At 54.1% G+C, this 230,686-nt stretch carries 219 protein-coding genes, 6 tRNA genes, 3 rRNA genes and 1 riboswitch (2 of these 229 only partly in view); of the genes, 130 read left to right on the top strand and 98 right to left on the bottom strand.

All coding sequences use genetic code 11. The features are described 5' to 3' along the window. The 4 genes from LY85_RS12015 to LY85_RS12000 all read left to right on the top strand — a co-directional run. On the top strand, nucleotides 1-209 hold the 3' portion of the coding sequence (locus LY85_RS12015) for a TIGR03915 family putative DNA repair protein (RefSeq protein ID WP_141826828.1). 622 nt of this gene lie to the left of the window's left edge; the window shows 209 of its 831 coding nt (coding positions 623-831); the start codon falls outside the window, past its left edge; the stop codon is at nucleotides 207-209. Between the two features lie 252 nt (nucleotides 210-461). Continuing rightward, nucleotides 462-2,072, top strand: a complete 1,611-nt coding sequence (locus LY85_RS12010; protein ID WP_141826827.1) for an efflux RND transporter periplasmic adaptor subunit — start codon at nucleotides 462-464, stop codon at nucleotides 2,070-2,072. Then, on the top strand, nucleotides 2,069-2,794 hold the full coding sequence (locus tag LY85_RS12005) for an ABC transporter ATP-binding protein (RefSeq protein WP_141826826.1): 726 nt from the start codon (nucleotides 2,069-2,071) through the stop codon (nucleotides 2,792-2,794). The genes LY85_RS12010 and LY85_RS12005 overlap by 4 nt, the downstream gene beginning before the upstream one ends. After that, on the top strand, nucleotides 2,781-4,016 hold the full coding sequence (locus tag LY85_RS12000; RefSeq protein WP_141826825.1) for an ABC transporter permease: 1,236 nt from the start codon (nucleotides 2,781-2,783) through the stop codon (nucleotides 4,014-4,016). Before LY85_RS12005 ends, LY85_RS12000 begins: the two co-directional genes overlap by 14 nt. A gap of 101 nt (nucleotides 4,017-4,117) precedes the next feature. Here LY85_RS12000 and LY85_RS11995 read toward each other — a convergent pair whose 3' ends face one another. From LY85_RS11995 to LY85_RS11935, 13 genes are read right to left on the bottom strand one after another with little or no spacing between them, the layout of a single operon-like run. Continuing rightward, nucleotides 4,118-4,936, bottom strand: a complete 819-nt coding sequence (locus LY85_RS11995; RefSeq protein ID WP_141826824.1) for an acetyl-CoA carboxylase carboxyltransferase subunit alpha — start codon at nucleotides 4,934-4,936, stop codon at nucleotides 4,118-4,120. Then, on the bottom strand, nucleotides 4,933-5,802 hold the full coding sequence (accD, locus tag LY85_RS11990) for an acetyl-CoA carboxylase, carboxyltransferase subunit beta (RefSeq protein ID WP_141826823.1): 870 nt from the start codon (nucleotides 5,800-5,802) through the stop codon (nucleotides 4,933-4,935). Before accD ends, LY85_RS11995 begins: the two co-directional genes overlap by 4 nt. Then, nucleotides 5,796-7,142: an acetyl-CoA carboxylase biotin carboxylase subunit gene (gene accC / locus LY85_RS11985; RefSeq protein WP_141826822.1), complete on the bottom strand. Its 1,347-nt coding sequence runs from the start codon at nucleotides 7,140-7,142 to the stop codon at nucleotides 5,796-5,798. Before accC ends, accD begins: the two co-directional genes overlap by 7 nt. A gap of 20 nt (nucleotides 7,143-7,162) precedes the next feature. Then, a complete protein-coding gene (gene fabZ / locus LY85_RS11980; RefSeq protein ID WP_141826821.1) occupies nucleotides 7,163-7,579 on the bottom strand; it encodes a 3-hydroxyacyl-ACP dehydratase FabZ in 417 nt (138 codons plus the stop codon). Between the two features lie 10 nt (nucleotides 7,580-7,589). Further along, nucleotides 7,590-8,018, bottom strand: coding sequence for an acetyl-CoA carboxylase biotin carboxyl carrier protein (gene accB, locus LY85_RS11975; RefSeq protein ID WP_141826820.1), 429 nt, complete (start codon nucleotides 8,016-8,018; stop codon nucleotides 7,590-7,592). Between the two features lie 30 nt (nucleotides 8,019-8,048). Continuing rightward, nucleotides 8,049-9,284 (bottom strand): beta-ketoacyl-ACP synthase II, encoded by a 1,236-nt coding sequence (fabF, locus tag LY85_RS11970; protein WP_141826819.1) that lies wholly within the window; start codon nucleotides 9,282-9,284, stop codon nucleotides 8,049-8,051. Continuing rightward, nucleotides 9,281-10,393 (bottom strand): nitronate monooxygenase, encoded by a 1,113-nt coding sequence (locus tag LY85_RS11965; RefSeq protein WP_141826818.1) that lies wholly within the window; start codon nucleotides 10,391-10,393, stop codon nucleotides 9,281-9,283. Before LY85_RS11965 ends, fabF begins: the two co-directional genes overlap by 4 nt. A 39-nt stretch (nucleotides 10,394-10,432) precedes the next feature. After that, a complete protein-coding gene (gene fabG / locus LY85_RS11960) occupies nucleotides 10,433-11,173 on the bottom strand; it encodes a 3-oxoacyl-[acyl-carrier-protein] reductase (protein ID WP_141826817.1) in 741 nt (246 codons plus the stop codon). Further along, nucleotides 11,167-12,090 carry an ACP S-malonyltransferase gene (gene fabD / locus LY85_RS11955; RefSeq protein WP_141826816.1) on the bottom strand — a complete coding sequence of 308 codons (924 nt, stop codon included), beginning with the start codon at nucleotides 12,088-12,090 and terminating at the stop codon, nucleotides 11,167-11,169. Before fabD ends, fabG begins: the two co-directional genes overlap by 7 nt. After that, a complete protein-coding gene (gene fabK, locus LY85_RS11950) occupies nucleotides 12,078-13,025 on the bottom strand; it encodes an enoyl-[acyl-carrier-protein] reductase FabK (RefSeq protein ID WP_141826815.1) in 948 nt (315 codons plus the stop codon). Before fabK ends, fabD begins: the two co-directional genes overlap by 13 nt. Further along, nucleotides 13,022-14,020 carry a beta-ketoacyl-ACP synthase III gene (locus tag LY85_RS11945; protein ID WP_141826814.1) on the bottom strand — a complete coding sequence of 333 codons (999 nt, stop codon included), beginning with the start codon at nucleotides 14,018-14,020 and terminating at the stop codon, nucleotides 13,022-13,024. Before LY85_RS11945 ends, fabK begins: the two co-directional genes overlap by 4 nt. Before the next feature lie 20 nt (nucleotides 14,021-14,040). Then, nucleotides 14,041-14,889 (bottom strand): DegV family protein, encoded by an 849-nt coding sequence (locus LY85_RS11940; protein WP_141826813.1) that lies wholly within the window; start codon nucleotides 14,887-14,889, stop codon nucleotides 14,041-14,043. 12 nt (nucleotides 14,890-14,901) lie between these two features. Beyond that, complete coding sequence (locus LY85_RS11935; protein ID WP_185741201.1) at nucleotides 14,902-15,354, bottom strand: MarR family transcriptional regulator; 453 nt, start codon at nucleotides 15,352-15,354, stop codon at nucleotides 14,902-14,904. Nucleotides 15,355-15,642: 288 nt separating this feature from the next. Between LY85_RS11935 and sdaAB the strand changes: the two genes are divergently transcribed. Continuing rightward, nucleotides 15,643-16,302: an L-serine ammonia-lyase, iron-sulfur-dependent subunit beta gene (sdaAB, locus tag LY85_RS11930; protein ID WP_038322306.1), complete on the top strand. Its 660-nt coding sequence runs from the start codon at nucleotides 15,643-15,645 to the stop codon at nucleotides 16,300-16,302. Nucleotides 16,303-16,342: 40 nt separating this feature from the next. Continuing rightward, on the top strand, nucleotides 16,343-17,224 hold the full coding sequence (gene sdaAA, locus LY85_RS11925; protein WP_141826811.1) for an L-serine ammonia-lyase, iron-sulfur-dependent, subunit alpha: 882 nt from the start codon (nucleotides 16,343-16,345) through the stop codon (nucleotides 17,222-17,224). A gap of 553 nt (nucleotides 17,225-17,777) precedes the next feature. Here sdaAA and LY85_RS11920 read toward each other — a convergent pair. The 6 genes from LY85_RS11920 to LY85_RS11905 form a co-directional block, all read right to left on the bottom strand. Next, complete coding sequence (locus tag LY85_RS11920; protein ID WP_141826810.1) at nucleotides 17,778-20,147, bottom strand: homocysteine S-methyltransferase family protein; 2,370 nt, start codon at nucleotides 20,145-20,147, stop codon at nucleotides 17,778-17,780. A gap of 4 nt (nucleotides 20,148-20,151) precedes the next feature. Beyond that, nucleotides 20,152-20,790, bottom strand: coding sequence for a vitamin B12 dependent-methionine synthase activation domain-containing protein (locus tag LY85_RS11915; RefSeq protein ID WP_141826809.1), 639 nt, complete (start codon nucleotides 20,788-20,790; stop codon nucleotides 20,152-20,154). Further along, complete coding sequence (metF, locus tag LY85_RS11910) at nucleotides 20,787-21,653, bottom strand: methylenetetrahydrofolate reductase [NAD(P)H] (protein ID WP_038322310.1); 867 nt, start codon at nucleotides 21,651-21,653, stop codon at nucleotides 20,787-20,789. Before metF ends, LY85_RS11915 begins: the two co-directional genes overlap by 4 nt. 927 nt (nucleotides 21,654-22,580) lie before the next feature. Beyond that, nucleotides 22,581-22,757 (bottom strand): hypothetical protein, encoded by a 177-nt coding sequence (locus tag LY85_RS19330; RefSeq protein WP_170949864.1) that lies wholly within the window; start codon nucleotides 22,755-22,757, stop codon nucleotides 22,581-22,583. A 41-nt stretch (nucleotides 22,758-22,798) separates the two neighbouring features. Next, nucleotides 22,799-22,954, bottom strand: coding sequence for a hypothetical protein (locus LY85_RS19325; protein WP_156103884.1), 156 nt, complete (start codon nucleotides 22,952-22,954; stop codon nucleotides 22,799-22,801). Between the two features lie 88 nt (nucleotides 22,955-23,042). Further along, nucleotides 23,043-23,594 (bottom strand): TIGR01440 family protein, encoded by a 552-nt coding sequence (locus LY85_RS11905; RefSeq protein WP_141826808.1) that lies wholly within the window; start codon nucleotides 23,592-23,594, stop codon nucleotides 23,043-23,045. Nucleotides 23,595-23,826: 232 nt separating this feature from the next. Between LY85_RS11905 and LY85_RS11900 the strand changes: the two genes are divergently transcribed. Further along, a complete protein-coding gene (locus LY85_RS11900) occupies nucleotides 23,827-24,666 on the top strand; it encodes a DegV family protein (protein WP_141826807.1) in 840 nt (279 codons plus the stop codon). 1,332 nt (nucleotides 24,667-25,998) lie between these two features. On the opposite strand, the gene LY85_RS11895 is transcribed toward LY85_RS11900, so the two are convergent. Continuing rightward, the gene (locus tag LY85_RS11895) at nucleotides 25,999-26,394 is read right to left on the bottom strand and encodes a nuclear transport factor 2 family protein (RefSeq protein ID WP_141826806.1); all 396 of its coding nucleotides are present in this window, start codon (nucleotides 26,392-26,394) and stop codon (nucleotides 25,999-26,001) included. A gap of 46 nt (nucleotides 26,395-26,440) precedes the next feature. Next, complete coding sequence (locus LY85_RS11890; RefSeq protein ID WP_038322314.1) at nucleotides 26,441-26,932, bottom strand: MarR family transcriptional regulator; 492 nt, start codon at nucleotides 26,930-26,932, stop codon at nucleotides 26,441-26,443. A gap of 1,136 nt (nucleotides 26,933-28,068) precedes the next feature. On the opposite strand from LY85_RS11890, the gene LY85_RS11885 reads away from it, so the two are divergent. From LY85_RS11885 to LY85_RS11870, 4 genes are all read left to right on the top strand, one after another. Continuing rightward, nucleotides 28,069-29,253 (top strand): MalY/PatB family protein, encoded by a 1,185-nt coding sequence (locus LY85_RS11885; RefSeq protein ID WP_141826805.1) that lies wholly within the window; start codon nucleotides 28,069-28,071, stop codon nucleotides 29,251-29,253. A gap of 34 nt (nucleotides 29,254-29,287) precedes the next feature. Next, a complete protein-coding gene (locus LY85_RS11880; protein WP_207705554.1) occupies nucleotides 29,288-30,550 on the top strand; it encodes a dicarboxylate/amino acid:cation symporter in 1,263 nt (420 codons plus the stop codon). A gap of 335 nt (nucleotides 30,551-30,885) precedes the next feature. After that, nucleotides 30,886-31,860 (top strand): Gfo/Idh/MocA family oxidoreductase, encoded by a 975-nt coding sequence (locus LY85_RS11875; RefSeq protein ID WP_141826804.1) that lies wholly within the window; start codon nucleotides 30,886-30,888, stop codon nucleotides 31,858-31,860. Nucleotides 31,861-31,989: 129 nt separating this feature from the next. Further along, the gene (locus tag LY85_RS11870) at nucleotides 31,990-32,628 is read left to right on the top strand and encodes a TrkA C-terminal domain-containing protein (RefSeq protein ID WP_141826803.1); all 639 of its coding nucleotides are present in this window, start codon (nucleotides 31,990-31,992) and stop codon (nucleotides 32,626-32,628) included. 76 nt (nucleotides 32,629-32,704) lie between these two features. On the opposite strand, the gene LY85_RS11865 is transcribed toward LY85_RS11870, so the two are convergent. The 7 genes from LY85_RS11865 to LY85_RS11835 form a co-directional block, all read right to left on the bottom strand. Then, nucleotides 32,705-33,619, bottom strand: coding sequence for a glycine betaine ABC transporter substrate-binding protein (locus LY85_RS11865; RefSeq protein ID WP_141826802.1), 915 nt, complete (start codon nucleotides 33,617-33,619; stop codon nucleotides 32,705-32,707). Nucleotides 33,620-33,696: 77 nt separating this feature from the next. Continuing rightward, nucleotides 33,697-34,308, bottom strand: a complete 612-nt coding sequence (locus LY85_RS11860) for an ABC transporter permease (RefSeq protein WP_141826801.1) — start codon at nucleotides 34,306-34,308, stop codon at nucleotides 33,697-33,699. Beyond that, nucleotides 34,305-34,943, bottom strand: coding sequence for an ABC transporter permease (locus LY85_RS11855; protein ID WP_141826800.1), 639 nt, complete (start codon nucleotides 34,941-34,943; stop codon nucleotides 34,305-34,307). Before LY85_RS11855 ends, LY85_RS11860 begins: the two co-directional genes overlap by 4 nt. After that, nucleotides 34,940-36,061: an ABC transporter ATP-binding protein gene (locus LY85_RS11850; protein WP_141826799.1), complete on the bottom strand. Its 1,122-nt coding sequence runs from the start codon at nucleotides 36,059-36,061 to the stop codon at nucleotides 34,940-34,942. Before LY85_RS11850 ends, LY85_RS11855 begins: the two co-directional genes overlap by 4 nt. A 250-nt stretch (nucleotides 36,062-36,311) precedes the next feature. Next, nucleotides 36,312-37,526, bottom strand: coding sequence for an MFS transporter (locus LY85_RS11845; RefSeq protein ID WP_141826798.1), 1,215 nt, complete (start codon nucleotides 37,524-37,526; stop codon nucleotides 36,312-36,314). A gap of 96 nt (nucleotides 37,527-37,622) precedes the next feature. Continuing rightward, entirely contained in the window at nucleotides 37,623-38,840 is a 1,218-nt protein-coding gene (locus LY85_RS11840; protein WP_141826797.1) for an MFS transporter, read from the bottom strand. A 214-nt stretch (nucleotides 38,841-39,054) separates the two neighbouring features. After that, on the bottom strand, nucleotides 39,055-39,807 hold the full coding sequence (locus tag LY85_RS11835) for a DeoR/GlpR family DNA-binding transcription regulator (protein WP_141826796.1): 753 nt from the start codon (nucleotides 39,805-39,807) through the stop codon (nucleotides 39,055-39,057). Between the two features lie 277 nt (nucleotides 39,808-40,084). Between LY85_RS11835 and LY85_RS11830 the strand changes: the two genes are divergently transcribed. Beyond that, nucleotides 40,085-40,585, top strand: a complete 501-nt coding sequence (locus LY85_RS11830) for a hypothetical protein (RefSeq protein ID WP_141826795.1) — start codon at nucleotides 40,085-40,087, stop codon at nucleotides 40,583-40,585. Between the two features lie 117 nt (nucleotides 40,586-40,702). Further along, nucleotides 40,703-41,083: a hypothetical protein gene (locus LY85_RS11825; RefSeq protein WP_141826794.1), complete on the top strand. Its 381-nt coding sequence runs from the start codon at nucleotides 40,703-40,705 to the stop codon at nucleotides 41,081-41,083. A gap of 34 nt (nucleotides 41,084-41,117) precedes the next feature. On the opposite strand, the gene LY85_RS11820 is transcribed toward LY85_RS11825, so the two are convergent. Continuing rightward, nucleotides 41,118-42,299 (bottom strand): hypothetical protein, encoded by a 1,182-nt coding sequence (locus LY85_RS11820; RefSeq protein ID WP_141826793.1) that lies wholly within the window; start codon nucleotides 42,297-42,299, stop codon nucleotides 41,118-41,120. A gap of 1 nt (nucleotide 42,300) precedes the next feature. Then, nucleotides 42,301-43,434: an SPFH domain-containing protein gene (locus tag LY85_RS11815; protein ID WP_141826792.1), complete on the bottom strand. Its 1,134-nt coding sequence runs from the start codon at nucleotides 43,432-43,434 to the stop codon at nucleotides 42,301-42,303. Nucleotides 43,435-43,590: 156 nt separating this feature from the next. On the opposite strand from LY85_RS11815, the gene LY85_RS11810 reads away from it, so the two are divergent. Continuing rightward, the gene (locus LY85_RS11810; protein ID WP_141826791.1) at nucleotides 43,591-46,908 is read left to right on the top strand and encodes a UvrD-helicase domain-containing protein; all 3,318 of its coding nucleotides are present in this window, start codon (nucleotides 43,591-43,593) and stop codon (nucleotides 46,906-46,908) included. Nucleotides 46,909-46,931: 23 nt separating this feature from the next. Here LY85_RS11810 and LY85_RS11805 read toward each other — a convergent pair whose 3' ends face one another. The 4 genes from LY85_RS11805 to LY85_RS11790 form a co-directional block, all read right to left on the bottom strand. Continuing rightward, nucleotides 46,932-47,684: a YaaA family protein gene (locus LY85_RS11805; protein WP_141826790.1), complete on the bottom strand. Its 753-nt coding sequence runs from the start codon at nucleotides 47,682-47,684 to the stop codon at nucleotides 46,932-46,934. 85 nt (nucleotides 47,685-47,769) lie between these two features. After that, nucleotides 47,770-49,254 (bottom strand): DNA mismatch repair protein MutS, encoded by a 1,485-nt coding sequence (locus LY85_RS11800; protein ID WP_185741200.1) that lies wholly within the window; start codon nucleotides 49,252-49,254, stop codon nucleotides 47,770-47,772. Nucleotides 49,255-49,258: 4 nt separating this feature from the next. Further along, a complete protein-coding gene (locus LY85_RS11795; protein ID WP_141826788.1) occupies nucleotides 49,259-50,875 on the bottom strand; it encodes a DNA mismatch repair protein MutS in 1,617 nt (538 codons plus the stop codon). After that, complete coding sequence (locus tag LY85_RS11790; RefSeq protein WP_185741198.1) at nucleotides 50,859-51,317, bottom strand: redox-sensing transcriptional repressor Rex; 459 nt, start codon at nucleotides 51,315-51,317, stop codon at nucleotides 50,859-50,861. Before LY85_RS11790 ends, LY85_RS11795 begins: the two co-directional genes overlap by 17 nt. Before the next feature lie 273 nt (nucleotides 51,318-51,590). Further along, nucleotides 51,591-51,662: riboswitch (Fluoride riboswitch) on the top strand. Between the two features lie 135 nt (nucleotides 51,663-51,797). Between LY85_RS11790 and LY85_RS11785 the strand changes: the two genes are divergently transcribed. From LY85_RS11785 to LY85_RS11775, 3 genes are read left to right on the top strand one after another with little or no spacing between them, the layout of a single operon-like run. Then, nucleotides 51,798-52,187 carry a CrcB family protein gene (locus LY85_RS11785; protein ID WP_185741197.1) on the top strand — a complete coding sequence of 130 codons (390 nt, stop codon included), beginning with the start codon at nucleotides 51,798-51,800 and terminating at the stop codon, nucleotides 52,185-52,187. After that, on the top strand, nucleotides 52,187-52,543 hold the full coding sequence (gene crcB / locus LY85_RS11780; RefSeq protein ID WP_141826785.1) for a fluoride efflux transporter CrcB: 357 nt from the start codon (nucleotides 52,187-52,189) through the stop codon (nucleotides 52,541-52,543). Before LY85_RS11785 ends, crcB begins: the two co-directional genes overlap by 1 nt. A 56-nt stretch (nucleotides 52,544-52,599) precedes the next feature. Next, nucleotides 52,600-53,382 carry a universal stress protein gene (locus tag LY85_RS11775; protein ID WP_052010412.1) on the top strand — a complete coding sequence of 261 codons (783 nt, stop codon included), beginning with the start codon at nucleotides 52,600-52,602 and terminating at the stop codon, nucleotides 53,380-53,382. Nucleotides 53,383-53,549: 167 nt separating this feature from the next. Here the strand turns inward: LY85_RS11775 and LY85_RS11770 are convergent, their stop codons facing one another. The 8 genes from LY85_RS11770 to LY85_RS11735 form a co-directional block, all read right to left on the bottom strand. Beyond that, on the bottom strand, nucleotides 53,550-53,930 hold the full coding sequence (locus LY85_RS11770) for a VOC family protein (RefSeq protein ID WP_141826784.1): 381 nt from the start codon (nucleotides 53,928-53,930) through the stop codon (nucleotides 53,550-53,552). Between the two features lie 145 nt (nucleotides 53,931-54,075). Then, entirely contained in the window at nucleotides 54,076-55,851 is a 1,776-nt protein-coding gene (locus LY85_RS11765; RefSeq protein ID WP_141826783.1) for an oleate hydratase, read from the bottom strand. Between the two features lie 125 nt (nucleotides 55,852-55,976). After that, on the bottom strand, nucleotides 55,977-56,558 hold the full coding sequence (locus LY85_RS11760; RefSeq protein ID WP_141826782.1) for a TetR/AcrR family transcriptional regulator: 582 nt from the start codon (nucleotides 56,556-56,558) through the stop codon (nucleotides 55,977-55,979). A gap of 181 nt (nucleotides 56,559-56,739) precedes the next feature. Beyond that, nucleotides 56,740-58,098, bottom strand: coding sequence for a PTS transporter subunit EIIC (locus tag LY85_RS11755; RefSeq protein WP_141826781.1), 1,359 nt, complete (start codon nucleotides 58,096-58,098; stop codon nucleotides 56,740-56,742). 13 nt (nucleotides 58,099-58,111) lie between these two features. Continuing rightward, the gene (locus LY85_RS11750) at nucleotides 58,112-59,548 is read right to left on the bottom strand and encodes a glycoside hydrolase family 1 protein (RefSeq protein WP_141826780.1); all 1,437 of its coding nucleotides are present in this window, start codon (nucleotides 59,546-59,548) and stop codon (nucleotides 58,112-58,114) included. A 50-nt stretch (nucleotides 59,549-59,598) separates the two neighbouring features. Next, nucleotides 59,599-60,111, bottom strand: coding sequence for a PTS glucose transporter subunit IIA (locus LY85_RS11745; protein ID WP_141826779.1), 513 nt, complete (start codon nucleotides 60,109-60,111; stop codon nucleotides 59,599-59,601). A 44-nt stretch (nucleotides 60,112-60,155) separates the two neighbouring features. Continuing rightward, a complete protein-coding gene (locus LY85_RS11740) occupies nucleotides 60,156-61,001 on the bottom strand; it encodes a PRD domain-containing protein (RefSeq protein ID WP_141826778.1) in 846 nt (281 codons plus the stop codon). An 82-nt stretch (nucleotides 61,002-61,083) separates the two neighbouring features. Continuing rightward, entirely contained in the window at nucleotides 61,084-61,344 is a 261-nt protein-coding gene (locus LY85_RS11735) for an HPr family phosphocarrier protein (RefSeq protein ID WP_141826777.1), read from the bottom strand. A gap of 368 nt (nucleotides 61,345-61,712) precedes the next feature. Between LY85_RS11735 and LY85_RS19320 the strand changes: the two genes are divergently transcribed. Beyond that, nucleotides 61,713-61,889, top strand: a complete 177-nt coding sequence (locus LY85_RS19320; protein ID WP_185741196.1) for a YlcI/YnfO family protein — start codon at nucleotides 61,713-61,715, stop codon at nucleotides 61,887-61,889. 237 nt (nucleotides 61,890-62,126) lie between these two features. Here LY85_RS19320 and LY85_RS19555 read toward each other — a convergent pair whose 3' ends face one another. The 4 genes from LY85_RS19555 to LY85_RS11715 form a co-directional block, all read right to left on the bottom strand. Continuing rightward, nucleotides 62,127-62,336 carry a DHCW motif cupin fold protein gene (locus LY85_RS19555; RefSeq protein WP_243122540.1) on the bottom strand — a complete coding sequence of 70 codons (210 nt, stop codon included), beginning with the start codon at nucleotides 62,334-62,336 and terminating at the stop codon, nucleotides 62,127-62,129. Nucleotides 62,337-62,518: 182 nt separating this feature from the next. Further along, nucleotides 62,519-64,006 (bottom strand): fucose isomerase, encoded by a 1,488-nt coding sequence (locus LY85_RS11725; RefSeq protein ID WP_141826776.1) that lies wholly within the window; start codon nucleotides 64,004-64,006, stop codon nucleotides 62,519-62,521. A 22-nt stretch (nucleotides 64,007-64,028) separates the two neighbouring features. Further along, nucleotides 64,029-65,534 (bottom strand): xylulokinase, encoded by a 1,506-nt coding sequence (xylB, locus tag LY85_RS11720; protein WP_141826775.1) that lies wholly within the window; start codon nucleotides 65,532-65,534, stop codon nucleotides 64,029-64,031. A 21-nt stretch (nucleotides 65,535-65,555) separates the two neighbouring features. Continuing rightward, nucleotides 65,556-66,182 carry a DUF4867 family protein gene (locus LY85_RS11715; protein WP_141828069.1) on the bottom strand — a complete coding sequence of 209 codons (627 nt, stop codon included), beginning with the start codon at nucleotides 66,180-66,182 and terminating at the stop codon, nucleotides 65,556-65,558. A gap of 373 nt (nucleotides 66,183-66,555) precedes the next feature. On the opposite strand from LY85_RS11715, the gene LY85_RS11710 reads away from it, so the two are divergent. After that, on the top strand, nucleotides 66,556-67,665 hold the full coding sequence (locus LY85_RS11710; protein ID WP_185741195.1) for an ROK family transcriptional regulator: 1,110 nt from the start codon (nucleotides 66,556-66,558) through the stop codon (nucleotides 67,663-67,665). A 5-nt stretch (nucleotides 67,666-67,670) separates the two neighbouring features. Here LY85_RS11710 and LY85_RS11705 read toward each other — a convergent pair whose 3' ends face one another. From LY85_RS11705 to LY85_RS11665, 9 genes are all read right to left on the bottom strand, one after another. Continuing rightward, the gene (locus tag LY85_RS11705; protein WP_141826773.1) at nucleotides 67,671-67,985 is read right to left on the bottom strand and encodes a hypothetical protein; all 315 of its coding nucleotides are present in this window, start codon (nucleotides 67,983-67,985) and stop codon (nucleotides 67,671-67,673) included. A 46-nt stretch (nucleotides 67,986-68,031) separates the two neighbouring features. Beyond that, a complete protein-coding gene (locus LY85_RS11700) occupies nucleotides 68,032-69,204 on the bottom strand; it encodes a sugar ABC transporter permease (RefSeq protein ID WP_141826772.1) in 1,173 nt (390 codons plus the stop codon). Nucleotides 69,205-69,215: 11 nt separating this feature from the next. Continuing rightward, nucleotides 69,216-70,781 carry a sugar ABC transporter ATP-binding protein gene (locus LY85_RS11695; RefSeq protein ID WP_141826771.1) on the bottom strand — a complete coding sequence of 522 codons (1,566 nt, stop codon included), beginning with the start codon at nucleotides 70,779-70,781 and terminating at the stop codon, nucleotides 69,216-69,218. 92 nt (nucleotides 70,782-70,873) lie between these two features. Next, nucleotides 70,874-72,055, bottom strand: coding sequence for a sugar-binding protein (locus LY85_RS11690; RefSeq protein WP_141826770.1), 1,182 nt, complete (start codon nucleotides 72,053-72,055; stop codon nucleotides 70,874-70,876). A 183-nt stretch (nucleotides 72,056-72,238) separates the two neighbouring features. Further along, the gene (locus LY85_RS11685; RefSeq protein WP_038322341.1) at nucleotides 72,239-73,375 is read right to left on the bottom strand and encodes an ROK family transcriptional regulator; all 1,137 of its coding nucleotides are present in this window, start codon (nucleotides 73,373-73,375) and stop codon (nucleotides 72,239-72,241) included. Between the two features lie 436 nt (nucleotides 73,376-73,811). Then, the gene (locus tag LY85_RS11680; RefSeq protein WP_141826769.1) at nucleotides 73,812-74,423 is read right to left on the bottom strand and encodes a helix-turn-helix domain-containing protein; all 612 of its coding nucleotides are present in this window, start codon (nucleotides 74,421-74,423) and stop codon (nucleotides 73,812-73,814) included. A gap of 545 nt (nucleotides 74,424-74,968) precedes the next feature. Further along, nucleotides 74,969-75,045 (bottom strand) — tRNA-Arg (locus LY85_RS11675). 61 nt (nucleotides 75,046-75,106) lie between these two features. After that, complete coding sequence (locus LY85_RS11670) at nucleotides 75,107-77,026, bottom strand: glycoside hydrolase family 13 protein (RefSeq protein ID WP_141826768.1); 1,920 nt, start codon at nucleotides 77,024-77,026, stop codon at nucleotides 75,107-75,109. A 27-nt stretch (nucleotides 77,027-77,053) separates the two neighbouring features. Next, nucleotides 77,054-79,513, bottom strand: a complete 2,460-nt coding sequence (locus LY85_RS11665) for a glycogen/starch/alpha-glucan phosphorylase (protein WP_141826767.1) — start codon at nucleotides 79,511-79,513, stop codon at nucleotides 77,054-77,056. Nucleotides 79,514-80,201: 688 nt separating this feature from the next. Here LY85_RS11665 and LY85_RS11660 point away from each other — a divergent pair. The 28 genes from LY85_RS11660 (at nucleotide 80,202) to LY85_RS11525 (ending at nucleotide 108,927) form a co-directional block, all read left to right on the top strand. Beyond that, entirely contained in the window at nucleotides 80,202-80,723 is a 522-nt protein-coding gene (locus tag LY85_RS11660; protein ID WP_038322357.1) for a cell division protein ZapA, read from the top strand. After that, the gene (locus LY85_RS11655) at nucleotides 80,710-82,776 is read left to right on the top strand and encodes a U32 family peptidase (protein ID WP_243122539.1); all 2,067 of its coding nucleotides are present in this window, start codon (nucleotides 80,710-80,712) and stop codon (nucleotides 82,774-82,776) included. Before LY85_RS11660 ends, LY85_RS11655 begins: the two co-directional genes overlap by 14 nt. 9 nt (nucleotides 82,777-82,785) lie before the next feature. Beyond that, nucleotides 82,786-83,247, top strand: a complete 462-nt coding sequence (gene dut, locus LY85_RS11650; protein ID WP_141826766.1) for a dUTP diphosphatase — start codon at nucleotides 82,786-82,788, stop codon at nucleotides 83,245-83,247. Then, nucleotides 83,244-83,510 carry a DUF4321 domain-containing protein gene (locus LY85_RS11645; RefSeq protein ID WP_038322360.1) on the top strand — a complete coding sequence of 89 codons (267 nt, stop codon included), beginning with the start codon at nucleotides 83,244-83,246 and terminating at the stop codon, nucleotides 83,508-83,510. Before dut ends, LY85_RS11645 begins: the two co-directional genes overlap by 4 nt. Nucleotides 83,511-83,520: 10 nt before the next feature. Next, nucleotides 83,521-84,093, top strand: coding sequence for a nucleoside triphosphate pyrophosphatase (locus tag LY85_RS11640; RefSeq protein WP_141826765.1), 573 nt, complete (start codon nucleotides 83,521-83,523; stop codon nucleotides 84,091-84,093). A 120-nt stretch (nucleotides 84,094-84,213) separates the two neighbouring features. Continuing rightward, complete coding sequence (locus tag LY85_RS11635) at nucleotides 84,214-85,227, top strand: rod shape-determining protein (protein WP_038322362.1); 1,014 nt, start codon at nucleotides 84,214-84,216, stop codon at nucleotides 85,225-85,227. 86 nt (nucleotides 85,228-85,313) lie between these two features. Next, nucleotides 85,314-86,243 (top strand): rod shape-determining protein MreC, encoded by a 930-nt coding sequence (gene mreC / locus LY85_RS11630; RefSeq protein WP_141826764.1) that lies wholly within the window; start codon nucleotides 85,314-85,316, stop codon nucleotides 86,241-86,243. A gap of 1 nt (nucleotide 86,244) precedes the next feature. Further along, nucleotides 86,245-86,757 (top strand): rod shape-determining protein MreD, encoded by a 513-nt coding sequence (gene mreD, locus LY85_RS11625; RefSeq protein WP_141826763.1) that lies wholly within the window; start codon nucleotides 86,245-86,247, stop codon nucleotides 86,755-86,757. Nucleotides 86,758-86,799: 42 nt separating this feature from the next. Continuing rightward, a complete protein-coding gene (locus LY85_RS11620; protein ID WP_141826762.1) occupies nucleotides 86,800-88,968 on the top strand; it encodes a penicillin-binding transpeptidase domain-containing protein in 2,169 nt (722 codons plus the stop codon). A gap of 117 nt (nucleotides 88,969-89,085) precedes the next feature. Next, the gene (locus LY85_RS11615; RefSeq protein WP_141826761.1) at nucleotides 89,086-89,832 is read left to right on the top strand and encodes a P-loop NTPase; all 747 of its coding nucleotides are present in this window, start codon (nucleotides 89,086-89,088) and stop codon (nucleotides 89,830-89,832) included. Between the two features lie 34 nt (nucleotides 89,833-89,866). Continuing rightward, nucleotides 89,867-90,271, top strand: coding sequence for a methylglyoxal synthase (locus tag LY85_RS11610; RefSeq protein WP_038322367.1), 405 nt, complete (start codon nucleotides 89,867-89,869; stop codon nucleotides 90,269-90,271). A gap of 274 nt (nucleotides 90,272-90,545) precedes the next feature. Then, nucleotides 90,546-91,838, top strand: a complete 1,293-nt coding sequence (gene hisS / locus LY85_RS11605) for a histidine--tRNA ligase (RefSeq protein WP_141826760.1) — start codon at nucleotides 90,546-90,548, stop codon at nucleotides 91,836-91,838. A gap of 248 nt (nucleotides 91,839-92,086) precedes the next feature. Further along, nucleotides 92,087-93,871 carry an aspartate--tRNA ligase gene (gene aspS / locus LY85_RS11600; RefSeq protein WP_141826759.1) on the top strand — a complete coding sequence of 595 codons (1,785 nt, stop codon included), beginning with the start codon at nucleotides 92,087-92,089 and terminating at the stop codon, nucleotides 93,869-93,871. A 504-nt stretch (nucleotides 93,872-94,375) separates the two neighbouring features. Continuing rightward, entirely contained in the window at nucleotides 94,376-95,323 is a 948-nt protein-coding gene (locus tag LY85_RS11595) for an IS30 family transposase (protein WP_141825577.1), read from the top strand. 337 nt (nucleotides 95,324-95,660) lie between these two features. Beyond that, on the top strand, nucleotides 95,661-96,335 hold the full coding sequence (locus LY85_RS11590; protein ID WP_141826758.1) for an epoxyqueuosine reductase QueH: 675 nt from the start codon (nucleotides 95,661-95,663) through the stop codon (nucleotides 96,333-96,335). Between the two features lie 78 nt (nucleotides 96,336-96,413). Then, nucleotides 96,414-97,562: an MFS transporter gene (locus tag LY85_RS11585; RefSeq protein ID WP_185741194.1), complete on the top strand. Its 1,149-nt coding sequence runs from the start codon at nucleotides 96,414-96,416 to the stop codon at nucleotides 97,560-97,562. A 160-nt stretch (nucleotides 97,563-97,722) separates the two neighbouring features. Then, the gene (locus LY85_RS11580; RefSeq protein ID WP_141826756.1) at nucleotides 97,723-98,130 is read left to right on the top strand and encodes a helix-turn-helix domain-containing protein; all 408 of its coding nucleotides are present in this window, start codon (nucleotides 97,723-97,725) and stop codon (nucleotides 98,128-98,130) included. Nucleotide 98,131: 1 nt separating this feature from the next. Beyond that, nucleotides 98,132-99,145, top strand: coding sequence for an L-glyceraldehyde 3-phosphate reductase (gene mgrA / locus LY85_RS11575; RefSeq protein WP_141826755.1), 1,014 nt, complete (start codon nucleotides 98,132-98,134; stop codon nucleotides 99,143-99,145). Between the two features lie 356 nt (nucleotides 99,146-99,501). Continuing rightward, nucleotides 99,502-101,835 (top strand): anaerobic ribonucleoside triphosphate reductase, encoded by a 2,334-nt coding sequence (locus tag LY85_RS11570; RefSeq protein ID WP_141826754.1) that lies wholly within the window; start codon nucleotides 99,502-99,504, stop codon nucleotides 101,833-101,835. Continuing rightward, nucleotides 101,825-102,346, top strand: coding sequence for an anaerobic ribonucleoside-triphosphate reductase activating protein (nrdG, locus tag LY85_RS11565; protein ID WP_141826753.1), 522 nt, complete (start codon nucleotides 101,825-101,827; stop codon nucleotides 102,344-102,346). Before LY85_RS11570 ends, nrdG begins: the two co-directional genes overlap by 11 nt. A gap of 128 nt (nucleotides 102,347-102,474) precedes the next feature. After that, on the top strand, nucleotides 102,475-103,689 hold the full coding sequence (locus tag LY85_RS11560; protein WP_141826752.1) for a BTAD domain-containing putative transcriptional regulator: 1,215 nt from the start codon (nucleotides 102,475-102,477) through the stop codon (nucleotides 103,687-103,689). Nucleotides 103,690-103,722: 33 nt separating this feature from the next. After that, nucleotides 103,723-104,793, top strand: a complete 1,071-nt coding sequence (locus tag LY85_RS11555; protein ID WP_141826751.1) for a transglutaminase-like domain-containing protein — start codon at nucleotides 103,723-103,725, stop codon at nucleotides 104,791-104,793. A 49-nt stretch (nucleotides 104,794-104,842) separates the two neighbouring features. Continuing rightward, on the top strand, nucleotides 104,843-105,913 hold the full coding sequence (locus LY85_RS11550; RefSeq protein ID WP_141826750.1) for a type II secretion system F family protein: 1,071 nt from the start codon (nucleotides 104,843-104,845) through the stop codon (nucleotides 105,911-105,913). Between the two features lie 18 nt (nucleotides 105,914-105,931). Then, nucleotides 105,932-106,258, top strand: coding sequence for a hypothetical protein (locus LY85_RS11545; protein ID WP_038322376.1), 327 nt, complete (start codon nucleotides 105,932-105,934; stop codon nucleotides 106,256-106,258). Between the two features lie 16 nt (nucleotides 106,259-106,274). Beyond that, nucleotides 106,275-106,739, top strand: a complete 465-nt coding sequence (locus LY85_RS11540; protein ID WP_141826749.1) for a DUF4860 domain-containing protein — start codon at nucleotides 106,275-106,277, stop codon at nucleotides 106,737-106,739. Nucleotides 106,740-106,752: 13 nt separating this feature from the next. Then, entirely contained in the window at nucleotides 106,753-107,196 is a 444-nt protein-coding gene (locus LY85_RS11535) for a type II secretion system protein (protein ID WP_141826748.1), read from the top strand. Nucleotides 107,197-107,208: 12 nt separating this feature from the next. After that, nucleotides 107,209-107,826 carry a hypothetical protein gene (locus LY85_RS11530; RefSeq protein WP_141826747.1) on the top strand — a complete coding sequence of 206 codons (618 nt, stop codon included), beginning with the start codon at nucleotides 107,209-107,211 and terminating at the stop codon, nucleotides 107,824-107,826. An 18-nt stretch (nucleotides 107,827-107,844) separates the two neighbouring features. Then, nucleotides 107,845-108,927 (top strand): PilT/PilU family type 4a pilus ATPase, encoded by a 1,083-nt coding sequence (locus LY85_RS11525; protein ID WP_141826746.1) that lies wholly within the window; start codon nucleotides 107,845-107,847, stop codon nucleotides 108,925-108,927. Between the two features lie 377 nt (nucleotides 108,928-109,304). On the opposite strand, the gene LY85_RS11520 is transcribed toward LY85_RS11525, so the two are convergent. Continuing rightward, nucleotides 109,305-110,693, bottom strand: a complete 1,389-nt coding sequence (locus LY85_RS11520) for a PLP-dependent aminotransferase family protein (RefSeq protein WP_141826745.1) — start codon at nucleotides 110,691-110,693, stop codon at nucleotides 109,305-109,307. 106 nt (nucleotides 110,694-110,799) lie between these two features. Here LY85_RS11520 and LY85_RS11515 point away from each other — a divergent pair, with 106 nt between their 5' ends. From LY85_RS11515 to LY85_RS11505, 3 genes are read left to right on the top strand one after another with little or no spacing between them, the layout of a single operon-like run. Continuing rightward, nucleotides 110,800-111,519 (top strand): AzlC family ABC transporter permease, encoded by a 720-nt coding sequence (locus tag LY85_RS11515; RefSeq protein WP_141826744.1) that lies wholly within the window; start codon nucleotides 110,800-110,802, stop codon nucleotides 111,517-111,519. Further along, nucleotides 111,510-111,842: a branched-chain amino acid transporter permease gene (locus LY85_RS11510; protein ID WP_141826743.1), complete on the top strand. Its 333-nt coding sequence runs from the start codon at nucleotides 111,510-111,512 to the stop codon at nucleotides 111,840-111,842. Before LY85_RS11515 ends, LY85_RS11510 begins: the two co-directional genes overlap by 10 nt. A 15-nt stretch (nucleotides 111,843-111,857) precedes the next feature. Beyond that, nucleotides 111,858-112,445, top strand: coding sequence for a flavodoxin family protein (locus tag LY85_RS11505; protein WP_141826742.1), 588 nt, complete (start codon nucleotides 111,858-111,860; stop codon nucleotides 112,443-112,445). A gap of 372 nt (nucleotides 112,446-112,817) precedes the next feature. Here LY85_RS11505 and LY85_RS11500 read toward each other — a convergent pair whose 3' ends face one another. The 18 genes from LY85_RS11500 to dnaA form a co-directional block, all read right to left on the bottom strand. Beyond that, nucleotides 112,818-114,260: a DUF4340 domain-containing protein gene (locus tag LY85_RS11500; protein WP_141826741.1), complete on the bottom strand. Its 1,443-nt coding sequence runs from the start codon at nucleotides 114,258-114,260 to the stop codon at nucleotides 112,818-112,820. A gap of 1 nt (nucleotide 114,261) precedes the next feature. Then, nucleotides 114,262-115,962, bottom strand: coding sequence for a Gldg family protein (locus LY85_RS11495; protein WP_243122538.1), 1,701 nt, complete (start codon nucleotides 115,960-115,962; stop codon nucleotides 114,262-114,264). A gap of 12 nt (nucleotides 115,963-115,974) precedes the next feature. Next, nucleotides 115,975-116,679 carry an ABC transporter permease subunit gene (locus tag LY85_RS11490; RefSeq protein WP_141826739.1) on the bottom strand — a complete coding sequence of 235 codons (705 nt, stop codon included), beginning with the start codon at nucleotides 116,677-116,679 and terminating at the stop codon, nucleotides 115,975-115,977. Continuing rightward, nucleotides 116,676-117,659, bottom strand: coding sequence for an ABC transporter ATP-binding protein (locus LY85_RS11485; RefSeq protein WP_141826738.1), 984 nt, complete (start codon nucleotides 117,657-117,659; stop codon nucleotides 116,676-116,678). The genes LY85_RS11490 and LY85_RS11485 overlap by 4 nt, the downstream gene beginning before the upstream one ends. Nucleotides 117,660-117,949: 290 nt before the next feature. Further along, nucleotides 117,950-118,204 (bottom strand): hypothetical protein, encoded by a 255-nt coding sequence (locus LY85_RS11480; RefSeq protein WP_141826737.1) that lies wholly within the window; start codon nucleotides 118,202-118,204, stop codon nucleotides 117,950-117,952. 10 nt (nucleotides 118,205-118,214) lie between these two features. After that, nucleotides 118,215-118,760: an NUDIX hydrolase gene (locus tag LY85_RS11475; RefSeq protein WP_141826736.1), complete on the bottom strand. Its 546-nt coding sequence runs from the start codon at nucleotides 118,758-118,760 to the stop codon at nucleotides 118,215-118,217. 324 nt (nucleotides 118,761-119,084) lie between these two features. Further along, on the bottom strand, nucleotides 119,085-119,720 hold the full coding sequence (locus LY85_RS11470; RefSeq protein ID WP_141826735.1) for a lysozyme inhibitor LprI family protein: 636 nt from the start codon (nucleotides 119,718-119,720) through the stop codon (nucleotides 119,085-119,087). 15 nt (nucleotides 119,721-119,735) lie between these two features. Further along, nucleotides 119,736-122,282, bottom strand: coding sequence for a DNA gyrase subunit A (gene gyrA / locus LY85_RS11465; protein ID WP_038322385.1), 2,547 nt, complete (start codon nucleotides 122,280-122,282; stop codon nucleotides 119,736-119,738). Then, entirely contained in the window at nucleotides 122,282-122,833 is a 552-nt protein-coding gene (locus LY85_RS11460; RefSeq protein WP_038322386.1) for a YcxB family protein, read from the bottom strand. Before LY85_RS11460 ends, gyrA begins: the two co-directional genes overlap by 1 nt. 12 nt (nucleotides 122,834-122,845) lie before the next feature. Continuing rightward, nucleotides 122,846-123,412: a YcxB family protein gene (locus LY85_RS11455; protein WP_038322387.1), complete on the bottom strand. Its 567-nt coding sequence runs from the start codon at nucleotides 123,410-123,412 to the stop codon at nucleotides 122,846-122,848. 21 nt (nucleotides 123,413-123,433) lie between these two features. Then, nucleotides 123,434-124,093: a YcxB family protein gene (locus LY85_RS11450; RefSeq protein ID WP_141826734.1), complete on the bottom strand. Its 660-nt coding sequence runs from the start codon at nucleotides 124,091-124,093 to the stop codon at nucleotides 123,434-123,436. Nucleotides 124,094-124,226: 133 nt separating this feature from the next. After that, entirely contained in the window at nucleotides 124,227-126,167 is a 1,941-nt protein-coding gene (gyrB, locus tag LY85_RS11445) for a DNA topoisomerase (ATP-hydrolyzing) subunit B (protein WP_141826733.1), read from the bottom strand. Between the two features lie 58 nt (nucleotides 126,168-126,225). Continuing rightward, the gene (locus tag LY85_RS11440; RefSeq protein ID WP_141826732.1) at nucleotides 126,226-126,624 is read right to left on the bottom strand and encodes a hypothetical protein; all 399 of its coding nucleotides are present in this window, start codon (nucleotides 126,622-126,624) and stop codon (nucleotides 126,226-126,228) included. Nucleotides 126,625-126,633: 9 nt separating this feature from the next. Next, the gene (locus tag LY85_RS11435; protein WP_038322390.1) at nucleotides 126,634-126,906 is read right to left on the bottom strand and encodes an extracellular matrix/biofilm biosynthesis regulator RemA family protein; all 273 of its coding nucleotides are present in this window, start codon (nucleotides 126,904-126,906) and stop codon (nucleotides 126,634-126,636) included. 15 nt (nucleotides 126,907-126,921) lie between these two features. Continuing rightward, nucleotides 126,922-127,989 (bottom strand): DNA replication/repair protein RecF, encoded by a 1,068-nt coding sequence (gene recF / locus LY85_RS11430; protein ID WP_141826731.1) that lies wholly within the window; start codon nucleotides 127,987-127,989, stop codon nucleotides 126,922-126,924. After that, on the bottom strand, nucleotides 127,986-128,204 hold the full coding sequence (locus LY85_RS11425) for an RNA-binding S4 domain-containing protein (protein ID WP_141826730.1): 219 nt from the start codon (nucleotides 128,202-128,204) through the stop codon (nucleotides 127,986-127,988). Before LY85_RS11425 ends, recF begins: the two co-directional genes overlap by 4 nt. Nucleotides 128,205-128,206: 2 nt before the next feature. Continuing rightward, on the bottom strand, nucleotides 128,207-129,313 hold the full coding sequence (gene dnaN, locus LY85_RS11420) for a DNA polymerase III subunit beta (protein ID WP_141826729.1): 1,107 nt from the start codon (nucleotides 129,311-129,313) through the stop codon (nucleotides 128,207-128,209). A 306-nt stretch (nucleotides 129,314-129,619) separates the two neighbouring features. Beyond that, on the bottom strand, nucleotides 129,620-130,933 hold the full coding sequence (dnaA, locus tag LY85_RS11415) for a chromosomal replication initiator protein DnaA (RefSeq protein WP_038322394.1): 1,314 nt from the start codon (nucleotides 130,931-130,933) through the stop codon (nucleotides 129,620-129,622). A 354-nt stretch (nucleotides 130,934-131,287) separates the two neighbouring features. On the opposite strand from dnaA, the gene rpmH reads away from it, so the two are divergent. The 17 genes from rpmH (at nucleotide 131,288) to LY85_RS11330 (ending at nucleotide 146,664) form a co-directional block, all read left to right on the top strand. Then, nucleotides 131,288-131,422 (top strand): 50S ribosomal protein L34, encoded by a 135-nt coding sequence (gene rpmH / locus LY85_RS11410; protein ID WP_038322395.1) that lies wholly within the window; start codon nucleotides 131,288-131,290, stop codon nucleotides 131,420-131,422. An 82-nt stretch (nucleotides 131,423-131,504) separates the two neighbouring features. Beyond that, nucleotides 131,505-131,840 (top strand): ribonuclease P protein component, encoded by a 336-nt coding sequence (gene rnpA / locus LY85_RS11405; protein WP_141826728.1) that lies wholly within the window; start codon nucleotides 131,505-131,507, stop codon nucleotides 131,838-131,840. After that, nucleotides 131,837-132,064, top strand: coding sequence for a membrane protein insertion efficiency factor YidD (gene yidD / locus LY85_RS11400; RefSeq protein WP_141826727.1), 228 nt, complete (start codon nucleotides 131,837-131,839; stop codon nucleotides 132,062-132,064). Before rnpA ends, yidD begins: the two co-directional genes overlap by 4 nt. 24 nt (nucleotides 132,065-132,088) lie before the next feature. Further along, entirely contained in the window at nucleotides 132,089-133,156 is a 1,068-nt protein-coding gene (locus LY85_RS11395) for a YidC/Oxa1 family membrane protein insertase (RefSeq protein ID WP_038322398.1), read from the top strand. Nucleotides 133,157-133,178: 22 nt separating this feature from the next. Further along, nucleotides 133,179-134,069, top strand: coding sequence for an RNA-binding cell elongation regulator Jag/EloR (jag, locus tag LY85_RS11390; protein ID WP_141826726.1), 891 nt, complete (start codon nucleotides 133,179-133,181; stop codon nucleotides 134,067-134,069). Between the two features lie 448 nt (nucleotides 134,070-134,517). Then, complete coding sequence (gene mnmE / locus LY85_RS11385; protein WP_141826725.1) at nucleotides 134,518-135,909, top strand: tRNA uridine-5-carboxymethylaminomethyl(34) synthesis GTPase MnmE; 1,392 nt, start codon at nucleotides 134,518-134,520, stop codon at nucleotides 135,907-135,909. A gap of 24 nt (nucleotides 135,910-135,933) precedes the next feature. Next, nucleotides 135,934-137,808 (top strand): tRNA uridine-5-carboxymethylaminomethyl(34) synthesis enzyme MnmG, encoded by a 1,875-nt coding sequence (gene mnmG, locus LY85_RS11380; RefSeq protein WP_141826724.1) that lies wholly within the window; start codon nucleotides 135,934-135,936, stop codon nucleotides 137,806-137,808. 1 nt (nucleotide 137,809) lies between these two features. Further along, on the top strand, nucleotides 137,810-138,523 hold the full coding sequence (gene rsmG / locus LY85_RS11375) for a 16S rRNA (guanine(527)-N(7))-methyltransferase RsmG (protein WP_141826723.1): 714 nt from the start codon (nucleotides 137,810-137,812) through the stop codon (nucleotides 138,521-138,523). 212 nt (nucleotides 138,524-138,735) lie between these two features. Then, a complete protein-coding gene (locus LY85_RS11370; protein ID WP_141828066.1) occupies nucleotides 138,736-139,539 on the top strand; it encodes a ParB/RepB/Spo0J family partition protein in 804 nt (267 codons plus the stop codon). A gap of 1,110 nt (nucleotides 139,540-140,649) precedes the next feature. Beyond that, nucleotides 140,650-141,417 (top strand): AAA family ATPase, encoded by a 768-nt coding sequence (locus tag LY85_RS11365; RefSeq protein ID WP_141826722.1) that lies wholly within the window; start codon nucleotides 140,650-140,652, stop codon nucleotides 141,415-141,417. Between the two features lie 11 nt (nucleotides 141,418-141,428). Continuing rightward, entirely contained in the window at nucleotides 141,429-142,283 is an 855-nt protein-coding gene (locus LY85_RS11360; RefSeq protein WP_141826721.1) for a ParB/RepB/Spo0J family partition protein, read from the top strand. A gap of 59 nt (nucleotides 142,284-142,342) precedes the next feature. Continuing rightward, entirely contained in the window at nucleotides 142,343-143,620 is a 1,278-nt protein-coding gene (gene serS / locus LY85_RS11355; RefSeq protein ID WP_141826720.1) for a serine--tRNA ligase, read from the top strand. 85 nt (nucleotides 143,621-143,705) lie between these two features. Then, nucleotides 143,706-144,458 (top strand): acyl-ACP thioesterase domain-containing protein, encoded by a 753-nt coding sequence (locus tag LY85_RS11350; RefSeq protein ID WP_042081325.1) that lies wholly within the window; start codon nucleotides 143,706-143,708, stop codon nucleotides 144,456-144,458. Nucleotides 144,459-144,638: 180 nt separating this feature from the next. After that, a complete protein-coding gene (guaB, locus tag LY85_RS11345) occupies nucleotides 144,639-146,117 on the top strand; it encodes an IMP dehydrogenase (RefSeq protein ID WP_141826719.1) in 1,479 nt (492 codons plus the stop codon). A gap of 286 nt (nucleotides 146,118-146,403) precedes the next feature. Then, nucleotides 146,404-146,480, top strand: a tRNA-Met gene (locus tag LY85_RS11340). 6 nt (nucleotides 146,481-146,486) lie between these two features. Beyond that, nucleotides 146,487-146,561: transfer RNA gene (locus LY85_RS11335), tRNA-Glu, on the top strand. Nucleotides 146,562-146,587: 26 nt separating this feature from the next. Next, a tRNA-Val gene (locus LY85_RS11330) sits at nucleotides 146,588-146,664 on the top strand. Nucleotides 146,665-147,104: 440 nt separating this feature from the next. Here the strand turns inward: LY85_RS11330 and LY85_RS11325 are convergent. Further along, nucleotides 147,105-147,293, bottom strand: a complete 189-nt coding sequence (locus LY85_RS11325) for a hypothetical protein (protein WP_141826718.1) — start codon at nucleotides 147,291-147,293, stop codon at nucleotides 147,105-147,107. 484 nt (nucleotides 147,294-147,777) lie between these two features. Next, the gene (locus LY85_RS11320) at nucleotides 147,778-148,332 is read right to left on the bottom strand and encodes a DUF1697 domain-containing protein (RefSeq protein WP_243122537.1); all 555 of its coding nucleotides are present in this window, start codon (nucleotides 148,330-148,332) and stop codon (nucleotides 147,778-147,780) included. Between the two features lie 451 nt (nucleotides 148,333-148,783). Between LY85_RS11320 and LY85_RS11315 the strand changes: the two genes are divergently transcribed. From LY85_RS11315 to LY85_RS11305, 3 genes are all read left to right on the top strand, one after another. Beyond that, nucleotides 148,784-150,382 (top strand): ABC transporter substrate-binding protein, encoded by a 1,599-nt coding sequence (locus LY85_RS11315; protein ID WP_243122536.1) that lies wholly within the window; start codon nucleotides 148,784-148,786, stop codon nucleotides 150,380-150,382. A gap of 310 nt (nucleotides 150,383-150,692) precedes the next feature. After that, nucleotides 150,693-151,214, top strand: a complete 522-nt coding sequence (locus LY85_RS11310) for a hypothetical protein (protein ID WP_141826716.1) — start codon at nucleotides 150,693-150,695, stop codon at nucleotides 151,212-151,214. 218 nt (nucleotides 151,215-151,432) lie between these two features. Next, nucleotides 151,433-152,623: a GH25 family lysozyme gene (locus LY85_RS11305; protein ID WP_141826715.1), complete on the top strand. Its 1,191-nt coding sequence runs from the start codon at nucleotides 151,433-151,435 to the stop codon at nucleotides 152,621-152,623. A gap of 104 nt (nucleotides 152,624-152,727) precedes the next feature. Here the strand turns inward: LY85_RS11305 and sleB are convergent, their stop codons facing one another. Beyond that, on the bottom strand, nucleotides 152,728-153,408 hold the full coding sequence (sleB, locus tag LY85_RS11300; RefSeq protein WP_141826714.1) for a spore cortex-lytic enzyme: 681 nt from the start codon (nucleotides 153,406-153,408) through the stop codon (nucleotides 152,728-152,730). A 479-nt stretch (nucleotides 153,409-153,887) separates the two neighbouring features. Between sleB and LY85_RS11295 the strand changes: the two genes are divergently transcribed. The 9 genes from LY85_RS11295 (at nucleotide 153,888) to aroF (ending at nucleotide 163,820) form a co-directional block, all read left to right on the top strand. After that, a 16S ribosomal RNA gene (locus LY85_RS11295) occupies nucleotides 153,888-155,449 on the top strand. Between the two features lie 257 nt (nucleotides 155,450-155,706). Next, nucleotides 155,707-155,782, top strand: a tRNA-Ala gene (locus LY85_RS11290). A gap of 128 nt (nucleotides 155,783-155,910) precedes the next feature. Beyond that, nucleotides 155,911-155,987: transfer RNA gene (locus LY85_RS11285), tRNA-Ile, on the top strand. A 332-nt stretch (nucleotides 155,988-156,319) separates the two neighbouring features. Continuing rightward, nucleotides 156,320-159,151 (top strand): 23S ribosomal RNA (locus LY85_RS11280). Together the 16S and 23S rRNA genes with 2 tRNA genes alongside form the textbook arrangement of a ribosomal RNA operon. 370 nt (nucleotides 159,152-159,521) lie before the next feature. Then, on the top strand, nucleotides 159,522-159,971 hold the full coding sequence (locus tag LY85_RS11275) for a zinc ribbon domain-containing protein (RefSeq protein WP_141826713.1): 450 nt from the start codon (nucleotides 159,522-159,524) through the stop codon (nucleotides 159,969-159,971). Nucleotides 159,972-160,011: 40 nt separating this feature from the next. Continuing rightward, entirely contained in the window at nucleotides 160,012-160,731 is a 720-nt protein-coding gene (locus LY85_RS11270) for an ABC transporter ATP-binding protein (RefSeq protein ID WP_038326233.1), read from the top strand. Next, nucleotides 160,728-162,344 (top strand): putative ABC exporter domain-containing protein, encoded by a 1,617-nt coding sequence (locus tag LY85_RS11265; RefSeq protein WP_141826712.1) that lies wholly within the window; start codon nucleotides 160,728-160,730, stop codon nucleotides 162,342-162,344. Before LY85_RS11270 ends, LY85_RS11265 begins: the two co-directional genes overlap by 4 nt. 173 nt (nucleotides 162,345-162,517) lie before the next feature. Continuing rightward, nucleotides 162,518-162,634, top strand: a 5S ribosomal RNA gene (rrf, locus tag LY85_RS11260). 169 nt (nucleotides 162,635-162,803) lie between these two features. Beyond that, the gene (aroF, locus tag LY85_RS11255) at nucleotides 162,804-163,820 is read left to right on the top strand and encodes a 3-deoxy-7-phosphoheptulonate synthase (RefSeq protein ID WP_141826711.1); all 1,017 of its coding nucleotides are present in this window, start codon (nucleotides 162,804-162,806) and stop codon (nucleotides 163,818-163,820) included. Between the two features lie 40 nt (nucleotides 163,821-163,860). Here aroF and LY85_RS19315 read toward each other — a convergent pair whose 3' ends face one another. Beyond that, a complete protein-coding gene (locus tag LY85_RS19315) occupies nucleotides 163,861-164,022 on the bottom strand; it encodes a hypothetical protein (protein ID WP_156103926.1) in 162 nt (53 codons plus the stop codon). A gap of 21 nt (nucleotides 164,023-164,043) precedes the next feature. On the opposite strand from LY85_RS19315, the gene LY85_RS11250 reads away from it, so the two are divergent. Both LY85_RS11250 and LY85_RS11245 read left to right on the top strand, forming a co-directional pair. Further along, nucleotides 164,044-164,340 carry a helix-turn-helix transcriptional regulator gene (locus LY85_RS11250; protein ID WP_347562437.1) on the top strand — a complete coding sequence of 99 codons (297 nt, stop codon included), beginning with the start codon at nucleotides 164,044-164,046 and terminating at the stop codon, nucleotides 164,338-164,340. A 9-nt stretch (nucleotides 164,341-164,349) separates the two neighbouring features. After that, entirely contained in the window at nucleotides 164,350-164,577 is a 228-nt protein-coding gene (locus tag LY85_RS11245; RefSeq protein WP_141826710.1) for a helix-turn-helix transcriptional regulator, read from the top strand. Between the two features lie 509 nt (nucleotides 164,578-165,086). Here the strand turns inward: LY85_RS11245 and LY85_RS11240 are convergent. After that, nucleotides 165,087-165,635, bottom strand: coding sequence for a biotin transporter BioY (locus LY85_RS11240; RefSeq protein ID WP_185741193.1), 549 nt, complete (start codon nucleotides 165,633-165,635; stop codon nucleotides 165,087-165,089). 345 nt (nucleotides 165,636-165,980) lie between these two features. On the opposite strand from LY85_RS11240, the gene rplM reads away from it, so the two are divergent. Next, a complete protein-coding gene (gene rplM, locus LY85_RS11235; protein ID WP_141826708.1) occupies nucleotides 165,981-166,409 on the top strand; it encodes a 50S ribosomal protein L13 in 429 nt (142 codons plus the stop codon). 15 nt (nucleotides 166,410-166,424) lie between these two features. Further along, nucleotides 166,425-166,826 carry a 30S ribosomal protein S9 gene (gene rpsI, locus LY85_RS11230; RefSeq protein WP_038326224.1) on the top strand — a complete coding sequence of 134 codons (402 nt, stop codon included), beginning with the start codon at nucleotides 166,425-166,427 and terminating at the stop codon, nucleotides 166,824-166,826. A 158-nt stretch (nucleotides 166,827-166,984) separates the two neighbouring features. Here the strand turns inward: rpsI and LY85_RS11225 are convergent, their stop codons facing one another. Next, the gene (locus LY85_RS11225; RefSeq protein WP_141826707.1) at nucleotides 166,985-167,380 is read right to left on the bottom strand and encodes a pyridoxamine 5'-phosphate oxidase family protein; all 396 of its coding nucleotides are present in this window, start codon (nucleotides 167,378-167,380) and stop codon (nucleotides 166,985-166,987) included. Nucleotides 167,381-167,474: 94 nt separating this feature from the next. On the opposite strand from LY85_RS11225, the gene LY85_RS11220 reads away from it, so the two are divergent. The 10 genes from LY85_RS11220 (at nucleotide 167,475) to LY85_RS11175 (ending at nucleotide 175,286) form a co-directional block, all read left to right on the top strand. After that, nucleotides 167,475-167,843 (top strand): helix-turn-helix domain-containing protein, encoded by a 369-nt coding sequence (locus LY85_RS11220; RefSeq protein ID WP_141826706.1) that lies wholly within the window; start codon nucleotides 167,475-167,477, stop codon nucleotides 167,841-167,843. Nucleotides 167,844-167,853: 10 nt separating this feature from the next. Beyond that, nucleotides 167,854-168,501: a pentapeptide repeat-containing protein gene (locus tag LY85_RS11215; RefSeq protein WP_141826705.1), complete on the top strand. Its 648-nt coding sequence runs from the start codon at nucleotides 167,854-167,856 to the stop codon at nucleotides 168,499-168,501. Between the two features lie 638 nt (nucleotides 168,502-169,139). Beyond that, entirely contained in the window at nucleotides 169,140-170,360 is a 1,221-nt protein-coding gene (locus tag LY85_RS11210; RefSeq protein ID WP_141826703.1) for a ubiquitin-like domain-containing protein, read from the top strand. A gap of 159 nt (nucleotides 170,361-170,519) precedes the next feature. Beyond that, nucleotides 170,520-170,822 (top strand): hypothetical protein, encoded by a 303-nt coding sequence (locus LY85_RS11205; protein ID WP_141826702.1) that lies wholly within the window; start codon nucleotides 170,520-170,522, stop codon nucleotides 170,820-170,822. A 62-nt stretch (nucleotides 170,823-170,884) separates the two neighbouring features. Then, nucleotides 170,885-171,178: a hypothetical protein gene (locus LY85_RS11200; protein WP_141826700.1), complete on the top strand. Its 294-nt coding sequence runs from the start codon at nucleotides 170,885-170,887 to the stop codon at nucleotides 171,176-171,178. Nucleotides 171,179-171,398: 220 nt separating this feature from the next. Next, the gene (gene rpe, locus LY85_RS11195; RefSeq protein WP_038326218.1) at nucleotides 171,399-172,043 is read left to right on the top strand and encodes a ribulose-phosphate 3-epimerase; all 645 of its coding nucleotides are present in this window, start codon (nucleotides 171,399-171,401) and stop codon (nucleotides 172,041-172,043) included. Between the two features lie 16 nt (nucleotides 172,044-172,059). Next, nucleotides 172,060-173,088 carry a 4Fe-4S dicluster domain-containing protein gene (locus tag LY85_RS11190; RefSeq protein ID WP_141826699.1) on the top strand — a complete coding sequence of 343 codons (1,029 nt, stop codon included), beginning with the start codon at nucleotides 172,060-172,062 and terminating at the stop codon, nucleotides 173,086-173,088. Then, nucleotides 173,085-174,062, top strand: coding sequence for an RnfABCDGE type electron transport complex subunit D (locus LY85_RS11185; RefSeq protein WP_243122535.1), 978 nt, complete (start codon nucleotides 173,085-173,087; stop codon nucleotides 174,060-174,062). Before LY85_RS11190 ends, LY85_RS11185 begins: the two co-directional genes overlap by 4 nt. Then, a complete protein-coding gene (locus LY85_RS11180) occupies nucleotides 174,052-174,699 on the top strand; it encodes an Rnf-Nqr domain containing protein (protein ID WP_185741192.1) in 648 nt (215 codons plus the stop codon). The genes LY85_RS11185 and LY85_RS11180 overlap by 11 nt, the downstream gene beginning before the upstream one ends. After that, nucleotides 174,696-175,286, top strand: a complete 591-nt coding sequence (locus LY85_RS11175; protein WP_038326217.1) for an Rnf-Nqr domain containing protein — start codon at nucleotides 174,696-174,698, stop codon at nucleotides 175,284-175,286. The genes LY85_RS11180 and LY85_RS11175 overlap by 4 nt, the downstream gene beginning before the upstream one ends. Nucleotides 175,287-175,368: 82 nt before the next feature. On the opposite strand, the gene LY85_RS11170 is transcribed toward LY85_RS11175, so the two are convergent. Beyond that, nucleotides 175,369-175,821 (bottom strand): hypothetical protein, encoded by a 453-nt coding sequence (locus tag LY85_RS11170; RefSeq protein ID WP_141826696.1) that lies wholly within the window; start codon nucleotides 175,819-175,821, stop codon nucleotides 175,369-175,371. A 289-nt stretch (nucleotides 175,822-176,110) separates the two neighbouring features. Between LY85_RS11170 and LY85_RS11165 the strand changes: the two genes are divergently transcribed. From LY85_RS11165 to LY85_RS19310, 15 genes are all read left to right on the top strand, one after another. Next, a complete protein-coding gene (locus tag LY85_RS11165; protein WP_038326215.1) occupies nucleotides 176,111-176,647 on the top strand; it encodes a stage V sporulation T C-terminal domain-containing protein in 537 nt (178 codons plus the stop codon). A gap of 124 nt (nucleotides 176,648-176,771) precedes the next feature. Beyond that, entirely contained in the window at nucleotides 176,772-177,272 is a 501-nt protein-coding gene (rimP, locus tag LY85_RS11160; protein ID WP_141826695.1) for a ribosome maturation factor RimP, read from the top strand. Further along, a complete protein-coding gene (gene nusA, locus LY85_RS11155; RefSeq protein WP_038326213.1) occupies nucleotides 177,269-178,327 on the top strand; it encodes a transcription termination factor NusA in 1,059 nt (352 codons plus the stop codon). The genes rimP and nusA overlap by 4 nt, the downstream gene beginning before the upstream one ends. Nucleotides 178,328-178,354: 27 nt before the next feature. Further along, nucleotides 178,355-178,624 (top strand): YlxR family protein, encoded by a 270-nt coding sequence (locus tag LY85_RS11150; protein WP_038326212.1) that lies wholly within the window; start codon nucleotides 178,355-178,357, stop codon nucleotides 178,622-178,624. Beyond that, nucleotides 178,617-178,937, top strand: coding sequence for a ribosomal L7Ae/L30e/S12e/Gadd45 family protein (locus LY85_RS11145; protein ID WP_038326209.1), 321 nt, complete (start codon nucleotides 178,617-178,619; stop codon nucleotides 178,935-178,937). Before LY85_RS11150 ends, LY85_RS11145 begins: the two co-directional genes overlap by 8 nt. Nucleotides 178,938-178,955: 18 nt before the next feature. After that, nucleotides 178,956-181,463, top strand: a complete 2,508-nt coding sequence (gene infB / locus LY85_RS11140) for a translation initiation factor IF-2 (RefSeq protein WP_141826694.1) — start codon at nucleotides 178,956-178,958, stop codon at nucleotides 181,461-181,463. Between the two features lie 30 nt (nucleotides 181,464-181,493). Then, nucleotides 181,494-181,844: a 30S ribosome-binding factor RbfA gene (rbfA, locus tag LY85_RS11135; protein WP_141826693.1), complete on the top strand. Its 351-nt coding sequence runs from the start codon at nucleotides 181,494-181,496 to the stop codon at nucleotides 181,842-181,844. Beyond that, entirely contained in the window at nucleotides 181,841-182,785 is a 945-nt protein-coding gene (locus LY85_RS11130) for a bifunctional oligoribonuclease/PAP phosphatase NrnA (protein WP_038326206.1), read from the top strand. Before rbfA ends, LY85_RS11130 begins: the two co-directional genes overlap by 4 nt. Nucleotides 182,786-182,805: 20 nt before the next feature. After that, on the top strand, nucleotides 182,806-183,720 hold the full coding sequence (truB, locus tag LY85_RS11125) for a tRNA pseudouridine(55) synthase TruB (RefSeq protein WP_141826692.1): 915 nt from the start codon (nucleotides 182,806-182,808) through the stop codon (nucleotides 183,718-183,720). Nucleotides 183,721-183,773: 53 nt separating this feature from the next. Next, complete coding sequence (gene ribF, locus LY85_RS11120) at nucleotides 183,774-184,715, top strand: riboflavin biosynthesis protein RibF (RefSeq protein ID WP_141826691.1); 942 nt, start codon at nucleotides 183,774-183,776, stop codon at nucleotides 184,713-184,715. 141 nt (nucleotides 184,716-184,856) lie between these two features. After that, nucleotides 184,857-185,120, top strand: coding sequence for a 30S ribosomal protein S15 (gene rpsO, locus LY85_RS11115; protein WP_038326204.1), 264 nt, complete (start codon nucleotides 184,857-184,859; stop codon nucleotides 185,118-185,120). Between the two features lie 176 nt (nucleotides 185,121-185,296). Next, a complete protein-coding gene (locus LY85_RS11110) occupies nucleotides 185,297-187,555 on the top strand; it encodes a polyribonucleotide nucleotidyltransferase (protein WP_141826690.1) in 2,259 nt (752 codons plus the stop codon). 1,477 nt (nucleotides 187,556-189,032) lie between these two features. Continuing rightward, entirely contained in the window at nucleotides 189,033-189,833 is an 801-nt protein-coding gene (proB, locus tag LY85_RS11105; protein ID WP_141826689.1) for a glutamate 5-kinase, read from the top strand. 1 nt (nucleotide 189,834) lies between these two features. Continuing rightward, nucleotides 189,835-191,097 (top strand): glutamate-5-semialdehyde dehydrogenase, encoded by a 1,263-nt coding sequence (locus LY85_RS11100; protein ID WP_279231018.1) that lies wholly within the window; start codon nucleotides 189,835-189,837, stop codon nucleotides 191,095-191,097. Nucleotides 191,098-191,115: 18 nt separating this feature from the next. Continuing rightward, nucleotides 191,116-192,015, top strand: a complete 900-nt coding sequence (locus tag LY85_RS19310) for a hypothetical protein (protein WP_052010767.1) — start codon at nucleotides 191,116-191,118, stop codon at nucleotides 192,013-192,015. A gap of 3 nt (nucleotides 192,016-192,018) precedes the next feature. On the opposite strand, the gene LY85_RS11090 is transcribed toward LY85_RS19310, so the two are convergent. Genes LY85_RS11090 through LY85_RS19305 form a run of 3 tightly spaced genes read right to left on the bottom strand, consistent with a single transcriptional unit; the run spans nucleotide 192,019 to nucleotide 192,949 of the window. After that, nucleotides 192,019-192,402 (bottom strand): hypothetical protein, encoded by a 384-nt coding sequence (locus tag LY85_RS11090; protein WP_141826687.1) that lies wholly within the window; start codon nucleotides 192,400-192,402, stop codon nucleotides 192,019-192,021. 10 nt (nucleotides 192,403-192,412) lie between these two features. Then, on the bottom strand, nucleotides 192,413-192,778 hold the full coding sequence (locus LY85_RS11085) for a hypothetical protein (protein WP_052010766.1): 366 nt from the start codon (nucleotides 192,776-192,778) through the stop codon (nucleotides 192,413-192,415). Next, entirely contained in the window at nucleotides 192,779-192,949 is a 171-nt protein-coding gene (locus tag LY85_RS19305; RefSeq protein WP_185741191.1) for a hypothetical protein, read from the bottom strand. Between the two features lie 82 nt (nucleotides 192,950-193,031). Here LY85_RS19305 and LY85_RS11080 point away from each other — a divergent pair, with 82 nt between their 5' ends. Both LY85_RS11080 and LY85_RS11075 read left to right on the top strand, forming a co-directional pair. Continuing rightward, nucleotides 193,032-193,496 (top strand): metallophosphoesterase, encoded by a 465-nt coding sequence (locus LY85_RS11080; RefSeq protein ID WP_038326200.1) that lies wholly within the window; start codon nucleotides 193,032-193,034, stop codon nucleotides 193,494-193,496. A gap of 204 nt (nucleotides 193,497-193,700) precedes the next feature. Further along, nucleotides 193,701-195,398, top strand: coding sequence for a phospho-sugar mutase (locus LY85_RS11075; protein WP_243122534.1), 1,698 nt, complete (start codon nucleotides 193,701-193,703; stop codon nucleotides 195,396-195,398). A gap of 915 nt (nucleotides 195,399-196,313) precedes the next feature. Here LY85_RS11075 and LY85_RS11070 read toward each other — a convergent pair. From LY85_RS11070 to LY85_RS11055, 4 genes are all read right to left on the bottom strand, one after another. Next, a complete protein-coding gene (locus LY85_RS11070) occupies nucleotides 196,314-197,486 on the bottom strand; it encodes a malic enzyme-like NAD(P)-binding protein (protein ID WP_141826685.1) in 1,173 nt (390 codons plus the stop codon). A 19-nt stretch (nucleotides 197,487-197,505) separates the two neighbouring features. Next, on the bottom strand, nucleotides 197,506-198,459 hold the full coding sequence (locus LY85_RS11065; protein ID WP_038326195.1) for an L-lactate dehydrogenase: 954 nt from the start codon (nucleotides 198,457-198,459) through the stop codon (nucleotides 197,506-197,508). 184 nt (nucleotides 198,460-198,643) lie between these two features. Next, nucleotides 198,644-199,348: a response regulator transcription factor gene (locus LY85_RS11060; protein ID WP_141826684.1), complete on the bottom strand. Its 705-nt coding sequence runs from the start codon at nucleotides 199,346-199,348 to the stop codon at nucleotides 198,644-198,646. Then, nucleotides 199,341-200,861 carry a DUF4118 domain-containing protein gene (locus LY85_RS11055; RefSeq protein ID WP_141826683.1) on the bottom strand — a complete coding sequence of 507 codons (1,521 nt, stop codon included), beginning with the start codon at nucleotides 200,859-200,861 and terminating at the stop codon, nucleotides 199,341-199,343. Before LY85_RS11055 ends, LY85_RS11060 begins: the two co-directional genes overlap by 8 nt. A gap of 265 nt (nucleotides 200,862-201,126) precedes the next feature. On the opposite strand from LY85_RS11055, the gene LY85_RS11050 reads away from it, so the two are divergent. Next, a complete protein-coding gene (locus LY85_RS11050; RefSeq protein WP_141826682.1) occupies nucleotides 201,127-201,957 on the top strand; it encodes a Cof-type HAD-IIB family hydrolase in 831 nt (276 codons plus the stop codon). 53 nt (nucleotides 201,958-202,010) lie between these two features. On the opposite strand, the gene LY85_RS11045 is transcribed toward LY85_RS11050, so the two are convergent. The 3 genes from LY85_RS11045 to LY85_RS11035 form a co-directional block, all read right to left on the bottom strand. Next, entirely contained in the window at nucleotides 202,011-202,769 is a 759-nt protein-coding gene (locus LY85_RS11045; RefSeq protein ID WP_141826681.1) for an SDR family oxidoreductase, read from the bottom strand. A gap of 325 nt (nucleotides 202,770-203,094) precedes the next feature. Beyond that, on the bottom strand, nucleotides 203,095-204,165 hold the full coding sequence (gene mutY / locus LY85_RS11040; protein WP_141826680.1) for an A/G-specific adenine glycosylase: 1,071 nt from the start codon (nucleotides 204,163-204,165) through the stop codon (nucleotides 203,095-203,097). A gap of 26 nt (nucleotides 204,166-204,191) precedes the next feature. Further along, nucleotides 204,192-206,123 carry a fructose-1,6-bisphosphatase gene (locus LY85_RS11035; RefSeq protein ID WP_141826679.1) on the bottom strand — a complete coding sequence of 644 codons (1,932 nt, stop codon included), beginning with the start codon at nucleotides 206,121-206,123 and terminating at the stop codon, nucleotides 204,192-204,194. Nucleotides 206,124-206,377: 254 nt separating this feature from the next. Between LY85_RS11035 and LY85_RS11030 the strand changes: the two genes are divergently transcribed. The 19 genes from LY85_RS11030 (at nucleotide 206,378) to LY85_RS10940 (ending at nucleotide 222,684) form a co-directional block, all read left to right on the top strand. Further along, a complete protein-coding gene (locus tag LY85_RS11030) occupies nucleotides 206,378-207,775 on the top strand; it encodes a solute carrier family 23 protein (RefSeq protein WP_141826678.1) in 1,398 nt (465 codons plus the stop codon). A 357-nt stretch (nucleotides 207,776-208,132) separates the two neighbouring features. Then, nucleotides 208,133-208,549: a hypothetical protein gene (locus LY85_RS11025; protein WP_141826677.1), complete on the top strand. Its 417-nt coding sequence runs from the start codon at nucleotides 208,133-208,135 to the stop codon at nucleotides 208,547-208,549. A 1,351-nt stretch (nucleotides 208,550-209,900) separates the two neighbouring features. Beyond that, nucleotides 209,901-210,506: a hypothetical protein gene (locus LY85_RS11020; RefSeq protein ID WP_141826676.1), complete on the top strand. Its 606-nt coding sequence runs from the start codon at nucleotides 209,901-209,903 to the stop codon at nucleotides 210,504-210,506. A 98-nt stretch (nucleotides 210,507-210,604) separates the two neighbouring features. Beyond that, the gene (locus LY85_RS11015; protein ID WP_141826675.1) at nucleotides 210,605-211,105 is read left to right on the top strand and encodes a hypothetical protein; all 501 of its coding nucleotides are present in this window, start codon (nucleotides 210,605-210,607) and stop codon (nucleotides 211,103-211,105) included. A gap of 72 nt (nucleotides 211,106-211,177) precedes the next feature. Then, the gene (locus LY85_RS11010; protein WP_141826674.1) at nucleotides 211,178-211,621 is read left to right on the top strand and encodes a hypothetical protein; all 444 of its coding nucleotides are present in this window, start codon (nucleotides 211,178-211,180) and stop codon (nucleotides 211,619-211,621) included. A 4-nt stretch (nucleotides 211,622-211,625) separates the two neighbouring features. Then, entirely contained in the window at nucleotides 211,626-211,844 is a 219-nt protein-coding gene (locus LY85_RS11005; protein WP_141826673.1) for a hypothetical protein, read from the top strand. A gap of 188 nt (nucleotides 211,845-212,032) precedes the next feature. Continuing rightward, complete coding sequence (locus tag LY85_RS11000; RefSeq protein ID WP_243122533.1) at nucleotides 212,033-212,590, top strand: RNA polymerase sigma factor; 558 nt, start codon at nucleotides 212,033-212,035, stop codon at nucleotides 212,588-212,590. Further along, entirely contained in the window at nucleotides 212,583-213,317 is a 735-nt protein-coding gene (locus LY85_RS10995; RefSeq protein WP_141826672.1) for a DUF4367 domain-containing protein, read from the top strand. The genes LY85_RS11000 and LY85_RS10995 overlap by 8 nt, the downstream gene beginning before the upstream one ends. 24 nt (nucleotides 213,318-213,341) lie before the next feature. After that, on the top strand, nucleotides 213,342-213,785 hold the full coding sequence (locus tag LY85_RS10990) for a DUF3888 domain-containing protein (RefSeq protein WP_141826671.1): 444 nt from the start codon (nucleotides 213,342-213,344) through the stop codon (nucleotides 213,783-213,785). 438 nt (nucleotides 213,786-214,223) lie between these two features. Continuing rightward, a complete protein-coding gene (locus LY85_RS10985) occupies nucleotides 214,224-214,706 on the top strand; it encodes a hypothetical protein (RefSeq protein WP_141826670.1) in 483 nt (160 codons plus the stop codon). Between the two features lie 73 nt (nucleotides 214,707-214,779). Beyond that, nucleotides 214,780-215,088, top strand: coding sequence for a hypothetical protein (locus LY85_RS10980; RefSeq protein ID WP_141826669.1), 309 nt, complete (start codon nucleotides 214,780-214,782; stop codon nucleotides 215,086-215,088). Nucleotides 215,089-215,199: 111 nt separating this feature from the next. Next, nucleotides 215,200-215,526 (top strand): hypothetical protein, encoded by a 327-nt coding sequence (locus LY85_RS10975; protein WP_141826668.1) that lies wholly within the window; start codon nucleotides 215,200-215,202, stop codon nucleotides 215,524-215,526. 50 nt (nucleotides 215,527-215,576) lie between these two features. Further along, nucleotides 215,577-216,080 carry a hypothetical protein gene (locus tag LY85_RS10970; protein WP_141826667.1) on the top strand — a complete coding sequence of 168 codons (504 nt, stop codon included), beginning with the start codon at nucleotides 215,577-215,579 and terminating at the stop codon, nucleotides 216,078-216,080. Between the two features lie 44 nt (nucleotides 216,081-216,124). Then, on the top strand, nucleotides 216,125-216,571 hold the full coding sequence (locus LY85_RS10965) for a hypothetical protein (RefSeq protein WP_141826666.1): 447 nt from the start codon (nucleotides 216,125-216,127) through the stop codon (nucleotides 216,569-216,571). 85 nt (nucleotides 216,572-216,656) lie between these two features. Then, entirely contained in the window at nucleotides 216,657-216,854 is a 198-nt protein-coding gene (locus LY85_RS10960) for a hypothetical protein (RefSeq protein WP_141826665.1), read from the top strand. Between the two features lie 211 nt (nucleotides 216,855-217,065). After that, on the top strand, nucleotides 217,066-217,491 hold the full coding sequence (locus tag LY85_RS10955; protein WP_038326168.1) for a hypothetical protein: 426 nt from the start codon (nucleotides 217,066-217,068) through the stop codon (nucleotides 217,489-217,491). A gap of 154 nt (nucleotides 217,492-217,645) precedes the next feature. Beyond that, nucleotides 217,646-217,861 carry a glycosyl transferase gene (locus LY85_RS10950; RefSeq protein WP_141826664.1) on the top strand — a complete coding sequence of 72 codons (216 nt, stop codon included), beginning with the start codon at nucleotides 217,646-217,648 and terminating at the stop codon, nucleotides 217,859-217,861. Nucleotides 217,862-218,282: 421 nt separating this feature from the next. Continuing rightward, a complete protein-coding gene (locus tag LY85_RS10945; protein ID WP_185741190.1) occupies nucleotides 218,283-220,343 on the top strand; it encodes a diguanylate cyclase in 2,061 nt (686 codons plus the stop codon). A 247-nt stretch (nucleotides 220,344-220,590) separates the two neighbouring features. Continuing rightward, nucleotides 220,591-222,684, top strand: a complete 2,094-nt coding sequence (locus tag LY85_RS10940) for a methyl-accepting chemotaxis protein (RefSeq protein WP_141826662.1) — start codon at nucleotides 220,591-220,593, stop codon at nucleotides 222,682-222,684. A 391-nt stretch (nucleotides 222,685-223,075) separates the two neighbouring features. On the opposite strand, the gene LY85_RS10935 is transcribed toward LY85_RS10940, so the two are convergent. The 7 genes from LY85_RS10935 to thiT all read right to left on the bottom strand — a co-directional run. Then, on the bottom strand, nucleotides 223,076-224,023 hold the full coding sequence (locus tag LY85_RS10935) for an IS30 family transposase (RefSeq protein ID WP_141825577.1): 948 nt from the start codon (nucleotides 224,021-224,023) through the stop codon (nucleotides 223,076-223,078). 682 nt (nucleotides 224,024-224,705) lie between these two features. Continuing rightward, nucleotides 224,706-225,467, bottom strand: a complete 762-nt coding sequence (locus LY85_RS10930; RefSeq protein WP_141826661.1) for a DUF975 family protein — start codon at nucleotides 225,465-225,467, stop codon at nucleotides 224,706-224,708. Nucleotides 225,468-225,609: 142 nt separating this feature from the next. Next, the gene (gene ilvC, locus LY85_RS10925; protein WP_038326166.1) at nucleotides 225,610-226,611 is read right to left on the bottom strand and encodes a ketol-acid reductoisomerase; all 1,002 of its coding nucleotides are present in this window, start codon (nucleotides 226,609-226,611) and stop codon (nucleotides 225,610-225,612) included. 81 nt (nucleotides 226,612-226,692) lie between these two features. Further along, a complete protein-coding gene (gene ilvN / locus LY85_RS10920) occupies nucleotides 226,693-227,193 on the bottom strand; it encodes an acetolactate synthase small subunit (protein ID WP_038326165.1) in 501 nt (166 codons plus the stop codon). Between the two features lie 13 nt (nucleotides 227,194-227,206). Then, nucleotides 227,207-228,832, bottom strand: coding sequence for a biosynthetic-type acetolactate synthase large subunit (gene ilvB, locus LY85_RS10915; RefSeq protein WP_141826660.1), 1,626 nt, complete (start codon nucleotides 228,830-228,832; stop codon nucleotides 227,207-227,209). Between the two features lie 246 nt (nucleotides 228,833-229,078). Beyond that, entirely contained in the window at nucleotides 229,079-229,873 is a 795-nt protein-coding gene (locus LY85_RS10910; RefSeq protein WP_141826659.1) for a VTT domain-containing protein, read from the bottom strand. A gap of 296 nt (nucleotides 229,874-230,169) precedes the next feature. Then, a protein-coding gene (gene thiT / locus LY85_RS10905) for an energy-coupled thiamine transporter ThiT (RefSeq protein WP_141826658.1) crosses the window boundary here: on the bottom strand, nucleotides 230,170-230,686 show its 3' portion. It continues 56 nt past the right edge of the window; the window shows 517 of its 573 coding nt (coding positions 57-573); its start codon lies off the right edge, out of view — the gene reads right to left on this strand; it ends in the stop codon at nucleotides 230,170-230,172.

Genomic DNA, 230,686 nt, shown 5'->3' with positions numbered 1-230,686 from the left:
GTTCCTTCCGGGAGCTTTGGCGTCTTTTTTACAGCACCATCGAGGTGCAGGGCCGTCACAACCCGAAGTGCCGTATGAGCCATATGCCAAAGCGCTACTGGAACTGCATGACGGAATTCAGCACGGAGAGAAATACCCGAAAAAAACAGGAGCTGCCCGGGCGGCCGAAGCTTCTGAACGGTTCCGGTACGGAATCGTCAGGCCGATGATCATCTGTTTTTTATTTGCCGCCGCACCTTGCTTTGCGGGCCTTTTTCCATTGGGAAAAGGCCCGCTTGTAATTGTTCACAGAATACACCATTTCTTTTCACAATTATTTAAACTCTTTTTTGCCCAATTCCTATAGTCTTAATATTGACATTTTTACCCCTCGGCTGTATGATTGTATTAATCAAATAGTACATACTGGATAGAACTGTCAACGTGCTTTTTGTTCCACAAACGAAGGAGTGACTACCACTGTGAAGAAAAAAAGGAAAAAGATTATTTTGATCGCCGTCGCGGTGATTGTTGTAGCCGCGGTTGCGGTCAACGCATTTCTGCCGAAAAGTTCCGCGGTACCATCGGTGCAGAGCACCCCGCTAAGCAAAACCGAGCTGCGCAACACGGTCAGCACTACCGGAGTGGTGGAAAGCACCAACTCCGTAAAGGTATATACGGACCTGAATTATTCCGTCAAAACGCTGCCCGTGGAAGTCGGCGACCGCGTCAGCGCCGGAGACGTGCTCTGCAAGCTGGATTTCGGGGACCTGGAAGATACCATCGGGCAAAAGCAGGCCGCTTTGAGCAGCAACGCGAAGCTGGCTTATCAGAAGATACAGGCGAGCCAGAAGAAATACAACGATACCTCCAGCACTCTGAACGCCGGGCTGAATACGCAGATCAACGCCGCGCAGGACAAAGTGGACTCCGCCAAGCGCGATCTGGAGAATGCGCAGCAGAAACAGAGCGACGCGGAAAAGCATATACAGGAAAACCTGAACACCTCGCTGCTTTCCGCCAAACAGACGCTGAGCAGCGCCAAGCTTCAGCTTGACAACGCAACAAAAACATATAACGATTATAAGAAAGAATATAAGGACGACATGGACGGCACCTATGAATATGAATCTCAGCTGTCCCAGTACAGAAACGCCATGGAATCCGCCCAGCTTTCCTACGACAACGCGCAGAAAAACCTGAACGCCGTGGCGACCGCCGCGGACGAGGAGCGCGACCAGTACGTCAAATCGACCGCGGCGGCGCAGTCCGCGTATGACAGCGCGGTCAAGTCGCTCACGGCGACACAGACCTCCGTCAATCAGGACCTGAAAACGGCGCAGGACGACATTATTACCTCGAAGCTTTCCGCCGACGACACGGCGTCGGTAAAAGAACTGCAGGCGCTGCAGACCAAGCTTGACAAGTGCACGGTCACCGCTCCGAATTCCGGCACGGTCACCGCCGTTTACGCGGTGCAGAACGCCCCCGCGAGCGGCCTGATGTTTGTAATAGAGGACACTGCCGCGCTGAAAATGACCGTAAAAATCAAGGAATATGACATTACCAACGTAAAAGAAGGCATGAAGGTGGCTGTGACGGCCGACGCGATCGCCGATAAGGAATTTGAGGGCGTGCTCGAAAGGGTTTCTCCCGCTTCCGTCAAGGGAGCCGACGGCAAAGCCGCCAGCAGCAACGACGCCGAATTTGAGGCCGACGTTCTGATCACCTCAAAGGATACTCCCCTGAGAATCGGCATGAACGGAAGCGCGGACATCATTCTGGAACAGAAGAAGGACGTTTTCGCAGTGCCGTATGACGCGGTATCCGCCGACGCTTCCGGAAAGAGCGTTGTCTACGCCGCCGTGCCGCAGAAGGACGGAACCTTTAAAGTGCAGGCCGTCACCGTAACAACGGGAATTGAGACGGACGCAGAGGAGGAAATTTCCGGGGACGGGCTGAAGGAAGGCATGCAGATCATTTCCGACGCCAAAGAGATCAAGCCGGGCGAAACCGTCAAGCTTTCCGGCGCGGTGGAAGGAACCGAATCCGGAGGCGGCGCGGGATTCAGAGCGGCGGGTATGAGACCATGAATACTGTAATCGATATGCACGATATCGTTAAAACCTTTTACATAGGAACGCCCAACGAGCTGGAAATCCTGCACGGCATCACCCTGGATATTTACGAGGGGCAGTTTGTCTCCATTGTCGGCGCGTCCGGCTCGGGCAAATCCACCCTGATGAATATCATCGGCGCGCTGGACCGGCCGACCGCCGGCGACTACATCCTGGACGGCGTGCCAATCAGCAAAATGAGCAGCAACGAGCTTTCGGAAATCCGCAACAAAAAAATCGGGTTTGTTTTTCAGACCTTTAACCTGATTCCTCGTTCCACCTCGCTGGGCAACGTGGAGCTCCCCATGCTTTACGCGGGGATGCCGGGTAAAAAAAGGGCCGCCCGCGCGATGGAGCTTTTGAAGTTGGTGGAGATGGAAGACCGCTCAAAGCATATGCCCAACGAGCTTTCCGGCGGACAGAAGCAGCGGATCGCCATTGCCCGCGCCATGGCGAACGACCCCGCGATCATCCTTGCGGACGAGCCGACCGGCGCGCTGGACAGCACCACGGGCCGCCTGGTCATGGACCTGTTCCACAAGCTCCACCAGGAGCAGGGGAAGACGATCGTCCTGATTACCCATAACAACGAGCTGGCGATGGAAACCGAACGGATCATTACGATTCACGACGGCAGAATCCAGAGCGACAAAGACAACCAGCCTGTTTTTCAGGAGGAAAATCATGAATCTGCTTGAAAATATTTCTCTTGCCATCAACGGGCTGATCTCCAATAAAATGCGCGCCCTGCTCACCATGCTGGGCATTATCATCGGCATCGGCTCCGTCATCGCCATCACCTCCGTAGGCAACGCGATGACCACCTCCGTCAACGACGCGCTTGCAAATTTCGGCATTACCAACATTTCGGTTTATCTCTCCAGCAAGGAAGGCGGCGGAGGCGGCTCCCCCATGACGAAAGACGATTATATTTCAACCGATATGATCGCGAAATACCAAAAGAAATACGCCGACAAGATCACCGCAATCGGATTGAGCGCAAGTGCGGGGACCGGAAAAATCAAGAACGGCCACAAAACGTCCAATGTTTCCCTTTCCGGAGTCAATGAAGGCTCGATGCTGGTCGACAACATCACCGTGATCCGCGGCCGGTTCATCGCCGAAAAAGACGAGCAGCGCGTCAGCAAGGTCGCCGTGATTTCCGAGCGGCTGGCTGCGGAGCTGTACGGCTCGGCCGATAACCCGATCGGCAAGCAGATCCGCATGGAAACCAATTATGGATATAAGACCTTCACGGTCGTCGGGGTTTATCAGGAAGCTTCCTCTTCCATGTTTATGCGGCAGGACACGCGTACCACCTTTTACATTCCGGTAACGGCCGCAAAGGAACTGACCGGCGACGACGACGGATATCAGAGCCTGACGGTCATGGCCGCGCGCGGAATCGATTATACCCAGTTCGCCGACGATACGCAGAATTTTTTCAACACTTTTTATACCAAAAATAAATTCTTTCAATGCTTTGCTATGAGCCTGGAATCCCAGATTTCCGAAATGAATTCGATGATGGGCACCCTTACCCTTGCCATTTCCATTATCGCGGCCATTTCGCTGCTGGTCGGCGGCATCGGGGTCATGAACATCATGCTGGTTTCCGTCACGGAGCGCACAAGGGAAATCGGCGTGCGCAAGGCGCTCGGGGCGCCGGACAGCGCCATCCGCACCCAGTTTATCGTAGAGTCCATGATTATCTGCCTGATCGGGGGTATTTTCGGAATCATTCTGGGAGCCGGTCTCGGTTACGCGGGCGGGCTGCTGCTGAAGCAGGCGGCTTATCCCACCCCCTCCGCCATTGCGGTCGCCGTGGGCTTCTCCATGGCCATCGGCATTTTCTTCGGCTACTACCCCGCGAACAAGGCCGCAAAGCTCGACCCGATCGAGGCCCTGCGGTACGAATAAAATTATCCTATCATCATAAAAAACGCGTCCTGCCCGGGTTTTTAAGTCCGGTTGCAGGACGCGTTTTTACTTAACTCCCCCAATCGGGCATCTGTCACCGCCTACTCCCTCCGCCGCGCCGGGCACGGCACCTCCCGATCTGCCGGTCCGGAGCCGATGCCGCGAAAGCGTTCGTAGCGTTTCTGTACCAGCTCCTCCGGGTCAAGATTTTTGTTTCTCACAAGCGTTTCCCACAGGCCCTGTTTGATCTCCTGATAAGTCCTGTGGAAATTCCTGCCGCTTTCCCCGACGACGCGCTCGATCACCTTCAGCTCCAGAAGATCCTGCGCGGTGAGCTTCAGGCATTCCGACGCCTCTTTCACCCGGGAGGAATCCTTCCAAAGGATGCTGGCGCATCCCTCGGGGGAAATGACGGAGTAAATGGCGTTTTCCAGCATCCAGACCTCGTCGGCAACGGCGAGCGCGAGCGCCCCGCCGCTTCCGCCCTCACCGATCAGCACGGAGACAACCGGGACCCTCAGCGTCATCATTTCCATCAGGTTCTCTGCAATCGCCTGCCCCTGCCCGCGTTCCTCCGCGGCAATACCGCAGAACGCGCCGGAGGTGTCCACAAAGCACACCACGGGACGGCCGAATTTTTCCGCGAGCTTCATCTGCCGCAGGGCCTTGCGGTACCCTTCCGGATGGGCGGAACCGAAATTGCGGAAAACCTTTTCCTTGGTATCGTGTCCCCGTTCCAGAGCCACCACCGTCACCGGCATGGTATTCAGCCGGGCAATGCCCGCCACGACGGCCTTGTCGTCACCGAAACGGCGGTCGCCGTGCAGCTCGACAAAATCCTCAAAGATATTGGCGATAAAATCCGTTCCGGTCGGCCTGCCCTTGGCCCGGGCGGCGGCCACCTTGTCATAAGCGCTCATCCGCATTCCCTCCCTGTGTGCAGGGAAAGAAGCCTTGCAATCTGCTTTCTCTGGTTCTTCCGGTCGACAATCGCGTCGACAAAGCCTTTTTCCAGCAGGAATTCCGCCCGCTGAAAGCCCGAGGGCAGCTTCTGGCGGATGGTCTGCTCAATCACGCGCGGCCCGGCAAAGCCGATCAGCGCGTTCGGCTCGGCAAGGATGATGTCGGCCTCCATGGCAAAGCTGGCGGTCACGCCGCCGGTGGTCGGGTCTGTCAGAACGGCAATGTACAGGTTCCCCGCGTCGCTGTGCAGCTTGACGGCCCCGCTGGTCTTGGCCATCTGCATCAGCGAAAGGATTCCCTCCTGCATTCTGGCCCCGCCGGAAACAGTACAGCCGACAACCGGCAGGGAATGGTCACGGGCGTACTCGAAAATCCGTGTGATTTTTTCGCCTACCACCGTACCCATGCTGCCCATCATAAAGTGGGGCTCCATAACGAACAGCGCGCAGTCGTTTCCGCCGATTCTGGCGGTGCCGCAGACAACGGCCTCTTTCTCGGCGCTTTCCAGCCTTGCGTGCTTGATCTTTTCCGGGTAGCCAGGAAAATCAATCGGATTTTTGGAAAGAATTCCGCCGTAAAGCTCCTCAAAGGTATTCTCATCCGTCAGCATGCTGATGCGCTGGCGGGCGTTCATACGGAAATGATACCCGCATTTCGGGCAGACATTGCTGTTTTCATTCAGTGCGCCCGTAAAAAGCGTCTGTTTGCACGAGGGGCATAAAACGCACATTTCGCCCGGAACATCGGGCGAAACCGTTTTGAGATACTTGTTGTAATTTTCAAGCTCGTTTTTCGGCTTGCGAAAAAATTCTTTTTTCAGCACGGAACGTTACCCCGTTTCTCGATCAAATCGGTATAATAGTCGCCGGCGATAAATTCGCTGTCGCTCAGAATATCCATCTGCTGCTCCGCGTTGTGCTCCACGCCCTCGATCACCAGCTCGCACAGGGCCGCCTGCATTTTGCGGATGGCTTCCTCGCGCGTTTTGGCGTGTACGATCAGCTTGGCGATCATGGAGTCGTAAAACGGCGGAACGGTATAGTCCTGATACAGGGCCGTGTCAAAACGGACCCATGGCCCGCCCGGAATATGCAGAAAGGAAATGACGCCGCAGCTGGGGCGGAACCCGTCACGCGGATTTTCCGCATTGATGCGGCACTCGATGGCGGTGCCTTCGATCTTGATATCTTCCTGTTTATAGGAAAGAGGCACGCCGGACGCGATCCGGATCTGCCACTTTACAAGGTCGATTCCGGTCACCATCTCCGTTACGGGATGCTCCACCTGAAGCCTCGTATTCATTTCCATAAAATAAAAATTCCCGGTCTTATCCATCAGGAACTCGATGGTACCGGCGTTGACGTATTTGACCGCCCGGGCCGCCCTGACTGCCGCCTCCATCATCTTCCGGCGCGTTTCGGCGCCGACGGCGGGGGAGGGGCTTTCCTCCAGCAGCTTCTGGCGTTTGCGCTGGACGGAGCATTCCCGCTCGCCCAGGCAGACGACGTTCCCATAGCCGTCGCATAAAATCTGCATTTCGATATGCTTTACCGGGAACAGATATTTTTCCATGTAGACCTCGCCGTCGCCGAACGCGCTCTGCGCTTCCGCAGAAGCCGCGGCAAAGGCGTTTTTCAGCTCTTTGGCGCTGTTGACCGTGCGGATTCCCCGCCCGCCGCCGCCCGCACGGGCCTTGACCAGAAGGGGGTACCCGATTTTGTCGGCTTCCTGCTGAATCAAAGCGGGGTCGTCAAGGATATCGCAGCCCGGCACAACGGGGACCCCGGCCGCGCGCATCGTCTTGCGCGCCGCGTCCTTGTCGCCCATTTTGCGGATGAGGTCGGCGCTCGGCCCGATGAACGCGATGCCGCATTTTTCACAGAGCGACGCGAAGTCCGCGTTTTCGGACAGCAGCCCGTAACCGGGGTGGATGGCCTGCGCGCCCGTTACCACGGCGGCGGAGAGGATGGCGCTCATGTTCAGATAGCTGTCCTTCGCCTGCGCGGGGCCGATGCAGATGCTTTCGTCCGCAAGGCTGACGTGCAGGGAATCCCTGTCCGCCTCCGAAAAAACCGCTACGCTCGAAATTCCCATCTCCTTACAGGCGCGGATGATGCGGACGGCGATTTCGCCGCGGTTGGCAATCAATATTTTAGAAAACAAGCTTCAGCCTTCCTTTCCTGTCAGCCGCCGACCAGCGCGAAGGAAAGCTCGCCGGAAACCGCCAGCTGCTCACCCACATAGCCTTTGGCGCTTGCAAAGCAGAAAGGGCCTCTTTCCTTTGTCAGGCTGCACTCGACTGTGAGTGTATCCCCCGGGAGGACCGTGTGCTTGAAGCGCACCTTATCCAGTCCCGTATAATACGGCGTACGGCCGTTGATTTTCTCCCCGATCAGGATGCAGCATGCCTGCGCCAAGATTTCGCACAGAATAACGCCGGGAACGACGGGGTTTCCGGGAAAATGTCCCTTTAAAAACCATTCGTCCCCCCTGATGGTATAGGTCCCCTTCGCCGTTGTTTCCCCTGTTTTTTCCACTTGGTCAACCAGCAGCATGGGTTCCCGGTGGGGAATCATTTTCATGATTTCTTCTCTGTTCATAAAAAACCTCCTACCTGATCCGGAACAGTACCTGCGCGTACTCCACGACCTGGCCGCTGGCCGCGCAGATTTCGGTGATTTCCCCGTCGCACTCCGCGCTGATTTCGTTGAGCAGCTTCATGGCTTCAATGATACAGAGCGTGTCGCCCTTTTTTACGCGGCTGCCGACCTGTACGTACGGCTCCGAATCGGGGGAAGCGGAAGCGTAAAACACGCCGACGATCGGCGATTTCACTTCCACTCCTCCGCATTCCTTTGAGGGGGCGGGCGCCGCCTCGGCCGCGATCTGCGGCGGAACGGCTGTCGGAACGGGAAGAGCCTCCACGCAGACGGGTTTCCGCTCCAGCCGGAGGGAGATTCCGTCCTGTGTGATATCGACCAAAGTCAGCCCGTTTTCGCGCATGGTCTCCGCAATTTCCTTAATTTGCTGAATATCCAAACCAAAACCAGTCCTTTCCACATTCAAGTCCTATTCGCCGCGGTATTTTCGCAGGGCGATACAGGCGTTGTGACCGCCGAAGCCCAGCGAAACGGAAAGTGCGGCGCTGACGTCCTTCTCCCTTGCGGTGTTCGGCACATAGTCAAGGTCACAGTCCTCGTCCTTTTCGCGGTAGCCGACGGTCGGGGGGATCACCCCGTTTTTCAGGGCAAGCACGGAGGCGATCGCCTCGATCGCGCCCGCCGCGCCGAGCATGTGGCCGGTCATGGACTTGGTGGAGCTGATGCAGACATGGTACGCCCTGTCGCCCAGCGCCTTTTTGATCGCAATGGTTTCGGATTTATCGTTCAGGGGAGTCCCCGTACCGTGCGCGTTGATATAGATTTCCGTCTCTTCCTGCAGCCCGGCTTCCTCCATGGCAAGGGAAATCGCCCTCGCGCCGCCGACGGCCTCCGGGTGGGGAGCCGTAATATGGTGCGCGTCGCAGGTGTTGCCGTAGCCGCTGACTTCCGCGTAAATCTTCGCGCCGCGGGCCTTTGCGTGCTCATATTCCTCCAGCACCAGAATTCCCGCGCCCTCGCCCATGACAAAGCCGTCGCGGCGCTTGTCAAACGGGATGGAGGATTCTTCGGGGATATTTTTGGTGGAGAGCGCCATGCAGTTGGTAAAGCCCGCGATCGCGAGCGGGTTGACGGTCGCTTCCGCGCCGCCCGCAAGGATGACGTCCGCGTACCCGAAACGGATGGAGCGGAACGCTTCGCCCACCGCGTTGGTGGATGTCGCGCAGGCGGTCACGACCGGAAGGCTGGGGCCCTGCGCGTTGTATTTGATGGCGATATTGCCCGACGCCATGTTGGAAATCATCATCGGGACAAAGAGGGGGGAAACCTTCCTCGGCCCGCCCTTCAGCAGCTTATCGCACTCGTTGATGAAGGTGCTCATGCCGCCGATTCCGGAACCGACGTAAACGCCGAACCGCTCGGGCTCGACCTTGCCGAGAATTTCGCTGTCCTCCACCGCCTGCGCGGCGGCGGCAACGGCATACTGCGCGAACAGGTCCGTCTTGCGGATTTCGCCCTTTTCCATATAGTTATGCGGGTCAAAGTCTTTGACCTCCGCCGCGATTTTCACCTTATAATCGGCGGTATCGAATTTCGTGATAAAATCGATTCCGCTCCGGCCTTCCACCAGACTGTCCCAGAACGATTCCACGGTATTTCCGACGGGCGAAATCACGCCCATCCCGGTAACAACCACTCTTCTCATATTGAATCCTCTCTTACTGCGGCAAGCGCGCCGTCTTTACTCTGCCGGTACTCCTCTGAAAGAGTCTCGAACAGCTTTTTGACCGATACGATCTCTTTCACCTTGTAACCGTTCGCCCCAATAAACGCAAAGCCGTTTTCCATCCTGCCCCTGCCGGCGTTGATCAGCGCCATGGAGATGCAGTAGGGGCTTTCCTTCTGCTTGCAGGTAATAATGCAGTGGAACGGGCAGCCGGCGGGGTGCTTCTCCCCCTGTGCGGCCTGCTGAAGGAACCCGTTCACAATGGCGCGTCCGGGCATGCCCACGGGGCTTTGGATAATACCGATATCCTCCTTTTTACAGGCGACATAGGCGTTTTTAAAGGCGATGTCCGCGTCGCATTCCTCGGTGGCCACGAAGCGGGTCGCCATCTGCACCGCGGAAGCGCCCAGATCGAAAAACCGCCGGATATCCGCGCCGCTGAAAATCCCGCCCGCGGCGATCACGGGAATTTTGCGCCCCGCCTGCTCCTCGAGCGGGCGGACCGCCTCCAACACCTGCGGCACCAGCTTTTCCAGCCGGTACTCCGGGTCGTCGATCTGTTCCTTATGAAAGCCCAGATGCCCGCCGGCCATGGGTCCTTCGACGACAAACGCGTCGGGGGTGTAATTGTATTTTTCCTTCCACCATTTCGCAATCGTCCTGACCGCACGGGCGGAAGAAATAATCGGCACCAGCTTGGTTTTACAGCCCTTTCCCACAAAGGAGGGCAGGTTCAGCGGCAGGCCCGCGCCCGCGAAAATGACGTCGATACCCTCTTCGACAGAGGTTTTCACCATTTCGCCGAAGTCGCTCAGCGCAACCATCACGTTGACGCCCAGCACGCCCTTGGTTTTTGCGCGCGCCCGGCGGATTTCCTCCCGGAGCGCGGCAATGTTGTCCCGGGCACTGGGGCCGGTCTGATGCATCATGCCGACGACCGCGGCGGAAAGCACGCCGATTCCGCCCTCGTTCGCCACGGCGGAGGCAAGCCCGGAAAGGGAAATCCCGACGCCCATTCCTCCCTGCACAACGGGGGTCTGAGCCACAAGGTCGCCGATGACGAGTGGTTTCTGATCAAAATAAGCCATTGTATCCTCGATTCTCCGCATACAGCGCGGTTGACGTTATCACATGCAGAGGCCGCCGTCCATTTTAATGACCTCGCCGGTAAGATAGCCCGCCTCGTCCCCCGCCAGAAACGCCGCCAGCGCGGCAATGTCGCCGGGGGTGCCCATGCGCTTTAACGGAATGGCCTCCACGGCGGCTTCCCTGACCTTGTCCGTCAGCGCGGCGGTCATATCGGTGTCAATAAAGCCGGGGGCAATCGCGTTGCAGGTCACGTTCCGCGCGGCAAGCTCCTTCGCCGTAGATTTGGTCAGGCCGATCAGCCCGGCCTTCGCGGAGGAATAGTTGGCCTGGCCGGCGTTTCCCGTCACGCCGGAAACGGAGGTGATATTGATGATCCTGCCGCTTCTTTTTTTCATGAAGTGGCGGTAGGTATGCTTGATCATATGGAACGCGCCCTTGAGGTTCGTATTGACCACGGTGTCGAAGTCCTCTTCCTTCATCGAGAGAATCAGCCCGTCCCGCACGACGCCCGCGTTGTTGACCAGAATATCGATTCCGCCGAAGTCGGCAAGAATCGCGTCGACCGTTTCTTTGGTCTGCCGGTCGTCCGCAACGTCGCACCGGTAGGCTTTCGCCGTTACGCCGGACTGCCCGATCAGGGAACAGGTCTCCTGTGCCGCCGCTTCGTTTCCGGCGTAAAGGATGGCGACGTCGGCGCCTTCCTGCGCCAGCCTCAGCGCGATGGCTTTGCCGATTCCTCTGGAACCGCCGGTTACGACGGCCGTTTTTCCTTTCAGCATGAGGTCCTCCTTAACTCTTCCGCGGCGGCCCGCGCGTCCGCAAAGTTTTCCACATTGAGGATACGCACCTGTGAAGAGATTTTTTTGATCAGGCCGCACAGGGTTTTCCCGGGGCCGACTTCCACAAAGGTATCGATTCCGTCCGCAATCATGTTTTCCACGGACTTCTGCCAGTAAACGGGGTGGTTGATCTGCTCCGACAGCGTGACTTTCCCGTTTTCCCCGTAGGGCTTCGCATCCACGTTGGAATAAACCGGCAGGGAGGGCGTTTTCATCTCCACCGTTCCCAGCTCCAGGAGCAGCTTTTTTGCCGCCTCGTCCATAAACGGGGAGTGGAACCCGCCGCTGACCGCCAGAGGGACGGCTCTGCCGCCCGCTTTCTGCACATCCGCGCAGAAAGCGTCCATCGCGCTTTTGGAAACCGCGGCGACGGTCTGTCCCTTGCAGTTGTAATTGACAGGATAAGCGTTTTCATATCTGCCGCAAAGCTCCCTCACGGTTTCCACCGGGAGCTTCAGCACCGCAGCCATGCCGCTCGGATTCTTTTCCGCGGCATCCTGCATAAACGCCGCCCGCCGGCACACCAGCCGGATTCCCTCGTCCGGGCCGAACGCCCCGGCAAAGGTCAGCGCCGCGACCTCGCCCAGCGAAAAACCCGCGACCGCGTCGGGGGTGACCCCTTCGGCTTTCAGGCACTGTGCCGCCGCCAGATCCACGCAGAACACGCAGGGCTGCGTGTTGATGGTCTGGTTCAGCTCCTCCTGCGTACCGCCGAAACACTGTGCGGAGGTTCCGGGCCGCAGCGCGTCGGCGCGGTCGAACACCTCTTTCGCGGCGGGGCTGTTTTCGCAAAGGTCTTTGCCCATGCCGCTGTACTGGGTGCCCTGCCCGGAAAAAACAAACGCTATTTTACCCATCTTCCGGCACCACCCAACACAGTTTCCGCTTCCCCGAACATTTCCCGGATGATCTCCGCCGCGGGCTGCTCTTTATCGACAATGGCCGCGATCTGGCCCGCCATAAAGCATCCGTTTTTCTCGTCGCCCTCCACGGCGGCGCGGCGCAGCGCGCCGGAACCGAACGCCTCCAGGTCCTCTGAGGAAACGTCGGCATCGTATTCTTTTTTGGCAAATTCACGGGTGAAGGCGGTTTTCAGCGCCCGCACCGGATGTCCGGTACGCTTGCCGGTCGTCAGGGTATCGATATCCTTCGCGTGAAGGATTTTATTCTTATAATTCTGATGGACCCCGCATTCGTTCGCCACCAAAAACCGGGTGCCAACCTGCACGCCGGCCGCGCCGAGCAAAAACGCCGCCGCGATTCCCCGGCCGTCCGCAATACCGCCCGCCGCGACCACGGGGATATCCACCGCGTCGCACACCTGCGGCACCAGCGTCATGGTGGTCAGCTCGCCGATGTGGCCGCCCGATTCGCAGCCCTCGGCAATAACGGCGACCGCGCCGCACCGGGCGACGCGCTTCGCGATGCCGGTGGAAGCCACCACGGGCAGCACCTTGACGCCCGCTTCCAGCCACGCGGCCATATACTGCGAGGGGTTTCCCGCGCCGGTCGTTACCACCGGCACCCCCTCGTCGATGACAAGCCGGGCGACCTCCTGCGCGTAAGGGCTCATCAGCATGATATTAACGCCGAACGGTTTGTCCGTCAGCGTTTTCGCCTTGCGGATTTCGCCTTTCACCCATTCCGCGTTTGCGTTCATGGCGGAAATCAGGCCCAGCCCGCCGCCGTTGGAAACCGCGGCGGCAAGGGAAGCGTCCGCGATCCAGGCCATTCCTCCCTGTAGAATGGGATATTCGATCCCGAGCAGTTCACACAATGGTGTCTTGATCATCTGCAGTCCTCCTTGTCTTTCTGGTCGGAACCGTCTGTTCGCCCCCAGCGGAGGATACAGGCCCCGGTGGTCATGCCGCCGCCAAAGGCGGTCAGCGCCAGGATATTTCCGGCATGCAGCTCCCCCGCGCGGTTGAGCTCATCCAGCAGGATGGGGATGCTCGCCGAGGAGGTGTTGCCGAACCGTTCAATATTGTGCCGGTATTTTTCCGGCGCAATGGAAAGCTTGCCGATCGCCGCGTCGATAATCCGCAGGTTTGCCTGATGGGGCAGGACAAAGTCCACGTCCGCTTCCGTCAGCCCCGCTTCGCGGATGACCTGTGTCAGATCGCCGCACATAGCGGCCACGGCGAATTTATAGACATCCTTGCCGTTCATTTTCAGGTACGGGTCCACCTGTTTCACCTGAGAATACGGGCAGTTGCCTTGTGTGTTTTCCGCGTAGAGCGGGGCGGCGTCGCCCTTCGCCCCGATTTTGACGGAAAGCAGGCTGTCCCCCGGGGCCAGCACCACTGCGCCGGCCCCGTCTCCGAAAAGCACGCAGGTAGAGCGGTCCTGCCAGTCCAGCAGCCTGGACATGGCCTCCGCCGAAACAATCAGGATTTTTTTCGCCCTGTTTGCCGAAAAATAAGAAAAAGCGACATCCAGCGCGTAGACAAAGCCGGTACAGGCCGCGTTCAGGTCGAACGCCGGACAGACCGCACCCAGCCTTTGCTGGATTTCGCATGCAAGAGACGGTGTAATATGATCGCCCCGCGCGGTGGAGCAGATGATCAAATCCAGCTCCTCCGGCGCCGTGGAAGCGTCTTTCAGCGCGCGCGCCGCCGCTTCGGCGGCATAGTCGCACAGGGTTTCCGAAGTGGTAATGTGCCTGCTTTTGATCCCTGTGCGCGTGGAGATCCATTCATCCGAAGTATCAATCAGAAGCGACAGTTCCTCGTTGGTCTTTGTGCACGCCGGAAACGCGCTTCCCGTACCGATAATCGTAAAGCTCATTCTTTCCTCCGTGTTCCGCGTCAGGAATCCCCCTGCGCAATATAGGATACGCCCACGCAGCCCGGCCCGCCGTGGGTGCCGACGACCGACCCGAGGGCGATAATCTCGCTGTCCGAAATGTCCGCGACGGACCCCGCCGCGTCCTTTAGAAGGTTCAGAAACTGCGGGGAATCGGTGTCGCCGAAAAAGATGCGGTGAGAGGGGTCCGGCTTTTCCTTCTCCATCATCTCCGCAATACGCAGAGAGGCCGCCTTGTGCCCTTTCTTTTTGTCAAACGCCTTGATTTCGCCGTTTTCGATCGAGACGATCGGCTTGATGTGGAGCATGGAACCGAGGAAAGCGGAGGAGGCCGACAGCCTGCCGCCCATTTTCAGATATTTCAGCGTATCAATAATGGCGTAAAACTTCTGCTTCCTTTTCAGCTCTTCCACCGCGGAACAGATTTCCGCCGCGGTTTTTCCGGCGTCCCTCAGCTTGATCATTTCATAGACCAGTAGCGCCAGCCCGAAGCTGACGGTCAGCGAATCGATCAGATGGATGTTTTCCGCTCCCAGCGCCTGTTTGGCGATCACCGCGGACTGATAGGTCCCGCTGAGCTTGCCGGAAATGAAAATACCGATTACCTCGTCGCCGCTATTCCTGTATTTTTCAAATAATTTTTCAAACCGTTCGGGGTTGACCTGCGCCGTGGTGGGAAGCTCCGCGCTGTCGTGGAGCATTTGAAAGAACTGCGGTTTGGTAAGGTCCACGCCGTCCACATATTCCCTGTCGCCAAAATGCACGCTCAGGGAAATAATTTCGATCCCGAGCTCGTCCTGACGGTCAAGGGCAATATCCGACGTGCTGTCCGTTATAATCTTAATAGCCATAGAAGTCCTCCACTATTTTTTGTTGCTTTCAAAAAAGTTTTTCACCGCGGCCAGCCCCTTTACAAACATGGCCAGTTCATCCTCCGTCATGGCGGACATGATCGCGGAAACCATTTTGTGGTGAAAAGAGGAATGAACTTCATTTACGCTTTTTCCTTTTTCGGTCGGGAGGATACGGACGACTCTTTTGTCGCGCTGGTCCTGCTGCCGCTGGACAAAGCCCTTTTTCACCAGCGTGTTGATGGTCGTCGTCAGCGTGCCCGCGGTGATCCCCTGGGAGCACACGATATCCGAAGCCGTGTTTTTGCCCGCCTGCGTGCCGTCGCACACCGCTTCGATCACATGCATTTCCCGCATGGAAAGGTTGTGGGATTCCTTGGTTTTCAGGCTGGCTTCTTCCGTTCTCAGTACCTCGTTAAACACTTTTACAAGAAAATTATTGATCTGGGAGTATTCGTTATTCAATGCAGTTCCCTCCTTTCGCCATTTATTTTGAAGTTCAAAATATTTGTTAATTATATCAAAAAAGAATCGTTTTGTCAAGAAAGTTTTGAAGTTCAAAATAAATATTGGAATTTTTTTACAAATATTATCTTGTGTTCCGGGCATGATAATATACAATCCACCAAAAAAGAAAAGGGAGCCCGCAGGGGCTTCGCCGGAAAAAGACCGTTTCCAACCCCTGCGCATTATGCTATAATAGCAGCGTAAATTGGAATCATTCCCTTCAAAATGTGGCGGCGGAGGCTTCTTATGAACGTTTTTGATATCATCGGGCCGGTAATGATCGGCCCGTCAAGCTCCCACACGGCGGGCGCCGTAAGAATCGGGCGGATCGCCGGCGCGCTGCTGGACGGAAAGCCCGTGAGCGCGCACATTCTGCTGCACGGCTCCTTTGCAAAAACATACCGCGGGCACGGAACGGACAAGGCCCTTGTCGCCGGGATCATGGGCATGTCGCCGAGCGACGCCCGCATCCGCGAAAGCCTTGCGCTCGCGAAGGAACGGAACCTTTCCGTCGTCTTTGAAAAGGGCGAAATCGAGGGGGCTCACCCCAATACGGCGGTGATTACCCTGACGGATGAGCAGGGGCATACCGCGACCTTGCAGGGCGCTTCCGTGGGCGGCGGAAACATCGTCATCAGCGAAATCAACGGGATGAAGGTGGACGTCACCGGGCAGCAAACCACGCTCCTGATCCTGCACCGGGACGTGCCCGGGGTGATCGCGCACGTGACGAACTACATTGCCTCGCAGGGGGTCAACATCGGCAACTTCAAGCTGACCCGCGGGCACAAGGGGGAAACGGCGCTGATGACCATTGAGGTCGACGGCGAATTCAGCCGGGAAAGCAACGCCGGAATCGAAAAGCTGCCGAACGTCCTCCGCTCGACCATGCTGCGGCCGGACTGACGCGGCTGAGAAACCAAGAATCGGAAAGGCCTGATGGAAGATGGGAATTTATTATTCGGTGGAAGACCTTGTGGGCGCGGCGGAACGCGAAAATAAAAAAATATCGGAGATCGTCCTAGAGGACCAGGCACGCGAGCTGGAAAAACCGGAGCCGGAAATATATCGGACGATGCTGGAAAGCTTCCGCGTAATGCAGCAGTCCGTCGAGGACGGCATTGACCCGGACATGCGCTCGGTGAGCGGGCTTTCGGGCGGCGGCGCGTACAAAATGAAACAGGCGGTGGACAAAGGCCGCACCCTTTGCGGCAAGGTGTTCGGCAACGCGCTGGTGCGCGCGCTTGCGGTTTCGGAAAGCAACGCCTGTATGGGCAAGATCGTCGCCGCGCCGACCGCCGGTTCCTGCGGGATTATCCCCGCGGCGCTGCTGACGGTGATGGAGGACCGGGAGCTTCCGGAGCGCGACGTGGTGATGGCGCTGTTCACCGCCTCCGCGTTCGGCATGGTGATCGCCAACAACGCGAGCATTGCCGGCGCGCAGGGCGGCTGTCAGGCGGAATGCGGCGCGGCCTCCGCCATGGCAGCGGCGGCGCTGACAGAGCTGGCGGGCGGAACCCCGCAGATGGCGGAGCACGCCTGTGCCATTGCGCTGAAAAATATTCTGGGCCTTGTGTGCGACCCGGTGGCGGGGCTGGTGGAAATTCCGTGCATCAAACGCAACGCCATGGGCGTGGCGAACGCGTTTGTGGGCGCGGAGCTGGCGCTGGCCGGAATCCAGAGCGCGATTCCCGCCGACGAGGTCATCGTCGCGATGAAGCGGATCGGCGACGCGATGCCCCGCAGCCTGAAGGAAACCTCCGAGGGCGGGCTTGCCGCCACGCCGACCGGAAAGCGCCTGAAAAAAGAGATTTTCGGGGATAACTGAGACCATGCGGTCGGCAGACGGACCTGCCGGTCAGGAAGCGGACCTGCCGGTCGGGATGCGCCTACGGCGATACCTCCAATCGGCTTACGTTAAACCGAAGTCTGATGCTCCAAGACTCCCTTCGTCGCGCCGGGCGCGACACCTCCCTCACAGAGGGAGGCAGGGGTTCGACCTTTTTAGGCTCCCTCTTTGAGGGATCTGGCAGGCGCAACCTGACTGAGGGAGTTCTCCCCAACTTCCGTATCCCCCGTCAATGAAAACCATAGCGGTATCGTATCTCCTAAAGGCACTTTGGGGATACTTGGGGGTGCAGGGGGATTTTATGGAGCTCTCCCGCCGGGAATTCAAAATCCCCCTGCGCGTCCTTTGCCTACTTTCGTACAAGAACCGAAAGTAGGGGCCCGCCCGGCCTGAGGGCAAAGCCGGCGATTAGAAAAGGGCAGGGTTATTCAAGAGCAGAATCTGACTGGGGGAGTCTATCCATTCTGACCGAGATACCAAAAGGCTGCCGGGGGATTTCCCTCCGGCAGCCTTTTCGTATCGAAACGGCGGGTCACTCCCCGCCGAACAACTTCTGTGCGTAATGCACCGAACCCATCGCGTCCCTGGAATAGGCGTCCGCGTGAATCGACTGCGCGTATTCGGGCGTGAGCACCGCGCCGCCGACCATCACCCGGCAGTCCGGCACCCTTTCGTGCAGCTGGCGGATGGTCTCCGCCATATTGGAAACGGTGGTCGTCATCAGCGCGCTGAGCCCGACCAGCTTCACGCCGCCTTCCTCCGCCGCGTCCACCACCGTTTCGGGGGGGACGTCCTTGCCGAGATCAATCACGTCGTAGCTGTAATTTTCCAGCAGGACCTTGACGATATTTTTGCCGATATCGTGGATATCGCCCTTGACGGTCGCGAGGATGATTTTTTCCTTCTTCGTCTGCTCCCCGTTGACGGTCATTTTCCCCCGGATGACCTCAAACGCCGACTTGGCGGCCTCCGCGCTCATCAGTAGCTGGGGCAGGAACAGCACGCCCTGCTCGAAATCCTTTCCCACCCGGTCAAGCGCGGGAATCATCTGGGTATTGATGATGGCGAGCGGTTCCTCCGTTTCCACCAGCCGGAGCGCCGCCGCGTGCGCGCTTTCCTTCAAGCCGCGCACCACCGCGTCCAGCAAAGAGATTTCCCCCGCGGCGGGCGGCGGCGCGGTTTCCGTTTTCTGCGCCGAATAGCGGGCGATATAGTCCATACACTTCTCGTCGCTGCCGCTGAGCGCGCAGTACGCATGGTACGCGTCCATCATCGCGGCGGAATTGGGGTTGACGATCGCGGCCCCCAGCCCGTTCTGCAGCGCCATTGTGAAAAACGCGGCGTTGATGTGTTCCCGCTGGGGCAAACCGAACGAAATATTGGAAACGCCGAGCGAGGTGTGGATGCCCAGCCGGTCGCGGATCAGCCGCAGGGCTTCCAGCGTAATGGCGGCGTTTTCCTGTCCGGCGCTGATGGTCATGGCCAGCGTGTCGAAGACCAGGTCTTTTTTGTCAATCCCGTATTCCCGGGCTGTTTTCACGATTTTCTCCGCGATTTCAAACCGGCCCTGCGCCGTGGTCGGAATCCCGTTTTCGTCCAGCGTCAGCGCGATTACCGTGCCGCCGTACTTTTTCACGAGCGGGAAGATCGCCTCCATCGATTCGGCCTTTCCGTTGACCGAATTGATCAGCGGCTTGCCGTTGTAAATGCGCATGGCGCCCGCCATCGCCTTCGGGTCGGAGGTGTCGAGCTGAAGCGGAAGGTCGGAAATCCCCTGAATTTCCATGACCGCGCGGCGAAGGAGCGCGGGCTCGTCGATTTCCGGCAGGCCAACGTTTACGTCGAGAATATGCGCGCCGTTTTCCTGCTGGGTGATCGCCTCCCGCAGCAGGTAATCCATGTCGTTGTCGCGCAGCGCCTGTTTCAGCCGGGATTTGCCCGTGGGGTTGATGCGCTCGCCGATCAGCACCGGCTTTTTGCCGAACACGACCGCCCGGGCGAACGAGGAAACCACCGTGCGGTTTTTCGGGACAATGGGGCGCGGGGAAAGGTCTTTGCACCGACGCACCACCGCCGCGATATGCTCCGGGGTCGTGCCGCAGCAGCCACCCAGAATCCAGGCGCCTTCCTTCGCGATTTCTTCCATCACGGCGGCGAATTCCTCCGGATTTACGTCAAACACGGTTTTGTCCCCTTCGGTGCGGGGCAGCCCGGCGTTGGGGTTCACGATCACGGGCAGGGAACACGCCCCCGTCATCTGCGGAAGGAATTTTTTCATCTGCTCGGGGCCGAACCCGCAGTTGAGCCCCACGGCGTCCACGCCGAGACCCTCCAGCAGCGCGACCGCAGCCGGGATGTCGCCGCCGGTCAGCAGCTTGCCCTGCTCATCCACGACCATCGTGACGAACACGGGCAAGCGGGTGCTTTCCTTCGCGGCGAGCACGGCGGCCTTGCACTCGTAGGTATCGCTCATGGTCTCGATCAGGATCAGGTCGGCCCCGGCTTTTTCCCCCGCGGCGGCGGCCCGGGAAAAGGCGGAAACGGCGTCCTCGAAATCAAGGTCGCCGAGCGGCCTGAGCAGCTTTCCGGTCGGGCCGATGTCCATGGCGACCAGCGCGCCGGGGGCGGCTTCTCTGGCAAGGCCCACCGCGGCGGCCACGATTTCCTCCGTGGAGCTGCCGCAGCCGTGCAGCTTGATCGGGTTTGCGCCGAAGGTATTGGTTGTCAGGATATCCGCGCCCGCCGCGCGGTACCTGCTGTGAATTTCTTTGATCAGTTCGGGGCGGGTCAGGTTCCACAGCTCCGGCAGCTCGCCGGGACCGAGGCCGTTTTCCTGTAAAAGGGTGCCCATGCCGCCGTCAAAAAAGACGATACGTTTCCCCAGGTCTTCCAGTATTCCCATGATATCAGTCCTTTCTGAACGGACAATTCAAAGACTTGCAGCCCATGCACTTTGCAATGTGGCAGGTCGTCTGCTCCGCGGTCAGGCCAATGACCGCGGTAACGGATTTTGTCGGCACCAGCATACTGTCCTGCGTCATGGCAAGGCCGATTTTTTTCTGCGCCTGTAAAATCCCCAGAAAGTCACGCTGATGCAGGATGGAGAAGTCCCCGTAACCGGGGCTGTACCGAGGCCGCAGAAACAACCCGCGCTTTGCCGCCTCGGCGGAAAGCTCCTGTTCCGCTTCGTCGCAGACGCTCTCTGTCAGCGCGGCGGCGCAGGCCTGCAGCACCACGGCGCGGCTCATGTCGATTTTGGAGGCGCGCTCCAAAAGGAAATCCGCTTTTGTGCCGAGCGTGGCCGCGAACAGGTACGCTTCCCCGCAGCCGGAAAGATGATTCCTCAAATCCCTGCTTTCCACCCTCAGGTTGCCGAGCAGCACCGCGTCCCCGTCGAACTCCACCGGCAGTAGCAGGCTGAGGCTGCGGGGAGTGACCCCGGCCCGCAGCTCGTTCAGGCAGGATTCGATTGTACGCAGGGTGCGCTCATCCGCGGGCTTGCCGCGGTAGCCAAGGTAGCGCAGCACTTCTTCCGTCTCTTTCATTCCCTGATGATCTCCGATAAATTATCCATGATTTTTGCCGCGATATCCGGCTTGTTCATCGTATAAATATGAATCGCGCTGACGCCGTTGGAAATCAGGTCGATGATCTGCTCCGTCGCGTAGGCGATGCCCGCCTGTTTCATGGCGGCGGGCTTGTCGGCGAATTTATCCACGATCGCCTTGAAGCGCGGCGGCAGCTCCGTGCCGGAAAGCGCGCAGATCCGCCTGATCTGGCCGCTGTTAGTCACCGGCATGATGCCCGCCACCACCGGGATATGAATCCCCTTCGCCAGAATCCGGTACAGGAACTGGTAGAGAATATTGTTGTCAAAAAACATCTGTGTAGTCAGAAAGTCGCAGCCGCTGTCCACCTTTTCCTTCAGGTAGCCGATGTCGTCCTCCCGGCGGGCGCACTCGACGTGCCCCTCGGGGTAGCAGGCCGCGCCGATGCAGAACCCGCCGTATTCCCTGATCTGCCTGACCAGCTCGCCGGCGTAGCGGTACTGGCCGGGGGACGGGAAATCGGAATTGTGCGGGATATCGCCGCGCAGGGCCAGAATATTTTCAATATGATGTTCTTTTAACCCGGATAATATTTGCCCGACCTCCTCCTTGGTGGAGGAAACACAGGTCAGGTGCGCCAGCGCGGTCACGCCGCAGTTCTGGATTTCCGACGCGATGCGGGTCGTGTTCTGGGACGTGCCGCCGCCCGCGCCGTAGGTAACGCTCATGAAATCGGGCCTGAGCGCGGAAATGTCGCGCACAACCTCGTTCACCCGGGCAATATCGTCGTCTTTTTTCGGTGGGAACAGCTCGCAGGAAACCGTGACCCTGCCGCTGTTCAGAATTTCGCTGATTTTCATGGCTTTGTTCCTTTCAGTGCCCCGGAAAATAAAAAAAACCCGTCTCCACAGGCGCCGTGCCCGATGAAGACGAGATTCCAAATCCCGTGTTACCACTTCAAATTCACCCGTCCCTTGCGAAACGGGCCTCTCAGGATATTACAGTGCAGGACACCGTCTATACCCGCTTTCTGTAACGGGAAATCCCGTCGCAGCCTAAACCGGGAATCCGGCCTCGGTGCGCCGCTCAGGAGCCATTTTCGCCCGGCCTCCCGCCCGCTTTCTTTCAGCGCGGCAAAGCCGCAAAAGCTTCTCTGTATGCCTTCGGAAGGGTTACTTTCTCCATCTCTGCGTGTAAAAATATATTTTTACTAGTGTAGCATAGAAAAGCACGGTTGTCAAACGGAACAAAAAGGAAAAACACTTCTTTTGATATAACGCTTCTATTGATATTTTAAAAGCTATTGATGAACCAGAAGAATTAAAAACTTGAGATTATATTGACTTACGGGAAAAATGGTGCTATACCGTAATTAGATTCCAAATGGGAAAATAAAAAATGGTATCTGTCAGGAAGAGTCGGAGGGTTTTGTTTGAAAAAAATACCACAGTTATTATCCTATATAGACACAGCAATGGTAGTTCTTCTTTCGATATATGTAATTTTAGTATTATACGGTATCATGTTCGCTAATATTTTTATTCCGATAACCTTAGGTCTTATATTCGCTATCTACTTATTTTATGAAAAGGAAGATACCGCCAGAGTTAAAATAAGAAGCATAATAACTGTCTTTCCGATTTTATCCTTAGCCATCATTTCTTCAATAAAAAAATTTATGTAATAAATCAACTCCCCTTTCATGCAATTTATCTGCATGGAAGGGGAGTGTTGATAATTAATAGGATTAGTCCTGTAGTGAAGCGGGGCAGAACGCCCCGCCGCTGTCATTCATCGTCCCGCATCAGATTCTCAGCGTAATCGCGAAGGCTTGCGAAGGAATTGATGTTCTCCTCCCGCGCGCTGATGGATTCCTGCACGTATTCGGGCAGGTTGTCAAAGTATTCACCGGCTTCGCTGTCCTCTTCGATCAGCTCGTATAAACCGCTGTACTTGTCTTTCATCGGACTCACCTCCGGGAATAGTTTTCGCAGAATTTACAGGATTATCCATTTGTTTCCCGAATATGCTCGGCGGCCTGCATCAGCTCGCCCAGCGTGGAAATCTCCACGCCCGATTCCAGAATCCTGTTTTTCACGTCGATGGGCAGATTTTCAAAATATCCCCGTAAATCCGGGTCGTTCTCATAAAAGGTCCCCAAAGCAAAACGCCTCCCCAAACCTCAGTAAATAAATCATTTACTGTAGTTTTTACGGGAGGCGCTGTTTTTACGTAAGGAAATACTTTCCTTATTTCAGGCTTTCGTCGTAATTCGCGCGTTCGCCGCCGATAAATTTCGGCCGGGTGCGCGCGCTGGTCACGTTGGCTTCGCCGATTTTGCGCACGGAAAGGCGCACCGGCACCGCCACTCTGGCAAGGTGCATGCCGATCAGCGTGCCGCCGATATCGATCCCCGCCTGAGCGGTGACTTCCTCCACCGCCGCCGGATGCTCAAAGTTCGAGTAAGCCGCCGTGGCAAAGGAACCGCCGGCCTTCGGGCGCGGAACGGCGTTGACGATTTCCAGCCGGTCCCTGACCGCCGCCTCTTTTTCAATAATAATCGCGCGGTTCAGATGCTCGCAGCACTGAGCGGCCAGATAAATCCCCTTTTCCTTCAAAACGGGGTAAACGGCGTGAAACACCGCGTTGGCGATTTCCACGCTGGAGGACGAGCCGATATCGTGCCCGCCGATTTCGCTGGAGGAACAGCCCACGACCAGGATATTTCCCGCGGTCAGACCCGCGGCTTTTATCAATTCGCAGACGGCTTTTTTCGCCTGCGCCGCAATTTCATCATACATAGAACTCAACTCCGGTTATAATATTTGTAGGTTTGACAGATATTATAATCTTATTGAAGAGATTTTGCAACTCCGCGCGATTTTGCCCCCGGCGGCCGCGTTTTTCCGCAAGCGGGAGAATTTATTTAATTTTCTCAGTTAGAATTAATGTATGCTATACATTATGATATTATAGACTAAAATATATGGTTTTGAAAACTATATGATAATTTGAAATTATAGGAGTGCTTTTATGACCTGGAGTATTCTTTCAGACAGCTCCTGCGACTTACCCCAAAACGCATTCCAGGATTACGGCCTGCACTTTGCGACCGTACCCCTGAAGCTCATCGTGGGCGGCACCGAGTACACCGACGATGATTCGCTGAATGTAAACATCATGCTGGCCCAGATGAAAAATTACAAGGGGCCGTCCTCGTCGGCGTGCCCGTCGCCGGAAGAGTGGGCAATCGAATTCCGGAAAAGCGACTGCACCCTGGCGGTGACGATGACCAGTGCGCTGAGCGGCACCTACAACAGCGCCCTTGTCGCAAGGGACATGGTTCTGGAGGAATTCCCCTGGAAGAAAATCCACGTGATCGATTCCCATTCCACCGCCGGGGGGCTGGTGCTGATTCTGAGAAAAGCGGCGGAGCTGATTTCCTCCGGACTGGACTTCGACGAAGTCGTCAAACAGGCGGAAGCGTACTCCCGCAGCCTGTTTCTGCTGTTCGCGCTCGGTTCCTACGACAACCTGATCAAATCGGGGCGCATGTCCCGCGTGGCGGGGATCCTGGCCAACTCGCTGGGCATCCGCGCGGTGGCCTCCAACACGCCGGAGGGCGAGATCAAGGTGCTGCACAAGCCGCGCGGCGAGGAACGCGCGATCATGCAGATCGTGGAAACCATGAACAAGCTGAAAGACATGGCGGGAAAGCCCGTCGTCATCAGCCACTGCAACAATCCCAAGGGCGCGCAGCGCCTGAAGGAGCTGATCGCGCACGTCTGCCTGACCACGAAGATCACGATTTTGCAGACGCGGGGGCTGACCAGCTATTACACGGAGAACGGCGGGTTTCTGGTCGGCTTCTGACCGCACGCCGTATCAAAAGCGGCGGGAAGTTTGAGCCGCCCCAAAACCCATCTGGTAAATTGCATATATTAATTATGTATGATATAGTTATAGAAATGAATCTAATGGCTATAGGAACGGGTTTGAGGTGATATTTTGAAGGCAATCCTAAAAAACATCGGCAAAAATGAATTGTATTTAATTTTTTTCCTCATATCCCAAGAAATCATCCGTTTATTGATGAAAGCAAGCAATGATTTATCCGTCAGTTTAAAGCAATCCATAATCATGATAATCATTGTAGCCGTTCTGTCGGTCATACAGCAATTATTAAAAAGGAATCCTTAATATATAAAGGTTTTGGCTCCTTCTTTGAGGGAGCCAAAACCTTTTTTCCGTATCCCCGTCAATGAAGCCCACAGCAGTATCGTATCTCATAGAGACACTTTGGGGATACCGGGGGGTGCAGGGGGATTTTATGGAGCACTCCCGCCGGGAATTCAAAATCCCCCTGCGCGTACTTTGCCTACTTTCGGACAAGATCGAAAGTAGGGGCCCGCCCGGCCTGAGGGCAAAGCTAACGATCAGAAACAGGAATTCGGGAAACACTGTGCTTCCCAACGAACTCCTTCCGTCGCGCCGGGCGCGGACCATGCGGTCGGCAAGCGCCTACGGCGGCGCTTCCAGTCGGCTTACGTTAAATCAAAGTCTGATGCTCCGAAACTCCTTCCGTCGCGCCGGGCGGACCATGCGGTCGGCAAGCGCCTACGGCGGCGCTTCCAATTGGCTTACGTTCAATCGGAAGTGGGATGCTCCGAGACTCCCTTCGTCGCGCCGAGCGCGACACCTCCCTCACGGAGGGAGGCAAAGGTCCCGCTTATTAAGGCTCCCTCTGTGAGGGAGCTGTCAGGCGCATCCCGGACCGGCAGGTCCTGACTGAGGGAGTACCCCTTGCTTTCATGAAAACACCACCCAGACGCCTAAAAAAGGGGCGGGAATTCTTTCCCGCCCCTTTTATTTTCCATAAAATGATATAATTTAGCAAATTCTATTGCACTGGCAAAGAAAACGCGCTATAATTCAGTTGCAAGGCACAAATAAAAGTGCAGCGCAGGAACGGAGTGCTGGAACACCCCGCCCCCTGCTTACGGAGAAATAACCTCCATAAACAACCGAAGAATCGGCACGCTGCGGATATTATTATACCGCCTCTTTACTCTTTTGTACAGAGGGGATTTTGTACCCGCGGACGCTTGATGACGTTGTATATGGATTTCGTATCCGTGTACGGCGTTTTTTTGTGCCCTGCGGCGGCGAAAGGGCGGCGGGAAAGTGTCCCCCGGCCGCCCTCTTCTAAGCCTCCGTGCCGATTCCGAGGAAAAGGCTTTGGATTTTCCCGTCGGCGTCCAGTACAATGTGGTCCGTCCCTTCCATGGTGAAAACGCCGCCTGTCCTGCTGACGCAGGCCGCAGCCCACGGCACCCGGAACCCGCCCTGTTCGGGCAGGATTTCCCAGACATGCTTCATTTCCCTGTTTCTGCCCAGGAGAGCCTGAAAAAACTCCCTGATTTTTCCGCGCCCGCGTATTTCGTCGTACCCTTTCAGCCGTAAGGAAGCGTTTTCCGAAAACAGCCCTTCCAGCCCGGAAAATGCCGCTTCGTTCTCCATCGCCAAATCCAGCTGGGTAAAATACCTGCCGATCACCGTCACTGCAACCACTCCCGTCGTCCGGCTTTTCCGCCGGTTCATTACACCTGCATTATAGCACCCGGCCCGGCCCCGTACAAGAAGGGATTTATTTTTCGTCCTGCTTTAACAGGCCGATATATACGTCGATCACCTTATAAAAGGTATCGATTTCCTCGGGCGTGCATTTCATCATCAGTTCTTCCGTGGTCTGGGCAATATCCGCCAGATCGTACATTTTGTGCGCGATGGAAAGCCGTGTGCCTTCCTCCGTAGCGTAAAGCAGGACGGTTTTGGAGTTGTTCTCCTTCATTTTCCGCGTTACCAGCCCGCTTTCCACCAGCCTTTTCACGGTCTGGGAAATCGCGCCCTTGGTTTTGTTCCAGTCTTTCGCAAGCTCCGTGATGGTGGTGCCGGGGTTTTCCTCAATATAGGTAAGGGTGTGTACATCGATCATGCCTATTTTCTGCCCGGTGCCGTAATCCCTTTGGGCATGTATGTAATCGCTGTAAAGCAGAACAAATTTATACAGCTTATCGGCGCGCGCGTTCAGCTCGCGGTACAGCCGGTCCAAATCCTCGCGCTGGTCCTTAGTCGCCATGTAAGAGCCCCCGTTTCTAAATATATATGTATTATGACATAAAACGAATAAAATTACAATATACCGGCATACCGGCTTCCCGCCGGGTTACTGCTTTTGGAAGCGACTCCTTCCGTCGCGGACCTGCCGGTCGGGAAGCGGACCATGCGGTCGGCGGGCGGACCTGCCGGTCAGGAAGCGGACCATGCGGTCGGCACGCGCCTACGGCGATACTCTCAGGCAGCTATCTGTTGAATTGCGGCGATGCACTAATGAGGCAGGCGGAGACTCCTTCCGTCGCGCCGAGCGCGACACCTCCCTCACGGAGGGAGGCAGGGGATTCGGCCCCTCCCCGAAAGAGTTTAATTTCCTTTTCCGTATCCTCCGTCAATGAAAACCATACAGGTTTCGTATTTTATAAAGACACTTTGGGGATACCTGGGGGGTGCAGGGGGATTTTATGGAGCCCTCCCGCCGGGAATTCAAAATCCCCCTGCGCGTCCTTTGCCTACTTTCGGACAAACGCGAAAGTAGGGGCCCGCCCGGCCTGAGGGCAAAGCTGACGATCAACTCCTACTTGCGGCGATGCGTTAATGTAGCAGGAGGAGACTCCCTCGACGCGGACCTCCCGGTCGGGAAGCGCCTACGGCGATGCTTCCAGTCGGCTTACGTTAAGTCGAAGCCTGATGCTCCGAAACTCCCTCCGCCGCGCCGAGCGCGACACCTCCCTCATGGAGGGAGGCTGGGGATTCTTCCCCCTCCCCATGGGGGCCGGCAGGCGCAGCCTGACTGGGGGAGTCAGCTCAATCCAACTGAAAGAATACAACTCGGCCCCATTTTGGAAGGGGCCGCCACTTGGTGGGGAGTTTAACATAGCCCGGCCGGAGGGGGTCCCTCTCTCCCTCCGGGCACGCCGGGCGCAGACCCGACTTTGATACCGGCTTCACGCCGGTTTTTTTCTGCCCTTTTTCATGTTTAATAACTAAACCAAAATTCTGTAATATTGTCGAAATATCGGGCTTCATTTCTACACAATATACAAATATTTAATATTTAACATTATTTAATTGACATATTCTTAGCATAGTGCTATATTTTTAGCAGAAAATAGTTTAATGACTAAACAATAAACGAAGCAAGAAGAGAAAGGTGATCAAATGAATGCAGAACAGTTTTGCGCAAAGTACGCGGTAGACAGGATGGGGACCAGCTCCCTGAAATGGGACGCTTTACAGTTGAGGTTCGGCGACCCGGATTTGATTTCCATGTGGGTGGCGGACATGGAGTTCCGTACCTGCGACGCGGTCGTAGAGGCAATGACCGAAAGGGTGCGCCACGGCGTATTCGGCTATTCCTTTGTCTCGGACGAATACTACGAGGCGTTTTTCAACTGGGAGGAGAAGCATCACGGATACCGCCCGAAGAAGGAATGGATGCGCTTTTCCACCGGTGTGGTGGTCGCCCTGTACTGGTTTGTAAACGCATTTACCAAGCCCGGCGACTCGGTCATGATCCTGACCCCCGTCTACTATCCGTTCCACAACGCCGTCAAGGACAACGGCCGCAAGCTGGTAACCTGTGAACTGACGAATACCGACGGACTCTACACGATCGATTACGAAAAATTCGAGAAGAACATTGTTGACAACGACGTAAAGCTGTTCATCCAGTGTTCCCCGCACAACCCGGCCGGCCGCGTCTGGACCGAGGAAGAGCTCGACACGGTTCTGGACATCTGCAAACGCCGCAACGTGCTGGTCGTTTCCGACGAAATCCATCAGGACATCATTCTGGGCGACAAAAAGCAGATTCCGTCCGCAATCGTGAAAGGCGGCAAATACGCGGACAACCTTATCACCGTGACCGCGCCGTCCAAGACCTTTAACCTGGCGGGGCTGCTGAATTCCCACATTATCATTGAAAACCCGGAAATCCTCGCCCGGTACGACGACTACGCGAAAACGATCAACCAGACCGAAGTCAACATTATGGGCCTGACCGCGGCGCAGGCGGCTTACACCCAAGGAGAGGACTGGCTGGAGGGCGCGCTGGCGGTCATCAGGCAAAATTACGAATACGTCTGCAAAGCGCTAAAGGAAGGCGCTCCCAAAATCGTCATCACCCCGCTGGAAGGCACCTATCTGATGTGGCTCGACATGCGCGCGTATCTGGACCCGGACAGCGTAAAGGATTTCACCCAGAACAAATGCCGTCTTGCGGTGGATTACGGCGAATGGTTCGGCGCCCAGTGCAAGGGCTTTATCCGGCTGAACCTTGCGACGGAGCCGAAGTACGTGAAAGCGGCGGTAGAGAACATTGTGAAAAACATAAAAGCCCTGTAAACTAAGTCCACAAAAAACAAGAGGAGGAAAACAAATGGCGACTTTCTTCAAAAACAACAAGTTCCCCTTTATCCTTCTGGGCAGCATGCTTGCGGGTTCCATTCTGGGCGCGTTCTGGGGCTCCGGCGCCACCGTTCTTTCCCCGATCGCGGACATCTTCCTGAACCTTCTGTACTGCTGCGTCGTCCCGATGATCTTTGTTTCCCTGGTGTCCTCCATTGCGAACATGGAAAACCTGAAAAAGCTGGGTAAAATTCTCGGCGTCATGATGCTGATCTTCATCCTGACCGAAATTATCGCGAGCGTCTATATGGCGGTCATCTGCGGTGTTTTCGACCCCGCGAAGGGCGCGCAGATCGCCATGAACGAGAAGGTCGAGGACCTGACCAGCAACAACAACTTCCTGTCCATGTTCACGGTAAACGACTTTTCGCTCCTGTGGTCGCGCAAAAGCCTGATGGCGCTGATCGTGTTCTCCATGATCTCCGGCGTGGCGGTGGTCGCGGTCGGCGAGAAGGGCAAGCCGGTCATGCAGTTCTTTGACTCGCTTTCCGCCGTCATTATGAAGATGGTCGGTTATGTCATGCTGCTCGCCCCCATCGGGCTGGGCGCGTTTTTCGCGACGCTGATCGGCCAGTACGGCGGCGAAATTGTCGGCCCGCTGTCCCGCTCCCTCGTGATCTACCTGATTGCGGCCGTGGTCTACTACGCGCTGTCCAACACGCTGTTCGCCTTTATCGGCGGGGGCGCGATCGGCGTAAAGCGCTTCTGGAAGCCCATCATTTCCCCGACGCTCACCTCTCTGGGTACCTGCTCCAGCGCGGCGTCCATCCCCGCGGAGCTGATCGCCGCGAAACAGATGCATATTTCCGACGACGTCGCGAACATCACCATCCCCATGGGTGCGAACCTGCACAAGGACGGCGCATGCCTGATTACGATCCTGAAAATCGCGTTCATGTGCTCCGTGTTCCATGTAAACTTCCTTGACCCGCACATCCTGTTCACCGCCATTCTGGTATCGGTGGTCGCCTCCACCGTGATGGGCGCGATTCCCGCGGGCGGCTACGTCGGCGAAATCTTCATCATTTCCGCCTTCGGCTTCCCCGAGGTTTCCATCCCGATCATGGTTTTGATCGGCACCATTACCGACGCGCCCGCCACCGCCATCAACTCCACAGGCGACACCGGCGTGGCGATGATCGTAGCGCGCATTATGGAAGGCAAAAACTGGCTGAAGGACAAAATAGCGGCAGAAGAAAAAGAAGAGATTTCCGGAACAACAGAAACCGCCTGAGTTTTTCTTTCCTTTCCTTTTTCAGAGACAGGATGCAGCATCCTGTCTCTGTTTTTTTACGCTTCCTTCCCACGGAAAAAGCGCCCTGCGCCTTCCGACCCAGGGCGTGAAGCCGAAAATTCGTACCGTCCCGCGCAGGAGAGCCGCCGCAGCCCGGTCCCGCTTGAAAAGCCGCCGGTTCCATGCTACACTAAGCCTACAGCGTTTCCCGTTGATTCTGCAACAAGGTTGCGTTTTCCCCCCGCCGAAGGCGGGGGGAAAACGTGTTCTGTCTTGCCAACTAAAAGGGAATTGCTGTAAACAACATTCCGGATACTCAGGAAAGGAACTGCTTTATGAAACTAGGAATTATCGGCACTTCGGAAATTTCCCGCCTGTTCGTACAGGCCGCTGTGGAAACGGGAAGCTACGAGCCTTATGCGGTTTATTCCCGCAAAGCGGAAACCGGCGCTCAGTACGCGGCCCTCTACCGGATTCCCCACGTATTTACCGAACTGGAAGCCCTGGCAAACTGCCCCGGACTGGACGCCGTCTATATCGCGTCCCCAAACAGCCTGCATTTCCCGCAGGCGAAGCTCTGCCTTTCCGCCGGAAAGCATGTGATTGTGGAAAAACCGGCGGTGGCGACCTCGGCGCAGCTCGAAGAGCTGCTGGATATCGCGAAAAGAAACCATGTATACCTGCTGGAAGCGATCCGCCCGATCTACAACCCCGATCTGAACGTCCTGAAGGAAGCGGTCAAAAAGATCGCCCCCGTTCACTACGTCTATTTCAACTATATGAAATATTCCTCCAAATACGACGCGTATAAGGAAGGAAAGAACCCGCCCGTTTTCAGCCCGGAATACGACGGCGGCGCGCTGGCCGACCTAGGCATTTACAATCTTTACCTCTGCGCCGCCCTGTTCGGCGCGCCGAAAAGCAGCACCTGCACCGCCGGTCTGCTCGAAAGCGGGGTGGACGGGGTCTGCACCCAGGTTCTGGAGTACGACGGCTTTTGCGCCGTGCTCAGCTCCTCCAAAATCTCCGTCAGCCGGTCGGCAAGCGAAATTCAGGGCGAAAACGGTACCGTCACGCTGGAGGGCCCCACCTCTCTGGACAGTATCCGGCTTTATCCCCGCGGGGGCGGGGAGGAACTGCTTTCCACGGAGCGCAAATCCTCCATGTTCTGTCAGCAGAGGGAGCTCGCCCGCATTCTTACGGAACGGGACGAGGCCGCGTACGCACGCGCCTGCGAACGTATGCGCTGCTGCATCGGGCTGCTGGAGCAGGGCCGCCGTCAGGCCGGAATCCGGTTCAGTTCTCTTTGATTTTTCCAGTTGTCGGCGCCGCGCGATTGTGATATGATAGAAATAAAGAAAAAGCACCTCCGTTTTTATGCGGAAGTGCTTTTGAACGTAAAAACAGAGAAAGGTATTTTCACAGGATAGGTGAGGTTTATGGAGGACACCATTAAAGTAACGGCACCGGTTTACCAGAAGATTGCCGCCGACATTGCGGCAAAGATCGTGGACAACCGTTACCGCGTAGGAGAAAAGATATACGCGAGATCGTACCTTGCAAGCCAGTACAACGTTTCTTCCGAAACCGCACGGCGCGCCATCTGCGTACTGTCCGACCTGGAAATCGTAGACGTGACAAAGGGCAGCGGCGTGATTATCAAATCGTACGACAACGCCGTAAAATTCGTTCACCAGTACAACGACATCCAGTCGCTGAACGACCTGAAAAAGGATATTTTGAGCAGCGTGGAACGGCAGAAAAAAGAAACGAAATTTCTGCTGAAATCCATTTCCAGCATCATAGACCGGACGGAGCGTTTCCAGTCCATCAATCCGTTTATCCCGTTTGAAATCGAGATTACGGAAAAAACGCCCCTGCTCGACAAGTCCCTGTCCGAGCTGAATTTCTGGCACCACACGGCGGCGACCATCATCGCCATCAAGCGCAACAGCACGCTGATGATGTCCCCCGGCCCCTACGCGATTCTACAGAAGCACGACGTGCTGTATTACTGCGGCGAGGACAACTGTCAGGACCGGGTAAAAAGTTTTCTTTACCCGGACGAGGAAGAATAAAACAAAATACAAAGACCCGGAAAAGCGTTGTACAGCGCCGATCCGGGTCTCTTTTATGATTGAGAAGATAGCTGAATTACTTGAGCAGCCCCTTTTCCTGCAGGAACTGTTTTGCGACCTCCTGCACGGTCTTGCCCTCCACGTCAACCGCGTAGGTCAGGTTGACCATGGTCTCGTTGTCAAAGATTCCGCCGAGCTTGTTCAGGGTCTCTTTGAGGTTGGGGGCCGTTTTCTCGAAGCGCTCGAACAGGTCCGAGCGGACGAGCAGCGCGCCGTTGTACTCCGGGAAGAAGCTTCTGTCGTCCTTCAGCACTTTCAGCTGGGCCTTTTTGTTCAGGCCGTCGGTGGCGTAAACCTCGGTCACGTCGATGTTCCCGTTTTCCACCGCGGAATATTTCAGTCCCAGGTCGACCGGCTTGCTTTCCTTAAAATTCAGCCCGTAGAATTTGACGAACGGGTTGAACTTCATGCTGCCCTCTTCGCTGAAAAACTCATGCTCCGCGCCGAACACCAGCTTGTCGGCCACCGGCACAAGATCGCTGATGGTTTCCAGCTTGTACTGGTCCGCGATCTTCTGCGGAACGGCGATCGCGTAGGTATTGTTGATTCCGAGCTTGTCCAGAAGATAGACCTTCTTCTCCTTGAGCGCGGTCTCATTGACAAAATCGTACAGGGACTTCCCTTCGGGGATATCCTTTGTGTCCAGCTTCAGATAGGTGGTCAGCAAGGTGCCGTCGTAGCTGTTCATCAGGTCGCAGTTGCCCTTGACCAGCTCGTTGAAGCCGTTGACGGGGGAGACCTCGTCCTTAATGACAACCTTGGCGTCGGTGTCCTGCTCCACCAGCATTTTCACCATCTGGTGAATCAGCTTCATTTCGGAAAACTGACCGTCCATAATGACGATTTCGTCCCCGCTGCTTTTGCCCGAGCCGCAGCCCGCGGCGGAAAGCGCCAAAACCAGGCTCATCATAACGGCAATCACTTTTTTCATACTTTCTCCCTCTTTTCTTTATATATTATTGATATTACTGTCGACGAAAATACACGATTCCCGGATGGAACCGTATTTTAATGCTCATCGCTTTTTACTGTCCTGTGACGGTACAGCCGTTTTTCAATATAGGCCATCACGCCGTCGAACAGCACGGCCATCCCCATCAGCGACAGCGTCCCAAACAGGATCAGCTGCATGTTCTGGATATGGATGCCGCGGTAGATGACGGAGCCGAGCCCGCCGCCGCCCACGAACGTCGCAAATACGGCTACGCCGATGGAGGTGACGGTGGCGATCCGGATTCCCGTGAAGATGACCGGGAAGGCGATGGGGATTTCCACATGAAGCAGCCGGTAAGTCCGGCTCATGCCCATGCCGTCAGCGGCCTCTTTGATGGCCGGCTCAATATTGCTGAGGCCGAGGTAGGTGTTGTGCACGACCGGCAGCAGGGAATACAGCACCAGGCCGATGATGACCGTCGGCTTGCCCGCGCCCAGAAAAACCATAATGATTCCGAGCAGCGCCAGCGCTGGGATGGTCTGCAGGATATCCACGGCCCACAGCACCACGGAGCGCACCGGTTTTTTCATATAGGCCAGCACGCCGAGCGGCAGGCCGAGAAGAACGGTGAAAAGCACCGAAAGCAGCACAATGTAAAGATGTTCAAAAATCATCGTCGCGCTCACTTGACATCCCCCCTTAATCCCTTTGGCACGGCCTTTTTCTGGAAATAGTCGATCAAAAGGCCCAGCCCCACCGCGAGGATGGCGGCCGGAATCGCGCCCGCGATAATCAGCATGTTGTTGTTGGTGCTGACGCCGATATAGATGAAATCGCCCAGGCCGCCCAGGCCGATCATAGAGGCCAGCACCGCCCAGCTTACAATATAGACGGTGGACATCCGCAGCCCGCCGATGATGGCGGGAAGCGCCAGCGGCAGCTCCACCCGCAGCAGCGACTGCAGGGAAGACATCCCGCAGCCCTTCGCCGCTTCCTTATACTGCTCCGAAACGCCGATCAAGCCGGTGTAGGTGTTTTTCAGCACCGGGAAGATCGCGTAAATGGAAAGGGCGGCCAGCACAGTCGCGGGCACCATTCCGAGGTACAGGAACAGGATGCCGATAAACACGATGCCGGGGATCGTCTGCACCACGGAAAGGACCGGCAGAACAAATTTGGATATTTTCGGGGCTCTGGAAAGCAGGATTCCCAGAAACAGGGCGATGACAAATCCGATAAAAACAGAAATCAGGACGTACACCAGATGGGTCGCGATGGCCTGGAGCAGCTTATCCCCGTAAAGACGGAAGAAATCACTCATTGCCCATCCCCCCAAACGACGCTTGCCAATGCCTTTGACATGCTGGTTTTTGTAATGATACCGGCCACTTTTTTGTCCTCCGTCAGCACGATGACGTATTCCGCCCGCTGGCTGCTGATGATATCGAAAGCGGTTTTCGCGGGGGTGTCCGGCGTAACGGTCGGGAAGTCCACCGTAATCAGGCCCCTGATGGTGTCGCCCGCCTTGCCGCGCTCGTTGACGGTTTCAATCAGCAGAACGCCGATATAGTGTTCCTCCCGGTCCACTACGACAAGGGAGTCGATCTCCCTGCGGCTCATGATATTGACGCATTCCAGCGTCTTTTTGTCCTGCGTGACCTTTGCCACGTTGGTTTTCATCAGGTCGGAGCACGCCAGCTGGTTCTGCGAGAAATTATGTACATGCTTGCCCATAAATTCCCGCACGGTATCGTTGGCGGGCGCGCGGAGAATCCCCTCCGGGGAATCCGTCTGCAAAATCTGGCCCTCGCTCATAAACACGACCGTGTCGGCCATTTTCAGCGCCTCGTCCATATCGTGCGTAACAAAGATGACGGTCTTTCCCAAACGCTGCTGCAGGGACTTGACCTCATCCTGAAGGGAATCCCTCGTAATCGGGTCCAACGCGCCGAAAGGCTCGTCCATCAGGATAATGGGCGGCTCCGCCGCCAGCGCGCGAAGCACGCCGATTCTCTGCTGCTGGCCGCCGCTCATTTCATTCGGATATTTATGAGCATAGGTTTCATACGGCATATTGACCAGCTCCAGAAGCTCTTTCGCCCTTTGGCGGCTTTTCTCCTTGTCCCATTTCAGCAGACGCGGCACCACGCAGATGTTTTCCTCCACCGTCATGTTCGGGAAAAGCCCGATCTGCTGGATGACGTACCCGATGCGGCTGCGCAGCTTTTCGGGATTCATCTCCATAATATTCTTTCCGTCGATGCTGATGCTGCCCGAGTCCATCTCGATCAGGCGGTTCAGCATTTTCAGCGTTGTCGTTTTTCCGCAGCCGGAAGGGCCGATCAGCACGACAAACTCACCGTCGGGTATCTTTAAATTCAAATCTTTCACAACTTTTTGTTTTCCATAAGACTTACTGACATTTTTATATTCAATCATAAATGCCCTCCTTTTCTGCCCATAATCCGACAAGAAACAACTTCAATTTTTTTATAGATTGCTTCTTAGATTTCTATAATATCACAAAATCATTAATCCTGTCAAATGCACGCTGTCATTTTTTGGTAATAATATTCATCCACACGCATTAAGCCTTTTAAAAATCAGTCATTTTTACCCGTTTCGGGCAGCGAAAAGCGCATATCCCCAAACGGGATATGCGCCCTTATAATGCTATCCTGTTATCCGTTCAGACCGGCTTCTGCCCGGCCTCCACAAGCTTTTTGCTGAAAACCAGGAACAGTCCTTCCACGAAAATCAGCACCCCGGTCGCAACCAGCATCCATTCGATTTTGATCCAATCGGACAGGGGGCCGAACAAAAGCATTCCCAAAGGCATGCTCATACTGGTAATCATGGTCAGCACGCCGAACACGCGGCCAAGGTAATCCGGCTCCACCTTTTCCTGAAGCAGGACGGTGGAGGGCGTGTTGAAAATGGGCATGACGAATCCGACAAGCCCCATCAGCGCCAGATAGACCCAAAAATCGGTGACAACGCCCAGCAGAAACACCCCGACACCGATCAGAAAGCTGGAAAGCGCCATAGTGTGCACGCGGTTTCTCAGGCCGCCCCAGCAGGCCATCAGGAGTCCGCCCAGCATCATCCCGAGGGAAAAGGCGATTTCGATCGCGGTCAGGTACCAGACCTCTTCTCCAAAGCTGCGTGTGACCTGCAGCGGGGTCAGAAAAGCCGCCGGGGCCGCCAGAAAGGTGAAAAGGGCAAAGAACAGAAAGAACCGTTTCAGGTACGGGTGTGTGCCGATATAGGAAAATCCCAGCCGCAGCCCCTCGAAATAGCCAGAGCTTTCCGGCGCCGCGCCGCCCGCCCGGGCAGGGACGCGAAGGAAAAAGAGCAGCGTAAAAACACCGATTGCGGCGGTTCCCACATCAATAAAAAAGATGGTCTCAATCGGCGCCGCCGACATCAGCGCGCCGCTGGCGATGGGGGAAAGCAGCAGGATGGCGGACTGAATGCTCGAGTTGATCCCGTTGACCGCGGTAAGCTTTTCCACCGGCACCAGCTGCGGCAGAAACGCGCCCACACACGGCGTCTGCACCGCGGAGCCCAGCGCGCGCACGGCCGATATAACAAAAAGCAGCCACATGGCCTTGTACCCCAGAAGGAACAGCACCGCCATGACCAGCGTCGACAGCGCGATCATGGAGTCCGACAGGGCAATCAGGATTTTCCGGTCGTAGCGGTCCGCCCAGACGCCCGCAAAGGGCGAAAGCAGAAAGGTGGGGATAAAGCCGCAGAGGATGGAGATCATCATCATGACGCCCGACTTGGTCTGAAGGGTGATATACCACATGATGGCATACTGAACCAGCGACGAACCGAACAGAGAAACCGTCTGGCTTGTCAGAAACAGAACCGTATTCTTTTTCCAATTTTGTTGCATAGGATATTTCCGTTCCCCCCGTTAAGCGTTCCGGCCCGGCCCGCCGGTCATTCCTATGATATGATACCGTAACTTACCGTGACCGTCAAGGAAAGCTTAATCCGGGCGGGGCGTTTTCCGCTGTCTGATGAGCGCAAAAATACATCCTGCCGCCGCGAGCAGCAGGATTCCCCCCAGCGCGGCGATTCCGGCCGTGTAGCTGAACACGTCGCTCACCGCGCCGATCGCGGGCGGGCCGAAGGTCTGGCCGATGTCCATCATGGTGCTCATCACGCCCAGCGACCCGCCGAGCTGCCCCTTCTGCGCAACGTCCGCCGCCAGCGCGTTGGTTCCGGAGGTAATCAGGGCGAATCCCAGGCCGTAGACCACAATAAGGGGGATCACAAGCATGACCGCTTTGAGAAAGGTCAGCAGAAAAAAAGTGCCCGAGCAGACGAACAGCCCGACGACCATCAGCGGCAGGCGGCCCACGCGGTCGGACACCCGGCCGAACACCGGTTTCAGCAAAATCATTCCGATCAGCTGGGCGCCGAGCACATACCCGATCTGCCCGGTGGACATTCCGAGCTGTTTCGCGTAAAGGGGAAAGATCATCTCAAACGCGCCGTAGGAAAAATACGCGCAGGCGTTCAGAACCCCGACCAGAAGCAGGGGCCGGTAGCGCAGCATGCCCCACAGCTTTTTCAGGGAGGAAATTTTTTCGGCTTCATCCTTCCGGCTTTTGGCCGTTTCCTCCGCCCGCTGCATGTTTTTGCTTTTATGGAAATACCAGACTGCAAAGGCCAAGGCCAGAATGCCCGCGCCGCCCGCAATCCCGTATACCGCAGGGATCCCTCCGTACTCATACGCCGCGCCGCCCACAGTCGGCGCCAGCGCCCGGCCGATCAGCGTGGCGGAGGTATAGAGGGACAGGTTCTGTCCGGTGTTGTTCCGGCTGAAAGCCGCGATAGCCGCCATTGCCACCGGGTCAAACGCCGCGGTCGCAAAGCCGTGGTAGAAACGCACCGCCGCCAGCCCCATCGGATTGATTACCAGAAAGTAAACAAACGGCGCGCTTGCAAAAACGAGCAGGGATCCGATCAGGATTTTTTTATATCCGAAACGGTCGGCCAGATCCCCGGCCAGATAGCTTATCAGGATTCCGGGCAGGGTGGACGCCGAAGCGATCCACCCGATCTGGGTGCCGGTCGCGCCGAGATTCTTTGCAAAGATCGGCAAAACCGGCGATTTTGATATGGTGGAGCTGAAAACCGCGAAAGCCCCGCACAGGCCGAGCATCATTACGATGCGCAGTCCTCCGGTATTTTTCTTCATATGTCCTCCCTCCGCCGGCGCCGGGGGAAACGGTCGTGTCTGCAATTTGCTGTTTGGCGCCGTATCTTCAAACTGTCCCGCTCTTTATGTGAAATCCATTCGGGTTTAGTATGCTCGCTCTTTCCTTCACAATTCTTTTTCGCAGCCGGTTTTTACCGGGTACAGAAAAGCTTTCGCAGCCAAATCAGCAGGGACAGACAAAAAATGAGGAAGCCTAGAGGACTTCTACTCCGTGGGATTGAAAAAAGCCTTTCGTTTCGGGGTCCAGTTCATCGTCGGAAACCACCATATCAATGTCCTTGAGCGTTGCAAAAGTAAAGGTGCTGACAATACCTACTTTCCCGGAATCCATTAAAGCGACTACCCTTTCGGATTTGCGGAGAACCGCCTTTTTCAGTTCGTTCTCGTCCTCTACGCCGCAGTTGAAACCCGTTTCCGGACTGTAACCGGTCACGCCCAGAAACGCGATGCTGAAATTGACATTCTCGATCGCTTTCACGCTGTTGATACCGTTCACGCTCAGGCTGAAACGGTTCATCTGTCCGCCGAGAACATGGACCTGTGACTGCGTCAGATGCGCCAGTTCCAGCGCGCAGCTGATTCCCCCGGTAAAAATCAGGTAGGATTCATCGGGAAAAACACGGGCCAGCTCCGTAGCCGTCGTTCCGGAATCGAGGAAGACGGATGTCCCCGGGCGCAGGAGTTTCACCGCTTTTTCGGTAATTTGACGCTTCTTTTCCATATTCCGCGTACTGCGCTTGTAAAACAGATCGTCCGTTCCGATCACCACCTCCACCGATTTTGCTCCGCCGTGCACGCGGACGATCTGGCGGGCCTGATCCAGAAACTTCAGATCATTGCGCAGGGTCATTTCCGAAACCTTAGGAAATGCGGCCTTCAATTTCGCAAAGCTGACAGCGCCCTCGCTGTTGACAAGTTCCACGATCTGTTCTCTCCGCTGCTTCATTCTTCCTCCTATCCTTTTGTAACAACAAAAAAAATTATTGAAACAATTATAAAGCATTGGAAAATACTTGTCAAACCAGCATCCTTTTCTATAGAAATATACCAGGCCTTCCGAACAGATTTCCCTGAGCCGCCCCCGGGGATCTCCGGCTGCGGGAAAAATCGGGCAAATCGAACGGACAATGAATATACTGTATCAGATATGCAGAAAAAGGAGCCTTCCGCTGCGCTTGCAGCGGGGCCTTTTTACGATTGACACAGGAGCTGACAAAATCGCTATGTTGAATATCTGGCCATTGGCAATCCCGGACGCCGCGCAGGAAGGCTTTTCAGCCTTTGTCTCTTCGATTTCCATGTCTGCGGATACGCAGCTGAAGCCATGGACCGTAACGTCCCCTTATTTTAACAGCGGAAATTTCAATGCGACTACAGGAAATTATACCGTTCCGGCAACCGGAAGATACGCCATAGCCGCAACCGTCAGCTATACCCTGAACTCGGCCCTGACGCTTTCTCTGGGTGCGGGAATCACCCCCTGGTTTATAGTCAGACGCTCCGCGCCCAGCTCCAGAGACCTGATCAGCGGTCTTCTTCCCCTGTTGAATGTTGCTGTGACGCTCTTAACCCTGAGAGCCGTGCTGGGGGCGGGTACGGTGACGTTAACCGGTGAAGCCCAGCTGAACGCGGGAGATACCGTCGGGCTTTATTATGTGGCGGACGGCATGACGCTGACTTTAAGTATTGATAGCGCCGTATGGTCCATTAACCGTATTACCTGACGGACAGGGCTCTTCAATCTTTTTGTAAAAATTTGAAATTATGGAATTTTCTGCTTGCTTTTTATTCTTATAGTGATAAAATATATGTATAAACTGTAAACAGAAGGAGAGTAAGTCATGAAAACTGCAAAGCTTGTCATTGGTATTGTGTCAATTGTAATGTCTCTTTTTGTCCTTTTCCAATCATGCGTGGCCGGCATAGGGAATACCTTAGCAAACGCCGGTGAAACCAGCGGCTCGTCGGGAACGATACTTGCTATTTGTTTACTGATTGCCGGGATTGTTGGAATTGCCGCAAGAGCTTCAAAGGGAGGCGCTATCGCTTCCGGGATTATTTATGCGATCGGCGGAATTATAGGAGCTACCAATGTTGGTACATATAAGGATTTAGCCATATGGTCCGTTTTTTCTTTTGTTTTTGCCGTGGTGTTTATCCTTTCCGCATTTTTCGGGCAAACATATGTTAAAAAGGACAAAGGGAATACAAAGGAAGCTTAAAATCATAATAAATGAAAGGGGCAGCTCGTTTGAGCTACCCCTTTTTCTTGTCTTTTTTAGGTTTTCTGCTGCCCAAATGGAACAGGATCATCGCAGACGCGACCATTGCTACGCCGCCCAGCAGCGGATTCAGCGCAAAACAGAAGCCTGTAACGATCAACGCAACCAGAATGCTCAGAAAAACACGAAGCCCGCTGACCGGAGAATTCCCTTTTACTTCGCCGGATTGACCGTTAACCATGAAACGATAGGTTTTCCCCTTAAACAGATAGGAAGAAATCCATACGGGCAGCAGCACACTTTTAAACGTGATATTGCGGTATGAAGTGCTGAAGGTCAAGTCTTTCACCTCATCCGCAGCAATGGTCCGTCTGATTTTGTCCCTGAGGTTCCTTTCGATGATACCCTGCGCCGATTTCCAGCAATCCTCCCTGCTGATGCTGTTGTTTTCGGCAAGGAAGCTGTAAAGATATTCCTTCTGATAGGGAACCAGCTCTTTCAGGTTGTACTCCAGACGAATCAAATTATCATCGATATTTTTTGAAGCCAAAATCAGAACGTCATCAAAGCTGTGCGAAAAATGCCCGCTGACGGGAGCCCAGCTCGTTTTCTTCACTGCCTGCGATTCCATGACGGATTTCCCGTCACGCATGACACTGACCATTTCCGTACTATAATAATGTGTCCCGGCCTGCGCATGGTAATCCGATTCCGTATTACAGTCATATGTAAAATGGGGCACGTAAACGCCGCGGAGCCTTTCCTGCAGGCGGTTCTGCTCCCGAAGCGCACGCGGAGCGTAAAACCTGCTTTTGACCCAATCCTTAAAATACTGTTTCGCAGTGTCGGAAGAAATTTTGAATGGAATCAGGGATTCCGGCGGGACGGAATCTGCATTTTCACTTTGCGAAATCATCGGAGAACCGCAGTATGCGCACACCTGAGCCGTAATATTTGATTCCGCAACCATATTGGCGCCGCAGTTGCTGCAGTGGATGACTTTTGTGGAAACACCCCATTCCTCCGGGCGGCTTTGGGAATTTTCAAAGGCATGCTCCTCAATGGCGGCATCGCTGACCGCAATTTCCCGGCGGGAACCGCAGTAGGGACAGATGAGCATGTTTTCTTCGGGGCTGTACACCATTTCCGCCGCACAGGACGGGCATTTGACATGCTCACCGCTTACTCCATTCTCATTGGTCATTTCTGTTTCCATTTTAATCCTCCCCTGTCTTAGTTCCGCATTGGGGGCAGAATTTAACGCCGCCTGTCAGCTTGGTTCCACAGTTTTTGCAAAAGACCTCGCTGGACTGAGGCGCGCCGCACTCAGGGCAGAATTTAGCGTTTGCATTGATGGAAGCGCCGCATTTCACGCATTTCAACGCGGGCGGCGAGCTGGGCTTTCCGCAGCCGGGGCAAAATTTGGAGCCGGCCGGTATCTGTGCGCCGCACGCGGGGCAGGGGCTTCCCGGTGCCGCGCCGGTCTGCTGGGGCGGCTGGGTCAACGACTGAGTAAACACGGAACCCATCACCGCACCCGCGCCAAGGCCCACGCCCGCCCCCGCAAGCCCGCCCGGATTTTTGGCGGCGTCTTTAATGGAGTCCGCGGCCTGAAACTGAGCGTACTGCTGCAGATTTCCCAGCAGGCCCATTTCTGTTCTTTTATCCAGCACCGCTTCCACTTCCTGCGGAAGGGATATATTTTCCACATAGAAGGAAGCCAAAGATAACCCGAACTCCTCAAATTTAGGAGCCAGCTTTTGCTGTGCCTTCCCGCTGATTTCGTCATAGTTCTGCGCAAGATCAAGCGCGGGAATTTTAAGCTCGCCGAGCAGGTCGGTTAAGCCTGAAACAATGAGCCGCTTCAACTGACCGGTAATGCTCTGGGTATCTGAAAGGCCGTTCGTGCCTGAAACCTGCTTTAAATAGCTCAGCGGATCGGTCACCCGGAAAGAGTAGATTCCATATGCCCGCAGGCGAAGCATCCCAAATTCGGCGTCGCGGAGCATGACCGGATTTTCCGTTCCCCATTTTTGGTCCGTAAACTGCTTCGTGTTGACAAAATACACTTCCGCTTTAAATGGAGAGTTGAACCCGTAGGGCCAGGAATTCAGTTTTGTAATAACCGGCAGATTTTCCGTGGAAAGCGTATAAAGACCCGGCTGAAAGACATCGGCGGCTTTCCCTTCATTGATGAACACCGCCATCTGAGATTCTCTTACCGTAAGCTTCGCGCCCATTTTGATTTCTTTTCCCTGAACCGGAAAACGATACACCATGGTGTTTTCCGTATCGTCAACCCATTCAATCACCTCAATGAACTGGCTCTTAATAAAGTTTATTAATCCCACATCATCATCTCCAAAAATCATTTTCCGGAAAAATCAATTTTATTATACGCCCCTAAAAGGGAGATGTAAATTATCCAATGCAAAGTCCGGCGTGTGGTTTTTCGCACTTTTATGCTATAATAGGTGTAAATTCATGATAAAATGCAGGTGTTTACTATGTTTATTGCCGATTTTCATATCCATTCAAAATATTCCCGGGCCACCAGCAAGGATTGCATTCCCGAAATGCTGGAGCTGTGGGCGCGGCGCAAGGGCCTCGACCTGATCGGAACAGGCGACTTCACCCATCCGGCCTGGCGGGAGGAGCTCCGGGAAAAGCTTATCCCGGCCGAGGAGGGACTCTATACCCTCAAAGACAGCTTTTGCCGGGAGGACGATATCGGGGGAAGCAGCAGCAAGCCCCGCTTCATGATCTCCGGCGAAATCAGCTCCATCTATAAAAAGAACGGAAAGGTCCGGAAGGTACATAATGTAATTCTTCTTCCCACTCTGGAAAGCGCCGAAGCCCTTTCCCACAGGCTTGAGGCCATTGGCAACCTGCATTCCGACGGCAGACCGATTCTCGGCCTCGACAGCAGGGACCTTCTGGAAATCACGCTGGACGTGTGCCCCGACGCCATCTTTATTCCCGCCCACATCTGGACTCCGCATTTTTCCCTGTTCGGCGCCTATTCCGGTTTCGACGATATCGAGGAATGCTTCGGGGACCTGACGGGGCACATCCACGCGCTCGAAACCGGGCTTTCCTCCGACCCGCCCATGAACTGGCGCATCTCCGCACTGGACCGCTTCACACTGGTTTCCAATTCGGACGCCCATTCGCCGGGGAACCTGGCGCGGGAGGCAAACCTTTTCGACACCGGCCTTTCCTACCCGGATATCTCGCGGGCGCTCCAGAACCGTGACACAAAGGAGTTTTCCGGCACGATCGAGTTTTTTCCCGAGGAAGGAAAGTACCACTACGACGGGCACCGGAACTGCGGGGTGTGTCTGAAACCCGCGGAGACCCTGGCTGCGTCGGGCGTCTGCCCCGTGTGCGGCGGCAGGATCACGGTGGGGGTGCTGAATCGGGTGGAATCGCTTGCGGACAGGGAGGAAGGCTACATCCCCCCTTCGGCCAAGCGTTTTGAAAGCCTGATCCCTCTGCGGGAGGTGATTGCGGCGTCGACCGGCTTCACTGCCGCAAGCAAGAAGGTCGGGGAAAGGTACGCCGGCCTGATCCGCAGCCTTGGCCCGGAGCTCTTTATCCTGCGCGAGGCGCAGCTGGGCGACATTGAGCTTGCGGCAGGCCCGCTGGTCGCCGAGGGCATCCGCCGGCTCCGCGGCGGGAAGGTAACCGTTCTGCCCGGATTCGACGGGGAATACGGAAAGGTCAAAATTCTGGATCAGCAGGAGATCGGCCTGCTTTCCGGCCAGATCAGTCTTTTTAAGGAAAAGCAAAGCGATCCGTCTGCTCCGGAAAATACAGGGAAGCGAAAAAGCCGGGCGGACAACTCTCCGGCGGGATTGGAAGCAGAGAATGCGCCGCCCCAGAAAAAAGAGGCAGGCGCAGTTCCGGCTGCCGCTGAGGACGCCTTCAGCGGATTGAACCGGGAGCAGCGGGAGGCCGTGTCCGCTTCCGACCCCGCCGTCGCGGTGATCGCCGGACCCGGCACCGGCAAAACACGGACGCTTGTAAGCCGGATCGTCCGCCTCGTCCGCGAATGCGGCGTATCCCCCGCACAGATTACCGCCGTCACGTTCACAAACCGGGCGGCGGCGGAAATGCGGTCCCGCCTTGCTGCGTATTTCGGGGACAGGCGGATCGTAAAAAGCATGCACATCGGGACGTTCCACTCCATCTGCCTGCAGATTCTCTCCGGAAAAAAGGGTGAGACAGCGCCCACCATCATCGACGAGCAGGACGCGCTCTCCATCCTCGCGGACCTTTTAAAGGACCTCGGGCTCAAAGCGTCCCCGCGGGATGTTTTCAGGGAGATTTCCCTGATCAAAAGCGGCGCGCGGCTGCCGGAAGAAGCTGAGGAAGTCCCGGAGGGGGTCTATAACCGGTACTGTGAGCAGCTTGCGCAGTACGGCGTACTGGACTACGATGACATCCTCCTGAACACGCTGAGCCTGTTCCAAAACGGAGAACTGGGAAGCAGGGAGGAGAAAAAACTCAGAAACGCTTTTTCTTATCTTCTGGTGGATGAATTTCAGGATATCAATCCCGTCCAGTACCGCCTGATACAGGAGTGGGGGAAAAACAGTGCGGGACTTTTCGTAATCGGGGACCCCGATCAGTCCATTTACGGATTCCGGGGCTCGGACTCCCTCTGTTTTGACCGGTTCTTCGGGAATTTTTCCGGGGCGCGCCGGGTACGGCTCACGCAGAATTACCGTTCCACCCCCGAAATCATTGGCTGCTCCCGGTCCGTTCTGCCGGAAAGAAACACCGCGGAACCATCTCTTGAGGCGCAAAGGGACAGCGGCGCCCGCGTGCGTCTTCTGGAGGCGGACGGCGAGCTGCCGGAAGCGATTTTCATCGCCAAAGAAATCAACCGCATGGTCGGCGGCATCGATATGCTCGACGCGCACGCTTCGTCCCACCCAAAGGGAAAAAAGCCTGTTACGGAGCAGACGAGGAGCTTTTCCGATATCGCCGTACTGTACCGGACCAACCGTCAGGCGGAGCTTCTAGAGCAATGCCTCCGGAAAGAGGGCATCCCGTATCTGGTCGCCGGGCGGGATGAATTTCTTTCCGACCGCGAGGTGCGCAAAGCGGTCGCCTTTTTCCGCTTTCTGCTTGACCCGGCGGACCTGATCTCCCTTCGGCTGTGCCTGAAGGAATGGGGCGTCTGCCCCGGCGGGCGGGCGCAGCGGGTGCTGGAGGACTACTCCGGAACGGACAAAAGCACCGCGTCCCTTTTGACGCTTTTGGAAACACTCCCCGCTTCCCCGGGAAATCCGCAAAAATTCTCCGGGCTGCTCCGCAAATACGAGCCCCTCGTCCGCAGCGGGAAACCGCAGAAGCTGGTAGAAGCCTGGATCGGCGATAACGGGCTTCAGGAGGTACGGAGCATGGAGCTGTTTCTCAACATGGCCGTTCTGCATGAAAAAATGCCTTCCCTCCTGCAGAATCTTCTGCTCGGGAGGGAAGGCGACGTGGTGCGCAGCGGCGGGAGAAGCTATTCGTCGGACGCGGTTTCGCTTATGACCCTGCACGCGTCCAAGGGACTCGAATTCCCCGTTGTGTTTGTCAGCGGCGTAAAGGACGGAACGATCCCGCTGAAAAACCGGCGGGGCGACTGTGACCCGGACGAGGAACGCCGGCTCTTCTACGTCGGCATGACAAGGGCGCAGGACGAGTTGGTCCTGCTGACTTCCTCCTCACGCTCGCCCTTCCTCCCCGGACTTCCCGCAGACCTTCTTTCGGAGGGTACCGCTTTTGAGCGGAAAAAAGCGCCTGAATTCGAGCAGGTCTGCTTTTTCTGACGGACGGCGGCGCTTCATGTTTTTTACAGTCGGCTGCGGTCCTGAATAAAGACATAATTCCGGGCGTCCGAGCGGCCTTCCACAAAGCGGTAGCCTTCCCAGTCGAATTCCCTGAGCCCTTCCGGCTCCGTGATTCTGTGTTTGACAAGGAAGCGCGCCATCTGCCCCCGCGCTGTCCGGACGCTGGAAACCGTACCGCGCGCGCCGTCCGGCTTCTGCACCAGAAAGCGGCACGTAATCAGGGTGTCCTCCGGAAGAAGACGGGGAGCCGCCAGCCTGGTATAGTCCGCCGAAGCAAGGCTGACGACCGGCTCTCCGCTTTGAAGAAGCTTCCGGTACAGACGGTCGCCCCAAAATTCATAAAGGTCCTGCCCGTTGACCCTGAATTCCTTTTTGATTCCCAGACGGTAGGGCTGAATCCCGTCCGCCGGGCGCAGGAGCCCGTACAGGGCGCTTAAAATGCGCAGGTGCTCCTGTGCGAAGGAAAAATCCCTCAGATCAAAATCACGGGCATTCAGATTCCGGAAAGCGGCGCCGTAATAGGACAGCAGCGCCGGCGTACCGGGGACGGCCGGGTCGAAGTGCTGGTAAAAGTCATAGAGCGTAAAGGCCCGCTCGGGATTTAAATCCAGAAGGCTTTCCAGCTCCCATGGGCTGTAATTTCGAAGGGCATCCACCAGCGGGCCGGTCTCTTTTAGGAAAAGCGGGCGGCCCGGCTTTACGCCTTCGAGAGAGAAGGGCCGGATATTTCTGGCGGGGGAAAGAATTGCAAGCATCGGGAATCCCTCCCAAATATTAGGATATCCCTATTATAGCATGGGGCCGGAGCGGACACAAATCCGCTTCCGGGATTGCCCGACATTACGCTTCCGGCCCGAATATTTTCCGGTACAGGTCTTCGCCGTAAGCCGTCTGAAGAGGCTCCCCCGGCATGATTTTAAAAGTACGTTCTCCGTTTTCAAGCCTTTGCGCGCTGAGAAATTGGACCTTCGGGTACCGCGGGCTGAAAAAGGCGGCCGCGAAGGTGTAAAGATGCGTAACGAAGAAGATTTCCATGCCGTTGTCCGCGAGCGCCTTTGTTATCTGGCGGCAGATTTCGGAGCCCTCCCGCTCATTGGTGGCGGCGAACGATTCATTGAACAGAACCAGAGCTCCGGGAGTCAGGCGGCCGGCAATCTCACTCATGCGGGCAAGCTCCTCATCCAGCTTCCCGCTTGTCATCGTGGTATCTTCCTCTTTTTTGAAGTGCGTAAATACGCCGTTCCGTATCGGCGCACGGTAATTTTGCGCGCCGACGAACATTCCGCACTGCATCATAAGCTGCGCCTGCCCGATGCTTCTGAGAAAGGTGGATTTTCCTCCCTGATTGGCTCCCGTGATGATATAAAGCCGCTGGTCCTCCGCATTCAGTTCGTTTCCCGTTACTCCCGAGTCCTTTAACAGGGCTAGACTGACATCGTACAGCTCCTTGTATTTCCGGCTCTCCGCTTCCAACGGGAGCAGCTCGGGAATGCAGGTCGGCATACCCACGGCCCGGAGCCTGTCGTATAAATTCAGGCAGCCGACGTAAAAGGCCAGCTCCTTTTGAAGGATAACGAAAAAGCTTTCCACGTGCTCCGCCGACTGCGCCAGCACATTGATGCTTTCATTCATCGCACGGGCGCGGCGGTTGCCGAAATCGGAAGCCCCCGCGTCGTCACGGGGTGCGAGCGTAAAAGACGGGGCAAAATGCCAGTGACGCCAAAAATGCGTTTTCTCTTTGCGCCGCATCACATAATCGATTCCCTGATTGTAATTGCCGAGTTCGGCGCTGATCAGCATCCCCTTTTCATCCTTCAGCTCATTCAGAAGCGAATGAATCTGTAAAAAATAATCGTCATCGAGCTCCTGCCACAGCATGGAGATAAAATTTTTGAAGCCTTCGGAATGAAAATTCCGCATATCCGCATCGGTGGCATTGCACATTTTCATCAGCATTTCCGTGTATATTTTCAGTAAATCGACTGCGCTGGAAAAATTGCTGGATAAATTCTGCCGTGTGGACAGCCACGACCAGGATTTGTGTTTCCGCTCCATTGTCTCAACCGTAATATCATAAAGCTTTCTCACTGTTTCGGGGTTGTTGATGCAGTCCTTCAGGACCTCCTGACGATAGCGGATTTCCCGTGCAGTCCGCAGAGGACAAAACAGTGCCGAACTGCACACCTCCCGAATCATCGTGTCGTCCTGCGCCATCGCCGAAAGGATGCGGGCAAACTCAAGATCGGCGATCAGCGTGTCTTTCCCAAAGCAGGGTTTTTGCTGCGGATTGAAATCCGTATCCTGATCCATCAAGTGTACTTTCAAAATTTCAGCCTCCCTTACGATGATCGTAAAATCCGCCGCGCAGCCTTTCGCAGAGCCGCTCATAGGTCAGCCCGTATTTTCCCGCGATGTGCATTGCATAGGCAAGGCCGTCGGGCGGCCTGCGGGTAATCCGAAAAGTCCTTACCGCCGGGTCGTCCTCCCGGACCGAGCTCATCATGCTGACCGTTTCCTCCCCGTGTGCGGCCAGCTCATCGATAAAGGTGACGCACACGGCGGGAGCACCCAGCTTCGCAAGGGCGTCCATCATGCGGCCCCCCAGCAGCAGCGCGTCCGTCAAAGTGGTGGAGGAAAAAATCTCGTTGATGATGAGAATGCTCCGGGAAGTAGCGCGTCCGAGAAGCTCGTGAAGACGTTCGAGATCGTCCTGCAGTTTTCCGTTCTGGGTGGACAAATCCTCCTCCCGCCCAAAATGGGTGAGGATACTGTCAAAAAGGAGGATCGCCGCCTCCCTTCCCGGCACGCACAGCCCCAGGCAGGAGAGATAATGGATCTGTCCGAAGGCACGGGCAAAGGTCGTCTTCCCACCCTGATTGGGGCCGGTCACGACAATGATCCGCTCCGGTGTATTCAGTACAAAATCATTCGTCACCGGCCGCCCGGCACCTCCCATTGAGGAAGCCAAAGCCAGATCAAAACCGTCCCTGTCGTAAAGGTGTTCCGCGCTTTCGCACAATTTCGGGTAACAGAACGGGAGTCCCTTCTCACGATGCGGCCGGATATACTCCAGCCAGGAGAGGTAGAACTGAATTTCACGGGAAAACCGCGCGACGGTCGGGTCGATAAAATCCAGATACTTCGAGCAGAAATGGTCCAGATCCTCAAAAATGTCCTTGTACCACGAGGCGACCATATTCAGCACGGCCGCCTCCACATGCTGCGCGGACGGTTCTTCGGAAAGCTTGCGGCGGTAATTTGTCCCGTCCCCCTGACGGAATTTGTCGAACAGCCTGAGAATTTCCTTACTGTGATCTTCCTGCCCTTCATATTTTCGGACACGGATGACCCCGTTTTTGATCAGCATGCAGTATTCCACGGAAGAAAGCTGTTCGCGCAGCCGGCCGATCTGTTCCCGAAGCTCCGTGAACGCCTCCGTACCCGTATAGGCGGCCAGATACCGCATAAAACCGCGCAGTCCGTCCGAGCAAAGCGTCCGGCCCCGCAGCCTGTCTGTCAGCCCGGCAAGCTCCGTGCAGTAGCTGTCTGAACAGTCGAGCAGACGCCCCTTGGTTAGATAATGATTTTCATAGCTGTTTTCGGACGTGAGCGATTTTTTGATGGCTTCCGTGGATTGGCTGAGGCGATATACGGATTGCGAAAAGTCGGAAAAGAAACCGCGCAGCCCGTCGTCTTCCAGCTCCCGCATGACTTTCTGCCGGTAGGTAATGGTATCGCCGTCGCGAAGCGGCGTGTAGAAAAAGCCCTCGAGCCCGTATTCCTTGCTGCCGTTCAGGATCGGCCGGAAGATCTGGTCAAGATAAAGGTCCCTGAAACAGTCCGGCGCAGCTTCCTTTCTCGGTTTCTCCCACTGCTCCTCAGCCGGAAATAAGATACTGTAAAACACATTGCACACCTCTTCCTGTTTTTCAGTGCTTTGAAGCATACTCGGCAAGACGCCGGAGCGAACCGGTCATATCCTCGTGATGCACCATTACCTGCGGCGGTGCCTTCAGCCGTACCGAGGAATAATTCCAGACCGCGACGATTCCGGCTTTTACCAGCGCGTCGCATACCGGCTGCGCACAGCTTCCGGGCGTTGTGATCACTCCGATTTTCGCGTCCAGCCGGCGGCAGATTTCATTCAGTCTGCCAACAGGGTACACCGGCTTTCCGTACGCACCTTTTTTGATGATTCTCGGGTCAACGTCAAACCCGGCAAGAATATCAAGGTCGTATACGGAATAGCCCGCATAGCTCATCAGCGCCTTTCCCAGCTTTCCGACACCGACGAGGACCACGGCGTCTGTTTTCCTGGACTGCCGGACGGCCTTTGGGCCGGGGACCGGATTGATTTCTTCCATGCCGCACCTTCTTTTGCTTTTCATGATGCAGAAGCCACCGCGCTGCTGCGGCCTTTTCTGGGCACAACAGCCTGACAACGACAAAAAAGCCGATGGCTTCCAAACAGAAGTCATCAGCTTTCACGCATTTCGGTATTACCGCGGGAGTACTTCATTCCCAAGGCTATTATAAAACATGCTTCTGCAAAAATCAATGGGCAATAAAATTCCGTTTAGTGGATAACGCTCCTTACATTTTTCTTTACAAGCCGCACCTAAACGGAGAAAAGGTTGAAAAATCCGTCATAACTTGCTATAATCATAAACGGGAATGAAGTTCTCCCCTAGCTCTGCTAAAATTGCTTTTCAGCTGATGACTTCTATGGTAATCATAGAAAGTGGTCAGCTTTTTATTTTCTCCTTTCACAAAAACAGAAAAATTTACAGTTCAGGCCCTGTTTGTAAAATCAGGAATGCAAATAAGGCCTGGTCGCAGCAACTGAAATGCCAAAATTGGGGGTATCTATGAAAAAAAATATCGCTGTCGCGATCGGAGGGGCGGCCGGAACTATCCTGAGGTATGTGGTCCATCAGCTTCCGCTGCCCTTTGACGAGCTTTACCGTCCCATTCTCACGATCCTGATTAACGTAAGCGGGAGCTTTTTACTGGGCTTTCTGACCATCCTGTTTGCAAAAAAATTCCCGGTGAGCGCCGAAGTGCGCCTGGGCATCACCACGGGCCTGTTGGGAGGATATACCACGTTTTCGACCCTTTGCAAAGAAGCTGTTTTATTGGGCCTTTCCGGGGATGTTTTTCTTTCGGCGGTTTACGTTTTCGCTTCCGTCCTGCTGGGCCTTGCCGCCGCGTGGCTCGGGATCAAAACCGCAAAGCGGATGGAACGGAGGCGCGCCTGATGGATTTTGTCTTACTGAGCGTCGGCGGCGTCTGCGGCGCAATCGCCCGCTATCAGATCGGAGCCGCCTTTTCAAAAAAGCAAAATCATACATTTCCCTTCGGCACCTTTTTCATCAACCTATCGGGCGCATTCCTTCTGGGAATTTTTTGCGGGCTGGGCATCGGCGGAAATTCCTATCTGCTTCTGGGCGACGGCTTTTGCGGCGCCTTTACCACTTTTTCCACCTTTACCGTTGAAAGCGTACAGCTTATACAGCACGACGCCGTCAGGGAGTCCCTATTGTTTATCGTATTGTCGCTGGCAGCCGGTCTTCTTTGTTTTTTGATGGGTTACGGAACGGGGAAGCTTTTTTGAAACGAGCGGGGGGACGCCGTTTCCCCGAAAATCATTGATTTTACGGAGGTGTGGTTATGAGAAGGGTTTTACTTCCGATCGACGGAACAGCGCGGAGCCTGAAAGCGGTCGATTTGATCAAATCGCTCTATACGCCGGAGGATGTGAGCATCGTACTGCTTATGGTCCGGGAAGACACGGAAACGATGTATTCGGAAGAGGAACTGCAAAAATCCAAAGCGCAGCTGAAATCGACCTTGGACGCGGTGGCCGGACAGCTGCCGGGCTATCCCGTGCGAAAGCAGGTCGTTTTCGGGCGGGCCGGCGACCAGATTCTCGAATGTGCAGAGCAGGACGAAATCGATATTATTGTGATGACCAAATCCACAAAGACCGGCCTGTCCCAGAAAATCGGCTCGGTTGCAGCCTATGTCGTAAAATACGCGAAATGCATCGTCATGATCGTGCCGGAAAATATGCCCCGTGAAAAATCGGCGGGGAACGTGCTGAAATGCCGGCATATGGACGATATCGTTACGCTGAGCGGCCAGATGAGCTTTCGGTCCAGCTCCTGTCTGCTTCCGGTGCAGGCGGGAAAATGCGTGTACAGCATCACGGTGCTGGAGGGAAAGCTGCGCCTGAACCACAGCGCCTACGACCCGGACGGCGGCACATGGTCCGCCCCGCTGCAAAACGGCCAGCCGGAGCATTATGACCTGAAAAAGGGCGAGGAAAGAGAAATCCGTCTGGAAGCAGGCATTGCATTCCGTCAGCTCGACCAAATCGAGGTCGTCAACCCGAGTATGACGTCTCCGCTGAAATTTCACTATATCGCACGGTTTGAAAGTCTGGAGGAATAACCGGCGTTATAGGCCGCGTCTTATTTCTCACCTGAAATCCCAATATTCATATGTTGAAAGACCAGAAAATAAAGACAAGGTATGATACCTTGTCTTTATTTTTTAGGAAGTAGTGCAAATGGATTTTTGTCGCTGATGATGAACGGCGTTGTCGGCCCTTTGTACGGTTACGGCATATTATTCCCGGCACAAAGGCAGAAGGGATGTCCGGAAGGGTCTATCATTGTTACAAACTCACTGCCCCCGAATTGTGACGCCGCTTTCGTCGCACCGAGAGACTGGGCATATTCAACCGCTGCCGGGACATCCGGCACCTGAAAATCGAAATGCATCTGTTTTTGCTGTTTCCCTTTTTCTTCCGGCCATATGGGTGGGACATAATGCTCTTCTTCGATAAACAAAAACACAATCCCATTTTTATTGCACAATGCAGGACGGCCAAACATTTTCCGTTTTTCCCATCCAAGCAATCTGTGGTAGAATTCGCACAGCCTTTGTTCGTCATCGCAGTCAACCATTACATTGCCCAAGCAGATTCCGTCAATCATAAGAACTCCTCCTGTATAAGTTTTTGCGGTCGCATGCCTGATAATTTATCTCTATTATAGCATATGGCAGTCCAAAGAAGGCGAAATCTCATATTGAAAATCAGGATGCCGTTATCAGGGTGTCGGCTGGGATGTCAATCATATCTTAAACCACGTGATGCTCTTTCAGAAGCTTTTCAATGTCGGTGCCCTGGGTTTTTTTCAGAAGCAGCTTCATGGCAAGCCTCTCTTTGAACCCAAGCTCCATATCGGTAATTTTCTTGCCGTCGCGCAGGGATACGGTGGAGTTCAGCAGGTCCCGCACATCATACACGCTGCCCCAGACCTCCGGCACGCCGCGGTCGATGTTCAGCAGGGTATACACCGCTTCCATGCCGGTGCGGATGGAATATTCGGTGGTGAAAATGGTGTCGCGCGCAGTCTCGGCGAACTGACCGAGGAAAGCGAAATTGACGGCGCCCTTCGGAACGACCAGAGGACGGTCCCCCTTTGCCCTGGGCATGAAGAACGCGGTGATATACGGCATCATGCAGGGAATCGTGTTGGCGCTCTTTTCGGCAAGCCCGGGGATTTCGGATTCCGGTACTCCCATATGATACAGCCACTCCATGCAGATTTCCTTACCGGTGCATTCCCGCATGCTTTTTTTGACGTAGTTGCCGGGCTTGTCGCTGAACAGGCCGTAAATCCAGCCCACAAGCTGCCCCTTCGGCTGGGAGCGGAACTGCGGTTGACGGTTGAACGTCCAGCTTAAAAGCCAGTTTGAATCCTTTGCCGTGACGATCCCGCCGGTGACCACCTTCCCCGAGAACGGGTCGCGCTTGCAGATTTTCTGAATATACGGCGGAATCTTGCCGTCCAGGGTGGTGACGGTGGCGCTCATCCAGTTGCTTTGTTCCGGATTATGGCAGAATTTGTCCGGATGACCGAAAGACGGGTCCTGTGCGGCGATCTTCCGCCACATATCCCAGCCGCCGCCCGCTTTGATTTCGGTATTGAACGGGGCAGGCTCGTTCTGGCCGCCGAGGGAGGAATTCTCCACGCAGCCGCCGTTGGTGATAAAGATCAGATCGTCCTCGGTCAGATCGATATTCTCCGTCTTGCCGTCACAAAGAACGATCACGCGCTTCGCCGTCTTTTTGTCCTTCTGAATATCGAACTCCACGCTGACGACCCTGGTGCCGTAATGGAACTGCACCCCGTTGGATTCCAGATATTTGATCATGGGCAGAATCATTGACTCATACTGATTGTATTTGGTAAAACGCAGCGCCGTAAAATCGGGAAGGCCGCCCACATGATGGATAAAGCGTTTGATATACAGCTTCATCTCCAGAGCGGAATGCCAGTTTTCAAAGGCGAACATCGTGCGCCAGTACATCCAGAAATTAGAGTTCAGGACCTCGTCGCTGAAATACTCGTCGATGCGCTTATTGTAAAGCTCTTCGTCGGGAGTAAAGAACAGCTCCATGATTTCTTCCGCGCCCTTATCCGAGAGCCCGAATTTTTTGTCGGTGTGCGCGTCCTCCCCGCGGTTGACCGTTGCGCGCATCAGCGAATAGTTCGGGTCCTTCTTGTTCAGCCAGTAGTACTCGTCGAGCACGCTGATTCCTTCCGTCTCAATGGACGGAATGGAACGGAACAGGTCCCACATGCATTCGAAATGGTTATCCATTTCCCGGCCGCCGCGCATGACATAGCCCAGATTCTCATAGAGATATCCGTCGCAGGCGCCGCCCGGAATCGGGTCCTTCTCCAGAATGTGGACATGGCTGCCCTTCATCTGCCCGTCGCGGACAAGGAAGCAGGCGGCTGCCAGCGCAGCGAGGCCGGAGCCTACAATATAAGCGGACTTGTGATCGACGCCTTCCGGCTTAACCGGGTGTGCGAAAGCTTCATAATTCCCGCTGGAATAATACATAAAAGTTACCTCCGTTTGTTTTGGTTTCTGAAAATATTGTATCCATTCCGGCAGAAGGATTCCATAAACAGAAAACGCGCCGTGATGAAAATTTCATCACGGCGCAAAAATTGTAAAAAGTTTTATCATTCCGGGCATTTTGATAAAGGAATATCCGTGCGGTAGTTGTCCAAAGCAGAGGTGATATTGCCGTGAACCAGCGAGCTGAGCCGGTCAATGATCGTCTGAGGCTCCTCTTTCATGCCGTTCTTGATCCAGTCCAGCATCAGTCCTACAAATCCGTATTTATAGAAATCCGCGATGAACTTTTTATCCTCGTCACGGACGGCCATGCCCTGCGCCTTTTCTTCGACGACGCCGATCAGAAGATCATAGGTCAGCTTGTACAGATAGATTTCCACCTGCTCCCGGCTGACGGAATGATAGACATTCAAGATAAACGGCTTGTTGGCAAGCACCGCTTCAAAAATCTGCAAAAATCCCTGCTGCCAGGTATCGTATGTCTTCTTGCCTTCCAGAGCCTTGGTCGCATCCTCCACGCACGACCATTCCACCAGATCGAAAATGTCCTTGAAATGGTAATAAAAAGTCATGCGGTTGATGCCGCAGTCCTCCGCAATGTCATTGATCGTTATCTTATCCAGCGGCTTCTGGAGCAGCAGGTTTTTCAGGGAAGCTTCCAAAGCCCGTTTTGTTGTCTGAGACATACGGAGCACCACCTTGTATCTTTCGATTTTTAAAACGCTACGATTGATATATTCTTTGCCGTTTCAGGTATAGCATACAATAAAAAAATGTCATGTGCAAGTTCCGGCCGGAACCGCCTCATTGAAAACAAGCCGGACAAAATGTCCGGCTTGTCAAAACAGGAACCAGAGGGGCGATCAATCAGCCTTTCGCATTTTCGTCAAATCCCAGAAACCACGTGGCGGCAAAGGAAGAGACCACGGAGATGACCAGAGTCGCGACGGCGAAATAGAAGTTGGTCATCACGCCGGAACCGTCCGTAGGAATAAAGGTCGGCAGAGCCGCAAACCCGGGGGAAACCACCGCATACTGCTTGAGCTGTACGATCCCGGCAAATAATCCGCCGATTCCGCCGCCGATCATCGCGCCGATAAACGGACGCTTGAAGCGCAGAAGCACACCGAAGATAGAGGGTTCGGTAATACCCAGCACACCGGTAAGACCGGCGGAGAAAGACATGGCCTTGATGTCCTTATCTTTGGATTTCACCCATACCGCCAGAGCCGCGGCGCCGACCGCGACATTGGCGGCCAGCATTCCCGGCATAACGAACGCGTCATAGCCCTGCGCGCCCATGGAAGCAAACACCAGCGGGAACAGCGCCTGATTCATTCCCGTCATAACAAGGAACGGTGTAAACGCACCGATCAGTCCGACGGAGAGCCAGCCGAGCTGGGTATTGATAAACATCAGTGCCTGAGCGACATAGTTACCGAGGATGATGCCCAGAGGTCCTAATACGATCAGGGTCACCGGGGTGACAATGAGAATGGTCAAAAGGGGCTTTGCGAAAAATTTGATTTCCTTTGGAGTGATCCTGTCGATCCCCTTATCCACATAATACATAAACAGGACACCCAGAATGATCGGAATGACCGACGTATTGTAGGTCGCCTGCGTTACGGGAATTCCAAGGAAATTCAGTCCGGCAATGCCGTCTATGTTTTTGTGAACCAGAATAGTGGCGAGATACGCGCCCATCATCGGGTTCATCCCGATTTTGCGGGCGGCGCTGTAGCCGACGAAAATCGGCAGGAAGAAGAATCCCGCGTTATTAATGGTGTTCATAATGACGTAGGTGCCGGTTTCGGTGGACAGACCGAAGAAGGTCACGCAAATGTTGAGCACGGCGCTTACCAGGCCGGCCGCAACCAGAATCGGAAGAACGGGAACGAAAGTGCCGCTGATAAAATCGACAATGGTTCCGCCGATGTTTTTCTTGCCGTTTTCGTCCACCTTACCGCCCTTTTTAAAGTTTCCGAGCTGAATAAACGCGTGGTACACATTCCCGACATCGGTACCGATGACCGCCTGAAGCTCGTCACCGCGCAGTACCACGCCCATCACGCCGGGAACCGCTTTCAGAGCGCTCTCGTTTACCTTGGCCGGATCGTTCAGCGTCAGCCTCAGGCGGGTGGCGCAGTGGTTGACCACGGCGACATTTCCCGTTCCCCCGCAGTTTTCCAGAATGTTTTTTGCAAGTTCGTCGTATTTTGCCATAAATTTTCCTCCCTTATTTTCCCCAATCCTGTCCGTTGGAACGGATCAGCTTGGAATACCAGTAAAACGAGTCCTTTTTTACCCTTTTCAAATCCAGAAGCTCTTCATCGGTGGTGTTGACGTACACCAGTCCATACCGTTTGGCCATTCCGTTTCCGGTACTGAGCAGGTCCGTAAACGACCACGGATTATAGGCAATCACCTCGCAGCCGTCCATAACGGCGAGGCCGACCTGATAAATCTGATCACGCAGGAAATCAATCCGCTTCGGGTCATGGACGTGTCCGTCGGGATCGATGGATTCGTGCGCGCCGTAGCCGTTTTCCGTAATCATCATGGGAAGATGGTAGTGGTCCCAAACGTAACGCAGCATATACCGCAGGGCGATCGGGTCGATCTCCCAGTCCCAGTCGTTTGTCTCCACATACGGATTCGGCGCCAGCTGGTACAGGCCGGGGAATTTGGGGTACACGAACTGCCCCTTTACCCCATTTTTATTCAGCTGCTGTTCCACGGGCCTGTCGTCCGGCTTACAGTCCTTCGCTACATTGCTGCGGTAACAGTTCAGAGCAAAGAAATCGATTTTTGCCGAACGTATCAGTTCCATGTCCCCCGGACGGATATCCGGGTCGATGTCGTTTTCCTTCCAGAAGCGCTTGATAAAGCCGTTGTACTCTCCGTAAGCGTACAGGTCGTCCCAGATTTTTTCGGTCAGTTCCTCCGCGTTCATTGCGGCGATCTGGTCCTCCGGCCTGCAGCTTTCGGGATAGATGGGAACATAACCCGGAACCGGGCCGATCTTCCCGTCGCTTACCAGCTCGTGGCAGGCAAGGACAGCCTTGGCGTGGCAGACATTCATAATATGGTTGATCTTCCATTTATCCTTCTCCCAGTCGGTGCAGCCCTTGTCAACACCCAGCCATTTTCCGTAGCAGATCTGCATGTTCTGCTCATTGATGGAAAGCCAGTATTTTACCCGGTCCCCGAACGCCTCAAAGCAGACCCTTACATAGTGGTCGAAAGCGTCGATCACGCGGCGGTCATGCCACCCGTCCAGCTTTTCATCGACCCACACCGGCATATCGTAGTGGTACAGGGTAACGATGGGGGTGATCTTGTGCGCAATCAGCTCGTTAATCAGATTGTTGTAAAATTCAATGCCTTTTGGATTCACCTTGCCGCTTTCGTCCGGAATGATACGCGACCACGAAAGAGAGAAACGGTAGGAGGAAAACCCGCACTCCGCCATCAGCGCCACGTCCTCCTTGTAGTGATGGTAGTGGTCCGCCGCGATGCTGTTGTCCGTGAAGGGCTTTTTGGTTTTGCTGTTCAGGTCAATGATTGCGTCGGTTCTTCCGTCCTCTGCGACTGCTCCCTCCACCTGCCACGCCGCGCTGGAAGCACCCCACATGAAATCTTTTGGAAATACAGGATCTTTCTTGTAATACATTCTTATCTTCCTTTCCTATTAAACTATGTTCTGTGTTCTGTTTTTTGGGTTTAAAGATTGCGGCGTGTCAGGATCAGCAGCTGACCAAGTTCACGCACATCGCCCAAAACGGGCCGGATATCGCCGTACTCTTCCGTATTGCTGACGATCACGGGGACCGTCACGTCAAAGCCTTCCTTTTTGATTTCCTCCAGATCAAACTCCAGAAGCAAATCCCCGGGCCGTACCTTCTGTCCTTTCTTCACATGTATCGTAAAATGCCGGCCATTTAGCTTTACGGTATCCAGACCGACATGAATCAGTAATTCCGCTCCGTTTGCAAGCGTCAGACCGACCGCGTGCTTCGTTTCTGCGACCGTGGAAACCACTCCGCTGCCGGGCGCCACAATCCTTCCGGAAACCGGCTGCACCGCCGCGCCTTTCCCCAGCATTTCCTCCGCGAAAAGGGGGTCCCTGACTTCCTGAAGGGGAATGGTCTTACCGGCGGCGGGTGATTTCACCGAGCCGGAATCCTCCGGTTCACCTGTTTCTGCATTGTTCTTTTTTCTGAATAAACCAAACATGACTTTGTCCTTCCTGAATCGTTGATTTTCTGCCTTACACCTTTCTATAATGAGTCTGAACGTAAATTCCGGATATGGATGGTCAGATAGGAAAGCTCCATTTCCGACATCTTATGCGAATAATTTTTTTCAATAAATTCAGCCACCCTTTGACTGCACCGGTAATCCTCCCGATACATTTTGCGGACGACTTTCCCAAAATCCCGATCGGCCCTGTCCTGCTCTTTCCATTCGCCGCCTTCGATAATGCGGCGGCCCAGAAATCGCAGATGGGTGATAAACCGCTCCAGCCGGAACGACTCTTCGTCCAAAGATCCTCCAAGATATTCCTGAACGATTTTGAGGACCCCGCTTACCAGCTTTGTGGCGTCCATCAGATCGGGCATATCCGAATTATATTCCGCGCACACGATATGCATCGCGATAAACGCGGCCTCGTCTTCGGAAAATTCAATGCCCAGGCGCCGGGCGATCAGTCCGACCGCATACTCTCCGATCGCGAATTCGCGGCTGTAAAACTTTTTGATTTCCCATTTCAGCGCATTGGGAAACATCAGCCCCTTTTGGTAACGCTGAATGGCAAAGCTGATATGGTCGGTCAGCGTAACCAGCACGTTTTTGTTCAGTTCTTTCCCCAGATACTGTGCCGCGTATTCCACGATATCGCTCGACAGCTTAAAGTGCTCCTCCGGCAGCTCCTCCAGCTGGCTGATGAGCCGGTCCATGGAATTCTGGCTGTCCATCCTGATGACCTTTTCGATTTTTTCAGGATCGATGACATCTCCGTGCCTGCCGTTGAACCCGATTCCCTTTCCCATTACAATGACATGCTCATTGTTTTTATCCCGGGCATATACCACATTATTATTGATGATTTTTACAATTTTCAAGCTTGCTTCATCTCCTTGTCAACCCCCGGGAATTCAGTAAAAAAGAGTTTCTGAAGAGGGTGCACGATTAGCTTTCCCACGCTTACAGATATGTTTCAAATGTCTTCCTGATCTCCTGAACCGCCTCCGCCTCATCCTCACCGCTGACGGTAACCGTTACTTTGTCCCCCTGCTTCACGGCAAGGCCCATCATGTCGAACAGTTTCTTCATGTCCGCTGTTTTCCCGTCCGCCTTTTTCAGTGTGCTGACGCTGGAAAAGCTTTTCGCCGCTTTTACCAGCGCTCCCGCCGGACGGGCATGGATCCCCAGAGCATCCTTAATCAGAATATCAAACTGCTTCATTGTTTACTCCTTTGATTTTTGGCAAAAAAATAAACCATATTACGCGCAGGAATCCCCTGTGCATAATATGGTTTTGCCCTTTTCGGTAACAAGCCATTCATCATTAACTTGTGCCTTTATCATATATAGCTTTTCTTTATTTGTCAACCATTTTCAACATTTGTACGCTAATTTGGAGGATCATCTAAAATTCAGGAATAAATTTTGAACACATTGCAGAAATCCTAAGATATTAAGGTCGTCTTGAATGCCTTTACGGTGTTCCATCGACCGGGTCACGGCACTGATGGCAATACTTTTGCAAGGCATATAAAGCAAGGCAGATGTAATACAATTAGTTTAATTAATTGCAATACGGAGGTGGTTTCGTGAGTAAATTTCGAATTCCCCGGACACCGGCTACTACAAACAAGACAATCCGTTTTCCAAATAACATTATTGAGCAGGTTGAGGCCGCCATATCCGGAAAAGAATGTACATTTTCTGCCTTTGTCATTGAAGCAGTTCGCGTTGCTCTGCAAGATATTGACAATGAAGATGAGTAAACTCTGCCTGAACGGGGGTTTCTCCCGCGATAGACGAAAGAGGAGGACAAGGCTATCCATAGTCTTGTCCTCCTCTTTTTAAAAGTTTAAATTGTAAAAATATGTCGGCACCCAATAATATCAATCAACAATAAACAGTTTGGCTCCCTTTTCCGTGTGTGAACGATGGGGATTCTTATCTTCGGCAACATGATACTCATTCCGGGCGTCAGTACAAATTGCCTTCCGTCCTCCAGCTCAGTTACCAATTCCCCCCAGAACTAAAAGCACATGTCCACGCTTACACCAATGATCTGCCGAATATCCGGGTGAGTACTCCACCATGCGGCCCCTGATATTTCCCGTTTCAAGGGTACGCCAAAAGGCCTCTCCCGTTATACCAAGATGTTTTGTCGGCTTAACCGTATTCCAGTCAACCGTGCCAAAGGGAACTTTCTGGATTCTCATCTTGTTCGCACCTTCCTTATTTTCTTAAATGTACTTTCCTTATTATATATTGCAATCATAAAAAGGCAAAGAAATTCAAACCGGGATGCACGGCTTGCAAAGCAGAAGCCCCCGCGCCAAGCGTGGGGGCTTCTGCTAAAAATGGAATATGGGAGGAGATTTAACAAAAAAGCTCTTTTACTTTACTCAAACGGATTTTCTGTCCCGTACAGCATGGTTTTAGGCTGATTAAAGGAAATATCCGTGATGCCCAGCGTACGAAACACCGTGAACAGGGGGCTTCCCGCATGGGCAAACGCCACGGCGCCATGGTGGGGATAATGCTTTTCAATCAGGACGTGACGGTAGAAACGGCCCATTTCCGGAATTGCAATGATTCCTATCCCGCCAAAGGAACGGGTCGCGACCTCAAGCACCTCACCCTGCGCGATATATGCGGACAGCTTTCCCTGTGCAGAACCCTGCAGCCGGAAGAAAGTGATCTTTCCGGGTGCGATGTCGCCCTCCAGTGTTCCGCGGGTAAAATCGGGCTCCCCGCCGTTTTCCAGCAGACGGTTCTGGATCAGCTGGTATTTCACCGCCGCGCCCTTTGACAGCTTGCAGAACGGCGTATTCCCGCAGTGGAAGCCCATAAAGGTATCTTTCAACGTATAGGGGTACTTTCCGGCGATCTCATCCTCATAAAGGTCGCGCGGCACGCTGTTGTTGATATCCAGCAAGGTAACGGCGTCGCCTGTCACACAAGCGCCGATGTATTCGCTCAAAGCGCCGTAAATGTCCACCTCACAGGCCACCGGGATTCCCCGGGAGGTCAGGCGGCTGTTGACATAACATGGCTCAAACCCGAATTCTTTCGGGAAGGCAGGCCAGCATTTATCCGCGAAGGCCACATATTTTTTGGCCCCCCTGTTGTCTTTCGCCCAATCGAGCAGGGTAAGCTCAAACTGCGCCATGCGGGGCAGAAGGTCAGGATAATGGTTTCCGTCGACCCCCAGCTCTTTGGCCATATCTTCCGCAACATCGGGGATGCGGGGGTCCTCCTTGTGTTCGTGATAGGCTACCAGAAGGTCCAGTTCCGAATTTTCCTGAACCTCGACGCCGAGGTCGTACAGAGGCTGAATCGGCGCGTTGCAGGCGAAGAAGTCCTGCGGACGGGGGCCGAAAGTGATGATCTTCAGTGAATTGATTCCTATCAGCGCCCGGGCCACCGGCACAAAACGGGCCATCATATCGCTTATCTCTTCCGCCGTACCGACCGGATATTCGGGGATGACGGCCGGAATATGGCGCAGCGCGAGGTTGTAAGAACAGTTGAGCATCCCGCAGTAAGCGTCGCCCCTCCCGTTGATCAGGTCCTTGCCCGTCTCCTCCGCGGCCGCCACAAACATGACCGGTCCGTCAAAGTATTTGGCAATCAGCGTTTCGGGCGTTTCCGGACCGAAGTTGCCCAAAAACACCACCAGCGCGTTGCAGCCGGCCGCTTTTACTTCGGCGACGGCCTCCATCATATCCCGTTCATTTTCCACCGTTGTCTGCGCTTCATAAACAGGGCCGTATTTTTCCGTGAAGGAGTCGACAACCGCTTTTCTTCTCTTTTGGGAAAGAGAGATAACAAAGCAATCGCGGCTGACGGCGATAATCCCCAGATTTACCTCGGGAATATTATTCATTTTGATGTCTCCTCTCTGCTATTTAATGGAAGCTCCATTTCAGTGCTTCATAGAATTTTGTATATTTTGCGTAGTGCTCCGCGTAAAGAGGAACATTTTCAGCAATCGGCATCGTCACGCTTTCCGGACGGATCAGGGGTACGGTCTCCTCCAGACCGCTCCAGACGCCCGCAGTCACGCCCGCCGCCAGAGCCGCCCCGAACGAACCGCCTTCCGCGCTGCCGTATACGGTCCGCACGGGAAAGCCAAAGACGTCCGCAAAAATCTGCCGCCAGAGCGGGCTGACCGCTCCGCCGCCCGCGATGACGATTTCACTGGAACTTTCCGCGCCGATCATCCCGTACACCTGACGCAGGGAAAAAGCAACACCTTCCAGAACACTCCTGGCAAAATGCCCCTTCCCGTGGCGGGAAGTCACGCCGAGGAACGCCCCTTTTGCGGCGGGGTCATTCAGCGGCGCCCGCTCGCCGGACAAATACGGCAGGAAGAACATTCCTTCACAGCATGGGGGAACACAAGCCGCTTCGGCGTCAAGCAGCGCGAACGCGCTTTTGCCTTCCACCGCCGCTTTCTGCATTTCATACTGCCCAAGCGCGTTCCGGAACCACTGATAGGAACCGGCCGCCGCGAGCGTTACGCCCATCGCGCTGAACGAACCCGGTTCATTGCCGCAGAACACCTGAATCATCCCTTTGGGGTTCTCCAGAAAGGATCCAAGGCTCATGGCAACAACGCCGGAGGTCCCGACCGTCACGCCGATCCGGCCCGACTTCGCCAGCCCGAGACCCGTAGTGGAAATGACTGCGTCTCCGCCGCCGCCCCCGACGGGGGTCCCCTCCGGCAGCCCGGTGAGTTCCGCCGCTTCTTTCGTCACATATCCCGAAACGGCGGTGGACTCCACCGTTTCCGGGAATAAATCGGGATCAAGGCCGACTTTCCGGATCAAAGAGACCGCCCATCCGCGTTCGCGTACGCAGAAGAAGCCCGTACCGGAAGCGTCGGAAACGTCCGTCTTGATTTCCCCCGTCAGCTTCAAGCGAATATAGTCTTTCGGGTTGATCACACGAACGGTCTTCCCGTAATTTTCAGGTTCCTTTTCCTTCATCCAGAGGATTTTGCCGCCCGTGTATCCCGTCAGCATCCGGTTATTGGTTGCCGCCAGAAGCGCGTCCGGCCCCCCGGCCAGTTTGGTAATTTCTTCGCACTGCGCGCCGGTCCTCTGGTCATTCCAGAGAATCGCCCGCCGTACTACGCGGTTTTTATGATCCAGCGCCACCATTCCGTGCATCTGACCCGACAGACCCACAGCAGCGACTGTTTTTCCTTTCAGAAGCGGCGCAGCTTTCCGGAGTCCGGACACCACGCCTTTCCACCAGTCCCCGGGGTCCTGTTCGGACCACCCTTCCTGCGGTGCATAACAGGGATATTCCTCCACGACGGAGCCCAGAATGGTTCCACATTCGTCCAGTGCGAGAATTTTGCACCCGGAAGTCCCAACGTCTATCCCGAGCATACATTTTCCATCCATCTGATTGCCTCCGTTCCACCGTCACAGCGTGATATTCCGGCCCTTTAGACCGGGGAAGGCTCCGTCCGCCTGCAGACCGGATTCCGGATGCGCGATCAGCCACTTGTTCCGCGCGAACAGCAGTCTGTCTTCGCCCTCCGTTTCCGGTTTTGCCTGAAGCGGAAGATTGGTCCCCCGCGGCAGGACGATCGCGTCGCGAAACCCATCCGCCGACGCATTGCAGGGAGCGAAATGCAGGGTGGTGGCATACAGCTCCACCACCGTCCCGGCGGGAACCTTAAACGCTTCGACAAGGGCGGTATCGTATTCAAAGGTCAGGGCGTCGACATCCTGCAATAAGCCCAGCAGCAAAATCAGATCTGTTCCCGCAACGTTGATTTCGGAGCTGCGGTGGTATTCCAGGGCATTGAGCCGGTCATTGCTGCCGTTGCAATAGCCGAGCTCGATTTCCATACCGCCGAATTCCCGGTCCCGCAGCTCGCGGAATATTTCCAGCTTTTCAAGCTCCGGGTCGGAAGCCGTGTAAATCGTGGAATCGGGCGGTTTCGGCGTTTCCGCCAGCTTTTTCAGAAGCTGGGCGCAATCGAATCCGGTCACAATTCTTCCGTATTTCTGAAATGCTTTTTCCCGGACCGATTGAACCGCAATTGTCTCACTCATCGTCTTCACTATCCTTAGAAAAGTTTTAAAGGTGCTTCTTACGTAAATATCTTTTTAAAAAGATTCATGGTATACCCGCCTTGTTTTTACAAATAAAAAATAAAGAGCAGGTAAAATTGTACTGAAAACAGCTTTTCTATGTGCAATACAACGGATAACCGCAGCCATCATTTTGACCGGCAGGCTGCCGCCGGGTGGCTTTCACGAGCTAACGCCCGAACGGCGGCCCAAAACGCCTATATTTAGAACTAAAACAAAAAACTTAAAGAAAACTTGTAAAAATATCGGCCCGGATATGGAATCCGGAATTGATTCGTGTTATGATTTTCATAAAAATAGAAATCTTAAAGGGTGCATTGGATTGAATAATCTTCAGGTAAGAGATGCGAATAAAAACAGAATCATCAACTTTCTTTACTCCAACAACGGAGCAACCAAACAAAATATTGCGGAAACTCTGGGGCTGAGTATGCCCACGGTTTCCCTCATTTTAAAAGACCTCGAAAGACGCGGTCTGGTGACGAAATCCGGAACGCTGGAATCTTCCGGGGGAAGAAAGCCGTTCGTCAACTCATTGGCGTATGGCGCCAGACTTTCCTGCGGAATAGAGGTAACCCAGAACCATATCCGCTTTGTCATGATCGATCTGGGGGAAAATGTCCTTTTCTATAAGAAAATCCGCGAAACGTTTCAAAACGACGATGCTTACTTTAAAACTCTGGCCGATAATTTAGAGCTTTTTCTGCAGGAAAACCATGTGGACCGAAGCAAGCTTCTGGGAGTCGGCATTGCGGTCCCCGGGCTGATGAACCCGAAATCCGATATTTTGGAATACAGCCCGACGCTGCGTGTAAAAGACCTTCCAATCGACCGCCTGAAAAAGGATATCCCATACCCCGTTATGGTCAACAATGAAGCAAGTCTGGCAGGCCTTGCGGAAATCTGGAAAATGGACGGAACGGAAAGCGCCGTCTTTCTTTCCGTCAACAAAGGGGTCGGCGGAGCAATTATCATTGACAACAAGCTTTACGGCGGCGTAAACGGGCATTCCGGCGAATTCGGCCACATGACGATCGTTCAGGACGGGCTCGTTTGTTCCTGCGGAAAAAAGGGATGTCTGGAAGCGTACTGTTCCACAAAGGTTTTAACGGAGCCGAATTTTGAAGATGTCGACGATTTCTTCGCGTCGCTTGAGATGGGCAACCAGTATTGCAGGCAAAAATGGGAAATCTATCTGGATTATCTCGCTACGGGGATCAATAATATCCGGACGATCTTCGACTCCGATATTATTATCGGCGGCGAAATTGACCGGTACCTCGAGAAATACTCGGACCTGCTGTTTAAAAAGCTGCTTCCGCTCAATTCCTTCGGGGCTTCCCCGGATTATCTGCATTTCAGCCGCTTTAACGACAAGGCAAGCGCGATCGGCGCAGCACTGCTGCAAATCGATTCGTTCCTGAACGACTGAACCGCTTATTTCCGCTCCGTATTGCCGGGATTTTCTGTTTCCCCTTTTTCAGAACCCTCTGTTTTCCAATCGCTTGCCGATACGGCAAGCGATTGTTTGTATTCCCTCCACGCGTAGGCTCCGAACGCCGCGGAAGCCAGAAGAAAAACAGCGCTGACAAGCCCCGTGACCCAAAGTGGGAGAGTGCTTGTTTTTTGGACAGCCGCTTCGACGATGCCTTTCGTCAGATACAGCAGATAAAGCACAACCAGCGCGCGCAGGGTCAGCCTGACTTTGGCACGCTTCCGTCTGGCCTGAATTTCTTCGGATTGATTCTGCATAGGTCAGCCCCGCATTCTTTTTATGGATTCAATCGGTCTGTACAGTCTACTGCTTTCCCACCTTATGGTTTGAAACGACGTCAAAGATAACGGCCGCCAGAAGCACGGCGCCTTTGACCACATACTGCCACTCGTCCGGCAGTCCGTAAATCGACATCCCCTGATTCATGACCCCGAGCAGAATGGCGCCGATCATAATTCCGGAAACGGTTCCGGAGCCGCCGTAGGCCGACGCGCCGCCGATAAAACAGGCAGCGATCGCGTCCATTTCGTAGGAATTCCCCATGTTGCCGTCTACGGAGCCGATACGGGCCGCTACCAGCAGTCCGGAGAACCCGGCCAGCACGCTCATGAGAAAGTAAGCCCAGAAATATACGCGCCTGGGGTCAATGCCGGACAGCTTCGCTGCTTTCTCATTCCCGCCCACGGCGTAAAAATACCGGCCGAAGGCGGTCTTGATCGTAATAAATGCGAAAATCAATACCACCAGCAGAATCCAGATCAGCATAACCGGGATGCCTTTGTAGTTTGCAAGCTTCCAGCAGTACGCAATAATCAGGGCGTCTATCACGCCGATCTTGATAAAGGTCATCGCGGAGGACTCTACTTCATAGTTCTTTTTCGCCCTCTTGGCCCGGTTGGCAAGCATCAGGACGGTCAGAAGAACGGAAACCGCTATCCCGGTAATCAGCGCCGACGGGTGGAAGGATTTGGAGTCCAGGCCGGGAACGTCAATATAAGAAATAAACGTGTTGAGGAACGCGGTGTTCTGAATATTGACCGTTTTGGATGCCAGGACGACGCGCCCCAGTCCCCGGAACAGGAACATGCCCGCCAAAGTCGCGATAAACGGCGGCACGTGTATATAGCCGATCCAAAATCCCTGCCAGATTCCGATTACCGCGGCAATCAGCATTGCAATGAGAATGGTAGGCAGCGCGCCCATGGAACTCTGGCCCATCAGCTGCGCCGCAACGGCGCCGACCAGGCAGAGCGTAGCGCCGACCGACAGGTCAACGTTGCCGCCGGTCAGGATACACAGCAGCATGCCGCATGCCATCACCAGAACATAGGCGTTCTGCAGCAGCAGATTTGAGATGTTTTGGGCATACATCAGCCTGCCGTTCGTCAGGACAGAGAAGAAAATAAAGACCACGACCAACGCGATGGCCATTGTATATTTTTTAATCAGGGTAGATGCTTTCGTAGATGCTTTCATACTTCTGCCTCCTATGCGTCCTTTTGTTCATCGGGGACGCTTCTTTTGCCGGAGCGGAGAATCGCGGCCATGATCTTTTCCTGCGTTGCTTCAGCGCTTTCCATCTCGGCTACCAGGGAGCCTTCGTTCATGACGTAGATTCTGTCGCACATTCCCAGAAGTTCCGGCAGCTCGGATGAAATCATGACGACCGATTTCCCCTGCGCGGCCATATCGTTCATAATGCAATAAATTTCATACTTCGCTCCCACGTCGATCCCGCGGGTCGGCTCATCCAGAATCAGGACATTTGGGTCCGCAAACATCCACTTTGAAAGCAAAACCTTCTGCTGATTGCCGCCCGAAAGATTCCCCACAAGCTGCTGCACGGTCGGCGTCTTGATGTTGAGAGCGGTTTTACTTTTTTCCGCGACATGGTTTTCCATCCCGACGTCGATGATCCCCCTCTTGTCACAGACCTTCTTCAGCCGGGCCATCGTGGTGTTCTTTGCGATCGTGTCGATCAGAACCAGTCCGTTCGTCTTACGGTCTTCGGTCACATAGGCGAGGCCGTGCTCAATGGCTTCCCTTTCGGTTTTCAGGTGGACCTCCTGCCCGTTCAAAAACTCCTGTCCGGAAATACTGCTGCCGTAGTTTTTCCCGAACAGGGACTTTGCCAGTTCAGTGCGCCCCGCGCCCTGCAGACCGGAAAAGCCGACAATTTCCCCCTTATGTACATGAAAACTGACGTTGTTTACCACGCATTTTTCTGTGTAAACCGGATGGCAGACGCTCCAGTTTTTTACTTCCATACCGATTTCCGGGCTGACCTTACGTTCTCTGGAGGGAAATCGGCTGGTCAGTTCGCGGCCGACCATCCCCCGGATGATACGGCTTTCGTCAATGTTGTGACTTTCATTTTTGATTGTCTCGATCGTCGCCCCGTCCCGCAGAACCGTGATCCTGTCGGCCACGTAGGCGACCTCCGACAATTTATGCGAAATAAGGATAGAAGTCATTCCCTGCTTTTTAAATTGCAGCAGCATATCTAAAAGCATTTTCGATTCTTCTTGATTCAGAGAAGAGGTCGGTTCGTCCAAAATCAGCAGCTTCACGTTTTTGGAAAGCGCTTTTGCGATTTCGACCAGCTGCTGCTTCCCTGTTCCGATATCCTTGATCAGTGTCGTTGCCCTCTCCTGCAGCCCCACTTCTTTTAAGTGTTTTTCCGCCTGGTTGTAAGTTTCGTGCCAGTCGATGCCGAGATTCCCCTTGCGTTCATTTCCGAGAAACATGTTTTCGCCAATGGAAAGCTCCGGAATCAAAGCCAGTTCCTGATGAATAATGACGATCCCCAGCTTTTCGCTGTCGTGAATGCGTTTAAATTGGCATTCCTTCTCATTGAAAAGAATCGTACCCTCATACTCTCCGTAAGGAATGGTCCCGCTTAAAACATTCATCAGGGTTGATTTTCCGGCGCCGTTTTCCCCGACCAGCGCGTGGATTTCCCCGCGCCGTATTTCCAGATTTACATTGTCAAGCGCTCTGACACCGGGATACAGTTTTGTGATGTTTTTCATCCATAAAATATTGTCCGGCATGCTTATGCCCCCTGAAACGAGAATTTTTTTTGTTTGATCAATGAAAGGATGGACGGGGCCAATCCGGCCCCGTCCGAAGCAGCCGCCGTCAATTACTTCTTTGCTTTGGGATATTTACCGTCCATCGTATAGTATCCCGTGTCAACCAGTTCTTTCTGGAGATTGTCTTTTGTAACGACGGTCGGCACAAGCAGGAAGGAAGGAACAATTCCCTTCTTGTTATCATAAGACTTCGTGTCGTAAGAGCAGTCGAACTTCCAGCCCGCCGACTGAATCAGCTGGCCGTCCGGCTTATCCCCGTTCAGGATCGCCATGCCGAGATCAAGCGTAACGACCGCTTCGTTCGCAACCGCCTTATAAACGGTCATGGACTGCTTGCCGTCCAGAATGTTCGCGAGGTTTGCCTCATCGCCGTCCTGCCCCGTGATAACCGGAGTATTGTTTCCCTTATAATCGGATTCGATCGCCTGGGTAACGCCAAGCGCAGTGGAATCGTTGGAGCAAAGGGCGACGTCCAGCTGCGTTTTGCCGTCCGAATAATAGGAAGCAAGAATGTTCTGCATACGGTTCATGGCATTTTTGGTATCCCAGGCTGCGGTCGCAACCTGCTGGAACGTCGTCTGGCCGGACGGGATTTTCAGAATGCCGTCGTCTATGTAGGGTTTCAAGGCGTCCATCGCGCCGTTAAAGAAGAAAGTCGCGTTGTTGTCGGCCGGGTCGCCCGCGGTGAACTCGATGTTATAGGTTTTGGATTTGTCGCCCTGCTTCAAACCGAGCTGATCGATTACGAACTGGCCCTGCAGCTGGCCTACCTTGTAGTTATCGAACGATACGTAATAGGCGATTGCGTCTGTGTTCATAATCAGCCGGTCATAGGAGATAACAGGAATATTTGCGCTCTTTGCGCTGCTCAAAACGTTGGAAAGCGACTCGCCGTCGATCGCCGCCACAACCAGAAGGTTGACTTTGTCGGCAATCAGATTCTCAATATCCTTGACCTGCTGGTCAATTTTGTTGTCCGAATAAGTAAGCTTTACATCGCAGCCCTTACCCTTAAATTGCTGCTCCAGATAAGAACCGTCCCGGTTCCAGCGCTCCAGAGATTTCGTGGGCATGGAAATGCCGATCAGCTTGCCGCCGCCAGTTGTTCCCCCGCCGGAAGTTTCCGCGGTGCTTGCCGTGGCGGGCGTGCTCGCGCCTTCCGAACCATTGCTGCAGGCCGCCATCGACAGAACCATTGCACAGGCCAATACAGCTGCCAAAAACTTTTTCATAATACGTTCCTCCTTACAAATAACCTATTACTCATTAAGTAAATATCTTTTATAAATGATATTTACTTAAGTGGTTAAATCATAAGGCTTTTTTCGAATGAAGTCAATACTATTTTGTCTATTTTTTACTTTTTAGAAATACTGTCCAATATTATTTTGTTGTTTTTATACATTAAGCACGAATCAGATGTTCTCAATATACTCTTTGATATAGTGCCAGGCTACGCCCATCATATCGGCTCTGCGCGGATAGCGGCACAATCTGACGTATTCCGCATTGTCCTCAAACGTATTTCTTTCCGAGACCATGCTCCTTAGCTCCGGCATATACGGTTCCAGATATTGGGCCAGAAATCCCCCCAGAATCACGTCACAGTCCAGCGCCATGCGAATATTGTTGATCCCGACGGACAGGTGCTCCAGAAGGTCCTGCCAAAGCGCCTGATATTCCGGATTTCCCTTTTCAAGATCTTCAAAAAATTCCTCAACCGTGATTCCGAGCTTTGCACTGATTCGCAGCGCCGAACAATACGACTCCAGACAGCCTTTTTTTCCGCAGTTGCACGGAAGCCCGCCCGGTTCCACGCACATGTGGCCGAACTCCCCGCTTCTTTTGTTCTTCCCAAAATACGGCGCCCCATTGATGAAAACCGCCCCGCCAACACCGTTTTCCAAATAAAGATAAGCAATATCGCTGCCTACGGCATTTCTCGACTCAAACCATTCGGCAAATCCGCCGCTGGTCCCGTCGTTTTCAATGTAGGTCGGATAGGGGATCGGCTCCCGGATCGTACCAAGGCTGATATCACGCATCCGCAGGGTCGGCGACAGTTTCACTTCGTCCTTTTCTTCATCCAGAACCGCCGGCAGCGTGATTCCAACACCCAGCAGCCGGCTGCGGTCCAGCCGGTTCCTGTCTAAAAAAATTTCCAATTCATCCCTGATCAACCTGCCGATATCGTCTCCTTTTAACGACCCCATCTCGATTTTCTGATAGGCCAGTTCTTCCTGCTTTAAATCTGACGCAAGAAAGCGCAGTTTATCCGCGGTGATCGAGATTCCCACCGCAAACTTGAGATCGCTGACGACGCAATACCCGACCGGGCGGCGGCCTCCCGTGGATTTCTGTACCTGTCCCACCCGAATTAATCCGGCGTTCAGCAGTTCCGTGATATTCTGGTGGACCGTCGGCAGGCTCAGCTTCAGCTGCTGTGCGATCTCCTGTTTGGAGGGAGGCGTTTCGGATTCATAAATAAAATTGTAAATACTGTTTCGAGTCAGCCGTCGCCTTTCGGTAACAGGCATTTTTAAATCTTTCATACTATTTAATCTCCATCTTTTGCAAAAGTACTTTATATATTACACTATCTATTTCCTGATTTGTCAATCATTATTTGAATGAGTAACCGACCGCCGGCTGTGGAGCACGGTAATTTTTTTCCCGGCGCATTTGACCGTCCCAATCGGAAAACCGGCAAAACAACATTAAGCACTCAAAAACAAAAAGCAGCAGGGACAAGGCAAGCCCTGTCCCTGCTGCTTTTCAAACATCCTGTTATTGCCGGTAAAAGAGCTGTCGGCAGCTTATCATCTGCTGGTTCCCATTGCGCGCGCTGGCCTATACCCCCAAGGTATTGATTCTGGTTGAACCAACCACCGTCCTTACCAATAGCTAAAATAGATGCCCTGATTGAAGAAATAAGGCGGGATAATTTATCAAGGCATAAGTAAAGTTTTTCCTAACTTACCGGACTAGTTATTGGTTCATCATTCCAATCACAATACCGAAAAAACAAAACACGCCCCATGCAAGCATAAAACCGTTGACACCCATGAGATTCAACAGGTTTATAAAGACACCGACTCCTAAGAGAAGAAAAAAACTGTAGATTTTGCGGCTGATCTTATCCGTTATATTGCGTTTAAGAAGAAAAGCTGCAACAGCCGCAAGTGCCGCGATAAACCCGGCGAACAATGATCCGCCTATCCCTGCATGACCTGACATTTTTACCAATATGGCAACTATAATGGTTACTACCGCACCAATCCAGCCGGCTGCTTTATCCTGCTGCCGGTTTTCCCTTTCCATCTCAACAATATTTCCCATTATTTCCGTAATTTCACTTTTTGATAATTCATCCTTTTTGTTTTCTGTTTCTGCTTTTTCAGAACGCATCAGTTCCAGTATGGATACACCCAAAGCGTCAGCTATCGGCTCAAGTATTTTTATATCCGGAAAGCCTAATCCTCGTTCCCACCGGCTGACCGCTTTGTCGGTGACTTGCAATTTCATAGCCAAGTCCGCCTGCGTCATCTTTTTTTCTTTTCGGCTTTCCGCTATAAAAGCACCAAATTTATGTGCGTCCATTCAGTCGCCTCCCCATGCCCCTATGGTAATCCATTCCGACAGCAAAAGCAACCGATCCTTCATTTACCGCTGTCATGCGCCCATTCTACGCATTGTTTACCTATCAATCTTTCTCAGACAAAAGTTTTCATCGCGGCACAAAACAAGACGCACATCACAAAGGGAAGCACGCGAATTGAGCCCGGCTTCAAGCTGGTGGCGCTCCTGGAGGGACTCGGGTGTGGAACGCTCTACCCGCGTTCCGGACGCAGCGCGTCTTTCGCGCCTACAGCGGCGGTCTCCGAAAGCGTCCTGAAAAAACTTTCATACAGAGTCCTGCATAAAAAGAATTGCTGCTTAGAATTTCACCTCTGCACCGGGGTTTTCGCCTTATTTTTGGCGCGCCCGGAGGGACTCGGGTGTTGGCACGCTCTACCCGCGTTCCGCGGCCTTTTTTCTTTTTTACGGCTCACAAAGTCTTCCCCGTTCTACCCAACTTGTACCGGGATTTTCGCCTCGTGGCAGACAAAAAATAAGGACAGGGGCAAAAGCCCTGTCCTTATTTTTGGCGCGCCCGGAGGGACTCGAACCCGCGACCTCTTGATTCGTAGTCAAGCACTCTATCCAGCTGAGCTACGAGCGCATTTTGCGGCTTTGTTTTAAGCCGCCTAAGTATCATATCACATTTAGCGGGGATTTGCAACTTATTTTTTCAATCCGACGGATTCCTTCTGAAATTGCCCGCACTCCGGCCCGACCGCTTTTGCCGTTTCCTTTTTCAGCAAAACGGCACAGTCCTCCGGATTCAGATACAGCATATTGTTCGCGTCCGGCACCACGCCGATCACCGCGCGGGACTGCCGCCATTCTTCGGGAACCCGCACGCCGTGGCCTTCCGCCCCCGCGTTGACGACACAGAGCAGGCCGACCGCTTCGTCCCGGCGGAGATACCCCATGCAGGAGCCGTCGGCAAGGAACGGAAAAAAATCCCCTTCCCTGAGCGCGGAACAATTGCGGCGCAGTCTGCCCAGCAGGCGGTACCACTCCACCAGTTCCTTCTCTTCCCGCCCCCACGGGTAACAGGCCCGGTTGAACGGGTCGCGGTAGCCTTCCATTCCGGCCTCGTCGCCGTAGTAAATACAGGGTACGCCGGGCAGGGTGAACTGCATCAGCGAGGCAAGCCGCATCAGGCGCAGGCCGCGGCGGCGGCGCTCCCTTGTCAGGTGTGCGGCGCTCTGCCACTCGCGTCCGCGCCCGTCCAGAGGCTCGCCCGCAAGCATGGTGAGCGCGCGTTCGGTGTCGTGCGTGCCGATATGGTTCATCAGCAGGCGGACGACCTGCGGCGGGTAATTTTCCAGAATGCCGAGGATGATTTCCATCATATCCCCGGCGTCAGCCCCGGTCAGAAAGCCCAGAATCGCGCTGCGGAACGGGTAGTTCATCACGCTGTCGAGCTGGTTACCCAAAAGGTACCGGCGCCTTTGTCCATAGGCCGTCTTATTGGACGCGTCCTCCCAGACCTCACCCAGAATCAGCGCGTCGCTCTTTTGCGCTTTTGCCGCCGTGCGAAGTTCGTCCAGAAAGAAGTCCGGCAGTTCGTCGGCAACGTCCAGCCGCCAGCCCGCCGCGCCCGCGGAAAGCCACTTCCGGATGATGCCGTTTTCGCCGTTGATATATTCCCGGTAGGAGGGCTCGCTCTCGTTCACGCAGGGCAGGGTAATGAAATTCCACCAGCAGTCGTATTCCTTCGGCCAGTGCTGGAAGTTGTACCAGGGATAGTACGGCGAATTTTTGGAATGGTACGCGCCGGGGGCGGCGTAGCGGTCCTGCCGGTTAAAGTAGACGCTGTCGCTGCCCGTGTGGTTGAAAACGCCGTCCAGCACCACCCGGATGCCCGCCTTTTCGGCGGCGGCGCACAGTCGGGTGAAATCCTGCTCGTTTCCCAGCAGGGGGTCTATTTTGGAATAGTCCGCCGTGTCGTACCGGTGGTTGGAGTGGGACTCGAAAATCGGGTTCAGGTACAGGCAGGTGACGCCCAGCGACTGAAGGTAGGGGAGCTTTTCCTCAATTCCGCGCAGGTCGCCGCCGAAATAGTCGGTGTTGGTGATCCTGCCGTCCTCATTGGGCCGCCAGTCGGGCTGTTCCTGCCAGCTTTCGTGCAGCTTCCGGTCGGCGGGAACGCCGGTTTTCGGCTGCGCCGAGCGGGCGAACCGGTCCGGAAAAATCTGGTACAGGATGCCGCCGGCAAGCCAGTCCGGGGTGGCAAACTCCCGGTCATAGGCCGTCAGCTGCCAGAAGCGGGCCGCGTCGCTGAAAACGCCCTCTCCGCCGCGGCCGCGCGTGATCTGCAGGGTTCCGCGTTCGGTATCAATCTGGAACCGGTAAAAGAAAAGCCCCGGTTTTTCCGGCGTAAAGTGGCACTCCCACCATTCGCCGTCGTCTCCGTTCATACCGCACCAGAACATGCCCCGGACCATTTCTTCTCCGGTAAAGCCGTCCTTTATCGTCAGCCGCGCCGCGCTGCAGTGCAGCGCACGCGTCAGGGTAATCTTAAAATGCACCGGTGTGCCGTCCGCCACCGCCCCAACGGGGTCGCGGAACACCGGATCGCGGGAATCAAACATGGATATTCCTCCCAGGAAGCTTTCCAGTTATTTGCTCTTTCTGCCCGGACGTACGCGTCTGACCGGAACCTCCTGCTTTACGGCTTCCGGCAGGGGCTGGGCGTGCCAAATTTTTTCCGCGTACTCGCGGATCGCGCGGTCCGCCGCGAAACGGCCCGCGTTCGCGGTATTGACCAGACACATACGCTGCCAGCCCTTCGCGTCGCCGTAAAGGGCTTCCGCCCTTTTCTGCGCGTTCGCGTAGGAATCGAAATCCGCCAGCACCATATAGGGGTCGTGATTCAGCAGGGAATCGGCGATATCGTTGAATTTTACGCAGCAAAAGCCGGTGTTCAGCTCTTCGACCGCCTGTTTAATGGCCGGGCTGCCGTTGAAGTACGTCCTTGGGTCATAGTTTGGCTTGAGCGCGTCGACCTCCGCCGCCGTCATGCCGAACAGGAGGATGTTGTCGTCGCCGACCGCGTCGTGGATTTCGACATTCGCCCCGTCCAGTGTACCGATGGTGACCGCCCCGTTAATCATGAATTTCATGTTGCTGGTGCCGGAGGCCTCGGTCCCCGCGAGCGAAATCTGCTCGCTCAGGTCGGCGGCGGGGGTCAGCAGTTCCGCGAGCGTCACGCGGTAGTCCTCCAGATAAACGACCCTCATCTTCTGATTGACCCGCGGGTCGTTGTTGATGGTATTGCCCAGGTCAACGATCAGACGGATCATCTGTTTTGCGAAATAGTAGCCCGGCGCGGCCTTCGCGCCGAAAATATAGGTATGGGGGGTGAATTCCGCGTCGGGATTCTCCCGCAGCCACTGGTAGACCGACAGGATATGCAGGGCGTTCAGATGCTGGCGCTTGTATTCGTGCATGCGCTTGACCTGTACGTCGAAAATGGAGTCGGGGTCCACGTCCAGACAGTTTTCCCTTTTGATATACTCAGCGAGGCGGAGCTTGTTTTCCCGCTTGACCTTCGCCATCTGCTCCAGAACCGAAGCGTCGTCCGCGTAGCGCGCAAGCTTTTGCAGCTGCGCGGCGTCGTAAAGGTAGCCGTCGCCGATCAGCCCGGTGATCAGCTTCGAAAGCCCGGGATTCGCCTGGTTCAGCCAGCGGCGGTGGGCGATGCCGTTGGTCACGTTCGTGAATTTCTCCGGCATCTCGGTATAAAAATCGTTGAATACGGTATTTTTCAGAATATTGCTGTGGAGCTGCGATACTCCGTTGACGCTGTGGCTGCTGACGACCGCAAGGTTCGCCATTTTGACGTAGCCGTCGTTCAGCGGGGCCATACGGCCCACCTTGTAGCCGTCCACGCCCTTTTCGTGCATCTGCGCGCAGAAACGGCGGTTGATCTCCTCCACAAGCTGGTAGATGCGGGGCAGGCGGGATTTGAACAGTTCGACCCCCCAGCACTCCAGCGCCTCCTTCATGACCGTGTGGTTCGTATAGGCGACGGTGCGGGTGACGATATCCCAGGCCGCGTCCCAGCCGTAGCCGCACTCGTCCAGCATCACGCGCATCATTTCCGGGATGGCGAGCACCGGGTGGGTGTCGTTCAGGTGGATGGCCACCAGATCCGGCAGGTTGTCGAGCGTGCTGTATTTGAACAGGTGGCGGCGGATGATATCCTGAATGGTCGCGGAAACCAGAAAATACTGCTGCGAAAGGCGCAGGCTCTTTCCCTCCATGTGGTTGTCCTCGGGGTAAAGCACCTTGGTGATGACCTCCGCCATGGCGTTCTGCTCCATGGCGCGCAGATAGTCGCCGCTGTTGAACAGCTTCATGTCGAACTCGGTGGAGCTTGCCGCCCAGACACGCAGGCGGCTGATGCCGCGTCCATCCATCCCGGCGACGTACATGTCATACGGCACCGCGGTCACCTTTGTAAAATCCTTATGGTTCACCACATGGTACTGGTTGTTCCAGAATTCCTCGATATGTCCGTTAAAGCGGACCTCCACGCTTTTTTCCGGCACCGCCTGCATCCAGATTTTCCCGCCCGGAAGCCAGAAATCGGGCAGCTCCGTCTGCCAGCCGTCCACCAGCTTCTGGCGGAAGATGCCGTACTCATAGCGCAGGGAATACCCCGTGGCGGGGTAGCCCTGTGTGGCCAGGGCGTCCAGGAAACAGGCGGCAAGCCTGCCCAGCCCGCCGTTGCCCAGCCCGGCGTCCGGCTCCTGCTCGTAAAGACAGTCCAGCTTCAGCCCCAGCTCGCCCAGCGCTTTGCGGAAGTCCTCCTCGAGCCCGAGGTTGAACAGATTGTTTTTCAGCGAACGGCCCAGCAGGAATTCCATACAAAGATAGTAAACCTGCTTGGTATGGGTTTTCTCCGCCTCCGCCATATATTCGCTCCGGCCCGCGGCCATCAAATCGCGCACGGTGAGCGCGACCGCTTTGTAACACTGTTCGTCGGTCGCGTTTTCAAGGCTGACGCCGAAAACACGGTCGAGCGTAGACAGGATCGTTTCCTTGATTTTTCCGACCGGCTGTCTGTAATTCATAATGATGTCCTCCATAAATAAGGGAAACGCCGCGAAAATTCCGGCGCTTCCGGATATGATGCCGATGATTTTCCCGTTTGGGACTCCGATATGCCAATATCGAATTTGTGTCTATTATATACCAATATCCGCAGTTTTTCAACAGCAGCGTCGGGAAGCACGGATTTCACCGAAAAATCCGGAAAACAAAAGACACAGAGCCGATTTCTTCTGTTTTCTCCCGCAAAATTATTCTTTTGTTATTACAACGTATTTTCGGCTTAAAATTGTACAATATTCACAAAACCGTAAAGCAAAGAAAAGCATATCCGCCGCTTTTTCCGTAAGAAACTACAATTCCATTTGCGCACAAACGCGGCGAGGGCCTGCCGGTCGGGAAGCGCCTACGGCGGACTCGACTGCAAACAAATGATGAACCGATAGCTAATCCCGTCGTTCTAAACAGCGCTGGGAATTCAAAATTTCCCTGCACCCCCAAGGTATCCCCAAAACACCCTGTGTGGCACAATATTGTTGTGGCTTTCATTGACGGAGAGAGTCACTTCCCCTTCTCCCCTTAGAGCATCGCCGTAGGCGCATCCCGACCGGCAGGTCCGTAAAAAATCGTGAAAGCTCTTTCATATTATGTTATAATATACTATAATGTAAACAATTCCAAATTCGCTGTTGTGTGAAAGGGTATGACTTCATGAGTAAAAACAGAGTGAAATTGAATATTTGCGGCTGTGAGTGCGTCATCAGCTCGGACGACAGCGAGAGCTACGTACGCTCGATCGGCGACGAAGTGGAGAAGGCCATGGACGATATCACGGGCAAAAACGAACGTGTTTCCATCACCATGGCGGCCGTTATTACGGCGCTCCGCTACTGTGACGAAGCCCACAAATCCGCGGGCGGGGCGGACAACCTCCGCTCCCAGATCAAGGATTATCTGGAGGATTCCTCCCACGCGCGTATGGAGGCCGAGGAAGCCCGGCGGGAAATCGAGCGCCTGAAACGGGAAATCCAGACCCTTCGCGCACGTTTGTCGGAGGGCGGAGAGCCCGCCGCGGACAAGCCCGCACCGGAGGTCCGCGCGCAGAAACCGGTCGTTCCCGGCTCCCCCGTACAAAGGCCGCAGGCGGGCAGCTATTCCCGCGTGAATCCGGACATCACCGCCGAACAGGAAGGCTTTATGAGCTTCTTTGAAAAGAAAAATGACGAACAGTAATATAGAGGTTCTGGCCCCCGCCGGGTCGCCGGAAAGCCTGACCGCCGCGGTGCGCGCGGGGGCGGACGCGGTGTATCTGGGCGGAAGCGCGTTCAGCGCGAGGGCCGGCGCCAAAAACTTTGACAGCGGCGAGTTAAAATCCGCCGTGGAGTACTGCCATGCCCGCGGGGTAAAGGTCTACCTTGCGGTCAACACCCTTCTTTTGCAGGACGAGCTGCAAAAAGCGCTCGATTTTGTTTCCTACACCTGCACCCTGCCGGTGGACGCACTGATCGTACAGGACACGGGCCTGATCTGGCTTTTGCAAAAATGCGCGCCCGGCCTGCGGCTGCACGCTTCCACCCAGATGAGTATCCACACCCCGCTGGGCGCTTGTGCGCTTTCCGAAGCGGGAATCAAGCGCGTGGTGCTTTCCCGCGAGCTGTCGCTCCGGGAAATCGGGGAAATCCATCGGGCAACCCCCGTGGAGCTGGAAGCCTTTGTCCACGGCGCGCTGTGCATGTCCGTCAGCGGGCAGTGCTACTTCAGCTCCGTGCTCGGCTCCCGCAGCGGGAACCGCGGCCTTTGCGCCCAGCCCTGCCGGCTGCCGTTTTCCGTTACCGGCGGAACGGGACATGATCTGAGCTTAAAGGACCTTTCCATGATCAGCCGTATGGACGAGCTGAGCCGCGCAGGCATTGTCAGCGCGAAAATAGAGGGCCGCATGAAACGGCCGGAATACGTCGCCGCGGCAGCGCGCGCGAGCCGGCTGGCGGCGGACGGCGAACCGGTTTCCCCGGAGCTGGTGAAAAACCTGGGCGCGGTCTTTTCCCGTTCGGGCTTTACCACCGGATATCTGGACGGGAAGCTGGGCCGCGACATGTTCGGCGTGCGCTCCAGGGAGGACGTGACCGGCGCGACCGGCGCGGTTTTCGCCGAACTGCACAGCCTTTACAACCACGAATACCAGAGGATTCCGGTCTCTTTCCGTCTGACCATTCAAAAGGAGCAGCCGGTGGTACTTTTTGCCGCTGACCGCGACGGGCGGACGGCCCGCGTTTCCCTCGGCGAAACGCCCCAGCCCGCGCTCAGCCGCGCGATCGACGAAGAGCGCTGCGCCGAACAGCTTAAAAAGACGGGCGGCACGCCGTTTTACGCCGACGAAATCGTCTGTGAGATCGGGGAGGGGCTTTCCGTCCCGGTTTCTTCCCTGAACAGGCTGCGCCGGGAGGCACTGGAAAAGCTGGAGCAGCTGCGCACGTGCCGCGCGGAGATTCCGTTCCAAATGTGCCGGATTCCCGAAGCGGGCACCCACACGGCAAAAAAACTGCGGCTGCGCGCGCGGTTCGCAAACACCGATCTTCCGCCCGCTGCAAAGCAATGTGAACTCGTTTATCTTCCGTATGATACGGATTTGGATATTCTTCAAAAATTAAAAGCAGACGGCTATTCCGTCGCACTGGAAATCCCGCGCGGCATGTTCGGGATGGAAAAAGCCGTCCAGTCGCGGCTTTCCGCCGCGAAAGAAGTCGGATTTTCTGACGTTTGGGCGGGGACCCTCGGCGCGGCGGCGCTCGGCCGCGTGCTGGGGCTGACCGTACACGGCGGCTTTTCGCTCAACATCACCAATACGGCGGCGCTTCTCTGGCACAGTGAATTCGGGCTGGCGGACACGGAGCTTTCCTTTGAGCTGACGCTTGCGCAGGCCGCCGCCGTCGGCGGGGAGCTGACGAGGGGGCTTCTGCTCTACGGACGGCTGCCGCTGATGCTGACGCGCAACTGTCCCGCGGCGAACGCGGACGGCTGTAAAAACTGTGAAACCGCGCCGTTCCTGACCGACCGGAAAGGAATCCGGTTCCCCGTCCAGTGTTACGGGGCGTGCAGCGAGGTCCTCAATTCCGTTCCTCTCTATATGGCCGACCGGCTTCGGGAGGTACGCAATCAGGATTTCGGAGTGCTGCGCTTTACCACCGAATCCGCACGGGAGGCGGAGGAGATCATCGGCCGGTATCTGGCCGGTTCCCCGGATGACGGGGAACACACCCGCGGGCTTTACTACCGGGGAATAGAATAGGGGTATCATATGACTGAGCATGTTTTAAAAATTAAAAAACTGAGGCAGAACGCCGTCACGCCGACCCGCGCAAGCGAGGGCGCCGCCGGGTTCGACCTGTACGCCTGTCTGGACGCGCCGATCACCATTGAGCCGCGCGGGCTTTACAAGATTCCCACGGGAATCGCCATCGCGCTGCCGGATGAAAACACGGTCGGGCTGATCTTTGCCCGCAGCGGGCTGGGCGTCAACCATGGCGTTTCCCTTCCCAACGCGGTCGGTGTGATCGACAGCGACTACCGCGGCGAAATCCTGGTCGGAATGACCAACTGCAGCGACAAACCCTACACGCTCCAGCCGGGCGAACGCTGCGCGCAGCTTGTGGTGACGCCGGTGCTGCTGCCCGTTCTGGAAGAAACCGACGATCTTGGCGAGACCGCGCGGGGCACGGGTGCTTTCGGCTCCACGGGAAAGAGAGGGCTGCAAAAATGAAAAAGGGCGTTCTGAAAACAATTTTGTTGATTATTCTGCTTGTATTGGCGGTGGTTTTGGGGCAGATTATTGGTACGGCCTGCGCCGGAATCCATTATCTTTCCTGGCTGGGCGCCGCGGCGGACTTCGGACTGTCCACCACCGAGCTGAACCTCTCCATTATAAAAATCACCTTCGGCATCCGGCTTGGAATCAACGCGGCGCAGTCGATTCTGGCGCTGGCCGCGGTCATCGCCGTTATTCTCATCAAAGTGAAGGAATAGGAGGATACCCATGTTGCTGCTTGCATCTACTTCGCCGCGCCGCAGCGAGCTGCTGAAAATGGCCGGCTACGAATTCACCGCCGCGCCCTCGGATGTCAGCGAGGGATATCTGCGCGGAACCCCTCCCATGCAGATTGTCGAGCTGCTCGCCGCCCGGAAAGCGGAAGCGGTGGCAAAGCAGAACCCGCAGGACACCGTCCTCGGGGCGGACACCGTCGTTGTTTTCAAGGGCCGCGTGCTGGGCAAACCGAAGGACGCGGAGGAAGCCAAAGCGATGCTCCGGCTCCTGTCCGGAAACGTCCATCAGGTATACACCGGCTACTGCATCATCAGCGGCAAAGAGCTGATCCGCGGGCACGAGTGCACCTCGGTGGAATTTTACCCGCTGAGCGAAAACGAAATCAGCGCCTACTGTGAAACAAAGGAACCGATGGACAAAGCCGGCGCGTACGCCATACAGGGGCGCGGCGCGCTGTTTATCAAGCGGATAGATGGGGACTTTTACAATGTAATGGGCCTGCCGATCGGCAAAATCAACCGTATTCTGACCGGGCTTAAAAATTCATCGAAAGAAAATTTATAAATATTGCGCGCTTTCTGAATTAATAGTTGAGAAATGACTCTTTTGAGGTTATAATAAATACTATCTGAAACAATGAAGCGATATTATTTTTTTGCCAGGTTTGAAAGGGGAAAATGACTCATGTTTTCAAAAGATATAGGAATAGATTTGGGCACCGCAAATACGCTGGTTTTTATGAAGGGAAAAGGAATCGTCATGCGCGAGCCTTCGGTGGTCGCCGTTGACGTCCGTACCGATACCGTTCTGGCCGTGGGCGCGCAGGCCAAGGAAATGATCGGCCGCACCCCGGGCTCCATCGTCGCGGTCCGCCCGCTGAAGGACGGCGTCATCGCCGACTTCGACATCACCGCCACGATGCTCAAGCACTTTATCCGCAAAGCCGTGAAATCCAACGCGTTTTCCCGCCCGCACATCATCGTCTGTATTCCTTCCGGCGTAACGGAAGTGGAACGCCGCGCGGTGGAGGACGCCGCCCGTCAGGCGGGTGCCAATAACGTCGAGCTGATCGAGGAACCCATGGCCGCGGCCATCGGCGCGGGACTGCCCGTGAGCGAGCCGACCGGCAGCATGGTCGTCGACATCGGCGGCGGCACGGCGGAGGTCGCCGTGATCTCGCTGGGCGATATCGTCACCTCGGTTTCCGTCCGCGTTGCGGGCGATAAATTTGACGAATCCATTATCTCCTACGTAAAAAAGAAGTACAACCTGCTGATCGGCGAGCGCACCGCCGAGGAAATCAAAATCAAGATCGGCTCCGCTTTCCCGACCGAGGACAACGAGGACGCCACAGTGGAAATCAAGGGGCGCAACCTGGTGGACGGCCTGCCGAAGAACGTGACCATTTCCGCCGAAGAGGTGAGGGAAGCGCTGAGCGACCCGCTGGCGCTAATTATCGACGCGGTGAAATCGACCCTGGAAAAAACCCCGCCGGAGCTTTCCGCGGATATTATAGACCACGGCATCATGCTGACGGGCGGCGGCGCCCTGCTGCGCGGGCTGGACAGGCTGGTCGAACAGGAGACCGGAATGCCCGTCCATATTGCCGAAAGCCCGCTGGACTGTGTTGTTGACGGAACGGGCAAGCTGCTTGAAATCACCATGCCCTCCTCGTATTACAAAAACAACAGAAAATAAGGGGATCACTTCAGCGGAGGGTGAAAGCTCTCCGCTTTTTGCACTTTCAGGAGATCGCGCCAAAGACTTGAAAAGGAGGTGCCGCGTTGAAAGATTTTTTCCATTCCAGGGGATTTAAGGTTCTCATCACCGTTGTGTTCATTATGTTCGGTCTGATGCTTTATACGGCGAGCACCGGCAGTTCCCTTACCGCGAACCTGCTCAGCCTGATTTCCACCCCGATGCAGAGAGTCAGCACCGTCGTCACCAACAACGCCGCCGTCGCGGCGCAGAACGCCACGCGCACCAACGAAGAGCTGGCGGCGGAAAACACAGCGCTGAAAAAGCAGATCGAAGAGCTCAACAAAAAGCTGATCAACTACTACAGCTATCAGCAGGAAAACGCCCAGCTGCGCAAATTTCTGGAGCTGAAGAACGAAAACAAGGATTTCAAACCGGTCTCCGCCGCGGTCATCGGCCGCGACCCGAACGACCTGTTTTATAATTTCCAGATCGACAAGGGATCCCTTGCCGGTATTTCCGTCAACGACCCCGTCATTACCGAAGGCGGCGTGGTCGGCTGGATTTCCAGCGTAAACGCCAGCTACAGCCGGGTCACCACGATCCTTTCCGCGGACACGAAAATCAGCGCCATCGACAAGGTCAACCGCGATTCCGGGGTCATCAGCAGCGACATCAAGTTTGCCGACAAGGGCGTTCTGAAGCTAGGCTACCTGACCGCGGACACGACGGTAAAGCCCGGCGACATCATTGTGACAAGCGGCCTGGGCGGCGTGTTCCCCCGCAACCTTGCCATCGGCACGGTCAACGAGGTAAAGAACGACCCCTACGATGTTTCGCTTTACGCGGAGATCAAGCCTTTTGTGGATGTGAAAACCGTGCGCGACGTCATGGTCATTACCGCCTTTGAGGGACAGGGACAGGCGCTTTCCGACGGCAGCTCTTCCGCTTCCTCGACTGCTTCCTCGGCCGCATCCTCGTCTCCCTCTTCCACCGTTTCTTCCGGGGGGAAATAAGATGGAAAAACTCAAGGTTCTCCGTTATTTCGCCTATACCATTGAAATACTGGTGTTTTACATGGTTCAGGAGACTCCCGGCCTTGTTCCCGACCTGTTCGGCGCACGGCCGGTGCTTTTGATTCCCATCGCGCTCTCCATCGCCCTGTTTGAGAAAGAGACCGCCGCCATGGCTTTCGGCCTGCTGTGCGGGCTGCTGATCGATTTCGGCGCGGGCGGCGTGCTGGGCTTTCACGGCCTTCTGCTCTCCGTCATCTGCTACAGCGTGGGGCTGATCGCCGCAAACCTGATCCAGACAAATTTTCTGACCGCCATGATTACCGCGGTGATTTCCACCGCCGGTGTCGTTTTGCTGCAATGGGTTTTCTTTTACCTGCTGTTCAGCTACTCTCACGCGGCCTACGCGCTGACCGCGCACTATATTCCGCGCTTTCTCTACACGACCGCGTTTATGCCGGTCGCGTACTACTTCAACAGGGCCCTCGCCCTGCAGATACGGACGAAGGAAGAATAGGCCGTACAAAGATTCCTATTTGAATGAAAAGGAGGTTCCGCCTTGGACAAGCTGAAAGGACATTCCCGCTATTGGGCGATGGGGCTGATTATTTTCGCCATCATGGCCGTCTATACCCTGCGCCTTGTGGACTGGCAGATTCTCAACGGCTCCTCCTTTCTGGAGGAGGCAAGCAAAACCAGCACCTCCACCGTCGTCATGGATGCCGCCCGCGGCGAGATCCTCGACTCAAACGGCGTGGGCCTTGCCGTAAACAAAACCGGTTACGCTATTGTGTTCGACCGCGTCTATATGAAGTCCGAGACCCAGAACAACACCATTCACCAGCTGATACAGCTTTTGAACCAGCGGGGAGAAAAATGGACGGACATTTTGCCGATCAAGCTAAACGCCAAAGGGCAGTATGAGTTTGTTTCCGGCATGGACAAGGAAATCGCAACGCTCAAATCGGCGGATTACGCGAATGTGAATTCTTACGCCACTGCGGACCTGTGTATGGCCCACCTGATCGAAAAATACAAGGTCACCGGGTACTCCGCCGAGGAGGCGCGCAATATCGTTTCCGTGCGCTACAATATGACAAAATCCGCTTTCGGAATTTCGGCGCCGTACACCTTTGCCGAAGACGTCAGCCGCGACACCATCGCCATCATCAGCGAAAATTCCTCCCTGCTGCCCGGCGCGACGGGGAAGGTCACCACCGTTCGCCAATACCCGAACGGCAGCCTTCTGCCGCATGTTCTGGGAACCATCGGCTCCATTTCCCGGGAGGAATACGACGAGCTGAAGGACAAGGGCTACGCGTTTAACGACCGGCTTGGAAAGAGCGGCATCGAGCAGGCATTTGAAAGTATGCTGCGCGGCAAAGCCGGGGAAAAAGTGGTGGAAACCACGAACACCGGCGCGCTGGCCTCGGAAACGGTAAAGACCGCGCCGGTTTCCGGCGACACCGTTTATCTGACCGTGGACAGCAGAATCCAGAGCGTCCTCAACGTTTCCCTGGCCAACAACGTAAAGGCGACCCAGGCCAACGGGCGCAAGCTTTCCGCCCAGCGCTACAAGGGGATGTCGAGCGGCCACGGCGAGGACTGCGTCGCGGGCGCGGCGGTGGTGCTGCGGGTAAAGGATTTCTCCGTGCTGGCGGCGTCCACCTATCCGACCTACGACCTGACGGAATACCTGAACGATACCAATTATTACACGTCCCTGATCAACAACAAGGATAAGCCGCTGATCGACCGCGCTTTCAACGGCGTGTTCACCCCCGGCTCCATCATCAAGCCCTATGTTGCGCTGGCCGCGCTGCAGGAAAAAGCGATTACGACCTCCACCCGGCTGGAAGGCAACAGCAAGTACACCCGCTTTGCGGACACCGGCCTGGTTCTGGGCAGTATCGGCAACTACGGCATGATCACCGCGAATTACGCGATCCAGAAGTCCAGCAACTCCTTCTTCTACGAAGTGGGGTACCGGCTGGGAATTACCAATATGAACCTGTACGCCAAGCGCTTCGGGCTGGGCGTAAAAACCGGGATCGAGCTGCACGAAAGCGCCGGAATCCTGGGCGGTCCTTCCGAACGTACCGCCGCGGGCGGCGGCGGATGGTACGACGCCGACACCGTCGAAGCCGCCGTGGGTCAGGCCGACAACAAGTTTACTCCCCTTCAGCTGGCGACCTATACCGCCACGATCGCGAACAACGGCGTGCGCTTAAAACCCCATCTGGTCGGCAAGGTGACCGACTATTCCCGCAAAAACGTGATTTCACAGACCTCTCCCGAAACGGTGGACAATATCGGGGTTTCCCAATCCTACATCGATTACGTCAAGGAGGCCATGCGCAGCGTAGCGACCGCCGGTACGGCGAGCTCCACCTTCAAAAACTACGGGATCGCCATCGCCGCCAAAACCGGTACCGCGGTACAGACCCCGCACTCCGACAACGTTACCTTCGTGGCTTTCGCACCGTACGACAACCCGGAGATCGCCGTGGCGGTCGTGCTGGAGCATGGCGCGACCAGCATGTATTCCAACGCCGTGGCAAAGGACATCCTCGACGCGTACTTCTACGGGAAAACCGTCGACGCCAACGGCAACCTTGTGATGCCGTCCGCTTCCGGCACCGCTTCCTCCGGGGCCTCTTCGGGAACGGCTTCCGGCACGGCGTCGGGGAACCCGTCTTCGTCTTCCTCCGGCTCCTCCGCGGGCTGAGCGCCGCAGAGTTAAATTGTTAACAAAATATTAAATGTTTTGTTTTGTGTATTTACGACAATAAAAACGCTTTGACTACCAGGAATGTTTGTGGTAATATGAGAGCGAGGTTTTTATATGGGTGTCGCAACAGTCATCACATCGGGTAAGGGCGGTGTAGGGAAATCCACCGTAACAGCCGGCCTTGGTTTTGCTTTGGCAACCAGGGGCAGGCGTGTTTTGCTGATTGACGGCGACGCCGGTCTGGGATGTCTGGACCATATGCTCGGCGTTGCGGAGCAGCAGGTCTTTGATATTGCGGACGTGGTTTCGGGCCGTGCCGAACCGGTAAAAGCCGTTTATTCGTGTCCCTTTTCGGAAAGGCTGTTTTTACTGCCCGCCCCCGCGAGGGAGGACGATTTAATCAGCCCGGATATTATGAAGCAGCTCGTATCGGTACTTTCCCGGTATTACGACCACGTACTGATCGACAGCCCCGCCGGGGTGGGCGGAGGCTTTGCGAGCGCGGCGGCTTCGGCCCAACGCGCGCTGATTGTCACAACACCCGACCCCATTTGTGTGCGAAATGCAAATAAAGCGCATTTTTTACTGGAACAGGCCGGGATAAAACAGCAGCGGCTGATTATCAACCGTTTCAGCGGGCATAATTTCTACACGCAGGGATTTTACCCAGATCTTGATTCTGTGATCGATTCCGCCGGGGTACGGCTCATCGCCGTGATTCCGGAGGACATGCTTCTGGCGGCCGCCGCTTCCAACTGTGAACCGGCACCGCAGAGATCGGCCGGCGCAATGGCTTTCGGCCGGCTTGCCGCAAGGCTGGAAGGCGAACATGTGCCCCTGGCCGCGCTGCAGAAATTTTAATTCTACATATTCCTGATTTTAGGAGGAAATAAATATGAATATTGCTTTAATCGCCCATGACGCAAAGAAGGAACTCATGGTTCAGTTCTGCATCGCCTACTGCGGTGTTTTGAGCCGTCACCTGCTTTGTGCGACCGGCACCACGGGCAAGATGGTTTCCGAAGCGACCGGGCTTGAAATACAGCGCTTTCTGGGCGGCTCTCAGGGCGGCGACCAGCAGATTGCTGCGCGCATTGCCTGCAACGAGGTCGACCTGCTCCTGTTTTTCCGCGACCCGCTGAACCCGAAGCCGCACGAGCCGAACGACATGAATCTGCTGCGCCTGTGCGACATGCACAATATCCCCGTCGCGACCAACATCGCCACCGCGGAGGTCCTGATTCACGGTCTGGAGCGCGGCGATCTTGACTGGCGCAACATTTTGAATCCGAAAGCCTGATTTTTTATTTCGGCAACGACCGGAAGGAGTACCCAAAAGCTTGGCCACAGGGAGGGCGCGTCCCGGACTGTAAGCGCGCCTGCAGAAGAGCTTTGGGGAAGACATCCGCGAGCCGGCACGCCGCCCCGCGTTTCGGGGCTTTTTGAGGAGAGCTTCGGCTCTTGAAAAAGGGTGGCACCGCGAGGATCATTCTCCCTCGTCCCTTTGGCTGGGACGGGGGCTTTTTGCATTTTTAACCATTTTTACAGATTATTTTAAGGTTAGGAGAAACGCTATGGAACTGATCAAGGCACAAAAAGGGACGCAGGATTTACTGCCCGCCCAGACGGAAAAATGGCAGGTCGTGGAGGACGTGATGCGCAGCGAGGCCAAAATCCACGGCTTCGGGGAAATCCGCACCCCGGTTTTTGAAGATACCCGGCTTTTCCAGCGCTCGGTGGGGGAAACCACCGACGTGGTGCAGAAAGAGATGTATACCTTCAACGACAAGGGCGGCCGCTCCGTCACCCTCCGGCCGGAGGGGACCGCGGGCGCGGTGCGCGCCATGCTGGAGCACGGCATGTACAACGACGGGCTGCCGCTGCGCCTTTCCTACTTTACCTCCTGCTACCGCTATGAAAATACCCAGGCGGGCCGTCTGCGCGAATTCCACCAGTTCGGACTCGAGGTGTTCGGCACCCAGTCCCCCATAGCGGACGCCGAGCTGATCGGCACGGCGAAAAGCATTTTCAGCCGTCTCGGCGTACGGAACCTCAAGCTGGAGATCAACTCCATCGGCTGCCCCGACTGCCGCGCGAAATATTACGAGGCTCTGCGGGCGTATTTCAGCGACTACAGGGACCAGCTGTGCGAAACCTGTCAGGGCCGTCTGGAGCGCAACCCGATGCGGATTCTGGACTGCAAAAGCCCGGTCTGCTCCAAAATCGCCGCCGGCGCGCCGCGGATGCTGGACTACTTATGCGACGACTGCCGCACGCACTTTGAAAGCGTAAAAACCTACCTTGACGCGATCAATATCGAATATACCGTCAATCCCTCCATTGTCCGCGGGCTGGACTACTACACCAAAACGGTGTTTGAGTTCGTTTCCGACGACCTCGGCGCGCAGAGCACCGTCTGCGGCGGCGGGCGCTACGACGGGCTGGTGGAGGAAATGGGCGGACAGCCCATGCCCGCGCTGGGCTTCGGTCTGGGCATGGAGCGCCTGATGATGATTCTGGACGCGCAGAAGGTCGAATTCCCCGAACCGGAGACCTGCGACCTGTTCATCGGGGCACTCGGCGACGCGGCAAGGCTGGAAGCGTTTAAGCTGGCGCACAGCTTACAGGAATATTCCATCAGCGCCGCATGCGACATCAACGACCGCGGGCTGAAGGCGCAGATGAAATACGCCGACAAGATCGCCGCGAAATATTCCCTGGTCCTGGGCGACGACGAGCTTACAACCAAAAAGGCGGTCGTCAAGAACATGAAGACCGGCGAGAAGTCCAAAATCGATCTGAGCAAGGACTTTGTGGAGCAGTTTGTCACGCTGCAGACGAAGGACGAGGACTCCATCGATTTTTAATACAAGTCCCCTCACCGATGGGGCTTGCAGCGGTACTCCCTCCGGCGCGCCGGGCGCGGACCATGCGGTCGGCACGCGCCTACGGCGGCGCTCTCAGACAGTTGCATATTGAATCGGCCTCGGAGCACTCCGAAACACCTCCCTCTGTGAGGAAGGCAAGGGTTCGGCCCCCACTGAGAGGGCCAAGAATTATTACGTGATTTTATTGACAGTCTGATATTGAATATCATTAATTGGAGGCTATTTTAATGGCAGAATTCATGACAGGAATGAAACGGACCCACTACTGCGGCGAGCTGCGCGCCGCCGATATCGGCAAAACCGTGACGGTTTGCGGCTGGGTGCAGCGCCAGCGCGATCTGGGACAGCTGATCTTTATCGACCTGCGCGACCGCACGGGCATCCTTCAGCTTGCGTTCAACGACGCGACCGACCGCGCGGTTTTTGACAAGGCGTTCTCTGCCCGCGCGGAATATGTTCTGGCGGCGACCGGCGCGGTGCGCGAGCGTTCCTCCAAGAACACCGAGATCCCGACCGGCGAAATTGAGATCGAGGTGCAGGAGCTGCGCGTTCTGGCAAAGAGCGAGACCCCGCCGTTTGAAATTGCGGAAGATTCCAACGTAAAGGAAGACCTGCGGCTGAAATACCGCTACCTGGACCTGCGCCGTCCCGACGTACAGAATAAAATTATCGGACGCCATAAAATCGTGAAGGTCGCCCACGACTACTTCGACAACAATGGATTTATCGAAGTCGAAACGCCGGTCCTGATCAAATCCACGCCGGAGGGCGCGCGCGACTACCTCGTGCCTTCCCGCGTGTTCCCGGGCAGCTTTTTCGCGCTGCCGCAATCGCCCCAGCTTTACAAGCAGCTTTTGATGCTTTCGGGCTTTGACCGCTACATGCAGATTGCCCGCTGCTTCCGCGACGAGGACCTGCGCGCGGACCGCCAGCCGGAATTTACGCAGATCGACCTGGAAATGTCCTTTGTCGATCAAGACGACGTGATGGCGGTCGGCGAGGGCTTTATGAAGCAGGTCTACAAGCAGGTACTGGATATCGATATCCAGACGCCGTTCCGCCGCATGACCTGGCACGAGGCGATGCGCCGCTTCGGTTCCGACAAGCCCGACCTGCGCTTCGGCCTTGAGCTGATCGATCTGACGGAGGACTTGAAGCAGACCGAATTCCGCGTGTTCAAGGGCGCGGTCGAGGGCGGCGGAAGCGTGCGCGGCATCAACCTGAAAGGCCTTGCCGACAAGCTCAGCCGCAAGGAAATCGACAAGCTGACCGAATGGGTGAAGTCCTACGGCGCAAAGGGCATCGCGTGGACAAGGCTGACCGAAGGCGGGGAGACCTCTTCCTTTGAAAAATTCCTTGCTCCGGAGGAAACCGCCTCGGTGCGCAAAACCATGGGTGCCGAAACCGGCGACGTGCTGCTGATCGTCGCGAGCGACGAGGAACCCGTCGTGTATGCTTCCCTTGGCGCGCTGCGCTGCGAGCTTGCCGCGCGGTTTGGCCTGATCGACAAAAGCAAGCCCTGCCTGCTGTGGGTCACGGACTTCCCGCTGTTTGAGTTCAGCAAGGAAGAAAACCGCTTTATGGCGATGCACCACCCGTTCACCGCGCCGCGCGCGGAGGATATCGACAAGCTTGAAAGCGACCCCGGCAATGTCTGCGCCATTGCGTACGACATGGTCTTAAACGGCAACGAGCTGGGCGGCGGTTCCATCCGTATCAACAACCCCGAGCTGCAGCAGCGCATATTTAAGGCGCTGGGCTTCACCCCCGAGGAAACTCAGAAGCGGTTCGGCTTCCTGACCGACGCGTTCCGCTACGGCGCCCCGCCGCACGGCGGCATGGCGCTCGGCCTGGACCGTCTGGTCATGCTGTTGCTCGGCTGCGACAACATCCGCGACGTGATCGCGTTCCCGAAGGTCGCCTCTTCCTCCGAACTGATGTCGGGCGCGCCGACGGACGTGGACGAAAAACAGCTTACTGAGCTGGGGATCGGCATCCTTCCAAAAGAATAATCATCCGGCGCTCCGCAAAACCGCGGAGCGCCGTTTTCCATTTACAGCGAAGTTTTTGGTTTTTATCATAATAGAAATATTGTAGCAAATCCTATAACCTGTTATAATGAAGCAAAGCGGACCTGCCGGTCAGGAAGCGCCTACGGCGTTGCTTCCAGTCGGCTTATGCTAAATCGTGAGTGGGATGCTCCGAAACTTCTTCCGGCGTGCCGGGGGTTTGGCTCCCTCTGTGAGGGAACTGGCAGGCGCAGCCTGACACTGAGGGAGTTTCCCGGGATCGTGGATGAGCGAGTCCGCATTCTCTCCCTCCCTTTGGCTTTCATTAGTGCATTACCGCAAGTAGGAGTTGATCGTCAGCTCTGCCCTCAGGCCGGGCAGGCCCCTACTTTCGATCTTGGGCGGATTAAAATAACAAGTGCAACAGGAGGATAGACAGAGTCCACAAAAAGCCAAATCCATGATACAGTAGGAGTTGAAGAGACACCACTGAAGGAGAGGCTTTTTATGGACTACCACCATCTTACACCAAAAGAGCGCGCATTGATAGCCCAATTGTGGAATAACGGAATCAGTATGCGACAGCTTGCACGCAGGCTACAAAGGAGTCCCGCGACAATCAGTCGGGAGATCAAAAGGAACCGTTCGGGGCAAAAATATCTGAGCGTTCCGGCACAGGCTAAATATTTGGAACGACGTATGAAATGCCATCGAACGAAGCTGTATCAGGACCTCGATCTGACATCTTATATAGCGGAAAAACTGGAGCTGTCATGGTCCCCCGAACAAATTTCCGGAAGAATCCGGTTAGACTATCCAGACGACGAGAACATGAAGATTTCGCACAGCAGCATTTATCGTTGGCTGCATACAAACCTTCTGCCGCGTTCCGTGCAGCTTACGATGAAACTGCGTCACTATGGCCGCAAGCATGGAGAAACCCGCGGATACAAAGCCGGCGCGAGGGAAATTCGGGAGAGAAGCAAAGACGTTCTGCGGCGAAAACGGCTCGGAGATTGGGAGGCAGATACAATCGTATTCGGGAAAACGAGACATACCTATTTGCTGAATGTGACCGATCGAAAAAGTCGGTACTCCTGCCTTGCCGTCCTGTGCAACAGTAAGAGAGAAGAGGTCATGCGGGGCTTTGAGTTCTTCTTTGAAGGAGGCAAACTTCCGCTCCGTACGGTAACATCGGATCGAGGGATCGAATTCAACTGTCATCATGAATTTGAGAGCCGCTTTGAGGCACTGTACTATTACACTCGCCCTGCATCTCCATGGCAAAAACCCACTGTGGAAAATACGAACGGATTGATCCGTCAGTTCTTTCCCAGAGGAACTAATTTTACCGAGCTTACCCCAGAAGCCGTGGCTTTTGTCATGCAACTTCTCAACAACCGACCGCGTAAATGTTTGAACTGGAAAACTCCTGCTGAGGTCATATCTTCCTAACTGTTGCACTTCACTTGACAATTCACCCTTGTCCGAAAGTAGGCAAAGGACGCGCAGGGGGATTTTTAATTCCCGGCGGGAGGGCTCCATAAAATCCCCCTGCACCCCCAGGTATCCCCAAAGTGTCTCTTGAGATACAACACCACTGTGCTTTTCATTGACGGAGGGATACAAACGGGTTTGGCCTCTTCCAGCTCCCTCCTTGAGGGAGCTGGAAGGCAAAGCCTGACTGAGGGAGTTCCCGGGAGCGTGGATGAGGGAGTCCGCATTTTCTTCCTTTGGTTTTCATTGACGATATACGGGAAAGCAAGGCTCCAAAACAGAAAAGGAGGGTATCATGGTCAAAATCAATTATCAGAAGCAGCTGGACGCTACGATTGCCGGGCTGCACGGCGAAACACCCTCCCTTTTGCTCCATGCCTGCTGCGCGCCGTGCAGCAGCTATGTGCTGGAATACCTTTCGGACTATTTCCGGATTACGCTGTTTTATTACAACCCCAACATTTCCCCGGAGGACGAATACCGCAAACGCGTGGAAGAAGTGAAGCGTCTGATTGCGGCGCTCCCGGTGAAGAACCCCGTCTCCTTTCTGGAGGGAAACTATGACACCGACCGCTTTTTCGCCCTTGCGAAGGGGCATGAGGACGAGCCGGAGGGCGGCGAGCGCTGTTTCTCCTGCTACGCCCTGCGGCTGCGGGAAGCCGCGCAGGCGGCAAAAGAGGGCGGGTTCGACTGCTTTACGACCACCCTTTCCATCAGCCCCTACAAAAACGCGGAAAAACTGAACGCCATCGGCGCGCAGCTGGAAAAGGAATACGGCGTGCGCTATCTATATTCCGATTTTAAAAAGAAAAACGGCTACCGGCGTTCCATTGAGCTTTCGGCAAAATACGATCTGTACCGGCAGGATTATTGCGGCTGTGTATTTTCCAAAGCGGAGCATGACCGCCGTTTAAAAGTTCAAAACTTTTCCACACAAGAAGGACAGCCAGTGGAAAACCTTCCGATTTGATCCTCGGCAGGAAAATCCGGCCCAAAATTTTGAATGGGCCTGGTTTTTGCGTCCGGATTCAGACGGGAGGTTTTTTCTTTGAATAAAAAGAATGTCTATCTGCTGTACGGCGTCGCCCTGCTTCAGGGCATGGTGTTCTACGCGCCCATTGCCACGCTGTACCGGCAGGAGCGCGGGGTGGGGATTTTTGAGATCACGCTGATCGAAAGCATCAGCATGGTGGTCAGCCTTGCACTTGAGCTTCCATGGGGCTTTCTGGCGGAACGCATCGGATACCGCCGGACTCTGTTGATTTGTAACTTTTTCTATTTTATATCAAAAATCGTCTTCTGGCAGGCGGCCGGCTTCGGCATGTTTTTGCTGGAACGGCTGATTCTTGCCGTGGTGATCAGCGGCCTTTCCGGCTGTGACAGCGCGTTTCTCTATCTTTCGGCAGGAAAGGCCGATTCCCTGCGGGTATTCGGCATTTATTCCGCCATGGGTTCCGCCGGAACTCTGATTGCCGCGACAGTATTTTCCCTTTTTCTGCACGGAAACAGTTCCCTGTCCGCGCTTTTCACGGTTTTCAGCTACGGGTTCTCACTCCTTTTAACAATCTTTTCAACAGAAGTTGAAAACCATGTTGAAAACTCCCACAATTTTAAAAAACAGGCGCTCGAAATGCTCGCCGTCCTAAAAAAACAAAAGCGCTTTTTCCTGTTTTTACTGGCGGCGGTGCTGTTTGCGGAATGCAGCCATACGATTACGGGCTTTCTCAACCAGCTTCAGTATCTGCGCGGGGGAATCCGGCCGGAAACCATGGGCCTGCTGTATATTCCGGCAATTGTCGCCGAGCTGTTCGCCGCGCGTTCCCACCGGCTGGTCGGCCGGATGGGGGAAGGCAAAGCCTGTACGCTGTTATTTCTGACCGGAGGCGCGGCGTGTCTGGCTATGTTTTTTTCCGCGAATCCGGTGCTTTCCGTCGGGTGCGTGGTTCTGCTGCGCGCTGCCGCCGCCCTTTTTGTCCCTATCCAGATGGAGGTGGAAAACCGCACGGTTTCCGACGGGAACCGCGCCGCCGTTCTTTCCGCCTACTCGGTTGCTATGGACGTGGTTTCCGTCGGCACCAATCTGCTGTTCGGCAAAGCGGCACAGGCGGACGTCGCGGTATCCATGCTGCTGGGCGCGGGCTTTTGCTTCGCGGCACTTTTGTCCTACGGAATCTGGCGGCGGGCGGAAAACCGGTAACACATTTTTGTTTACAATCTGCTTTGACGGTGCTATGATATGCTTATTATTCATGATATACTCAATATTATTGAGTGGGGCAGTCTTGAAAATCGGGCGTCTGGAACCCGCGTGGTAAAATTGCGGCTGTGCCGATGATCCGAAGCGTCGGAGGCAGAACATGAAAAAGGACAAGGAAAAGAAAAAGAAGCGCGCAAAGCGCCCGGAGCCAAAACAGGAGTCTGCGGAAAAAGCTCGGGAAGGCGCGGCGGAGGAACCTTCCGAGGACCCTCTTTCGTATGCGCTGGCCGCGGTGGGCGGCAAATGGAAGCTCCGGATTCTGTGGGCGCTGCGCGGCGGCACAAGCCTTCGCTACGGCGAAATCAAGCAGCAGATTCCCCCGATCACCGACATGATGCTCAGCCAGAGCCTGCGCGAGCTGACGGCCTCCGGGCTGATTGTACGCCAGCAGTTCCAGCAGATTCCGCCGAAGGTGGAGTACCGGATCACTCCCCCCGGAGGCGACCTGATTCCCGCGGTGGAGCTTCTGTGCGCCTGGGCTTCAAAACAAATCAAAGGAGAGAAATAACATGGAACGATACACCCTGGTCCCCCCTTACACCGCGGTGGAAACGCGTTATACGCAGATGCAGTACCGCCGCTGCGGCAGGAGCGGCTTGAAGCTGAGCGCCGTTTCGCTCGGCTACTGGCACAATTTCGGCACCTACGACCAGTATGAAACTGCCCGCGCGGTCACCCGCCGCGCGTTTGACCTTGGTATTACCGTTTTTGACCTTGCCAACAACTACGGTCCCCCGGCGGGCAGCGCGGAGGAGACCTTCGGCCGCCTGATGAAGGAGGACATGCACCCTTACCGCGACGAAATGGTTATCACCACCAAAGCGGGCTACACCATGTGGCCCGGCCCGTACGGTGATTTCGGCTCCCGCAAGTACCTGCTCGCGAGCCTTGACCAGAGCCTGAAACGGATGGGGCTTGATTATGTGGATATCTTTTACCATCACCGCATGGACCCGGAGACCCCGCTGGAAGAAACCATGGGCGCACTCGCGCACGCGGTAAAGAGCGGCAAGGCGCTTTACGCCGGGATTTCCAACTACAGCCCCGAAAAGGCAAAGGAAGCCGCTTCCCTTTTGAAGGAGATGGGCGTTCCCTGCCTGATCTGCCAGTCGCGCTACAGCCTGCTGGACAGAAAGGTGGAACAGGACGGGCTGTTTGAGGCGCTTTCCGACTGCGGCATGGGCGCGACCGCGTTCAGCCCGCTGGCACAGGGCCTTCTGACCGGAAAATACAACAACGGTATTCCGCAGGATTCCCGCGCGGCGGGTGCTTCCGTCTTTTTGAACAAGGACCGCATTACGCCCGAAACCATCGAAAAGGTCGTCGCGCTCGGCAAGCTGGCGGCGCGCCGGGGCCAGACCACCGCGCAGTTCGCCCTTTCGTGGGTGCTGCGCCAGCCGGTGATGGCCAGCGTGCTGATCGGCGCCAGCCGCGTCTCCCAATTGGAAGAGAATATGGGCGCGCTGGACAATCTGGATTTCTCGGAAGAAGAAATCCGCGAAATAGACGCGATTCTGCGGTAAAGGCGTATTAAAAGGCCAAGTACCCTCTTTTGGGCTCCTTCTTAGAGGGAGGCAGGGATTCGGCCCCCTCCCCGAGGGGGCTGACAGGCGAAGCTTGACTGAGAGAGTTTTACAAAAGCAAACCGGAAGTTACTTTGGGCCCCCCGGAAGGGGGGCTTTTTGCGCCTGATTCCGACTTTTTTTACAACTGTATCAAAATGGTACATATAGCGTGATAATTCTAATAATTAAAAATTTAACGCTATATCTTGTGGAAATTACCCTTGACAAGTACCTGGTATTGCAGTAAAATTCAAAGTACCCACTGAAAAAAGGGGCAAATTACGGTATTTTTGCTTTGAAAGGAATGTTTCTAAATGGCTGTCAAAATACAGAAGCGCAACGGTGTGGTTGTGACGTTCGATAAAGAAAAAATTCGCAATGCGATTTATAAAGCCAATCAGGCGGTTGCGGAGGAAGAGATGGGCGCGCCCGTCCTTGACCGGCTGACGGGCAAGGTTGTCAGGACTTTTCAGGGCGACAGCGTCCCCACCGTCGAGCAGGTGCAGGATGCGGTGGAGGAAACCCTGATTGCCGCGGACTACGCCAAAACCGCGAAGGCTTACATACTCTACCGCGCGGAGCACACCAAAATTCGCCAGGCCGAGGGCGACCTGATGAACATATACAAGGAGCTGACCTTCCGCGACGCGAAGGATGCCGATATCAAGCGCGAGAACGCGAACATCGACGCGGACACCGCTATGGGGACCATGCTGAAATACGGCTCCGAGGGCTCCAAATATTTTATCAATAACTACGTCCTTCCGAAGGATATTGCCGCCGCGCACATTGACGGCGACATCCATATCCACGACGAGGATTTCTATATGCTGACGGAAACCTGCTGCCAGATCGATCTGATCAAGCTGTTCAAGGGCGGCTTCTGCACCGGCCACGGCGCGCTGCGCGAGCCGAACGACATCCGCTCCTACGCCGCGCTGGCCTGTATTGCGATTCAGGCCAACCAGAACGAGATGCACGGCGGGCAGTCTATTCCGAATTTCGATTATTCCCTGGCGCCGGGCGTCGCCAAAACCTTCCGGAAGGCTTATTTCAAAGCCCTTTCCCAGTTTTTCCAGGTTGCAAACGGCATGAAGGAAACGGACGCCGATGCGCTGGTCAAAACCATCCGGACGGATTTGGGCACGGACATTACGCTTTCCACCGTCGACCGGTACGGCGATGCTTTGAAAAGCTATCTGCCGGAGCACCAGAAGAAAAACAGCTTTGAAGAAATCTCCGAAAAGGAAGCCGTACGCGCGCATCGGTATGCCGTAAAGACCGGCACCTCCAACACCGAGTCGGCGACCTATCAGGCGATGGAAGCGCTGATCCACAACCTGAACACCATGAATTCCCGCGCGGGCGCGCAGGTCCCGTTCTCTTCCATCAACTACGGCACCGACACCTCGCTGGAAGCGCGGATGCTCGTCCGCAACCTGCTGAACGCCACCGCCGCCGGTCTGGGCGACGGCGAAACGCCGATTTTCCCCGTACAGATTTTCAAGGTAAAGGAAGGCGTCAACTACAACGAAAGCGACCCCAACTACGACCTGTTCAAGCTGGCCTGCAAGGTAAGCGCGAAGCGTCTGTTCCCGAATTTCAGCTTTATCGACGCGCCGTTCAACCTGCAGTACTATCAGGAAGGCGACTACAACACGGAAGTGGCCTATATGGGCTGCCGCACCCGCGTCATGGGCAATACCCACGACAGGACGAAGGAACTCACCTGCGGACGCGGAAACCTGAGCTTTACCTCGCTGAACCTTCCCCGCATTGCGATCGAAGCGAAGGGCGACCTCAAGGCTTTCTATGAGACGCTGGACAAACGGATGGATCTCGTCATCCGCCAGCTGATGCACCGCTTTAAAATCCAGTGCTCCAAAAAGGTATACAACTATCCGTTCCTGATGGGGCAGGGCGTCTGGATCGACTCCGAAAAGCTTGACCCGCAGGACAGTGTGGAAGAGGTCCTGAAGCACGGCACCCTGAGCATGGGCTTTATCGGCCTTGCCGAAACGCTGAAAGCGCTGACCGGCAAGCATCACGGGGAAAGCGTGGAAAGCCAGAAGCTCGGCCTTGAAATCGTTTCCTATATGAGAAAGCGGATGGACGATGAATCGGCGAAAACCGGCCTGAACTTCACCCTGCTCGCCACTCCGGCGGAAGGGCTTTCCGGCCGCTTCGTGCGCATCGACCAGAAGAAATACGGCAAAATCCCGGGCGTCACCGACCGCGAATACTACACGAACTCCTTCCATGTGCCCGTCTATTTTCCGATCAAGGCGTTTCAGAAAATCGAGCTGGAAGCGCCGTACCACGCAATGACCAACGCGGGCCATATCAGCTACGTGGAGCTGGACGGCGACACCTGCAAAAATATTGACGCGTTTGAAGCGGTGATCCGCTGCATGAAGGAACACGGCATCGGCTACGGTTCGGTGAACCACCCGGTCGACCGCGACCCGATCTGCGGCTTCAACGGGATTATCGACAATGAATGCCCCAAGTGCCACCGCTCCGAAAACGACGGCGGCCCCAAATTTGAGCGTATCCGCCGAATCACCGGGTATCTGGTGGGCACCACCGACCGGTGGAACAACGCGAAGCGCGCGGAAGAAAGAGACAGAGTGAAGCATGGGCTCTAAGCTGAAAATCTGCGGGGTCGAGCCCGAGTCGATCGTGGACGGAAAGGGCTTCCGCTATGTGGTGTTTGCACAGGGCTGCCCCCACCGCTGCCCCGGCTGCCACAACCCCCAGTCCCACGATTTTAACGGCGGAAAATGGGCGGATATTGACGACCTGTTCGCCGAAATCTGTGAAAACCCGCTGCTGAAGGGCGTGACCTTCAGCGGAGGGGAGCCTTTTTCCCAGCCGAAGCCGCTGGTGGAGCTGGCCAGGCGGATCCACGCAAGAAAGCTGGACCTGACCGTCTTTACGGGCTATACCTATGAGGAGCTTTGCGCGCGGCACGACCCGGACACCGACGCGCTGCTGCGGGAAGCCGACGTGCTGATCGACGGGCCGTTCCTGCAGGAGCAGAAGGACCTGACCCTTGTGTTCCGGGGGAGCCGGAACCAGCGCGTCATCGATATGAACCGAACGAGAGAGACCGGCGCGCTGGTGCTGGATGAAGTCGAAAAAGAAGCATTCTCCTGACGGAGAATGCTTCTTTTTTGTAAAAATATAAGCTTTCCTGTATCAAATTTCCCTTGTCAATTTGATTTCCATGTGTTACCATAATTATATATATTCCGGTATATTTTTTCGGAAAGGGATGAGTGCTTATGCGGCCCGACGTTGTTGCACAGGAACAGATTCAGATCAAAATGCTGGGCGAATTTTCCATAACCATTAACGGCAATCAGCTTACCAATCTGAAAGGCCGCACCAAAAGGGTGTGGATGCTGATTCAGTACCTGATTGCGAACCGGCATAAAGAAAATTCCACCGAAAAGCTGGTGGAAGTACTGTGGCCGGACAATCAATGCAATGACCCGCTGAACGCTCTGAAAAATCTTGTTTACCGGGCCCGGGAGCTTTTAAAGGGCCTTACGGGAAACGACAAGGCGGAATACATTCAGTATATCCACAATACATATTCGTGGAACAACAGTTATTCCTGCCTGATTGACACGGAGCAGTTTACGGAGTTTTACCGGCGGGGAAGCGATGTTTCCAAAACGCAGGAGGAACGGGTGGAGGCGTTTAAGGACGCCCTGCAGCTTTACTGCGGGGAATTTCTGCCAAAATCGGCCTACAGCAACTGGGTAATTTCCGCCAGCGCGTACTACGCGAACCTTTATAATCAGTGTGTACTGCGCTGCTGCGGGCTGCTGATCGATCTGCGCCGTTTCGACGAGGTGACCCAAATCTGTGAAAACGCGCTGATTTATTCCCCGCTTGAGGAATCCGTCCACAAGATGCTTCTGTTCGGCTACCTTTCCACCGGCCAGCGCAACAAGGCGCTGGACCACTACAACCATGTGATCGACCTGTTTTACAGGGAGCTGGGCGTGGATATTTCCGAATCCATGCGCGCGCTGTATAAACAGCTGGTCAACAGCATCAACAACGTGGAAATGGACCTGGGCGTCATTAAGAACGACCTGAAGGAAGCTTCCGCCGTGGAAGGCGCGTACTACTGCGATTACGACATCTTCAAATCCATCTACCGGATTCAGGCGCGTTCGGTGGCGCGCACCGGAAGCTCGGTCTTTATTGTTCTGTTCACCATCAGCGGTCTGGACGGCGAGCTGCCGAAGCCGCGGGTCGCCAAGCTGGCTTCCGAACGGCTGAAAGCTACGATTATGGACAGTCTGCGCAAGGGGGACACGGTCGCTTCCTACAGCGCCACACAGTTTATCGTGATGCTGCCCCTCATCAGCTATGAAAACGCGGAAATGGTGGTGGACCGTATCCTTCAGAAATTCCGTTTCCGGTACCGCAGGGACAACGTGAAAATTTCCACCAGAATCAACGCGCTCGATTCAGCGGAGTAAGCGATTTGAGACCGGGCTGAGGGGAGGGATGACATGCGGAAATATAAATCCATATTCCCTGTGTTTTTGCTTGCGTTTCTGCTGTCCGCCTGTGCCGGGCAATCCCCCGGCAGCGCGCCGGACCCGGCGTCCGGCGTCGTTTCGGTTCCGTCTTCTTCACAGGACATTTCTTCCGGGGAAGCTTCCTCTTCCGGGGCCGGCTCCTCTTCAACCGCCGAATTCTCCTTTGTACCGTCGGAACCGGCGTCCTCTTCCGAACAGGATCTTGTTTCCAGAGTTCTGAATCCCTCTTCCGAAACGGTCGTAATGAGTTCGTCCCTGCCGCCCACGGCGGCGCCCTCCCCGGCCCCCGCCGCAAAGCCGATGCCCGCCGTCACGGCGAAGATGCCGCAGGCTCCCGGTACGGAGGTCTTCAGCAAAAGCGGCGCTTCGGTCGATTACAGCGACGCCGGGCAGGGTTACGTCATGGTACGCTACAGCGGTTCTTCGGTCATCAAGGTATTGGTTTATTTCAACGGCGGTTCCTCCTATTACCAGTACAACCTTGCGGGAGACGGCGTCTATGTCGCCCTTCCCCTGCAGAGCGGCAGCGGAACTTACAAAGTGCGGTTTATGGAAAACGTTTCGGGGAACAGCTACGCCGAGCTTTGCTCCACGCAGCTGAGCGCTTCCGTTTCGGGCTGGGGGTATACGCTTTACCCCAACCAGTACGTCAGCTACGGCACTTCCTCCGCGGCGGTGGCCAAGGCAAAAAGCCTTTGCGCTTCGGCCGCCAGCAACGCACAGAAGGTCGCTGCCATTTATCAATTTATTACCTCAACCATCAAGTACGATTATCAAAAGGCGGACAGCGTGAAAGCGGGCTATCTGCCCAACGTGGACAGCACGCTGTCCGCCAAAACGGGCATCTGCTTCGACTACGCGGCTCTGATGGCCGCCATGTGCCGTGCGCAGGGAATCCCGACGCGGCTGATTATCGGCAACACCAGCGTAGGATACCACGCCTGGAACGAGATTTATCTGGACGGGTGGAAGCGCTACGATTCCACTTTTGCCGCGGCCGGACAGTCCGCCGGGACCTATACGGCGGAAAAATACTATTAACCGCGGGAATCGGAACAAAAAAGCCAATAGGCGGTTTGGAGGATGAACCATGGATCAAAACCCGGCTGTCAGCCAGCGTAAAACAAAGCCTCTTTCCTCGGGCGACGTTTCTCTTTTCTGTTCTCAGGTGGTTCTTCTGCTGAGGGCGGGAATCCCCCTGCAGGAGGGCATCGGCACAATCAGCGAAAATATTGCGGATGAAAAGGGCCGGGAGCTGATCCACCGGATTCAGGCGGCAGTGGAGCAGAACGGCTCGCTGTATCTTGCGCTGAACAGCACAGGCGCTTTTCCGAAATACATGGTCAACATGGTGAATATCGGCGAGAAGGCGGGCAACCTCGACAATGTGATGGAAGCTTTGGCCCTCTACTACGAGCGCGACGACAGGCTGCGCAGCTCCGTGCGCGGCGCGCTTCTGTATCCGTTTATCCTTGTCCTGATGATGGCGGCGGTCGTTTCCGTGCTGGTCATCAAGGTCCTTCCTGTTTTCAACGAGGTTTTTCTGGACATGGGCAGCGATGTTTCCGACGCGGCGGCCGCCGTGATGCGCGCGGGCAGCGCGATCGGCAGCTGGGCGCTGGCCCTGATTTTACTGCTTTCCCTATTCCTTCTGGCCGCGCTGATCCTTTATAAAACGGAAAAGGGATACCGGTGGATGACCGGCTTTTTAAGCAATTTCCCGCTGACGAGGCAGCTTTCGGAAAAAATCGCGCTGGCGCGCTTCGCGTCGGCCGTTTCCATGCTGCTTTCCAGCGGATACGATACCGAACAGGCACTGGGGCTGGTTCCCGGTATTTTGAGCAGCCGGGCGGTCGCCGAAAAGGTGAACCGCTGCCGCGCGCTGATGAACGCCGGCTCCTCCTTTACACAGGCGCTGAGCGAAGCGGATATTTTTCCCGGCATCTATTCGGGCATGGTGCGCATCGGCTGCAAAACCGGCAGCCTTGATTCCGTTATGCGCCATCTGGCGGAGATTTACAGCGAGGACGCGGACGAGTCCGTCAGCCGCGCGGTTTCCGTCATAGAGCCCGCCATGGTCGCGGCACTGTCGATCATTATCGGCGCGATCCTGCTTTCCGTCATGCTTCCGCTGATGGGAATCATGTCGTCGATCGGTTAGGGGAAGGGGGAGGATCGCTTGAGGCTTTACAAAAAGAAATTCGCTTACAGGGACCTTTTGCTTTCCGTCCTTATCTTCTGCGCTTTGCTGTATCTTTTCTGGTCCGGCCTGAGCAGCGCCCTTCGAGCGAACAGTGAGGAAAAGCTGCGCGTGACCCGCGCGGCCGTACAGAAGGCCATTGTCAACTGCTACGCGGTGGAAGGGTTTTACCCCCCGGATATTCAATATCTGGAAGACCACTACGGAATTGAAATCGACCACGGCAAATATGTCGTCCAGTATGAAACGGCGGGCAGCAACATCATGCCCTCGGTGAGGGTGCTGGAGAAGGGCGCCGAATCTTAACGGGGAGGAATCAAGATTGAACAGCAGAAATTCCCATTCCGTCCATACTGTTTTTATCCTGCTGATTTTTTGCCTGTTCGCGGTCTGTTCCCTGTTTCTGGTGCTGATCGGGGCAAATGTTTACCGCGGGATCGTGGGCAAAATGGACAGCAACAATGAAACGCGCGCCACCCTTTCCTATGTCACCAATAAGGTTCACTCGGCGGACAGCCGCGACGTTTCCGTGGAGACCCTGGACGGGCAGCAGACGCTGGTAATCCGCTCCGATTTCAACGCACGGGAGTACAAGACCTACATTTATTATCACGACGGCTATCTGATGGAATATTTCACAAGCGCTGAAAACGGCTTCAGCGTGGGCAGCGGCGACAGGATTACGCCGGTGTCCTCCTTTTCTATGGAGAAAAACGGGAACCGGCTGAGCCTTTCGGTCAGCGGCGAAAACAGCCGCGCGCTTTCGCTCAGTCTTTCCCTAACATAAAGCAGGTGATGGAATGAAACGGAACGCGGTACAGATCAACAGCTTTTTTGTGGAGATCATTCTGGTCATCCTGTTTTTCGCCGTTTCCGTCACGGTCACCCTGCAGCTTTTTGTGCAGGCCAACAACCGCGCGCGGCAGAGCAGCGACCTGAGCGTCGCGGTGATTCAGGCGGAAAATATCGCGGAGCAGGTCCGTTCCCTCTCTTCGCCCGATCAGCTGCCCGAGGCGCTGAAAACCGCAAAACAGGAAAACGACGGAAGCTACCGCATCCTTTACGACCGCGACTGGAACCGGACGGATACCGACCCGCGCTACATCGCCGACGTCACCCTGAAAAAAACGCCCTCCGGCGGAGGGACCATGGTCAGCGTGAGCGTTTCCGTCAGCCGCCGCCAGAACGGCGGCGACAGCAGTATTTATTCGCTGAGCTCCGCAAAATATCTGCCCGAAAGCTGAGGAGGTGCCTGTGTGAGAAGAAAAGGAAATTTTCATCTGGGTGTGGGCGCGTCCTCCATCCTGATGATTTTTGTCGTGCTCTGCCTGACCACCTTCGGGATCCTTTCCTACGTGACCGCGAACGCGGACAATAAGATTTCCACCAAAAACGCGGAAACGGTTGAAAACTATTACGCCGCAACCGCTATCGCGGAGCAGAAGCTCCAGAAAATAGACGAAGCGCTTCTGAGCGCAAGGGAAGACGCCGCGAAGGCCACGGGTGGAATTGCTCTTATACAGTTAAAAGAATACAATCAGTATAAAAATCGCTCTAAATTACAATCAGCAACGGAAATTCTGGCGGGCAATGCCTCTGCGGAACAGAAAAAGGCCGTTTGTTACCGCAGCTTTGCCCAGATGCTGCTCACCCGCCTTGACGGGGTCACGGTGGAACCCTCCGACGAGGATTCGCTGAACGTTCGTTTTCCAGTCGACGCGGGCGCGGGCAGGCAGATCGAAACACGGCTGGCCGTCGGCGCTTTTGACGACGCGGAGCGGTACCGGATTACGGAAAGAAAACTGACGCCCCAGGCGCTTGAAAGCGACGGCGGCGATACGCTGGAGCTTTGGCAGGGCAACAGCGCCCAATAAGCGCAATGGAGTGATTGCATGGAATTTGATATTATTGAAATCCTGAAAAGGGCCGTGGAGGAGAACGTATCGGATATTTTTATCATATCGGGCTGCCCCCTTTCCTTTAAGACGAGCGACCGCATCCATCCGGTGGGTATCGACGGCCTTGACTCCTACCGGCTGAAGCCGGAGGATACGAAGAAATGCATTGAGAAAATCTATTCGCTCGGCAGCGGCCGGGACATTCAGCCGTTTCTGAGAAGCGGAGACGACGATTTTTCCTTTTCCATAGAAGGGCTGTGCCGCTTCCGCTGCAACACCTATCTGCAGCGGGGGTCCATGGCCGCGGTGCTGAGGGTGGTCGCTTTCCGGCTGCCCGACCCGAAGGTCCTGCATATTCCCGATACGGTGATCGATCTGAACGAAATCAAAAAGGGTCTTGTGCTGATTACCGGCTCTGCGGGCAGCGGAAAATCCACCACGCTCGCGTGTATTATCGATAAGATCAACCATACGCGCAACAGCCACATCATCACCATAGAGGACCCGATCGAATACCTGCACCGTCACGACAAAAGCATCGTGAGCCAGCGCGAGCTCGCCCACGACACCCGGAGCTATGTGCGGGCGCTGCGCGCCGCCCTGCGGCAGGCGCCCAACGTCATTCTGCTGGGGGAGATGCGCGACTATGAAACGATCACCACCGCGATGACCGCGGCGGAGACCGGCCAGCTGGTGCTTTCCACCCTGCACACGGTGGGCGCAGCCAACACCATTGACCGGATCATCGACGTGTTCCCACCCAACCAGCAGCAGCAGATCCGCGTGCAGCTTTCCATGGTACTGCAGGCGGTGGTTTCTCAGCAGCTGATTCCCACGCTGGACGGCGGCCTGATTCCCGCGTTTGAAATTATGCTGGTCAATCCGGCCATCCGCAACCTGATCCGCGAATCCAAGGTGCATCAGATCGACAACACCATTTATTCGTGCGGGTGCGAGGGCATGGTGGCCATGGACATGGATTTGCTCCGGCTTTACCGGGAAAGAAAAATCTCCCGGGAAAACGCACTGATCTACGCCGCGAACCCGGAGACCCTAAAAAAGAAGCTGGCCAATTAAAAAAGGCGGGAACAATGCCCCTTATCAATAAGAATGTTTTCAGTTTTTAAGATTTGCCGCAGGATTTCAAATCCTGCGGCTTTTTTCTGTCCTAAAACTTACCCACAAAATTGAAATAGACATCAACCTGCTTCATATAATTTTTTTCTTGTACGGCTGCGGTCCGGAACGTCCATACCCCACAATCTTCCCGGCAAACGCCCGCACGAGTTCAGGTGTCTGCTTCCGGATGCCGGTTTGCTCTTGAATGACAAGAATGAGCGAATGGAACAAAGTCCATTTTATGCTCCCTTGAACTCAAGTGAGCAGTATAAATTGATAGTTGAGCAGTCAAGCGGAACAGGGGAAAATACACCCCTCTTGCACAGCCAGAAGGCCTATAAGTTTTCTTTTAAGATCATTAACCCTTTTTCCAATTTATCCAAAGACTCAGTGGAAGCCAGCGATATTCTAAGGAAACTGTTTTGCTGATTTGACGCCGTAAGGAAGCGGTCCGAGTGGAATACCCGCACCCCCTTCTCTTGCAGGCGGAGCAATAGCCGATCCGTGTTTTGCTTCTCCGTCAAAGGAAGCCATCGAAAGAAGCTGAACGGATGTCCTTTTCTTGGAGCTTGGGGAAAATAGTATAAAAACATGTCGTTTACAGCCTGTGCAAGTTTTTTCTTTTCAAGTACAATTTCATTTGCCTGTCCCGACAAAATCAGCTCTGTAATAATTTCTGCGTCAAGGGAAGACGTTTTTACGTTGATGTTAAAAATTGCTTTCAAAATCCGTTCTTTGAATTGTTCGCCAAATACCATATAAGCAACCCGAAGCCCCGAGCACAGGGATTTGGATGTCCCGCAAATATAAACCGTTTGCTCCGGCAGGAGCTGATAGAAGGGACGCTGATAATCCGCTATGATTCCGGCAGTTAAAAAAGCATGAATATCATCCTCGATTACAATCAGTTTGTGTTTTAGAATGACGGCGGCCAGCTCCTGCTTTCGTTTATCTGAAATCATGATCGTTGTGGGGTTGCAGCAGCAAGGCATCAAAAAAATGCCTTGTATTTTTGTTTGACGGCATTGGCTGTCCAGTTCATCCGGAAGCATTCCGTGATCGTCTCCAGAAACCGGAACCAACTGAATATGAAAAGTTTTGGACAGTTCAATGAAATTGGAATAAGTATAGCGGTCAACAGCTATGCGGCTTCCGGGTTCAAACAGCGCAAACAGGGCGATTGCCAGAGCATTCTGCGCACCGGATACGATCGCCATATTCTCCGGTTCTGTATCAACACCAAAGGACTGCATCCAATTAAGAGCTGCCATTTTCTGATGCGGCATTCCGGTGGGATCGTCATAGTCAAAAAGCTGTTCGAGATAGCGCTTTTTAAGGATATTTTTCGCAGCGCCTGAAACCATACGATTGCATTGTTCAAAAGATGCGACAAAGCCAAGTTCAATATATTCCCGTGGAGCGTTATCCAGCGAAATGGTAACAGAACGTGTGGCGTTTGGTGAAACAAACGTACCGCTTCCTGTTACGGCATAGATCAGCCCTCTGAGTTCACACAGCTTGTAAGCTCTTGTGATGGTAGTAAAATTAACATCCAGATAATCCGCCAGTTCCCGCTGCGGCGGGAGTTTCGTACCCGGCGCCAGCAATCCGTTTGCAATATCGTGTTCCAGCAAATTGGCAAGCGATTGATATACCGGGCGGTTCAACATTTGCCTGTCCGGCTTCCAAGACATATGGTAATTCAAAAAAGAGTTTATCGGCATATGGTCCCCCAACAACATTGTAATACATACAATTATATCATTGAGTGTATGTATTTTTAATGCTAAAATATGAAGTATCCCGATCTTTGAAAGGGGGACCGCACCCTTGGAACAAAAAAAACAAATATTACATAAGGCTTTCAAAGCTGCCTTTCCCTATACTGTTCCGATTTTTGCGGGATTTGTATTTTTAGGGATAGCCTATGGCATCTATATGAATACTTTAGGCTTTCCTTTTTTATACCCCATGCTGATGAGCCTGACTATTTTTGGCGGCTCGGTGGAATTTGTGGTGGCAGGCCTGCTGCTGGCAGCCTTCGACCCGCTCAAAGCATTGGCCCTGACGCTGGTGATTAATGCCCGACATTTATTTTACGGTATTTCTATGCTGGAGAAATACCGGGTCCCGGGGCTTAAACGATTTTATCTGATTTTCGGCATGTGCGACGAATCCTTTTCCATCAACTGCACGGCAGATATTCCGGAAGGTGTCGATAAGAGCTGGTTCCTGTTTTTTGTCACGCTTTTGAATCACTTCTATTGGGTGTTGGGCGCTACTTTGGGAGGCCTGTTCGGTGGCTTAATCCAGTTCAACACAGACGGCCTTGAGTTTGTCATGACCGCGTTGTTTGTGGTTATTTTTTTGGATCAGTGGATGAAAGAAAAAAAACATCACAGCTCTTTGGCCGGGTTGGGAATCTCTGCGGCATGTCTGATTCTGTTTGGAAGCGACCACTTTATTATCCCGGCAATGATACTGATCCTGCTGGCTCTGCCCCTGCCCAAAGGGATGCTTATGAAAGCAGGTGCAGTGAAATGGCAATGAGTATCGGTCAACAGATTATAACGGTCGCGGTCGTGGTTTTGGGTACGATGGCAACACGTTTCCTTCCTTTTATCCTGTTTCCCGCAAATAAACCGACGCCGAAATATGTTCAGTATTTGGGAAAGGTCTTGCCCGCGGCGGTGCTGGGAATGCTCGTGATATATTGTTTGAAGGATGTAAACATCCTTGCCGGAAGCCGCGGAATCCCGGAGCTGATTGCCATCGCAGCCGTCGTGGTACTCCACTTCTGGAAAAAGCAAATGCTGCTCTCCATCGCAGGAGGGACCATTGTTTACATGTTGCTGATACAGCTTGTGTTTTAAGGGGGAGTGACGTCTATGAAATACTGTATTTTGATGGGAAGTCCAAGAAAAACAGGCAATACCGCCTCTCTGCTAAAGCCTTTTACGGAAGAACTCTCCGCCTGCGGAGCAGAGTATGATCTGATTTCGTTATACGGCAAAAACATTCAGCCTTGCATTGCTTGCAGGGCGTGTCAGGCGGACTGGTCAAAATTCGGCTGCCGATATCAGGATGATGTGCAGGAAATATTCGATAAAATACTTGCTTCGGACATGCTCGTACTGGCAACGCCAATTTACTCGTGGTACTGCACGCCGCCGATGAAGGCTTTGTTGGATCGTTTGGTCTACGGCATGAACAAATACTATGGAAATGAGAAAGGTCCCGCGCTCTGGGCAGGAAAGAAACTGGCTTTGCTGACCACCTGCGGCTACCGCCCGGAAAAAGGAGCCGATCTTTTTGAGATCGGAATGGAACGATATTGCAGGCACTCACAGCTTGTCTATATGGGGATGCTTGCAGAACGTGATCCTGGCTATGAAACCGTCTTTATGGATGAATATAAAGAAAACCGTGTTCGGGAATATGCCCGCAAATTATGCGGTATCATATCCGACTCATAAAGTAAAGGGGGAATATTTATGGAAAAACAATACGGTCCTGGCCGTCCTCTCTCTTCTCCCTGCTGTCTGCTATATTGTTTACGCTTATAAGCTGAATACAGCCCTGGAGATAGACAAGTATTATCCCAGACTGTAATGAAAGCGAAAGGAGCCCGACATGCTGCCGGGCTCGGCTTCTCCGTCAATTTCAATGCTGGGGTATAGTAACCCATCAATCTCTGTCTATTCAAATTCAACCCTTGCCATAAAACAAATCCTCCAATAAAGATTATTTACAATTCATCGGTAATCGTTCAGCCGTGTGCTAAACCATTATGATTTTTGTAAACATCCTTATCGGAGGACTGCTCATGCTCTACGACTTTTCTATCTTTATGCCTCGTCCTGCAGCGTTTTCGCGCCGGTCAAAATTTTCTGAACGTCGTCCTGCGTTACGATCCCGTAAACCGCGCCGTTCACCACCGCGGTGTAAAGCCGGTCGCCGGTCTTGTAAAACAGGGCCGTGTCCGTCCCGCTTTTGTCAAAGTAGGTGTACTCCAGCTTCAGTTCCGGAGTGCCGGCTGGCGTAGCGTCGGCCGCCTCCAGAAGCTGGATTCCCGTGACCTGCTGGAAATAAGCGGTATAGTTTTTCTCATAGTCCAGCTTTTTCCCATCGGTTCCGGTGACCGCATAGGCGTATTCGGTTTTATCCTGGGTGGATTTTGTTTCGTCCTTGGTTCTGGCGACGGCAAAGGTCCGGACCGTGCCGCCCGCCGTTACGGAAAGCGATTTTACCGCTGTGATGTCGGGCTTGAGAATGTCCTTGCTGCGGAGCGCAAACGCGTTCGTGCTTACCCACGCGTCAAGGCTTCCCGCCTTGACCAGATAGACCGCGTCCACCTTGTCGAGCTTTACATAATAAGAGGAATCTTTTTTCGTGCCGACCAGAAGCCGATAGCTTTCCCTGTTTACCGTAAAATCGGCAATCGCGAAGGGTTTGTCAAGCCCGTAGCTTTTCAGCGCCGCGGCGTCAGGATTCACGGCCTCGACGGAGTCCGCAGTCAGGTCCGTCAGCGCCGACTCGACCGCGCTGAGCTTCTCGGCATCCGTGGGTGCGCTGACCGGGGAGGTAATCACGCTCTCCGTTCCGCTTTTTTCCACGGTGACGGGCTGCGAAAAATTCGTGCCGCTCAGTGTTATTTTTGTAAAGTCGTTCACGCCGCTGCTGCTGGTAACCGCCATCACGGTCTTACTGACGAAATAGGTCTTGCTATCCAGAATCCCGCCGTCAATACTGACGATATATACGTTGTCGGAATTTTCGCCGCACATATAGTACGCGCTGCTGTCCGTGGCGGAGGGATTTCCAATTTTATAATTATAGGCGCTTCCATCCTTGAAAGCGACTTCCACGGTGGCCTGCGGATCCTTCAGCCCGAATTCGCTCAGGTTGCTGACAATCCCCAGATTTTTGGTGGCGACAAGGCTGAATCCGTTCTGAACAACCTGAGAGGCGGCGGTGCTGTTGATCGGCACGCCGCCGAGCTCTTTGACCAGATAGGTGATTTCCGCCGCAGTGCCGGAGGCGGCGGAAGATGCGGAGGAACCGGTATCTGATTTTTCAACCGGGACGAGCGTATAGCCGCCTTTTTTATTTTTTACGGACATGGATACGATGTCCTGACTCGTTTTTGAGACAAGCTCAATGGTCGAAGCGGAAGTCTCGGAAGAAGCGGTCTCCTGTTTGTCCCCCGTCGTCAGCAGGACGGCGGCCACTCCGCCGAGCACCACGATACAGCCGGCGACAATTGCCAGATTTCTTGTGCTGGTTTTCATCTTACAGGCGCCTCCTCTTGCGGTACACACAAACGCCGGCAACCACTACGAGCAAGGGGATCAGCAGGGTAAACACGCCGATGCCGAGCAGAACGCTCATTTCGGCGCTCAGGGTAATATCGGAAACATTGGTCTGTACGGAGGTCTCCGTAATGGCGGTGGCGGAATTGGTGGTACCGGTCGCGTAGCGGGAAAGGTCAACCACGTATTTCGCGTTGCCAAAGGTGCTCGCGCCCAGAATCTCCCCGGCAAACATGGTGGTGCTGCCCAGCGCGATCACATTTGCCTTGTATTCCTTCGTTCCGGACTGCACTTTATCCTGTGAAAGCACCGCCGTATTATATGCGGCCTTCTGCGGCGTATCGTCCGCCTTGGTGTTGTTGTCCACCAGATAGCAGGAATCGTTGGACTTCGCCAGCGAATAAGTCGTTTTGGTTTCTCTGGTTTCAAACAGAAGGTTGATCGGGTTGGACTGCGGAGTGGTAAAGTAACCGTAATCCGACTGTCCGCCCAGACTCAGCCCGGTCTGCACGGTGGAAAGAATATAGCTTGGGTCGTCGGTGTAATATTTGCTCTGGTCGCTTTCCACAACCACGGCCTGTGGCACCTCGATGCCCCATTCCTTCAGGAAAGCGGAGAGCTTCGGCATAGCCTGCTGGCTGGGATGGAAGGTAATCAGCAGGGAACGGTCGCCCGCAATTGCGGAGCTGCTCAGGAAGGTATCCAGCTTTTTCAGCTCCGCGTCGGTATAGTCGGTGGTGGGGCAGCCCAGAACGACCAGACGGGTATTGTCGGGAATCGCGTCCGTCAGCAGGTTGAAATCCTTTGTTTCAAAGCTGTTGTTTGCCAGCAGCTTTTGATAGGTGGTCGTTTCCAGCTGCTCGCTGTGGCCCGTGTCGAACGCGGCGATCGCGACGGTGTCCGCGATCACGGAATTGAGGGCGGAAGCAAGCGCGCTGTCCACCATGGAATAGGTTTCCGTCGACACGCCGTCTGAGCCGTACTGCACGTTGAACAGGTCGGTGTAGGCGAGCACGCGGTAGCGTTTGTCCGTCTTAACCAGCACGTCGCCCGCGACCAGATTATCGTTTTTATAGGTGCTTGCGAAGGTCGGATTCTTATCAAGGTCCATATACTCCACCTTGATATTGGTGTTTTTCTCAGCGATTTTCTCGGCGAGCTCCCCGACCTGGCTGTATTTGATGCCGTATTCCGACAGAAGCTGGTCGCCCTTCGTTTGTGCCTGTGTCGCCATAATATAGATGGTGGTCGGCACGTTCACTTTGGAGACGATTTCCGCCGCCTGAGTGGAGAGGGTATTCACTTTATTTTTTGTCAGATCCAGATTCATGGACGGATACCGCTGCGCCAGCACGCTCACGATCACATTGATGAGAATGACGACGATCAGGAACCCGGCGGTAAACGCGGTGGAAATTTCACCGCGGCGGAATTTTGTGCTTTTCGTGTACGCGCCGACCTTTTCGGCCAATTTGCCTTTTTTCTTCTTTTCTTCCGGCTCATTGGCGCCGTCGGCCTCTTCTGTTTCGGAGTCTGTGTTCTCTTCCGAAAAATTCCTGGTGCTTTCCTTTTCGGCGGGTTCTTCCCCGGCGGCAGGCTCCGTCTGTTCCGCCGCAGTCTCTTCGGCGGCTTCGGTTTCCGGAGTGGTCTTTTCTATTTCATGATTGTTATCCCTGTTCATTTTCATACCCCCTTAGCTCCATCTTCTGCTTTCAAGCTTGCGGGCGGTCAGGAAAATAAAAACCGCGATCACGCTGAGGAAAAAGACAATGCTTGAAAGATCAAAAATTCCTTTGGTAAACGGCTGGTACCGTGTGTTGAAGGACAGCCAGCCGATCAGCTTGACCGCGACCGTGTTGCTGACAAGACTGGTAAGCTGATCAACGACCAGAAGAAGGATGGAAATACCGAACGTGCCGATAGCGGCGACGATCTGGCTTTGCGTCAGCGAGGAAATAAAGATGCCGATGGAGATCATGGCCGCGCCGTACAGCAGGGAACCGAAAAAGTTCCCGAAAACCAGCGCCCATTCCGGCGCGGAAAACAGGCCGATCACGGCTACGGGAATCAGGGTGCCGACCATGGCAATGGTATACACGGCCAGCGCGGCCAGAAATTTTCCCGCCACAATGGAGGTGACGCCCACCGGCGCGGTCAGAAGCGCCTGATCGGTGCGGTTGCGCATTTCCTCACTGAAGCTGCGCATGGTGATGATCGGAATAATCATCATGCTCCAGATAAACATGGTGGCGTATACGCTGGAGATATAGGAGGAGGAACGCAGCATCAGCACCTGGAAGAAATAATATCCGTACAGCGCCAGAATCATGGCGACGCAGACATAGCCGATGGGGGAGGTAAAATACGATTTCAGCTCCCGTTTGGTAATCGCTCTCATTCTTCTTCCTCTCCTTCCGTTATCGTTTCAGCAGCGGCGTCCTTTGTATAGGCCGCGCTGGTCAGGCGCAGAAACACGTCCTCGAGCGAAAGCCCGGTGTTGGACATGGACAGAATGGGATAATTTTTCGCCGCGGCCGCCCGGAAAAGCTCCCGGCGGACATCGCGGCCGTCGCGGGCCTCTACCTCGTACTCGAAAACGCCCGGCTCTTTTTCGCCGCAGCTCTGCACGGTTTCCACGAACTTGACGGATTTCAGGGCGTTTCTGACGTCGGTCTCGTTTCCTTCTATCCGGACGATCAGCTTATGGTCGGCGCTCAGGCTCTGCGAAAGGCTTTCCGGCGTGCCGTCCGCGACCAGCGTTCCCTTATTGACAATGATGATGCGCTCACAGACCGCCTGGATTTCCGGCAGGATGTGGGAGCTTAAAATAATCGTATGTTTTTTGCCCAGGTTGTGAATCAGGTTGCGAATTTCGATAATCTGCTTAGGGTCAAGCCCGACGGTGGGCTCGTCTAAGATCAGAACAGGGGGATTGCCCAAAAGCGCCTGCGCAAAACCGACGCGCTGTTTGTAGCCCTTGCTCAGGTTATTGATGAGGCGGTGATACACGTCGTTGATTTTCACCAGCGTACAGATTTCCCTGATATGCTTTTCGCGCGGGAGTGTGACTTTTTTCAGGTCAAAGAGGAAGTCCAGATATTCCTTCACCGTCATATCCGGGTAAAGCGGCGGCATTTCGGGCATATAGCCGATCAGCTTTTTCACTTCGTTGGGATTGTCAAGCGTGTTGTACCCGCCGACCGTGACCGAGCCGGAGCTGGCCGACAGATAGCCGGTAATAATGTTCATGGTGGTTGACTTTCCCGCGCCGTTCGGCCCCAAAAAACCGACGACGGTTCCTTCTTCAACCGAGAAGCTGATGTTGTTCAAAGCGACGTTTTGACCGTAGCGCTTTGAGAGGTTTTTCACCTCAATCATGCAGATCCCTCCTGATGTTTCCATTATTTTCGTGACCGATGCAGAAACGAATTTTTATCCGCTCCTCTTAAAAGGGAGCCGGAAAAAGAAAGCGTGATTTTGTCGACAGCCTGAGGCGGACAAAGCCCGCTGTAACGCCATTTTATTGTAGCAATTCGGCGCGGTCGGAATGTAAACTTTTTTTGAATGTTTCCATTCTATTTTATAAACTTTATGTGATGGCTATGTGAAAAGAGTCGGGAAATAAAAGAAAAGAGCCGCCTCGGGGACCGCAGTACCCGGACAGCAATTCATTTTTTCTGTTCTTCCTCGTTTTTTGTCCCGTCCGGCTTTGCGGCGGCGGCTTCCGTACCGCTTTTCCTGCCCTTCAGCCAGCGCAGGGCTTCAGGCGCATACGCTACGATCAGCCCGATTCCAAGGCCGATGGGCAGCCAGCTTCCCTGTGGGTTTCCGATGGCGAAAAACAGGGAGGCGGCCCAAAGGCCCAGATACATCATAAGACGTTTTTTCGGCTCGCTCAGCTCAGTGGGCTTTTTCTTTTTCATGGCGCACCCCTCAGATTTTTCCGTCCTTCAAAAACCGCGCGGTTTTTAAAACCAGCACCTGCGTTTTAGAGTCGGGGATTTCCCCGTCCATCACCATGCGCACCGCTTCGTCCACCGGGATTTTTTCCGTTTCCAGAAACTCATCCTCGTCAAACTGCGTCTTGCCGGAGGTTTCCAGACGGCAGGCGTACAGATAAATGATTTCGTTGGAGTAACCGGGGGAAGGATAAAGCTTTCCCATATCGATATAGCGGGAACCGGTGGTGCCCGTTTCCTCAAGCTGCTCGCGCTTCATCGCTTCAAACGGGTCCTCGCCGGGTTCCAGCTTGCCCGCCGGCGTTTCCAGAACGACTTCTTTATAAGGATACCGAAACTGGCGGACAAACAGAATTTCATTCTTTTCCGTCAGCACGGCGACGCTGACCCCGCCCGGGTGGTCGACGCACTCCCGGGTGGAGGCTTTTCCGTTGATCAGCTCCACCTTATCCACGTGAAATTTGAGGATTCTTCCTTCATAAATATCGTTTCTGCTCAGGGTCTTTTCGTTGAATTCCATTTTTTTCTTCCTGTTCAAATAATTGTTTTTAAGAAGGCGTCTTCGCTTTTTTCCTCATAGAGAAAAACATGTGCCCATTTCAAAACTTAAAGTATAAAACACAATAAATATAACGAAAAGTATTTGGTTATATAACCATTTCTTCCTCCTTGAGGGAGGTGGCGCGCTCGGCGCGAGGGAAGGAGTTCCGGAGCAGTCGGACTTCGATTTAGCATAAGCCGACTGGGAGCTTCGCCGTAGGCGTCTGCCGACCGCATGGTCCGCGGCGGAGGGAGTCAACCACGCATAACTGTTTGAGAACATCTACGGAAGGAGTTGTCCCCCTTACTTGAACGCGTAGGTGTAGTTTTGATCAAAGGAGTAAAGCTGACGGTAAATCTGTGCGGCGCGGCTGCGGTAATAATCCATGGTCGCGCTCGCGGCGTTGACCTGGGCCATGGTTCCGCCCGCGGCGTATGCGTCGTCACTGATTTTTTTCAGCGCTTCTGTCTTGCCGTTCACCCAGGCGGTCTGCTCCGCTTTGATCTTGGAAAGGGCGTCGCCCGTGGCCAGTTTCGTGACCTTGCCATAAGCGGAGGTGACTTCTTTTTCCCAGATTCCGGCGTACTTATTGGAAAGGTCGACCATCTCCACATTGGAGAATGCCTTGTTGGACTCCGCGATATATTGCTTGTCAATCGGATTTTTCTTAAACAGCGCATTAAACTCCGGGCTGTCGGTCTCTATATCGATGACCGGGCCGGGCTGGGATTCGGACGGTTCGTTCGGCGTTACCACAGGAACGCTGCTGATCAGTTCGCTCTGCGCACTGCTGGCAGGCTGGGACTCCGCCTGAGAGGACTCACCGAGCCCGCTTGCCGGGACGGAGCTTTGCCCGCCCTTCACCGACCCGCAGCCCGCGAACGCCGCAATCGCCACGGCAGCCGCCAGGGGAATGCAAAGCTTTTTCCAGTGATTCATTGACTGCACCCTTTCTTATTCCTCGGTGTTTTCCTGTTCCGTATCCGTTGAAAGATTCTCTTCCATGTCCTCCGATTCGTCTTCGCAGCCGGCGTCGGCGTCGCCCTCGTCCACGGGCAGTGCATCCACCGCGTCCTCTTCGTGCGCCGTGCGGGCCAGCGTGACAACCTCGCTGTTTTCGTTCAGGCGCATGACGCGCACGCCCTTGGCGGGCCTTGCGCATTCGCGGATGGAGTTGGCCGGAATACGGATAATGATACCGTCGGAGGAAATCAGAATCACGTCGTCGTCCAGATCGACCACCTTGATGGCGGCGACCTCTCCGTATTTCTGAATATGATAGTTGGTAAGGCCCTTGCCGCCCCTCGACTGGATGCGGTAATCGTTAATGCTGGAAAGGCGCCCGTAGCCGGTTGCGGAAACGGTCAGCACAAGGCCGTCCGCGCGCAGCGAGCTCATTCCCACGACATAATCGCTGTCCTTCAGGGTAATCGCTTTGACTCCGCGGGCGGTTCTGCCCATGGGGCGGACGTCCCTTTCATCAAAACGGATGGCCATGCCCAAGCGGGTCGCGACCAGAAGCTGCGTATCGCCGGAGGTCAGGCGCACCCAGGAAAGCTCGTCGCCGTCGTCCAGATCGATCGCGATCACGCCGCCCTTGCGCGCGGTATCGTAAGCCGAAAGGCTGGTGCGCTTGATGATGCCGTTACGCGTCACCATGCACAGATAGCTTTCGTCGTCGAATTCCGGCACGCGGATCATGGAGGTAACCTTTTCATCCTGCGCAATCGGCAGCAGGTTCGCAATATTCATCCCCTTGCTCGTGCGGGAGCCCTCCGGGATTTCATAGCATTTCAGCCGGTACACGCGGCCCAGGTTGGTAAAGAACATGACATAGTCGTGGCTGTTGATGACAAACATGTCGCTCGCGACATCCTCTTCACGCCTCGTCATGCCGCTGACTCCGCGGCCGCCCCTGCGCTGAATATGGTAAGTATCGGTTTTCTGACGCTTGACGTAACCGAAGTTGGTCAGGGTCAGCACGCATTCCTCCTGCGGAATCAGATCTTCAATATCGACCTCGCCGCTGACGGTCGCAATTTCCGTACGGCGTTCGTCGCTGAATTTATTCTTTACCGCGAGAGCCTCGTCCTTGACGATACCGAGCAGACGCGTTTCATTGCTTAAAATATCTTTGTAATCTTCGATTTTCGCTTCCAGAGCGGCGATTTCGTCCAGCAGCTTCTGGCGCTCCAGACCGGTGAGTGCGCCAAGCGGCATCTGTACGATCGCCTGTGTCTGCGGGTCGTCCAGCCCGAAGCGTTCCGTCAGGCGGGCTCTTGCCGTCGCTCTGTCCTTGGAACCGCGGATAATGGAAATCACTTCGTCAATGTTGTCGACGGCGATTTTCAGTCCTTCCAGAAGATGGGCGCGCTCTTCGGCCTTTTTGAGGTCGTACAGGGTGCGGCGCCTTACGACGCTTTCCTGGAATTGAATGTACTCCTGCAGCATTTCCTTGAGCGTCAGCGTTTTGGGTTCGCCGTTGACAATGGCGATCATGATGACGCCGAACGTCGTCTGCATCTGGGTATAGGAATAAAGCTGATTCAGAACGATCTGCGGGGAAGCGTCGCGCTTCACGCTGACCAGCAGGTGCATGCCCTCGCGGTCGGAGTGGTCCTCCACGTTGGAAATTCCCTCAATACGCTTGTCCTTGACCAGCTCTGCGATGCTTTCGACCAGCCTTGCCTTATTGACCTGATAGGGCAGCTCCGTGACGACGATATTGAAACGGCCGTTTTTCTCTTCCTCGATCTCCGCGCGGGCGCGCACCGTGATGCGGCCGCGGCCGGTGGCGTAGGCGGCGCGGATGCCCGCCCGGCCCATGATGATGCCGCCGGTGGGGAAGTCCGGCCCTTTGATGCTCTGCATCAGATCGTCCAGCGAAGCCTCGGGGTCGTCGATCAGCGTGCACATGCCGTCGATGACCTCACCCATATTATGCGGGGGAATATTCGTTGCCATGCCGACCGCGATACCGGTCGAGCCGTTGACCAGAAGATTCGGAAAATGGCTGGGCAGAACAATGGGTTCCTTCAGACGGTCGTCGTAGTTCGGCTGGAAATCGACAGTATCCTTGTCGATATCCTCCAGCATTTCCACGGCGATCTTGCTCATGCGGGCCTCGGTATAACGGTAGGCGGCCGGGGGGTCGCCGTCCACGGAACCGAAGTTGCCGTGTCCGTCCACCAGCATATAGCGCATGGAGAAATCCTGCGCCAGACGCACCAGCGCGTCGTAGACCGAAGCGTCGCCGTGCGGATGGTAGCGGCCCAGCACGGAACCGACGGTATCCGCGCATTTGCGGTAAGCCTTTTCCGGGGACAGGCCGTTTTCAAACATGGTATACAGAATCCTTCTGTGAACCGGTTTTAACCCGTCGCGCACGTCCGGCAGCGCGCGGGACACAATGACCGACATGGAATAGGCAAGAAACGACTGTTTCATTTCCTTTTCAAGGTCGACATTGATGATTTTTTGATTTTCCTGAAATTCGTCCATTAGCGGGCACCTTCCTGCTGATATTTTTCCTGAAGCTTTGTCTCAAGAATATTGTGAATTCTGGTACATTCGCTTTCGTTCATCGCCCTTTTGGGGATAAACTTCATCTCATTGATTCCTGTGTATATAATAAAAACCCTCGCGTCCTCATACGCTTTATACAGCATCTCATAGGGAAGGACAGCCGTATACCGTTCGGTTTGAAAGGTTATGGTTTCCTCTGAAAATTCCGTGGTCTGCGCGATAAATCTTTCACTGTTCGCCGTAAAGTAACTCAGGGCGTGCCGCCGCACGGCGTACAGCACAATCGTATCGTAAAAGCATCCGATGATCACGCCGACCGCAGCCATGGCCGCGTAAATAAAATCCTGATAGAAATTCCCGTAAACAAAGGCCTTTAAAAGAAACGCGGCCAGAATCAGGACGGTCCCCGTAACCTTCAGAATGATTTTTTCGCTTTTCCTTACGGCGGCTTTCGCCGCCGCGGCCTTGAAGTCGGCATAATCGAATTTTGTGGTAAGGCAGCTTACCGAAATTGGGCTTTCAGGCAAATAAATCCCTCCTTAACGCCCGCTTTTTAGATAGCGCGAAGCAAACGCGCCGGCAAGGTGTGCGGATATTTTTTCAATCTGTTCGTTCGTAAGTCCCTGTTTTTTGATGATCAGCAAGTCCCGTTCCCGCCCGCCTGTCACGACAAAGGCGGAGGGGGTCTCTATACACTTGCTGAAATCGGTCCAGTATTCCAGCATTTTTTCACAGCTGCTTTGAATCACCACGCTGTCGCGAAAAATTTCAATTTTCTGCGGCAGGGCCAGCAGCCGGTTAGAGCGGTACAGCTCCGCCGCCCATTTCCGGATATCGTTCGGCTGGATAAAAAAGAACAGAAAGGCGAGCGCAAGTGCCAGAACAATTCCGCACGCGGGCCCCCAGCAGGTAAAAAATCTTGCGCGGTAAAATGGAATAAAGGAAGCGATGACGATGGCCGCAGAAAGACAGATCCCCGCCCGCACCCATTTTGTGTGGATGGGCGAAACAGCGCTCTGCGCGGTATAGTATGCCGCGGCGTATTCGTCGGGGCCAACCGTCTGTTCCACCGTATCGACCGGCCCTCCCTCGTAAAACGTCGGCATCTTTTCGTCTCCTTTCCTTTTTCAGCTTTTGGGGTGCGTCCCCGCCAGAAGCATTGCCTGAACCTCCGGCAAAACGGCCGGTTCCACACAGCGCAGCGGAAGAATCACCATATTTCGGTCGTCTATGTACAGCACGATCAGATTTTCGATCTGAACACATTCGCTGGTCCCGTCGAGCGAAATTTCCCATCTTTTGCCGGGCAGCCCCATTTCGATATGGTCGGGGTAAATCTTCATGCGGATCTCCCTGCCGTCGGCGATTTTTGACGAATGCGCCCGGATGACGGCCGTCGGGAAAATCGCCACCACCAGAACCAGCAGAATGCACACCACCGCCAAAGACACGTAACGGCTGTCGCCCGTCGAACGGAACTGCATCAGAAAGACGACCGCCATCGCGGCGCTCATCACGACCGCAACGGCCGAAAGCCCTATCCTCGTACCGGTGTACTGGCTTTTCCAAAGAACCTTGAAGATTTCTCCGGAGGTCAGCGTGTAGGTCAGCTTGATTCCCGTATTCTGTTCCTCAAACGCCAGCGCCGTTTCATCGGCGACCAGCTCCGCTTCGGAACCGTCCCATTCCACTTTGTCTTCCTCAGGTTGGTCCTCGTCGGGGGTCTGTTCCCCCCGGGGTTCAGGAGGTTTTGAGGCAGTTTCCTGTTCCTTCACAAATTGTTTCATGAGAAATTCTCCTTTTCGCTTATGTAGCACAAACTGTATTTTTCATACTAAAATATACGAATTGTAAAATATTTTTCTGATTTTACCTGCATTTATGGAAAAATATCCGCGCAAAGTACGAAAAGCCGCAGCCTCAGACATCGAGGTTCTTTGCGTACTTCGCGTTGCTTTCAATAAAGGCGCGGCGCGGCTCGACCTTGTCACCCATCAGAATGGTGAAGGCTTCGTCCGCGGCGGCGGCGTCTTCCACTTCCACGCGCAGCATGGTGCGGGTTGCCGGATTCATGGTCGTTTCCCAAAGCTGCTCGGCGTCCATTTCACCAAGACCTTTGTAGCGCTGAATCTCGTAATTGCTGGCGAGCTCCGCCATTTTCTGGTCGCGTTCCTCGTCGCTGAACGCATAGTAATGATTTTTGCCCTTGCTCAGCCGGAACAGCGGCGGCTGCGCAAGGTAAACATGGCCTTCCTCCACAAGCGGCTTCATAAACCGGAAGAAAAAAGTCAGAAGCAGGGTGCGGATGTGCGAACCGTCGACATCGGCATCGGCCATGATGATGATTTTCCCGTAGCGAAGCTTATTCAGGTCGAATTCTTCGCCGATCCCGCAGCCAAGCGCGGTGACGACAGGCATCAGCTTTTCGTTGCCGTACACCTTGTCGAGCCTTGCCTTTTCCACGTTGAGCATTTTGCCCCAGAGCGGCAGAATCGCCTGATATTTTCGGTCGCGTCCGCCTTTTGCGGAACCGCCGGCGGAATCTCCCTCGACGATATAGATTTCCGTCTCGTCGGGATTACGGCTCTGACAGTCGGCAAGCTTGCCCGGAAGCGCGGCGTTTTCCAGCGCGGATTTGCGGCGGACCAGGTCGCGGGCCTTCCTCGCGGCGTCGCGCGCGCGGGAAGCGGCCAGCGCTTTGTCGAAAATCGCCCTTGCCGTCGCCGGATTTTCTTCGAGATAAGCGGTCATTTTATCGGTGATAAGGTTGCTGACCAGCGTGCCGATTTCGGTATTTCCCAGACGGGCCTTCGTCTGGCCCTCAAACTGGGCGTCCTTCATCTTCACGCTGATAATGACGGTCAAACCCTCGCGCACGTCGTCGCCCGAAAGGTTTTTATCGTTCTCTTTCAGAATATTATATTTTCTGGCGTAATCGTTCATCACACGGGTCATGGCGCGTTTGAACCCGTCCTCGTGCGTGCCGCCGTCGGTAGTATGGATATTGTTGGCAAAGGACAGCATCAGTTCATTATAGGAATCATTATACTGCATGGCGACTTCCGCCGTTGCCGAATTATCGGGGGCAACGGAAGTAAAATGGATGATGTCGGGATGGATGATCTCGACCGCTTTCTTTTTGTTAATGAATTCCACAAAGCTGCTGATACCGCCGTGGTAGCAGTAGTTGTCGTTTACAGGGTTGCTTTCGTCGCGCAGGTCGGACAGCGCAATGTGGATTCCGGCGTTTAGAAACGCCTGCTCACGCAGTCTCGTCTGCAGGGTTTCGTAGTCGTAGACAGTGGTTTCCCTGAAGATTTCCGCGTCCGGCTTAAAGGTGACGAACGTTCCGGTTTTGTCCGTTTCGCCGCGCACTTCCAGCTGGGTGATGGTTTTTCCGCGCTCAAAACGCTGATAGTAAATCTTGCCCTCGTTGTAAACCTCGACCTCCAGCCATTCGGACAGCGCGTTGACGACCGACGCGCCCACGCCGTGCAGGCCGCCGGCCACCTTGTAGCCGCCGCCGCCGAATTTTCCGCCCGCGTGCAGCTCGGTGAAAACAACCGTGACCGCTGGGATTCCCATCTGATGCTGAATACCGACCGGGATTCCGCGCCCGTTGTCCAGTACGCTGATGATGTCCCCGGGCAGAATTTTGACTTCGATTCTGTCGCAGAAGCCCGCGAGCGCTTCGTCGATCGCGTTGTCCACGATTTCATAAACGAGGTGATGCAGCCCGCGCGGCCCGGTGGAACCGATATACATGCCGGGGCGCTTTCTGACCGCGGCCAGGCCTTCCAGTACCTGTATCTGATTTTCGTCGTATTTTTGTTTTGTTTGCGTAATTTCGCTAAACTCCAAGTTTAACCCTCCAATTATAATACGTATCGTATACTCTCGTTAAACCGAAACGTTCTGTTCAGAATCTTCTGTCTCTTCTATCGTAAATTTTCTGTGTCTGCTGCTGGGGGGACGGCTGCTGCGGCCGGCCGGCGGGGGACTGTTTTCTGCGGACTGCCGGTTTTCTCAGCCTGACCAGGAAAAAGCAGAGCAAATAAAATACAAAATACGGCAGCATAATGAAAAAAATGGAAGCAAGACTCAGCATTTTTACGGAAATCATCCAAACAAGGTAAATCAGCCCGCTGAGTACGATTGCGCCGATGGCAAAAAAGTGAACGGCGGGGTCGAGCTCAATATTGGAGTAGCCGCCGCACTTGGGGCATTTGTACTCGCCCTGTGTCTTGATCGACCAGGTGCGCAGCAGCGTCAGTTTATTTCCGCAGTGCGGACATCGTGCTTTTCTGAATTTTTTCATTTTTTCACCTTAAACATTTGATATCTCATCAATAAACCCTGTCCTTTTCAGAAGGGTGGAAGAGGAGATTTGCGTGATATAAACGATGATCCGGCTGTTTTTATCACAGCAAAGCACAAAGGATTTCGGCATTTCCATGGAAACGTTGACGACCCGGCCCTCTTTCTGGGCCGCGGAAAGATAGTTTCTGGTCGATTTGGATATGGTAGAGGTTTCCATATCGAATATGCCCACAATATCACTGACTTTAATCACCGTGTCCTGCCCGAGATGAAGATACATAAAATAAAACCTTTCTCATTTTTTTATCAGGGTGCCGCCGTCCATTTCAAACAGGGCGCCCTCCCGGAGCTGCTGAATTGCGCCGGGTTCACAGCAGGTTATAAAAACCTGACAGCGATCCAAATGATTGAGTAAATAATCCTGCCTGCCGGAGTCCAGCTCGCTCATCACATCGTCGAGCAGAACAACGGGTCTTTCTCCGGTCTGGCTGTAAAGCATCTCGGCCTCCGCAAGCTTCAGGGCAAGGACGGCGGAACGTTTCTGGCCCTGTGAGCCGAACGTCCGCGCGGAGCGGAGGTCTATGGCAATATCAATATCGTCGCGGTGCGGGCCGACGCTGGTATGACCAAGCGCCACATCCTCCCGGCGGGCCGCTTTCAGCGCCTTTTTCATATCTTCGGCGCTTTTCTGATAGGTTAAATCAATGATTTCGGTATGTTGGGAAATGCCGGCGTAAATCTCTTTGACCGGTTCCTTGATTTTACGGATATAATCCATCCTGCCGAGGACGATCGCTTCGCCGTAGGAAGCAAGCTTTTCATCCCAGATTTCAAGCGTATCCATCAGCTCGGCATGGCGGGGGATATCTTTTAAAAGGGTATTGCGCTGGATCAGCGTGTGGTGATACCGCGAAAGAAGCGCGGCGTACCCAGGTTTGATCTGGCAGAGGGCGGCGTCCATAAAGTCGCGGCGCTGGGAGGGGCCTTCGCGCACAAGCGCGATATGCTCCGGGGAAAAAATCACGGAAAAAAACTTTCCGACCAGCCCGGAAGCGTTTTTTTGGGGAATCCCGTTCAAAACGGCGTTTCTGCGCCCGTTTTCAATCGTGATTTCCGCCGTCTGTTCGCGCTCCCCGCTGAAAAATTCCAGACTGAGCTTTGCGCCGGCTTCTCCCTGCAGAATTAGGTCGGCGTCCTTCGTTCCCCGAAAGGAACGGCCGCCGGTAAAAAGCCAGACCGCTTCCAGCAAATTGGTCTTTCCCTGTGCATTTTTCCCATATATTATATTGATCCCATTCTGTGGAATTATCACGCAGCGCCGGATATTTCTGTAATTTTCAGCCTCCAGGTGCTGGATAATCACCCGTTACACACCTCATATGTCACATCGTTGTATTCGGCGTTGTCGCCGTTTCTCATTTTTTTGCCGCGCATGGTGCAGATTTCTCCGTTGACCTTCACTTCGCCGGACTGCACGACAAATTTTGCCCGGCCGCCGGTGTCCACCGCGCCGCCAAGCTTCAAAAGGGCGTCCAGCCGGATAAATTCGGTATCAATGACGATTTTTTCCGTCTTCATTTTTATGCCTCGCTCTTCAAACGGACCGGCAGCACCAGGAAAAGGAAGGAATCCCCTTCGCGCGGAAGAATTTTCATCGGGCTCAAAGCGCCGTTAAGCTGTATTTTCACTTCGTCGCCCTCGGTGTTGCGAAGGGCGTCGAGCAGATAGCGGTTGTTGAAGCCCATTTCCACGCCCGCGCCGTCGATTTTCGCGGAAAGCTGGTCGTTGGCGTGACCGATGGAGGTCGAGCAGGAAACCTTGATCTCCCCGTCCTCAAACACGCAGCGCACCGGGCTTTTCAGCCTGTCGGTAATCAGAAGGGAAACGCGCTCCACGCTGTCGATAAACGAACGGGTGGGAACGATGATCTCCGTTGAGCTGGCGCCGGGGATGGCGGCCTTATAGTCGAGGAATTCCCCTTCGAGAAGGCGGGAAATCACGCAGTAGTTTCCGATCTGGAATAAAATATGGCGCCGGCCGATCTGGACTTCCAGCTCGGTGTCGTCGTCGCTCAGAAGCTTGAGCACTTCGCCGAGCGTTTTGCCCGGGACGACAAAGCTGGTTTCCTCTCCGCAGGCGGCGGTTTCTTCTCTTAAAGCAAGACGGTAGCCGTCCACGGAGATCAGGCGGATCTTATTTTTGCTCAGTTCAAACAGGGTACCGGTGTGGATCGGCTTTGCGTCGCTTTCCGCGACGGCGAAAATTGTCTGCCGGATCATGCTTTTCAGGATGCAGTTCGCGATCCGGATCGAGGTTTCCCCGGTAATGGCCGGAAGCTCGGGGTATTCCTCCGCGGGGATTCCCACAATGGAGAAATCTGCCGGCCCGCTCTTGATGGAAGTGATTTTTTTCTCGTCGGTGGCAAGGTATACGGTATCCGCGGGCAGACGGCGGACAATGTCGCCGAACAGCCGTGCGCTCAGGACGATGCTTCCCGGTTCTTCCACCTGGGCCTCTATTTTTGTGGTCATTCCCAGTTCAAGGTCGTATCCGCACAGTGTAATTTCATTCTCGCCTGTTTTGAGCAGGATTCCTTCCAGAGCGGGAACGGATGATTTTGTGGACACGGCACGCTGAACATTCAACACAGCTTCGTTCAGCTGCTGCCGCTGGCAGGTTATTTTCATAAACTCACCCTCTGCTTCCTTTTTATAATAGATAGTATAGATTTAATTTAGTAAGAGTAGTAGGCGGCGCGGAAAAGTTGAAAGATTTTGGAAATACAAGCGCGGCTTGATTTTTTCGCCGTTTGCCGTGCGCGATTTCTATGTTAAGGTTTTGTTAACTTTTCGTATAAAATCAAAGTATTTAACCGGATGTTGAAAACTCTGTGGGGAATGTTGAAAACAAGTTAAATAATCCGGGAGGTCTGAAAACCTGTTAAAAACGCAGATTAACAGAAATTGTTGAAATGTCAACTTTTTTTCCACTTTTCAGCGGTCGCGGATATTCTTAATGATATCTTCGACGGTTGCCTTGGTTTTCGGGTCGCGCTTGATTCCCTTTTCTACCTGCTGAATGGCGTAGACGATGGTGGAGTGGTCACGCCCGCCGAATTCCTCGCCGATGGAGGTCATCGGGAGCTGGGTAATTTCCCTCACTACATAAATCGCCATCTGCCGCGCGCTCGAAATGTTTGCGGAACGCTTGGAGGAACGGATGTCCTCGCCGGTCGTACCGAATGTGCGCGCAACCTCGTCGATAATTTTTTCTACGGTAAAGGGGGTGGGCTGGTCGTTGTTGATGATATCGCTGATCGCCGCCTGCGCCGTGGTGATGCTGGGGTCCTCTCCGGCAAGCAGGTAGTAGGCTTTCATTTTTTTCACCGCGCCCTCCAGCTGGCGGATGTTGTTTTTCAGCCGGTTGGCTATGTATTCCGCGACGTTGTCGGGAAGATCGATTTCCAGAAGCTCCGCTTTTCTTTTAATAATGGCGATGCGCGTTTCAAAATCCGGCGGCTGGATATCCGCGGTCAGACCCCATTCAAAACGGGTGAGCAGCCGCTCCTCCAGGGTGGCGATATCCTTCGGCGGCCGGTCGGAAGTCAGCACGATCTGTTTTTTTGCTTCGTATAAGGTGTTGAAGGTATGGAAAAATTCCTCCTGGGTGGAATCTTTTCCGGCGATAAACTGAATATCGTCTACCAGGAACACGTCCGATTTCCGGTAACGGCTGTGAAATTCCGCGGTGGTGCCGCGGCGGATCGCTTCGATCAGCTCGTTGGTAAATTCGTCGCCTTTTATGTAAATGATGTTCATTTCGGGATGGGTCCGGCTGATCTCGTTGCAGATCGCGTATAGAAGATGGGTTTTTCCCAATCCTGAATTTCCGTAAATGAACAGGGGATTATAAAGGGTTGCGGGCTTGTTCGCCACCGCCATGGAGGCGGCGTGCGCAAATTTGTTGGAAGAACCGACAATGTAGGTGTCAAAGGTGAATTCGTAGTCGTCGTTGATGGCGGGCGTTTCGTCGTTCTGCTTTTCGACCCCCGCTTCTTCCGGGGTACAGACGCGAATCTGGATTTTTTGACCGAAAATCTGTGTGAATGCTTCATCAAGCATATCCATATAATAATGTTTGATTGTCTGCCGGTGAAGTTCGTTCGGGACTTTAATGACCGCAACTCCCTGCGCAAAGTCAAGATTGACCGGTTCTATGCGCTTGATCCATGTGGAATAGGCGATATCGGTGATCTTGCTTTTGCAATAATCGCAGACCAGATTCCAGACCTCGGTGAAGGATTCCATTCTTTAAACCTCATTCTAACAATTATTTATACTCTTAGGCATAACATAAATTATATTACCACAAAATACAATTTATTTCAAATTTCAATTGTCTGAGAAAATACAGTATATTGTATTGCGCGCGTGTAAAACACATAGATAATAAAATTTTTTTAAATGACGCGCTTTCACTTTTCTTTTACGGGGAAGTGTGGTATATTGATTTATATAGCTTGACGAATTCAGTAATCAGCCTGTACGCCCGTAATTTCCAATATTTTTCGGTACGGGGGACAAAATTTAGGTTGACAGGCTGCGCATATTTAATATATAATGCTATATTGCAAGGTTTGTACCCCGAAAGGAGGTTTTTTCATGCTGAGAACTTATCAACCAAAGAAGCTCCACAGAAAAAAGGAGCACGGTTTCAGAAAAAGAATGTCCACAAGCAACGGCCGTAAGGTTTTGGCCCGCCGCAGAGCAAAGGGCAGAGCACGTTTGAGCTACTAAGCAAAAGGGCCACGGTGAGTGGCCTTTCTTTTTAGCTTCGCTGCTTCACGGAACAAATCAGAATTGTGGTGCGATTTTAAGTATGGATTTATTGATTCCCATAACAGAAAACAAGGATTTCCGCAGGATTTATGCAAGGGGAAAATCGTATGTCAGCCCTGTGGTCATTACCTATGTTACGAAAAATCGCAGCAAAAACGTCAGGGTAGGGATCACCACCAGCAAGAAAATCGGAAACGCTGTGAAACGGAACCGTTCCCGCAGGGTGATCCGCGAGGCCTTCCGGGCCTTGGCGCCCGAAATTGCTCCGGGGCATGATTTTGTTTTTGTGGCCAGGGGCAAAACGCCTTTTGTAAAAAGCACGGAAGTTCGCCGTGCAATGCTGCTGCAGCTGAAAAACGCAGGGGTCCTGAAATGAAACGCCCGCTTATTTTGCTTATCAGGTTTTACCAGAAAGCCATTTCCCCCTACAAAAAACCGTGCTGCAAATACTACCCCACCTGTTCGAATTACGCGATCGAAGCGATCGAGCGCTTTGGCGCTTTTAAGGGATTCTGGCTTGCATTCTTTCGGATACTGCGCTGTAACCCGTTCAGCCGCGGAGGATACGATCCCGTGCCGGAAAAACGGGACAAGCGATAACCACTATAGAGGAGTATTGCCCATATGACGGAGATTTTTAATTTTTTCGGAAACATTCTCGGCTATTTGCTTTGGTTTTTTTATACGCTGATTCAGAATTACGGCGTGGCAATTATTTTGTTTACACTCGTATTGAAAATAGTCATGTTCCCGTTTTCCATCAATCAGCAAAAATCGATGGCCGCGAACAGCAAAATGGCCGTCAAACAAAAAGAGCTGCAGAAAAAATACGGGAACGATAAGGTAAAACTTCAGGAAGAGACACAGAAGCTTTATGACAAAGAGGGAATCAATCCGGCGAGCGGATGCCTGACCACCTTTATCCCTTTCCCGATCATGATCGGACTGTTTTATACCGTGCAGAACCCGCTTGCGAACGCCCTTCACCTTTCCGCCGAAGGAATCGCGAAGGCCGTTGAAATGCTCAAGCAGATTCCCGGTCTGGGTGCAAGCTTTTCCGCCCAGTACGCACAGATTGAAATCGTCAAGCATTTTACGCAGCTGAAACCCCAGCTGACCATGTTCAGCGCGGCGGAGCTTGCGAAAATAGAATCCTTCAGCCACGGCTTCCAGTTTATGGGGCTGAATCTTTTGGACACGCCGAGTGACGGCGCGAATATATTCGGTACCCTGTTCCGTTCCAACCTGTGGATTATCCCCGCACTGTGCCTGGTATCTTCTTTGGTTACCCAGTATTTTACGATGAAAATGCAGCCGGGAATGCAGCAGCAGCAGGGATGCATGAAGGGAATGCTTTATCTGATGCCGCTGTTCAGTGCATGGCTTGCCTGCACAATGCCTGCGGCGGTTGGTTTTTATTGGATTATTTCGACGATATTCGGTTTTTTGCAAACCATTATTCTGAATATCTGGTACAGCCCGGCGGACCTGAACGCGAAAGCGGAAGCGCAGAGGGTTGCCCTTCTGGAAGAAAACGAGTCAAAGATGAAGCCTGTTGCCGGCGCTTTCTACAGAAATCAGGAAATTAACCCGCAGCCGCAGCAGAGGACGACAGCAAAATCGGGAGCTTCAAAAACGAAAACAAAAGGCGGAAAAACAAATTCGGATGACTATTTAGGAATGAAAAAATAAGACGAACCGGGGAGGGAATACCGTGATAAAAGAAGCGATTGCAACCGGTGAAACCGTTGAGCTGGCAAAAGAAGCCGCATGCAGGGAGCTCGGCGTTGAATCCTATGAAGCGGAATTTGAAATTTTGGAAATGCCGACGAAAAAGACCTTCGGCCTTTTCGGCGGAAACCCTGCGAAGGTAAGAGTCTTTATCAAAAACGATCCGGCGGAGGCCGCCGCGAAGTATCTGAAAGGGATCCTTGATAAAATGGGTCTTTCTGCGGTGGATATTCAGATCAAAGAGGAAGAGAACGGCGCGCAGCTCTCCCTTTCCGGCGATGATATCGGCTTTATCATCGGTCACCGCGGGGAAACGCTGGACGCACTTCAGTACTTGACCGGCCTTGTCGCTAACCACATTGATAATTCCTATTACAGAATTACCATCGATATTGGAAATTACCGCGAGAAACGCAGGGAAACGCTGGAAATCCTCGGAAAGAAGATTGCCGCGAAAGCGATCAAGACCGGACGTAATTCTTCCCTGGAGCCCATGAATCCATATGAACGCAGAATCATCCATACCGCTGTCCAGACAGTGGAGGGCGCAAAATCCTGGTCCGAAGGCGAAGATTTGTCCCGCCATGTCGTGATTGGGCCGGAAGCCGGAGAACGTCCGGCTCCCCGCAGAAACAATTACGGCAAAGGACAGGGACGCCGTCCGTACAATGACAAACCGCGCAGCGGCGGATACAACAACAGACAGCCGAGATCCGCGCCGAACGTCGGCCCCGGACCGAACGTCGGCTCCGGACCTAGTGCCGGTTCCGTACCGGGCGCCGGTTCCGTGCCTGCCCGCCAGCCGGTGCAGAAGGCAGCGCCGAAGAATGAAGGCAAGGCTCCGCTTTATGGCCGCGTTGACGTCAAGAAATAATCTTATAACGAAGCACAAAGGGCGGTTCATTTGAATCGCCCTTTGTTTTATATGGAGCGCGGATTGAAATTGATAGTTGTAATTCCGCATGGAAAACAGGTATTCGTCGTTCCCCACATGGGGGCGTGGATTGAAATGGCGTTGAAACAGTTCAGTTTCAGTATTACTTTCGTCGCTCCCGCACGGGAACGCGGATTGAAACACCAGCTATGAAATGTGCGACAATAACGGCATTCGCCGTTCCCCGCCGGGGGTGTAGATTGAAACAACAGTGAAATTCAGAACGAGCCGATCGGGCCGGTCGCTCCCCAACGGGAAGCGTGGATTGAAACGATGAATGGCATGACGGGTGGATCAACCGGAACCTATCGCTTCCGTGTGAAACTCAAAAATTGGTAAAAATAAGCGATAGGGAAAACAAAGACGATTGATCTTATGAGGGTACAAAATGAAAAACGAAAACGGATATGCTCCGTCAGCAAAAACGATTGCGGCGATTTCCACGCCGCAGGCGCCGGGGGGAATCGGCATTGTGCGCCTTTCCGGACCGCGGGCAAAAGAGATTGCCGGAAAGGTGTTCACCTCCCGGCACGGTAAAACACTGGAGGACGTGAAAGGGTATACCGCCCTTTACGGCAGGGTGCATGACGGCGAAACGGATATCGACGAGGCGATCGCCCTGAATTTCACCGCGCCCGCTAGCTTTACCGGCGAAGACGTGGTGGAGCTTTCCTGTCACGGGGGGCTGTATATCATGCGCCGCGTTCTGAAAGCGGTATTTGCCGTGGGTGCGGTTCCGGCCGGGCCGGGGGAATTTACGCGCCGGGCGTTCCTGAACGGAAAAATCGGGCTGACCGAAGCGGAATCTGTAATGCAGATCATTTCCGCGCAGGGGGAACAGGCCGCGAAGGCCGCGCTTGCCGGTCATGACGGTGCGCTGGAAAAGAAAATTATCAAGATACGCGGGATGTTGATTGAGGCTGCCGCGCATTTATCCGCTTGGGCGGATTATCCGGAGGATGATATCCCGCAGGTAAACCCGGAAAAGCTGCAGACCACCCTGCTGACCGTAAAATCGGAAATCGAGCACCTACTGCGTCAGTTCGACGCGGGGCGGGCCATCCGCGAGGGGGTCGCGACGGTGATCGCCGGACGCCCGAATGTGGGAAAATCCACCCTGATGAATCTGCTGGCCGGGTGCGAGCGCAGCATCGTCACCGAATACGCCGGAACGACCCGAGATATCGTCGAGGATACGGTGATTCTCGGCGACGTTCCGCTCCGCCTGTCCGACACCGCCGGAATCCGCCTGACCGACGACCCCGTGGAGAAAATCGGCGTGGACCGCGCGCGCGGCAAGCTGAGGGAAGCGCAGCTGGTTCTGGCGGTTTTCGACTCCTCTCAGGAGCTGAACGACGAGGACCGGGAGCTGGTTTGCGCAATCCGGGAATCTGCCGCAATCGCGGTGATCAATAAAAGCGATTTGCCTTCAAAAATAGACGTACAGTATATTAAAAAATATTTTCAACAAATAGTATATATTTCTGCGCTTTCAGGCGAAGGCTTGCGGGAGCTGAAGGACGCGGTGGCGGAAGTGCTGCGTACTTCGGAGCTGAACCCCTCGGACGGGATTCTGTTTACGGAACGCCAGCGCGACGCCGCCCGGCAGGCCGGGGACTGTGTAACGGAAGCGCTGACGGCGGTGGAAAGCGGAATTACGTTGGACGCCGTGACGGTATCGATTGAAGGGGCGGTATCCGCGCTTTTGGAGCTGACCGGCGAACGCGCGACGGAAGCGGTCGTGGATTCCGTGTTCTCGCATTTTTGTGTAGGAAAGTAAACGAATCATATTGGAGGAATACCTTTGAAATACGATGCCGGTAATTATGATGTTGTGGTGATCGGCGCCGGGCATGCCGGAATCGAGGCCGCGCTTGCATCTGCGCGCCTCGGCTGCAGCACCTGCGTTTTCACAATCAATATGGACGCCGTGGGAAACTGTCCCTGCAATCCGTCCATCGGCGGAACAGCGAAGGGCCATCTGGTCCGGGAAATCGACGCGCTGGGCGGAGAAATGGGAAAAACAGCCGACGAAGCCATGCTGCAGAGCAGAATGCTCAATCTGGGCAAAGGTCCCGCCGTCCATTCTCTGCGCGCGCAGATCGACCGCCGGGAATACGGCAAGGTCATGAAGCGGAAGCTGGAGACACAGCCGAACCTGCAGCTGAAGCAGGCGGAAATCGTGGACCTGGAGCAGGGGCCGGACGGCCTCTGGCTGGTCACGACCCGGATGGAAGCGGTTTACCGCGCGAAAGCGGTAGTGATCGCCACAGGTACTTATCTTGGCGGAAAAATCTATGTGGGCGATGTTTCCTATGAGGGCGGGCCGGACGGAATGTTCCCTTCGGCATTCCTCGGCGCGGCGCTGAAAAAAATCGGCCTGCGCCTTCGCCGCTTCAAAACCGGCACCCCCGCGCGCGTGCTGAAATCCAGCATCGACTTTACCGGTCTTGAGGTACAGGAAGGCGACGAACCTGTCGTTCCGTTTTCCTACGATACCCTGACCCCGCTGAAAAACCGCGCGGTCTGTCATATCTCCTGGACAAACGACGGAACCAAGCAGGTGATTTTGGAAAATATTGGGCGTTCCCCCATGTACAGCGGTAAAATCGAGGGGGTGGGCCCCCGTTACTGCCCCAGCTTTGAGGATAAAATTATGCGCTTCCCAGATAAGAAGCGTCATCAGCTTTTTATTGAACCCTGTGGGATGGATACCGAGGAAATGTATTTGCAGGGAATGAGCTCTTCTCTGCCGGAGGAAGTGCAGATCGCTTTCTACCGCACGATCAAGGGATTGGAGCGTGTGGAAATCATGCGCTGCGCCTACGCAATCGAATATGACTGCGTCGACCCGCTTCAAATGGAGGCGACACTGGAATTTCAGAAATTCCCCGGGCTTTACGGCGCGGGGCAGTTCAACGGCAGCTCCGGTTACGAGGAGGCCGCCGCACAGGGGCTGGTTGCCGGAATCAACGCCGCTTTGAAGGTAACGGGAAGGGAGCCGATGGTCCTTGACCGCGCTGGGTCCTATATCGGAACCTTGGTGGACGACCTGATTACCAAGGGGGTCAGTGACCCCTACCGGATGATGACATCGCGGAGCGAGTACCGGCTGGTGCTTCGTCAGGACAATGCCGACGAACGCATGACCCCGACTGGCAGGAAAATCGGGCTGATCTCCGATGATCGCTGGGAACGGTTCCAGCAGAAGCAAAAGCAGAAGGAGCAGGAGCTTCTGCGCGCGGAAAAGACCGTCCTGCCGCCGTCTGAGGCCTTGAATCAGCTGCTTGTTTCACATGAAACATCGCCGGTGATCACCGGTGTGCGCCTTGCGGAGCTGATTCGCCGTCCGCAGCTGAATTATAAGATTTTAAAGGAAGTCGACAGGGATCGGCCCGACCTGCCCGCGGCGGTTTTTGAAAACGTGGAGATTGAAATCAAATACGAGGGCTATATTAAGCGGCAGAAAGCAGATATCGCGGAAATGCGCCGTCTGGAAGAACGCCGTTTGCCCGCTAAGATCAATTATAAGGAAATTATCGGCCTGAGAACCGAAGCGCAGGAAAAGCTGCAGAAGGTGATGCCCGCGAGCGTCGGACAGGCTTCCCGTATTTCCGGCGTGAGCCCTGCGGATATTTCTGTGCTGCTGATCTGGCTTGCGCGCGGCAGGGGGGAATAAGATGGAGGATATTCGCGAACGGCTGGTTTTTTCCGCACAGGATGCTGGAATCGTGTTGAGCGGGGAACAGACGGAAAGTTTTCAACAATATATGGAGATTCTGTTGAATTGGAATGAGAAAATCAATCTGACCGCCATTAAGGAGCCCGAAGAAATTGCCTACAAGCATTTTCTGGACAGTATCCTCATTTTGAAGTATCTGAACCTGCCGGAGAGTGCGAAGCTGATCGATGTTGGCACCGGCGCGGGATTTCCCGGCGTACCGCTCAAGCTGATGTGCCCCGGGCTGAACCTGACTCTGCTGGACGGGCTCAATAAACGGCTGGTCTTTTTGCAGGATTTGGCGGAGAAGTTACATTTCAGCGCTGAATTTGTGCATGCGCGCGCGGAGGAAGCCGGAAGGCAGGCCGCGTACCGGGGAAAATTCGATTTTGCCGCGGCGAGAGCCGTTGCGCCGCTGAACCTGCTTTGTGAATATTGCCTGCCGTTTCTGAAAATCGGCGGGGTATTTATCGCGATGAAGGGGCCGGAGCCGGAGGAGGAGGTCCGCGCGGCGAAAAACGCCGTTGCTCTCCTGGGCTGTACGCTGGACGGAATTGAAAAGTTTGAACTGCCGAACGGGGACAGCCGGAGTCTGATACTGATCAGGCGGACGGGACCCATTCCCGCTGCTTATCCGCGGCACGGGGCAAAGATTGCGAAAAGTCCGCTTTAAGCCTTTCTTCCTATGCAGCGGCGATCGTTTTTAGAACCGTGATGCCGCTTCGAACAAACAGGAATCGTGTGGAAGGAACCCGAAAGCACTCAAACTGCCAAAAAATAACAAATAAAAAAATTTTTAATTACCATAATTTTACAAAAAATCGCCGCGCTTCATGTTATCCTTAACAAAAAGGGACAAGCAAGGAGGCGGCGAATTTGCATATTATGGGTGAAAAGCGCAAAGTGGTTCAGATCAATATCGATTCAATCCATCCAAATCCGGCGCAGCCACGGCGTTCATTCAGCGAGCAGGAATTGCTGGAGCTGTCGAGAAGCATCCGGACAAACGGATTGCTTCAGCCGATTTCCGTCCGCCGAGTCAAAGGCGGCTACGAGCTGATCGCCGGGGAGCGGAGACTGCGCGCCTGCAGAATGGCCGGCCTTCCCACCGTCGCCTGTATTATCAGCGATTGTTCCGCGGAAACCAGCGCCGTCCTTGCCATGACCGAAAACCTGCAGCGACAGGATTTACAGATCTTTGAGGAAGCGGAAGGAATCCGCCGTCTGATCGAGCAGTGGGATGTTACACAGGAGGAAGCTGCACTCCGGCTGGGAAAAAGCCAGTCTACGCTTGCAAACAAGCTTCGTCTGCTCAAACTTTCCGAAGAAGAACGGGAAAAAATCACTGCCTGCGGGCTGACCGAACGGCATGCCCGTGCGCTGCTGCGCATTAAAGAGGAAAAAGTCCGCGAGAAGGTGCTTGGACAGATTATTGGAAAGCACCTGAACGTGCAGCAGACGGACGATCTTGTAGATAAGCTTCTGGAAGAAAATCAAAAACCGAAAAGCAAACGCACTTTTGTAATTAAGGATGTGCGTGTCTTTCTAAATACAATCAATCATGCGATTGAGACGATGAAACAAAGCGGCATCAATGCGCAGACGCTGAAAAGCGAAACGGACGAATATATTGAATGTCTGGTCCGTATTCCCAAGGCGCAGGCAACGGGTGGAAAAAAGCCTGCTTAATATTGAGTATAAGAGTTTACTCCTATTTCCCTATATCATTTCCCACAAGGCAGGCCGAACGTTATGTTCGGCCTGTTTTGTTTCATGTGAAACATTGGGGGGGGTGAACTCCCTCAGTCAAGCTTCGCCTGCCAGCTCCCTCAAAGAGGGAGCCTTAGTAAAGGGTCCCCTACCTCCCTCCGTGAAGGAGGTGGCGCGCCCGGCGCGGCGGAGGGAGTTTCAGAGCATCAGACTTTGATTTAACGTAAGCCGACTGGAAGCATCGCTGTAGGTGTTTGGCGGCTGCATGGTCTGCGCCCGGCGCGGCGGAAGGAGTTCTTTCGGAAGCGCATTGCCATAATTCAACGGATAGCTGTCTGAGCGCATCGCCGTAGGCGCCTGCCGACTGCATGGTCTGCCCTCAGGCCGGGCAGGCCCCTACTTTCGGTTCTTGTACGAAAGTAGGCAAAGTACGCGCAGGGGGATTTTGGACCTGCCGGCCCGGGATGCGCCTACGGCGGACTCGACTGCAAGTCAAAAGATGAATGGGTCGCTAATTCCGTCATTCTAAGTAATGGCGGGAGGGTTGCATAAAATCCTCTGCACCCCCAAGTGTCTCTATGAGATACGGGACTTGTATGGTTTTCATTGACGAAGAGATACCCAAACTGTGATTAAACTCCCTTAGTCAGGCTTCGCCTGCCAGCTCCCTCAAAGAGGGAGCCTAAAAAAGTCGAACCCCTGCCTCCCTCCGTGAGGGAGGTGTCGCGCTCGGCGCGGCGGAGGGAGTTTTGGAATATCAGACTTTGATTTAACGTAAGCCGACTGGAAGTGTCGCTGTAGGCGCTTGCCGACCGCATGGTCCGCGCCCGGCGCGACGGAGGGAGTTCCTTTGGGAGTGCTTTGTCGCCGATTCAGCATATAACTGTCTTAGAGCATCGCCATAGGGGATTCCTGACCGCATGGTCGGCTATGTTTCACATGAAACATACGCAAAAAAGGGAGAAAAATCTTTATCTTCCGGGGAAAGAGTGCTATAATAAAACTATTATTCCGTTTATACCCGAAATTGGGACAACTTTATGGAAAACTGTGTTTCTGTGGGAGCAAACCCGCAGCCGGAGGGAAAGAATGGGAAAAATTATAGCAATTGCGAACCAGAAGGGCGGCGTCGGCAAAACGACGACTTCCGTCAACCTTTCCGCCGCGATGGGCACGAAGGGAAAGAAAACGCTTCTGGTGGATATTGACCCGCAGGGGAATTCCTCAAGCGGGGTGGGTGTTGACCGCCGGGCGGTGAAGAACACCGTTTATGAAGTGCTGATCGGCGAGGCAAAGGCGCCTGAGGTGATTATCCACACGGAGTTTGACAATCTGGATATTATTCCGTCCAGCATGGACCTGGCGGCAGCCGAAATAGAGCTGGTCACGCTGGACCACCGTGAATCCATCCTGAAAAACGCGCTGGTGCCGTTAAGAGAGCATTATGATTATATCTTTATCGACTGTCCGCCCTCGCTTGGAATTATTACGACCAACGCGCTCTGTGTGGCGGACACGCTGCTGGTTCCGATCCAGTGCGAATATTACGCGCTGGAGGGCCTGTCCCAGCTGATGAACACCGTACGGCGCGTCAAACGCCAGTACAACGGGCAGCTGGAGATCGAGGGCGTGCTGCTCACCATGTACGACGGGCGGCTGAACCTGACCCAGCAGGTGGTGCAGGAGGTCAAGAAATACTTCCCGCGGAAGGTGTTTGCAACGGCGATTCCCCGGGCGGTGCGCCTTTCCGAAGCGCCGAGCTTCGGCAGGCCGATTCAGTATTTTGACAAGAGCTCCAGAGGGGCCCTTGCCTACGATACGCTGGCGGATGAAATTATTCGGACCAATCGAGAATAGGGGGGAGAGCGGTGGCAGTAAAAAAGGGTGGACTTGGAAAAGGGTTGGACGCGATTTTCGCGGAAAACGACACCGAGGACCGCAACGCGGCGGTTGCGCTGAAAATCAGTGAGATAGAACCGAACCGCGCACAGCCCAGAAAAGACTTTAACGACGAGGCGCTGGCCGAGCTCGCCGATTCCATTTCCCGGCACGGGGTGCTGCAGCCCCTGCTGGTACGGCCGATTTTCGGCGGAGGATATCAGATCGTAGCGGGCGAACGGCGGTGGCGCGCGGCGCGGATGGCGGGAATCACCGAAGTCCCCGCGGTCATCCGCGATATGAGCGACAGCGAGGTAATGGAGCTGGCGCTGATCGAGAACCTTCAGCGCGAAGACCTGAATCCGCTGGAAGAAGCGCAGGGATACCAGTCGCTGATGGAAACCTACGGAATGACGCAGGAAGAAGTCTCAAAGACGGTCGGAAAGTCCCGGCCCACCGTGGCAAACGCGCTCCGGCTGCTGAACCTGCCGCAGAAGGTTCTTGATCTGGTACAGTCCGGTTCGCTTTCCGCGGGACATGCCCGGACTCTTTTAAGCTTCCAGAATCCGGAAGAAATGCTGAAAGCTGCAAAAATGGCGGTGGAACAGGGTATTTCCGTAAGAGAACTGGAAAAAATGTCTAAAAAGGCAAACGGACAGCCCGCTGCCAGGCATCAGAAGGAAAAGAAGCGTATTCCTTATTTCAGCGAAGTGGAGCTGGCGCTGAACGAACATCTGGGCCGGAAGGTACAGGTGACCGGGACGAAAAAGCGCGGAGTTCTGCAGATAGAATTTTACGGCGAACAGGATTTGAGTAACCTGGCCGAACTTTTCAACAAAGAATAGCAAAACGGTGGAAAAACAAAGAAATACAGAAATCAGAGGAATATAAAGGAGAACAGAACATGCTGGATATTAAATTGATTCGCAGCAATCCGGAGAAAGTAAAAGCGGGAGCGAAAAAACGCTGTATCGATGTGGACGCACTGGTGGACGATATCCTCAAAATTGACGAGGAACGCCGCGAAGTAACCGGAAAAGTGGAATCCATGAAGGCGGAACAGAACGCCGCTACAAAGAAAATTCCCGTAATGAAAAAAGCGGGTGAAGACACCGCTTCTCTCATGGCGGAATTAAAAACGCTTTCCGAAAAAATCAAGGAGAGTGACGCGCAGCTCGGGGAACTGGAGGAGAAACAGAAAACCCTGCTGCTCTCCCTGCCGAATATGCCGGATGAGGACCTTTCGGCGGGCGGCAAGGAAAACAACCAGCCCATCCGTTTCTACAAAGAGAAGCCTTCCTTTGATTTTGAGCCAAAAAACCATGTGGAGCTGTGCGAAAGCCTTGGAATGATCGACTATCAGCGCGGCGCGAAGCTGGCCGGGGCCGGTTCCTGGGTCTACCGCGGAATGGGCGCCAGAATGGAATGGGCGCTGCTCAACTTTTTTGTCAGTGAGCATCTGAACGACGGCTATGAGCTGGTGCTGCCCCCGCACATGCTCAATTATGAATGCGGCTATGTGGCCGGACAGTTCCCGAAATTCACCGACGAGGTATACTGGATTCAAAATCCGACCAGCACCGATAAGAAATTTATGCTGCCCACGGCGGAAACCGCGCTGGTGAACCTGCACCGAGACGAGGTGCTTACAGCGGAGGAGCTGCCGCGCAAATATATCGCCTATACCCCGTGCTACCGCAGGGAAGCGGGCAGCTACCGCTCCGAGGAGCGTGGGATGATCCGCGGGCATCAGTTCAACAAGGTGGAAATGGTACAGTACACCACGCCGGAACAGTCGGACGACGCGTTCGCCGAGCTGGTGGGCAAGGCCGAGAAGCTGGTGCAGAAGCTTGGGCTGCATTACCGCCTGAGCAAGCTCGCCGCGGGCGACTGCTCGTTCTCCATGGCGCGCACCTACGACATTGAAGTCTGGATTCCCAGCATGGAAATCTATAAAGAAGTCAGCTCTGCTTCCAACGCGCGGGACTATCAGGCCAGAAGGGGCAACGTGAAATTCAGGGGAGAAGACAAAAAGCTTCAGTTCGTCCATACGCTGAACGCTTCCGGCCTTGCGACCAGCCGCGTGATCCCCGCAATTGTGGAACAGTACCAGAACGCCGACGGCAGCGTGACCGTGCCGGAGGTATTGCGTCCGTTTATAGGATGCGAGGTCATTCGATAAAATCAGAACGAAATCCCCCTGAGGGCTCCTGAAAAGGAACGCCGCAGGGGGCGTTCCCTACTTATACAGATACAGAAGGTGTAACATGAATCAGAAGGAACTTATTAACGAATATTGCCGCGAGGTGCGGGTTGCCAGCTACGAGGTCGGCGCGCAGCGCCTTTTGAAGCTGAGCGTGCTGATGCGCATGTGCCAGGAAACAAGCGAGCAGCATGTCGATCTTGTGGGGCTGAGCTATGAAAAAATGTATGAGGACGGGATTGTATTCCTCCTGATTACCAACCGTGCCAGAATCAGACGGATGCCGGTACATAACGAGAAAGTAACAATCAAAACGCACCCGCGCGGGGTCAACGGGGCGCAGTTTTACCGCGATTTTCTGTTTTACAGCGGGGAAGAGAAGATCATAGACGTCATGCAGACCTCCGTCATTGCCGACCCGGTGACGCATAAGGTGATGCGGCCGAAAAAATTTCTGGATTACGGTATTTTTTCCGGAGAAAAAGTCGGGCCGGAGGACCGCGTCGGTAAGATTACGGTGCCGGAGGATCTTCCTCTGGTGGGGGAAAGGCCGATCCGCTATTCCGATCTGGATTACAACCGCCACCTGAACAACACCATTTACGGTGATATTTTAACCGATTTTCTGCCGGGCGGCGCACAGGGAAACAAGTACGCGGAAGTACAGATCAATTATGTAAACGAAAGCGCGCAGGGCGACGTTTTGAAAATCTACGCCGCGAAGGAAAACGGCCGGGTGCTGATGCAGGGCGTCCACGCAAGAGGGTGCGGTTTCACCGCCGCGGCGACCCTTTTGCCGGTCGGCGAAAAAGCATAAACCGGTACGCTTTCCGGGGCCTTGGTTTCCGCTTTATGGAAAGGTGAAAATCTGCTGCTTTTTGATTGAATATTCGCGGTTCAGATGTTATAATAACAAAATATATAAAAAAATGAATGAAGAGAGAAAGCGGCTGGAAATGACAGTTTTGCAGCGGCGCGAATGTGACAGGAGGATAAGATGTTAAATACGAACTACTCAGAAAAGTTTGTAAAAGAAGGGCTGACCTTTGACGATGTTTTGCTGATCCCGGCGGAATCCCACGTACTGCCCCGGGAAGTGGACCTTACCACTCAGCTCACCAAAACCATCAAACTGAACACCCCGCTGATGACGGCGGCCATGGACACGGTCACCGAAAGCAACATGGCGATCGCGATCGCCCGCGAGGGCGGTATCGGCATTATCCACAAGAATATGGCGATCGACAAGCAGGCCGACATGGTGGACCGGGTAAAGCGTTCTGAAAACGGCGTCATTGTAAACCCGTTTTTCCTCTCTCCTCAGCATTTTGTACACGACGCAAATGAGATTATGGCGAAATACCGCATTTCCGGTGTGCCGATCTGTGAAAACGGCAAGCTCGTGGGCATTATCACGAACCGCGACATGCGTTTTATGACCGACGAGGATTACGACCAGCCGATTTCCGCCGTTATGACCAAGGAAAATCTGGTCACCGCTCCGGTTGGGACAACCCTTGCGCAGGCACAGGAGATTCTGCGCAAGCACAGAATCGAAAAGCTTCCGATTGTTGACGACAAGGGCAATCTGAAGGGCCTGATTACCATTAAAGATATCGAGAAAGCCGTGCGTTACCCCAGTTCCGCAAGGGACGCGGGCGGCAGGCTTCTGTGCGGTGCTGCGATCGGCGCCACCGGCGACGTGCTGGAGCGCGTTGCGGAGCTGGTAAAGGCACAGGTCGACGTGGTTGCGCTGGACTCCGCTCACGGCCACAACGACGGCGTTCTGGAGGCCGTCAGGAGGGTCAAAAAGGCGTTCCCGAACCTGCAGCTGATTGCAGGAAACGTGGCGACAGGCGAAGCGACCCGCGCGCTGATTGAAGCGGGCGCGGACTGTGTGAAGATCGGCATCGGCCCCGGCTCCATCTGTACGACCAGAATCGTCGCGGGGATCGGCGTCCCGCAGATCACGGCGATTTACGACGCCGCGTGCGCCGCGGAAAAATATGGCATCCCGGTGATCGCGGACGGCGGCATCAAATTTTCGGGTGACATCGTGAAGGCGCTCGCCGCCGGAGCGAACGTGGTTATGGTCGGCTCTCTGGTCGCCGGCTGCGAGGAGTCCCCGGGCGAAACCGAGCTTTATCAGGGCCGTCAGTTCAAGGTGTACCGCGGCATGGGCAGCCTTGCGGCTATGGGCCAGGGGAGCCAGGACCGCTATTTCCAGCAGGATCAGAAAAAGCTGGTTCCGGAAGGGGTGGAAGGCCGCCTGCCGTACAAGGGGCCGCTGTCGGACACTATTTTCCAGATGATCGGCGGAATCCGTTCCGGTATGGGTTATACCGGCTGCGCGGACATACAGGCCCTTCACGACAAGGCACGGTTTATCCGCATTACGGGTGCCGGTCTGAAGGAAAGCCATCCGCACGATATCCAGATCACCAAGGAAGCGCCCAATTACTCTTTCTCCGTATAATTTTGATCGGAATTGGGGGATACTGATTCTTGAGGAAATAAAAGGCGGGCTGGCGGTTCCCTGTCAGGCGGCGGCCAAAGCCGCCGTTGCCGCGGGGGCCTGCTCCGCCATGGTCGGCGGTGCGATTAATCTTCCGAAGGGGATTACCGCCCGGCTCACAAGGGAGATTCAGAGTTAAAAACGCGCTTAAAATGGTTTTTTTAAAATTATTGAGAGAATGTGTTGACAAACACAAGAAATTCGGGTTATAATATAAAACGCTCCGTTTCAATACAGAGCGGAATATGGCGGCATAGCTCAGTTGGCTAGAGCATTCGGTTCATACCCGAAGTGTCATTGGTTCAAATCCAATTGCCGCTACCATGATATGGCCCGGTGGTCAAGCGGTTAAGACACCGCCCTTTCACGGCGGTTTCACGAGTTCGAATCTCGTCCGGGTCACCATATTTTATTCTGTACACGCGGACTATGGACGCATAGCTCAGCTGGTTAGAGCGCTCGCCTCACACGCGAGAGGTCATGGGTTCGAGTCCCCTTGTGTCCACCAAATAAGAAATGCACCCGGAAGGGTGCTTTTTTATTCCCCGCTTGGGGACTCGAACCCCGGGCGGCGAGTCGCCGCGGACAATTCGCGTACGGAGTTTTTCCTTTCGGGTATCGTATTGCTCGCGTTTGAAGAATAATCGGTTTTGGATTGGGGCTGCCGAAGGCGCGAAAGACGCTGTGCGTCCGCCCGAGTCCCCTTGTGTCCACCAGACTGAGTCTGGACGCAATTCGCGTCCGGGCTCTTTTTCATTTCCGGGCTTGTATGCGCGCGTATGAATCCTGCATCTAAATTGAGCAAATGGCACAAATTAAGAAATGCACCCGGAAGGGTGCTTTTTTATTTGGCGCCCTCTTTGAGGGAGCTGTCAGGCAAAGCCTGACTGAAGGAGTTTCTCAGAAATTTAGCTGAGGACTCCCTCGGCGCGCCCGGCGCGCTCCTCATTACGATTCTTGTTTCTCACTGTCCTGAACCAAGTGATCTAACGCATAGCGGCAGCATTGCAATACCAACATATTAAATGAAATATCGTTCTCTTCTGCTGTTTTGTTTAATTCTTCGAAAAGTTTCTCTGTGAAACGGATTGTTCTTGGAATATTAGCATTTGAGAATGGTTTAATAATATTAAACATAAAAACACAACCTTTCCCGGTATTGATATTGTAACCAATATAGGTTACAATATAATATAACCGTTATAGGTTATATTATTGGTTATATATGGGGTGATTGGGACGGAGAGGGACATTGACAATATAGAACAAAAACGGATAGAGCAAACTCTTTCCAGAATTGGCTCAAAAATAGCAGACGCAACTGAATTGTCCCGACGGGCAAAGGAGTTAACGGCTAACTCTGAATTGATGCTGACTGCCGCGCAACAAGAAATTGAAAACTTATATGTTTCTTTAGACTGGCAGAAGAAATGACGATCCTTGCTTTTATAACAAAGAATCACTCATCGTTTTACTCGGACCAGCGGCGGCCTGTATGGAGCAAATGAGACAAATTAAGGAAAGCACCCACCCGGGCGCTTTCCTTATCTAAGTATTGGCGGCGAGCCGCGTTCGGGTTTTTGGGGGTTACCGGAAGTGAAAGACGCTGTGCGTTTCCTTCCTATAAATTAACCATCATGTCATACAGCTTATTGACGGTTTTCCAGTTCCGTACGGTAGCCGAATCAAAAGCCTTTGAAGCGCGTGCGGCAAGCTGCGACTTACGGATGCTTTGGTGGCAAAGCAGATACAGTTCTCTTTTTCCCATCCGCAGGGTATCTGGGCCGATATACTCTCTGCAGATGGTATCAATCTGCACCTGCTCCGGCGGGGCGCCTAAAAAATAGACGTAAAGATGCTCGACCTGTGGGTCAGCGGCCTGTGCCTCCGCTATTTCCGCCGACGTGATCGGAAGCTGCTCGATTAAAACCCGGATTTCGTCCATGCTCCGTATCAGGACGTTGCTTTCAAAACCGAAACGGTCAAGAAAACCGGCTTTTATTTTATCAAGTAAATCCGCTTCCGCAAGAGCCGTCTCAAAAACAGCATTGCCGCTCTGGATGTAGGTTCTTACTTTGCTTAATCCTGAATGAAAAAGCAGCTGCTCCAAATCCGCCATCCTTACGACGTTCTTTCCGCCGACGTTGATCCCCCTGAAAAGTGCGGCATATTTCAATGTTTTGCACCCTTTCGTCTTTTGTCTCGTCCCGAGCTTTTTATTGATCGGTCGCACAAAGCTCCGAATTGCTTAAATCTGTTTATCGATATCATATCACTGTCCGTTTTAAAATGCGAATGTTTCCTGCCGGGCGCACTTCCTACAGCATTTCCAGTTGATTCTGCAATAAGGTTGCGTTCCTCTCCCGCCGAAGGCGGGGGAGGAACATGTTTTGTCCCGCAAACGTAACCGGAATTGCTATCAATAGAAGAGCGGAAAGAAAATCCTTTCATTGCAGCTGATTTGAATGACAAAAATAAAATAATTCATTTTTACTGTAAATATCCATATAAAGCTGAAAATTTGTAAATGAAATGCAGGATGATAGCGGATGATATTTAAAATCGCTTGTCTTTGTCCCTTTCCTGTGGTAGGATAATAAAAAAGCACAGTGATGAATGGAAGGGGTATGAATACAGTGAGAATGAAGAAATTGGCGGCACTGGTGCTGACGGCGGCGGTTGTGCTGTCCGCTATGGCCGGCTGCGGAGGAAAACAGGGAACACAAAACGCCGGCGGGACGGCCTCCACTCAGGGCGCGAAAAGCGGGAGCAGCGACACGATTGTATACGGTTCCGCGGCGGATGCGCGCGGCCTGGACCCCGCTTTGGTAGACGACATTGAATCGGTCAAGATCATGAGCAATATTTACGAGGGCCTGCTGAAATATAAAAAGGATTCCACAGAGGTGGAGCCCAGCCTTGCCGAAAGCTGGAACATCAGCGACGACGGGCTTACCTATGAGTTCCACCTGCGTAAAGGGGTGAAATTTCAGGACGGTACCGACTTTAACGCGGAAGCGGTAAAGTTCAATATCGACAGGCAGCTTCCCCCCAAGGTCACGGAGGACATGAGCTACGCCTCCTTCGTATACGGCTCGGTAAAGGACGTGCAGGCGGTGGACGAGTACACCGTAAAGATCAATATGAAGGAACCCTGTACGCCGTTCCTGAGTAACCTGGCCATGAACCTGGGCGCGCTGATCGTCAGCCCCAAGGCGCTGCAGGAGAACAACAACAATGTCAATGAGCATCCCGTGGGCACCGGACCCTATAAATTCGTCAGCTGGCAGAAGGACCAGAACACGGTTTTAGTCCGCAACGACGACTACTGGGGGACCAAGGCGCTTACGAAGAATGTCGTGTTCCGCACCATTAAGGACAATTCCGCCCGCGTGGTCGCGCTGAATAACGGAGAGGTCGATATCATCGACGGAATCGACTACACCGTGGTCGATCAGATTTCTTCGGCGGGAAATAAGACCGTCAAATCCCCGGGGATGAACATCAACTATCTGGCGTACAATTGCAGCCGCGCCCCGTTCAACGATGCGAAAACACGCGCCGCGCTGTCCGCCGCGATCAACGTGCCCGAATTGGCGGAAACGCTCTACAAGGGCTATTCGGAGACGGCGACCACCATTTTGCCCACGTTTATGCCGGGGTACGACAAAACGGTCCAACAGACGGCCTATGACCCGGAAGCCGCCAAGGCTGCCCTGAAAGCGGCGGGGGTTTCCAGCGTCCATATCATTACCTATACCAGCGCGCGGATGTACAACCCGGCGAACGGCCAGACCCTTGCCGAGGCGGTGCAGGGATATCTTTCCAAGGTGGGTGTCACTTGTACGATCGACGCGTACGACTGGACCACCTATAAGACGAAGCAGCAGCAGGGCGACTTTGACATCTGCTTTGCCGGATGGATCGGCGACAACGGCGACGCCGACAATTTCCTGAGCCTGCTGGCGTCGGACGATCCCGGCATGAACTACGCCCGCTTCAATAATCAGGAGTATAAGGACCTGATCGCGAAGGCGGTAAAGATGCCGATGGGCGAGGAGCGGAACGCCGTTTACGGCGAAGCGGAGAAGCTTGCCGCGAAGGAATCTCCGTGGCTTCCCATTTCGCATTCCACAAACCTGATCGCGACGTCGCCCAAGGTCCAGAACTTCCTGTATCACGTGACCGGGATGCTTCCGCTTTCCGGCGTTTCCAAAAACGGCTGATCCGTTTTCCGGTTTTTTCCCTGCTTCCTACGGGAGGCAGGGATTTTTTCTTCTTTGGGGCCGCCTTTCCGCGGGAGTGAAATGAGGGTTGACAAATCATCGTAAAAATCAGATAATTACCTAGACGGCGTTTCCTTTTCGGCTGAAATCCCGCGTATGAGATGCGGCTTTTATGGTGGGAGCTGTATACAATTGAAAAAGCGAAATCATTTTGGGCAAGCTATTTTGTGATTCCCTGCAAAAGGACTGTGCCTGCGCCAAGGCCGTCACAGCAAAGAATTCAAGTTTTTTGTTTAAGAGAGGATCTATCATGAAAATGAAGAAAATTTTAATCCTTGCATTGGCGGTTGTTATGGCCGGTTCCCTTGCGGCCTGCGGAATGGGCGATGTGGGCGGTACCCAGTCGGCGCCAAGCGCTTCCTCCCAGGCGGCGGTTTCCTCCGCGGTCGGTTCGGACAATATGGAGGACAGCCTTGCCGGTCTCGAAAAATACCTTTCGTCGAATTCCTTGATTTCCGGAACCCCGGCAGAAATGAAAGCGGATTTTATCGGCGCGAAAAAGGGCGCGAAATATCACTTTGGCTTTAACGGAAAAGACAATGTTACTGTGGAGCTTTATGAATTTGATACCGGCAGTCTTTCCAGCGAGGCTTCCGCCGTTCTGGACGAGGTAAAGGCGAAAAATCAGTTCACCATTATGAACCAGACCGTTCCGGCGGTGATTTCCGACAGCGGGAAATATATTATGATTTATAAGGATACCTCCGGTTCCGATGAAAACAAACAGCATCAGGAAGACGTGACCAAGCTGTTTAAAGCGTTCAAAAAATAGATTTTCAGCGAACGGGCTTTCCGGCAACTGCCGGGAGGCTCTTTTTTTATGCTTTCTAAATCACGGCTCCGTTCTTGACAGAGGGGAAGGGACAGGAATATAATAAGAATTCAGAAATACCATATTTTGGCAGGATCCCGGCAAAACGATAAATCTTCTGCATCATGATCTTTTACCTGAATACGGGAAAATTTTTATGAAACGATGGAGGAACTGAAATGAAGAAAAAATGGATGGCCTTGCTTTTAGTATTGGCAATGGCCGTATCGCTCAGTACAACTGCTTTTGCCGCGGATACCGGCGTTTCCGCGACCTTTACGCTCAGTAACGGCAGCCTTTATCTGAAAGCGGGGGAGACCGCCGTGCTGACCGTCAGCGACAGCAGCGTGTCCTCGCTTCAATGGGCGTCGAGCAATCCCGCCGTTGCCTCGGTGACAAACGGGACCGTTACCGCCTCCGCGCTCGGCAGGACGACGGTTACCGTCACCGCGCCGGACGGACGCAGCGCCGTCTGCGACGTGCATGTCGTGCTGAAGGGGATTGACGTGTCCGAGCATCAGGGAGCCGTGGACTGGGCCAACGTAAAGCTCGCCGGGGTGGATTTTGCGATTCTGCGCACCGGCTACGGGAACGAACTGCCGGAAACACAGACGGACGATTATTTTGCGGCGAATTATGATGGGGCGGTCGCGAACGGAATCAAGGTCGGCGCCTATCACGTCTGCTATGCGACGACTCCGGAAATTGCCGTACAGGAAGCGCAGATGTGCCTCAGCATCCTGAACGGACGCCGTCTGGATTACCCGGTATTTTACGATGTGGAGCAAAACGCGGTAAACAGCGCCATGACGGGGGATCAGCTCTCGGCGATCGTCACCGCCTTCTGCAGCACCATGGCCAACGCGGGATATAAGACCGGAATTTACAGCAACGCGAACCTGTTCAATTCCAACCTGAGCAGCACTGCGCTGAGCGCTTATGATAAATGGGTGGCGCATTATAATGTACCTTCTCCCAATTACAGCGGCGCCTATACGATGTGGCAGTACAGCGACGCCGGCCTGATCGGAGGCGTCAATACTTCTGTCGATCTGGACTACTGCTATGTGGATTACCTTTCCGCGACCCCGGCACAGGCTCCTGTGGACAACACCATTCTGTCCGATACCGGCTCGTCCCTGTCCCTAAAGCCGGGCCAGAGCTACCAGTTTAAGTTTACCCCGAACGGAATCAGCGCGAAGCCCTCCTTTACCACCGGAAATTCCGGCGTGGCGAAAATCGTTTATCAGAAGCTGCAGAACGGCAGCTATTATGTAAAGATCACGGGGGTCGCCGCCGGGACTACCTCCATCTATTCCGTACTGCCGAATCAGACTCCGGTGCGCCGCTGCGTCGTCACTGTGGCGTAAGGAGGCAGTTCGCTTATCCGGCATCTTTCTATCCATAATAATATGAAATATTTGGCGCAGGACATCAATTTGTTCTGCGCCAATGTTATCATGAAAGAACCGGGTTAACTGCAAAAACGGTGGTCGCCGATAACCGTAATTACGGGACGGGAAAAAATCCAGCTGCTGGTGGCCTTTGCGGGGTTATAATAATAGATCGCTCCGCCGGAAGGGTCCCAGCCGTTGATCGCGTCACGCGCGGCCTTGTAAGCCGAGTCGGAAATAGGGGCGTTGATGCCGCCGTCATTCAGACAGCTGAACGCGCCGGGCTGATAGATAACGCCCGCCAGCGTATTGGGGAACGACGGATGTTCGATCCGGTTCAGGATTACGGCGGCGACCGCAACCTGTCCGGTATAGGGTTCGCCTCGCGACTCGGCGGACGTGACGCGGGCAAGCAGGGTGACGTCGTTGCTGCTGAAGCCTCCCTGTGCGCCGGCAGAGCCGCCCACTCCCAGTGCCGCCAGCGTCTTGGGTCCCGCGATCCCGTCGGCTGTCAGGCCTTTCGCCTTTTGAAAGCTGACAACGGCGCTTTTGGTCTGGCTGCCGAAGATTCCGTCGATCTTTCCTTTATAATAACCCTGATTGCTCAGCTTGGTCTGGATGCTTTTCACTTCTTCGCCCTGGGATCCCACCTTGGAAAGGGTCAGAACCGAGCCGCCCAGATTGGTGACAATTGAGATGACAAGAATGTTTACCAGCACCACAATGATCATTGCCCAGACATATTTCAATTTATTTTCCATATTGAACACCTCTGTACAAATTTTTCCCTCACGTTGCTGTTTTATCCCGAGCAGACCGAAATATTGAAAGATTTACAAAAACGGCCCGGAAAACGCGCAAAAACAGGGGATTATTTTCCATATTGACAGAAAAAAGGCAAATGTTAAAAAAAAGTTAAAAAACTTTAGAAAAAGGGTTGACTTACGGGGATGTATTTGGTATTATAGTCAAGCGCCTTACGAAAGACGCAAAAAACGAAAACGAAACCGAAGCGGCACAAACACAGAGCGGAAGCGGAGTTTTCGACCAGGACCTTGAAAATTAAACAACGATAGAATTAAGGAACCCGTAATGAACTTGAGAGTATAGAATGTACTTTCGGACGAAGTTGGTTGTCACTTTAAAAGACAACGAAAATACACGTTAGTGTATCGTATTTAGAGCTCTTCAAAAACTCTGAGTATTTTGATATAAACGCCTTCGGGCGATTATATACAATATTTTAGAGAGTTTGATCCTGGCTCAGGACGAACGCTGGCGGCGTGCCTAACACATGCAAGTCGAACGGAATTAAGTTTAACACCGAACACTTAGTTTGGTGGAGACGCCTGACCGAGTGGTGGGTGTTGAGCTTAATTTAGTGGCGGACGGGTGAGTAACGCGTGAGTAACCTGCCTTTCAGAGGGGGATAACGTCTGGAAACGGACGCTAATACCGCATGACATATTTGGGCTGCATGGTCTGAATATCAAAGGAGCAATCCGCTGAAAGATGGACTCGCGTCCGATTAGCTAGTTGGTGAGATAAAGGCCCACCAAGGCGACGATCGGTAGCCGGACTGAGAGGTTGAACGGCCACATTGGGACTGAGACACGGCCCAGACTCCTACGGGAGGCAGCAGTGGGGGATATTGCACAATGGAGGAAACTCTGATGCAGCAACGCCGCGTGAGGGAAGACGGTTTTCGGATTGTAAACCTCTGTCCTTGGTGACGAAACAAATGACGGTAGCCAAGGAGGAAGCTCCGGCTAACTACGTGCCAGCAGCCGCGGTAATACGTAGGGAGCAAGCGTTGTCCGGATTTACTGGGTGTAAAGGGTGCGTAGGCGGCTCTGCAAGTCAGGCGTGAAATATATGGGCTTAACCCATAGACTGCGTTTGAAACTGTGGAGCTTGAGTGAAGTAGAGGTAGGCGGAATTCCCGGTGTAGCGGTGAAATGCGTAGAGATCGGGAGGAACACCAGTGGCGAAGGCGGCTTACTGGGCTTTAACTGACGCTGAGGCACGAAAGCATGGGTAGCAAACAGGATTAGATACCCTGGTAGTCCATGCCGTAAACGATGATTACTAGGTGTGGGGGGTCTGACCCCTTCCGTGCCGGAGTTAACACAATAAGTAATCCACCTGGGGAGTACGGCCGCAAGGTTGAAACTCAAAGGAATTGACGGGGGCCCGCACAAGCAGTGGAGTATGTGGTTTAATTCGAAGCAACGCGAAGAACCTTACCAGGTCTTGACATCCAACTAACGAAGCAGAGATGCATCAGGTGCCCTTCGGGGAAAGTTGAGACAGGTGGTGCATGGTTGTCGTCAGCTCGTGTCGTGAGATGTTGGGTTAAGTCCCGCAACGAGCGCAACCCCTGTGATTAGTTGCTACGCAAGAGCACTCTAATCAGACTGCCGTTGACAAAACGGAGGAAGGTGGGGACGACGTCAAATCATCATGCCCTTTATGACCTGGGCTACACACGTACTACAATGGCTGTTAACAAAGGGAAGCAAGACCGCGAGGTGGAGCAAAACCTAAAAAACAGTCTCAGTTCGGATCGCAGGCTGCAACCCGCCTGCGTGAAGTTGGAATTGCTAGTAATCGCGGATCATCATGCCGCGGTGAATACGTTCCCGGGCCTTGTACACACCGCCCGTCACACCATGGGAGCCGGTAATACCCGAAGTCAGTAGCCTAACCGCAAGGGAGGCGCTGCCGAAGGTAGGATTGGCGACTGGGGTGAAGTCGTAACAAGGTAGCCGTATCGGAAGGTGCGGCTGGATCACCTCCTTTCTATGGAGACATGAGCAGCTGAAACACGCTGGTCTAACATCCTAGGTCGGTTACGGAAGACGAAATTCGAATCGTTGTTTAATTTTGAAGGCCCTGAGCTGAGCTCAGAGGCACGGCCCGCGGACAGCAGTCCGAGGAAAGTGTCTTGGCGCCGCGGGACGGTAACAACCGGCTTCCGGGGCGAGGAGCGAAGCGCAAAGCTTTCAGAAAAAAAGTGGAAACAAGGGTAGAACACCTGAGTGAAGCTACCTTTATATGGGGGTTTAGCTCAGCTGGGAGAGCGCCTGCTTTGCAAGCAGGAGGTCAACGGTTCGATCCCGTTAATCTCCACCAGCGGCGAGTCGCCGCAGACAATTCGCGGGTAAGATTTGATGGAAACGTGAAATGAGTGCACGCGGAAAGAAGCGAAGACGAGCCAAAACAAAATGTGGCTAAGGGTGACAACCTGAACGCCGGAATATGGGCTTATAGCTCAGCCGGTTAGAGCGCACGCCTGATAAGCGTGAGGTCGGTGGTTCGAGTCCACTTAAGCCCACCACGGACACAGTCCGTTTTTGCCGCGCACAAAGCAAACTTGAAAGAGGAAGCAGAGTGCCCGCGTAACGGAGGAAGTCCTCAAAAATACATACGGTAGTTTGAATTCACTTCGGTGGAGGAAAGGGTATCGTGTGGAAAAGGTCGGCAGAAGGTAGAATCCGCGACAGAACGGGTCTTTTGATCTGGGAACTGTCCCGTGACGAAACGGCCTGCGGCCGTGTACATTGAAAACTGAATAAAGAAGAAGCAGATATTAAGCGAGAAATAACTTGTTATTTTTAGATTTAAATCTACAATTTCAAATTTTTAAAGAAGAACCAAGAAAAAACACATGGTCAAGCTACAAAGAGCGCAAGGGGAATGCCTTGGCACTGGGAGCCGATGAAGGACGCGACTAACTGCGAAAAGCTATGGGGAGCCGTAAGTGGGCATTGATCCATAGATATCCGAATGGAGCAATCCAACTGGAGTCATGTCCAGTTATCATACACTGAATTCATAGGTGTATGAGGGGAACCGCCTGAACTGAAACATCTAAGTAGGGCGAGGAAAAGACATCAAATGAGATTCCGCTAGTAGTGGCGAGCGAACGCGGAAGAGGCCAAACCGGGGGTAGCAATACTCCCGGGGTTCGGACAGCAATGTGGATGCTGGAATTTAGCAGAATGGCATGGGAAGGCCAACGAAACAGTGTGAGAGTCACGTATGCGAAAAAGGAAAGCGCCTAGCTGTATCCAGAGTACCGCCGGACACGTGAAACCCGGTGGGAATATGGGGGGACCACCCTCCAAGCCTAAATACTACCCAGTGACCGATAGTGAACAGTACTGTGAAGGAAAGGTGAAAAGGACCCCGGAAGGGGAGTGAAAAAGAACCTGAAACCTTGTGCTTACAAGCACCGAGAGCCCGTCAAAGGGTGATCGGGTACCTTTTGTAGAATGGTCCGGCGAGTGAATGTAACTGGCAAGGTTAAGTCCTTAAGGGATGGAGCCGCAGGGAAACCGAGTCTGAACAGGGCGTATGAAGTCAGTTGTATTCGACCCGAAACCGGGTGACCTACCCATGTCCAGGTTGAAGTGGGGGTAAAACCCCATGGAGGACCGAACCGACTCCTGTTGAAATAGTAGCGGATGAGGTGTGGGTAGCGGAGAAATTCCAATCGAACCCGGAGATAGCTGGTTCTCTCCGAAATAGCTTTAGGGCTAGCCTCGTATTAGATTACCGGAGGTAAAGCACTGAATGGTCTAGGGGCCGAAAGGCTACTGAAACCTATCAAACTCAGAATGCCGGATAATTGATGTACGGGAGTCAGACAGCGTGAGATAAGTTTCGTTGTCAAAAGGGAAACAGCCCAGACCCACAGCTAAGGTCCCAAAATATGGTTAAGTGGAAAAGGATGTGGGGTTGCACAGACAACCAGGATGTTGGCTTAGAAGCAGCCACTCATTAAAAGAGTGCGTAATAGCTCACTGGTCGAGTGACCCTGCGCCGAAAATTTAACGGGGCTAAATCATATACCGAAGCTTGGGATTCCGCAAGGAATGGTAGGAGAGCGTTGAATAAGGGGTGAAGTCAGAGCGGAAGCGCTGGTGGACTTTATTCAAGTGAGAATGCCGGAATGAGTAGCGAGAAATGTGTGAGAATCATATTGGCCGAAAGTCTAAGGTTTTTGGAGGAAGGTTCGTCCGCTCCAAGTAAGCCGGGAGCTAAGGTGAGGCCGAGAGGCGTAGCCGATGCACATACGGTGGAAATTCCGTAGCCGCCAAAAGATTTAAGTAAGAGGACACCTGCAAAGGGCATAACCCGGGCGATGGTTGACCCGGGCGTAAGGGACCGAAATTAGAGTAGGGAAGTATGCTTAGCGCAGGGCGAGAAAAGTCTTATGTATATCTTCGGCGCCCGTACCGCAAACCGACACAGGTAGATAGGAAGAGAATTCCAAGGCCAACGGGAGAAGGGTAGTTAAGGAACTCGGCAAATTGACCCCGTAACTTAGGGAAAAGGGGTGCCACAGCAATGTGGCCGCAGAGAATAGGCCCAGGCGACTGTTTAGCAAAAACACAGGTCTCTGCCAAATCGCAAGATGAAGTATAGGGGCTGACACCTGCCCGGTGCTGGAAGGTTAAGAGGAGATGTGCAAGCATTGAATTGAAGCCCCAGTAAACGGCGGCCGTAACTATAACGGTCCTAAGGTAGCGAAATTCCTTGTCGGGTAAGTTCCGACCCGCACGAATGGTGTAACGATCTGGGCACTGTCTCAATTACCCGCCCGGCGAAATTGTAGTACCGGTGAAGATGCCGGTTACCCGCGACAAGACGGAAAGACCCCATGGAGCTTTACTGCAGTTTAATATTGGGTTTCGGTAATTTATGTACAGGATAGGTGGGAGACTGCGAAGCAAGGGCGCCAGCCTTTGTGGAGTCGCTGTTGGGATACCACTCTTAAGTTGCTGAAATTCTAACCTGCGGCCGTGAATCCGGCCGGGGGACATTGTTAGACGGGCAGTTTGACTGGGGCGGTCGCCTCCAAAAGAGTAACGGAGGCGCTCAAAGGTCAGCTCAGCACGGACGGAAACCGTGCCTTTGAGTGTAAACGCGTAAGCTGGCCTAACTGCGAGGGTGACGGCCCGAGCAGTAACGAAAGTTGGAGTTAGTGATCCGGCGGTATGAGAGTGGAATTGCCGTCGCTCAACGGATAAAAGCTACCCTGGGGATAACAGGCTGATCTCCCCCAAGAGTCCACATCGACGGGGAGGTTTGGCACCTCGATGTCGGCTCATCACATCCTGGGGCTGTATTCGGTCCCAAGGGTTCGGCTGTTCGCCGATTAAAGTGGTACGCGAGCTGGGTTCAGAACGTCGTGAGACAGTTCGGTCCCTATCTGTCGTGGGCGCAGGATATTTGAGGAGAGCTGTCCTTAGTACGAGAGGACCGGGATGGACGCACCGCTGGCGCACCAGTTGTCATGCCAATGGCACAGCTGGGCAACTATGTGCGGATCGGATAAACGCTGAAAGCATCTAAGCGTGAAGCCGACTCCAAGATTAGATATCCCATAGCGTAAGCTAGTAAGGCCCCTTGAAGACTACAAGGTTGATAGGCTGCGTGTGTAAGTACGGTAACGTATTCAGCTTGGCAGTACTAATAGGCCGAGGGCTTGACCATATTTTTCTTGGCAACCCTCATTTCTCTCTTCTGCTTCCTTCCCTTTATTCAGTTTTCAGTGTACAATTGTACCTGTGAAATGCAAAGAGCATACGCACTGTGTTTTTTGCTATGATTGCGGAGGCGCATGCCGACTGTTGAGTTCGGTTCTCAGTGTACAATATGGATAGAACATAAGACCTATCGTTTAGATGGGTCTTTTTTTGCATTTAAAATGAAATTATGAATGTTTTTTGTCTGGTAATGATTTCCGCGTGGATATCAAAGGGCATATGGGGTTGACTTTTTGTGAGTTTTCCCGTACCATTGTATTCATCTTTTAATACAGAAGGCGAAAACAGAACGCCTATACGAACGGAGGATGGTGTCAGTGGCATCTGTCGGTATTGGAGTCCTTTTTTTAATCATGGTTGTCAGCTTGCTTGCGCTTGCCGCACGCGTGCTTTTTGCTTTGGCGGCCTACAATGACGCCTGTGCGAAAGCGAACCCGGACGCGCTGATGTGGGGCCTTTTGATCGGATTTTTGGGTCTGATTCCGGGCATTATATATCTTTGTATCCGAAATTCGTCAAGGAACTATATCGTGTGCCCCAACTGCGGTTTCAGACATTATTTTTATGACGCGGTCTGCCCGCGGTGCGGAGCGCCGAACCAGCCCCCACAGAATAGGAATCCCCTGGCGGGAGAGCAGGTCCGCCGCGCAAAGCTTTTCCTTACCATCGCCGTTGCGCTGACGGGCGTGGCCATTCTTGCCGTTATTGTGTGCATGGTTTTTGTGGTGAGCATCTCTTCCTTCGGAGGGAATTCCTTTTATTATTAACGAACAGATAGAATCGCGAATAGAAGCTTGGAGGACAGCAATGCTTGAAGTTTTAGACTTAACAAAGAAATACAGAAATACATTGGCGAACGACCATCTGAATTTCCGGGTGGATCCGGGCGAAATCGCGGTGATGATCGGCCCCAACGGCGCAGGAAAATCAACGGCGATCAAATGTATCGCGGGGCTGCTGCGCTTTAACGGGAATATCGCCGTCTGCGGATATCCGAATAAAACCGTGGAGGCAAAGCGGAATTTCGGCTATATTCCGGAAATACCGGCGCCGATTGAAACGCTGACGGTCTACGAGCATTTGGAATTTATCGCACGTGCATATAAGGTGGAGGACTGGAAGGATAAAGCCAGGACGCTGCTGGAACGCATGGAGCTGGACGATAAGCGCAAGAAGCTGGGCAAGGAGCTGAGTAAGGGGATGCAGCAGAAGCTCAGCATCTGCTGCGCGCTGCTTCCTGAGCCAAAGGTGGTTCTGATGGACGAACCCCTGATCGGATTGGACCCCCACGCGATCAAGGAGCTGAAAACCATGCTGACGGAGCTGCGGGAAAAGGGCTGCGCCGTTCTGGTCAGCACGCACATGCTGGACAGTGTGCGGGACTTTTGGGATAAGGCCCTGATTATGATGGACGGAAAAATCGCTGCGGTCCGCACCCGCGCGGAAATAGAAAGCACCGGCGAGGATCTGGAACAGCTGTTCTTTTCCATTACGGAAGGCGCGCAGACAGGCGGGGATGCGCGATGAGAGCGATACTGTATTTGATCCGGAAGGAAATCAAAAACGCCGTGATCGACCTGCTGCACCACCCGGCAAGGCTGATTCTGTATCTGTTTCTGGCGGCAATGCTGGGGCTCTCCTTGTTAAACGGAACGGAACGGGAAGTCCGCGAACCCGGCAGCTACCTGGACATTGGGATCCTGCACGGGGTTTATTTTGCCATTCTCTTTTTGATTACGGTCCCCAGTGTGCTGAGCGGGCTGAAAAGCGGGGCAACTTTTTTCAGAATGTCCGATGTGAATTTCCTGTTTGTCTCGCCTATTTCCCCTAAAAAAATACTTGCCTACGGCCTTGTCAAGCAGATGGCCTCCAGCATCTTTATGATGATTTTTCTGATGTTTTACGCCGGAATGGCGATTAACCTGTTTGGGATTACGGTCTGGCAGATGGTCGCGCTGGTGGCCGGAATTGCGCTGATCGTGTTCACTATTCAGCTGATTACCCTTTTGGTCTACAGCTACTCCAGCGGCCGCCCGGAGCGCACAGGGTGGATTAAAACGGTGCTGTACGCGGAAATCGGGATGATGGTGGCGTTTACCCTGAGTAATTTTTGGTTCCACGGTGCCAACCAGCAGTCGCTTTTCGCCGCGCTGGCCTCGCCGTATCTGGAATTCGCGCCGGTGGTCGGATGGATCAAGGGAATGGTGTTCGCCATCATGAACGGGGATACCGTGCGCGCCGCCGTATTCGCGGCTTTGAACGCGGCGGTGGTTGCGGGGAGCGTCCTTCTGTTTGCCAAAAGCAATTCGGATTATTATGAGGATGTGCTCCAGACCACCGAAAGCACATTTGAATTGAAACAGGCAGTGAAAGACGGAAAGACGGCGGGAGTGCGCGGCATGAACACCCAGCCCCGCCGGGTGACGGACACGGGTATCTGGCACGGATGGGGAGCGAGCGTCTTTTTCTTCAAGCATATCCGTGAAATGAAACGCAAAAACCGTATCCCGTTTCTCCGTGGCACCAGCATTGTGCTGCTGGCGATCAACGTGATTCTGGCGTTCGTGCTCAGGGCGATCAGCGGCGGAGCGAGGGACGACGGGATGCCCAGCGGCCTCATTCTGGTGATTGCGCTGAGTATGAGCAGCTATATCCAGTTCTTCTTCAATGCCGCCGGCGACTGGACGCTGGAGCTGATGAAGCCGTATATTTACCTGGTACCGGAAAAACCGTTCGCAAAGCTGTTCTGGGCCAGCCTGACGACGCTTCTGACGCCGGTTGTAGACGGCGTGATCATTTTCGCCGTGCTCGGCGTCATGCTGCGCGCGAATCCTGTTACCGCGCTCGTCTGTATGCTGCTCTATGCTTCCATGGGCTTTATTTATACCGCGGGTAACGTCCTTTCCCAGCGGATATTCGGCCAGCTGGTGAATAAGGGACTGCTGATGTTTGCCTACATGCTGATGCTGATTGTCCTTCTGCTGCCGGGAGCGGGAATCAGCCTTGCGCTTTATCTCCTTGTTGAAAATATTCCCCTGACGCTGCTGGGGCTGCCGGTTTTTATCAGCAATGTACTGGTATCCATCGGGATTTTTGCAGCCTGCCGCAATATGCTGAGTTCCGCCGAAATGAACAGTTAAGCTTGCAAAAGCCTTAAAAATTCGTGTTTTCGGTGTATAAGAGCCGAAAAAACCGTCCAAAATAGAATCGAGTTTACTCCCATGTAACAAAAAATTAAATTATTTTTAAAAAACACTTGCATTTTGTCGGAGATGGTGGTATTATAATCAAGTCGTCGCGAGAACTGAACAAAGTTGGTGCTGATGACGGTGAGGGTCCACCCGTTCCCATCCCGAACACGGAAGTTAAGCTCACTGGTGCCGAAGATACTTGGCTGGTAACGGCCCGGGACAATAGGAAGGTGCCAACATGATAAAAGCAGTCACCCAATAGGGTGGCTGTTTTTTTATGCTCCGGGGATTCCGGGCTTGCAATTTCCCCCCGAAAAAGGTATAATAAGTTTAACGGTTTAAAGCATAAAGTTATGAAAGCGTATTACAGGAAGATTTTCCGTAACGCGGAAAAAAGGGTATGAAATCATGATTATTGTAATGAAAAACGGGTCCACGAAACAGGACGTGGAGAAAGTCATAGAGGCCTTAAAAGATCATGGGCTTGGCGCGAACCTTTCCACCGGTTCCCAGGCGACGATTGTCGGCGTCCTGGGCGATAAGGCGAAGCTCGGCGGATTTGATTTTGAGCTGATGGACTGCGTTGAAAAATGCGTCCCCATCATGCATTCCTATAAGCTGGCCAGCCGGGAGATGTGCCCGGACGGACGCGTGGTACAGGTGGGGGAAGAGGTCATCGGCAGGAAGAAGCTGGTGATGATGGCCGGTCCCTGCGCGGTGGAAAGCGAGGATCAGATTACACAGGCGGCTGTGGGTGTAAAGGCGGCGGGCGCTCATTTTCTGCGCGGGGGCGCTTACAAGCCAAGAACCTCCCCTTATTCGTTTCAGGGAATGGAGGAAGAAGGCCTGAAGCTGATGCGGAAAGCCGCGGACGCCTGCGGGCTGAAGGTGGTCAGCGAGATCGTGGCGCACGACCAGATCGATACCGCGGGAAAATACTGCGATATGCTTCAGATCGGCGCGCGGAATATGCAGAACTTCCGTCTGCTGCGCGAAGTGGGCCGCTCTAAAATCCCCGTGCTGCTCAAGCGCGGCATCTCCTCGACCGTGGAGGAATGGCTGGACGCCGCGGAGTACATTATGAGCGAGGGCAACTACAATGTTGTGCTTTGCGAACGCGGCATCCGCACGTTTGAAACCGCGACGCGCAATACGCTCGACGTTTCCGCTGTGCCGGTGGTCAAGGAACGCAGCAGCCTGCCGATTATTATCGACCCGTCCCATGCGGCGGGAAAATCAAAGTATATTACGTCCCTGTCGCTCGCGGGAATCGCCGCAGGCGCCGACGGGCTGATTATCGAGGTGCATCCCAACCCCAAGGTCGCGATGAGCGACGCCGCACAGCAGCTCACTCCCGAGGCTTACGCCTCCCTGTTTCAGAAGGTGGGAGCGCTCGCGCAGGTCATAGGAAGAGAAATGCAATAGCGATTCCGGCGGCTGAATTTTCAGCCGCCTTTTTTATGGACTAATCTTTATGCTTCGGATAAATCCGCAGCGCGGAAATCGGATGCTCCGGGCCCTTTTCCAGAAAAAGGGATTCCGTCTCTTTCTGAGCGTCCTGCAAATCGCGGATAACGTCGGTTACACGGTTAAATAGAAGATAGTACATTTCCCGATAAGGTTCCACTTTTATCACCTCGATCTTATTGTGCCAGAATTTCTGCCAAAAGTCAATGGCAGGAATTCTGGCATTTATAATCAGGTTGGGGTGAGAATATTGATCTATAATAAAATTAGAGAGTTGAGAGAAGACCGGGACTGGACACAACAGCATGTTGCCGATTTGCTGTTTATCAATCGGAGGACTTATTCCGCCTATGAGAACGGAGTCAACGCAATGTCCCCCGAAATACTGGTTAAATTGTCTGAAATATACCAAACCAGTGTGGACTATCTTTTGGGCCTGACGGAAAAAATCCAACCTTATCCCAGAAAAGAGAAATAAGGAATTTATATGTATAGAAGGGTTCGTGAATTAAGAACAGATCATAATTTGTCGCAAACAGAATTTGCTCAAATACTGGGGATGTCGCAGACCGGCTACTCAAAATATGAAACAGGCGAAAACGATATTCCAACCGAAATTCTGATCGCAATTGCAAATTACCATCGGACAAGCGTGGATTATCTTCTGGGCCTTACCGACGAAAAAAAGCCCTATCCGAAGAAAAGGGCTTTATAACGGGTCTTATTCCGCCCACGCGCCGGGCGGGTCCGCGACGGGAGGAGTCTCCGCCTGCCTCATTAGTGCATCGCCGCAATTCAACAGATAGCTGCCTGAGAGTATCGCCGTAGGCGCCTGCCGACCGCATGGTCTGCCCTCAGGCCGGGCGGGGACCTGCCGGTCGGCAGGCGCCTACGGCGGACTCGACTGCAAGCAAAAAGATGAATGGGTCGCTAATTCCGTCGTTCTAAGTAACGGCGGGAGTGCTCCATAAAATCCCCCTGCACCCCCTGGTATCCCCAAAACACCTCTATGAGATACGATACCTTTATGGTTTTCATTGACGGGGGGAACGGAAACGGAGATTAAAATTTCTCGTGGAAAGGACAGAATCCCCTGCCTTCCTCTTTGAGGGAGGTGTCGCGCCCGGCGCGACAGAGGGAGTTTCGGAGCAGCTCGCTCATGATTTAACGTAAGCCTGCTGGAAGCATCGCCGTAGGATTTTCCGGAGCGGCAGGTCCAAACCATTATACGGTTTGTATTAGGCTTGCTTTTGTCAACGTTTTGTTGATCGCCGGGGCGAGTAAAACAGAAGCGGCGACCTTGATCAGATCGAAAAGAACGAACGGGAAAACCGTGGCGGAGAGGGATTTGAGCCAGCTGACGTGCCCTGCGAACGCGTAGAACAGGGAACCGCACAGATAGCACACGGCAAGGGCGGCGAGCATGGACGGAACGCAGGAGGTGAGCGTCTTTTTCTTAAGAAGCTCCAGAATCCACGCGGTCAGAAAGGCCATCAGCGGATAGGCGATGAGGAATCCGCCCGTTGGCCCGAAAAGCACGCCCGGACCGCCTTTGAATCCGGCAAATACCGGTAGGCCAACAGCGCCGATCAGAAGGTAGACAAGCTGGGAGTATACGGCGTACCGTTTCGGAAGAATCGCGCCGGAAAGATAGACCGGCAGAAGGGAAAGCGACAACGGAACCGGGGTGAAGGACAGCGGAAGGATCAGCTGCGCAAACAGGATGGTAAGCGCGGTAAACAACGCGGTCAAAGTCAGCTGTTTTGTTTTCATAAGCATCTCCCATATCAATGAATTTGTTTTCAGTATAGGCGGGATTTGTTAAATTGTCAACCTTGTTGTTTTTATAAGGTTGACAATAGGGGCAAAAAGCTGTAAAAAGTGAAATGACGGGGGAGCGACGCCGAGAAACAGGCCAAAAACAGGTGAAAACCGGAGAAAACCATCAACTAAATTAAAATAATCGCACTTCGCTCTTGACACGGCGGCCTTCCTGTGGTAGTATCATACATGCAATTCCTTTGCGCCGCTTTTCGGCGCGCTTTTTTAAGAAAGGCAGCCCTGCCAAAAGGGCGGGGTTTTGTGATATTTTCAGATAAAATTCAGGAGGTATAAGCTATGTCCACCTATATGCCGAAGGCCGGCGAAGTTGAGCGCAAGTGGTATGTGCTCGACGCAGCAGGCAAACCGCTGGGCCGCGTCGCCAAACAGGCCGCCGTTCTGCTCCGCGGAAAACACAAAGTAACCTTTGCTCCGCACGTTGACTGCGGTGATCATGTGATCATCATCAACTGCAAAGACGCCGTGCTGACCGGAAAGAAACTGGAAAAGAAATTTTACTATCACCACACCGGTTACATCGGACATTTAAAGGCTGTCAGATACGACACCCTTATGAGTGAAAAGCCCTGCAAGGCGATGGAGCTTGCCGTAAAAGGCATGATCCCCAGCACCACGATCGGCCGTGCCGCCATGACCAGACTTCGTCTGTTTGAAGGCGCGGAACACGTTCACGCCGCTCAAAAGCCGCAGGCTTGGGAACTGTAAGGGAGGAGGATTAATATGTACGAGAAAGCACCATATTTCTATGGAACCGGCAGAAGAAAAAGCTCCGTTGCCCGCGTAAGAGTTTACCAGGGCACCGGTAAAGTGACCATCAACGACAGAAGCATCGACGATTATTTCGGACTTGACACCCTCAAGCTGATCGTCCGTCAGCCGTTGGTTCTTACCAATACAAATGAGAAATTCGACGTTGTTTGCCGCGTAGCCGGCGGCGGCGTAACCGGCCAGGCCGGCGCAATCCGCCACGGCATTGCAAGAGCGCTGCTTCAGTATGATTCCGAGAATCTGCGTTCTGCTCTGAAGAAGGCCGGGTTCCTGACCCGTGACCCGAGAATGAAGGAGCGCAAGAAGTACGGCTTGAAAGCAGCCCGTCGCGCACCCCAGTTCTCAAAGAGATAATTTCTTCAATTTTACCCGCACGGTGTTTGTATCCGTGCGGGTTTTCTCTGTTTCAAGGCGTTTCGGTTCCGTCACATCAAAAGGTCCCCGCAGCTTGTCTGCGGGGACCTTCCTAATCATTACTGTATTTCGGCTTTAATAGGCCTGTCGGGGTACTGTTAAAAGCGAACGGTTCTGGATTCGCCCTTCATATTGCTGAAAGTGGCTTCCGCTTCGTCAATGGAAAAGACCTCAAAAATACCGTCGTCTACCCGGTACATACTGGAAAGGTAGGGAGCTGCCGCCAGCGCGGCCTGCTTGCTTTCTTTGCTGGTGCAGAAAACTGCTTTTCCCTTCAGGCGCAGCCATTCGCTGGTCTTGCTGGTCGTACAGATCTCAATATTGGGGTTTTCCTTCATCTGCTTATACACATTTTTTCCGTTGTTGGTGCAGAAGCAGAGTTTTCCGTCGTATTTCATGATGAACCCAAAAGGACGGACTTTGGGAACGTTGCCTTCCACCGTGGCGAGGTAAAAGGTGGGATTTTCGGTTAAAAATTGAAGAACTTCGTCCATAATCATTGCTCCTTCGTATTTGTTTATGATATTATTATAAAATAAGGAATGAAAAATACAAGTATGCAGATTTTTATGACTAAGGAAGGATTTTATGAGTATAGGGGAAAATGCAGCGGAACGGGAAGAAGAAATCGGGAAATGCCCGGTCACGTATGCCCTGCGGCTGATCGGCGGAAAATGGAAGCTTCCGATTCTGTGGGCGCTTAGCTGCAAGGGCGTTTTAAGGTACAATGAACTGAAACGGTGCGTCTGCGGAATCACCAACATGATGCTGTCGCAGTCCCTGAAGGAGCTGGAAGAAAACGGGCTGGTACGACGGGTCCAGTACATGGAAATACCGCCGCACGTGGAATATTCCCTGAGCCGGTCGGGAGAAAGTCTGATGCCGGCGCTGAACGAGCTGGCCGCCTGGGGAACGGAGCAAATGAATATTGCCGGGACAAAAAATTCAAAGGAATGATGGAAACGAAATGATAAAAACGGAAGAACCAAAGCTCTCTGAGCAGTTAACGGAAATGGAAACCCTGGAAGAAGCCCTTCGGCAGGCACAGGAGGGAGAGCGGGACGTGAAAGGTTACCGCTTCCGGAACGCGGTGCAAAACGGCATGGAGGCTTGCGGCACCGACATTCGGGAATGTTTTTTCGAGAACTGCCGCCTGGCGGAAAGCAGGTTTGGCAGCCTTTATTTTGCGGATGCCGTTTTCAGCGGCTGCGATCTTTCCAATGCCGATTTCTCCAAATGCCTGCTGCGCAGGGTGCGGTTTGAAAACTGCAAGATGCTGGGCGTCAATTTTTCAGAGTCGTCTTTTGAAAGCGTCACCATAGAAAAATGCATCTGTACCTATGGAAATTTATCCTCAGTGAAAATGAAGGGCTGCCGCTTTGCGGAAAGCGACTTTTCAAACGCGAGTTTTCAGCTGTGTGCCTTCAAGTCAGCCGGGTTTCAGAAATGCGATCTGACCCGGTCGGAATTTCTTCACGCACCGCTTAAAGGGATCGATTTCACAACCTGTGAAATCGCGGGAATCCTGCTTTCCGGGCCGGAGCTGCAGGGTGCGGTCGTCACTGCGGTACAGGCCTGCGACCTGTCGCGATACTTAGGATTGATTGTACGGTAAAAGGGGCTCCGGATGACCGGAGTCCCTTTTCATTATATATAGCATTTTTCCGGCAGAGTTCGCGCTCTTTTTGGACGGCCTTCATATACTATATATAGTGTGGTTGCGTTGTGCCTTTCGGCGCCGGATTCAGGCAGCGAAAATGAACGAAAACCGGTTTTTCAGGAGCGTACCGCCCTTCGGCGGAAAGGCGGAATTGTATCAAAAACGACAGGTTTTGAAACACTGTTCATAATGGCCAGAAACTCAGGCGCAGAGCCGCTGATTTTAACCGATCGTTCAGAAAAACGGTGGAAAAGCGGCCGAAAAACCCAATTCTTTACAGTGTAAACAATGCTGTAATATTTGTAACAAGTTTGTAACTTTGATTTTCTTGCATTTTGCACAGAAAAGGCTTTCTTTGAAAGCGCAAGAAAAGGAGTATTTGTGCCGACACGGAAAATTAAGGCGGAATTTCCGAATATTTGCTGGAAAGGCTTTGTGCAATATCTACAAATTTGCGACCAATGCTAATTTGACAATTATGCATTAGGTGAATATAATTACGCCATTGGATAGATGCTCTAAAAACTGACGCTCGGCAAGGTGGTGGGCAAGGCCCATATTTACCCCGCCGAAGCAGGGAAAAGGGTGAACAAATGCAATTTTTTACACGAAATACGGCCTGTCTGCAAAACTCGATGAAAAGAGTGGTTGCTCTGGCTATGATGATTGTGATTACAGTCAGTTCCGTCATCACGGTGGCGGCAGTAACGCGTAACGCAGTGGTCGATTATAACGGAGAAAAGAGATCCGTACAGCTGTTCAATGATGGGACGGATGAAATTCTTGCCGCGGCAAATGTTAAGCACGGCGAAAACGATATTGTTGAGCGCAGCCCCGAACTGACCCCGGACGGGAAAATCCTTATCACTGTGAGAACTGCATTTCAGGCGGATATCAGCGCGGACGGCGATGTAAAAACCGTTGCGCTGCACTACGGCGATACGGTGGCGCAGGCGCTGTCTGCGGCGGCGGTAACGCTGAAAGCAAACGATGTGGTTACTCCGAAGCCGGCTGAAAAGGTTACGCAGGAAACGGACATCCAGGTAAAAAGAAAATTTACCGTCAGCATTACGGCGGACGGGCAGACGAAATCCGTGGTCACCGGCGAAGGCACAGTCGCCCAGGCGCTTGAGGAAGCCGGGACTTCCCTCGGCGCAGAGGACCTTGTCAACGTGGAGAAGAACGCCCCTGTCAGCGAGGGAATGCAAATTTCCGTCTCAAGGGTGATCTATAAGGAAGTGACCAGCATCCAGCCGGTCGCGTTCAAAAATAAAAACGAAAACAGCGCCAGCCTTTATAAAGGGCAGATCAAGGTCAAGACTTCCGGCAAAGCCGGCAGCCAGTCCGTGGTTACCCGCCAGAAGCTGGTGGAAGGAAAGGTTGCCGCCAGCGAGGTCGTCAGCACCACCGTGGTGGAACAGCCGGTCGATCAGGTGACCGTGGTCGGAACAAAGAAAAAAGCGGCGGGCGCCGCCGTGATCAACGGCGACGGAACGATTACCGACCAGAACGGAAAGACCATTTCCTATAAAAAATACGTTACCGGAAAATGCACCGGCTACACCGGCGGGGGAACAACCTCAACCGGGCGGGCGGCGGCGTTTGGCCTGGTCGCGGTTAATCCGAAGATCATCCCCTACGGCAGCAGGCTTTATATCTGCTCCCCGGACGGCAAGGTCGTTTACGGTTACGCCATTGCGGCGGATACCGGCGGCGGGGTAATGGACGGGCGCATTGTCGCCGACCTGTATTTCAACACGGTCGGGCAGTGCCGGCAGTTCGGAAACCGTAAAATGAATATTTATGTTCTGTAATACAGGGAGCGGGGGAAACCCCGCTCTTTTTTGCTGTCCCGCGGATGTCCCCGCGCAATTTTTTTGAAAAAGAAGGCTTGCATTCAATAGAACATATGTGTTATTATAAGGACAACAAATAGAACATATGAACGGTTTTGGGGCCGGGGGGATAAAACGATGAATCTTTTTACGGGAACAATCATGCTGCTGGCGGCGGGCATCATGGCCAAAAAATTCAGGCCGCAGACCGAGTCCGGCCGCGCGCTGCTGGGGATGACCGCGGCGATGGGGATACTCTCTCTTCTCTCCGGCGAGGGGAACTGGCTGTTCCAGACCGTCCAGTTTGTTCTGCAGGCCGTCGTAGCCTTCTGCTGCTTTTTACAGCTCAGGCGGGAAGCCGTCGTACGCCGCCGCCGGATGCACAGGCATCCCCAGCGTGCACAGGGCAGGCTGCGCAGAGTCGAGAAAACCTGCGCGTAGCGATTGACAGAAATCCCGATTCATATTATGATAAAATATCATAACAGCGGGGAGCGGTTGATTTGCCTTACGTATATGCGGCGATGTGGGTTGCCGTCGGTTTGATCCTGATTTTCCGGATGAGCCGGGAAAACCGTGTTTTTTACGCGCTGGGCGCGTTCTTTATCCTTCTGGGCGGATGGTGGTTTGCGGATGCCGCCCTCGCGGTTAACCCGTTTGCCGGGGCCTGGGGCTGGGTGCTGCGCGGGCTTACCGCGGCGGCGCTGGTGCTTGCCTGTGTGGTCTATTACAGGGAAAGCAGGAAAAGCAAGGGAGACGCCCCCGGGGACGACCCCTCCGGCCACGATGAGAAATAGCGGAAAAAGCTTCGCGGATGCGGAGCTTTTTTACTGCCAAAATGGGAATTCATGCATACAATAGAGTGCGGGGCAAATATTTAAACCGCTTCATTATAGATCGTCTGCCGGGAATCCGTTCCCGGCAGGCACTATAAAGTTTGAGGGAACCGGTTCTGAAAAAGTTGAAAAAACAATCTATTTAGGGTAGAATAAAGGAAAAAGCAATGGAGGAATCAATATGCTAATAGCACCTTCGGTGCTTTCCTCGGATTTTTCACAGCTTGGAAATGAAGTAAGAAGAATGGACCTTTGTGGCGCAGACTGGATCCATCTGGATGTAATGGATGGGCATTTTGTGCCGAACCTGACTTTCGGTGCGCCGGTGATCAGGGCCGTGCGCGGATTTACGGAAAAACCTTTTGACGTGCATCTGATGATCGAGGAACCGCTCCGGTATGTCCCTGATTTTATAGACGCCGGAGCGGATATTATTACTTTTCATATAGAATCGAAGTCCGACACGGAAAAAACGCTGGAAGCCATCCGTGCGGGCGGCGCAAAGCCGGCGCTGTCCGTGAAGCCGGGCACTCCCGCGGAAGTGCTGTTCCCGTATCTGGACAAGCTGTATATGGTGCTTGTCATGACGGTGGAGCCGGGATTCGGCGGCCAGAGCTTTATGGAGGACATGATGGAAAAGATCCGTGTCCTGAAAGCCCGCAGGCCCGAGCTGCTGATTCAGGTGGACGGAGGGATCAATCCCTCCACGATCCGGACGGCCGCACAGGCGGGCACGGATGTGTGCGTGGCGGGGACAAGCGTATTCAAGGCGGAGGATGCCGCACAGGCGATCAGGGATCTGAAAGCGGCGGCCGGGCAAAAATAGAAACGGGGGTGGCGGCGTGATACTGCAGCGCGGCGTAAAGCTGGAGCAGCAAAAATCAGCTTCGCTGAGACATAAAATAAAGAATCTTCCCGTTCCGGAGGACGTTGAGGAGCCGAATCCGCTTCCGCCCCGGAAGGGGAAGCTTGACGCCGGCGGGATCATCGCCGCCGCCGAGGCCGCCGGGATCGTCGACGAGTTCGACGGTACGGCGCTCGACAAGAAGCTGAGGCGGCTGCGCCGGCTGAAACCGGATATGCTCGTGGCCTGCTGCTTTGACGAGGACCCCTGTACGACGAGCGCCATGGCGACGCTGCGGGAAAATACGCACGCGATGATCGCCGGGCTGGTGCTTGCCGCGCGGGCGTGCGGCGCGGCGGAGAACAAAATCGCCGTGGCGACTTCCCGGGAAGCGCGTGTGATTCAGAAAATCAACCCGCAGGCGGATCTGATCCTTGCGGGCGAACGGTATCCGGCGCGGGTGCTCTTGAAACGGAAGCTGTACGCTTCCGGAAAAAACGCCGCGTACGTCGGCGCGCAGGCACTTCTGGCGCTGACCGCCGCCGTGGACGAAAACGAACCCCAGAGCTTTACCGTGGTGACGGTGGCGGGCGACGGGGTGGAGCACTGGCGGAATCTGCGGGTGCGTATCGGCACGCCGCTGAAATTTCTGCTGGACGCCTGCGAAGCGAGCGAAAAGACGAAGGTGGTCATCACCGGTTCTTCCGTTACGGGAAAATCCGTCACCGACCTGTCCGAGCCGGTCACGGCGGCAACGCGCTGTGTGATCGCACTGCGAAAGCCTCCCAGAAACAAGACCTATCCCTGCATAGGCTGTGAAAAATGCGAGCGGGCGTGCCCGCGCGGCATTGTGCCGTGGAAGGTCCTGAGAGAGATACAAAGCGCCAGCCCGGACCCTGTCAGGATGCTGAACGTGCAGAAATGCATCGGCTGTTCGGCCTGCGCCGTCGCCTGCCCTTCCGGAATCGATCTGCGCGCCGCCATTTCAAAGGCGGCGGCATATAAGAAAAGCGGTGACTTCGATTGACGTTAAATGAAGCGAGAGCTCCTTTTGTAAAAAGCGAAGCCTCCGTAGCCTCCATGATGCGCGACGTGCTGTTCGCGCTTGCCATGCTGCTCGTTCTGCCCGCGGTGCACTACGGGCCGCGCCCGCTCGTGATGGCGGGCGTGACCATGCTGGCCTGTGCGGTCTGCGAGATTGCGTTCAGCCTGATCCAGACAAAGGGCATCAGCCTTTCCGATGGGTCCTCCCTTGTCACGGGAATGATGATCACCATGCTGATGCCTCTCAACGCCCCCCTGTGGCTGCCCTGTGCGGCGGCCGCCTTTGCGATTCTGGTCGCGAAGATGCCGTTCGGCTCCATCGGGCATACGCCGTTTAATCCGGCGGCGTCCGGCGTCGCCTTTGCCGTGCTCTGCTGGCCGAAGGAGATGTTTTCTTATTTCGATCCGGCGGCCGCTCAGACGATTCCTCCGTATCAGGATTTTACCGCGGTGCTGGCCCGTTCGCCCGCCGCTGTTTTAAAAAGCGGTTTGAAGCCGGGCATCCTGCCGCTCGACATGCTTTGGGGCGTGTTTCCCGGCCCGCTGGGTACGACCGGAATCCTGGTGATCTGCGCCTGCGGGCTTTTCCTGTTCCTGAAGCGCACGGCCAGGTGGGAAATCACGGTTTCCTTTTTGGCTGTCGCCGTGCTGATTGCGGCGTTTTTCCCCAGAATTGCGTGCGACCCGCTGACCTCTGTGAAGTACGAGCTGATGTCGGGGTCCCTGCTTTTCTGTTCCGTGTTCATGGTCACCGACCCGGTGACCGCCCCGCACAGGATACCGGGACGCATTTTTTACGGCGCCTTTGCCGGCTTTCTGGTGATGATGTTCCGCCGCTTCGGCGCGTTTGAGCAGGGGGCTGTCTTCGCCGTCATCATTGCCAACGCCGCAGCCCCGCAGATTGATTCTCTGCTGCTGGGGGCGCTGAGACTGGGGGATGAACCGTATGACGAATAAGAAAACCCTGCTGCGCGAAACGGGCACGATCTTTTTTAACGGGGCGTTTTTTAAAAACCCTGTTTTGATCGGTGCTCTCGGGCTTTACCCCATCGTTGCGGGCGGCTACAATCTGAGGAACGCCGTTGAGCTGTCCCTTCTCTTTCTGTTCCTGACCCTGCCGCTGACCCTTTTGCTCTGTCTGGTGGGGGAAATGATCCCCCTGTGGATCCGTCCGGGGCTGGTCCTGACGGCTTCCGCGGTTCTGTATTTGCCCGCCGCGTGGCTGACGGAAAAGCTGCTTCCCGGGTCGGTGACTGCTCTGGGCATGTTCGCCGCCCTGATGATCTGCAACTCCATGATCCTTTCCCGCGCGAACGATTACGCGCCCACCCATATCGGCTGGGCGGTGGCCGCGGACGCTCTGGGGTGCTCCGTCGGCTTTGCCGCGGTCATCTGCCTGAGCGCCGCCATTCGGGAGTTCTGGCTCAAGGGCAGCCTGTGGCACACCAACATGGGGGTGTACGGCACCGCCGACGCGGGCGTTTCCCTGCCGTTTTTCGGCTTCCTCCTGCTTGGGTTTTTCGCCGCGTTCGTCCAGTGGGTAAATGAAAAGCGCAGTAAAAAAGCCGGTAGAAGGAGGGTTCCCCGCATATGAACACCTTTGTACAGATGCTTTTGACCGCACTTCTGGCGGTCAGCACGGAAAATATCCTGTTTGCCGGAGGGATCGGGTTCAGCCGCGTGCTCCGCGCGGGGCGCAGGCCGAAAATGCTCGGAATGTACTCCGCTTTTGTAACGGTCTTTACGCTGATTTCCATGGCTGCGGCTTATTTTCTCAGCCCGCTGCTTGCGGGCAGTCAAATGCTGATTGTCCTGCGGCCGGCCCTGCTGGCTTTTTGCAGCGCGGCTGCCTATCTGATCGCGGCGTTTGTCCTGAAAACCTTTTCCGCACAGTTTTACAGAAAATACGGGCAGATTCTGGCTCCGGCGGCGATGAATACGGTCGTGCTCTCCATGCCGTATGTGCTGAAAAGCCTGAAACTCGCTTTGCCGGATGCACTCGGCTTTGCCCTCGGCACGGGCGCGGCGTTCTTTCTGGCTGCCCTCGTTTTTTCCCATACGCCGGAAATCTGCAGGAACCCGGATATGCCCAAAGCGTTCAGCGGGCTGCCCGCCGTGCTGATCTACGTCGGGATTCTGTCCATGGCCTTCGCGGGCTTTACCGGCGGAAAGCTTTTTTAGATTGATGATATTTACACATCAAAAAAGGCTCCCCTGACAAACGCTGCGTTCGCGTCTGTCAGGGGAGCCTTATGAAACAGGTTCAGTATTTAATCGCGCTGAAAAAGTCATCGATCTGGTTTTTATAGGTTGTGGTCGCCTTGCCGTACACAATGGTTTTATTCATCCGCACCAGAATGTGGTTCAGCTCGCCGTTTACAAGGGTGTATTTATTATAGGAGGAGGAGTCGACGTTCTTCGCGTCGCCGTCCGTGCCGGAGGTAATGCTCGACTTGAGGTTTGTGTACATCTCCGTAGCGGCGCTTTCCGAGGAGAAGGAAAGGAACGCAAGCTCCGTGCCGGTCTCGCTTTTGATTGCGCTCAGGTATTTTTCCGCGTTTGCACTTGCGGAGGAATCCGTTACCGTAAACCCGGCCGCTTCCGCCTGCTTTTTAAACTCGTCCGCCGTAACCGGCGTGCGCGCCGAACAGCCCGTAAACGCGAACAGGGCTGCCGCCGCAAGAACCGCGGCGCATAATTTTATCAGTTTTTTCAATGTAAAACCTCCATTTATTCGGGAAAGCTTATTATGATTTATTATAGTACGGCTTCCTTCCGTTTACAAGTATTACCGTATTTTCCCGAAAGATAAACACAGGCCCGTCAATAAAAGAAGGATTTGTTTGACGCAGCTGTGGAAGAAAAGTCGGATTTCCAGCGGGCAGTGCAGCCCGTGGGAGCAAAAAGAAAAAATTTTCCCAAAATCATCCTTGTCAAATCCTGTATAGCAAAGAAATTCCTGCGGATAATAAGCAAAGACAACACCGCACAGGAGGTAATAAAAATTGAAAGCCACAGGAATAGTCAGAAGAATTGATGATTTAGGCCGCGTTGTCATCCCAAAGGAGATACGCCGCACGCTTCGCATACGCGAAGGCGACGCGCTTGAAATTTTTACCGATACGCAGGGAGGGGTCATTTTTAAGAAATACTCGCCTGTGGGCGAGCTCTCCACCTTCGCCGGGCAGTACGCGGATGTGCTGAGCAAAGCGATCAACGCGCCTGCCATTATCTGTGACCGCGACCATGTCGTCGCGGCGGCCGGCGTTTCGCGCAAGGAATTTCTGGAGCGCCGCGTAACCCCCGAGCTTGAGGAATGCATGCAGAGCCGCACGAACTTTATCAGCAAGGGCAAATCCGCGTTCCGGCCCGTGGAGGGTGTGGACAGGACGGCGGAAGTCGTTTATCCCATTATCGCTTCCAGCGACGTGACCGGGGCGGTGATCCTGCTCGGAAACGACGGCGACGAGGTTCCCACGGAAAGTGAAACCAAGCTCGCGCAGGTCGCGGCATCCTTCTTGGGGAAACAGATGGAGGAATAAGCGTATTATTCACTTTTCCCCCTTGCATTCGCAGTTTTGTTGTGATATTATAAATAAGTAATATTATGAAGGATGAAAGAGTGGGGCGACCCGCTCTTTTGTTTGTATTATGAGGTGAACAGGGTTGGCTTATAAGAAAAAGAACGGAAATACCGTTGAAACGGTATGGAAGCTTGCCGCGCCGATTGCGGCCGGGCTGGGGCTTTCCGTCTGGGACGTCCGCTTCCTGAAAGAGGGAGCCGACTGGTTTCTGAGGATTTTTATTGACAAAGAGGGCGGCGTGGGCATTGAGGACTGTGAAAACATGAGCCGCGCGATCAACGGCCCGCTTGACGAACTTGACCCGATCGACCAGTCGTACTGTCTGGAGGTCTCCTCCCCGGGCATTGACCGGGAGCTTGTGCGCGAGGAACATTTTCGGGCGTTTCTGGGTTCCGTGGTGCATGTGAAGCTGATTCGCCCCCTGGAGGACGGGCGGCGCGAGCTGGCCGCCGTACTGGAAGATTATCGGGAGAATACCATGGTCCTTCAAACGGAGGAAGGAGTAACGATTTCACTCGCCGCCAGGGATGCCTCGTCGGTGCGGCTGGTGGATGATGATATTGTTGGAGGTATTGAGGAATGAACAGCGAAGTTTTCGAGGCCCTTGCTCTGTTGGAAAAAGAAAGGGGCATTCCGGTCGACTTTATGCTCGACAGGATTAAAAAGGCGATTGTCACGGCCTGCAAAAACAGCTACGGCAACGAGGACTGTGTGATAAACATGGATCCGGCAAAAGGGACGTTCGAAGTTTATCTGCGCAAGACCGTCGTTGAGGACATAAGCGACCAGGGGAAAGAAATTCTGTTGGAGGACGCACGCGAAATCGACCCGAAAACGGACATCGGCGAAGTGGTCGGCGTTCAGCTGAACACCAAGGAATTCGGGCGCATCGCGGCGCAGACCGCCCGCAACATCATCCGGCAGGGCATCCGCGACGGCGAGCGCGGCCAGATGATGCAGGAGTTCCAGAGCAAGCATCAGGAGCTGGTCAGCGCTTTGGTGGAGCGGGTCGACCCCCGCACGGGCGCGGCGACCCTGATGATCGGCAAGGCCGAGGCCATTCTGCCCAAGAGCGAACAGGTCGGCGATGAAAAGCTGACGGAGGGAGACCACATCAAGGTGTACGTGGTCGACGTCAAAGAAACCGAGAAGGGCCCGCGCGCTATGATCAGCCGCGTCCACCCCGATCTGGTCAAAAGATTGTTTGAAACCGAGGTGCCGGAGATTTACGACGGCACGGTGGAGATAAAGGCGGTTTCCCGCGAAGCGGGGTCCCGCACAAAAATAGCGGTTGTGAGCCATAACCCGGACGTCGACGCCGTCGGCGCCTGCATCGGCTCCCGCGGCGCGCGCGTTTCCAATATTGTAAACGAGCTGGGCGGCGAAAAGATCGACATTGTGGAGTACAGCGAGGACCCGGCGCAGTTTATCGCCTCCGCGCTGTCGCCCGCGGACGTCCTTTCCGTCACTCCGGCGCAGGACGGCTCCCACGCCTGCCGCGTGACCGTGCCGGACAGCCAGCTTTCCCTCGCGATCGGCAACAAGGGGCAGAACGCCCGCCTTGCCGCCAAGCTGACCGGCTGGAAGATAGACATCAAGCCGGAAAGCGGCTTCTTCGGCGAGGAAGAGCAGAAGTAAATTCTTTTGGAACAGGCGGTGTATGAAATGCACGAAAGAAAAGTACCGATGCGGATGTGCTCGGGGTGCGGAGAGATGAAACCGAAAAAAGAGCTTGTGCGGGTGGTAAAATCGCCCGAGCAGGAAATATCTCTTGATTTGACAGGACGCAAGCCGGGGCGCGGCGCATATGTGTGCAGGAGCATAGACTGCCTGAAAGCGGCGCGAAAGGCGAGAAGATTTGAAAAAGCCTTCTCCTGCAAAATCCCCGACGAGGTATTTGACCGTATGGAGGAGGAAATCAGCCGGAATGAATGAAAAAATCTTACATCTTCTCGGCATTGCCCGCCGGGCCGGAAGGCTTTCGCTCGGCAATGACGCGGCGATCGAATCGCTGAGGAAGGGAAGCGCCGCGTTGATACTGCTGGCGGCGGACCTTTCCCCCCGAACCGCCGGAGGCGTCCGGCAGGCGGCTGGGGAAGAAGGAACCGCGGTGGTGACCTGCGGGGCGGTAATGGACGAAATCAGCATGGCTCTAGGAAAGCGAACCGGAGTTGTAGCGGTGAATGACGCAGGGTTCGCTAAAAAGCTGCTTGAGCTTTCCCGGGCACAGGCGGCCGGTACAGAGTAATGAGGAGGAATTTGATATATGATGATGAAATACAGGGTCCATGAGGTGGCAAAGGATTTGAACATTCCGAATAAGGATGTCATTGATACTTTGGAAAAGTATGCCGGTGAAACAAAAAAACATATGACGGCTCTCAACGAAAACGAACTCGATCTTGTTTTTGAAACGTTTACACAGAAGAACAGCAGCGAAAACCTTGACACGTATTTCGCTCAGGCAAACCGGAACGAGACCGTCGTGGAGCCGGAAAAGCCGGATGTCATCATCCAGCCGCAGAAGCCCGCGCCCCGTCCGCCCGTACAGCAGCAGGCCAGAGCTCCGCGTCCGGCACAGGGCGCGCAGCCGCAGCGGCCCGCAGCCCAGGCGCATCCCGCTCAGGGCGCGCCGGCTTCTGTTCCGCCTGTGCGCAAGGCCGTAAAGCCGGGCAAGATTACGCCGGTCGGCCCCAAGCCCCCGCAGCAGCACAAGGCTCCTGTGGCGCCAAGACCGCAGCAGAGCACCATGCAGAGAAGGCCGCAGCCGTCCGGCGGCGACTCCGGCAACGCGATCAAACGCACCGAGGGCAGAATCGTCGATACGAGATCGTCCCATGTGGAGCTTGACAAATACAACGAAAAATACGACCGCCTCGCTTCCGAAAAAATCAACACCACCAATACCGTGCAGAAGCAGAAGCTGACCCAGCGCAGCTCCCAGTACCGCGGCAGGCCGAGGAATTCCCGCAAGGAGACGGAAGCCGAGCGTCTGCGCCGTATCGCGCTGGAGCGCAAGGCGAAACCGATCACCATCCAGATTCCGGAGGAGATTATGGTCGGCGAGCTGGCGCTCCGCCTGAAGGCCACCGCCGCCGAGGTCATCAAAAAGCTGATGGCTCTGGGCGTGTTTGCCGCCGTCAACGACACCATCGACTTCGACACCGCTTCCCTCGCCGCCATGGAATTCCACGCGAAGGTGGAGAAGGAAGTCGTCGTCACCATTGAGGAACAGATCATCGACGACAGCGAGGACAAGGACGACAACCTTGTGCCGCGCGCGCCGGTTGTTGTCGTTATGGGCCACGTCGACCACGGCAAAACGTCCCTTCTGGACGCCATCCGCCACGCGAACGTCACCGCTTCCGAGGCCGGCGGCATTACCCAGCACATCGGCGCGTACCAGGTACAGCTGGGCGAGCGCGACGTCACTTTCCTGGACACCCCGGGCCACGCCGCGTTTACCACCATGCGTGCCAGAGGCGCGCAGGTAACGGATATCGCCATTCTGGTGGTCGCCGCGGACGACGGCATCATGCCGCAGACCGTGGAAGCGATCCATCACGCCAAGGCCGCGGAGGTTTCCATTATCGTCGCGATCAATAAAATGGATAAGCCGGGCGCCAACCCGCAGCATGTCATGGAACAGCTGACGGAGTACGACCTTGTTCCGGAAGAGTGGGGCGGCGACACGCCGTGTATCCCGGTTTCCGCCGTGAAGAAGACCGGCATCAAGGATCTTCTGGAAATGATCATCCTGACAGCGGACATGAAGGAACTGAAGGCCAACCCGGACCGTGCAGCAAAGGGTACCGTGATTGAGGCAAGGCTTGACAAGGGCCGCGGCCCGATTGCGACCATGCTGGTCCAGAACGGCACGCTCCGCACCGGCGATATCATTGTTGCCGGCACCACTGTTGGCCGTGTGCGCGCCATGACGGACGCGGACGGGCAGAAGATCGAGCAGGCGGGCCCGAGCGTCCCGGTGGAGATCACCGGCCTTGACGACGTGCCGACCGGCGGCGATATCTTCAACGCCGTGTCCGACGAGCGCCTTGCAAGGGAGCTGGTGGAACAGCGCCGCACCGAGCTGAAGGAAGAGCGGTTCAATTCCCGCACCAAGGTCACCCTTGACAATCTGTTCGACCAGATGAAGCAGGGCGACATGAAGGAGCTGCAGATCATTGTAAAGGCCGATGTGCAGGGCTCCGTGGAAGCGGTCCGCCAGTCGCTGGAGAAGCTGAGCAACGAGGAAGTCCGCGTAAACGTCATTCACGGCGGCGTGGGCGCGATCAGCGAATCCGACGTCATGCTCGCTTCCGCTTCCAACGCCATTATCGTCGGCTTTAACGTACGGCCCGACCCGGTCGCCGAAGAAAACGCCAAGCGCGACGGCGTGGATCTGCGTTTGTACCGCATCATCTACGACTGTATCGACGAAATCGAGTCCGCCATGAAGGGCATGCTTGCGCCGAAATTCCGCGAACTGCCCCTGGGCAAGGCCGAGTGCCGCGAGGTTTATAAAATCACCAATGTGGGTACCATTGCGGGCGCCCACGTTACGACGGGCAAAATCACCCGCGCCGCACAGATTCGCGTTGTGCGCGACGGGATTGTCATCACGGAGGATAAGATCGCTTCCCTGCGCCGTTTCAAGGACGACGTGAAGGAGGTCGCCGAGGGCTACGACTGCGGCATCGGTCTGGAGCGCTTCAACGACATCAAGGAAGGGGACGTTCTGGAAGCCTTTGTGATGGAGGAATACAGGGACTGATCCCGAGAGTGTAATATACGGAGGTAGAAAATGGCCAGCCACAGAATGGGACGGACGACCGAGGATATCAAAAGGGAGCTGACGGCAATCTTCCGCGAGCTGAAAGACCCGCGGGTACAGGGCCTGATCAGTATTGTCCGGGTGGACGTCACAAGCGATTTATCTTACTGCACGGTTTTTGTCAGCGCGATGGAGGGAATGGAGCGGGCGAAACAGGCCGTTGCCGGCCTGAAATCGGCGTCCGGCTTTATCCGTCACGAGCTTGGCGCGCGGCTTGAGCTCAGGCATGTGCCGGAGCTTACCTTCAAAGCGACCGACTCCATCGAATACAGCGCGAATATTTCGCGGATGCTCAACGATTTAAGGGGTGATAAAAAATGATAACCCGAAGCGAGGCGGCCGATTTTCTGCGGGAAGCCGACCAAATCCTGATTTTAAGCCATCAGTATCCGGACGGCGACACCCTGGGCTCCGCCACGGCGCTTTGCCGGGGCCTGCAGAAAATGGGCAAACACGCCATGATCCGCTGCTCCGACGCGATCGTGCCGAAATACCGGTACCTTTTCAGCGGCGTGGAAGAGGAGACGTTTTCCCCCGAAACGGTCGTCGCGGTGGATATCGCCGACCTGCAGCTGATCGGGGAACCGAATCAGAGCCTTTACGGGGACAGGGTGGATCTCTGTATCGACCATCACCCTTCCAACTCCGATTACGCGAAGCGCACCTGTCTGGACGCGAAAGCGGCCGCCACCTGCGAAATCATTTTCGACCTGCTCAATCTGCTGGGCGTGGAAATTGATTCCGTGATCGCGGATTCCCTTTATACGGGCATTACGACGGATACCGGCTGCTTCAAATACATCAACGTGACCCCGACCACGTACCGTATTGCCGCGGACCTTGTTGAAAAAGGCGCCGACGGGCACCGGATCAACCGCGTGATGTTCGACACGAAAAGCCGCGCGCGCATCGATATGGAGCGCTGCGTCATGGATACCATCCGCTATTTTTACGACAACCGCGTCGCGGTCATTAAAATTACCAATGAGATGATCGCAAGCACCGGCGCGACGGAGGGCGATATTGAGGGACTGGCCTCCATTCCCCGCGCGATCGAGGGCGTGGTCATCGGCGTGACCATCCGCGAAAAGGCGGGCGGCGGGTACAAGATTTCCCTGCGGGCACAGCCGCCGCAGAACGCTTCCGAAATCTGCGCCGTTTTCGGCGGCGGCGGACACGCGGGAGCGGCGGGGTGCACCTTTAACACCACCCTGGAGGAAGCCGAGAAGCAGATGCTTGCGGAGATCGGCAAGCATCTTTAAAATACAGCGGGAGGGAAGCCATGAACGGGGTCATCGTGATAGACAAGCCGCAGGACTTCACCTCGTTTGACGTGGTGGCGGTGATGCGCCGCCTTTGCGGACAGAAGAAAATCGGCCACACCGGCACCCTTGACCCGATGGCCACCGGGGTGCTGCCCCTGCTTTTGGGAAAGGCGACGCGGGCGGCCTCGCTTCTGGACGATACGGACAAGGAGTACCGTGCCGGTTTTCAGCTTGGGTACCGTACCGACACACAGGATATTACCGGCAAAAAGCTGCAGGAATGCGGCCAAAGGGTTCAAAAGGCCCAAATAGAAGCCGTACTGCCTTATTTCCGCGGAAATATTTGGCAGATTCCGCCGATGTACTCTGCGGTGCAGAAAAACGGACAGCGGCTTTATACCCTTGCGCGGCAGGGGATAGAGGTGGAGCGCGACAAGCGCCCGGTTACGATTTATGAGCTGATTCTGAATGAATTTGACGAAAACACGCAGAGCGGCGTGCTGACCGTACGCTGCTCCGCGGGAACCTATATACGGACACTCTGCGCGGACATCGGCGAAAGGCTGGGGACGTTCGGCGTGATGTCCTCGCTGAGAAGGACGCGGGCTGCCGGATTTTCGCTGGAGGACGCGGTTCCGCTGGACGAGGCGAAGCGGCTTTCCGCACTGGGGACGCTGGAGCAAAAGGTCCGGCCGACCGAAAGCCTGTTTTCCGGCCGCCCCGCGCTGCGGGTGACGGGCGCTCAGGCGCGGCGGTTCTGCAACGGCGGCGCGCTCAGTCTGGAACGTCTTTCGGGGCTGCCGGGGGACGAAACGGACGGCGCCTTTCTGCGCGTGCTCTCCCCTGAAGGAAGCTTTCTGGGGCTGGGAGCCGTCGACAGGGAAAAAGCGGAGCTTTCCGTGCTGCGGCTTTTCTTTGAGGAAGGGAACTGATTTTGGCAAAAGGGACCGCGGATTTTGCAAGTCTTGATACTGGAGAAGAATGCATGATGAACGTTTACTACGATTTGACGCCCTCTGCCGGCGATTCCGCCGTTGCGCTGGGCAGCTTTGACGGTTTGCATATCGGACACAAAAAGGTGATTTCCACAGCGGTGGAGGCGAAGAAGAAGGGCCTTGTCCCAACAGTGCTCACCTTCGCGCACAACCCGCTCACCGATCTGGGCGGAAGCGCGGGCGGGGAGATCATTACGCAGGAGCAGAAAATCCGCCTGCTGGAAGAATTCGGCGTAGAACAGCTTTACATCCTGGATTTTTCGGCGGTAAAGGATTTGTCCGCGGAGGAATTCGTCGGCCAGATTCTGCAAAAGGTCTGCCGCGCGAAAAAAGTCTGCTGCGGGTTCAACTTCACGTTCGGGCGCGGCGGAAAAGGGGACAGCAAAATGCTTTCCCGCCTTTGCGGGGAACGCGGAATGGAAACCGCCGTGACCCACGCCGTCCTGCTGGACGGTGAGCCGGTCAGCTCCACCCGAATCCGCTCCACGATCGCCAACGGCGACGTGGACGAGGCGGCAAGGCTTCTGGGGCGGCCCTACGGGTACATCCTGCCGGTCCTGCACGGGCGGCGGCTCGGGCGGGAGCTGGGGACCCCCACGCTGAACCAGGCGGTGCCGAAGGATTTTGTCCTTCCGCGTTTCGGCGTTTATATTTCCAGAGTGTTTTTCGGCGGGGAGCGGTACTGCGGCGTTACCAATGTGGGGATCAAGCCGACGGTGGGGTCGCCCGCCGTTCTGGCGGAAACGTGGCTGACCGATTACCACGGGCCCGACATCTACGGCGAAACCGTGCGGGTGGACCTGATTCAGTTCCTGCGGCCGGAGCGCAAATTCGCCGGATTGGACGAGCTGAAAGCGGAAATACTGAAAAATGGGGAGCAGGCCAGAGAATATTTTCAGAAAAACGGCTGTTTTTCCTCAGACGCATCATAAAATGATTTACAAACCAAAATCGGCATGATATAATAATACAGCATTATGCCCCTTTCCCGGATTCAGGAGTAAGCCCCTTTTGGGGAGTTCACCGGCCTTTTTCTGTGACTGAGGGTTAATTGATGAAAGGGTGGAAACACTATGTTAAAAGAAGAAAAAACAGCAATTATTAAAGAGTATGCCACGCATGAGGGCGACACGGGCTCCGCAGAGGTTCAGATTGCGGTTCTCACCAAGAGAATCAACGACCTGACCGAGCATCTGAAGAGCCATCAGAAGGATCACCACTCACGCCGCGGTCTGCTGAAAATGGTTGGCTCAAGAAGGAGCCTGCTTAACTATTTGCAGAAGGTTGACATTGAGCGCTATCGTTCGATTATTGCCAAGCTTGGTATCCGCAAGTAATTACAGTTTGTTTGGGCAGGCGGTGCAAACCGCCTGCCTTTAGGCTTTTTGCGAACAACCGTAAATTTTATGGGAAGACGCGGGACTTAGCAGTGAAACGAACAGCCGGGGTCCGGATGCTGGTTTTATTGCTAAACCTGTTGCCTCCCGTATCAAAATAAAAATGGAGGAACAATATGTTTGAAAATTTTAAGGTTTATGAGACAGACTTTGCCGGACGCCCCCTGGTAATCGAGACCGGAAAAATGGGGCAGCTTGCGAACGGCGAATGCCTGGTCCGCTACGGCGAGACCGTCGTCCATGTTGCGGCGACCGCATCCTCCAAGCCCCGCGAGGGCGTGGATTTCTTTCCTCTTTCCGTTGACTTTGAGGAAAAGCTCTATTCCGTCGGCCGGATTCCGGGCTCCTACATTAAGCGCGAGGGCCGCCCGAGCGACAGGGCGATTCTGACCTCCCGCGTGATCGACCGCCCGATCCGTCCTCTGTTCCCGAAGGACATGCGCAACGACGTTTCCGTCGTCGCCACCGTGATGTCGGTCGACCACGACTGCGCGCCGGAAATCGCCGCCATGGTGGGTACCTCCATTGCGCTCAGCATTTCCGATATCCCGTGGAAGGGCCCGATCTCCGGCGTTTCCGTCGGCTATGTGGACGGGCAGTACGTGATCAACCCGACCTCGGAGCAGCGCAAGGTTTCCAAAATGGCCGTCACCGTCGCCTCCACCGATTCCCTTATCGCCATGATTGAGGCGGGCGCGGATATCGTCAGCGACGAAGTGATGTACAACGGCATTATGGCCGGACACGAGGCCAACCAGAAGATCATTACGTTTATCAAGGGCATTCAGGCCGAAATCGGCAAAGAGAAGTTTTCCTATCCCAGCAACGAGCCGGACGAGGAAATGCTCAGCGCCGTCAAAGCGTTTGCTATGGAAGAGGTCAAAATCGCTCTGGACACCGACGACAAGACCGTGCGCGACGCAAGGCTGAAGCCGGTTTATGAAAAGGTACATGAGAAATTCGACGAGATTTACCCCGATCAGGCGGCCAAGATCGACGAGTGCATGTACAAAACGCAGAAATATGTTGTCCGCCGCTGGCTGCTCGACGAGAAAAAGCGCGTGGACGGCAGAGGAATGGACGACATGCGCCCGCTCGCCGCAGAGGTTGACCTTCTGCCGCGCGTACACGGTTCCGGCATGTTTACCAGAGGGCAGACACAGGTTCTGACCGTCGCCACCCTCGGCCCCGTCAGCGACTGCCAGATGCTGGACGGCATTGACGAGGAAACAAGCAAACGCTATATTCACCAGTATAATTTCCCGTCCTACTCCGTAGGCGAGACCAAACCGAGCCGCGGCCCGGGCCGCCGCGAAATCGGTCACGGCGCGCTTGCCGAAAGGGCGCTGGTTCCGGTCATCCCGTCCGTTGAAGAGTTCCCGTACGCCTACCGTCTCGTTTCCGAGGTGCTGTCCTCCAACGGCTCTACCTCCCAGGCTTCCATCTGCGGCTCCACACTGGCCCTGATGGCCGCCGGCGTGCCGATCAAGGCGGCCGTCGCCGGTATTTCCTGCGGCCTTATCACCGAGGGCGACCGCTGGATGACCATGGTCGACATTCAGGGACTTGAGGACTTCTTCGGCGACATGGACTTTAAGGTTGCCGGTACTCACGAAGGCATTACCGCGATTCAGATGGACCTGAAGATCGACGGCCTTACCCCCGAAATGGTCAAGGAAGCGCTGGAGAAAACCCACCACGCAAGGGATTATATCCTTGACGAGGTCATGCTCAAGGCGATTCCGGAGCCGCGCAAGGAGCTTTCCAAGTACGCCCCGAAGATGCTGTCCACCCTGATTCCGGTTGAAAAGATCCGCGAAGTGATCGGCACCGGCGGCAAGGTGATTCAGAAAATCTGCGCCGAGTGCGACGTGAAGGTCGATGTGGAAGAGGACGGACACGTGTTCGTTTCCGGTATCGACGCCGAAAACTGCCAGCGCGCAATGACCATTATCGATACGATCGTGAACGACCCCGAGCCGGGCGCGATTTACAACGGCAAGGTGACCCGTCTGATGGACTTCGGCGCGTTTGTGGAAATTGCGCCGGGCAAAGAGGGCCTTGTGCATATTTCCCGTCTGGACGTCAAGCGCACCGAGAAGGTGACCGACGTCGTCAATGTCGGCGACGAAATCATGGTCAAGGTGCTGGAAATAGACGACAAAGGCAGGCTGAACCTTTCCCGCCGCGACGCTCTGATCGAAGTGGATGGCCTTACTCCGGAAAATGAGATTTCCGATTCTCCCCGCCGTCCCGCGCCGCGCCGCGACGACCGCCGCCGCGATGACCGCCGTGACGACCGTCACGACGACCGTCCCCGCGCAAGCAACGGCTTTATTGCAAACACCAACAAGCCGCGCGAACCGAAGGACTAAGCGGAATCAACTTCATTTATAAAGAAAACTCCCGGAGAATAATTCCGGGAGTTTTTTATTTGCAGGCCGAAATTTTTTCCGCTTGGTTCCGGGGGGAGGGACGGCCTCCGCCCGGCCAAGCATATGTTAAACTCCTCCACCAAGTGGCGGCCCCTTCAAAAATGGGGGCCGAGTTGTAATCTTTCAGTCAGGACCTCGCCGGTCCGGGCTTCGCCTGCCAGCTTCCTCAAAATGGGAGCCTAATCCCCCGCCTCCCTCCGTGAGGGATGTGGCGCGCCCGGCGCGACGGAAGGAGTTTCTTCGGAAACGTATCAACGCAATTCAACAGATAGCTATCTGAGAGCATCGCCGTAGGCGCCTGCCGACCGCATGGTCTGCCCTCAGGCCGGGCGGGCCCCTACTTTCGCGTTTGTCCGAAAGTAGGCAAAGGACGCGCAGGGGGATTTTGAATTCCCGGCGGGAGGGTTCCATAAAATCCCCCTGCACCCCCAGGTATCCCCAAAGTGTTGTTAGGGATACGATACTCCTGTGATTTTCATTGACGAAGGGATACGAAAACGGGAACTTAACTTCCTGTGGGAGGGTGCCGAACCCCTGCCTCCCTCCGTGAGGGAGGTGTCGCGCTCGGCGCGACGAAGGGAGTCAATTACACATAAACTGTCTGAGAGCATCGCCGTAGGCGCGTGCCGACCGCATGGTCCGCTTCCCGACCGGCAGGTCCGCGCAGGGGGATTTTGAATTCCCGGCGGGAGGGTTCCATAAAATCCCCCTGCACCCCCAGGTATCCCCAAGACACCTCTATGAGATAAGATACCTTTATGGTTTTCATTGACGGAGGGATACGGAAACTGAGGAAAATAAAGGGGGTCCCGGGGGGAAGAGGGAAATCCCCCCGGGCAAACGTATATAAACTCCCCACCCACCATGTGGCGGCCCCTTCAGAACGGGGCCGAAAAAGGAAATTTTCAAGGAATTAAGAATTTAACACAAAAAGAACCGGCGGGAAAAGCCATAAAGGGGGACTCTCGCCGCCGGTCTCCCTGCGGCAAGGCACAAAAAAACGCCGTACACGGATATTCTTAATCCATATACAACGTCGTCAGGTGCCCGCGGATACAAAATCCCCTCTGTACAAAACGGTAAAGAGGCGGTATAATAATATCCGCAGCGTGCCGATTTTTCGGTTGTGTATGGAGCGTGCTCTCCGTATGCAGGGGGCGGGGTGGTGGTACACCCCGTTCCTGCGTTGCACTTTTATTTGTGCCTTACAAAACCGATTATAGCGCGTTTTTTCTAATTGTGCAATAGATAATGGAAAATTAGGGAAAAATATGGGGATTGATGGGCACGCGCCGCTTCTGCACCAAAAAAACCCCGGATTTTTGCGGAATTTACCGTTCGTTCAAAAGATATTCCTTCAAAACCCCGGCGGATTATGATATAATTTAGGGTATAAAAATTTTAGGAGAATGGGAACATGTCGGCTGTAACACAGGCAAAAAGAATCGTCGTTAAGGTGGGTACCTCCACCCTTACTTACGAAAACGGGAAACTGAACCTGCGCAGGATGGAAACGCTGTGCAAGGTGCTGACCGATCTTCAGAACGCGGGCAGGGAAATCGTCCTTGTCACCTCCGGGGCAATCGGTGTCGGCGTCGGAAAGCTCGGGCTGCCGGAACGACCGCAGGAAACGGAGAAAAAACAGGCGATCGCCGCGGTGGGCCAGTGTGAGCTGATGTTCATGTACGACAAGCTGTTCGGCGAGTACAACCAGACGGTCGCTCAAGTGCTTTTGACCGGGGACGTGGTCGCGAACGAGCACAACAAGCAAAATACCCAGAATACTTTTACCGAGCTGATTAAAATGGGAATTATCCCGGTCGTCAACGAAAACGACTCCGTCGCCATCGACGAGCTGGTCGGCAACAATTTCGGCGACAACGACACGCTTTCCGCAACGGTCGCCGTGCTGACGGACGCGGACCTGCTGGTCATCCTGACGGACATTGACGGCCTGTACGACGCGAACCCCCGCGTGGACCCCGAAGCAAAGCGCATCCCCTATGTGGCGCAGGTCACGGACGAGGTCCGCGCGCTGGCGGGGGGGACCGGTTCCAACCGCGGGACGGGCGGAATGAGCACCAAGGTGAGCGCGGCCGCGATCGCGAACGAGGCGGGAATCCCCTGCTGTGTAATGAGCGGCGCGGACCCGAAAGCACTGTACCGGCTTTTCGACGGTGTACAAATAGGGACACTTTTCGGCACAAGAAAGCAGTAAGATAAGAAGGGGTGATACCATGACCGTGATAGAACAAATGGGAAAAAACGCGAAGGAAGCCGCCCGCGTCCTTGCCTCGGCGGGAGCGAAGAAAAACGCCGCGCTTTCCGCGATGGCGGCGGCGATTGAAAACGGGGAAAAGGAAATCCTTTCCGCCAACGGACTGGATTTGAAAGCCGCCCGGGAAAGCGGCATGAGCGAATCCCTGCTGGACCGGCTGACGCTGAACCCCGCCAGAATCAAGGGGATGGCGGAGGGAATCCGCGGCGTTGCGGCGCAGACCGACCCGATCGGGTCGGTTGTGGGCGGCGGCGTGCGGCCCAACGGCCTGAAAATCGAGCAGGTGCGCGTACCGCTCGGCGTCATCGGCATTATTTACGAGGCAAGGCCCAATGTCACGGCGGACGCCGCGGCGCTCTGCCTGAAGGCGGGGAACGCGGTCATTCTGCGCGGCGGCAAGGAGGCCATCCGCTCCAACACCTGCATCGCCGAAATCATGCGCTCCGCGGCGGAGGAAGCCGGGCTGCCGAAAAACAGCATCCAGCTGGTACAGGACACCAGCCGCGCGTCCTCTGTGGAAATGATGCAGCTTACCGGAGCGATCGACGTGCTGATCCCGCGCGGGGGCCGGGGGCTGATTCAGTCCGTGGTCCAGAATTCCCGCGTGCCGGTGATCGAGACCGGCTCGGGCAACTGCCACGTCTATGTGGACGATTCCGCCGACATCGATATGGCGGCGAATATTATTTATAACGCGAAGACCTCGCGCCCGTCCGTCTGCAACGCGATCGAAACCGTGCTTGTCCACCGGGATATCGCCGAAAAGGCGCTGCCGGTCATCAAGGCGCGGCTCGACGAAAAGAACGTGGAGATCCGCGGCTGCGAGCGGACGAGGGAGATCCTCGGTCCCGGCGTGATTGCCGCGGTGGAAGAGGACTGGGCGACCGAATATCTGGATTATATCCTCGCGGTCAAGGTGGTCGGAGATATCGGGGAAGCGATCGAGCATATCGCGCGGTATTCCAGCGGCCACAGCGAGGCGATCGTGACAAAAAGCTATGAAAACGCACAGAAATTCACGGAGCAGGTGGATTCCGCAGCGGTGTACGTCAACGCTTCCACCCGTTTTACCGACGGGGGCGAATTCGGGCTGGGCGCGGAAATCGGCATTTCCACGCAGAAGCTGCACGCGCGCGGACCGATGGGCGCGAATGAACTGACGTCTACGAAGTTTATTATCAGCGGCAGCGGCCAAATAAGATAGAAAACGGAGTATTTTCAGATGAGTAAAAGACAGAGAAGGAAGATAGAGGGGTTCTCGGCCGACTATCGCGGCGTGTACGGCGACAAGCCGGAGGAACAGCCGGAGACCGCTGAGCCGCCGCAGGATATTGAAATCGACGATTTCCTGCCGGAGGAGCAGCAGGACGAGGGCGAGGAGCTCTTAACAAAATGGGACGACGGGCTGGAACCGGAGCCGGAGCCGGAAGAACCGGAGGTGCCGGAAAGACCCGTCAGAACGGTACGGCGCAGACGCCGCCGCTACGGAGTGGCGGTCGGCGCGCTGGTGCTCATCCTCGCGCTGGTCGGCGTCGGATTCATTGCCGCCACCATCGGGAAAAGCATCTATTTCGCGGCAACCGACGACAGCAAGCTGCGCGCCTACGATTCCTTCCTCACCACCGTCGTGATGCAGGACCCGAAGCCCTTTGCGTCCCCCGACAAGGCCGACGAGGAGTTTGTCCTGAACGCTTCCCTGTGGAAAACCATCACGGAAAACAACGGGACCAATTACAACAGCTACGACGACACGGGCAGAATCCTGGTCCCGCTCGGCGACGTGGTGGACTCCTGCCGCGCGCTGTTCGGCCCGGACTGTCAGCTTCAGCCGAAAACGCCCGCCCAGGAAACCTTCTTTGAATACAATTCGGAGGAAAACCAGTTCCACGTGGCGCTGTACTCTTCGGACAGCAGCTTTCTGCCTTACACGGAGAGCGCAAAAAAGCAGGGCGACAGCACCGTTCTGCATGTCGGCTACGTTTCGCCCAGCGATACGTGGCGCACACAGACGACCAGCGCCGTCGCCGCTCCTACCCCCACCAAATATATGGATTATGTGCTGAAAACCGATTCCTCTACCGGTCAGGAATATGTTTACGCCATACAGGCCCCCGAAGGCTGACGGTCACAGAACCAGATACATCAGCGCGAAAATCAGCCCGATGTCCGCCTTTTCCTCCGTCAGCAGAAGAATCAGCACCAGAAGCAGCGTGCGTTCGCTGTCGCTCATCAGGCTGTCGAAAATATCCTTGACGGGGGAAAGCGGGCCGAAGGACGGCTCGCGCTCATGCTGCTGCCCGGCTTCCGGCGCAGGAACATGCTGCGGGGCCGGGGCGCTGTGCTGCTGCGGCGGGGCCGTGGAAGGCTGCGCCGCGGGTGCGGCCGGCGGTCCGGGCGCGCCCTGGTTCAGCGGCGGGTCGGGTACCCGGGCTCTCGCCTGCATTTCCCGCGCCCTGCGGATCGCGTCCTGCTGCAGGCGCTGAAAATCATAAGTATAATTGTCAGCCATGATTTACACCTCAGAATATTCCGCTGCTTTTGAAAAGAGGAAGGAGCCTCATCAACTGCAAAAGCTTGGTGGCTTCATCAAGCTTTTTTTGACGCTCCTCGCTGAGAAGGGGCCGCAGGGCGTGCAGAAACCTTGTGCTGTCGTCTTCCTGCCGGAAGCTGGAAAGCAGCGGCGCGATTTTCGTCATCATTTGCAGAGCATCGGCGTCGATCCCGAGCGGAGAACCGCCGTCGGGCGGCTCCGGTGGGGGAGCGTCGCCGCCTGCCGCCGGCTCCGCCGCCGCACCGCCTAACAGGCCGCTGGCAAGCCCTTTGAGCTTATCCATGGCGCCCGGGCTTTTTAACAGCTCACCGAGCATAGCGGCAAGATCGTCCATTTATTTTCCTCCCGAAAATTTCTTTAAAAGTTCCTGAGCCTGTGGTGTGCTGAGTATTTTTTCCGTAGCGGTCTTGTCGGAAAGGACATCCTGCAGCTTCTTGCGGTCCGTCGGATTCAGCTGGCTGATCAGGCTTTCCAACAGTTGTTTTTGCGAATCATTGTTTGGCATACAATCACCCCGCTATCATTGTATGATGCGGGACTTTCATATATGACGGCGGAAAGCCGCCGCCATTCGGAGGTTTTTTAAAATGCGGATTTTAGTGGTTTCAGACACGCACAGGGATGCTTACGCCCTGCGCGAGGCAATTTTAAAACAGCCCACCGCCGAGGTGGTCATCCACCTGGGGGACGGGGCGGAGGAAGCGCAGGAAATCCAGAGCAGCTTCCCCGAAAAAATGTTTCTTCTGGTGCGCGGGAACTGCGACTGGGGTTCCACGCTGCCGGTGGACGGGGAAATCACCCTTTCCGGCAAGCGTATTTTCTATACTCATGGTTATACTTATAACGTTAAATACGGATTGTATACAGCGATCGAGGCGGCGCGCGGCAGCAAGGCGGATATTCTTTTGTTCGGCCATACCCACTACGCGATGACGGATTACGAGGACGGGCTGTATATCATGAATCCCGGCAGCCTGAACGGGAGCCGGGGCACTTACGGAATCCTCGATATTACGGAGAACGGCGTTGTCACAAATATCGTGAAAATCTGATTGACACTTTTCGGAACAAATGGTAATCTTAATGAGAATTATGAAATGCTGAAAGCCCTGCTTTGACCTGCCGGGAGCAACTCCCTTCGGCGCGCCGGGCGCGCCGCTTCTCTCACGGAGGACGGCGGGGATCAGCCGCTTCCCCGAGGGGGCTGCCGAAAAGGCAAGCGGTGGAGTTTCTATATTTGGAAAGGAATGTTTTTCATGACGGAATATGAAAGATGGCTCAATACGAAGCTGGATGACCCGGACCTAACCGAAGAACTGAAAAAAATTCAGAATCAGCCCGAAGAGATCAACGACCGTTTCTACCGGAATCTGGAATTCGGCACCGGCGGCCTGCGCGGCGTGATCGGCGCGGGCACCAACCGGATGAATGTTTATACCGTCCGCAAGGCGACGCAGGGCCTTGCCAATTATCTGAACAAGCACGGAAAGTCGCCGTCCGTGGCGATCGCGTATGACAGCCGCATCAAATCGGATGTTTTCGCGCGCGAAAGCGCGGCGGTGCTGGCCGCGAACGGGATTCAGGCGCATATTTATCCGTGGCTTTCCCCGACCCCGACGCTTTCTTACGCGGTGCGTTATCTGCACTGCGACGCGGGCATCTGCATTACCGCCAGCCACAACCCCGCCAAGTACAACGGGTACAAGGCTTACGGCAGCGACGGCTGCCAGATCGCCCTTGAAATGGCGGACGAGGTTTTAAGTGAGATCAACAGCCTTGATATATTCGATGACGTGAAGCGCGTAAATTTCGACGACGCCGTAAAAGCGGGAACCGTCAGCTATATTTCGGACGAAGTGATTGATTCCTTCCTGGAGGAAGTGATGAAACAGCGGGTCTTTACGGAAAAATGCGAGGGGCTGAAGGTTGTTTACACGCCGCTGAACGGGACGGGGCGCGTCTGCGTTACCCGGATTCTGGACAAAATCGGCGTGAAGGACGTTGCCGTCGTACCGGAGCAGGAATTCCCAGACGGGACCTTTGCCACCTGCCCGTTCCCGAACCCGGAAATCGAAGAGGCGCTGCAAAAGGGGCTTGATCTTTGCGAGAAGGTACAGCCGGACCTGCTGCTTGCCACCGACCCGGACTGCGACCGCTGCGGGATCGCCGTCAACCAGCACGGCAAATTTATCCTGATGAGCGGCAATGAGGTGGGCGTGCTTCTGCTCGACTTTATTGCCCGCGGCCGCCTGCAGAACGGTACCATGCCCAAAAAACCCGTGGCGGTGACCACCATAGTCAGCACCGACATGACGGCGGCTGTCGCAAAGGACTACGGAATCGAGCTGCGGCATGTGCTGACCGGGTTCAAATACATCGGCGACCAGATTGCTCTGCTGGAAGAGGACGGGGAAGCCGACCGCTATATTTTCGGCTTTGAGGAGAGCTACGGCTATCTTTCCGGCGGGTATGTCCGCGACAAGGACGCCGTGGACGCCAGCATGCTGATCTGCCAGATGGCTTACGATTACCGTAAAAAGGGCATGACCCTTGTGGACGCGATGGACGCGCTTTATCAAAAATACGGCTACTATGAAAACAGTCAGGTCAGCTTCGGCTTTGAGGGCGAGGACGGGATGATCCAGATGGACCGCATCATGGAAAACCTGCGCGCAAACGCGCCGAAGGAGGTCGCCGGATGCAGCGTCGCCGGCTGGAGTGACTACAAAACCTCAAAGAGGTGTGACGGCGGCACCATGGGCGATATTTTGCTGCCGAAATCCAACGTGCTGGAGTACCGGCTGGAAAACGGGAGCAAGCTGACGGTACGTCCCAGCGGGACGGAACCGAAAATCAAAATCTATATCTCGGCTATGGGCGCGGATAAAGAGAAATCGACGGCGCTGGTGGAGAAGCTGAAGGACACGGCTCCCGGCGCTTTGGGAATCGGTTAAAAAATAAATTTGAAATAAACGCGAAAAAGGGTTGACAAAATCAAATATTCGGGATATACTAAGTAATAGTTATACAGTACGAACAATCGTGGTTCGCGCGATATATTGGAATTAGCGCCATGCATCTTGCATACTGTCCATGTGGGCGGTAAGGTCTGTATATGTTGAGAGGTTAAGGATTTTTTCCTTAACCTCTTTTTTGGCGCAAAAACGCCGTGTTGCCTCCCTCCGGACCATGCGGTCAGCATGCGCCTAGGGCGACGCTTCCAATTGACTTACGTTAAATCGGGGGCGGATTGCTTCGAGACTCCTTCCGTCGCGTCGGGCGCGGACCTGCCGGTCGGCATGCGCCTACGGCGACGCTTCCAATTGGCTTACATTAAATCGGGAGCGGATTGCTCCAAGACTCCTTTTGTCGCGCCGGGCGCGACACCTCCCTCACGGAGGGAGGCAGGGGATTCTGTCCCTTCCTCGAAGGAGTTTAATTTCCTTTTCCGTATCCTCCGTCAATGAAAACCATACAAGTCCCGTATCTCACAAAAACCCTTTGGGGATACCTGGGGGTGCAGGGGGATTTTATGGGACCCTCCCGCCGGGAATTAAAAATCCCCCTGCGCGTACTTTGCCTACTTTCGTACAAGAACCGAAAGTAGGGGCCCGCCCGGCCTGAGGGCAAAGCTGACGATCAACTCCTACTTGCGGCGATGCGCCCAGACAGTTATGCGTGATTGACTCCTTCCGTCGCGCCGGGCGCGGCACCTCCCTCACAGAGGGATGCAGGGGATTCGACCCCTTCCCCGAGGGCGCTGGCAGGCGCAGCCTGACTGAGGGAGTGAGCCGGACGAGCAAATCTTCGGCCTAAACCTCGAAAAAGCCCTTTCTCTGAAAAGAGAAAGGGCTTTTGGCGAATAGAGATCAGATTCTTGCCACGCCGGTTTTACGGGCGGCTTCCGCAACGGCCTTCGCAACAGCGGTGGCCACGCTGCGGTCGAGCGCGCTCGGAATAATGTACTCCGCAGAAAGCTTGTCGTCGGTGACGAAGCCCGCGATCGCGTAAGCCGCGGCAATCTTCATTTCATCGTTGATATCGCTTGCGCGGACGTCCAGCGCTCCGCGGAAAATGCCGGGGAAAGCCAGAACGTTATTGATCTGGTTCGGGAAATCGCTGCGGCCGGTACCGACCACCGCGGCGCCTGCCGCGAGAGCCAGGTCGGGCATGATTTCCGGAGTCGGGTTTGCCATCGGGAACAGGATGGGGTCTTTGTTCATACTCTTGACCATTTCCTGGGTCACACAGCCCGGAGCGGAAACGCCGATGAACACATCCGCGCCCTTGAGCACGTCCGCAAGGCTGCCGCTGCGCTTGCTGTGGTTGGTGATCGCGGCCATTTCCTTCTTTTCGGCGTTGAGGCCATCGCGGCCCTCATAAATGGCGCCGCTGCGGTCGCACATGATGACGTCCTTCAGGCCGAGCGCGATCAGCAGCTTGATGATGGCGATTCCCGCCGCGCCTGCGCCGCTGGTGACGACCCTGATTTCGTCAAGCTTCTTTCCGGTGAGCTTCAGCGCGTTCAGCATGGCGGCAAGGGTAACAACCGCGGTGCCGTGCTGGTCGTCGTGGAAAATCGGAATATCGCAGCACTCTTTTAATTTTCTTTCGATTTCAAAACAGCGGGGAGCGGAGATATCCTCCAGATTGACGCCGCCGAAGCTGCCTGCGAGCAGGCGGACGGTGTTGACGATGTCATCCACTTCCTTGGAACGGACGCAGAGCGGAATCGCGTCCACGTCGCCGAAAGCCTTAAACAGGGCGCATTTGCCTTCCATAACCGGCATGCCTGCTTCCGGGCCGATGTCGCCGAGTCCGAGCACCGCGGTGCCGTCGGTGACAACCGCCACAAGGTTGGAGCGGCGGGTCAGTTCATAACTTTGGTCGACATCCTTTTGAATTTCAAGGCAGGGCTGGGCAACGCCGGGGGTGTAAGCGAGCGACAGATCGTCGCGTGTGTTCAGCGGCGCGCGGCAGACGACCTCAATCTTGCCTTTCCATTCGCGGTGAAGTCTGAGCGATTCCTTTGCGTAATCCATTTATATACATCCTTTCAAATTAAATATCGAGAGAAGCGATAGTACTCTTCAGAATATTAGCGCTGGCAAGCAGTTTTTCCTGCTCCTCGGCGGTCAGTTCGGGCGCCTTCATGCTGCTGATGCCGTGGCAGTCAAGGACAAAGGGAAGGCTGAGGCAGACGTCGTCAATGCCGTAAGCGCCGTGGATCATGCCGGAAAGAGTGGTGACGGTGTTCGTATCGCGGAGAATGCACTCGCAGATACGGCGCGCGGACAGCGCAATCGCGTAGTAGGTCGCGCCCTTCAGGCTGATGACCTGTGCGCCGGAGGTGTGGACTTCGGTTTCGATCGCCGCAAGGTCCAGCTCTTTGAAACCGGGGTTCCTGTCACTCATGCTGTTGAGATAGGTTCTCAGCGGGATGCCGCCGACGCTGGTGAGGGACCACGGCACCATGGAAGAATCGCCGTGCTCGCCGAACATATAGGCATGGATATTTTTCGGGCTGATTTCGAGCGTACGCGCAAGGCTCTCGCGCAGACGGCTGGAATCAAGCAGCGTACCGGAGCCGAAAACGTGTGATTCCGGCAGACCTGTTGTTTTCAGAATTGTGTAGGTGATGATGTCCACCGGGTTGCTGACAACGACATAAATCGCGTCCGGCGCATAACGCACGGCCTGGGGCATGACGCTCTTGATGATGTTGACGTTGCCCTGTGCAAGGTCAATTCTGGACTGCCCGGGTTTGCGTGCGCCGCCCAATGTCACGATGACGATATCGGAATCCTTGATATCCGGGTAATCGCCGGCGTAGATGTTTACCGGCGGGCACAGCGCGGTTCCCTGGATAATGTCCATAGCCTCGCCCTTCGCTTTGTTCTGGTTGATGTCCACCAGAACGATCTCGGACGCCATTCCGTCCAGAGTGAGCGTATATGCGATTGTTGCGCCTACGTTTCCGGCGCCGAGGATGCTGATCTTATTACCTTTTTTCATGACAATCCCTCCAGATATAATATTAGAATTTACAAAATGGGGCGTTTATACTCACGACTTCAAACAGGCTGGAAATTATTGCTAATTTCTCTTAGAGACGAAAATTCGAGCCAAGTGTTAAAAAAATAACGATAAAATTTATAAAACCCCCTGGGGAAAAGGGAAAGAACCATTTTTGGCCGTGCTACGGCTCGTCGCTCATGCGGTAGCCGACGCCGACCTCCGTCAATATGTACTTGGGCTCGGCGGGATTCTGTTCGATTTTGCGGCGGATGTTTGCCATATTTACGCGCAGAATCTGCCGGTCGCTTTGCGCGAAATGCCCCCACACCTGGTTGATGATGAGAGCATAGGTCAGTACGCTGCCCGCATGCTTGGCCAGCAGAGCGACGATCCTGAACTCAATCTGGGTCAGGTGGACATCCGTCCCGTCCACGGTAACCATATGTTTGTCAAAGTCAATGGTCAGGCCGCCTTTCGTGAACAGGCCGCCGGGGAAATCTTCGCCGGTTTCCATTTTGATGCTGTGGCGGATAGCGGTGCGGATGCGGGCCAGCAGCTCGGATGTGCCAAAGGGTTTGGTAATATAGTCGTCCGCGCCCAGGTCAAGCGCTTCGACCTTTTCCGTTTCGTTTCCGCGGGCGGAGACAATGATGATCGGGATACCCGACCAGTTTCTGACCGCTTTCAAAACCTCAAGACCGTCTATGTCCGGCAGCCCCAGGTCCAGAAGGACTACGTCGGGGCAGTGGGAAGAGATCATGGAAATGGCGCAGGCGCCGGTTTCCGCTTTCAGAGTACGGTAATCGTTTGCGGTCAGGATCGTGGAGATGAAATTGCAGATTGGCGCTTCATCCTCCACAATCAGGACGGTGGCTTTGTTAATCATCGGGTTCAGCTCCCCCCAGCGGCAGCACAAAGGTAAAAGCCGCGCCGCCGTCTTTCCGGTTTTTTGCGGTCATTTTTCCTCCATGCGCTTTCACAATGGACATGCATATCGTCAGACCGATGCCGTTTCCCCTGGAGGAATCGCTGCTTTTATTCTTTGCGGGGGAAGTTCCCGTAAACAGGCAGGAAAGCTCCTCCTCCGGGATCCCCTTTCCCTTGTCGCTGACACGGAAGACAGCCTGGTCCCCTTCAACGAACACTTCCAGCCCGATGGGAACCGCTTTTCCCGCGTGCCCAATGGAATTTTCAAGCAGGTTGATGATGACCTGTTCAATCAGGGTGGCATCCATGGGAACCATCAAAAATTCAGAGGGGACGGAAACATGGATTTCCGCCCGGGGGTACCGGCGCCGGATGCGCCCTACGGCTTCGGCTACGATTTCCTCTGCGGCCTCCGGGTATTTCTTCAGTGCTGCCGGCTTCTGACTGATGCGCGTGACGGTCAGCAGATTTTCCACAATCCGGATCAGCCATTCGGCCTCCTCGTGAATGTCGGAAATCAGCTTGTCATGGGCGGCAGGATCGATGAGGTCCCTGTTTTCGGCAATGGCCGCGCTGGCGCCGAGGATGCTGGTGAGCGGCGTTCTTAAATCGTGCGACACCGCGCGTAAAAGGTTGGTGCGCATGGTTTCTTTTTCCGCTTCCATCATAATGCGCTGCTGCTTTTCGGCCAGCTGCCGGTGCTCCAGCGCCAGCGCGGCCTGAGAAAGCAGAAGGTCGAAGAAGGTAAGCATACCGGGTTCCGGTTTTTCTTCGTTTTCATAAACAAGGCCGGCCACTCCCAGAATTTTTTCCTGAGAGGACAGGGGCAGATACAGGCAGTCCTTCGTGGACGTTTTTACATTGGTTGTAAAAGCCTGATGTGCCGCGGACTTTTCTTCCTTGGAATCCAGCAGAATCCGGTGGTGGTCGCAGGTGCTTTTTACGGTCCCCTGCGAGGAAAGCGGGTCCGTCAGGTAGAAAATCACGCTTTGACGGGTATATCTGCAGAGATATTCCAGCGTGAGGGCCACAACCTGGTCGGAATCGCCTGCCGCAACCAGTTTTTTGCTGAATTCATAAAGATTTTCCGTCCGCTTTTCCCGCTGTTCGGAAAGCCGCGCCTGTTCCTTGATCCGGGCCGTCATCGCACTGGTGACAATCGACACGGCAAGCATACTGATAAAGGTGACAGGATAGCCGGAAATGGTAAAGTTAAATGCGTGGTAAGGATAGGTAAAGTAGTAGTTTGTGCCGATCACACCGGTGATTGCCGCAAGGATTCCCCACAGATAGCCCGCGGTGAATCTTGAAACCAGCACAACCGCAAGAACATACACAACTGCCAAATGGTCGTAACTGCCGGATAATTTTACAATCAGAAAAGAAACAGAAGTGGCGGCACCCAGAACGAAGATGCTTTTTAAAGCGTCCCTCAAAAAGCTGACGGAGGAAACTGGGGATGAACGGACCAAACTCCTACTCTTATTTCTAATTATAAATCACTTCCCGATTTTAATAAATTTATTAAAAAATTACGGTATACGAGTACATTATAACATACACCTTGACGAAAATAAAAGACTAAATAGATAAAATTTTTTTGAATAAAACCTGTTTTAATTGGTGGATTAACACAAAAATCGGACTTTTCAGGAATAAAATGGCGAGATGCTCACCCGGAGCGGCTAAGCATGTTATAATAGAAGCAAAGACAAAAACCTGAGGAGGAAATCAATTTTGGACATCAAACTGATCGCACTCGACATGGACGGAACCGTTCTGAAAACGGATAAAACCGTGTCGCCAAAAACCGTTCGGATACTGAGGGCCGCCGCCGCGCGGGGAATTGAGCTTGTGCCGGCTACGGGCCGCATGCGTAATATGATCCCGAAGGAAATGCTTGATGTCGGTTCCATCCGGTACGCCATTACGTCCAACGGCGCCTCCGCCGTGGATCTGGAAAAGGACAAAGTGATTTACACGAACCAGATGACGGCTGAGGAAAGCGACTGGATCATTGATTTTCTGATGCCCTATCACGTGATGGTGGAAGCTTACGCGGGGGGGCATTCCTATATCGATAAACAGCACTACAGTTTGCTTTCCTCCTTTCGCGACTACCCGCCGGTCCTGCGGGATATGATTCTGAAATATCAGACTTTTGTGGAAGACCTTCCCGGGTTTTTAAAGAAAAACGGGTTGTGCCTTGAAAAGATCAATATCCCCTTCATGGGGGAGGACGTCCGCCGGGAACTGGTGGAAAAGCTGACGAAAAAAATGGAATACACCCTTACGGCTTCCTTCGGGAACAATCTGGAAATCAACGCCGCCGCCACCAGCAAGGGTGACGCGCTGAGCCACCTGAGCGCAATGCTGGGAATTTCCCCGGAGCAGGTCATGGCTTTCGGCGACGAGCGCAACGACCTGCAGATGCTGAAATTCGCCGGCTGCGGCGTGGCGATGGGCAACGGGCACGAATCCGTCCGCCAAATCGCCGATTATATAACGCTGACCAACGAAGAGGACGGAGTGGCACACGCGATCGAAAAGCTGCTGGATATCCACTGAACATAAAAAGCCCCCGGCGGCTCCGTTTTGTACGAAGGCGCCGGGGGTGCCGTTTATTTTTCGCCGGTTTTCCGCTTCTGCATATGGTAGGCGATTCTGAGCATCGGTTTTTCGGGAAGGAATCTGCCGAAAAAACGGGTGCATTTCATCAGCGTGCCGGGGACGATCACGAGCTTTCCCGCAAACATTTTCCGGAGGGCGTATTCCGCGACATACCGGCTTTCCAGCCCTTTTACGCTGAATTTCACATCGGCGACCGAATCGAATTCCGTGCGGACCGGCCCGGGGCAGAGCGCGCAGATATGCACGCGGCTGCCGCTGCGGCGCAGCTCCTCGTAAACGGCTTCCGTCAGGCGCAGGACATATGCCTTGGAGGCGTAATAGGAGGAGAGCAGCGGGCCCGGCTGAAACGCGGCGGAAGAGGCGACGTTCATAATGTAGCCCGCGTTCTTCGCCTTGAAATCCCTGAGAAAAAGCTTGGTCAGGATATGCACCGCGCGGATATTGGTGTCGATCATCCGCAGCTCCTTTTTCAGGTCGGTTGTGTCGAACGCGCCGAAAACGCCCAGCCCCGCGTTGTTGATCAGGATATCGATGTTCTCGCTCCTGACCTGTTCGTAAAGCGCTGTGCACTCCGACTCCACGGAAAGGTCCGCGCAGATAATCCGCGTATGGGTTTTCAGCGAGGATGCGAGCTGTTCCAGCCGGTCCCTCCGGCGGGCGACCAGAATCAGGTCGCAGCCCCTGTCGCTCAGAATTTTTGCCATGTCCCGGCCCATTCCGGAACTGGCCCCGGTGATCAAAGCTTTCATCTTATTCTCCTTTTCTAACACCAAATACGATTACGGCATTTCCAGTTGATTCTGCAACAGGGTTGCGTTTTGTTTCGCAAATTGAAAGGGAGTTGCTGGAAAGCCTTTCCGGTTCAGTATCTCGCAATTCTGAGTAAAATTGCTGTAATTTGCAAAATACGAAGAAAAAGTCGAAATGTTCACAATTTATTCATTGTTAATTCAAAAAAATTATGCTATACTACAACCGTTATCGGATATTTTTTACGCAGTACAACTTACGAATAGGAAGACCGTCAGACCGGAGCCATCCGGATTGACGGCCTTTTCCGTTTTCCGGGGATTTTCAGCTTCGGGAAAGAAACTGCCGCAGGCAGCCCTGAAAGGCGGTCGGCAGCGTATAGGTTTGGGCCAGCTCCTCACGGTCCGCCCAGACAAGGCCGCTGTCCGGTGAGGCGCCATCCAGTGCGGTGCTTTCTGCTGTAACGAGGTAATTCGTCATGTGCCACTCCCTGTGCGTGAAAATATGCTTTGACGCGGGAAGGCGTTCTGTTTTTACGGGAGAAACGCCCAAAGTTTTCAACCAATCCGCCGCCTGCTGTGGAGAAAGTCTGCCGGGGGTGTTGGGGAATTCCCAGAGCCCGGCCAGCAGGCCCATTTCCGGCCGTTTGCGCAGCGCGGCTTTCTCACCGCAGAGGATCAGAAAGACGGTCTTTTCCTCAACGGTCCGCTTCTTCTTTTCCGCCTTCACCGGAAGCTCCGGCTCGATACCCTGTGCGTGTGCCGCGCAGAGGGCGGACAGGGGGCATTCCTCGCATTTCGGCGCTGCGTTCGGCACGCAGACGATCGCGCCCAGCTCCATCAGCGACTGGGTAAAAGCGCCGGCGCGCCCGGCGGGATAAATTTCCCGCAGCCGGTCGGCGAAACCGCGCTTGACGGCAAGGTCGCCGATGGGTTCCCGGCTGGCGGTCACGCGCGACAGAACACGCAGGACGTTGCCGTCCACCGCCGGTGCCGGTTTGCCGTAGGCAATGGATGCGACGGCGCCCGCGGTGTACTCCCCGATTCCGGGCAGGAGCAGAAGCTCTTCCGGCTGTTCGGGCAAAACGCCGCCGTACTGTTCCACAACGGCGCGCGCCGCTTTTTGCAGGTTGCGGGCACGGCTGTAGTAACCCAGGCCCTCCCATAGCTTCATGAGCTGCTCTTCGGGCGCGGCGGCAAGCGCGGCGACGGTGGGAAGCTCCGAAGTAAAGCGTTCAAAGTAAGGCTTTACCGCCTCCACCCGCGTCTGCTGAAGCATGATTTCCGAGACCCAGACCCGGTAGGGCGTGGGGTTGTCGCGCCACGGAAGAACGCGCGCGTTCGCGTCGTACCACGAAAGCAGCGGCTGTACGATTTTCTGCAGTTGATGATCCATGAATCGTTTTCAATTTCCTTATCGTTTTATTTTTCCTTGATGGTGCCGCTGCGGTAAGCCTGCAGCAGCGCGGTCAGTTCTTCGATCTGGCGGCTGAGCTCGGCGCCGTTGTCGGTGTCCTCCACGGTGACGCGCTGCTTGATTGCTTCCACCACCATGACCCTCGGGGAGGTTTCGCACACGTTGCAGCCGGATTTCAGCGGCTTGTGCTCCGCCAGCGCCAGATAGCGGGAATTCGCAATGAAGGTGTAGCCCCCGATCCCGGTCTGGGACTGGTAGGACTTGGAGATGCCGCCGTCGATCATAAACAGAAGGCCTTCGCCCTTGACCGGCACTTCTCCCGCTTTCACGGGGACGTGGCCGTTGATGATGTGCGACGAGGACGGGTCAAGGCCGAACTCCCTTAACAGCATTTCGCAGGTGGAGCGGTGCTCAATATGCGTATAGTAGGGATTCATTTTCTCCCGGTGCGTTTCGGGCGCGTCGATAAAATAGCGCTCGAACGTGGACATTTTCGCTTTTCCGAACAGGGGCGATCTCGCCCCGCTCCACAGGTACCACATCAGGTCGCGCGCGTTTTCGCGCTCCGGGGAACCGGACGGCGCGAAATAGGCGGTACGTACCATGCCGTCCAAAAATTCCAGATATTCGCGTCCGGAATGGTCGCGGCCGTAAAAATGGACGGAGTCGAGGCTGCCGTCCTCCCGGAGCGGGATGCACCCGTGGTACAGCAGGTTGGAATTGATGCGCAGGTACATGCTGCCGTGGGAATACAGGAAACGGATGTGCTTTTCCAGCCGTTCGCTGTGGCTGAACGAGGACGCGACGGTTTTCATCAGCTCGGTTTCCGCGTGGGTCAGCTCCAACGGATTTTTGGGGTCCACCGTGGGGAAAAGCCTGTCGCGCAGGGGGTATTCTTTGCCGCCGAGCGTGACCGTCCCCTTCTCGAAGTTGATTTTATCCAGAAGGATCCGGTCGTCCATGTGATATTCCGGATGCTTTTTAATGAGCTGCGCCTCTACCTTGAACTGGATGACCGCCATGGCCTTGTGCATTTTCGCCGCCAGCGGGAGATCCACGGGGTCATACTGGTTTTCATCCAGAATATGGGGGATGAAGAACTCGCACGGATCGTCGTGATAGGTCTGTTCCGCAAAGATGGACAGCGCGCGCAGGTTGATGCCGTAGCCGTCCTCCAGCAGGTCGAAATTGTTGTAGCTGATGCCCAGGCGGACCACATTGGCAATACACGCCCAGTTTCCGGCGGCGGCGCCCATCCAGGAGATATCGTGGTTGCCCCACTGGATGTCTACGTCGTGGCAGTTGATCAGCGCGTCCATAATCGCGTCGGCGCGCGGGCCGCGGTCGAAAATATCGCCGATAATATGTAGTTTGTCGATCAAAAGCTGCTGGATCAGGTTGCACAGCGCGGTAATAAACTCCTCGCTCATGTGGGTCGACACAATGGAGCGGATGATTTCGCTGTGGTAATGCGGCTTGTTGCTGCCGCCGTCCGCGTGCAGGAGCTCGTCAATGATATAGGCGAAGCTTTCAGGCAGCTTTTTGCGGACCTTGGAACGGGTGTATTTGGAGGACGCCTCTTTACAGACCTCTACCAGACGGTAAATGGTGATGCGGCACCAGTCGTCAAACGCCGGTTCCCGCTGCTTTGCGGCGCAGTACTCGGTTTCCGGGTAATAAATCAGCCGGGCGAGCGCCGTGCGCTCCCCTTCGGACAGGGACTGCTCAAACAGCTCGTCGACTTTTTTCCGGACGACTCCGGACGCGCTTTTTAACTGGTACAGAAAAGCTTCGTGCTCTCCGTGAAGATCGCTGAAAAAATATTCGGTGCCTTTCGGCAGGCTTAGAATCGCTCTGAGGTTGATAATTTCGGATGCGGCGGCCTGTGCGTTCGGATAATCCTTGGCCAGAAGCTTTAGATAGCGCTCGTCAATCATGAAATCTGCCTCCTCATTCTTATTCGTTGGCCCATGCGCAGCGCATTGAATTGTGATTATAGCATATATCAGATGAATATTCTTGTTGATTTTGACGCTTACTTTTATAGGATAGTATAATTTCAACAAAAAATCAATCGTAACGGTGTAAAATAATAAAGAACAAAAATTAAATTTTATGTTGTATTGTGGATAATTATACGGTATAATAATCGGAAAGCCAAAAACCAATTGAATAAACGGAGGGATCGTCTTTGTCAACCAAACAACCCGCAGCGGGCTATTTGCCTGATGAAAAGCCACCTTTTTTGAAACTGCTGCTGTTCGCGTTCCAGCAGATCATCGTGATGTTTCCGGCTACGGTGCTGGTCGCACTGCTCACCGGATTCCATGTTTCCACCACGATCTTTGCAAGCGGACTTGCAACCATCGGATTTATCCTGATTACAGGAAGAAGAATCCCGCTTTTCTACGGATCAAGTTTTTCGTACATCACGGCGATCTGCTCCATCACGGGCGCACAGGCGTTTGCCGGCCCGGTGGCCGATGACAAAATCGCCGCCGCGCAGTTCGGCATCGTCCTATCCGGACTGGTTTCCATTGCGGCCGGTATTATCATCAAGCAGTTCGGGCAGGAGGCAATCGAAAAAGTCCTTCCTCCCACCATTACGGGCAGCATTGCCATGGTGATCGGTCTTTCCCTCGCGGGCACGGCCCTGAGCAATCCCACGAACCTGCCGAACGGCGTGACCGACGCGACAAAGGCGCTTGCGCTGAATCTGTCGTGGACCATCTGCCTTGTGACCCTGCTCGTGACCGTCCTGTTCTCCGTTTACTTGAAAGGTACCTGGGGCCAGATCCCGATTCTGCTCGGCCTTCTGACCGGATATGTTCTGGCGTTGGTTCTTGGCGGCATCTACGGAATCGCCTTCTGCGACTTCAATAAAATTCCGGAAACAAGCACCCTGTTTTCCATTCCGGCGATCGGCTTCGCGCTCCCGCACTTCACTTTGCCGAAAGCAAGCTGGGCGGCGGTCGGGGCGATTATGCCGATCGCGATTGCCACCATTCCGGAATCCACGGCCCATCTTTATCAGCTCGATATCTATGTAAACAATCTTGCCAAACAAAAGGGCTCCGATAAGCGGTACAATATTTCGGACAAGCTGGGGCTGAACCTGATCGGCGACGGCCTTGGCGACATGATCTCCGGTGTGGTCGGCGGACCGGCCGGCACCAATTACGGCGAAAACCTGAGCACCATGGCGATTACCAAGAACTTTTCCACGCCGATGCTGATTGCGGCGGCCATCATCACTATGGTTATTTCCTGCTTCACCCCGCTGACCGCGGCGGTCTACTCGATTCCCAACGCGGTGATCGGCGGCATTTCCATTTACCTGTTCGGTGTCATCGCGTCGCAGGGCGTAACCATTATGATCAGCAAAAAGGTTGATATGTTTGACTCGCGCAACCTCGCGATTATCGCCACCGTCCTGACCATCGGCATCGGCGGCAGCTTCGCGTTTTCCGACGGCATGATCCCCATGTTCGGCGCGAAATTCCCGGCAATTGCCACCGCGGCGATTTTCGGAATCCTGCTGAACCTGGTTCTGAATATCGGAAAGGAAAAACCGGCGGCGGAGGAATAATCCCTCGTTAGATAGAAATAAAAGATACCGCACAGCGGCCATGAGTACACTTTGTACTCATGGCCGCTTTTTTAGGCGCGGTTCTGTTTACCAGTTTCTCGCATCGCTGACAGCTTAAAAAACCGATTTAAAAGAATATTAAAAAATCTGGGAAAAAGTGTAACAAAACAAGGGGGTCCGTCGTTAATGTTGTAGAAGGAAAAATAAAAGCCGTTAAATGCATGGCGCGCGACACGCATTTAGAATAAATTAGCTGAAGAAAGAGATGATTCCGATGGGCAAGGTTTGGGGTGAAAAATTCCTCCATTCATTTCCGCTCAATACAAACAAACGATAAAATAAAGGAGAATGAAAACAATGAAACATAGCATGAAAAAAATAATCAGTTTAGTTCTTGTATTGGCAATGTCGCTCGCTGTTTCTGTGCCGGGGTTTGCGGCTACTAAGGAAAAGGAATCGCAAGTAACGATGCAAAGTGTACCACTGACAGGAGTAACCAAGTACGTGTCTACGGCTAATGGGTTCGATTTATATTTGAATAATGCTGATACAATTAGAACAATAAATGCTGGAACATTATCGTCTCCTATATTGGGCTTAGTTCCGAATAAAATTGCGCAATTAGTTGCATCCATATCATTAGCAGCATATATAGCTGATCTTCAATACCAAAACAGTGGATCGGGTGTAGTAATTCATTTCTTTGTAGTTTATAGCACACCACCCATTGTTGGAATTTATAGTATTGAGCCTCAAGCTATTCCGATGAAGTAATTTAGAATTAGTCCCTGTTTTTGTAGCAGGGACTAATTTCTTATCATACTCATAGATGATTTATAAGAATTGTGAAGAAAGGAAAAGCATAATGGTAGATAATAAATATCTAAATATCATTTTTATGATTATTTGGGTTATTGTATTGGTTTTAACGAATATTATCGGCAGTTACTTTGAGAAAAAAAACAATCATAAAATGGCCTTTATTACAAAAATCATCTACTGGATCATTTCTGCTGTATATATTTTATCATTAATAATAATATACAACCGAAAATAAAAGAGCCAAAGGCTTTTAAAAGTGGGAATAAAACAGTCAGATCACACAACGGCGCCATGAGTACAAAGTGTACTTAGGGCCGATGGGCCGATTTTGTTTGTCCTCCTGCGGAATTTATAAAAAAATTTGGAAAAAAGTGTAACAAAACAAGGGGGTCAGTCGTTAATGTTGTAGAAGGAAAAAATCTATTAATATTTAGATTGGAGTATAACTTTGCACAAGATTTCAGCAATTTTCTCGGGAATATTATTTCTGCTTGGCTGTGTGACTTTAGGCATCTCTATATTTTTTTCAGATGTTTTATCCAGAATTTTTATGATCTATTTAATAACACATCCAACATCTTTCTCTGATGACATCTTACATATAAATTCAAGAAATTTTTATTTTTTAGCGGTTGCAGAGCTTATCCTCGGTGCAGGGGGCTATTTCTATCATAGTAAAAAGGCAAAATGAAGTATTGCACCAAAATTAGATTTCTTAAAGGAGGGGCGGCTCTGAAACAGAAAGATCTTCCAAAGTCCATTGAAATGTTTTTTTACTTTATAGGGGTCATCCTATTAGGATATGGAGCATCTTTAAGAAAAATATATCCCAGTGAACTGTATTTGGCTCCCATAATAGCTTTACTTACTTTTAATGTTTCTACCATATATTCCATCATAAAGGAGTGCAGAAAATGGCATTGCTTTGCATGGAAGAGCGGCAGTCTGGCAAATGATGTTCGTTTCTTGTTTGGTATGTTTATCCTTTATTTTGCCATTACGTTTACCGTACATCTGTTGTTCTATCAATGAATTTTAGAAATGAGGAACATTTAAAAGGATGGTTTCTCCTTTGAGAGTAGCTGAAGAATTTGTGGCAACAGCCATGAGTACAAAGTGTACTCATGGCTGTTTTTTAGGTGTGGTTCTGTTTTGCCGGAAAACAATTTTCCGCATTGCTGACAGATTGAGAGACTGACTTAAAAAAATATTTGGAAAAAAGTGTAACAAAACAAGGGTATCAGTCGTTAATGTTGTAGGGAGAAAAAGAAAGGTACCATCATCCCGTAAAAGGAAGTGTTGTATGAAGAAAACACGAAAGCGATCAACGGTAATAGAAATCCTTGGAATCGTTATCTTGGCCTTAGTCGTTTGCTTCCTTATAAAAAGTTCGCAGGGAAGAGTAACTACCTCCAGGTCTATACAAGCATATCCGGAGAATTCAAGAGCATCTGTTAGCTCACAGATGCATGAGATAGAACCTGTGGTCATTAAAAATGTTGTGGAAATCAACGGCAGGAAAAACAGGCTGCTCTGTACCTTTCAGGACCGGGAAAAGGCAATGCAGTCGGTGAAGAAGCGGGATAATGAATTATTGCAGTTGATGATGAAAAAATGGAAGGTGGACGAATTGAATTCATCCAACTGGAAGGTCTATAAACATAATTTGATTCCATACACCGCCGGTCGCTTACCTGACGATTTGGGAGGAGATCAATATGAAAACCAGCATCAGGAGATAGAGGGGTTCTTGGCCATCTATGAAGACGACGAAATCAACCAGAAAACGATAAAATATATTGGCCTAACTAATTTTCTGTTAGAAACGAGGCTCGTTCCGCAGGTATCTTTAGACCCTATCATTGCCAATTTTCCTTTTGATGCACCGATCGTGGAAGAAGCTCACTGATTTTTCTGAATTCGTGGACCTGATCCTCCGCCGTCGGTGACTGGAAATACTGCCCGAAAAGGCCGGAGGAATAAACGGAAGGAGGGAATGAGTAAATCATGAAATTTACGAAACATTTTATCAGGCGGGAAGCGATACCGGGGTGCGTGATACTTTGCTGCCTTGTGCTTATGGCTGCCGTTTTCTTTTTCCCCGGCGACCCTCCGGAACCGGAAAACGCGCGGTACAGCGGAAAGAACGGCAGTGTTTGCGTACAGTTCACGCGTTACCGGGATTATGACCTCTTTTTGGAGAAGAAATCTCCGTATATCATGATCTATGATTTGAAACAGGAGCTGAAGGATGTAAAAGGGTTTATTGTGGGAGAGGTGTCCCTTGACGGCCACTGGGAAGATGTGTCGCGCTGCGATATTCAGCTTGTCAGGGGAAACGGGGAGTCTGCCGACACGATTGCGTTTGTTGATATACCTGATCGAAAAGTAAATCCGAATTTTCCTTTTACGATATACGACTATTACGATCCCGGGAGAAATCTTTACAAAACCGCAATTGTCCGGTTGGAAGAGAAAAATATTGAGATTCCTGTAAATCTTGAGTAAAAGGAAAGCACCGTGCGCCCGTCTACGAGGATATCACAAGATCAGTCTGGGGGAATGTGGGAATTGAAACGCATGGAAAAAATAATCGATCATCCGGCACTTCCGTTTATCGCTTCCGCGGCCGGCGCTTTTTGGTTTTTGGCACCGTTTGACTGGTACGCTCTCAAGGTGGCCGCCATGGTCATATATTTTATGATACTGTCCCGGGACAGTATTGAAAAGCTGGTGCTCAGGATTACCGGAAAAAGCGACGGGGAAACGGAAAGCAGTTTCCAGCTGATTTGTCGGGCGCTCTGGGGAGTTCCTCTTATCCTGGGCTTTCTTTTCAGACGGTATTATCTGTTTTTCGCAATCGCGTCGTTTGTCGTCCTTTTCATCCCGGACGGCATTGAAATCGCCCGGGAAAGCAAAGCGCAGAATAAATTGATTATCCGGAAAGAACAGGGGATCAGCCTGCTGGTCATCGCCGCCGGTATTGCTTTCCTGGCCACCCTTATTTCCTTTGGCGGAGAATAGAGATATGAAGTATTTCGGAGGAATGCAGAAGTTGAAAAATGCAAAAAGGTATATCATTACGGGCATTGGCAGTATCATTTTTATCATTACGGCGTATTTGCCGAATGACAGGTATGTTTTGAAGATCATAGGCCTGGTCATCCTGAATCTGATCATATGGAGAGACAATATCAGGAGATTCCTGTTTAAGCATATCCCAAAAGATAATAAGCCGGAGAAATAATATTCCGCATGTTTTTCCGGGAAAATATTCCTCTCTTAATGTAAGGCCACGGATACCACAGGGCATCCGTGGCCTTGCTCTTACAATTTCCATTTTTTGAATTAATTTCCTTTCCTATTTGTAAAATTGCGACCAAATTGTTATAATGACAATAACTTAATTCTTGTGAATAAGAAAGGGAATGAAAAGTGCTGATTATTATACAGGAAATTCAAAACGAGGCGGACCGAAGCCTCGTAGAGGAGCTTTACCGGAAGCATGGCAGCACCATGCTGTACATAGCACAGAGCATTTTGAAGGATCAGGCCCGCGCGGAAGACGCTGTTTCACAGGCTTTTATTAAAATTATTGACAATTTGCAAAAATTTCACTTTGAAAACTGTAACAAAACCAGGGGGTTAGTCGTTATCATAGTGAGACATATTTCTTACGATATGCTGAAAAGCGAAAAGCGCAGGCACAGTGTTCCGCTGGAGGAGCTGGAAACAGAAGTCCCCACGGCGGAGGACGACGCCCCGCTGGAATCGATCGTTTCCGCGGAGAGCTATCATTTTGTTATGGATTGCCTTTCCTGCCTGAACGAACGTTACAGGGATGTGTTAAGACTGAAGCTGATTTATGAGTATGAGGATGAAGAAATCGCAGAAATGCTGGCAATTTCTCAGGAAAATGTCCGCGTTCGGTTTCAGCGTGCCAGAAAGGCGCTTATGCAAGAGATGAGCAGGAGGGAGAAAGGCAATGAATGAATCGGAACTGAACGTCCGGCTGTTTGACACGCTTCTGAAAGCGGCGGCAGCGGAGGATTTTCGGCGTGAACTGGACGCTCTTCCGTCCGGGCAGGAGCTGAGCGGGGAGTACGCGCTCCCGGAAAGGCTTACAAAAAGGATACGGGACCTCATTAAGGAAAGCGACCGCCGGAGCAGGCGGAAGAAGTTTTTGGGGCTTGCGAAACGGGCGGCGGTCATTGCCGCCATCATTATCCCGATTTCCCTGGGAAGCCTGCTGAGCGTGGAAGCGAGCAGGAACGCCATTTTCAATTCCGTACTGGAGTGGAAAGCGGAGCACGTGGATATTTATTTTGAGGAAACGACGAGCGGCGCTCCCTCCGAAGAATCCCCTGCGGGGGAACAGCCGGAAGTATGGGAGCCGCAGTATCTTCCGGAAGGATTTTTTATGGCGGAGGAAAAGAATGTCGGGCCCGTCCACATGACCACTTATGAAAACGGGAAGGGCGCTTCCGTGACCTTTACGCAGACACCTTTGGATAAAGCGGGAAAAATGTCGATCGACTCCGAGCATACCACTTATCGTGAAATTACCATAAAAGGGGAAAAAGCGGTCCTGTTTGAGGCAAAAGGGGCTCAGGACAGGTCCTATGTCCTTTGGCAGAGCAAAAAGACCAGCCTCGTACTCAGCTCCACGATTTCAAAGGATGAACTGATCCGGATTGCCGAAAGTGCGGAGCAGCAATAAAATATTATAATATGGGGCGATAAAATGAAAAAGCTATTAAGTGCTGCACTGGTGTTGGTAATTGCTGCAACCGGTGTTACTGTGTATGCTTTAGGATACACAGGTAAAAGCCCTGTAAGCTCGGACGATTCAGAAAGATTAGATAAAATCGTAATGACACTTTTAATTCCTAAAATTCAAAAATCTGTTGATGATTTTTACGAGCCGTATATATCTATTGAGCCGACAGTCGCTGCCTATTTGGGAGACTCTAAAATCACAAGCATTGTCGGAGATGTAGGCAGTTCAATTTATACCGTAACAGTCGAATTAGAGCCCTATGTTGGTCCACATATTTCTATCGGACGAGATAAAATGACATTTGAGATATCAGCAGATGGGACTGTCAACATGAAAAAATATGAGCATTTGAAAAGTTATGATTTACCTCAAAATCTTCAATCATTAATCAAAAAACCATTGCCATGAGTTGCAAGGAGAGGGCCGGAACTCTCTCCTTTACTTTCCAAGGAAATCGAATGGAAAAATTGTTGTTTCCGGGACATCATGGGAAAAAACGGCGGGTTGAAGTTATATGAGAAAACTTTACCAATTTTGTCAGAACGCGCAGATAGATCCTAATTGGCAAAGAGCGATCGCGTAGAATAATAGCAGCCGCCGGGAAACCGGCGGCTGCAGTCGGTTAACAGGGAACAAAAAAATATTTAAAAGTTTGGAAAAAAGTGTAACAAAACACGGGGGTCCGTCGTTAATGTTATAGAAGGAAAAATAAAAGATTTCAAATGCGCGCATTGAAAATAAATATAGAAGAAAAGAAGTGGTTCCGGTGGACCGGTAACGGGGTGAAAAATTCCTCCATTCATTTCCGCTCAAATTGAAACTATTGACAAAATGAAGGAGAATAAAATGATGAAACATAACATGAAAAAAATAATCAGTTTGGTTCTTGTTTTGGCAATGTCGCTTGCTATTTCCGTACCGGGGTTTGCGGCGGAAAAGGAGAGCAGATTAAGCTCAGAGATACCCGTAAGTATTACTGCAGGTGGAAGGGAAGTGCATGGCTCTTGGTGGGGCCCAAAAGAGACGATAAATGTATCGGGTATAACAGATGCCTTGGGTTTAGCTACGGCAATAGGGACCGTTTTTGCGGGAACTCCTTGGCCAATAGCGACCACACTAGGAGTTGCAATATCAAAGCTTAAGGATGATGCAAATTATCTTGTGTGCCAGAATTATTATGAAGAGATATATATGAATGGAGAATTTGCATATTTTAGGACTACAGAATATGTTCATGCATATTACGACTCTGCCTGTACGCTCGAAGTGCCCGGAAGCCCATGTATTAAAGTTTTTGAGGGAAATGCTCCAGCGGTGATTCGCAATTAGTTACTAACTATTAGAACTTTTGCTTGTTTAGAAGGAAGGCCACCCAAGATAAAAACTTGGGTGGCTGCTAATAATGGAATTATTCCTCAATGAGATTGGATGTGATCTTTTGAGAGAAATATCAGGTAAAAATTTAGCAATAAGTATCTTCATGATTATCCTTGGATTTTCTCTTTTCCTTTATAACCGTACATTTTGGCAGTCAAACTCTATTCTTTCAGAAATGAGCAGTGTTGTTGCAATTATGTTGATTGTGGGATCTCCATTTATTCGCTCAAGGGCGAAGACCGCAGAAAAAAAAGACGAATTTTATTGGGGAATTGTGATGCTTTGTTTTGCATTTTTTATTTTAGCAGCCATCCTTCTCAAGATTTACTTTTAGAAACTTTTTTAAATGTTACCTATCGTGGGAGAAGCTTCCTGACTTCCCTGCATTTTATTAAAGTCTAATTTCGCTCAGCTAAATATTTTAATTTTCGTATGTTTTGGCGAAATGGGTAACTATGATTTTAAAAAGGTTAAAAAATTGATGAAGAAGGCGCTTATAGTACTATGGGTTTTGGGTTTAATTTATGACATTTATAGTTCAGGTGTCATGAAACGCGACCATCTTTCCATACAGCCTAAAACAGATTTTTTCTATCGTATTTACCGCGTTATCAATCGATTTTTCTTCCCCTTTTATCTTATTTGGCTGGTCATCCTGCTGATTCCGGAACTGATATTAATTGCGCGTGTTTTTTCTGGTGTGATCATTGTGGGCATAATCGTTCGCGCTGTCGGAGACCGAAAATACCACCCGAAAAAGCCGGATGAATAAAACAGAATGAGGGCTTACAGAGGATGGCTGAATGGAGGGGTGAGTGAATTATGAAATTTATAAAGCATTTCACAAAGCGTGGAGTAATACTGGGAACTGTAGTGCTTTGCTGCTTTGCACTCTTGCTGGCCGGATTCTCTTTATTTGGAAGTCGTCAGGAACCGGAAACCGCACGGTACAGCGGCAAAAACGGCAACACTCGCGTTCAGTTCACCCGTTACCGGGACTATCGTGTCTTTTTGGAAAAGAAATCTCCGGATATCTCAATTTATGATTCAAAGGATGAAGTTAAGGACGTAAAAGGATTTATAGCGGGGGAGGTGCTCCTGGAAGGACGCTGGGAAAACGTGCCGCGCTGCAATATTAAACTGGTTCGAACGAACGGAGAAACTGTCAGTGATATTTTACTGATGAACATGACGCCTGACCGGAAAGAGAATCCGCATCTTCCTTTTACGATATATGACTATTACGATTCCGGGAGAAATCTTTACAAAACCGCAATTGTCCAATTGGATGGTAAGAATATCGAGATTCCTGTAAATCTCGAATAAGCGAAGGGGGCCTTCCCGCTGGGTATTAGGAGGGCTAATTCGTATTGAAATCGTATTTAAGAAAAGGACTGGTTCCGGTGGATATTCTTAAGAAATTCCGCAATAAGCTGGTGCACTTTTTGTTTCCGTTCATTGAACGATTTTACCTGTTTATAGCTTTGGCGTTGCTTGTGGCCGCGTGGTCGATTCCCAGAACCTACTGGCAAATCAGGGTGGTTTTATTTTTGCTCTGGCTTGTAACCAGTGAAGTCAATTCGGCAGGCATTATGGAACAAGACTATCTTCCCATGCAGCCTGGAAGCAGCCCTTTTTATCACCTTTACCGGTGTATCGATCGGTTTTTCTTCCTGTTCCTGCTTGTTCTTCTGGTGATTCTGCTGCTTCCGGAATTTCTGTGGCTGAAAGAGGGTCTTCTCGGGGTGTTCATCGTGGCCGTGATCCTTCGTGCGATCGGAGACCGAAAATACCGCCCGAAAAAGCCGGGAGAATGATTGTTTATTACAAAGCAGCCGCCGGGAAACCGGCGGCCGTAGGTTGTCATTTTGTTTGCAGCGAGGGCAGAAGGAAGGGGATCCCATGAAAGAAAAATTAAAATCAATTGATTGGAAAAAGTTCTTTCTAAATTGGTTTGTCTTTTTTCTCGTACTTGTTTTTGCATCAGATCCTGCCCTTTTTTCTACCGCTTTTTTTATAAGAGAGATGATTGGAAGTTGTATCATTTCTTTGGTAATCGTTTTCTTTCATTATAAGTCTATTGAAAAGGACCATTTATGAACTGACCTATATCAATAAAAAAAATAGCCTTTTAAAGTCAATTACGTAACACTCAGCCCCACGATTTTAAAGGCCGAACAGATCCGGACTGCCAAAATTTCAGAGCAGCAAAAATAAATTTAAAAAAGTTTGAAAAAAAGTGTAACAAAACAGGGGGGTCCGTCGTTAATGTAGTAGAAGGAAAAATAAATGGAAAAGGAAGGTAATCTTTATGAAAACAAAACTGATGGCCCTTGTCACTGCCCTTGTTCTGCTGATTACGGTGAATGTCCCCGCGTTTGCTACGGTAAAACCCGCTTCCTCTGATTCCGATATGCATATTATGTACACCAATACCGACAGCGCGTCGGCCTACCTCGACTTTTCCGGCACGCGGGCGGACTGTTCCGCAATCGTGGAAGGGAAAAGCGGCACGACCCAAATCACCGCGACCGTTTACCTGAAACGGGTGGTCGGGTCGACCAAAACAACCGTCAAGGCCTGGACGGGGCTAAGTACCAGCGGTGAGACTTTCTATTTCGACAATTCCTATTATGTTTCCAGCGGATATACCTATGAAGTCGAAATAAAAGCGAAAGTTTACCGCAACGGCACAGCCGAAAGCATCAGCGTTTCCTGTCAGGACTACTGCGGATAACCTTTTTCAATGATCGGATGACTTAGGCGAAGGAGCTGCCGGCAGGTGCCGATACCCTCATCTGCCGGCAGCTTCAGAATCGGATGTTTCCAAAAAAGAATCAGCATTTCCGGTTGCTTATTGGCCCAGCCGGGTTTTTATACAAGGTGAAAACATGAAAAAGTATGGTTTGCAGTTCTTTCTGGGATTAGTGATTATTTTTTTCAGTACCCCTTTGGGTTATTTTTCGGTAAATATACTGGGCAGCTTGAAAGGGAATCTGTCAGGGGAATATGTTCCTTTGTTAAATGGGTTTATTGCTTCCTATCTTATTATCGGCATTTTGATATTTGCGGTAGGATTCATTAACAAAGCAAAAGCGAACAAGTGAATTTGAGTCTCCTGAAAGGGTTTTCCAGTCTTTCCTGTACATCCATCCCTACCGAAGGCATTCATAAGAAATGCCGCAATGATAACGCTTTCATCACCACACTTTCAATAGACCTCCCCATCAGGCGCCGTTTTTTGGGGGAAACGGCGCCTTTCGTTATGCCCTTTTCCGCACACGGCCGGAAGAGAAAGCCCGCTTAATAAAAAACCGAATCCGTTTCGGTAAACAGCGGATTATGTCTGATTTTGTTGCTTTTTTAGTTGGTCACAAAAAAATTGTTAAATTTAAATAAAAATAAATTAAAAAGATTTATGTGATTATTTGCATGTACCAAATTATTCTATTGAATTAAAAGGATTTTCTGTTATAATAAATTTACAGAATTTTACATTTGAAATCCACAATGAAAGAAGGCAGCCGGTTGAGAATCAGGAAGTACCTTACTGTTTTGCTGGCTGTCTTTTCCATATTGCCGATGGTTCTGGTGATGGTGTTCAGCATCCTCTTTTTTCAAAGCAACACTTCTCAGCTTTTACAGGCAAACGTGAAGTCCACCGCCATGCAGACGGCCAACAACCTGGACCAGTTTTTCAGCCAGCGGAAAATGGCGCTGGAAGTGGCTTCCGACCTGCCGGGGGTGAAGGAACTCCTGATTTCGTCCAACGCGGGGGCGTCGGACAGGGATCTGGAGCAGTACCGGACGATTACGGTGAACACCTTCAAAACGATGACCGACAAACAGACCATCAACGGGCAGGGCGACTCCAAGGGGAATTTTGTCAGGCGCTCCAGCCTGATTAACCGGAAAGGCGTCATTATCGCGTCCGACGACAGCCGGCTGATCGGAAAGCCGGCCTTTCTCAAGGTGGACATGCGGACCGTTCCGGCGTACGGGCTGTATATTTCCGATATGATGCACGAACCGGATTTTATTGACGGCCAGAACTATTTTGTGATTGCCGTGCCGATTTATAAGGACGGTGTCTACGAAGGCTCCATCCAGTCCTCCATCGACATGATTTACCTGGACCTCATCACCCGCCAGACCTTTATGGAAACGGGCCGGACCGTCATTCTGGACTCCGTGGGAAGCGTTGTCAGCGGAAACATACTGGGCGTCGGCCAGCGGATGGACAGCGCGGACCAGATCAAGCTGGAAGGGGATCTCAGCGGAAAAAAGCTCGAAAATATCGACCTGGACCAGAACCCCAACGGCGTTATCCGCTTTTGGGCGGGCGGAATGGAAAAATTCGGCTACTATTCCCGTGTTGCGGGGAAGAGCTGGATTATTTTGAGCGCGGTCGAGGCGAATGAGCTGGCGAGTCCGTTCCAGAGCATGTTAAAGGTTTATTTTGCGGCGCTTTTGGTGCTGGCGGCAGCGCTGATCAGCTGCGCCTACATGGCCGCCAACCGATTTCTCAACCCGCTCAGGGATATGTCCGCGGAATTTGTCAGGGTGGAAAAAGGGGATTACCAGACCCGGCTGCCCGCCTGTTACAAAGGCGAGTTTGCCGAAATGGCATCCGCTTTTAACCATCTGATCGAAAAAATAAAGGAGGACACCGACGTGCTCAAGGTCAGCGAGGCGCGGTATGCGCTGATTATGGAAGAAACCAATCAGGTCGTTTTTGAATGGGACATCCGTCAGAACCATATTTATCATACCGTTTACTGGACAAATAAATTTGGTTTTTCCACCGCAGCACAGGTGCCCGGCTCCGATATCCCGAATTTTGAACAGGTACACCCCGCCGACCAGGAGATCATGTCGCAGCTTTTCCGCAGGATCAGGGCCGGGGGCCAGCCCGGGCCGACCGATGTGCGGATGAAAAACGTCGACGGCAAGTACATCTGGTGCACGGTAAACATCAAGATTCTGTACGACGAAAATAAAGAGCCTTACCGCGCGATCGGCTTGATCGTGGACACCGACCACCAGAAAAAAATGATCCAGAAGCTGGAAAGCAGGTCCAGAATGGATTTGCTGACGCAGCTTTACAACAAGGTGACCACCGAGTCCATGATTGAGGAGTGCCTGAAAAAATCGGAGAAAAGTACCCTTCACGGCCTGATTATCGTGGATATTGACAATTTTAAGGATATCAACGACACGCTGGGGCATATTTTCGGCGACGCGGTCCTGAAAAAGGTTTCCACAGACATCAAGCGGCTGTTCCGCGCGTCGGATATCGTGGGCCGCACCGGGGGCGACGAATTTATTATTTTTATCAGGGACATTGATTCGGCGGGCCTGCTCCGGGATAAGATGAACGATATCTGTGAAATTTTCCACTGCGCCTATACGGGTGCGGACGAGATGTATAAAATTTCGGCAAGCGTGGGCGGGGCGTTCTACCCGTACGGCGGCACAAGCTTTGAAGAGCTTTACCGCCACGCGGACGAGGCGCTGTACTGTTCCAAGAAAAGCGGAAAAGACAAGTGCAGCCTGTACGAAACAAGCGGCCTTCAGGCCGCGCTGTAGGCAGCGCATAGAAAGACAGAAGATACCGCCATGCTTTCCGGCAAGGCGGTATTTTGTATATTATCCATAGTTTAAATGTTGTTATAATAACAAATTTAGATAGACAACCAAAAAACAGAGCAAAACATTGTGGATTATAATTGCGATAAAAAATTAAAAAATAATGCTGCCTGCCGATAATTATAATGAGGAAGATACTGCGGCGAATGTCCGGCTCAGACCTGAATTTATTTGAGGAGTGAGTTTTTTGAAAAGCAGAGGGAAAATTCGGAAAAACAGTTTGGGTACTCTCTTGTCCGTGTTTTTTATCGGGACGCTGGCGATCGCTCTGGCCGTTGTCGTATCCATCAATTCCCTGTTTACGGGCTGGATTTTTGAGGATACCTACGAGGAGCAGAATCAAACCGCCATGCAGGGGCTGGACAATATCCTGTCCAATTATGAGGCAAACCTGAGGCAGGCGGGACAGGAGCTGTCCCAGGACGCCGATTTTCTGAACGCGGTGGCCGGCGGCAACCAGTACAGTATTGTGGAATCCATGAAAAACCGGGTGAAGGCCTACAACATCAGCTATGCCTTTCTGACGGACGCGCGGGGAAACCTGCTGTACTCCACAACCACTGATTTTGACCTTCCCGACTTTTCAAAGCTCAACCATGTGCAGGAAGCCATGAAAGGGAAGAGCGTGGTCGTAAACGAGGCGGTTTCCGGCAAGACACTCAGCATCTGCTGCGGCACGCCAGTGCAGCGGTACGGGAACCTGATCGGCATGATTTCCACCGTACAGTCGCTGGAGGACCACAACGTCATCGACCAGCTCAAGCAGTACACGGGCTGTGACTTCGCGGTGTTTTACGGGGACGAGCGGGTCAACACCACCCTGATGAAGGACCAGAAGCGCCAGACGGGCACGAAAATGGACGCGGCCGTCGCGCAGAAGGTTCTGACTGGAAAGCAGAATTATACAGGAAAAATGGACGTGATGGGTACGTCCATGATGGTGAATTATGTCCCGATTCTAGGATTTGACGGAAAGGCGATCGGCGCGATGTTTACCGGAAAGAGCATTGCGGCGACGGAACAGCGCTCCATGCAGACCGTGGCCGTATCGATCGGCGCGGCGCTGGTAGTCATGGTGATTGCCACCGTGATTTTGGGCAGGATCGTTCGCAAACGGGTCAAAAAGCCGCTCGGTCAGGTCGTGACGCTGGCCAACAACATGGAGCACGGGGAAATCGGCATCAGCAACAAGGACGCCGTAAAACTGACGGTCGACACAAAGGACGAGGTCGGTCAGGTGGCCGGGGCGCTTGAAAACACACTCAGCAGCCTGCAGATGTATATCGGGGAAATTTCGGAGGTGCTGAACGCGGTCTCCAAAGGGGACCTGACGGTAAAGACCCAAATGCAGTATTTGGGCGACTTCTCCGAGATCAAGAGCGCGCTTGACCAGATCGTTGATTCGCTGAACGGGGTGTTTTCCGACATTGACCACGCGGCGGAATCCGTTTCCCTCCGTTCGGAGCAGATTTCGAGCGGAGCGGCGGCGCTTTCTCAGGGCGCTTCGGAACAGGCGGGCGCGACGGAACAGCTTTCCGCCACCATTTCCGAAATTTCCGGCCAGATACAGAAAACCGCGAAAAACGCGGCGGTCGCCAGCTCCATTGCGAAGGAATCCACCACGGCGGTGGAAAAGGGCAACCGCGATATCGAGCAGATGCTGTCCGCCATGAACGACATCCATTCGGCCTCGGCGGAAATCCGGAAGATCATCAAAACGATCGAGGACATTGCGTTCCAGACCAATATTCTGGCGCTGAACGCCGCCGTCGAAGCGGCAAGGGCCGGGGCGGCGGGCAAGGGCTTCTCCGTTGTAGCGGACGAAGTGCGGAATCTGGCAGGAAAGAGCGCGCAGGCCGCGGGCCAGACCGCAAAGCTGATCGAGAACACGATTTCGCTGGTCAACAATGGAATGACGGTCGCGAACTCCACCGCGGAGTCTTTCCAGCACATCAGAACCCGGACAAGCGAGTCCGCCGGGCTGATTTCGGAAATTTCAGAGGCGACCGGCGACGAAGCCGCCGCCGTGGAGCAGGTTACGCAGGGGATCGAACAGATCGCGCAGGTGGTACAGACGAATTCCGCGACGTCGGAGGAAAACGCGGCGGTCAGCCAGGACCTGTCCGCACAGGCACGGCGTCTGCGCACGCTTGCGGCGAAATTCCGCCTGAGAGAGGGCGCGGCGAAAAAGGCCGCCGCGGTCGTCCCGCTGAAGGCCGCCCCACCGGAGTCCAAGGGGACGGCTGAAAGCTTTCCCACGGTAGTTGAAAAATACGGCTGAAAGACATTTCCCAGAACGGAGGGGCCGCCATGCAGAGCATGGCGGCCCCTTCCGTTTATATAGACTCCCGCTGTTTCGGCTCCCTCTTTGAGGGAGCTGGCAGGCGCAGCCTGACTGAGGGAGTTTCATCCCGACTTCCGTATCCTTTCGTCAATGAAAACCATACAAGTCCCGTACTTCACAAAGACACTTTGGGGATACTTGGGGGTGCAGGGGGATTTTATGGAACCCTCCCGCCGTTACTTAGAACGACGGAATTAGCGACCCATTCATCTTTTTGCTTGCAGTCGAGTCCGCCGTAGGCGCTTCCCGGACCGGCAGGTCCAAAATTCCCCTGCGCGTCCTTTGCCTACTTTCGGACAAGGGTGAATTGTCAAGTGAAGTGCAACAGTTAGGAAGATATGACCTCAGCAGGAGTTTTCCAGTTCAAACATTTACGCGGTCGGTTGTTGAGAAGTTGCATGACAAAAGCCACGGCTTCTGGGGTAAGCTCGGTAAAATTAGTTCCTCTGGGAAAGAACTGACGGATCAATCCGTTCGTATTTTCCACAGTGGGTTTTTGCCATGGAGATGCAGGGCGAGTGTAATAGTACAGTGCCTCAAAGCGGCTCTCAAATTCATGATGACAGTTGAATTCGATCCCTCGATCCGATGTTACCGTACGGAGCGGAAGTTTGCCTCCTTCAAAGAAGAACTCAAAGCCCCGCATGACCTCTTCTCTCTTACTGTTGCACAGGACGGCAAGGCAGGAGTACCGACTTTTTCGATCGGTCACATTCAGCAAATAGGTATGTCTCGTTTTCCCGAATACGATTGTATCTGCCTCCCAATCTCCGAGCCGTTTTCGCCGCAGAACGTCTTTGCTTCTCTCCCGAATTTCCCTCGCGCCGGCTTTGTATCCGCGGGTTTCTCCATGCTTGCGGCCATAGTGACGCAGTTTCATCGTAAGCTGCACGGAACGCGGCAGAAGGTTTGTATGCAGCCAACGATAAATGCTGCTGTGCGAAATCTTCATGTTCTCGTCGTCTGGATAGTCTAACCGGATTCTTCCGGAAATTTGTTCGGGGGACCATGACAGCTCCAGTTTTTCCGCTATATAAGATGTCAGATCGAGGTCCTGATACAGCTTCGTTCGATGGCATTTCATACGTCGTTCCAAATATTTAGCCTGTGCCGGAACGCTCAGATATTTTTGCCCCGAACGGTTCCTTTTGATCTCCCGACTGATTGTCGCGGGACTCCTTTGTAGCCTGCGTGCAAGCTGTCGCATACTGATTCCGTTATTCCACAATTGGGCTATCAATGCGCGCTCTTTTGGTGTAAGATGGTGGTAGTCCATAAAAAGCCTCTCCTTCAGTGGTGTCTCTTCAACTCCTACTGTATCATGGATTTGGCTTTTTGTGGACTCTGTCTATCCTCCTGTTGCACTTGTTATTTTAATCCGCCCAAGATCGAAAGTAGGGGCCCGCCCGGCCTGAGGGCAGAGCTGACGATCAGCTCCTACCTTGCGGCGATGCGTCAATGAAGCAGGCAGAGACTCCTTCCGGTGCCGACCGGCAGGTCCGCCCGCCGACCGCATGGTCCAATAAAGGGCCGTCATGTTGAAACATGGCGGCCCGATTTGAAAATTTTGGAAAATATTTGCAATTGATATTGCGCATCCCTGAAAAACGCGCTATAATCAACGTGTAAGGCACGAATAAAAAGTGCAAAGCAGGCGGAAGGTACGGCAATACCACCCGCCCTGCATACGGAGGTCCAAGCTCCATACACAGCTGAATACTCAGCGCTCTGCGGTTACTATTATACCGCCTGTTTTTCATTTTGTACAGGGGGTATCTTAGGTTCGCGGCACTTTGATGACGTTGTATATGGAAAAATTTCCTGTACGGCGTTTTTTGTGCCTTGCGGACAAAAAAGGCGGCGGACCCGCATTCCGGGAAAGTGTCCCCCTGGTTTGCGCGGCCCGCCGTCTTTTGCATTTAAAAAAATTTAATTTTCCTGCGCTGTAAGGAACAGCCTTACAGAATGGGGGGATTTTCCGGATTATAATACGGTCCGGCGGGGGGAACCAGCCCCAGCTCCGCCGGGTCGATCTGATGGGTCTGGATCGCGCGGTCGCGCAGGAAGATGTAAAGCTCCGCCATGGTAGCCTGATAATAGGGATTCACAAATAAAATCCCCACGCCGAAGCAAATGGCCCCGAGCAGGTACCACCCGATAAAGGAAAGGCCCAGCACGAAAATCGCGCCCTTTTCGCCGTTTGTCAGGATGCGGCTGAGTTCCCTTGCGCGGCTGCCCGTCAGGTTGGGGTTATCCGCAAGGAGATACTTCACCATGGAATATTCGAGCTGTTTGATAATACCGGGGATAATCAGCAGAAGATACCAGAGCCCTATAAAGATTTCCGTAACGAGCATGGCGGCGGCGCTGTTGACGTAGCCGTAGCGGAAGCTGCTGAACAGCGTGCCGAAATCCGACGCGCCGAAATGGTTGTGCACGTAATACCGGCTTTCACCGATAGTGACCGGCAGAGCAACAAAGACATAATAAAGAAAGCCGATCAGGGCAATCAGGATCGCGGACAGGCTGAGCACTATGGCCATAACGGACGCGATTCCTTCGTTCCACGGCAGGTTGTCAAAGCTGACCGTGAACCGTCTTGTCGACCATGAAAATCCTTCAATAATAGCCGCGGCAAGCAGCGATACGCCGAATGCGGTCCAGTACCGTCCTCCCAGCGCAATTTTCGCATTGGATTTCAGAATCCCTCTGTCCCACATAACAATGGCTCCCTTCATTCGTCAAAAATATTCCGCCGCCTTTCCACACGGCATCGGAAACAGGTTCCCGTATCGTAAGATGCCCCGGAAAAAGATGCGGCGGAATCCATGCCTTTTTGATTATATGTTTTAAATCGTGAAATTAGTCAATCGGATCGTCGTTCCACGCATACATTTTGCGAAGCTCTTTGCCGACTTCCTCCAGCTGATGGCTTGCGCCGATGCGGCGGCAGGCGTTGAAGTGCGAGCGGCCGTTCTTGTTTTCCGCAATCCACTTGGAAGCGAAGGTACCGTCCTGAATTTCGCCGAGGACCTTCTTCATTTCCTTCTTGGTCTCGTCGGTGATCAGGCGCTTGCCGGTCTCGTAGTCGCCGAACTCCGCGGTGTCGCTGATGGAGTAGCGCATCAGGCCGAAGCCGCCGCGGTAGATCAGGTCAACGATCAGCTTCATTTCATGGATGCACTCGAAGTAGGCGTTTTCCGGAGCGTAGCCCGCTTCCACAAGGGTTTCAAAGCCGGCCTGCATCAGGGCGGTCACGCCGCCGCAAAGCACGCACTGTTCGCCGAACAGGTCGGTTTCAGTCTCGATTTTGAAGGTGGTCTCCATGATGGCGGCTCTCGCTGCGCCGAGTCCCGCGCCGTAGGCAAGGCCGATGTCCTGCGCGTGGCCGGTGTAGTCCTGCTCGACGGCGATCAGGCAGGGAACGCCCTTGCCGGCGACAAACTCGCTGCGGACGGTGTGGCCCGGGCCCTTCGGGGCGATCATGAATACGTCGACATCCTTCGGCGGCTTGATCTGGCCGTAGTGAATGTTAAAGCCATGGGCAAACGCAAGCGCTTTTCCCTCCGTAAGGTAAGGGGCAATGTCCTTCTTATACATATCCGCCTGGCGCTCATCGGGAATTAAAATCATAATAATGTCCGCGGCTTTGGTGGCCTCCGGGACACTCAAAACCTTCAAACCGGCAGCCTCGGCTTTTTCCTTGCTCTTGCTGCCTTCATACAGGCCGACCACTACATTGACTCCGCTGTCGTGCAGGTTCAGCGCATGGGCGTGGCCCTGGCTGCCGTAGCCGATAATAGCGACGGTTTTACCTTTGAGCAGATTGATGTCGCAATCTGCCTGATAATAGATTTTTGGCATGATAAATTCCTCCTTGCCTGATGGCAAAATATTAACGAAACACTTAGACGGCGCTGCCGCATAAGGGTTGGGTGGCTTGGGTCAGCTGTTCTGTTTGCGGGCGGTGGTGGGGCCTTTTTCAATGGCAAGGGTGCCCGCGCGGACGATTTCCTTGATGCCGTAGGGCTTTAAAAGGCTGATGAGCGTCTGGGTGCGCTCGTCGTTGTCCGTCAGCTGGATGGTCAGCGAGGTGGTGGCCACGTCCACGATTTGGGCGTGCATCAGCTCGACGATTTTCATAATTTCGGCGCGCTGCTTTGTCGGGCAGTTCACCTTGATCAGCGACAGCTCGCAGCTGATGAACAGGTCGGGCTGCAGCACCTTGACCTTGATGACGGGAATCAGCTTGTTGAGCTGCTTTTCCACCTGCTCCACAATATATTCGTCGCCGTTCACCACAATGGTAATGCGGGAAATGGCGGGGTCCTCGGTAATGCCGACGGCTAAACTGTCAATGTTGAAGCCGCGGCGGGAAAACAGGCCGGACACCTTTGAGAGGACGCCGGGCTGGTTTTCAACTAAAATCGAAAGGGTGTATTTCATTTTCCTGCCCTCCCTATATCGTGGGCGCGTCGGGGTTGACCCGGCACACCAGGATAAAAGCCCTGTCGGACGCGAACATTTCTTTGGCCAGACGCTCCGCTTCCCCGTTGGAGGTGGCCAGCGCCGCGGGAATGCCGTAAGCTTCCGCGATCTTCACGAAATCGGGGTTGCCCTGCAGCAGGGTCATCGCGTAACGGCTGCCGTACTTGTTGTCCTGTATTTCCTTCACCATGCCCAGCCGGTCGTTCTGCATCACGATCATCTTGATGTTGACGTCGTTCTGGCAAAGCGTGCCCAGCTCGCACATGGCCATCTGGAAGGAACCGTCGCCGCAGATGCACAGCACCTGGCGGCGGGGCTTGGCCAGCTTTGCGCCGATGGCGGCGGGGAGCGCGTAGCCCATGGTCCCCAGACCGCCGGAGGTCAGGAACCGGCCTTCCTTTACGTTGAAATTGCGCGCGGCCCAAATCTGGTTCTGGCCGACGTCGGCGGTCAAAATCGCGTCCTCCTCCATCAGCGAGGAAAGCACGCGCATAAAGGAGCGGGGCTCCACAAAACCGCTGCTGTTGTCCGGTTCTCCGCCCGGAACGAATTCTTTTTTATACCGCAGTACGGCGTCGATCCACTCCTTCGGAACGGAAACGGCGCTCTGCTCGATGAAATCGCGCAGTACCAGCCGGATGTCGCCGACGATGGGGATATGGGCGGTCACATTTTTGCCGATTTCGGCGGGGTCGATATCGATATGGATAATGGTTGCCTTTTCTCCCATCTGTTCCGGCGCAGACACCGCCCGGTCGCCGACCCTCGCGCCGCAGAGGATGATCAAATCGGCCTCATGCATGGCGCGGTTGGCGTTTTTGTGGCCGTGCATCCCGATCATGCCGAGGTACAGCGGGCTGTCCATGGGGACCACGCCGATGCCCATCATGGTGGAAACCACCGGGATTCCGCTGCTCTGCGCAAAGGCGACCAGCTCGTCCCGCGCCCCGGCAAGCACGACGCCGCCGCCGCAGACAAGAACGGGGCGCTTCGCTTCGGCCATGGCCGCGAGCGCCTTTTTGACCTGCATGGCATGTCCCGTGGTGCGGGGCTTGTACCCGATGATGTTCGCCTTCTGCGGGTAGACGAATTCCGGTACCTCTTCCATCTGAATATCCACCGGAACGTCGATCAAAACCGGCCCCGGGCGGCCGGTGGAAGCGATATGAAAGGCTTCCTTGAAAATCCGCGGAAGGTCCGCGGCGCTTTTCACCAGATAGGAATGCTTGGTGAACGGCTCGCAGGCGCCGGTGATGTCCGCCTCCTGGAACACGTCGCGGCCCAGAAGCTCGGAGCTGACCTGCCCCGTGATGACGATCAGCGGGATGGAGTCCATATAGGCCGTCGCGATGCCGGTAATCAGGTTGGTCGCGCCCGGCCCGCTGGTCGCGACGCAGACGCCGGGTTTCCCGCTTGCGCGGGCGTAGCCGCTCGCCTCATGGGCGGCGTTCTGCTCCTCGCGCACCAGAACGTTTTTGATCGGCGAGCGATATAGGTAATCCAGGAAGGGACAGATCGCTGCTCCGGGATATCCGAAGGCGATCTGCACGTTTTCGTTTTTTAGGCATTCCGCCATTATTTCTGCTCCGCTTATCAAAAACAGTCACCTCTTATAATTGATTCGTTCCGCCGGACCTGCCGGTCGGGAAGCGCCTTCGGCGATGCTCTCCTGAGAGCAAGGGAAGGCATACGCAGACTCCCCCAGTCAGGCTATGCCTGCCCGGCCTGAGGGCAGACCATACGGTTGGGAAACTTCCCCCGGCGCGCCGCCGGATGTGTTTCTAATTATTATATGTTTTTTACCGTTATGAGTCAAGGCATTTTAGTGGTTTAAATGGATAAATTACCGTTCTTTCTTTTTCAGCACGGAAATCCCGCTCTTTTTATTGGGATGCTTCGCAACGGCGCGGTACAGCAGGTAGCCCGCGGCGCTCAGTACGCCGGTCGCCGCAAAGAGGACGGCGGCCTGTGTGTAATTGCCGCTGAAGAGCGCCCAGCCCCCGAAGGAACAGGCCAGCAGGGACGGAATGCGCGCAAGGGTGGAGATCAGCAGGAATTTGCCGAAATCCTGCGGCACAAGCCCGGCGGAAAACACGAACAGGCGTTTGGGCATTCCGGGAATCAGGAAAACGATCCAGTAAAAGGTATCGCGCGATTTCGGGCTGCGCAGGTAGCGGATGTGTTTCCGCTGGGCGGGGGTGAAGAACAGGCCGATCAGCCGGTGGCCGAATACCCGGGTGAAATAAAAGATAATGGTGGTGGAGATCACCACCGAGCAGAGGGTCAGCAGGCTGCCCTGCACCCGTCCGAAGGCGTAGCCGCCCGCGATGGTCGTCAGCTCCAGCGGGATGGGGAGAAAGCCCTGCAGAATCTGAATACCCAGGAAGGCGGCGCGGCCCATCGCGCCCCGGCTGCGGATAAAGCTCTCAAACCGGTCGGGGTCCCGGAGCAGCGACAGAAGCGGTCTGCACAGAACGACCGTGAGCCAGAGGAACAGCCCCGTGGCCGCAAGAAGCACAGCCCCGCCCAGAAGCCGGTCGCGGAGCGTCGGGCCCGCCGTTTCCGGCAGGTCGGCGGCGGTTATTTCCGGCGGGGGGCCGGTTTTTTTCTTTTTTGACCCCGTTCGAAGAATCGTCACCCGGCATAGCCTCGTTTCATGGGTTCTATGGAATAGTATACCACAAAAATGTTCCCGTATGGTAAATAGATACGCACCTCCTGCCTCCTCCCGTTTTATGAAAACTGCTTATTTTCGCTTTGTATAAAATGGGATGGGTTACAGCATTTCCAGTTGATTCTGCAACAAGTTTGCGTTTTGTCCCGCAAACTGAAATGGAATTGCCGCAGGGGTGGAAAAAACACTGGAAGCGATAAAAAAGCATGAAGGACGGAACCCCGCGCTTCATGCTTTCCTTTTCAGCTGTTATTCCTGTTTCAGGATGCGTTTCCGGGAGCACGGTGCTCCACACGGTCAAGGACCCGGATCAGCACGACCGCGACAACGGCGGTGATGACCGCTTCGGGAAGCATGTAGCTGCCGTTGTAGGTTAAGGAATAAATCCAGACCGGTGTGCCCTCGGGCGCGTAGCTGCCCCAGATCAGGATGCCGGACAAAAAGCTGCACAGAAACCGCAGGAACGCAACGGCAACGGAACCGACGGCGACGCTGGCTGCCCTGCTTTTAAACGGCTTGCCGAAGAAGGCGGCGGTGCCCAGAACGGTGAACGCCAGAACATAGTCCAGCAGAACGACGGCGACGAACGCCCCGAAGGTGTTTGCCGGCGGCGCGTTGAACTGGATAATCATCTGCAGCAGGCTGTGCGCAAACGCGGTGGAGATGCCCCACTTCAGGCCGTGCCGGTAAGAGACCAGCACCAGCGGGACCATGCTCGCGCAGGTAACGGCGCCGCCCTGCGGCAGCTCAAAAATCTTGAACATGCTCAGTACGGTG

Origin of the sequence: Clostridium sp. KNHs216 (assembly GCF_006714885.1) — a bacterium.
Taxonomy (GTDB): Bacteria; Bacillota; Clostridia; order Oscillospirales; family Acutalibacteraceae; genus Caproiciproducens.
The sequence above is the reverse complement of the archived record's forward strand: the minus strand, read 5'-3'. Positions and strand labels throughout refer to the sequence as shown.

Excerpts from the sequence above, each read along its gene's own strand:
- LY85_RS11090 (WP_141826687.1), bottom strand. The coding sequence starts at position 192,402 with ATGGCTGACAATTATACTTATGATTTTCAGCGCCTGCAGCAGGACGCG.
- LY85_RS11750 (WP_141826780.1), bottom strand. The coding sequence starts at position 59,548 with ATGTATTACAAGAAAGATCCTGTATTTCCAAAAGATTTCATGTGGGGT.
- LY85_RS11670 (WP_141826768.1), bottom strand. The coding sequence starts at position 77,026 with ATGTTTGATTCCCGCGATCCGGTGTTCCGCGACCCCGTTGGGGCGGTG.
- LY85_RS11790 (WP_185741198.1), bottom strand. The coding sequence starts at position 51,317 with ATGAAAAGCAAAAGAAGGTGCGGCATGGAAGAAATCAATCCGGTCCCC.
- LY85_RS11060 (WP_141826684.1), bottom strand. The coding sequence starts at position 199,348 with ATGATTAACAAAGCCACCGTCCTGATTGTGGAGGATGAAGCGCCAATC.
- LY85_RS11310 (WP_141826716.1), top strand. The coding sequence starts at position 150,693 with ATGAAAATGAAGAAAATTTTAATCCTTGCATTGGCGGTTGTTATGGCC.
- LY85_RS11920 (WP_141826810.1), bottom strand. The coding sequence starts at position 20,147 with ATGGGAATACTGGAAGACCTGGGGAAACGTATCGTCTTTTTTGACGGC.
- LY85_RS11690 (WP_141826770.1), bottom strand. The coding sequence starts at position 72,055 with ATGAAAAAGTTTTTGGCAGCTGTATTGGCCTGTGCAATGGTTCTGTCG.
- LY85_RS11480 (WP_141826737.1), bottom strand. The coding sequence starts at position 118,204 with ATGAAAAAGAAAAAGCCCACTGAGCTGAGCGAGCCGAAAAAACGTCTT.
- LY85_RS11025 (WP_141826677.1), top strand. The coding sequence starts at position 208,133 with ATGAAACATAGCATGAAAAAAATAATCAGTTTAGTTCTTGTATTGGCA.
- LY85_RS11065 (WP_038326195.1), bottom strand. The coding sequence starts at position 198,459 with ATGAAAAAAGGTAATAAGATCAGCATCCTCGGCGCCGGAAACGTAGGC.
- LY85_RS11535 (WP_141826748.1), top strand. The coding sequence starts at position 106,753 with ATGAAACGGAACGCGGTACAGATCAACAGCTTTTTTGTGGAGATCATT.
- sdaAA (WP_141826811.1), top strand. The coding sequence starts at position 16,343 with ATGGGAATTTATTATTCGGTGGAAGACCTTGTGGGCGCGGCGGAACGC.
- LY85_RS11680 (WP_141826769.1), bottom strand. The coding sequence starts at position 74,423 with ATGGACGCACATAAATTTGGTGCTTTTATAGCGGAAAGCCGAAAAGAA.
- LY85_RS11085 (WP_052010766.1), bottom strand. The coding sequence starts at position 192,778 with ATGGACGATCTTGCCGCTATGCTCGGTGAGCTGTTAAAAAGCCCGGGC.
- gyrA (WP_038322385.1), bottom strand. The coding sequence starts at position 122,282 with ATGGACGAATTTCAGGAAAATCAAAAAATCATCAATGTCGACCTTGAA.
- LY85_RS11595 (WP_141825577.1), top strand. The coding sequence starts at position 94,376 with ATGGACTACCACCATCTTACACCAAAAGAGCGCGCATTGATAGCCCAA.
- LY85_RS11590 (WP_141826758.1), top strand. The coding sequence starts at position 95,661 with ATGGTCAAAATCAATTATCAGAAGCAGCTGGACGCTACGATTGCCGGG.
- LY85_RS11175 (WP_038326217.1), top strand. The coding sequence starts at position 174,696 with ATGAACACCTTTGTACAGATGCTTTTGACCGCACTTCTGGCGGTCAGC.
- LY85_RS11210 (WP_141826703.1), top strand. The coding sequence starts at position 169,140 with ATGCAATTTTTTACACGAAATACGGCCTGTCTGCAAAACTCGATGAAA.
- LY85_RS11075 (WP_243122534.1), top strand. The coding sequence starts at position 193,701 with ATGACGGAATATGAAAGATGGCTCAATACGAAGCTGGATGACCCGGAC.
- LY85_RS10970 (WP_141826667.1), top strand. The coding sequence starts at position 215,577 with ATGAAATTTATAAAGCATTTCACAAAGCGTGGAGTAATACTGGGAACT.
- LY85_RS10975 (WP_141826668.1), top strand. The coding sequence starts at position 215,200 with ATGGGTAACTATGATTTTAAAAAGGTTAAAAAATTGATGAAGAAGGCG.
- LY85_RS11880 (WP_207705554.1), top strand. The coding sequence starts at position 29,288 with ATGGCGACTTTCTTCAAAAACAACAAGTTCCCCTTTATCCTTCTGGGC.
- LY85_RS11015 (WP_141826675.1), top strand. The coding sequence starts at position 210,605 with ATGAAATTTACGAAACATTTTATCAGGCGGGAAGCGATACCGGGGTGC.
- LY85_RS11555 (WP_141826751.1), top strand. The coding sequence starts at position 103,723 with ATGCGGAAATATAAATCCATATTCCCTGTGTTTTTGCTTGCGTTTCTG.
- LY85_RS11725 (WP_141826776.1), bottom strand. The coding sequence starts at position 64,006 with ATGAATAATATTCCCGAGGTAAATCTGGGGATTATCGCCGTCAGCCGC.
- truB (WP_141826692.1), top strand. The coding sequence starts at position 182,806 with ATGAACGGGGTCATCGTGATAGACAAGCCGCAGGACTTCACCTCGTTT.
- mreD (WP_141826763.1), top strand. The coding sequence starts at position 86,245 with ATGGAAAAACTCAAGGTTCTCCGTTATTTCGCCTATACCATTGAAATA.
- LY85_RS11845 (WP_141826798.1), bottom strand. The coding sequence starts at position 37,526 with ATGCAACAAAATTGGAAAAAGAATACGGTTCTGTTTCTGACAAGCCAG.
- LY85_RS11915 (WP_141826809.1), bottom strand. The coding sequence starts at position 20,790 with ATGAAAGAGACGGAAGAAGTGCTGCGCTACCTTGGCTACCGCGGCAAG.
- LY85_RS11615 (WP_141826761.1), top strand. The coding sequence starts at position 89,086 with ATGGGTGTCGCAACAGTCATCACATCGGGTAAGGGCGGTGTAGGGAAA.
- sdaAB (WP_038322306.1), top strand. The coding sequence starts at position 15,643 with ATGAACGTTTTTGATATCATCGGGCCGGTAATGATCGGCCCGTCAAGC.
- LY85_RS11365 (WP_141826722.1), top strand. The coding sequence starts at position 140,650 with ATGGGAAAAATTATAGCAATTGCGAACCAGAAGGGCGGCGTCGGCAAA.
- LY85_RS11550 (WP_141826750.1), top strand. The coding sequence starts at position 104,843 with ATGGATCAAAACCCGGCTGTCAGCCAGCGTAAAACAAAGCCTCTTTCC.
- LY85_RS11610 (WP_038322367.1), top strand. The coding sequence starts at position 89,867 with ATGAATATTGCTTTAATCGCCCATGACGCAAAGAAGGAACTCATGGTT.
- aroF (WP_141826711.1), top strand. The coding sequence starts at position 162,804 with ATGATTATTGTAATGAAAAACGGGTCCACGAAACAGGACGTGGAGAAA.
- ilvC (WP_038326166.1), bottom strand. The coding sequence starts at position 226,611 with ATGCCAAAAATCTATTATCAGGCAGATTGCGACATCAATCTGCTCAAA.
- LY85_RS10950 (WP_141826664.1), top strand. The coding sequence starts at position 217,646 with ATGAAAAAGTATGGTTTGCAGTTCTTTCTGGGATTAGTGATTATTTTT.
- fabF (WP_141826819.1), bottom strand. The coding sequence starts at position 9,284 with ATGAGAAGAGTGGTTGTTACCGGGATGGGCGTGATTTCGCCCGTCGGA.
- LY85_RS11570 (WP_141826754.1), top strand. The coding sequence starts at position 99,502 with ATGGCTGTCAAAATACAGAAGCGCAACGGTGTGGTTGTGACGTTCGAT.
- LY85_RS11700 (WP_141826772.1), bottom strand. The coding sequence starts at position 69,204 with ATGAAAGCATCTACGAAAGCATCTACCCTGATTAAAAAATATACAATG.
- ilvN (WP_038326165.1), bottom strand. The coding sequence starts at position 227,193 with ATGAAATACACCCTTTCGATTTTAGTTGAAAACCAGCCCGGCGTCCTC.
- LY85_RS10930 (WP_141826661.1), bottom strand. The coding sequence starts at position 225,467 with ATGTGGGACAGAGGGATTCTGAAATCCAATGCGAAAATTGCGCTGGGA.
- LY85_RS11370 (WP_141828066.1), top strand. The coding sequence starts at position 138,736 with ATGGGTGAAAAGCGCAAAGTGGTTCAGATCAATATCGATTCAATCCAT.
- LY85_RS11440 (WP_141826732.1), bottom strand. The coding sequence starts at position 126,624 with ATGAAAAAATTCAGAAAAGCACGATGTCCGCACTGCGGAAATAAACTG.
- LY85_RS11735 (WP_141826777.1), bottom strand. The coding sequence starts at position 61,344 with ATGAAGCAGTTTGATATTCTGATTAAGGATGCTCTGGGGATCCATGCC.
- LY85_RS11045 (WP_141826681.1), bottom strand. The coding sequence starts at position 202,769 with ATGAAAGCTTTGATCACCGGGGCCAGTTCCGGAATGGGCCGGGACATG.
- LY85_RS11640 (WP_141826765.1), top strand. The coding sequence starts at position 83,521 with ATGTTGCTGCTTGCATCTACTTCGCCGCGCCGCAGCGAGCTGCTGAAA.
- LY85_RS11890 (WP_038322314.1), bottom strand. The coding sequence starts at position 26,932 with ATGGCGACTAAGGACCAGCGCGAGGATTTGGACCGGCTGTACCGCGAG.
- nrdG (WP_141826753.1), top strand. The coding sequence starts at position 101,825 with ATGGGCTCTAAGCTGAAAATCTGCGGGGTCGAGCCCGAGTCGATCGTG.
- LY85_RS11685 (WP_038322341.1), bottom strand. The coding sequence starts at position 73,375 with ATGAAAGATTTAAAAATGCCTGTTACCGAAAGGCGACGGCTGACTCGA.
- sleB (WP_141826714.1), bottom strand. The coding sequence starts at position 153,408 with ATGGAAAATAAATTGAAATATGTCTGGGCAATGATCATTGTGGTGCTG.
- mutY (WP_141826680.1), bottom strand. The coding sequence starts at position 204,165 with ATGGATCATCAACTGCAGAAAATCGTACAGCCGCTGCTTTCGTGGTAC.
- LY85_RS19305 (WP_185741191.1), bottom strand. The coding sequence starts at position 192,949 with ATGCCAAACAATGATTCGCAAAAACAACTGTTGGAAAGCCTGATCAGC.
- LY85_RS11520 (WP_141826745.1), bottom strand. The coding sequence starts at position 110,693 with ATGCCGATAAACTCTTTTTTGAATTACCATATGTCTTGGAAGCCGGAC.
- LY85_RS11180 (WP_185741192.1), top strand. The coding sequence starts at position 174,052 with ATGACGAATAAGAAAACCCTGCTGCGCGAAACGGGCACGATCTTTTTT.
- LY85_RS11900 (WP_141826807.1), top strand. The coding sequence starts at position 23,827 with ATGACCTGGAGTATTCTTTCAGACAGCTCCTGCGACTTACCCCAAAAC.
- LY85_RS11450 (WP_141826734.1), bottom strand. The coding sequence starts at position 124,093 with ATGAAACAATTTGTGAAGGAACAGGAAACTGCCTCAAAACCTCCTGAA.
- LY85_RS11840 (WP_141826797.1), bottom strand. The coding sequence starts at position 38,840 with ATGAAGAAAAATACCGGAGGACTGCGCATCGTAATGATGCTCGGCCTG.
- LY85_RS11525 (WP_141826746.1), top strand. The coding sequence starts at position 107,845 with ATGGAATTTGATATTATTGAAATCCTGAAAAGGGCCGTGGAGGAGAAC.
- LY85_RS11745 (WP_141826779.1), bottom strand. The coding sequence starts at position 60,111 with ATGTTTGGTTTATTCAGAAAAAAGAACAATGCAGAAACAGGTGAACCG.
- LY85_RS11995 (WP_141826824.1), bottom strand. The coding sequence starts at position 4,936 with ATGAGCGCTTATGACAAGGTGGCCGCCGCCCGGGCCAAGGGCAGGCCG.
- rpmH (WP_038322395.1), top strand. The coding sequence starts at position 131,288 with ATGCTGAGAACTTATCAACCAAAGAAGCTCCACAGAAAAAAGGAGCAC.
- LY85_RS11865 (WP_141826802.1), bottom strand. The coding sequence starts at position 33,619 with ATGAAAAAAGTGATTGCCGTTATGATGAGCCTGGTTTTGGCGCTTTCC.
- LY85_RS11635 (WP_038322362.1), top strand. The coding sequence starts at position 84,214 with ATGTTTTCAAAAGATATAGGAATAGATTTGGGCACCGCAAATACGCTG.
- LY85_RS11225 (WP_141826707.1), bottom strand. The coding sequence starts at position 167,380 with ATGGACGAAGTTCTTCAATTTTTAACCGAAAATCCCACCTTTTACCTC.
- rpe (WP_038326218.1), top strand. The coding sequence starts at position 171,399 with ATGCTAATAGCACCTTCGGTGCTTTCCTCGGATTTTTCACAGCTTGGA.
- LY85_RS11425 (WP_141826730.1), bottom strand. The coding sequence starts at position 128,204 with ATGAAGACGGAAAAAATCGTCATTGATACCGAATTTATCCGGCTGGAC.
- LY85_RS11490 (WP_141826739.1), bottom strand. The coding sequence starts at position 116,679 with ATGAGAGCGATTACCAAACGGGAGCTGAAATCGTATTTTACCTCCCCC.
- LY85_RS11580 (WP_141826756.1), top strand. The coding sequence starts at position 97,723 with ATGAAAAAGGACAAGGAAAAGAAAAAGAAGCGCGCAAAGCGCCCGGAG.
- LY85_RS11835 (WP_141826796.1), bottom strand. The coding sequence starts at position 39,807 with ATGAAGCAGCGGAGAGAACAGATCGTGGAACTTGTCAACAGCGAGGGC.
- LY85_RS11775 (WP_052010412.1), top strand. The coding sequence starts at position 52,600 with ATGAGAAGGGTTTTACTTCCGATCGACGGAACAGCGCGGAGCCTGAAA.
- rpsO (WP_038326204.1), top strand. The coding sequence starts at position 184,857 with ATGTTAAAAGAAGAAAAAACAGCAATTATTAAAGAGTATGCCACGCAT.
- LY85_RS11795 (WP_141826788.1), bottom strand. The coding sequence starts at position 50,875 with ATGCTTCAAAGCACTGAAAAACAGGAAGAGGTGTGCAATGTGTTTTAC.
- LY85_RS19330 (WP_170949864.1), bottom strand. The coding sequence starts at position 22,757 with ATGAAAGACAAGTACAGCGGTTTATACGAGCTGATCGAAGAGGACAGC.
- LY85_RS10995 (WP_141826672.1), top strand. The coding sequence starts at position 212,583 with ATGAATGAATCGGAACTGAACGTCCGGCTGTTTGACACGCTTCTGAAA.
- LY85_RS11305 (WP_141826715.1), top strand. The coding sequence starts at position 151,433 with ATGAAGAAAAAATGGATGGCCTTGCTTTTAGTATTGGCAATGGCCGTA.
- LY85_RS11820 (WP_141826793.1), bottom strand. The coding sequence starts at position 42,299 with ATGGAAACAGAAATGACCAATGAGAATGGAGTAAGCGGTGAGCATGTC.
- LY85_RS10955 (WP_038326168.1), top strand. The coding sequence starts at position 217,066 with ATGAAAACAAAACTGATGGCCCTTGTCACTGCCCTTGTTCTGCTGATT.
- LY85_RS11435 (WP_038322390.1), bottom strand. The coding sequence starts at position 126,906 with ATGTATCTTCATCTCGGGCAGGACACGGTGATTAAAGTCAGTGATATT.
- LY85_RS10980 (WP_141826669.1), top strand. The coding sequence starts at position 214,780 with ATGGAATTATTCCTCAATGAGATTGGATGTGATCTTTTGAGAGAAATA.
- LY85_RS11325 (WP_141826718.1), bottom strand. The coding sequence starts at position 147,293 with ATGTTTAATATTATTAAACCATTCTCAAATGCTAATATTCCAAGAACA.
- LY85_RS11510 (WP_141826743.1), top strand. The coding sequence starts at position 111,510 with ATGGCAATGAGTATCGGTCAACAGATTATAACGGTCGCGGTCGTGGTT.
- LY85_RS11855 (WP_141826800.1), bottom strand. The coding sequence starts at position 34,943 with ATGAGTGATTTCTTCCGTCTTTACGGGGATAAGCTGCTCCAGGCCATC.
- LY85_RS11265 (WP_141826712.1), top strand. The coding sequence starts at position 160,728 with ATGAGAGCGATACTGTATTTGATCCGGAAGGAAATCAAAAACGCCGTG.
- LY85_RS11885 (WP_141826805.1), top strand. The coding sequence starts at position 28,069 with ATGAATGCAGAACAGTTTTGCGCAAAGTACGCGGTAGACAGGATGGGG.
- infB (WP_141826694.1), top strand. The coding sequence starts at position 178,956 with ATGATGATGAAATACAGGGTCCATGAGGTGGCAAAGGATTTGAACATT.
- fabZ (WP_141826821.1), bottom strand. The coding sequence starts at position 7,579 with ATGAACAGAGAAGAAATCATGAAAATGATTCCCCACCGGGAACCCATG.
- LY85_RS11945 (WP_141826814.1), bottom strand. The coding sequence starts at position 14,020 with ATGAGCTTTACGATTATCGGTACGGGAAGCGCGTTTCCGGCGTGCACA.
- hisS (WP_141826760.1), top strand. The coding sequence starts at position 90,546 with ATGGAACTGATCAAGGCACAAAAAGGGACGCAGGATTTACTGCCCGCC.
- LY85_RS11350 (WP_042081325.1), top strand. The coding sequence starts at position 143,706 with ATGAATCAGAAGGAACTTATTAACGAATATTGCCGCGAGGTGCGGGTT.
- LY85_RS11130 (WP_038326206.1), top strand. The coding sequence starts at position 181,841 with ATGATAACCCGAAGCGAGGCGGCCGATTTTCTGCGGGAAGCCGACCAA.
- rplM (WP_141826708.1), top strand. The coding sequence starts at position 165,981 with ATGTCCACCTATATGCCGAAGGCCGGCGAAGTTGAGCGCAAGTGGTAT.
- LY85_RS11810 (WP_141826791.1), top strand. The coding sequence starts at position 43,591 with ATGTTTATTGCCGATTTTCATATCCATTCAAAATATTCCCGGGCCACC.
- LY85_RS11785 (WP_185741197.1), top strand. The coding sequence starts at position 51,798 with ATGAAAAAAAATATCGCTGTCGCGATCGGAGGGGCGGCCGGAACTATC.
- dut (WP_141826766.1), top strand. The coding sequence starts at position 82,786 with ATGACTGAGCATGTTTTAAAAATTAAAAAACTGAGGCAGAACGCCGTC.
- rpsI (WP_038326224.1), top strand. The coding sequence starts at position 166,425 with ATGTACGAGAAAGCACCATATTTCTATGGAACCGGCAGAAGAAAAAGC.
- LY85_RS11500 (WP_141826741.1), bottom strand. The coding sequence starts at position 114,260 with ATGAAAACCAGCACAAGAAATCTGGCAATTGTCGCCGGCTGTATCGTG.
- LY85_RS12000 (WP_141826825.1), top strand. The coding sequence starts at position 2,781 with ATGAATCTGCTTGAAAATATTTCTCTTGCCATCAACGGGCTGATCTCC.
- LY85_RS11645 (WP_038322360.1), top strand. The coding sequence starts at position 83,244 with ATGAAAAAGGGCGTTCTGAAAACAATTTTGTTGATTATTCTGCTTGTA.
- LY85_RS11270 (WP_038326233.1), top strand. The coding sequence starts at position 160,012 with ATGCTTGAAGTTTTAGACTTAACAAAGAAATACAGAAATACATTGGCG.
- LY85_RS11070 (WP_141826685.1), bottom strand. The coding sequence starts at position 197,486 with ATGGATTACGCAAAGGAATCGCTCAGACTTCACCGCGAATGGAAAGGC.
- LY85_RS11655 (WP_243122539.1), top strand. The coding sequence starts at position 80,710 with ATGACGAACAGTAATATAGAGGTTCTGGCCCCCGCCGGGTCGCCGGAA.
- LY85_RS11695 (WP_141826771.1), bottom strand. The coding sequence starts at position 70,781 with ATGCCGGACAATATTTTATGGATGAAAAACATCACAAAACTGTATCCC.
- mgrA (WP_141826755.1), top strand. The coding sequence starts at position 98,132 with ATGGAACGATACACCCTGGTCCCCCCTTACACCGCGGTGGAAACGCGT.
- LY85_RS11560 (WP_141826752.1), top strand. The coding sequence starts at position 102,475 with ATGCGGCCCGACGTTGTTGCACAGGAACAGATTCAGATCAAAATGCTG.
- LY85_RS11895 (WP_141826806.1), bottom strand. The coding sequence starts at position 26,394 with ATGAACCGGCGGAAAAGCCGGACGACGGGAGTGGTTGCAGTGACGGTG.
- LY85_RS10935 (WP_141825577.1), bottom strand. The coding sequence starts at position 224,023 with ATGGACTACCACCATCTTACACCAAAAGAGCGCGCATTGATAGCCCAA.
- mnmE (WP_141826725.1), top strand. The coding sequence starts at position 134,518 with ATGAAAAACGAAAACGGATATGCTCCGTCAGCAAAAACGATTGCGGCG.
- rnpA (WP_141826728.1), top strand. The coding sequence starts at position 131,505 with ATGGATTTATTGATTCCCATAACAGAAAACAAGGATTTCCGCAGGATT.
- serS (WP_141826720.1), top strand. The coding sequence starts at position 142,343 with ATGCTGGATATTAAATTGATTCGCAGCAATCCGGAGAAAGTAAAAGCG.
- LY85_RS10985 (WP_141826670.1), top strand. The coding sequence starts at position 214,224 with ATGATGAAACATAACATGAAAAAAATAATCAGTTTGGTTCTTGTTTTG.
- LY85_RS11215 (WP_141826705.1), top strand. The coding sequence starts at position 167,854 with ATGATAAAAACGGAAGAACCAAAGCTCTCTGAGCAGTTAACGGAAATG.
- LY85_RS12005 (WP_141826826.1), top strand. The coding sequence starts at position 2,069 with ATGAATACTGTAATCGATATGCACGATATCGTTAAAACCTTTTACATA.
- nusA (WP_038326213.1), top strand. The coding sequence starts at position 177,269 with ATGAACAGCGAAGTTTTCGAGGCCCTTGCTCTGTTGGAAAAAGAAAGG.
- LY85_RS11665 (WP_141826767.1), bottom strand. The coding sequence starts at position 79,513 with ATGAATTACAGACAGCCGGTCGGAAAAATCAAGGAAACGATCCTGTCT.
- LY85_RS11875 (WP_141826804.1), top strand. The coding sequence starts at position 30,886 with ATGAAACTAGGAATTATCGGCACTTCGGAAATTTCCCGCCTGTTCGTA.
- LY85_RS11705 (WP_141826773.1), bottom strand. The coding sequence starts at position 67,985 with ATGCAGAATCAATCCGAAGAAATTCAGGCCAGACGGAAGCGTGCCAAA.
- rsmG (WP_141826723.1), top strand. The coding sequence starts at position 137,810 with ATGGAGGATATTCGCGAACGGCTGGTTTTTTCCGCACAGGATGCTGGA.
- LY85_RS11110 (WP_141826690.1), top strand. The coding sequence starts at position 185,297 with ATGTTTGAAAATTTTAAGGTTTATGAGACAGACTTTGCCGGACGCCCC.
- dnaA (WP_038322394.1), bottom strand. The coding sequence starts at position 130,933 with ATGGAATCCTTCACCGAGGTCTGGAATCTGGTCTGCGATTATTGCAAA.
- fabG (WP_141826817.1), bottom strand. The coding sequence starts at position 11,173 with ATGCTGAAAGGAAAAACGGCCGTCGTAACCGGCGGTTCCAGAGGAATC.
- aspS (WP_141826759.1), top strand. The coding sequence starts at position 92,087 with ATGGCAGAATTCATGACAGGAATGAAACGGACCCACTACTGCGGCGAG.
- LY85_RS11240 (WP_185741193.1), bottom strand. The coding sequence starts at position 165,635 with ATGAAAACAAAACAGCTGACTTTGACCGCGTTGTTTACCGCGCTTACC.
- dnaN (WP_141826729.1), bottom strand. The coding sequence starts at position 129,313 with ATGAAAATAACCTGCCAGCGGCAGCAGCTGAACGAAGCTGTGTTGAAT.
- guaB (WP_141826719.1), top strand. The coding sequence starts at position 144,639 with ATGTTAAATACGAACTACTCAGAAAAGTTTGTAAAAGAAGGGCTGACC.
- LY85_RS11870 (WP_141826803.1), top strand. The coding sequence starts at position 31,990 with ATGGAGGACACCATTAAAGTAACGGCACCGGTTTACCAGAAGATTGCC.
- yidD (WP_141826727.1), top strand. The coding sequence starts at position 131,837 with ATGAAACGCCCGCTTATTTTGCTTATCAGGTTTTACCAGAAAGCCATT.
- LY85_RS11010 (WP_141826674.1), top strand. The coding sequence starts at position 211,178 with ATGGAAAAAATAATCGATCATCCGGCACTTCCGTTTATCGCTTCCGCG.
- LY85_RS11020 (WP_141826676.1), top strand. The coding sequence starts at position 209,901 with ATGAAGAAAACACGAAAGCGATCAACGGTAATAGAAATCCTTGGAATC.
- LY85_RS11145 (WP_038326209.1), top strand. The coding sequence starts at position 178,617 with ATGAATGAAAAAATCTTACATCTTCTCGGCATTGCCCGCCGGGCCGGA.
- LY85_RS11005 (WP_141826673.1), top strand. The coding sequence starts at position 211,626 with ATGAAGTATTTCGGAGGAATGCAGAAGTTGAAAAATGCAAAAAGGTAT.
- LY85_RS11485 (WP_141826738.1), bottom strand. The coding sequence starts at position 117,659 with ATGATTGAGGTGAAAAACCTCTCAAAGCGCTACGGTCAAAACGTCGCT.
- LY85_RS19555 (WP_243122540.1), bottom strand. The coding sequence starts at position 62,336 with ATGAGAATCCAGAAAGTTCCCTTTGGCACGGTTGACTGGAATACGGTT.
- LY85_RS11245 (WP_141826710.1), top strand. The coding sequence starts at position 164,350 with ATGTATAGAAGGGTTCGTGAATTAAGAACAGATCATAATTTGTCGCAA.
- metF (WP_038322310.1), bottom strand. The coding sequence starts at position 21,653 with ATGAAAATCAGCGAAATTCTGAACAGCGGCAGGGTCACGGTTTCCTGC.
- LY85_RS11220 (WP_141826706.1), top strand. The coding sequence starts at position 167,475 with ATGAGTATAGGGGAAAATGCAGCGGAACGGGAAGAAGAAATCGGGAAA.
- LY85_RS11205 (WP_141826702.1), top strand. The coding sequence starts at position 170,520 with ATGAATCTTTTTACGGGAACAATCATGCTGCTGGCGGCGGGCATCATG.
- crcB (WP_141826785.1), top strand. The coding sequence starts at position 52,187 with ATGGATTTTGTCTTACTGAGCGTCGGCGGCGTCTGCGGCGCAATCGCC.
- LY85_RS11080 (WP_038326200.1), top strand. The coding sequence starts at position 193,032 with ATGCGGATTTTAGTGGTTTCAGACACGCACAGGGATGCTTACGCCCTG.
- LY85_RS11825 (WP_141826794.1), top strand. The coding sequence starts at position 40,703 with ATGAAAACTGCAAAGCTTGTCATTGGTATTGTGTCAATTGTAATGTCT.
- proB (WP_141826689.1), top strand. The coding sequence starts at position 189,033 with ATGTCGGCTGTAACACAGGCAAAAAGAATCGTCGTTAAGGTGGGTACC.
- LY85_RS11470 (WP_141826735.1), bottom strand. The coding sequence starts at position 119,720 with ATGAATCACTGGAAAAAGCTTTGCATTCCCCTGGCGGCTGCCGTGGCG.
- LY85_RS19310 (WP_052010767.1), top strand. The coding sequence starts at position 191,116 with ATGAGTAAAAGACAGAGAAGGAAGATAGAGGGGTTCTCGGCCGACTAT.
- LY85_RS11805 (WP_141826790.1), bottom strand. The coding sequence starts at position 47,684 with ATGCTTGCAATTCTTTCCCCCGCCAGAAATATCCGGCCCTTCTCTCTC.
- LY85_RS11505 (WP_141826742.1), top strand. The coding sequence starts at position 111,858 with ATGAAATACTGTATTTTGATGGGAAGTCCAAGAAAAACAGGCAATACC.
- LY85_RS11475 (WP_141826736.1), bottom strand. The coding sequence starts at position 118,760 with ATGGAATTCAACGAAAAGACCCTGAGCAGAAACGATATTTATGAAGGA.
- LY85_RS11830 (WP_141826795.1), top strand. The coding sequence starts at position 40,085 with ATGTTGAATATCTGGCCATTGGCAATCCCGGACGCCGCGCAGGAAGGC.
- LY85_RS10960 (WP_141826665.1), top strand. The coding sequence starts at position 216,657 with ATGAAAGAAAAATTAAAATCAATTGATTGGAAAAAGTTCTTTCTAAAT.
- LY85_RS11905 (WP_141826808.1), bottom strand. The coding sequence starts at position 23,594 with ATGTATGATGAAATTGCGGCGCAGGCGAAAAAAGCCGTCTGCGAATTG.
- LY85_RS11035 (WP_141826679.1), bottom strand. The coding sequence starts at position 206,123 with ATGATTGACGAGCGCTATCTAAAGCTTCTGGCCAAGGATTATCCGAAC.
- fabD (WP_141826816.1), bottom strand. The coding sequence starts at position 12,090 with ATGGGTAAAATAGCGTTTGTTTTTTCCGGGCAGGGCACCCAGTACAGC.
- LY85_RS11850 (WP_141826799.1), bottom strand. The coding sequence starts at position 36,061 with ATGATTGAATATAAAAATGTCAGTAAGTCTTATGGAAAACAAAAAGTT.
- LY85_RS11965 (WP_141826818.1), bottom strand. The coding sequence starts at position 10,393 with ATGGCTTATTTTGATCAGAAACCACTCGTCATCGGCGACCTTGTGGCT.
- LY85_RS11495 (WP_243122538.1), bottom strand. The coding sequence starts at position 115,962 with ATGAACAGGGATAACAATCATGAAATAGAAAAGACCACTCCGGAAACC.
- LY85_RS11395 (WP_038322398.1), top strand. The coding sequence starts at position 132,089 with ATGACGGAGATTTTTAATTTTTTCGGAAACATTCTCGGCTATTTGCTT.
- ribF (WP_141826691.1), top strand. The coding sequence starts at position 183,774 with ATGATGAACGTTTACTACGATTTGACGCCCTCTGCCGGCGATTCCGCC.
- LY85_RS11315 (WP_243122536.1), top strand. The coding sequence starts at position 148,784 with ATGAATACAGTGAGAATGAAGAAATTGGCGGCACTGGTGCTGACGGCG.
- fabK (WP_141826815.1), bottom strand. The coding sequence starts at position 13,025 with ATGATCAAGACACCATTGTGTGAACTGCTCGGGATCGAATATCCCATT.
- LY85_RS11940 (WP_141826813.1), bottom strand. The coding sequence starts at position 14,889 with ATGGCTATTAAGATTATAACGGACAGCACGTCGGATATTGCCCTTGAC.
- LY85_RS11150 (WP_038326212.1), top strand. The coding sequence starts at position 178,355 with ATGCACGAAAGAAAAGTACCGATGCGGATGTGCTCGGGGTGCGGAGAG.
- LY85_RS10990 (WP_141826671.1), top strand. The coding sequence starts at position 213,342 with ATGAAAAAGCTATTAAGTGCTGCACTGGTGTTGGTAATTGCTGCAACC.
- LY85_RS11660 (WP_038322357.1), top strand. The coding sequence starts at position 80,202 with ATGAGTAAAAACAGAGTGAAATTGAATATTTGCGGCTGTGAGTGCGTC.
- rbfA (WP_141826693.1), top strand. The coding sequence starts at position 181,494 with ATGGCCAGCCACAGAATGGGACGGACGACCGAGGATATCAAAAGGGAG.
- LY85_RS11770 (WP_141826784.1), bottom strand. The coding sequence starts at position 53,930 with ATGATTGACGGAATCTGCTTGGGCAATGTAATGGTTGACTGCGATGAC.
- xylB (WP_141826775.1), bottom strand. The coding sequence starts at position 65,534 with ATGGATGGAAAATGTATGCTCGGGATAGACGTTGGGACTTCCGGGTGC.
- LY85_RS11760 (WP_141826782.1), bottom strand. The coding sequence starts at position 56,558 with ATGTCTCAGACAACAAAACGGGCTTTGGAAGCTTCCCTGAAAAACCTG.
- LY85_RS11455 (WP_038322387.1), bottom strand. The coding sequence starts at position 123,412 with ATGCCGACGTTTTACGAGGGAGGGCCGGTCGATACGGTGGAACAGACG.
- LY85_RS11755 (WP_141826781.1), bottom strand. The coding sequence starts at position 58,098 with ATGGCAAAATACGACGAACTTGCAAAAAACATTCTGGAAAACTGCGGG.
- LY85_RS11765 (WP_141826783.1), bottom strand. The coding sequence starts at position 55,851 with ATGTATTATTCCAGCGGGAATTATGAAGCTTTCGCACACCCGGTTAAG.